The 222,638-nt window shown below is 62.9% G+C and carries 220 protein-coding genes and 4 tRNA genes (2 of these 224 cut by a window edge); 108 read left to right on the plus strand and 116 right to left on the minus strand.

Translation table 11 applies throughout. The annotated features are described in order from the left end of the window. The 5 genes from FIU91_RS17385 to lpxK form a co-directional block, all read left to right on the plus strand. Positions 1–1,257, plus strand: the 3' portion of a protein-coding gene (locus FIU91_RS17385) for a TldD/PmbA family protein (protein ID WP_152463431.1). 90 nt of this gene lie to the left of the window's left edge; 1,257 of the gene's 1,347 nt are visible here — the last part of the coding sequence; its start codon lies beyond the left edge, outside the window; it ends in the stop codon at positions 1,255–1,257. Further along, positions 1,244–2,032, plus strand: coding sequence for a 3'(2'),5'-bisphosphate nucleotidase CysQ (locus FIU91_RS17390; RefSeq protein ID WP_152463432.1), 789 nt, complete (start codon positions 1,244–1,246; stop codon positions 2,030–2,032). The genes FIU91_RS17385 and FIU91_RS17390 overlap by 14 nt, the downstream gene beginning before the upstream one ends. An 86-nt stretch (positions 2,033–2,118) precedes the next feature. After that, a complete protein-coding gene (locus tag FIU91_RS17395) occupies positions 2,119–2,358 on the plus strand; it encodes a DUF4170 domain-containing protein (protein ID WP_093008984.1) in 240 nt (79 codons plus the stop codon). Positions 2,359–2,375: 17 nt separating this feature from the next. Continuing rightward, positions 2,376–3,584, plus strand: a complete 1,209-nt coding sequence (locus FIU91_RS17400; protein WP_152463433.1) for a 3-deoxy-D-manno-octulosonic acid transferase — start codon at positions 2,376–2,378, stop codon at positions 3,582–3,584. Beyond that, entirely contained in the window at positions 3,584–4,570 is a 987-nt protein-coding gene (gene lpxK, locus FIU91_RS17405; protein WP_152463782.1) for a tetraacyldisaccharide 4'-kinase, read from the plus strand. Before FIU91_RS17400 ends, lpxK begins: the two co-directional genes overlap by 1 nt. Here the strand turns inward: lpxK and FIU91_RS17410 are convergent, their stop codons facing one another. After that, positions 4,571–5,434 carry an N-formylglutamate amidohydrolase gene (locus FIU91_RS17410; protein WP_093008986.1) on the minus strand — a complete coding sequence of 288 codons (864 nt, stop codon included), beginning with the start codon at positions 5,432–5,434 and terminating at the stop codon, positions 4,571–4,573. A 161-nt stretch (positions 5,435–5,595) separates the two neighbouring features. On the opposite strand from FIU91_RS17410, the gene FIU91_RS17415 reads away from it, so the two are divergent. Next, positions 5,596–5,670: transfer RNA gene (locus FIU91_RS17415), tRNA-Val, on the plus strand. A 92-nt stretch (positions 5,671–5,762) separates the two neighbouring features. Continuing rightward, a complete protein-coding gene (gene ykgO / locus FIU91_RS17420) occupies positions 5,763–5,888 on the plus strand; it encodes a type B 50S ribosomal protein L36 (protein WP_028287243.1) in 126 nt (41 codons plus the stop codon). Positions 5,889–5,946: 58 nt separating this feature from the next. On the opposite strand, the gene FIU91_RS17425 is transcribed toward ykgO, so the two are convergent. The 13 genes from FIU91_RS17425 to fdhF form a co-directional block, all read right to left on the minus strand. Next, positions 5,947–7,617, minus strand: a complete 1,671-nt coding sequence (locus FIU91_RS17425) for a peptidoglycan-binding domain-containing protein (protein ID WP_152463434.1) — start codon at positions 7,615–7,617, stop codon at positions 5,947–5,949. Between the two features lie 11 nt (positions 7,618–7,628). After that, on the minus strand, positions 7,629–8,840 hold the full coding sequence (locus FIU91_RS17430; protein WP_152463435.1) for a phenylacetate--CoA ligase family protein: 1,212 nt from the start codon (positions 8,838–8,840) through the stop codon (positions 7,629–7,631). 194 nt (positions 8,841–9,034) lie between these two features. After that, positions 9,035–9,310, minus strand: a complete 276-nt coding sequence (locus tag FIU91_RS17435; protein ID WP_093008989.1) for an HdeA/HdeB family chaperone — start codon at positions 9,308–9,310, stop codon at positions 9,035–9,037. A gap of 136 nt (positions 9,311–9,446) precedes the next feature. After that, positions 9,447–10,271 (minus strand): ABC transporter ATP-binding protein, encoded by an 825-nt coding sequence (locus FIU91_RS17440; protein ID WP_152463436.1) that lies wholly within the window; start codon positions 10,269–10,271, stop codon positions 9,447–9,449. A 2-nt stretch (positions 10,272–10,273) separates the two neighbouring features. Continuing rightward, entirely contained in the window at positions 10,274–11,038 is a 765-nt protein-coding gene (locus FIU91_RS17445) for a heparin lyase I family protein (protein WP_152463437.1), read from the minus strand. A gap of 82 nt (positions 11,039–11,120) precedes the next feature. After that, positions 11,121–12,419, minus strand: coding sequence for an ABC transporter substrate-binding protein (locus tag FIU91_RS17450; protein ID WP_152463438.1), 1,299 nt, complete (start codon positions 12,417–12,419; stop codon positions 11,121–11,123). A 57-nt stretch (positions 12,420–12,476) separates the two neighbouring features. Continuing rightward, positions 12,477–13,553: a branched-chain amino acid ABC transporter permease gene (locus FIU91_RS17455; protein ID WP_152463439.1), complete on the minus strand. Its 1,077-nt coding sequence runs from the start codon at positions 13,551–13,553 to the stop codon at positions 12,477–12,479. Positions 13,554–13,644: 91 nt separating this feature from the next. Further along, a complete protein-coding gene (locus FIU91_RS17460; protein WP_152463440.1) occupies positions 13,645–13,962 on the minus strand; it encodes a hypothetical protein in 318 nt (105 codons plus the stop codon). 102 nt (positions 13,963–14,064) lie between these two features. Continuing rightward, on the minus strand, positions 14,065–15,018 hold the full coding sequence (locus FIU91_RS17465; RefSeq protein WP_093008995.1) for a branched-chain amino acid ABC transporter permease: 954 nt from the start codon (positions 15,016–15,018) through the stop codon (positions 14,065–14,067). 112 nt (positions 15,019–15,130) lie between these two features. Continuing rightward, complete coding sequence (locus tag FIU91_RS17470) at positions 15,131–15,886, minus strand: ABC transporter ATP-binding protein (protein ID WP_254702119.1); 756 nt, start codon at positions 15,884–15,886, stop codon at positions 15,131–15,133. Between the two features lie 106 nt (positions 15,887–15,992). Next, a complete protein-coding gene (locus tag FIU91_RS17475; protein ID WP_152463783.1) occupies positions 15,993–17,957 on the minus strand; it encodes an AMP-binding protein in 1,965 nt (654 codons plus the stop codon). A gap of 167 nt (positions 17,958–18,124) precedes the next feature. Next, positions 18,125–18,547: a DUF2383 domain-containing protein gene (locus tag FIU91_RS17480; protein ID WP_172975042.1), complete on the minus strand. Its 423-nt coding sequence runs from the start codon at positions 18,545–18,547 to the stop codon at positions 18,125–18,127. 93 nt (positions 18,548–18,640) lie between these two features. After that, a complete protein-coding gene (fdhF, locus tag FIU91_RS17485; RefSeq protein ID WP_152463443.1) occupies positions 18,641–21,427 on the minus strand; it encodes a formate dehydrogenase subunit alpha in 2,787 nt (928 codons plus the stop codon). A 210-nt stretch (positions 21,428–21,637) separates the two neighbouring features. Here fdhF and FIU91_RS17490 point away from each other — a divergent pair, with 210 nt between their 5' ends. Together FIU91_RS17490 and FIU91_RS17495 are read left to right on the plus strand one after the other, a co-directional pair. After that, positions 21,638–22,294: a histidine phosphatase family protein gene (locus FIU91_RS17490; protein ID WP_152463444.1), complete on the plus strand. Its 657-nt coding sequence runs from the start codon at positions 21,638–21,640 to the stop codon at positions 22,292–22,294. Positions 22,295–22,342: 48 nt separating this feature from the next. After that, the gene (locus tag FIU91_RS17495; protein ID WP_093009001.1) at positions 22,343–22,684 is read left to right on the plus strand and encodes a DUF2794 domain-containing protein; all 342 of its coding nucleotides are present in this window, start codon (positions 22,343–22,345) and stop codon (positions 22,682–22,684) included. A 101-nt stretch (positions 22,685–22,785) separates the two neighbouring features. On the opposite strand, the gene speB is transcribed toward FIU91_RS17495, so the two are convergent. From speB to FIU91_RS17515, 4 genes are all read right to left on the minus strand, one after another. Beyond that, positions 22,786–23,739 (minus strand): agmatinase, encoded by a 954-nt coding sequence (gene speB / locus FIU91_RS17500; protein WP_152463445.1) that lies wholly within the window; start codon positions 23,737–23,739, stop codon positions 22,786–22,788. Further along, positions 23,736–24,578, minus strand: a complete 843-nt coding sequence (locus FIU91_RS17505; RefSeq protein ID WP_254701996.1) for a C40 family peptidase — start codon at positions 24,576–24,578, stop codon at positions 23,736–23,738. Before FIU91_RS17505 ends, speB begins: the two co-directional genes overlap by 4 nt. Continuing rightward, positions 24,575–25,960, minus strand: a complete 1,386-nt coding sequence (locus FIU91_RS17510) for a M17 family metallopeptidase (RefSeq protein WP_152463446.1) — start codon at positions 25,958–25,960, stop codon at positions 24,575–24,577. The genes FIU91_RS17505 and FIU91_RS17510 overlap by 4 nt, the downstream gene beginning before the upstream one ends. A 72-nt stretch (positions 25,961–26,032) precedes the next feature. Beyond that, a complete protein-coding gene (locus FIU91_RS17515; protein ID WP_152463447.1) occupies positions 26,033–26,413 on the minus strand; it encodes a hypothetical protein in 381 nt (126 codons plus the stop codon). A gap of 148 nt (positions 26,414–26,561) precedes the next feature. Between FIU91_RS17515 and FIU91_RS17520 the strand changes: the two genes are divergently transcribed. Beyond that, positions 26,562–27,215 carry a carbonic anhydrase gene (locus FIU91_RS17520; RefSeq protein ID WP_093009005.1) on the plus strand — a complete coding sequence of 218 codons (654 nt, stop codon included), beginning with the start codon at positions 26,562–26,564 and terminating at the stop codon, positions 27,213–27,215. Positions 27,216–27,218: 3 nt separating this feature from the next. On the opposite strand, the gene FIU91_RS17525 is transcribed toward FIU91_RS17520, so the two are convergent. Then, positions 27,219–27,539 carry a hypothetical protein gene (locus FIU91_RS17525; protein WP_093009006.1) on the minus strand — a complete coding sequence of 107 codons (321 nt, stop codon included), beginning with the start codon at positions 27,537–27,539 and terminating at the stop codon, positions 27,219–27,221. Positions 27,540–27,677: 138 nt separating this feature from the next. Between FIU91_RS17525 and FIU91_RS17530 the strand changes: the two genes are divergently transcribed. Further along, entirely contained in the window at positions 27,678–28,172 is a 495-nt protein-coding gene (locus FIU91_RS17530) for a hypothetical protein (RefSeq protein WP_152463448.1), read from the plus strand. Here the strand turns inward: FIU91_RS17530 and FIU91_RS17535 are convergent. Both FIU91_RS17535 and FIU91_RS17540 read right to left on the minus strand, forming a co-directional pair. Continuing rightward, positions 28,169–29,191 carry an aspartate-semialdehyde dehydrogenase gene (locus tag FIU91_RS17535; RefSeq protein ID WP_152463449.1) on the minus strand — a complete coding sequence of 341 codons (1,023 nt, stop codon included), beginning with the start codon at positions 29,189–29,191 and terminating at the stop codon, positions 28,169–28,171. The genes FIU91_RS17530 and FIU91_RS17535 overlap by 4 nt on opposite strands. A gap of 90 nt (positions 29,192–29,281) precedes the next feature. Then, the gene (locus tag FIU91_RS17540; protein WP_152463450.1) at positions 29,282–30,124 is read right to left on the minus strand and encodes a TIGR00730 family Rossman fold protein; all 843 of its coding nucleotides are present in this window, start codon (positions 30,122–30,124) and stop codon (positions 29,282–29,284) included. Positions 30,125–30,269: 145 nt separating this feature from the next. On the opposite strand from FIU91_RS17540, the gene dapD reads away from it, so the two are divergent. The 4 genes from dapD to FIU91_RS17560 all read left to right on the plus strand — a co-directional run bounded on the left by dapD (position 30,270) and on the right by FIU91_RS17560 (position 32,900). Next, entirely contained in the window at positions 30,270–31,097 is an 828-nt protein-coding gene (gene dapD, locus FIU91_RS17545; protein ID WP_152463451.1) for a 2,3,4,5-tetrahydropyridine-2,6-dicarboxylate N-succinyltransferase, read from the plus strand. Between the two features lie 67 nt (positions 31,098–31,164). Next, on the plus strand, positions 31,165–32,214 hold the full coding sequence (locus FIU91_RS17550; protein WP_093009010.1) for a sodium:calcium antiporter: 1,050 nt from the start codon (positions 31,165–31,167) through the stop codon (positions 32,212–32,214). Positions 32,215–32,251: 37 nt separating this feature from the next. After that, positions 32,252–32,500 carry a GlsB/YeaQ/YmgE family stress response membrane protein gene (locus tag FIU91_RS17555; protein WP_093009011.1) on the plus strand — a complete coding sequence of 83 codons (249 nt, stop codon included), beginning with the start codon at positions 32,252–32,254 and terminating at the stop codon, positions 32,498–32,500. Between the two features lie 61 nt (positions 32,501–32,561). Continuing rightward, positions 32,562–32,900, plus strand: coding sequence for a hypothetical protein (locus FIU91_RS17560; RefSeq protein WP_093009012.1), 339 nt, complete (start codon positions 32,562–32,564; stop codon positions 32,898–32,900). Here FIU91_RS17560 and FIU91_RS17565 read toward each other — a convergent pair. Together FIU91_RS17565 and FIU91_RS17570 are read right to left on the minus strand one after the other, a co-directional pair. Further along, positions 32,897–33,970, minus strand: a complete 1,074-nt coding sequence (locus FIU91_RS17565; protein WP_152463452.1) for a Hint domain-containing protein — start codon at positions 33,968–33,970, stop codon at positions 32,897–32,899. The genes FIU91_RS17560 and FIU91_RS17565 overlap by 4 nt on opposite strands. Next, positions 33,967–35,532, minus strand: a complete 1,566-nt coding sequence (locus FIU91_RS17570) for a Hint domain-containing protein (protein ID WP_152463453.1) — start codon at positions 35,530–35,532, stop codon at positions 33,967–33,969. Before FIU91_RS17570 ends, FIU91_RS17565 begins: the two co-directional genes overlap by 4 nt. Positions 35,533–35,809: 277 nt before the next feature. On the opposite strand from FIU91_RS17570, the gene dapE reads away from it, so the two are divergent. The 4 genes from dapE to FIU91_RS17590 all read left to right on the plus strand — a co-directional run bounded on the left by dapE (position 35,810) and on the right by FIU91_RS17590 (position 41,102). Then, complete coding sequence (gene dapE / locus FIU91_RS17575; RefSeq protein ID WP_152463454.1) at positions 35,810–36,952, plus strand: succinyl-diaminopimelate desuccinylase; 1,143 nt, start codon at positions 35,810–35,812, stop codon at positions 36,950–36,952. After that, a complete protein-coding gene (locus FIU91_RS17580; protein WP_152463455.1) occupies positions 36,949–37,368 on the plus strand; it encodes a GNAT family N-acetyltransferase in 420 nt (139 codons plus the stop codon). The genes dapE and FIU91_RS17580 overlap by 4 nt, the downstream gene beginning before the upstream one ends. Positions 37,369–37,411: 43 nt before the next feature. After that, on the plus strand, positions 37,412–39,706 hold the full coding sequence (gene rnr / locus FIU91_RS17585; RefSeq protein ID WP_152463456.1) for a ribonuclease R: 2,295 nt from the start codon (positions 37,412–37,414) through the stop codon (positions 39,704–39,706). A gap of 97 nt (positions 39,707–39,803) precedes the next feature. Then, positions 39,804–41,102, plus strand: a complete 1,299-nt coding sequence (locus FIU91_RS17590; RefSeq protein WP_152463457.1) for a lytic murein transglycosylase — start codon at positions 39,804–39,806, stop codon at positions 41,100–41,102. Positions 41,103–41,119: 17 nt separating this feature from the next. Here the strand turns inward: FIU91_RS17590 and FIU91_RS17595 are convergent, their stop codons facing one another. From FIU91_RS17595 to gpmI, 5 genes are read right to left on the minus strand one after another with little or no spacing between them, the layout of a single operon-like run. After that, positions 41,120–41,605, minus strand: coding sequence for a hypothetical protein (locus FIU91_RS17595; RefSeq protein WP_152463458.1), 486 nt, complete (start codon positions 41,603–41,605; stop codon positions 41,120–41,122). After that, on the minus strand, positions 41,605–42,099 hold the full coding sequence (locus FIU91_RS17600; RefSeq protein WP_093009020.1) for an RNA pyrophosphohydrolase: 495 nt from the start codon (positions 42,097–42,099) through the stop codon (positions 41,605–41,607). The genes FIU91_RS17595 and FIU91_RS17600 overlap by 1 nt, the downstream gene beginning before the upstream one ends. 59 nt (positions 42,100–42,158) lie before the next feature. Further along, positions 42,159–43,568: a S41 family peptidase gene (locus tag FIU91_RS17605; protein ID WP_152463459.1), complete on the minus strand. Its 1,410-nt coding sequence runs from the start codon at positions 43,566–43,568 to the stop codon at positions 42,159–42,161. Between the two features lie 7 nt (positions 43,569–43,575). Then, a complete protein-coding gene (locus FIU91_RS17610; protein ID WP_152463460.1) occupies positions 43,576–44,694 on the minus strand; it encodes a murein hydrolase activator EnvC in 1,119 nt (372 codons plus the stop codon). Beyond that, on the minus strand, positions 44,691–46,202 hold the full coding sequence (gene gpmI, locus FIU91_RS17615; protein ID WP_152463461.1) for a 2,3-bisphosphoglycerate-independent phosphoglycerate mutase: 1,512 nt from the start codon (positions 46,200–46,202) through the stop codon (positions 44,691–44,693). The genes FIU91_RS17610 and gpmI overlap by 4 nt, the downstream gene beginning before the upstream one ends. 195 nt (positions 46,203–46,397) lie before the next feature. On the opposite strand from gpmI, the gene FIU91_RS17620 reads away from it, so the two are divergent. Then, positions 46,398–47,174 (plus strand): putative nucleotide-diphospho-sugar transferase, encoded by a 777-nt coding sequence (locus FIU91_RS17620; RefSeq protein WP_152463462.1) that lies wholly within the window; start codon positions 46,398–46,400, stop codon positions 47,172–47,174. Positions 47,175–47,196: 22 nt separating this feature from the next. After that, positions 47,197–48,258 (plus strand): hypothetical protein, encoded by a 1,062-nt coding sequence (locus FIU91_RS17625; RefSeq protein WP_152463463.1) that lies wholly within the window; start codon positions 47,197–47,199, stop codon positions 48,256–48,258. Between the two features lie 83 nt (positions 48,259–48,341). Here the strand turns inward: FIU91_RS17625 and carB are convergent, their stop codons facing one another. Next, on the minus strand, positions 48,342–51,686 hold the full coding sequence (carB, locus tag FIU91_RS17630) for a carbamoyl-phosphate synthase large subunit (RefSeq protein WP_152463464.1): 3,345 nt from the start codon (positions 51,684–51,686) through the stop codon (positions 48,342–48,344). A gap of 281 nt (positions 51,687–51,967) precedes the next feature. On the opposite strand from carB, the gene bchJ reads away from it, so the two are divergent. Beyond that, positions 51,968–52,573 (plus strand): bacteriochlorophyll 4-vinyl reductase, encoded by a 606-nt coding sequence (bchJ, locus tag FIU91_RS17635; RefSeq protein WP_093009025.1) that lies wholly within the window; start codon positions 51,968–51,970, stop codon positions 52,571–52,573. A gap of 1 nt (position 52,574) precedes the next feature. On the opposite strand, the gene FIU91_RS17640 is transcribed toward bchJ, so the two are convergent. Then, positions 52,575–53,804: a cyclopropane-fatty-acyl-phospholipid synthase family protein gene (locus FIU91_RS17640; protein ID WP_152463465.1), complete on the minus strand. Its 1,230-nt coding sequence runs from the start codon at positions 53,802–53,804 to the stop codon at positions 52,575–52,577. A 172-nt stretch (positions 53,805–53,976) separates the two neighbouring features. Between FIU91_RS17640 and aspS the strand changes: the two genes are divergently transcribed. Beyond that, on the plus strand, positions 53,977–55,977 hold the full coding sequence (aspS, locus tag FIU91_RS17645; protein ID WP_152463466.1) for an aspartate--tRNA ligase: 2,001 nt from the start codon (positions 53,977–53,979) through the stop codon (positions 55,975–55,977). 153 nt (positions 55,978–56,130) lie between these two features. Here the strand turns inward: aspS and FIU91_RS17650 are convergent. Next, positions 56,131–56,216: transfer RNA gene (locus tag FIU91_RS17650), tRNA-Leu, on the minus strand. A 147-nt stretch (positions 56,217–56,363) separates the two neighbouring features. On the opposite strand from FIU91_RS17650, the gene FIU91_RS17655 reads away from it, so the two are divergent. Then, positions 56,364–57,353: a complex I NDUFA9 subunit family protein gene (locus tag FIU91_RS17655; protein ID WP_152463467.1), complete on the plus strand. Its 990-nt coding sequence runs from the start codon at positions 56,364–56,366 to the stop codon at positions 57,351–57,353. 7 nt (positions 57,354–57,360) lie between these two features. On the opposite strand, the gene FIU91_RS17660 is transcribed toward FIU91_RS17655, so the two are convergent. The 3 genes from FIU91_RS17660 to FIU91_RS17670 all read right to left on the minus strand — a co-directional run bounded on the left by FIU91_RS17660 (position 57,361) and on the right by FIU91_RS17670 (position 58,690). Beyond that, entirely contained in the window at positions 57,361–57,642 is a 282-nt protein-coding gene (locus FIU91_RS17660; RefSeq protein WP_152463468.1) for a DUF6455 family protein, read from the minus strand. Next, on the minus strand, positions 57,639–57,899 hold the full coding sequence (locus tag FIU91_RS17665) for a DUF6455 family protein (protein ID WP_245760149.1): 261 nt from the start codon (positions 57,897–57,899) through the stop codon (positions 57,639–57,641). Before FIU91_RS17665 ends, FIU91_RS17660 begins: the two co-directional genes overlap by 4 nt. Positions 57,900–57,964: 65 nt before the next feature. Beyond that, positions 57,965–58,690 (minus strand): M48 family metallopeptidase, encoded by a 726-nt coding sequence (locus FIU91_RS17670; RefSeq protein ID WP_152463469.1) that lies wholly within the window; start codon positions 58,688–58,690, stop codon positions 57,965–57,967. Between the two features lie 106 nt (positions 58,691–58,796). Here FIU91_RS17670 and FIU91_RS17675 point away from each other — a divergent pair, with 106 nt between their 5' ends. The 4 genes from FIU91_RS17675 to FIU91_RS17690 all read left to right on the plus strand — a co-directional run bounded on the left by FIU91_RS17675 (position 58,797) and on the right by FIU91_RS17690 (position 60,822). Further along, positions 58,797–59,183, plus strand: coding sequence for a thiol-disulfide oxidoreductase DCC family protein (locus tag FIU91_RS17675; RefSeq protein WP_093009031.1), 387 nt, complete (start codon positions 58,797–58,799; stop codon positions 59,181–59,183). Between the two features lie 47 nt (positions 59,184–59,230). Continuing rightward, positions 59,231–59,470, plus strand: coding sequence for a hypothetical protein (locus FIU91_RS17680; protein ID WP_093009032.1), 240 nt, complete (start codon positions 59,231–59,233; stop codon positions 59,468–59,470). An 81-nt stretch (positions 59,471–59,551) separates the two neighbouring features. Further along, positions 59,552–60,130, plus strand: coding sequence for a nitroreductase (locus FIU91_RS17685; RefSeq protein ID WP_152463470.1), 579 nt, complete (start codon positions 59,552–59,554; stop codon positions 60,128–60,130). Next, a complete protein-coding gene (locus FIU91_RS17690; protein WP_254701997.1) occupies positions 60,115–60,822 on the plus strand; it encodes an EI24 domain-containing protein in 708 nt (235 codons plus the stop codon). Before FIU91_RS17685 ends, FIU91_RS17690 begins: the two co-directional genes overlap by 16 nt. On the opposite strand, the gene FIU91_RS17695 is transcribed toward FIU91_RS17690, so the two are convergent. Together FIU91_RS17695 and mce are read right to left on the minus strand one after the other, a co-directional pair. Then, a complete protein-coding gene (locus tag FIU91_RS17695; RefSeq protein ID WP_093009035.1) occupies positions 60,819–61,106 on the minus strand; it encodes a DUF1467 family protein in 288 nt (95 codons plus the stop codon). The genes FIU91_RS17690 and FIU91_RS17695 overlap by 4 nt on opposite strands. Positions 61,107–61,134: 28 nt before the next feature. Beyond that, positions 61,135–61,539 (minus strand): methylmalonyl-CoA epimerase, encoded by a 405-nt coding sequence (gene mce, locus FIU91_RS17700; RefSeq protein WP_152463471.1) that lies wholly within the window; start codon positions 61,537–61,539, stop codon positions 61,135–61,137. A gap of 135 nt (positions 61,540–61,674) precedes the next feature. On the opposite strand from mce, the gene FIU91_RS17705 reads away from it, so the two are divergent. Continuing rightward, positions 61,675–62,391: a response regulator gene (locus FIU91_RS17705; RefSeq protein WP_152463472.1), complete on the plus strand. Its 717-nt coding sequence runs from the start codon at positions 61,675–61,677 to the stop codon at positions 62,389–62,391. A gap of 35 nt (positions 62,392–62,426) precedes the next feature. Here FIU91_RS17705 and FIU91_RS17710 read toward each other — a convergent pair. From FIU91_RS17710 to leuC, 7 genes are all read right to left on the minus strand, one after another. Then, positions 62,427–62,503 (minus strand) — tRNA-Pro (locus FIU91_RS17710). 45 nt (positions 62,504–62,548) lie between these two features. Then, the gene (locus tag FIU91_RS17715) at positions 62,549–63,514 is read right to left on the minus strand and encodes a DMT family transporter (RefSeq protein ID WP_093009038.1); all 966 of its coding nucleotides are present in this window, start codon (positions 63,512–63,514) and stop codon (positions 62,549–62,551) included. 84 nt (positions 63,515–63,598) lie between these two features. Beyond that, on the minus strand, positions 63,599–64,702 hold the full coding sequence (gene leuB, locus FIU91_RS17720; protein ID WP_152463473.1) for a 3-isopropylmalate dehydrogenase: 1,104 nt from the start codon (positions 64,700–64,702) through the stop codon (positions 63,599–63,601). A 60-nt stretch (positions 64,703–64,762) separates the two neighbouring features. Next, positions 64,763–65,635 (minus strand): endonuclease/exonuclease/phosphatase family protein, encoded by an 873-nt coding sequence (locus tag FIU91_RS17725; protein ID WP_172974884.1) that lies wholly within the window; start codon positions 65,633–65,635, stop codon positions 64,763–64,765. 95 nt (positions 65,636–65,730) lie between these two features. Next, a complete protein-coding gene (locus FIU91_RS17730) occupies positions 65,731–66,564 on the minus strand; it encodes a hypothetical protein (RefSeq protein WP_152463474.1) in 834 nt (277 codons plus the stop codon). Between the two features lie 306 nt (positions 66,565–66,870). Next, on the minus strand, positions 66,871–67,476 hold the full coding sequence (leuD, locus tag FIU91_RS17735) for a 3-isopropylmalate dehydratase small subunit (protein ID WP_152463475.1): 606 nt from the start codon (positions 67,474–67,476) through the stop codon (positions 66,871–66,873). 84 nt (positions 67,477–67,560) lie between these two features. Beyond that, positions 67,561–68,961 (minus strand): 3-isopropylmalate dehydratase large subunit, encoded by a 1,401-nt coding sequence (leuC, locus tag FIU91_RS17740; RefSeq protein WP_152463476.1) that lies wholly within the window; start codon positions 68,959–68,961, stop codon positions 67,561–67,563. A gap of 321 nt (positions 68,962–69,282) precedes the next feature. On the opposite strand from leuC, the gene FIU91_RS19735 reads away from it, so the two are divergent. From FIU91_RS19735 to FIU91_RS17760, 5 genes are all read left to right on the plus strand, one after another. After that, on the plus strand, positions 69,283–69,417 hold the full coding sequence (locus FIU91_RS19735) for a hypothetical protein (protein WP_256371895.1): 135 nt from the start codon (positions 69,283–69,285) through the stop codon (positions 69,415–69,417). Between the two features lie 79 nt (positions 69,418–69,496). Continuing rightward, positions 69,497–70,843, plus strand: coding sequence for a mechanosensitive ion channel family protein (locus FIU91_RS17745; RefSeq protein ID WP_152463477.1), 1,347 nt, complete (start codon positions 69,497–69,499; stop codon positions 70,841–70,843). Between the two features lie 39 nt (positions 70,844–70,882). Continuing rightward, the gene (locus FIU91_RS17750; protein ID WP_152463478.1) at positions 70,883–71,434 is read left to right on the plus strand and encodes a cupin; all 552 of its coding nucleotides are present in this window, start codon (positions 70,883–70,885) and stop codon (positions 71,432–71,434) included. Between the two features lie 69 nt (positions 71,435–71,503). Continuing rightward, complete coding sequence (locus tag FIU91_RS17755; RefSeq protein ID WP_152463479.1) at positions 71,504–72,682, plus strand: acetyl-CoA C-acyltransferase family protein; 1,179 nt, start codon at positions 71,504–71,506, stop codon at positions 72,680–72,682. A gap of 91 nt (positions 72,683–72,773) precedes the next feature. Further along, a complete protein-coding gene (locus FIU91_RS17760) occupies positions 72,774–75,368 on the plus strand; it encodes a PAS-domain containing protein (protein ID WP_152463480.1) in 2,595 nt (864 codons plus the stop codon). Here FIU91_RS17760 and yaaA read toward each other — a convergent pair. The 3 genes from yaaA to FIU91_RS17775 all read right to left on the minus strand — a co-directional run bounded on the left by yaaA (position 75,293) and on the right by FIU91_RS17775 (position 78,606). After that, entirely contained in the window at positions 75,293–76,078 is a 786-nt protein-coding gene (yaaA, locus tag FIU91_RS17765) for a peroxide stress protein YaaA (RefSeq protein WP_152463481.1), read from the minus strand. The genes FIU91_RS17760 and yaaA overlap by 76 nt on opposite strands. A 64-nt stretch (positions 76,079–76,142) precedes the next feature. Continuing rightward, a complete protein-coding gene (gene recQ, locus FIU91_RS17770) occupies positions 76,143–78,197 on the minus strand; it encodes a DNA helicase RecQ (RefSeq protein ID WP_152463482.1) in 2,055 nt (684 codons plus the stop codon). 115 nt (positions 78,198–78,312) lie between these two features. After that, the gene (locus tag FIU91_RS17775; RefSeq protein WP_093009048.1) at positions 78,313–78,606 is read right to left on the minus strand and encodes a YggT family protein; all 294 of its coding nucleotides are present in this window, start codon (positions 78,604–78,606) and stop codon (positions 78,313–78,315) included. A 129-nt stretch (positions 78,607–78,735) separates the two neighbouring features. Between FIU91_RS17775 and FIU91_RS17780 the strand changes: the two genes are divergently transcribed. From FIU91_RS17780 to arfB, 6 genes are all read left to right on the plus strand, one after another. Continuing rightward, positions 78,736–79,272: an acyl-CoA thioesterase gene (locus FIU91_RS17780; protein ID WP_152463483.1), complete on the plus strand. Its 537-nt coding sequence runs from the start codon at positions 78,736–78,738 to the stop codon at positions 79,270–79,272. 75 nt (positions 79,273–79,347) lie between these two features. Next, on the plus strand, positions 79,348–80,712 hold the full coding sequence (locus FIU91_RS17785; protein WP_152463484.1) for an MFS transporter: 1,365 nt from the start codon (positions 79,348–79,350) through the stop codon (positions 80,710–80,712). Beyond that, entirely contained in the window at positions 80,709–81,641 is a 933-nt protein-coding gene (gene mepA, locus FIU91_RS17790) for a penicillin-insensitive murein endopeptidase (RefSeq protein WP_152463485.1), read from the plus strand. The genes FIU91_RS17785 and mepA overlap by 4 nt, the downstream gene beginning before the upstream one ends. Then, positions 81,614–82,492: an esterase-like activity of phytase family protein gene (locus tag FIU91_RS17795; protein WP_152463486.1), complete on the plus strand. Its 879-nt coding sequence runs from the start codon at positions 81,614–81,616 to the stop codon at positions 82,490–82,492. Before mepA ends, FIU91_RS17795 begins: the two co-directional genes overlap by 28 nt. 94 nt (positions 82,493–82,586) lie before the next feature. After that, a complete protein-coding gene (locus FIU91_RS17800) occupies positions 82,587–83,216 on the plus strand; it encodes a queuosine precursor transporter (protein ID WP_093009053.1) in 630 nt (209 codons plus the stop codon). 261 nt (positions 83,217–83,477) lie between these two features. After that, entirely contained in the window at positions 83,478–83,897 is a 420-nt protein-coding gene (gene arfB / locus FIU91_RS17805; protein WP_152463487.1) for an alternative ribosome rescue aminoacyl-tRNA hydrolase ArfB, read from the plus strand. 3 nt (positions 83,898–83,900) lie between these two features. Here the strand turns inward: arfB and FIU91_RS17810 are convergent, their stop codons facing one another. The 6 genes from FIU91_RS17810 to argH form a co-directional block, all read right to left on the minus strand. After that, on the minus strand, positions 83,901–86,549 hold the full coding sequence (locus tag FIU91_RS17810) for a TIGR02302 family protein (protein ID WP_152463488.1): 2,649 nt from the start codon (positions 86,547–86,549) through the stop codon (positions 83,901–83,903). Between the two features lie 42 nt (positions 86,550–86,591). Beyond that, positions 86,592–87,857, minus strand: a complete 1,266-nt coding sequence (lysA, locus tag FIU91_RS17815) for a diaminopimelate decarboxylase (RefSeq protein WP_152463489.1) — start codon at positions 87,855–87,857, stop codon at positions 86,592–86,594. A gap of 124 nt (positions 87,858–87,981) precedes the next feature. Next, complete coding sequence (locus tag FIU91_RS17820) at positions 87,982–88,299, minus strand: DUF2834 domain-containing protein (protein WP_152463490.1); 318 nt, start codon at positions 88,297–88,299, stop codon at positions 87,982–87,984. Beyond that, complete coding sequence (locus tag FIU91_RS17825; protein ID WP_152463491.1) at positions 88,299–88,505, minus strand: hypothetical protein; 207 nt, start codon at positions 88,503–88,505, stop codon at positions 88,299–88,301. The genes FIU91_RS17820 and FIU91_RS17825 overlap by 1 nt, the downstream gene beginning before the upstream one ends. Next, complete coding sequence (locus FIU91_RS17830; protein WP_152463492.1) at positions 88,502–88,642, minus strand: argininosuccinate lyase; 141 nt, start codon at positions 88,640–88,642, stop codon at positions 88,502–88,504. The genes FIU91_RS17825 and FIU91_RS17830 overlap by 4 nt, the downstream gene beginning before the upstream one ends. Beyond that, a complete protein-coding gene (argH, locus tag FIU91_RS17835) occupies positions 88,639–90,030 on the minus strand; it encodes an argininosuccinate lyase (protein WP_152463493.1) in 1,392 nt (463 codons plus the stop codon). The genes FIU91_RS17830 and argH overlap by 4 nt, the downstream gene beginning before the upstream one ends. Positions 90,031–90,055: 25 nt before the next feature. Here argH and FIU91_RS17840 point away from each other — a divergent pair, with 25 nt between their 5' ends. The 4 genes from FIU91_RS17840 (at position 90,056) to FIU91_RS17855 (ending at position 92,470) form a co-directional block, all read left to right on the plus strand. Continuing rightward, the gene (locus tag FIU91_RS17840) at positions 90,056–90,610 is read left to right on the plus strand and encodes a TlpA disulfide reductase family protein (RefSeq protein WP_152463494.1); all 555 of its coding nucleotides are present in this window, start codon (positions 90,056–90,058) and stop codon (positions 90,608–90,610) included. A gap of 109 nt (positions 90,611–90,719) precedes the next feature. Further along, positions 90,720–91,088, plus strand: a complete 369-nt coding sequence (locus FIU91_RS17845; RefSeq protein ID WP_093009060.1) for a hypothetical protein — start codon at positions 90,720–90,722, stop codon at positions 91,086–91,088. Between the two features lie 63 nt (positions 91,089–91,151). Further along, positions 91,152–91,544, plus strand: a complete 393-nt coding sequence (locus tag FIU91_RS17850; RefSeq protein ID WP_152463495.1) for a hypothetical protein — start codon at positions 91,152–91,154, stop codon at positions 91,542–91,544. Continuing rightward, a complete protein-coding gene (locus tag FIU91_RS17855; RefSeq protein ID WP_093009062.1) occupies positions 91,541–92,470 on the plus strand; it encodes a sterol desaturase family protein in 930 nt (309 codons plus the stop codon). The genes FIU91_RS17850 and FIU91_RS17855 overlap by 4 nt, the downstream gene beginning before the upstream one ends. A gap of 57 nt (positions 92,471–92,527) precedes the next feature. Here FIU91_RS17855 and FIU91_RS17860 read toward each other — a convergent pair whose 3' ends face one another. The 5 genes from FIU91_RS17860 to pncA form a co-directional block, all read right to left on the minus strand. After that, positions 92,528–93,421 carry an extensin family protein gene (locus FIU91_RS17860; RefSeq protein WP_093009063.1) on the minus strand — a complete coding sequence of 298 codons (894 nt, stop codon included), beginning with the start codon at positions 93,419–93,421 and terminating at the stop codon, positions 92,528–92,530. After that, complete coding sequence (locus FIU91_RS17865) at positions 93,418–94,350, minus strand: prephenate/arogenate dehydrogenase family protein (RefSeq protein ID WP_152463496.1); 933 nt, start codon at positions 94,348–94,350, stop codon at positions 93,418–93,420. The genes FIU91_RS17860 and FIU91_RS17865 overlap by 4 nt, the downstream gene beginning before the upstream one ends. Then, the gene (gene hisC, locus FIU91_RS17870) at positions 94,347–95,432 is read right to left on the minus strand and encodes a histidinol-phosphate transaminase (protein ID WP_093009065.1); all 1,086 of its coding nucleotides are present in this window, start codon (positions 95,430–95,432) and stop codon (positions 94,347–94,349) included. Before hisC ends, FIU91_RS17865 begins: the two co-directional genes overlap by 4 nt. A gap of 79 nt (positions 95,433–95,511) precedes the next feature. After that, positions 95,512–96,804, minus strand: a complete 1,293-nt coding sequence (pncB, locus tag FIU91_RS17875; protein ID WP_152463497.1) for a nicotinate phosphoribosyltransferase — start codon at positions 96,802–96,804, stop codon at positions 95,512–95,514. Positions 96,805–96,864: 60 nt separating this feature from the next. Next, positions 96,865–97,461, minus strand: a complete 597-nt coding sequence (gene pncA, locus FIU91_RS17880) for a bifunctional nicotinamidase/pyrazinamidase (RefSeq protein WP_152463498.1) — start codon at positions 97,459–97,461, stop codon at positions 96,865–96,867. Between the two features lie 104 nt (positions 97,462–97,565). Here pncA and FIU91_RS17885 point away from each other — a divergent pair, with 104 nt between their 5' ends. Beyond that, the gene (locus tag FIU91_RS17885; RefSeq protein ID WP_152463499.1) at positions 97,566–98,477 is read left to right on the plus strand and encodes a rhodanese-related sulfurtransferase; all 912 of its coding nucleotides are present in this window, start codon (positions 97,566–97,568) and stop codon (positions 98,475–98,477) included. Here the strand turns inward: FIU91_RS17885 and FIU91_RS17890 are convergent. Together FIU91_RS17890 and FIU91_RS17895 are read right to left on the minus strand one after the other, a co-directional pair. Further along, positions 98,474–99,013 carry an ActR/PrrA/RegA family redox response regulator transcription factor gene (locus FIU91_RS17890; RefSeq protein WP_152463500.1) on the minus strand — a complete coding sequence of 180 codons (540 nt, stop codon included), beginning with the start codon at positions 99,011–99,013 and terminating at the stop codon, positions 98,474–98,476. The genes FIU91_RS17885 and FIU91_RS17890 overlap by 4 nt on opposite strands. Before the next feature lie 84 nt (positions 99,014–99,097). Next, complete coding sequence (locus FIU91_RS17895) at positions 99,098–99,718, minus strand: SCO family protein (protein ID WP_152463501.1); 621 nt, start codon at positions 99,716–99,718, stop codon at positions 99,098–99,100. A gap of 80 nt (positions 99,719–99,798) precedes the next feature. Here FIU91_RS17895 and regB point away from each other — a divergent pair, with 80 nt between their 5' ends. The 8 genes from regB (at position 99,799) to trxA (ending at position 111,292) form a co-directional block, all read left to right on the plus strand. Further along, entirely contained in the window at positions 99,799–101,181 is a 1,383-nt protein-coding gene (gene regB, locus FIU91_RS17900; protein ID WP_093009071.1) for a sensor histidine kinase RegB, read from the plus strand. 169 nt (positions 101,182–101,350) lie between these two features. After that, positions 101,351–102,454 (plus strand): PAS-domain containing protein, encoded by a 1,104-nt coding sequence (locus FIU91_RS17905; protein WP_172975044.1) that lies wholly within the window; start codon positions 101,351–101,353, stop codon positions 102,452–102,454. 58 nt (positions 102,455–102,512) lie between these two features. Then, complete coding sequence (tsaE, locus tag FIU91_RS17910) at positions 102,513–102,986, plus strand: tRNA (adenosine(37)-N6)-threonylcarbamoyltransferase complex ATPase subunit type 1 TsaE (RefSeq protein WP_152463503.1); 474 nt, start codon at positions 102,513–102,515, stop codon at positions 102,984–102,986. Positions 102,987–102,988: 2 nt separating this feature from the next. Then, positions 102,989–103,960 (plus strand): phosphotransferase, encoded by a 972-nt coding sequence (locus FIU91_RS17915; RefSeq protein ID WP_172975064.1) that lies wholly within the window; start codon positions 102,989–102,991, stop codon positions 103,958–103,960. Beyond that, positions 103,942–104,610, plus strand: a complete 669-nt coding sequence (locus tag FIU91_RS17920; RefSeq protein ID WP_152463505.1) for a nucleotidyltransferase family protein — start codon at positions 103,942–103,944, stop codon at positions 104,608–104,610. Before FIU91_RS17915 ends, FIU91_RS17920 begins: the two co-directional genes overlap by 19 nt. Beyond that, positions 104,607–107,567, plus strand: a complete 2,961-nt coding sequence (gene addB / locus FIU91_RS17925) for a double-strand break repair protein AddB (RefSeq protein ID WP_152463506.1) — start codon at positions 104,607–104,609, stop codon at positions 107,565–107,567. Before FIU91_RS17920 ends, addB begins: the two co-directional genes overlap by 4 nt. Continuing rightward, the gene (gene addA, locus FIU91_RS17930) at positions 107,567–110,929 is read left to right on the plus strand and encodes a double-strand break repair helicase AddA (RefSeq protein WP_254701999.1); all 3,363 of its coding nucleotides are present in this window, start codon (positions 107,567–107,569) and stop codon (positions 110,927–110,929) included. Before addB ends, addA begins: the two co-directional genes overlap by 1 nt. Positions 110,930–110,971: 42 nt before the next feature. After that, positions 110,972–111,292, plus strand: a complete 321-nt coding sequence (gene trxA, locus FIU91_RS17935) for a thioredoxin (protein ID WP_093009077.1) — start codon at positions 110,972–110,974, stop codon at positions 111,290–111,292. Positions 111,293–111,352: 60 nt separating this feature from the next. On the opposite strand, the gene FIU91_RS17940 is transcribed toward trxA, so the two are convergent. Next, entirely contained in the window at positions 111,353–112,207 is an 855-nt protein-coding gene (locus FIU91_RS17940; RefSeq protein ID WP_254702000.1) for a phosphotransferase, read from the minus strand. A 215-nt stretch (positions 112,208–112,422) separates the two neighbouring features. Here FIU91_RS17940 and hslV point away from each other — a divergent pair, with 215 nt between their 5' ends. Further along, entirely contained in the window at positions 112,423–112,980 is a 558-nt protein-coding gene (gene hslV / locus FIU91_RS17945) for an ATP-dependent protease subunit HslV (protein ID WP_152463508.1), read from the plus strand. Positions 112,981–113,001: 21 nt separating this feature from the next. Further along, positions 113,002–114,315: an ATP-dependent protease ATPase subunit HslU gene (hslU, locus tag FIU91_RS17950; protein ID WP_093009079.1), complete on the plus strand. Its 1,314-nt coding sequence runs from the start codon at positions 113,002–113,004 to the stop codon at positions 114,313–114,315. 88 nt (positions 114,316–114,403) lie between these two features. Here hslU and FIU91_RS17955 read toward each other — a convergent pair whose 3' ends face one another. Then, complete coding sequence (locus FIU91_RS17955) at positions 114,404–115,798, minus strand: ABC transporter substrate-binding protein (RefSeq protein WP_152463509.1); 1,395 nt, start codon at positions 115,796–115,798, stop codon at positions 114,404–114,406. A 43-nt stretch (positions 115,799–115,841) separates the two neighbouring features. Beyond that, positions 115,842–116,810, minus strand: coding sequence for a prolyl aminopeptidase (gene pip / locus FIU91_RS17960; protein WP_093009081.1), 969 nt, complete (start codon positions 116,808–116,810; stop codon positions 115,842–115,844). A gap of 49 nt (positions 116,811–116,859) precedes the next feature. Here pip and ubiG point away from each other — a divergent pair, with 49 nt between their 5' ends. Next, on the plus strand, positions 116,860–117,618 hold the full coding sequence (ubiG, locus tag FIU91_RS17965) for a bifunctional 2-polyprenyl-6-hydroxyphenol methylase/3-demethylubiquinol 3-O-methyltransferase UbiG (protein WP_152463510.1): 759 nt from the start codon (positions 116,860–116,862) through the stop codon (positions 117,616–117,618). Here the strand turns inward: ubiG and FIU91_RS17970 are convergent. The 4 genes from FIU91_RS17970 to FIU91_RS17985 are packed head-to-tail and all read right to left on the minus strand — an operon-like array spanning position 117,615 to position 119,885. Beyond that, the gene (locus FIU91_RS17970) at positions 117,615–118,046 is read right to left on the minus strand and encodes a MarR family winged helix-turn-helix transcriptional regulator (RefSeq protein ID WP_093009083.1); all 432 of its coding nucleotides are present in this window, start codon (positions 118,044–118,046) and stop codon (positions 117,615–117,617) included. The two genes, ubiG and FIU91_RS17970, sit on opposite strands and share 4 nt — an antisense overlap. Beyond that, positions 118,043–118,873: a carbon-nitrogen hydrolase family protein gene (locus tag FIU91_RS17975; RefSeq protein ID WP_152463511.1), complete on the minus strand. Its 831-nt coding sequence runs from the start codon at positions 118,871–118,873 to the stop codon at positions 118,043–118,045. Before FIU91_RS17975 ends, FIU91_RS17970 begins: the two co-directional genes overlap by 4 nt. Beyond that, on the minus strand, positions 118,870–119,127 hold the full coding sequence (grxC, locus tag FIU91_RS17980; RefSeq protein ID WP_093009085.1) for a glutaredoxin 3: 258 nt from the start codon (positions 119,125–119,127) through the stop codon (positions 118,870–118,872). Before grxC ends, FIU91_RS17975 begins: the two co-directional genes overlap by 4 nt. 29 nt (positions 119,128–119,156) lie before the next feature. After that, positions 119,157–119,885, minus strand: coding sequence for a ComF family protein (locus tag FIU91_RS17985; RefSeq protein ID WP_152463512.1), 729 nt, complete (start codon positions 119,883–119,885; stop codon positions 119,157–119,159). A 14-nt stretch (positions 119,886–119,899) separates the two neighbouring features. Between FIU91_RS17985 and FIU91_RS17990 the strand changes: the two genes are divergently transcribed. Both FIU91_RS17990 and hemH read left to right on the plus strand, forming a co-directional pair. Next, entirely contained in the window at positions 119,900–120,721 is an 822-nt protein-coding gene (locus tag FIU91_RS17990) for a methyltransferase domain-containing protein (protein WP_152463513.1), read from the plus strand. Positions 120,722–120,786: 65 nt separating this feature from the next. Further along, positions 120,787–121,872 (plus strand): ferrochelatase, encoded by a 1,086-nt coding sequence (gene hemH / locus FIU91_RS17995; RefSeq protein ID WP_152463514.1) that lies wholly within the window; start codon positions 120,787–120,789, stop codon positions 121,870–121,872. 75 nt (positions 121,873–121,947) lie between these two features. Here the strand turns inward: hemH and FIU91_RS18000 are convergent, their stop codons facing one another. Next, the gene (locus tag FIU91_RS18000) at positions 121,948–122,142 is read right to left on the minus strand and encodes a ferrochelatase (protein WP_093009280.1); all 195 of its coding nucleotides are present in this window, start codon (positions 122,140–122,142) and stop codon (positions 121,948–121,950) included. 142 nt (positions 122,143–122,284) lie between these two features. Further along, positions 122,285–122,890, minus strand: a complete 606-nt coding sequence (locus FIU91_RS18005; protein ID WP_152463515.1) for a L,D-transpeptidase — start codon at positions 122,888–122,890, stop codon at positions 122,285–122,287. Between the two features lie 168 nt (positions 122,891–123,058). Between FIU91_RS18005 and FIU91_RS18010 the strand changes: the two genes are divergently transcribed. Then, the gene (locus FIU91_RS18010; RefSeq protein ID WP_093009089.1) at positions 123,059–123,643 is read left to right on the plus strand and encodes a CAP domain-containing protein; all 585 of its coding nucleotides are present in this window, start codon (positions 123,059–123,061) and stop codon (positions 123,641–123,643) included. Positions 123,644–123,714: 71 nt separating this feature from the next. Here the strand turns inward: FIU91_RS18010 and FIU91_RS18015 are convergent, their stop codons facing one another. The 8 genes from FIU91_RS18015 to FIU91_RS18050 form a co-directional block, all read right to left on the minus strand. Beyond that, entirely contained in the window at positions 123,715–124,194 is a 480-nt protein-coding gene (locus FIU91_RS18015; RefSeq protein ID WP_152463790.1) for a murein L,D-transpeptidase family protein, read from the minus strand. Positions 124,195–124,276: 82 nt separating this feature from the next. Beyond that, a complete protein-coding gene (locus FIU91_RS18020) occupies positions 124,277–125,071 on the minus strand; it encodes an ion transporter (protein ID WP_093009091.1) in 795 nt (264 codons plus the stop codon). Beyond that, entirely contained in the window at positions 125,068–126,294 is a 1,227-nt protein-coding gene (locus FIU91_RS18025; RefSeq protein ID WP_152463516.1) for a class I SAM-dependent RNA methyltransferase, read from the minus strand. The genes FIU91_RS18020 and FIU91_RS18025 overlap by 4 nt, the downstream gene beginning before the upstream one ends. 39 nt (positions 126,295–126,333) lie before the next feature. Continuing rightward, entirely contained in the window at positions 126,334–128,196 is a 1,863-nt protein-coding gene (locus tag FIU91_RS18030; protein ID WP_152463517.1) for an ABC transporter ATP-binding protein, read from the minus strand. Continuing rightward, on the minus strand, positions 128,193–130,052 hold the full coding sequence (locus FIU91_RS18035) for an ABC transporter ATP-binding protein (RefSeq protein ID WP_152463518.1): 1,860 nt from the start codon (positions 130,050–130,052) through the stop codon (positions 128,193–128,195). The genes FIU91_RS18030 and FIU91_RS18035 overlap by 4 nt, the downstream gene beginning before the upstream one ends. Before the next feature lie 167 nt (positions 130,053–130,219). Then, the gene (locus FIU91_RS18040; protein WP_152463519.1) at positions 130,220–131,389 is read right to left on the minus strand and encodes a CCA tRNA nucleotidyltransferase; all 1,170 of its coding nucleotides are present in this window, start codon (positions 131,387–131,389) and stop codon (positions 130,220–130,222) included. Then, complete coding sequence (locus FIU91_RS18045) at positions 131,386–131,970, minus strand: CoA pyrophosphatase (RefSeq protein ID WP_254702001.1); 585 nt, start codon at positions 131,968–131,970, stop codon at positions 131,386–131,388. Before FIU91_RS18045 ends, FIU91_RS18040 begins: the two co-directional genes overlap by 4 nt. Before the next feature lie 4 nt (positions 131,971–131,974). Further along, positions 131,975–132,961, minus strand: coding sequence for an Hsp33 family molecular chaperone HslO (locus tag FIU91_RS18050; RefSeq protein WP_152463521.1), 987 nt, complete (start codon positions 132,959–132,961; stop codon positions 131,975–131,977). A 100-nt stretch (positions 132,962–133,061) separates the two neighbouring features. Between FIU91_RS18050 and FIU91_RS18055 the strand changes: the two genes are divergently transcribed. Continuing rightward, positions 133,062–133,499, plus strand: coding sequence for an NUDIX hydrolase (locus FIU91_RS18055; RefSeq protein WP_152463522.1), 438 nt, complete (start codon positions 133,062–133,064; stop codon positions 133,497–133,499). Between the two features lie 8 nt (positions 133,500–133,507). Here the strand turns inward: FIU91_RS18055 and FIU91_RS18060 are convergent, their stop codons facing one another. Then, on the minus strand, positions 133,508–134,779 hold the full coding sequence (locus FIU91_RS18060) for a PP2C family protein-serine/threonine phosphatase (RefSeq protein ID WP_254702002.1): 1,272 nt from the start codon (positions 134,777–134,779) through the stop codon (positions 133,508–133,510). Positions 134,780–134,913: 134 nt separating this feature from the next. Here FIU91_RS18060 and FIU91_RS18065 point away from each other — a divergent pair, with 134 nt between their 5' ends. After that, positions 134,914–135,231 (plus strand): Hpt domain-containing protein, encoded by a 318-nt coding sequence (locus tag FIU91_RS18065; RefSeq protein ID WP_152463523.1) that lies wholly within the window; start codon positions 134,914–134,916, stop codon positions 135,229–135,231. Here FIU91_RS18065 and FIU91_RS18070 read toward each other — a convergent pair. From FIU91_RS18070 to FIU91_RS18080, 3 genes are read right to left on the minus strand one after another with little or no spacing between them, the layout of a single operon-like run. Continuing rightward, a complete protein-coding gene (locus FIU91_RS18070) occupies positions 135,206–136,015 on the minus strand; it encodes an SDR family oxidoreductase (protein WP_152463524.1) in 810 nt (269 codons plus the stop codon). The genes FIU91_RS18065 and FIU91_RS18070 overlap by 26 nt on opposite strands. Beyond that, on the minus strand, positions 136,015–137,241 hold the full coding sequence (gene ilvA, locus FIU91_RS18075; RefSeq protein WP_152463525.1) for a threonine ammonia-lyase IlvA: 1,227 nt from the start codon (positions 137,239–137,241) through the stop codon (positions 136,015–136,017). Before ilvA ends, FIU91_RS18070 begins: the two co-directional genes overlap by 1 nt. A gap of 39 nt (positions 137,242–137,280) precedes the next feature. Continuing rightward, a complete protein-coding gene (locus FIU91_RS18080) occupies positions 137,281–138,015 on the minus strand; it encodes a hypothetical protein (RefSeq protein WP_152463526.1) in 735 nt (244 codons plus the stop codon). A gap of 132 nt (positions 138,016–138,147) precedes the next feature. Here FIU91_RS18080 and FIU91_RS18085 point away from each other — a divergent pair, with 132 nt between their 5' ends. Both FIU91_RS18085 and FIU91_RS18090 read left to right on the plus strand, forming a co-directional pair. Further along, positions 138,148–139,374 (plus strand): argininosuccinate synthase, encoded by a 1,227-nt coding sequence (locus FIU91_RS18085; protein WP_152463527.1) that lies wholly within the window; start codon positions 138,148–138,150, stop codon positions 139,372–139,374. Positions 139,375–139,378: 4 nt separating this feature from the next. Further along, positions 139,379–139,792 carry a DUF1810 domain-containing protein gene (locus tag FIU91_RS18090; protein ID WP_152463528.1) on the plus strand — a complete coding sequence of 138 codons (414 nt, stop codon included), beginning with the start codon at positions 139,379–139,381 and terminating at the stop codon, positions 139,790–139,792. 231 nt (positions 139,793–140,023) lie between these two features. On the opposite strand, the gene FIU91_RS18095 is transcribed toward FIU91_RS18090, so the two are convergent. From FIU91_RS18095 to fliL, 3 genes are read right to left on the minus strand one after another with little or no spacing between them, the layout of a single operon-like run. Then, complete coding sequence (locus FIU91_RS18095) at positions 140,024–140,647, minus strand: MotE family protein (RefSeq protein WP_152463529.1); 624 nt, start codon at positions 140,645–140,647, stop codon at positions 140,024–140,026. Continuing rightward, positions 140,644–141,012, minus strand: coding sequence for a hypothetical protein (locus tag FIU91_RS18100; protein WP_152463530.1), 369 nt, complete (start codon positions 141,010–141,012; stop codon positions 140,644–140,646). The genes FIU91_RS18095 and FIU91_RS18100 overlap by 4 nt, the downstream gene beginning before the upstream one ends. A 9-nt stretch (positions 141,013–141,021) precedes the next feature. Next, positions 141,022–141,552 (minus strand): flagellar basal body-associated protein FliL, encoded by a 531-nt coding sequence (gene fliL, locus FIU91_RS18105; RefSeq protein ID WP_152463531.1) that lies wholly within the window; start codon positions 141,550–141,552, stop codon positions 141,022–141,024. A gap of 175 nt (positions 141,553–141,727) precedes the next feature. Between fliL and fliF the strand changes: the two genes are divergently transcribed. The 5 genes from fliF to glpD all read left to right on the plus strand — a co-directional run bounded on the left by fliF (position 141,728) and on the right by glpD (position 146,740). Beyond that, the gene (gene fliF / locus FIU91_RS18110; protein ID WP_371418218.1) at positions 141,728–143,287 is read left to right on the plus strand and encodes a flagellar basal-body MS-ring/collar protein FliF; all 1,560 of its coding nucleotides are present in this window, start codon (positions 141,728–141,730) and stop codon (positions 143,285–143,287) included. Next, positions 143,284–143,895, plus strand: coding sequence for an ABC transporter ATP-binding protein (locus FIU91_RS18115; RefSeq protein ID WP_152463533.1), 612 nt, complete (start codon positions 143,284–143,286; stop codon positions 143,893–143,895). Before fliF ends, FIU91_RS18115 begins: the two co-directional genes overlap by 4 nt. After that, positions 143,888–144,199, plus strand: a complete 312-nt coding sequence (locus FIU91_RS18120; RefSeq protein WP_254702003.1) for a FliM/FliN family flagellar motor C-terminal domain-containing protein — start codon at positions 143,888–143,890, stop codon at positions 144,197–144,199. The genes FIU91_RS18115 and FIU91_RS18120 overlap by 8 nt, the downstream gene beginning before the upstream one ends. Before the next feature lie 89 nt (positions 144,200–144,288). Then, positions 144,289–144,987, plus strand: a complete 699-nt coding sequence (gene fliP / locus FIU91_RS18125; RefSeq protein WP_152463792.1) for a flagellar type III secretion system pore protein FliP — start codon at positions 144,289–144,291, stop codon at positions 144,985–144,987. A gap of 148 nt (positions 144,988–145,135) precedes the next feature. Further along, positions 145,136–146,740, plus strand: a complete 1,605-nt coding sequence (gene glpD, locus FIU91_RS18130; protein ID WP_152463534.1) for a glycerol-3-phosphate dehydrogenase — start codon at positions 145,136–145,138, stop codon at positions 146,738–146,740. Between the two features lie 33 nt (positions 146,741–146,773). Here the strand turns inward: glpD and FIU91_RS18135 are convergent, their stop codons facing one another. The 3 genes from FIU91_RS18135 to FIU91_RS18145 all read right to left on the minus strand — a co-directional run bounded on the left by FIU91_RS18135 (position 146,774) and on the right by FIU91_RS18145 (position 150,289). Next, positions 146,774–148,144: an aspartate aminotransferase family protein gene (locus tag FIU91_RS18135; protein ID WP_152463535.1), complete on the minus strand. Its 1,371-nt coding sequence runs from the start codon at positions 148,142–148,144 to the stop codon at positions 146,774–146,776. 40 nt (positions 148,145–148,184) lie between these two features. Continuing rightward, a complete protein-coding gene (locus FIU91_RS18140) occupies positions 148,185–149,672 on the minus strand; it encodes an NAD-dependent succinate-semialdehyde dehydrogenase (protein ID WP_152463536.1) in 1,488 nt (495 codons plus the stop codon). 140 nt (positions 149,673–149,812) lie between these two features. Next, on the minus strand, positions 149,813–150,289 hold the full coding sequence (locus FIU91_RS18145; protein WP_093009283.1) for an Lrp/AsnC family transcriptional regulator: 477 nt from the start codon (positions 150,287–150,289) through the stop codon (positions 149,813–149,815). A 132-nt stretch (positions 150,290–150,421) separates the two neighbouring features. Here FIU91_RS18145 and FIU91_RS18150 point away from each other — a divergent pair, with 132 nt between their 5' ends. Further along, positions 150,422–151,642 (plus strand): MFS transporter, encoded by a 1,221-nt coding sequence (locus FIU91_RS18150; protein ID WP_152463537.1) that lies wholly within the window; start codon positions 150,422–150,424, stop codon positions 151,640–151,642. Here FIU91_RS18150 and FIU91_RS18155 read toward each other — a convergent pair. After that, the gene (locus FIU91_RS18155; RefSeq protein ID WP_152463538.1) at positions 151,637–152,230 is read right to left on the minus strand and encodes an HD family hydrolase; all 594 of its coding nucleotides are present in this window, start codon (positions 152,228–152,230) and stop codon (positions 151,637–151,639) included. The genes FIU91_RS18150 and FIU91_RS18155 overlap by 6 nt on opposite strands. 136 nt (positions 152,231–152,366) lie before the next feature. Here FIU91_RS18155 and ahcY point away from each other — a divergent pair, with 136 nt between their 5' ends. The 3 genes from ahcY (at position 152,367) to FIU91_RS18170 (ending at position 155,164) form a co-directional block, all read left to right on the plus strand. Next, positions 152,367–153,755: an adenosylhomocysteinase gene (ahcY, locus tag FIU91_RS18160; RefSeq protein ID WP_093009116.1), complete on the plus strand. Its 1,389-nt coding sequence runs from the start codon at positions 152,367–152,369 to the stop codon at positions 153,753–153,755. A gap of 143 nt (positions 153,756–153,898) precedes the next feature. Further along, positions 153,899–154,684: a PRC-barrel domain-containing protein gene (locus tag FIU91_RS18165; protein WP_152463539.1), complete on the plus strand. Its 786-nt coding sequence runs from the start codon at positions 153,899–153,901 to the stop codon at positions 154,682–154,684. Positions 154,685–154,822: 138 nt separating this feature from the next. Next, positions 154,823–155,164, plus strand: coding sequence for a DUF2853 family protein (locus FIU91_RS18170; RefSeq protein WP_152463540.1), 342 nt, complete (start codon positions 154,823–154,825; stop codon positions 155,162–155,164). A gap of 210 nt (positions 155,165–155,374) precedes the next feature. On the opposite strand, the gene FIU91_RS18175 is transcribed toward FIU91_RS18170, so the two are convergent. Genes FIU91_RS18175 through tsaD form a run of 3 tightly spaced genes read right to left on the minus strand, consistent with a single transcriptional unit; the run spans position 155,375 to position 157,164 of the window. Beyond that, on the minus strand, positions 155,375–155,794 hold the full coding sequence (locus FIU91_RS18175) for an EVE domain-containing protein (protein WP_152463541.1): 420 nt from the start codon (positions 155,792–155,794) through the stop codon (positions 155,375–155,377). Further along, positions 155,794–156,063, minus strand: coding sequence for a YciI family protein (locus FIU91_RS18180; protein ID WP_152463542.1), 270 nt, complete (start codon positions 156,061–156,063; stop codon positions 155,794–155,796). Before FIU91_RS18180 ends, FIU91_RS18175 begins: the two co-directional genes overlap by 1 nt. Positions 156,064–156,081: 18 nt before the next feature. Then, positions 156,082–157,164 (minus strand): tRNA (adenosine(37)-N6)-threonylcarbamoyltransferase complex transferase subunit TsaD, encoded by a 1,083-nt coding sequence (tsaD, locus tag FIU91_RS18185; protein ID WP_152463543.1) that lies wholly within the window; start codon positions 157,162–157,164, stop codon positions 156,082–156,084. 73 nt (positions 157,165–157,237) lie between these two features. On the opposite strand from tsaD, the gene FIU91_RS18190 reads away from it, so the two are divergent. The 4 genes from FIU91_RS18190 (at position 157,238) to FIU91_RS18205 (ending at position 161,167) form a co-directional block, all read left to right on the plus strand. Then, positions 157,238–157,972, plus strand: a complete 735-nt coding sequence (locus tag FIU91_RS18190) for a uroporphyrinogen-III synthase (RefSeq protein ID WP_172975045.1) — start codon at positions 157,238–157,240, stop codon at positions 157,970–157,972. Between the two features lie 56 nt (positions 157,973–158,028). After that, positions 158,029–159,483, plus strand: a complete 1,455-nt coding sequence (locus FIU91_RS18195; protein WP_152463545.1) for a COG4223 family protein — start codon at positions 158,029–158,031, stop codon at positions 159,481–159,483. Positions 159,484–159,493: 10 nt separating this feature from the next. Then, a complete protein-coding gene (locus FIU91_RS18200) occupies positions 159,494–161,041 on the plus strand; it encodes a heme biosynthesis protein HemY (protein WP_152463546.1) in 1,548 nt (515 codons plus the stop codon). Between the two features lie 50 nt (positions 161,042–161,091). Then, positions 161,092–161,167 (plus strand) — tRNA-Thr (locus tag FIU91_RS18205). 12 nt (positions 161,168–161,179) lie between these two features. On the opposite strand, the gene FIU91_RS18210 is transcribed toward FIU91_RS18205, so the two are convergent. Continuing rightward, the gene (locus FIU91_RS18210; protein WP_152463547.1) at positions 161,180–162,184 is read right to left on the minus strand and encodes an NAD-dependent epimerase/dehydratase family protein; all 1,005 of its coding nucleotides are present in this window, start codon (positions 162,182–162,184) and stop codon (positions 161,180–161,182) included. Between the two features lie 175 nt (positions 162,185–162,359). On the opposite strand from FIU91_RS18210, the gene msrA reads away from it, so the two are divergent. Then, positions 162,360–162,995, plus strand: coding sequence for a peptide-methionine (S)-S-oxide reductase MsrA (msrA, locus tag FIU91_RS18215; protein WP_152463548.1), 636 nt, complete (start codon positions 162,360–162,362; stop codon positions 162,993–162,995). On the opposite strand, the gene FIU91_RS18220 is transcribed toward msrA, so the two are convergent. Then, positions 162,992–163,873 (minus strand): ribokinase, encoded by an 882-nt coding sequence (locus tag FIU91_RS18220; RefSeq protein ID WP_152463549.1) that lies wholly within the window; start codon positions 163,871–163,873, stop codon positions 162,992–162,994. The two genes, msrA and FIU91_RS18220, sit on opposite strands and share 4 nt — an antisense overlap. Before the next feature lie 27 nt (positions 163,874–163,900). Continuing rightward, positions 163,901–166,156, minus strand: coding sequence for an NADP-dependent malic enzyme (locus FIU91_RS18225; RefSeq protein ID WP_152463550.1), 2,256 nt, complete (start codon positions 166,154–166,156; stop codon positions 163,901–163,903). A gap of 149 nt (positions 166,157–166,305) precedes the next feature. On the opposite strand from FIU91_RS18225, the gene mutS reads away from it, so the two are divergent. After that, complete coding sequence (gene mutS / locus FIU91_RS18230; protein ID WP_152463551.1) at positions 166,306–168,957, plus strand: DNA mismatch repair protein MutS; 2,652 nt, start codon at positions 166,306–166,308, stop codon at positions 168,955–168,957. On the opposite strand, the gene FIU91_RS18235 is transcribed toward mutS, so the two are convergent. Together FIU91_RS18235 and hrcA are read right to left on the minus strand one after the other, a co-directional pair. Further along, positions 168,958–169,527 (minus strand): nucleotide exchange factor GrpE, encoded by a 570-nt coding sequence (locus tag FIU91_RS18235; RefSeq protein ID WP_093009129.1) that lies wholly within the window; start codon positions 169,525–169,527, stop codon positions 168,958–168,960. Positions 169,528–169,535: 8 nt separating this feature from the next. Then, a complete protein-coding gene (hrcA, locus tag FIU91_RS18240; protein ID WP_152463552.1) occupies positions 169,536–170,600 on the minus strand; it encodes a heat-inducible transcriptional repressor HrcA in 1,065 nt (354 codons plus the stop codon). A 110-nt stretch (positions 170,601–170,710) separates the two neighbouring features. Here hrcA and rph point away from each other — a divergent pair, with 110 nt between their 5' ends. Genes rph through hemW form a run of 3 tightly spaced genes read left to right on the plus strand, consistent with a single transcriptional unit; the run spans position 170,711 to position 173,200 of the window. Then, the gene (gene rph, locus FIU91_RS18245) at positions 170,711–171,424 is read left to right on the plus strand and encodes a ribonuclease PH (protein ID WP_093009131.1); all 714 of its coding nucleotides are present in this window, start codon (positions 170,711–170,713) and stop codon (positions 171,422–171,424) included. After that, positions 171,421–172,032: an RdgB/HAM1 family non-canonical purine NTP pyrophosphatase gene (gene rdgB / locus FIU91_RS18250; RefSeq protein WP_093009132.1), complete on the plus strand. Its 612-nt coding sequence runs from the start codon at positions 171,421–171,423 to the stop codon at positions 172,030–172,032. The genes rph and rdgB overlap by 4 nt, the downstream gene beginning before the upstream one ends. Next, on the plus strand, positions 171,995–173,200 hold the full coding sequence (hemW, locus tag FIU91_RS18255) for a radical SAM family heme chaperone HemW (RefSeq protein ID WP_152463553.1): 1,206 nt from the start codon (positions 171,995–171,997) through the stop codon (positions 173,198–173,200). Before rdgB ends, hemW begins: the two co-directional genes overlap by 38 nt. Here hemW and FIU91_RS18260 read toward each other — a convergent pair. The 6 genes from FIU91_RS18260 to rho are packed head-to-tail and all read right to left on the minus strand — an operon-like array spanning position 173,184 to position 179,969. After that, positions 173,184–174,092, minus strand: coding sequence for a ParB/RepB/Spo0J family partition protein (locus tag FIU91_RS18260; RefSeq protein WP_152463554.1), 909 nt, complete (start codon positions 174,090–174,092; stop codon positions 173,184–173,186). The two genes, hemW and FIU91_RS18260, sit on opposite strands and share 17 nt — an antisense overlap. A gap of 11 nt (positions 174,093–174,103) precedes the next feature. Beyond that, a complete protein-coding gene (locus tag FIU91_RS18265) occupies positions 174,104–174,913 on the minus strand; it encodes a ParA family protein (RefSeq protein WP_152463555.1) in 810 nt (269 codons plus the stop codon). Continuing rightward, positions 174,906–175,517: a 16S rRNA (guanine(527)-N(7))-methyltransferase RsmG gene (gene rsmG / locus FIU91_RS18270; protein ID WP_152463556.1), complete on the minus strand. Its 612-nt coding sequence runs from the start codon at positions 175,515–175,517 to the stop codon at positions 174,906–174,908. Before rsmG ends, FIU91_RS18265 begins: the two co-directional genes overlap by 8 nt. Beyond that, positions 175,514–177,382, minus strand: coding sequence for a tRNA uridine-5-carboxymethylaminomethyl(34) synthesis enzyme MnmG (gene mnmG / locus FIU91_RS18275; protein ID WP_152463557.1), 1,869 nt, complete (start codon positions 177,380–177,382; stop codon positions 175,514–175,516). The genes rsmG and mnmG overlap by 4 nt, the downstream gene beginning before the upstream one ends. An 11-nt stretch (positions 177,383–177,393) precedes the next feature. Then, complete coding sequence (gene mnmE / locus FIU91_RS18280; RefSeq protein ID WP_152463793.1) at positions 177,394–178,677, minus strand: tRNA uridine-5-carboxymethylaminomethyl(34) synthesis GTPase MnmE; 1,284 nt, start codon at positions 178,675–178,677, stop codon at positions 177,394–177,396. A gap of 20 nt (positions 178,678–178,697) precedes the next feature. Further along, positions 178,698–179,969: a transcription termination factor Rho gene (rho, locus tag FIU91_RS18285; RefSeq protein WP_152463558.1), complete on the minus strand. Its 1,272-nt coding sequence runs from the start codon at positions 179,967–179,969 to the stop codon at positions 178,698–178,700. Between the two features lie 535 nt (positions 179,970–180,504). Between rho and FIU91_RS18290 the strand changes: the two genes are divergently transcribed. The 4 genes from FIU91_RS18290 to dnaQ are packed head-to-tail and all read left to right on the plus strand — an operon-like array spanning position 180,505 to position 183,207. After that, a complete protein-coding gene (locus FIU91_RS18290; protein ID WP_152463559.1) occupies positions 180,505–181,104 on the plus strand; it encodes a nucleoside triphosphate pyrophosphatase in 600 nt (199 codons plus the stop codon). Then, positions 181,101–181,934, plus strand: coding sequence for a shikimate dehydrogenase (locus FIU91_RS18295; RefSeq protein WP_152463560.1), 834 nt, complete (start codon positions 181,101–181,103; stop codon positions 181,932–181,934). Before FIU91_RS18290 ends, FIU91_RS18295 begins: the two co-directional genes overlap by 4 nt. Further along, the gene (gene coaE, locus FIU91_RS18300; RefSeq protein ID WP_152463561.1) at positions 181,931–182,515 is read left to right on the plus strand and encodes a dephospho-CoA kinase; all 585 of its coding nucleotides are present in this window, start codon (positions 181,931–181,933) and stop codon (positions 182,513–182,515) included. Before FIU91_RS18295 ends, coaE begins: the two co-directional genes overlap by 4 nt. Before the next feature lie 2 nt (positions 182,516–182,517). After that, the gene (dnaQ, locus tag FIU91_RS18305) at positions 182,518–183,207 is read left to right on the plus strand and encodes a DNA polymerase III subunit epsilon (protein WP_152463562.1); all 690 of its coding nucleotides are present in this window, start codon (positions 182,518–182,520) and stop codon (positions 183,205–183,207) included. Positions 183,208–183,210: 3 nt separating this feature from the next. Here dnaQ and secB read toward each other — a convergent pair whose 3' ends face one another. Both secB and FIU91_RS18315 read right to left on the minus strand, forming a co-directional pair. Next, positions 183,211–183,729 (minus strand): protein-export chaperone SecB, encoded by a 519-nt coding sequence (gene secB, locus FIU91_RS18310; protein ID WP_093009140.1) that lies wholly within the window; start codon positions 183,727–183,729, stop codon positions 183,211–183,213. A gap of 66 nt (positions 183,730–183,795) precedes the next feature. After that, positions 183,796–184,305 carry an FxsA family protein gene (locus FIU91_RS18315; protein ID WP_152463794.1) on the minus strand — a complete coding sequence of 170 codons (510 nt, stop codon included), beginning with the start codon at positions 184,303–184,305 and terminating at the stop codon, positions 183,796–183,798. A gap of 108 nt (positions 184,306–184,413) precedes the next feature. Here FIU91_RS18315 and FIU91_RS18320 point away from each other — a divergent pair, with 108 nt between their 5' ends. The 3 genes from FIU91_RS18320 (at position 184,414) to FIU91_RS19825 (ending at position 186,709) form a co-directional block, all read left to right on the plus strand. Further along, the gene (locus FIU91_RS18320) at positions 184,414–185,073 is read left to right on the plus strand and encodes a Tim44/TimA family putative adaptor protein (protein ID WP_093009142.1); all 660 of its coding nucleotides are present in this window, start codon (positions 184,414–184,416) and stop codon (positions 185,071–185,073) included. Next, positions 185,070–186,119 carry a murein transglycosylase A gene (locus tag FIU91_RS18325; protein ID WP_152463563.1) on the plus strand — a complete coding sequence of 350 codons (1,050 nt, stop codon included), beginning with the start codon at positions 185,070–185,072 and terminating at the stop codon, positions 186,117–186,119. Before FIU91_RS18320 ends, FIU91_RS18325 begins: the two co-directional genes overlap by 4 nt. A 248-nt stretch (positions 186,120–186,367) precedes the next feature. Beyond that, complete coding sequence (locus FIU91_RS19825) at positions 186,368–186,709, plus strand: Smr/MutS family protein (protein ID WP_371418219.1); 342 nt, start codon at positions 186,368–186,370, stop codon at positions 186,707–186,709. Here FIU91_RS19825 and FIU91_RS18335 read toward each other — a convergent pair. From FIU91_RS18335 to crtA, 5 genes are read right to left on the minus strand one after another with little or no spacing between them, the layout of a single operon-like run. After that, positions 186,692–187,927, minus strand: a complete 1,236-nt coding sequence (locus tag FIU91_RS18335) for an MFS transporter (RefSeq protein ID WP_152463565.1) — start codon at positions 187,925–187,927, stop codon at positions 186,692–186,694. The genes FIU91_RS19825 and FIU91_RS18335 overlap by 18 nt on opposite strands. A 32-nt stretch (positions 187,928–187,959) precedes the next feature. Beyond that, complete coding sequence (bchO, locus tag FIU91_RS18340) at positions 187,960–188,820, minus strand: alpha/beta fold hydrolase BchO (protein ID WP_152463566.1); 861 nt, start codon at positions 188,818–188,820, stop codon at positions 187,960–187,962. Then, positions 188,804–190,477 carry a magnesium chelatase subunit D gene (locus FIU91_RS18345; RefSeq protein WP_152463567.1) on the minus strand — a complete coding sequence of 558 codons (1,674 nt, stop codon included), beginning with the start codon at positions 190,475–190,477 and terminating at the stop codon, positions 188,804–188,806. Before FIU91_RS18345 ends, bchO begins: the two co-directional genes overlap by 17 nt. Continuing rightward, positions 190,474–191,478 (minus strand): magnesium chelatase ATPase subunit I, encoded by a 1,005-nt coding sequence (bchI, locus tag FIU91_RS18350; protein ID WP_152463568.1) that lies wholly within the window; start codon positions 191,476–191,478, stop codon positions 190,474–190,476. Before bchI ends, FIU91_RS18345 begins: the two co-directional genes overlap by 4 nt. Beyond that, a complete protein-coding gene (gene crtA, locus FIU91_RS18355) occupies positions 191,475–192,209 on the minus strand; it encodes a spheroidene monooxygenase (RefSeq protein ID WP_254702004.1) in 735 nt (244 codons plus the stop codon). The genes bchI and crtA overlap by 4 nt, the downstream gene beginning before the upstream one ends. A 111-nt stretch (positions 192,210–192,320) precedes the next feature. Between crtA and FIU91_RS18360 the strand changes: the two genes are divergently transcribed. Genes FIU91_RS18360 through FIU91_RS18370 form a run of 3 tightly spaced genes read left to right on the plus strand, consistent with a single transcriptional unit; the run spans position 192,321 to position 195,390 of the window. Further along, positions 192,321–193,868 (plus strand): phytoene desaturase, encoded by a 1,548-nt coding sequence (locus FIU91_RS18360; protein ID WP_152463569.1) that lies wholly within the window; start codon positions 192,321–192,323, stop codon positions 193,866–193,868. Then, entirely contained in the window at positions 193,865–194,902 is a 1,038-nt protein-coding gene (gene crtB / locus FIU91_RS18365; RefSeq protein WP_152463570.1) for a 15-cis-phytoene synthase, read from the plus strand. Before FIU91_RS18360 ends, crtB begins: the two co-directional genes overlap by 4 nt. Before the next feature lie 5 nt (positions 194,903–194,907). After that, positions 194,908–195,390 carry a TspO/MBR family protein gene (locus tag FIU91_RS18370; RefSeq protein ID WP_093009151.1) on the plus strand — a complete coding sequence of 161 codons (483 nt, stop codon included), beginning with the start codon at positions 194,908–194,910 and terminating at the stop codon, positions 195,388–195,390. Here the strand turns inward: FIU91_RS18370 and crtC are convergent. Both crtC and crtD read right to left on the minus strand, forming a co-directional pair. After that, on the minus strand, positions 195,382–196,269 hold the full coding sequence (gene crtC, locus FIU91_RS18375; RefSeq protein WP_152463796.1) for a carotenoid 1,2-hydratase: 888 nt from the start codon (positions 196,267–196,269) through the stop codon (positions 195,382–195,384). The genes FIU91_RS18370 and crtC overlap by 9 nt on opposite strands. Beyond that, the gene (gene crtD, locus FIU91_RS18380; protein WP_371418220.1) at positions 196,224–197,723 is read right to left on the minus strand and encodes a 1-hydroxycarotenoid 3,4-desaturase CrtD; all 1,500 of its coding nucleotides are present in this window, start codon (positions 197,721–197,723) and stop codon (positions 196,224–196,226) included. Before crtD ends, crtC begins: the two co-directional genes overlap by 46 nt. Positions 197,724–197,907: 184 nt before the next feature. Between crtD and FIU91_RS18385 the strand changes: the two genes are divergently transcribed. From FIU91_RS18385 to dxs, 13 genes are all read left to right on the plus strand, one after another. After that, positions 197,908–198,777, plus strand: coding sequence for a polyprenyl synthetase family protein (locus FIU91_RS18385; protein ID WP_093009153.1), 870 nt, complete (start codon positions 197,908–197,910; stop codon positions 198,775–198,777). A gap of 4 nt (positions 198,778–198,781) precedes the next feature. Next, the gene (locus tag FIU91_RS18390) at positions 198,782–199,894 is read left to right on the plus strand and encodes a methyltransferase (RefSeq protein ID WP_152463572.1); all 1,113 of its coding nucleotides are present in this window, start codon (positions 198,782–198,784) and stop codon (positions 199,892–199,894) included. Between the two features lie 138 nt (positions 199,895–200,032). Next, entirely contained in the window at positions 200,033–200,974 is a 942-nt protein-coding gene (bchC, locus tag FIU91_RS18395) for a chlorophyll synthesis pathway protein BchC (protein WP_152463573.1), read from the plus strand. Then, positions 200,971–201,972: a chlorophyllide a reductase iron protein subunit X gene (locus FIU91_RS18400; protein ID WP_093009156.1), complete on the plus strand. Its 1,002-nt coding sequence runs from the start codon at positions 200,971–200,973 to the stop codon at positions 201,970–201,972. Before bchC ends, FIU91_RS18400 begins: the two co-directional genes overlap by 4 nt. Before the next feature lie 101 nt (positions 201,973–202,073). Continuing rightward, positions 202,074–203,540: a chlorophyllide a reductase subunit Y gene (bchY, locus tag FIU91_RS18405; RefSeq protein WP_152463797.1), complete on the plus strand. Its 1,467-nt coding sequence runs from the start codon at positions 202,074–202,076 to the stop codon at positions 203,538–203,540. 34 nt (positions 203,541–203,574) lie between these two features. Further along, a complete protein-coding gene (bchZ, locus tag FIU91_RS18410) occupies positions 203,575–205,038 on the plus strand; it encodes a chlorophyllide a reductase subunit Z (RefSeq protein ID WP_152463574.1) in 1,464 nt (487 codons plus the stop codon). Then, positions 205,035–205,250 carry a cytochrome PufQ gene (gene pufQ / locus FIU91_RS18415; RefSeq protein ID WP_093009159.1) on the plus strand — a complete coding sequence of 72 codons (216 nt, stop codon included), beginning with the start codon at positions 205,035–205,037 and terminating at the stop codon, positions 205,248–205,250. Before bchZ ends, pufQ begins: the two co-directional genes overlap by 4 nt. Before the next feature lie 122 nt (positions 205,251–205,372). Then, the gene (gene pufB, locus FIU91_RS18420; protein WP_072778079.1) at positions 205,373–205,522 is read left to right on the plus strand and encodes a light-harvesting antenna LH1, beta subunit; all 150 of its coding nucleotides are present in this window, start codon (positions 205,373–205,375) and stop codon (positions 205,520–205,522) included. 13 nt (positions 205,523–205,535) lie between these two features. Further along, positions 205,536–205,697, plus strand: a complete 162-nt coding sequence (gene pufA / locus FIU91_RS18425) for a light-harvesting antenna LH1, alpha subunit (protein WP_093009160.1) — start codon at positions 205,536–205,538, stop codon at positions 205,695–205,697. A gap of 167 nt (positions 205,698–205,864) precedes the next feature. Then, positions 205,865–206,695, plus strand: a complete 831-nt coding sequence (gene pufL / locus FIU91_RS18430; protein ID WP_093009161.1) for a photosynthetic reaction center subunit L — start codon at positions 205,865–205,867, stop codon at positions 206,693–206,695. Positions 206,696–206,714: 19 nt separating this feature from the next. Further along, complete coding sequence (pufM, locus tag FIU91_RS18435; protein ID WP_172975065.1) at positions 206,715–207,704, plus strand: photosynthetic reaction center subunit M; 990 nt, start codon at positions 206,715–206,717, stop codon at positions 207,702–207,704. Position 207,705: 1 nt separating this feature from the next. Then, complete coding sequence (gene pufC, locus FIU91_RS18440; RefSeq protein WP_152463575.1) at positions 207,706–208,821, plus strand: photosynthetic reaction center cytochrome PufC; 1,116 nt, start codon at positions 207,706–207,708, stop codon at positions 208,819–208,821. Positions 208,822–209,013: 192 nt separating this feature from the next. Then, positions 209,014–210,933, plus strand: coding sequence for a 1-deoxy-D-xylulose-5-phosphate synthase (gene dxs, locus FIU91_RS18445; protein ID WP_152463576.1), 1,920 nt, complete (start codon positions 209,014–209,016; stop codon positions 210,931–210,933). Positions 210,934–210,937: 4 nt separating this feature from the next. Here the strand turns inward: dxs and idi are convergent, their stop codons facing one another. From idi to FIU91_RS18475, 6 genes are all read right to left on the minus strand, one after another. Further along, a complete protein-coding gene (gene idi, locus FIU91_RS18450; protein ID WP_152463577.1) occupies positions 210,938–211,459 on the minus strand; it encodes an isopentenyl-diphosphate Delta-isomerase in 522 nt (173 codons plus the stop codon). Continuing rightward, complete coding sequence (locus FIU91_RS18455; protein WP_152463578.1) at positions 211,456–212,637, minus strand: geranylgeranyl diphosphate reductase; 1,182 nt, start codon at positions 212,635–212,637, stop codon at positions 211,456–211,458. The genes idi and FIU91_RS18455 overlap by 4 nt, the downstream gene beginning before the upstream one ends. Positions 212,638–212,640: 3 nt before the next feature. Beyond that, positions 212,641–213,921, minus strand: a complete 1,281-nt coding sequence (locus FIU91_RS18460; protein ID WP_152463579.1) for a BCD family MFS transporter — start codon at positions 213,919–213,921, stop codon at positions 212,641–212,643. After that, positions 213,918–214,826 (minus strand): chlorophyll synthase ChlG, encoded by a 909-nt coding sequence (gene chlG / locus FIU91_RS18465; RefSeq protein WP_152463580.1) that lies wholly within the window; start codon positions 214,824–214,826, stop codon positions 213,918–213,920. Before chlG ends, FIU91_RS18460 begins: the two co-directional genes overlap by 4 nt. An 81-nt stretch (positions 214,827–214,907) precedes the next feature. Next, positions 214,908–216,332 carry a transcriptional regulator PpsR gene (ppsR, locus tag FIU91_RS18470; RefSeq protein WP_254702005.1) on the minus strand — a complete coding sequence of 475 codons (1,425 nt, stop codon included), beginning with the start codon at positions 216,330–216,332 and terminating at the stop codon, positions 214,908–214,910. Further along, entirely contained in the window at positions 216,305–217,108 is an 804-nt protein-coding gene (locus FIU91_RS18475; protein ID WP_152463582.1) for a B12-binding domain-containing protein, read from the minus strand. Before FIU91_RS18475 ends, ppsR begins: the two co-directional genes overlap by 28 nt. A gap of 275 nt (positions 217,109–217,383) precedes the next feature. On the opposite strand from FIU91_RS18475, the gene bchF reads away from it, so the two are divergent. The 4 genes in view from bchF to FIU91_RS18495 are tightly spaced (each overlapping or abutting the next) and all read left to right on the plus strand, a layout consistent with a single transcriptional unit that may run on beyond the window. Continuing rightward, positions 217,384–217,878, plus strand: coding sequence for a 2-vinyl bacteriochlorophyllide hydratase (gene bchF / locus FIU91_RS18480; protein WP_152463798.1), 495 nt, complete (start codon positions 217,384–217,386; stop codon positions 217,876–217,878). Next, positions 217,875–219,164 (plus strand): ferredoxin:protochlorophyllide reductase (ATP-dependent) subunit N, encoded by a 1,290-nt coding sequence (locus tag FIU91_RS18485; RefSeq protein WP_152463583.1) that lies wholly within the window; start codon positions 217,875–217,877, stop codon positions 219,162–219,164. Before bchF ends, FIU91_RS18485 begins: the two co-directional genes overlap by 4 nt. Beyond that, complete coding sequence (gene bchB, locus FIU91_RS18490) at positions 219,161–220,678, plus strand: ferredoxin:protochlorophyllide reductase (ATP-dependent) subunit B (protein ID WP_152463584.1); 1,518 nt, start codon at positions 219,161–219,163, stop codon at positions 220,676–220,678. The genes FIU91_RS18485 and bchB overlap by 4 nt, the downstream gene beginning before the upstream one ends. After that, positions 220,668–222,638: the 5' portion of a magnesium chelatase subunit H gene (locus FIU91_RS18495; protein ID WP_152463585.1), read on the plus strand. Its footprint extends 1,590 nt past the window's final position; 1,971 of the gene's 3,561 nt are visible here — the first part of the coding sequence; it begins with the start codon at positions 220,668–220,670; the stop codon falls past the right edge of the window. The genes bchB and FIU91_RS18495 overlap by 11 nt, the downstream gene beginning before the upstream one ends.

A 222,638-nucleotide genomic window follows, 5' to 3' on the forward strand; every position in this document is an offset into this window, starting at 1 on the left:
GGCACATCGGTCGGCGTCGACGTGCGTGGCGGTGCCCTTGAACAGGCCGAACGCTCCGAAGCGGTCGAGATCGGGCTGAGGGTGCTTCTCGGCAAACGCTCTGCCACCGTGTCGGCATCGGACGTGCGGGCCGAGACGATGGCGGAGATGGCAGAACGCGCGGTCGCGATGGCCCGTGAAGCGCCGGAAGACCCCTATATCGGCCTCGCGGATGCCGATCAGCTTGCCCGCGATTGGGACATCGCCGCGCTTGAGCTGGCCGATCCGGCGGACGAGCCGACGCCTGCCGCGCTCGAAGAAGATGCCCGCCGGGCCGAAGCGGCGGCACTGGCGGTGGAGGGCGTCACCCGCATGGATGCCGCCTCGGCAGGCTTTAGCCGGACCCGCGTTCAGCTTGCCGCCTCGAACGGCTTTTCCGGCGGCTATACCCGCACTCAGCGCTCCACCTCCTGCGTGGCCATCGCGGGAGATGGCACGGGGATGGAGCGCGATTACGACGGTGACGGCCGTATCTTCCAGAACGACCTGCGAAGCCCAGAGGATATCGGGCGCAGCGCGGGCGAACGCACCGTAGAGCGGCTCAATCCGCGCCGGCCGAAGACCGGGGCCTACCCGGTTCTCTTCGACGAGCGCATTGCCGCGTCGCTGATCGGACATCTTCTCCAAGCGGCATCCGGAACGGCGGTCTCGCGGGGTGCCTCCTGGCTTCTGGACGGGCTCGGGCGCGAGGTGCTTCCCTCCGGCCTGTCGCTGACCGAGGATCCGCACCGACCCCGCACGATGGGCTCGCGCCCGTTCGACGCCGAAGGCCTGCCGACCCGGCCCCGCGCCATCGTCGAAGACGGGGTTCTGAAAAGCTACACGCTGGATCTGGCCTGCGCGCGCAAGCTCGGTCTGGCGCCAACCGCCAATGCCGCGCGCTCCGTCGCATCCGGCCCCTCGCCGTCGGTCTGGAACGTGGCGCTTTCCCAAGGCACGCAGAGCCGCGAAGACCTGATCCGAGAGATGGGCACCGGGCTTATCGTAACGTCCATGATCGGCTCCACGATCAACCCCAATACGGGCGATTACTCGCGCGGGGCGTCGGGCCTTTGGGTGGAGAACGGAGAGATCGCCTATCCGGTCTCTGGCGTGACGGTCGCGGGCAGCCTGCCCGAGTTCCTGCGCCGCATGACGCCTGCGAATGATGCGCGCCCATGGCTCAGCCGCGTCGTGCCGTCGCTTCTCGTCGAAGGGCTGACCCTTGCCGGAGAGTGATCTCGATCTCCTTCTGCGCGCGGCCCGGGCGGCTGCCGAGGTGGCGACGACCTTTATCGGCGGCGACCTCGATGTGCGCGAAAAGGAGGGCGACCAAGGCCCGGTGACCGCGGCCGACATCGCGGTGAACGAGGTTCTGGAAGACACGTTGCGTACCGCGCGGCCCGCCTATGGCTGGCTGAGCGAGGAGAGCCCGCACGATCCGCTGCGCCTGACCTCGCCCTCGACCTTCATCATCGACCCGATCGACGGCACGCGCAGCTTCATCGACGGCTCGGATACCTGGGCGCATTCCCTGGCGATCGCGGAAGCCGGAGAGATCACCGCCGCGGTGGTCTATCTACCCATGCGCGACAAGCTCTACGCTGCCGAAAAGGGTGGCGGCGCGGAGCTCAACGGCTCCGCCATCCGCACCACGAGCCGCGCGGAGATCGCGGGCGCGCAGTTCCTTGCGACGAAGCCGAACATCGACCCCAAGCACTGGCCGGAAGGGGTGCCGCCCTTTCACCGCTCGCACCGTCCATCGCTGGCGTACCGGATGTGCCTTGTAGCGGATGGCTCTTTCGACGGGATGCTGACCTTTCGCGACGCCTGGGAATGGGACATCGCCGCCGGCACGCTCATCGTAGCGGAGGCCGGCGGGCGGGCGACCGACCGCGCCGGGCAGGAGATGCGCTTCAACCTGCCCTCGGCCCTTCAGAACGGCGTCGTCGCAGGCGGGCCTGCGATGTGGGACAGCACGATGGCCGCGCTTGGTCACGGCCCCTCTGTCTGACGCCGGAACCTTGCGTTCCAGCCCTGCCGTGGCCTAATCGGTTCTCAGTGCGACCTGAATAACGGCCCGCAAAGGAGCCCTCGACCATGCAACGCCTTCACCTCGTCTTCGGCGGCGAACTCGTCGATCCGCAAAAAACCCAGTTCCGCGACGTGGACGACATCCACATCGTCGGGATATTCCCGGATTACGCGAGCGCCTATGACGCGTGGAAGAGCGAGGCGCAGCGCACGGTGGACAACGCGCATATGCGCTATTTCATCGCCCATCTGCACCGCCTCCGCGACGAGGAGAAGGAAGTCTCGCCGACCGAGGAACTCGGCTGAGCCCGACCGCGCGCGCGATGTCGAGGCGTCCCTTTTCCCTGTCCGCCTATCTGGCGCTGACCCGTCCTGCCGAAGCGCCTGGCCCGGTATTGGAGCGGCCCGCCCGGCCGGACGGCCCGCTGTTGTGGCTGCATGCGGCAAGTGCCGCCGATCAGCCTCCCTTGGCTGCTCTCGCCGCCCGGATAACGCAGCAATCGCCCGAATTGTCATTGCTGAAAACCGGGTATTGGCCCGATGGTGACGCGGTGGATCTGCCCGAGGAAACCCTTGCCCAGGCACAGGATTTCCTGGCGCATTGGCGGCCGAACCTTCTGGTCTGGGCCGGGCAGGATCTCAGGCCCGCCCTGATGGAGGCGATGCGGCTTGCAGGACGTGCCTCGCTCCTCGTGAACGCGCGCGAAGCGCCCTTCTCGACGCCTGCCCCGCGTTGGCTACCGGATGCGGCTCCCGCCGCCCTGTCGCGCTTCAGCCAGATCCTCTGCGTCTCGCGCGAGGCGGAGCGCCGGTTGCGCCGCCTGCTTCCGGCCGAGACACGGATCGAGCGGACAGGGCATCTGACATCCGTGCCGCCGCCGCTCGATTGCCCGCCGGATCTGCACGAGGAGGTTGCCGCCGCGATCGGGGGGCGCCCTGTCTGGCTCGCCGCCCGCGCCCGCGCCGGCGAGATGCGCGACATCTTCGACGCCCATGCCGGGGCGAGCCGCCTCGCTCATCGCCTGCTTCTCATTCTCGTGCCCGAGGACCGCGACGATGCGGAGGCCGCCACCCGTTTTGCAGAGGCCAGCGAGATGCGGATTGCCCGGTGGGACGACGGCGACATGCCCGACGACCTCACCCAGATCGTCCTCTGCGAAAGCCCGGCCGAGCTTGGGCTCTGGTACCGTCTCGCTCCTCTGAGCTTTCTCGGCGGATCGCTCGCCGCCGGGCATGGCGGAACGGATCCGCTGGAGGCGGCGGCCTTGGGATCGGCGGTGCTCTACGGCCCGAACGTGGGACATCACCTCGCCACCTATTCGCGGCTTGTCGATGCCGGAGCCGCGCGCATCGTCCGGGATGCACATTCCCTGTCGGCAGCCGTCTCGCAGGTGATCGCCCCCGATCGCGCGGCGACTATGGCCCATGCCGGCTGGGACGTGGTAACGGCAGGCGCGAAAACCGAGGATCGGATTGTCGGGCAGATCTCCTCGATGCTCGATGCCGGACGCACGCGTACGGAGGCAAAATGATGCGGCCGCCAGCGTTCTGGTCGAATCCGCCGAATGCGCCTGGCCGTGCCGCGCGCGCGCTTGCCCCGCTCGGCCGGGTGACCGCATGGTCCACGGCGCGCCGCGTCTCTCGTCCCGGCAAAAAGATGGATGTGCCGGTGATCTGCGTCGGCAATCTCAGCGCTGGCGGTACGGGCAAGACACCTACCGTTATGGATCTGGTCCCGCGTCTCACAACGCATGGCATCACCGCGCATGTCGTCTCGCGCGGCTATGGCGGCACCTTGGCAGGTCCGGTTCGCGTTGACCCGTCGCGCCATGATGCGTCGGAGGTCGGGGACGAGCCACTTCTTCTCTCCGCCTTCGGCCCGGTCTGGGTCTCCAAGGATCGCGCGGCGGGCGCGGAAGCCGCCATCGCGGAGGGCGCGCAAGCGATCCTGCTGGATGACGGATTTCAGAACCCGGCTCTGGAGAAAGACCTGTCCATCATCGTGGCGGACGCCGTGCAGGGATTTGGCAACGGTCTTTGCCTTCCTGCAGGTCCGTTGCGCGAGCCGGTCGGGCCGGGTCTTTCCCGCGCCGATCTTCTGCTCACGATCGGGGACGACACCAGCCAAGAGAGTTTCGACAGCAACTGGCCGCTGCCCGCGGAACTGCCGCGTCTTCGGGGCGCGCTCGAACCTCTTCAGACGGGCATGTCGTGGGAAGGTCTACGCGCCCTCGCCTTCGCCGGTATCGGCTATCCCGAGAAGTTCTTCCGCACCCTGCGCGATCTCGGCGCGGAGGTGATCCGGGCCGAAGCGCTCGACGATCATCAGCCCTTGACCGCCGCCCTGATGACCCGCATCGAAACAGAAGCGCGGGCGCGCAACGCACAGCTCGTGACGACGGAGAAGGACGCGGTGCGTCTGCCAGCCGATTTCCGCATGAAGGTGCTGACCCTGCCGGTGCGACTGACGTTCAAGGATGACGCGCCGCTCGAGGCCGCACTCTCCCGACTGTTCTGATCACTCAGCGGCGAGAGACGAGGGCTCGCCGGGCCGGATCGCGGCGATATCCGCGATAATCCCGCGCAGCACCTTGCGGAAGGCGTGGAAATTGGCGCTGGGGCGGATCGTGCGCTCATCCATGTAGATGGCGCGATCGATCTCGATCTGCACGGCATTCTGGGACCGCGACGGGCGTCCGTAATGCTGCGTGCTGTAGGCACCCGCGAAGGGTGTGTTGCGCGTGACAGCGAGGCCCGCAGAGGTGAAGGCGGCTTCGATCCTGTCGACGATCTCGCCGTCTGCCGACGCGCCGAACCGATCACCGATGACGATCTCGGGGCGAATCCCGCCCGAACGAGCCGCGCCTTCGGCTGCCTCGTGCGGCATCGAATGACAATCGATGAGGATCGATGTGCCGAACGCGGCGCGTGCCTCGTCGAGAAGAGTTTGCAGCCGGTCGTGATAGGGCCGCCAATACCCTGCGATCCGGCGTTCCGCCTCGGCCATGGGAAGCTTGCCGCGATAGATGGCCCGCCCGTTGGCGACGACGCGCGGCACGACCCCGAGCCCCGAGGCCACGCGGGGGTTGTGGCCGATGCGGCGCACCCCCTCTATCAAGGCCGGGTCGAGCTCGTCGGAGGCGCGATTGAGATCGACGAAGGCGCGTGGCGCACCCGCCTTGAGAAAGCTCGCACCGTAATCCGTCACGCATTCGAAGAGCCGGTCCACGTAGGCATCCTCGGACGAGCGGATCGCGTGTTCGTCGAGAACCGTGTGCCGCAGGAAGGACCACGGATAATCGCGCGACGAATGCGGCGACGCGAACACGACGCAGCTTGTCAGCGCCTGCGGACGGTAAAGGTGATAGGCCGATTTCGGCATTTTGGCTCCCCAACGATGCGCGTAAGATAGCCCGAATTATTCTCGGGCCAAAAGCCCTTGATCTCCGTTCCGACTCCTTTTAAAGACCCGTCCACCGGCGCGGTGAGATCCGCGCCCCATTTCGTTAATGGGGTGCAATCGGATGGAACTCGGGCCGGTACGGGCGGTTAGCTCAGCGGTAGAGCACTACGTTGACATCGTAGGGGTCACTGGTTCGATCCCAGTACCGCCCACCATGAATTCACTGCCCCCGGGGTGCCGCGCGCGCTGCCAGGGGTGACACGCAACCCCAAGGCGCGCCTGGCGCCGCGACACGAGGAGACCAGCCATGAAGGTTCGGAATTCGCTCCGCTCGCTCAAGTCCCGCCATCGCGATTGCCGCGTTGTGCGCCGGAAGGGCCGAGTTTACGTCATCAACAAGACCCAGCGTCGGTTCAAAGCCCGCCAGGGCTGAGCCGCCTAGGTTTCGATGCAAAGGGCCGCACCTTCGGGTGCGGCCTTTTTCGTTCGTCTCATCTCAGGATCGAGTCAGCCAGAAGCCGCACGACCGTCGGCTGATCGAGATAGCCCGTGACACCCAGCCCACGAGAATCCTGGTAGCGCCGGATCGCCCGGCGAGTGTCGCCATCGAAAGATCCATCGATCCGCCCCGGACCGAGATCGAGCGAGGCGAGCTTGGCCTCGGCAAGCCGCCGCGCCATCGGGGAGAGGTTGAGCGCGGCTTCTTCCGCCTGTGCCTGTGCCTCGGCCTGCCGCTCTTCGCTTGGCTGTTCGAGCTGCGACAGACGCCGTTCGGCCTGCTCGGCGAAGGCTCCTTCGGGATAGTCCGACAGGTATTGGCGATAAGCGCCCGTCGTGTCCGTCTCCTCGGCGGTGGCCCAGGCCTGCCGGTCCTGACGCGCCGCTGCCTCGGCGCGCGCGGCTTCGATCTCTCCAATCTCGTCTTCCGCGAGATCCGCATAATCGCCATCGGGATAGCGCTCCAGATAGGCGCGCAGGTCCGCTTCTTCGCCCGAAGCGCCCGTCTGTTGCCAATAGGCGCGATCATTGCGCGCCCGTTCGGCCTCGCGGGCGGCGGCTTCACGCTCCAGCTCTTCGGCCCGCTCGGCCGCCTGATCGTCCAGCCGATCGATCTGCGCGCCGGTCAGATAGCTTGTTACTTCGAAGCCGCGAGCCTCCTGCCAAGCCTCGATGGCGCTGCGCGTGCCGGGACCGAAGATGCCGTCGATACCGCGCGTGTTGTAGTCGAGCAGCGACAGATCGCGCTGGATCTCTGAACGCTCCTCGCGCGTCAGCTCGAGGGTCTCTTCGGTCAGACGCGCTTCGCGGCCCGGCTCCGCCTCTATGGCAGCCAGACGATCACGCGCGGCTCCCGCGTTCGGGCCCGAGGGAAAAGCTTTGAGATAAAGCTCATACGCGTCCGCGTCGTCACGCGCCGAGACGTCCTCCCAAAGACGCAGCTCCGCCTCTGCGTCTGACACCTGCGGGAGGTCTTGAGGCTCTTCCGGGCGGTCGGGCTCGGGCTCCGGCGGTCTCGCGGCCGGAAGAAAGGCGAAACTCGACGGCGCGAAGCCTTCCACGCCGAGATTTTCCTCGCGGGCGGTGGCGACGATCGTGCGGGCAGGCGTTGCGAGATCCTGCCGCGCGAGGCGGGCGATCATGTCCGGCGCACCTCGGATCAGCGTCACGCCTTGCGGCAGCTCGAACCGGCCCGCGCCATCCTTGAGAAACCGTGCATCGAGCGCGTTCGGCGCGCCCTCGGCCAGCATCAGCACGGCTTGACCGGGATAGTCCCCAAGAATCGCAAGGAGCGGCGACAGCGGCATGGCATCGGCGAAGATCGCGTCCGCGTCGGCCTCTCCATCGGCGGGCAGAAGATAGGTTTCGCGGCCTGTATTCACGAAGCGCCCCGAAAGCACGATGGCCACGCGGTCCGTTTCGGGATCGAGCGTCTCGATGAAACGGCCGAGCCCTTCGCGCATCTCTGCCCCATCTGCGCCGCGCAACGCCAGCACATCGACCCCCGCCTCGCGAAGCGGCGTCACCGCCGCGGCAACACCATCACTGCCGCGCAGACGGTCGAGCACCGAGGGCGCCGCGTTCTCGACGAGCAGCGCTGCGCTGTCGGCGAGCGCGCTCGTGGTCCAGAGACAAGTGGCGAGAGTGAGGGTCAGGCGGCGCATGGCGGCTCCTTTCAGTCGTAACTTCGCGTATCCTCGATCACGAGACCGTCGCGGGGCAGAGAGCCGGGCGCGACGATCTCGACCCGGCCCTTGAGCTTCAGCACATCCGCCACGCTGGCCTCGAATGGTGCGGCATCGCTGGCCGTGCTCTCGATCCGCACGATCATCGTGTCGGTCTCATCCTCGCGCGCGGCGACAACGCGGGCACGCTCTATCTCGGGATGACGGGCGACGAGGTCCGCGACCTGTTCGGGACGGACGAACATGCCCTTGATCTTGGTGGTCTGATCGGCACGGCCCATCCAGCCCTTGATCCGCATATTGGTGCGCCCGCACGGACTTTGACCCGGCATCACGGCGGACATGTCGCCGGTGGCGAAGCGAATGAGCGGGTAATCTGCATTGAGCGTGGTGACAACGACCTCGCCGACCTCGCCTTCGGCCACCGGATCGCCGGTGCCGGGAGTCACGATCTCGACGATGACGTTCTCATCGACGATCATCCCTTCCTTGGCAGGGCTTTCATAGGCGATGAGCCCGAGATCGGCCGTCGCGTAACATTGCAGGCAGTCGATGCCGCGGCTCTCGTAAAAATCTCTGAGCGACGGAAAGAGCGCCCCGCCGGAAACGGCAGCCTTGGCGATGGAGAGCGTCAGACCCATCTCGTCGGCTTTCTCCAAAATGATCTTCAGGTAATCAGGCGTCCCGGCATAGGCGGTAGTGCCGATGTCAGCAGCCGCGCGCGCCTGCAGCTCGGTCTGGCCGGTGCCGGCAGGCAGGACCGTCGCTCCGACCGCTCGCGCGGCGGATTCGAACATCATGCCGGCGGGCGTCAGGTGATACCCGAAGCAGTTCTGCACGACATCGCCGCCGTGAAAGCCAGCGGCGCGCAGGAAGCGGCCAAGGCGGAACCAGTCGTCATCAATCCGGCCGGGTTCATAGATCGGACCGGGGCTCTGAAAAACGTGGCTGAATGTCGAAAGAGGACCCGCCAGCCCACCGAAGGGCGGTGCATCGGTCTGCGCCGCGACAAGATCCGATTTCCGCAAGACCGGCAGCCGAGCGAGATCGGCAGGCGAGGTGATCTCGCTCGCCTCGAATTCCCGCAGTGCTGCAAAGCCTTCGAGGGCCTGCGCGCGTGCGATCTGGTGCGGCAACGCGTCGGCAAGGTCACTTGCGCGCTCTTCGGGGCTTCGGGCTTCGAGTTGATCGGGATCTGTCATGTCTTGCTCCTCCTGTCGGACATGGGCCGCACAGGCCCGTCATGCCATTACCGGGCCGACGCTATCAGATAACACGGGCCACGACAGGCCGGAGGAGATGGTCGGCCTGACATGGCCGATAAAAGACTGACAAAGAAAAATCCGGCCGCGCGGAACGCGGGCCGGATTGATACGTGCCGTTCTGTTGCGAACGATCAGTCGGTAGAGCCAACCGTTGCAGCAGTCAATACGGATGCAGCTTCGGTGTTGGCTTCGCATGCAGCCTCGATCTCAATCATCATCGCATCCGGAGCTGCGGTGGATTCCAGCTCGGCGACAACAGCTTCTGCGACAGCCATCTGACCGGCTTCATCCATGCCGGCAAAGTCATCACAGGTGATTTCGGCGGGTGCCATCATGTCCTGCGCGAAAGCGGCGGAGCCGGTGACAGCAATACCGAACGCGGCGAGAAGAGTGGTGGAACGTTTCATAATAAATCTCCTTCGTCTTACGTCACTAGTGCAACGCTAGCCCACCAACTTTTGGAGATTTGTTACGTTCCCCCTCTTTCAAAAAAAATATGCCGCCTTTTTACGTATTTGTGAGTGGAACTTGCCTCGCAACGATCTATGCCAGCCAGCGCTTCCGACGGCGGTAGGAGCGCACATCGCGGAAGGACCGCCGCCCCTCATCCGACATACCCAGATAGAATTCCTTCACGTCCGGGTTCTCCCGAAGCCCATCGGCGGAGCCTTCCATCACGACGCGCCCTGATTCCAGGATGTAGCCGGTATGGGCATAGCGCAGCGCGACGTTCGTGTTCTGCTCCGCAAGCAGAAAGGACACGCCCTCGCCTTCGTTCACCGCTTTCACGATCTCGAAGATCTGCTCCACCAGCTGCGGCGCCAGGCCCATCGAGGGCTCGTCGAGAAGGATCGTCTCGGGTCGGGACATCAGCGCCCGGCCGATCGCGCACATCTGTTGCTCGCCGCCCGAGGTATAGCCCGCCTGGCTTTTGCGGCGCTCCTTGAGGCGCGGGAAATAGGAATAGACCATCTCGAGATCCGCCTCGATCGCAGCCTTCCCGTCCTTGCGGGTATAGGCGCCGGTGCGAAGGTTCTCTTCGACTGTCAGGTGCTCGAAGCAGTGCCGGCCTTCCATGACCTGGATCACCCCGCGCTTTACCAGCGCGGAAGGATCGAGATGCTGCACGCGCTCGCCCTTGTAGAGGATCGAGCCCTTGGTCACTTCCCCGCGCTCGGAGTGCAGAAGGTTCGAGATCGCCTTGAGCGTCGTCGTCTTGCCCGCACCGTTGCCGCCCAGAAGCGCTGTGATGCCGCCCTTTTTCACCGTAAGCGACACGCCTTTGAGGACGAGGATGACATGGTTGTAGATGACCTCGACGTTGTTGACCTCGAGAAGGGCCTCGTCGGTTTTCGCGGCGTCGAGCATGGCTATTGTACCTCGGCTTGCGTGCGTCCCTGGCGGACATTTCGGTAGAAGACGGTGGCATCGGGACACGGTCCTCCACAGCGGGAAACGAAAGACCGGTAGAGACCGTATTTGAAATACAAAGGATCGTCGGCGTTCGTGGTCGCGCCGGTATAGGACCAGACCGGCCTGCCGTTCATCCAGACATTGATGAACCCATCCTCATTTCGCGACCATCTCGCCTGCAGCGTAATGCGCGTCCAACGATTGGTCAGATCGCTTTGGCGCGCGATACGGACCTGTCGATACGGGCCGATCGGGTTCATCGGGTCGTCGTCGAGACGGTAGGGGTTCGAAAGGTTCACGAAGAACCCGCCGGAAAACAACTGAAACAGGATTTCCGGACCGCTGCTTCCGCGCTGATGTACCTGACCGAACGTATAGGCCGGACCTGCGCCAGAGAGACGCGGAAATGCTTCGGGCGGCAGGTAGAAGGACCAGGCATACCAATGCTCATCGCCCGGCCGGATAGATTGCCGCTTGTCGAAGAACTCGACCCTTTCGCGGTCGTCGCGGCAATCGTTGTTGTTCTTCACGCAATCCCCCGCCTTCAAGGAAAACCGCTCGCCGCTGGTGCCGTCGCTGAAATTGACCCTCGCATAGCTGTGGGGCTTCTTCGGCGACTGGATTTCCATCTGCCCGCCGGTCGACAGGCTGCGCTGCGCGGCGGCGTCCTGAGCGAAGCCGGTCAGGGCAAGAACGAGAGCTGCAAAGACGAGAAAACGCATGAAGTGAAAACCCGATGGCAGGTCCGAAAGGCGTGGAAAACCGGCGGCGGCATATCCGCGCCGCCGCCGGCGTTCGTCAGGCTCAGTTCGTGGCCGAGCATTCCTCGTTCGTCGGCCAAGGCGCGTTGGAGGACGCGTATTCCTGGGCCTTCTCCGCAATCAGGTCCTGGTAGTCATCCTGGTTGGCGGTCATGAGGTCGGACGCCTTGATGAACTTCTCACCGTCCCACTCCAGCATCCAGCCGCCTGAATGGCCGGTATGATTGGCGCAGGAGGTGGAGAACGGCGGCACCATCCCGTCAAGACCGAGCTCGGTGATCCGCTCTTCGGTCATGTTGATGTTCTCGAGGCCCCAACGCAGCTGCGGCGCGCTGATCTCGGCCGTGCCATACTCTTCCTGGGCGGTGCGGATCGCCTCGCCTAGGATCGCAGAGATGACGACGCCGCGGGAGTAGAACACGCCGGACGCCTCTTCGGGATTGGTTTCGGACAGGCCCGCATCGATCACGAGTTCCTGGATGTCCAGCATCACGGGCGCATCGGCGTTCGGGAAGGACCAGGAAATCGACTTGTAGCCCGCGCCGTCCTCACCGACGAGACGCAGGTCCGCATCGTGACCGGCCCACCAGACGCCGATGAAGTTCTCCATCGGGTACTTCGTCTTCACCGCTTCGGTGATGGCGCCGGCGTTCATCGCACCCCATCCCCACATCACGACGTAATCGGGACGCTCGCGGCGGATTTGCAACCACTGCGCCGACTGGTTCTGCATCTCCTTCAGGCCGACCGGGATCGGCAGCAACTCGAAGCCCTTCTCGCCCGCGAGTTTCTCGAGGATCGGAAGCGGCTCCTTGCCGAACGGGTGATCGAGATGCAGGAACGCGACCTTCTTGCCGTCGAGATCACCTTCGCTCTCCATGTGCTGGACGATCATGGAGGCCGCGTCCCAGTAACCGGCGGGCATGTTGAAGGCCCACTGGAATACCGTGCCGTCCGCCATCGGCGAGAAGCCGTAGCCCGGCGCGAGGATCGGGATCTCGTCCACGTTGGTCTTGGGCAGAACCTGAAGCGTGATGCCGGTCGACCAGGGCTGGGTGACGAGCGCATCGCTCTTCACCTTCTCGTAGCATTCGACACCCTTCTCGGTCGAATAGCCGGTCTCGCATTCGGCCGCATTGACCGGAACGCCGCCAATGCCACCATCGCGCTCGTTGAGCATGGTGAAATAGTCGGCCTGCCCGTTCATCAGCGGAATGCCGGTCGCGGCGAAGGGGCCGGTCCGGTAGGCAAGGTTTGGTACGTAGAGTTCCTGTGCGACGGCAGCGGTACCGAGGCCGAGGCCCAGCACGGCGGCCGCGGCCGTTTTGCTAAAGTGTTTCATGTCTTTCCTCCCTTGGGTGATGTCCCTGTTCGTCAGGTTATTGCCTTTGGGCCGGTCTCAATGCGGGAACGGCCAGATGATGAGCTTCTCACGAATGAGACGCCAAAGTTGCGCGAGGCCATGCGGCTCCACGATCAGAAAGAAGATGATGAGCCCGCCGACGATCATGACGTTGAGATGCTCCACCGTCGCCGAAGAGATCGATAGTCCAACGGCCGCGGGCACGAGGTTCAAAACCACCGGCAGCCCGACGATCAGGATGGCGCCCAGGTAGTTCCCGAGGATCGAACCGAGCCCGCCGATGATCGCGATGAACAGAACCTGGAAGCTGAGCGGGATGTCGAAGACATTCGGCTCAGCCGCGCCCTTCCACATGAAGACGTAGAGCGCGCCCGCGACGCCGACGACATAAGACGAGACCGCGAAGGCGATCAGCTTCGATTTCATCAGGTTGATGCCGATGAGCTCCGCCGCGATGTCCATGTCGCGCGTCGCTTTCCACGTCCGCCCCAGGTTCCCGCGCGTGAGGTTGATGCAGAGCAGCGTCATCAGCGTGACGATCCCGAGAACGAGATAGTATTGCGTCATGCTCCCGGCCTGCGGACCCGAGACATAGACGCCGAACATCTCGAGGTTCGGCACCTGGATCGCGCCTGACGCGTTGTAATTGTATAGCCAAGCCCATTTCTCGAAGAGCCAGACCAGGAAGAACTGTGCGGCCAGCGTCGCGATGGCGAGGTAGAATCCCTTGATCCGAAGCGAGGGGATACCGAACACCACCCCGACGCCGGCAGAAAACACCCCCGACAGAAGGATCGCGACAACCGGGTTCATCCACGGAAAGATCGTGATGAGCTTGTAACAGGCGTAGGCTCCGACACCCATGAACGCGCCCGTACCGAGAGATAGCTGACCAGCATACCCCGTCAGGATATTGAGACCCATCGCCGCCAGCGCGTAGATCAGGATCGGGATCAGCAACGTCTGGTAGGCGAACTCGGACGCGGTCAGCGGGAAGATCACGTAGGCAAAGAGCAGGATCACACCCAGAAGCACCGCATCCTGGCGGACCGGGAACAGCGCTTGGTCGGCGGTATAGCTTGTCTTGAACTGGCCAGCGGTGCGGTAGAGCATATCGGATCCTCAGACGGCCTGCCGCATCCGGGCCGAAAGCCCGGAGCGCAAGGATGGTGAGTGAAGTATAAGAAAGAACTGGCTGGCGGGCTCAGTCGACCCGGTCCGCCCTGCGATCCTCTCGCGATGCACGCGGCGGCACCGCGACGAGATAGGCCCAGACCGAGACGGCCGTGCCGGCCGCTGCGAGCATGAGGACAAAAACGATCCCGATGACCTTTCCGAACCCATCGTGCAGCCGCCAGTCGTCAGCGCCCCAGTCGATGAGAAGCGCGATCGCATAGGCCAGGAAGGCTGCAGCCCAGAGACCGGCAACGCCGCACAGGATCCAGTACCAGGTACCCGCCTTGAGATAGGACAGGACTTCGGCGCGATCAGAATTCCGGCCTGGCTTTTTGTCGTTGTCCATCCCGCACCCTCAGGCCCAAAGCCGCACTGCGCCTCTGTATCAGCGCGCGGAGCGGCCGCCGGGTCAACGGCCTGCTGAGCGGAATATGTGGCCCGATGCACGCTAAACACGCTCGATGATCCTTTCCCCGAAGAGCCCCTGGGGCCGGAAGAGAAGCACGATCAGCGCGAGCACGAAGGCGAACCAGGTCTCGGTGTTGCCGCCGAGGAAGGGCTGGCCCCAGTAGATCTCGAAAAGCTTTTCCAGCATCCCGATCATCAGACCGCCCACGATCGCGCCGGTGATGCTCTCCAGCCCGCCCAGCATCAGAACGGGCAGCGCCTTGTAGGCGATCACCTCGAGCGCGAAGGACACGCCCGCCCGCGCGCCCCAGGCAATGCCGGTCACGAGCGCGATAATGCCTGCGATGAACCATACCAGAACCCAGATCGTCTGAAGCGAAATCCCGACCGACAGCGCCGCCTGGTGGTCGTCGCCAAGCGCGCGGATCGCCCGACCCATCTGCGTGTAGTTGAGAAATGCCAGAAGCGCCGCGACCAGCAGCGTCGCCACGACGACGACGGTGATGTCGAGATGCTGCAGGATCAAAAGCCCGCCGAACGGCTCCAGCACCGTATCGCCCGTCGGGATACCCAACTCGTCGGAGATCATCACCTTGTTCTCGCCGCCGAAGATGATCTCCCCGAAGCCGATCAGGAAGAGGGTGATCCCGATCGTCGCCATGAAGAGGATGATGTCGGGCTGGCCGACAAGCGGGCGCAGCACGACCCGTTCGATCGTGACCGCCAGCACGAACATCACCGCCAGCGTGAGGCCGACGCTGATCCACGCCGGGATCCCCATCGCGTGAAGTCCCACCAAGGTCAGCGCGGCGAAGACCACCATGATGCCCTGCGCGAAGTTGAAGATCCGGCTCGAGCGAAAGATCAGCACGAAGCCAAGCGCGATCAGCGCATAGAGGATGCCCGAGACGAGCCCCTCCCAGAGCACCTGCAACAGGAAGTCCGGCGCGGCGGCCATGTCCACGAAGGGGGCGATCAGGTAGTCGTAAAGCATTTAGCGTCCTTCATCCTGCCCTTGGATCCCGCGGGATCCTGTTCTTTGGGTTGGCGAAAATACCGCGGGGTCCGGGGCAGAGCCCCGGCGCCGCGGCACGCGGCGCTCCGGCTCAATGCGCCACCCCGAGATAGGCGTCGATCACCGCCTGGTTGCCGCGCACCTCGTCCGGCGTGCCATCGCCGATCTTCTTGCCGTAATCCATCACCACGACGCGGTCCGACAGGTCCATCACGACGCCCATGTCGTGCTCGATCAGCGCGATCGTGGTGCCGAATTCATCGTTCACGTCGAGGATGAAGCGGGACATGTCCTCCTTCTCCTCGACATTCATGCCCGCCATCGGCTCGTCGAGCAGCAGCAGCGACGGCTCGGCGGCAAGCGCGCGGGCCAGCTCCACCCGCTTCTTGAGGCCATAGGGCAGTCGGCCCACCGGCGTCTTGCGGATGTTCTGGATCTCGAGGAAGTCGATCACCCGCTCCGCGTGTTCGCGGTTGTCCATTTCCTCGTCGCGCGCGCGGCCCCACCAGAGCGCCTGGGAAAAGAGCCCGGCATTCATGTGAGTGAGACGCCCCGTCATCACGTTGTCGAGCACCGTCATCCCCTCGAAGAGCGCGATGTTCTGGAAGGTGCGCGCAACGCCCATCCGGGCAACCTCGTAGGGCTTCATCTGCGGGCGGATCTCGCCCTTGTAGAAGACCTCGCCCTCGGTCGGCGTATAGAAGCCCGAGATGATGTTGAGCATTGAGGATTTGCCAGCGCCGTTCGGCCCGATGATCGCGCGGATCTCGCCCTCGCGGATGTCGAAGGAGATGTCGTTGATCGCCACCACGCCGCCGAAGCGCAGGGTGATGTTCTTCATCTCCATCAGGACGCCGCCGATCTGCCGTCCGTCGGCGGTGATATAACCTTCGGTGTCCTTCACAGCTCCGCTCCCCTGCCGAAGAATGCCCGCACGGGCGTGATGAGATGCCTCATTCCGCCGCCTCCCGGACCTGCGATGCCACCGGCACGACCTTCGGCGAGCGCGCGAAGAGCGTCGCCTTGATCTTACCCTTGCGCCCGTCCTCGTAGGTCACTTCGGTCTCGGTATAGACGCTGTCCTCACCGCTATAGAGGCCCTCGACGAGATCCTCGAACTTCTCGGCAATGATCTTGCGGCGCACTTTCCGCGTGCGGGTCAGCTCGCCGTCATCGGCGTCGAGCTCCTTGTGCAAGACGAAGAAGCGATGAATCTGGCAGCCCGACAGCATGTCGTCCTCAGCGACGCTGGCGTTCGTCTCCTCGACGTGATCCTGGATCATGTCGAGAACCTGCTTGTTCTGGGCGAGCTCCTGGTAGGAGGCATAGGCGATGTTGTTGCGCTCCGCCCAGTTGCCCACGGCCGTCAGGTCGATGTTGATGAAGGCGACGCAGCGGTCGCGGCCTGCGCCGAACACGACAGCTTCGAGGATGTTGGGGTAGAACTTGAGCTTGTTCTCCACGTATTTCGGCGCGAAGAGCGAGCCGTCCGCCATCTTGCCCACATCCTTGGCGCGGTCGATGATCCGCAGATGCCCGGTGTCTTCCTCGATGAAGCCCGCATCGCCCGTCGCAACCCAGCCCTCGGGATCCTTGGTGTCCTTCGTCGACTCGGCGTTCTTGTAATACTCCACGAACGTGCCCGGCGAGCGGTAGAAGACCTCGCCGTTCTCCGCGATGCGCAGCTCGACACCCGGAGACGGCACGCCCACCGTGTCCGATCGCACCTCGCCATCGGGCTGTTGCGTGATGAAGACCGAGGCTTCGGTCTGGCCGTAGAGCTGTTTCAGGTTGATCCCGAGCGCGCGGTAGAAATCGAAGATCTCAGGTCCGATCGCCTCGCCGGCGGTGTATCCCACCCGCACCCGGCTGAAGCCCAGCGCGTTCTTGAGCGGCCCGTAGATCATGAACTCGCCGAGACGATATTTGAGCCGGTCGCCCGCGCTGACGCTTTCTCCATCGAGGATCTTCGGACCGACGCGCCGCGCGTGGTTCATGAAGTAGTGGAAGATCCGCTGCTTCAGCCTCCCCGAATCCTCCATGCGGATCATGATCTGCGTCAGCTGCGTCTCGAAGACCCGTGGCGGTGCGAAATAATAGGTCGGCGCAATTTCCCGCAGATCGGTCATCATCGTGTCCGGGCTCTCGGGGCAGTTCACGCAGAACCCGGCCCAATAGGCCTGACCGATAGAGAAGATGAAATCGCCGACCCAGGCCATCGGCAGGTAGGCCAGCACCTCCTCATGTTCGCTGAGAGCGTCGAACTGGCAGGAGGCCTTCGCGGTCTCGATGATGTTGCGGTTCGACAGGACCACGCCCTTGGGCTTGCCGGTCGTGCCCGAGGTATAGAGCATGACGCAGGTATCATCGTAGCCGAGCGACGTGCGCCGCGCCTCGAGCTCAGCGCCCAGCCTGTCCTTCGCCTCGCGGCCCGCTTTCTGCACGTTTTCGAAGGACGTGAGCGCCGAATGATCGTATTTTCGAAGGCCCCGCGCATCGAGGTAGATCATGCGCTCGAAGTCCGGCAGCCGGTCCTGGATCTCGATGACCTTGTCGACCTGCTCCTGGTCGCTCGCGATGACCAGCTTCGCGCCGCAATGATCGAGCACGTAGGCCATCTCTTCGGCAACCGCGTCCTGGTACAGCGGCACCGGGATGGCCCCGACGCTTTGTGCGGCAACCATCGACCAGTAGAGATAGGGTCGGTTTCGCCCGATGATCGCGATGAAGTCACCCTTGGCAACGCCCATCTCGATCAGCCCGAGCGCGAGGGCCTCGATCTCGGCCTCGGCCTCCGACCAACTCCAGCTTTGCCAGATGCCGAACTCTTTCTCGCGATAGGCGGGACGCGATGCGAACGTGGTCGCATTGCGCCGCAACAGAGCCGGAATCGAACGCAGCCCGGCTGCGCCCTCCATCGTCTCGGTCAAACCAAATCCTCCCTTGGACCCGTGGCCGGGCCTCTGTGCCAAGACGGTCGCTGAGCGCCCGTCCCTCCTCTGGCTTGGGATCATTAGGTCCGGCGCGGCCCCTTCGGTCAAGGGTCACGTGGTCTCAGGATGAAAAAAATTGAACGGGTATTAAATTAATGCTGGCCGGGAGCGTCGTTAAGCAGATCGCGCAGCTCGGCCTGCATCGCGCGGACCTCGGCCAGATCGCGGCCTTCGGGCAGCGAATCACCAGCCTTTCCAAGTGCCTCGATGATATGCTCCTCGCCATCGGCGACCTGCTTCATCACGTTCGCATCGATCTCGTCGAAGGCTGAGCGGAGCGAGACCACCGCGCGATTGACCATCGAGAAGACGCCGCCATCCCGATCCGGCTCCCCGCCATGCGCGGTGATGATCGCGGCGAGTTGATCGGCGTGCTTGTTGTGCGCTTCGCGAAACCGCACCGCCACATGTCGGAACTCGGGCTCGGCGCGCGAGACCATCGTCTCGTAGCCAGCCTCGGCATCGACGGTGAGGGTCAGGGCGTCCTGAAGTGTGTCTATCGCATTGTCGGCCATGATCGGCATCTCCTTGGGATGCCGTGACAACCGTTGGGCACGAAGCGCGGTTCCCAGCGCTGAGGCGGGCCGGCGAAGGCCCGCCGCTTCGGTTTATTCCGCAGCGACCTGATCTTCCGTATCCGCCTCGATCCGGACCGCGGAATACTTGAATTCCGGGATCTTCCCGAACGGGTCGAGCTGCGGGTTTGTCAGCGCGTTCGCCGCAGATTCCACGAAGGCGAAGGGCATGAACGCCGTGCCCGGCGCGACGTTGCGATCCTCGCGCGCCATGATCGAGATACTGCCCCGCCGCGTCGTGAGCCGCACGTAGCCACCCGCCGCTACCCCGAGCTTGCGGAGCGTCGAGGGATGCAGCGAACACGTCGCCTCGGGCTCCACCGTATCGAGCGTGAGCGAGCGCCGCGTCATGGAGCCGGTGTGCCAATGCTCGAGTTGCCGCCCGGTGATGAGAATCATCGGATAATCGGTATCAGGGCTTTCCGCAGGTGGGGTGACGCGCGCGGGCGTGAACTGCGCCCGGCCCGCACGGCGCGGGAAGCCGTCGCCGAAGACGACCGACTGGCCCGGATCGTCGGGGCCGAGGCAGGGATAGGTGACCGCACCTTCCGTCTCGAGCCGCTTCCAGGTGATGTGGTGCAGCGACCGCATCGACATCTTCATCTCGTCGAAAATCTCGCGCGGATCGTCGTAATCCCAGTCAAGTCCGACGCGGCGCGCAAGCTGCACGAGGATCTCCCAATCCTGCCGCGCCTCGCCGGGCGGCTGCACCGCTTGCCGCACGACCTGGACCGTACGGTTGGTATTGGTGACGGTGCCCGTCTTCTCATAGAGCGCCGAGGCAGGCAGGATCACGTCGGCAAACATCGCCGTTTCGGTCAGGAAGATGTCCTGGACGACGAGGTGATCGAGATTGGCGAGCGCGCGGCGCGCATGTTCGACATCCGGGTCCGACATGGCGGGGTTCTCACCGAGCACATACATGCCACGGATCTCGCCGCGATAGACGCGGTCCATGATCTCCACGACGGTCAGGCCCGGCGTTTCGTCGATCGGCGTGCCGCGCCAGATATGGCGGAAAAGCTCGCGCACGTCTTTGTCCGTAACGCTCTGGTAATCGGGCATGACCTGCGGAATCAGGCCTGAATCCGACGCGCCCTGCACGTTGTTCTGGCCGCGCAGCGGATGCAGGCCCGTGCCGGGGCGGCCGACATGGCCGCACAGCAAAGCAAGCGAGATCAGGCAGCGCGAATTGTCGGTGCCGTGGATGTGCTGCGAGACCCCCATGCCCCAGAAGATCATGCCGGTCCGGGCGCGGGCGAACTCGCGCGCCACCGCGCGGATCGTCTCGGCGTCGATGCCGCAAATGTCGGCCATCTTCTCGGGCGGGAAGGCGCGGATATGGTCGCGGAACTCGAAGAAGCCCTCGGTAAAGCCTTCGATGTATTGCCGGTCGTAGAGCTTTTCTTCGACGATCACATGCGCCATCGCGTTGAGAAGCGCGACATCGGTGCCGGGGCGGAATTGCAGGTTGAACGCCGCGTGCCGCTTCAGACCGTTCTGCAGGCGCGGGTCGATGACGATCAGCTTGCCGCCGCGCTTGGCGAATTGCTTGAAATAAGTCGCGGCGACTGGGTGGTTCTCGGTCGGGTTGGCGCCGATGACGATGGCCACCTCGGCATTCTCGATCTCGTTGAAGCTTGCCGTGACCGCGCCCGAGCCGACATTTTCCATCAGCGCCGCGACAGAGGAGGCGTGACAGAGCCGCGTGCAGTGATCGACATTGTTGTGCTTGAAGCCCTGGCGGATGAACTTCTGAAAGAGATAGGCCTCTTCGTTCGTGCATTTCGCGGACCCGAAGCCCGCCACGGCGCGCCCGCCGAAATAGGAGCGGATATCGGCAAGACCCTGTCCCGCCTTGTCGAGCGCCTCCTCCCAGGTGGCCTCCCGGAAATGCGTCCAGGGGTTGCCCGGATCGACGTTGAGCCCCGTGTCCGGCGCATCCTCACGGCGGATCAGCGGCTTCGTCAGCCGGTGCGGGTGCTGGATGTAGTCGAAACCGAACCGGCCCTTCACGCAAAGCCGCCCTTCGTTCGCAGGCCCGTTGATGCCCTCGACATCGCGCACCTTGCCGTCCTTGATCTTGAGCGAGACCTGGCAGCCCACGCCGCAGAACGGGCAGACCGAGGTGACCTCCTCGTCGAAATCGGCGCTGTCGCCTTCCTGCGCGTCGTTGAGCACGGTCGCGGGCATCAAAGCGCCAGTCGGGCAGGCCTGAACGCACTCGCCGCAAGCAACGCAGGTCGAGGCGCCCATCGGATCGTCTTGGTCGAACACCGGAAAGGCATCATGGCCCCGGTCGGCCATCCCCAACACGTCGTTCACCTGCACGTCGCGGCAGGCGCGGACGCAGAGATTGCATTGGATGCAGGCATCGAGGTTCACCCGCATGGCGACATGGCTGTCGTCCAGAAGCGGGATGCGGTCGGCTTCCATCGTCGGGAAGCGGCTCTCGCTGACACCGGCGGCGTCAGCCATCTTCCAGAAATGCGAGGAGCGGTCATGCGCCACGTCACGCTCGGGCTGGTCAGCCATCAGCATTTCGACAACGAGCTTGCGGGCGGAGCTGGCACGCGCCGTGTCGGTCCGGACGTCCATGCCCTCCCTTGCCTCTCGGATGCAGGAGGCGACAAGATTGCGCTCACCCTCCACCTCGACCATGCAGGCGCGGCAATTGCCGTCGGGGCGATAGCCGGGCTCGGGCCTGTGGCAAAGATGCGGGATAACGAGGCCCCGGCCATGCGCGGCCTCCCAGATCGTGGTGCCCTGGGGCACTTCGACGCTCTCGCCGTCCAGCGTGAAACGGATCGTATCGGACATGGCGGACCTCTCGCACTCTCTTGCGCCCGGTCATAGCCGGGATCACCGCTTTCCGCCGCGACCAATTCCGACGCCTTGGCCGGATTTTGCGCCGCGCGGGTTTCCGAAAGGCGACGGCACAAGCCCTTCGGTGAAAAAGCGCACGGCGCCGGTTCCCCCCGCGGGACGCCTGCGGTAAGCGGACCTGCACATGTTCGAGGGGCCCTGGTCATGACCCATATCCTGCTGGTTCGGCACGGCCAGGCGAATTCCGCAGCCCGTGACGAGGCGAGCTACGACCGGCTCAGCCCGCTTGGGCGCGAGCAAGCGCGGTGGCTCGGCGCGCATTTGCGCGAAGGTGGCGAACGGTTCGCCCAGGCGGTCTCGGGCACGCTGAACCGGCAGGTCGAGACGCTCGAGGAAATGGGTGTAGCCGAAGCGGCGCCCGTCCAGGATCCACGGCTCAACGAGCTGGAATACTTCACGATGGCGCAAGCCTTCGAAGTCGAGCACGGCGTGCCGATGCCGATCGACCGTCCCGCATTCCTCGAGCACCTGCCCGCGATGTTCGCAGCATGGGAACGGGGCGAGATCGAAGGCGCACCAGAGACCTTCGCCGCGTTCGAGGCGCGGATCGCCGATATGCTGGCCGAGCTCAGCCAGGGCAAAAGCCCGGTCGTGGCTGTGACATCCGGCGGGGTGATCGGCATGGCGCTCCGCGTGGCGCTCAGGCTCGATATCCGCGCCTTCGCGCACCTCTGCCTGTCGATCGAGAACACCTCCATTCACCGGCTCCAGGTACTGCCATCCGGGCTGGCCCTGGCGCAGTTCAACGCCTGCCCGCATCTTGAGCCGCGCGAGCGCCGCACGTCACGCACACATCTCTGACTCCGCAAAAGTCTTGATTTCCGGCCGCCGCGTCCGCAGATTCATCTCATGAACTCGCTGACGCCCTTTCCAGGCCGCCCCGAGATCACCGAAGAGGTGATGTTCCATCGTATCGAGCTGAACCAGATCCTGTCGCTCTACGGACGGATGGTCGCCGCCGGGGAGTGGCGTGATTACGGGATTTCCAGCCTGCGCGATGTCGCAATCTTCTCGATCTTCCGGCGGAGCGCGGAGCAACCGCTTTACCGTATCGAGAAACGCCCGAAACTGCGTAATCGCCAAGGCATGTATGCGGTGGTCGGGATGGACGGGCAAATCCTGAAGCGGGGTCACGACCTTAAAGCGGTGCTGCGCGTTCTGGAACGCAAGCTGATCCGCGCGGTTGAATGAGCTGTGACGGAACGCTTTATACCAAGATAACGATCTTATCTAAGATCGTTATCTATATACGGTTTAAGATCGGTTTATTCGAACACCCGATCCCGAAAAATCTACGCGAGCATCGCACAAAGTAACTCGAACATGATCGAGACGCCGAGAAACGCCGTCCCGCCGGACGCATCGAACGGCGGGGAGACCTCGACCATGTCCGCTCCGACGATGTTCAGCCCAGCCAACTCTCGGCAGACCTGGAGCGCCTGAAACGAATTCGGGCCTCCGACCTCTGGCGTGCCCGTGCCCGGCGCGAAGGTCGGATCGACGAAATCGATGTCGTAGCTGACATAGGTTTCGCCCGTGCCTGCGATCGCGCGGGCTTCGGCCATAACGTCCGCAACGCCGCGATCATGAAACTCCTCGATCGGGATCACGCGGATGCCGACGCTCTTGGCGAAATCGCGATCCTCGGTGTCATAGGCCGTTCCGCGGATCCCGATCATGACGACACGGCGCGGATCGAGCAGCCCCTCCTCCACCGCGCGGCGAAAGGGGGTTCCATGCGTGTACATCGTTCCGCCGAAATAGGAGCGATAGAGATCGGTATGGCTGTCGAAATGCACCATGCCGAGCGGTGCATCCTTCGCGAGCGCACGCAAGATCGGCAGCGAGGTGAGGTGGTCGCCGCCGGCCGTCATCGGGCGGATGCCTGCAGCTCGCAGATCGCTGTAGAACGCCGCGATCCGCTCGAGAGAGTCCTGGATATCGGCAGGATTCGGCCCGACATCGCCAAGATCGGCGCAGCGCGCGGCTTCGAAAGGACGCAGCCCGGTTACCGGGTGCTGGGCCCGGATCATCGTCGACGCGTCGCGCAGCTGTCGCGGCCCATGCCGGGGGCCGGGCCGGTTTGTTGTGCCGCTGTCCCAGGGCACGCCGACAAGCCCGATCTGCACCTCGGAAAATCGTGGATGGCCCGGCGGTACGTGCGGCAGCCGCATGAAAGTCGGGACGCCCGCAAAACGTGGCAGCTCGAAACCGGATACCGGTTGGAAAAAAGTGTCTTCGCTCATGGGGCCTCCGGTGTGTTCGGTCGGACATGCGAGGTGACCGGACCATCGCCTTGCGCCGTAATCCGGCGAATGGCGGTATCCAGATCTTCGTAGGCAACTGCCATGTGATATGCGTTGGCGTGCAGGAGCAGGTCCGGGCCTGCAATCCAGCCAACATGCCCCTTCCAGAACAAGAGATCACCACGTCTGCGGCCGTCCGGCGCGGCGAGGCTGGCGAACACCGCCTCCTGCAGATCGCTGTCGCCGGGACAGTCGGCACCGCACGCGCGCAGCGCGATCTGCACAAGACCCGAGCAGTCGATCCCGAAGCTGGAATTCCCGCCCCAGAGATAGGGTGTTCCGACCAACGCCTCCGCGACCGCGACGGGATCGGGCGCGCGGTCTGCCAGAGGTGCGAGATGCTGGCTCGGTACGAACCCGATCGAGGTCTCGGTGAAGTTGCCCGACGTGCCTGCGGCGCACAGCATCGCGCCCATGCTGAGCGCAAGCCGTTCCGGCGACTTCATGTCGGGGCGCGGATAGACATGCGTGGCTCGCGCCGAGACACGATGCGTGGGCTCGGCCCCGTCCGACAGCGCATCGCTCCGCACATAGCCGGTATAGCCGTCCGCGCGGGATTGCAGAAAGGTCCATCCGCCCCGCTCTTCCAGGATCAAGGCTTCGGCCCCCAGAAGGAGTTGCCGGTCGCGCGGCCCGTCCGGCGCGGCGCAAAGGTCGGCCACCGGCACAGAGATACGCCGCGTCACACCTTCGACGAACCGCTCCGCCTCGACCTGGCCGGCCAGCGACGAGAGTGCGACACGCCCGTTCGCAGGGGTGAGGCGGCGATCTCGGCTCACAGGTCCAGAAGCTCCGGCAGGGCGCCCAGAATGGCGCGCGGCCCCTGCCCCAACCCGCCCTTCGACCGGCCCGGCGCCGCCGAAGGCTGCCATCCGAAGATGTCGAAATGCGCGTAGCGCGGCGTGTCGGTCACGAAGCGTCGCAGGAACAGCGCCGCCGTGATCGCCCCGGCGAAGCCGCCAGAGGGGGCGTTGTCGAGATCGGCAATGCCGGGCTCGATCATTGTCTCGTAGGGCTCATGGAACGGCATCTGCCATACGGGGTCCGCGGCCGGGCCAGCTGCCCGTCCCAGCGCGTCGGCGATGCCCGGTTCGGTCGCGAAGAACGGCGCAAGATCCGGGCCTGCCGCGACCCGTGCCGCACCGGTCAGTGTCGCCATCGAAATCATCAGGTCGGGTCGCTCCTCGTCGGCCAGCGCAAGCGCATCGGCCAGTACGAGCCGGCCCTCGGCATCGGTATTGTTGATCTCCACGGTCAGCCCCTTGCGCGATGTCAGGATGTCCTGCGGCCGGAAGCTTTCGGACGAGACGGAATTCTCGACGGCCGGGATCAGAACCCGCAACCGCACCTTGAGGCCAAGCGCCATGATCGCCTGCGCGAGGCCGAGCACGTTCGCCGCCCCGCCCATGTCCTTCTTCATCAAACCCATCGAGCTTCCGGGCTTGAGGTTGAGCCCGCCGGTATCGAAACAGACGCCCTTGCCGACGAGCGTGAGCGTCGGTCCCGTCTCGCCCCAGCGCAGATCGAGAAGGCGGGGCGCTTGAGCGGCGGCACGGCCGACGGCGTGGATCATTGGAAAGTTCTTCTCCAGCAGAGCCTCGCCGGTCGTGGCATCCAAGCTCGCACCGAATTTTTCCGCCAGCCTGCGCGTCGCCGCCTCCAGCGCCTCGGGCCCCATATCGGCCGCGGGCGTGTTGATGAGATCGCGGGTCAGCGCTTCGGCCTCGGCAAGTGTCTCGACCCGCGCGGCATCCACACCATCCGGCGCGCAAAGAGCGCCCACCTTTGGAGACTGATCGCGATAGCGAGAAAAGCCGTAGCCCGCGAGGAGCCAGCCCAGCGCCTCGATCTCGGCTCGATCCTCAGGCAGTCCTGAAGCCACGCGCAAGGTCAGGCCCGCAAAACGCGGCGCAACACTTGCCAGCACGAATCGCTGCCTGCGGCGTGTTCCCGGCGTTCCGAAGCCCGCAAGCGCGGCCATGGGCCGACCATCCGCAGCCGGCACGAGAAGGCTGTCCCCGATAGCGCCGTCGAAGCCGCTGGCGTCGATCCAGGCGCGGACATGGTCGGGATATGCTTCTGCCCAGGCGTAGGCGCCGCCTTGTTCGATGATGTGCAGATCCAGCGCCTCGGCGCTGTCGGGTGCAAAACGGAGCGGCATCAGATCCTCTATCTGTCAGAATATCGCCCGAGCCTACCTGTTGCCACATCGGCAGCAAGGCCGTTCTGACGATCAGGCGTCTGCAGCCTCGCCCGTCCAGAGCGCGTAGAGAGACGTCTCCCCGAGACGCATGAGGCGGGCGATGGTCGCGGCAGTCGCGGCAACATCGCCGCGCGACAGGCAGATGCGACAATCCCAGGCGCATCGCGCCAATACGGTCATCCCGAGGGCGATCGCGAGTCGTTTCACTTTGACCAAGGCCGCCACGCAGGCGTGTGCATCGTTTGATCGCCAGCCCGCCTCGGCAAGGGCGAGTTCCCGAGCCAGCGCCTCCATCGCTCGACACAAGGCTTCTTCGACATGGGCCGGCTCGCACGCCGAACAGAACCGCGAGAGCACGTCGAAATCGAGGCGCACCTCTTCCTCATCCGCGAAAACCAGAACGGACATCATTCCGCCACCTCCCTGGACACCACCATTCACCCGACGGGCAGTTTGCCCAGGCTCCCTTCCTGAAAGGTTCACGCTGCCCAGCTTTTCCCCTCGAATTTCAGGAAAATGGCGACTATCGACGGAGAAGCGATCAAGGACGGAGCCCATCATGAACCACGCGCGCCCGCTTCCCGGCTACCTGGTGACCCGGTATCACGGCTGGAAAGCCACGACCTATGCCGAGAACAGCGCATGGTATCGCCGCCTTGCGAGCGAAGGCCAGCGCCCGCGGGCAATGGTCATTTCCTGCTGCGACAGCCGGGTGCATGTCACTTCGATCTTCGGCGCTGACCAGGGCGAGTTCTTCATCCACCGCAACATCGCGAACCTCGTTCCCCCCTATGAGCCGGACGGCAACCAGCACGGCACCTCGGCAGCGGTCGAATACGCGGTGACCGCGCTCAAGGTCTCGCACCTGATCGTGCTGGGCCATTCGAGCTGCGGCGGAGTGAAGGGATGCTACGACATGTGCTCGGGCAAAGCCCCGGCGCTCGAGGAAAAATCGAGCTTCGTCGGACGCTGGATGGACCTGCTGCGCCCCGGTTTCGACAGGGTCAGCGAGCGCGGCCTCAGCGAGGAGGCAGCGACAAGCGCCCTTGAGAAAGAGGCGGTTCTCGTCAGCCTCGAGAACCTGATGACCTTCCCCTTTGTTCGCGAGGCGGTCGAAAGCGAAGAGCTGTCGCTGCACGGCCTCTGGACCGATATCGGCGAGGGTGGGCTCCAGTATTTCGATCCCGGCACACGGGAATTCGGGCCCGTCTGAGCGTCAGGCGAGCCAGCCCTTCCGGCCGCCTTGCGCCAGTTTGAGCTGCGGCCGCCCGAGGCGGGCCGCCAGTTCGCTCAACGGATGGCCGAGATCGCGCCCGGTGCAGAGCGGCCCGGCGAAATCGCGCGAGATGACGACGAGCCGTCCATCTCGAAACTCGAGCGCGTAGCCGCGTGCATCCAGCGTCGAACAAAGCTCGGGCCAGCTCTGTGCCCGCGCGAAGATCGGTCCGAGAAATCCGCGGACGAGCGCCGCCGTCTCGCAATCGAGCCTGCCCGGTATCGAGGTATCCGTATCGGGTGTCTGAAAAGAAGCCTGCATGGGTTTGTCCCGCATTTTCCTGCCTGTAACAGGAGCATGACAGACAATGCGCGGCACAATAGGGCCGAACCGGACCATTTTCGCGGCCTGTGTCCGTTTGGTTACGATGTGTTAACTCTGCGCGTATCAGATAGCGGCATGAGACCGGTGCAGATCAGGATGAGCGGGGCGATGCAGGAGGCGGCGGAACGCGCGGCCCATGCGTCCGATATCACGATGGGCGAATACGTGCGGCGCCTCGTCGACGCCGATCTGAGACGTCGTTTCGCCCCCGCGCAAACGCCCAACCGGGCGGAAGAGCAGCTCCCCCGCCCTTTGCGGGTCCGCCTCGCACATGACTTCGCCTGCGCCGCCTCGTGGCCCGACCTCAATGCCCGCCTTGCCGCCAAGGGGTATGCCTTGCGCGAAGCAGGCGGCGGGCTCGCGCTGCACGCTCATCCCGAGGGCACGCGCCTTTGCAAAGCGTCCGAGCTTGGGCACAGCTACGGCGCGCTCATGCGCCGTTACGGTGCGCCGTTTCCAGGCCATGCCCACCGGCATCTCGTCGACCGCTGGCTGAAAACGACATCGCCGCCACCGGGCTGTCCCGATGACGGCGACGACGATGATTTCGACTTGATCGAAGAGCTTTAGACCTTCTTCAACACCCGGTTGCCCAGCGTCTCGGCGATCTGCACAGCGTTGAGCGCCGCGCCCTTTCGCAGGTTGTCGGAGACGCACCAGAAGTTCAGACCGTTCTCAATGGTCGAATCCTGACGGATCCGGCTGATGAAGGTGGCGAAGTCACCGACGCATTCGACCGGCGTGACGTAGCCGCCGTCTTCGCGCTTGTCGACGACCATGATCCCCGGAGCTTCGCGCAGGATGTCGCGGGCCTCGTCCTCGTCGAGAAACTCCTCGGTCTCGATGTTGATCGCTTCGGCGTGGCCCACGAAGACCGGAACACGCACGCAGGTCGCGGTGACCTTGATCGAGCTGTCCACGATCTTCTTGGTCTCGGCGACCATCTTCCATTCTTCCTTCGTCGAGCCGTCCTCGAGGAAGACGTCGATATGCGGGATTACGTTGAAGGCGATCTGCTTGGGGTAAACCTTCGGCGCGACCTCGTCGGTCGGGTTGTAGACCGCCTTGGTCTGGTCCCAGAGCTCGTCCATGCCGTCTTTGCCGGAGCCCGACACCGACTGGTAGGTCGAGACGACCACGCGTTTGATCTTCGCGCGGTCATGCAGCGGCTTCAGCGCCACGACCATCTGCGCGGTCGAACAGTTCGGGTTAGCGATGATGTTCTTCTTGGAATAGCCCTCGACTGCTTCGGGGTTCACTTCCGGAACGACGAGTGGCACGTCCGGGTCGTAGCGATAGAGCGACGAGTTGTCGATCACGATGCAGCCCGCCTTTGCGGCGACCGGCGCGTATTTCTTCGTCGCGTCCGAACCGATAGCGAAAAGCGCGATATCCCATCCGGTGAAATCGAACGCGTCGAGATCCTGAGTCTTCAGCGTCTTGTCACCGAAAGACACCTCGGTGCCGAGCGAGCGGCGCGACGCGAGCGCGGCGATCTCGTCGACCGGGAAGGCACGCTCCTCGAGGATGTTCAGCATTTCGCGGCCCACGTTGCCCGTGGCGCCCACGACGACGACCTTGTAGCCCATGTCAAACTCCTTGCTTTGGCTCCGGCGGCGTCTGCCCCGGCGCTGGCTTGACGCGCTACCTAATGCAGCCCGATGCAGACGGAAAGGGGCTTAGCGGTCCGGAATGCGATCTCGCGCGGGCTCCACGGGCCATTTCGCGATCTCCTCGAGGGCCTCGTCGGCGGTCTCCACGAAGCGGAAAAGCTCCAGATCCTTGGCCCCGATCGTGCCTGCATCGGCCAGCACTTCCCAGTTCACGATGCTGCGCCAGAACGCTTCGCCGAAAAGCAGGACCGGCACGCGGTTCATGCGTCCCGTCTGAATCAGCGTCAGCGCCTCGAAAAGCTCGTCGAGCGTTCCGAAGCCGCCCGGAAAGACGCAGATCGCCCGCGCCCGCATCAGGAAATGCATCTTGCGGATCGCGAAGTAGTGGAAGTTGAAGGCGAGCTCGGGCGTGACGTATTCGTTCGGCGCCTGCTCGTGCGGCAGAACGATGTTGAGGCCGATGGAGCGCCCGCCGGCCTCTTCCGCGCCCCGGTTGCCCGCTTCCATCACGCCAGGGCCCCCACCCGTGACGATCACGTCGGAGCCGCCGTATTCCTTCAGCGAATACTCCGTCAGAACTCGCGCGAATTTCCGCGCCTCATCGTAATACTGCGACAGGTCCGCCAGCGTCTTCGTGCGCGCCTTGTCTTTTTTCTCGGGCTCCGGGATGCGCGCCCCGCCGAAAAGAACGACCGTGGTCTCGATCCCGGCCTCGTCCAGCATCAGCTCGGGCTTGAGCAGCTCCAGCTGCAGACGCACCGGGCGCAGCTCCGAACGCAGCAGGAACTCGTCGTCATTGAAGGCAAGCCGATAGGACGGCGAGCGCGTTTGCGGCGTGTCGGGCACCTCGCTCGCGGTCTTGCGGTCGCGTCCGGCATCGCGAAACGGGGTCTTGCGCTGGTCCTTCATGGAGCCTCTCTCGATCATCACGCCCGTGACCTAGCCCGCTTTCGCCGAAGCTGCCAGCGGATGCGAAACAGGGGTGCTTTTCCGCTGCGGAAAGGCAGGCTAAGAGGGCTGCCGACAGACCGGATCAATCGAAGGGACCAGCGCCATGGATATCGCGAAGCTCGAAACCGCTATCGAGTCCGCGTGGGAGGACCGCGCCAATATCACCCCCGCCACCGGCGGCGAGACCCGCGAGGCCATCGAGGATACGCTGAACGCGCTCGATTCGGGCGAGCTGCGTGTCGCAGAGCGGCAGGACAACGGCGATTGGCACGTGAACCAATGGGCCAAGAAAGCGGTCCTTCTGGGCTTCCGTATCAAGGATATGGAAATTCATCCCGGTGGCCCGCAAGGCGGCGGCTGGTGGGACAAAGTCGACAGCAAGTTCAAAGGCTGGGGTGACAACCAGTGGCGCGCCGCGGGCTTTCGCGCGGTACCGAACGCGGTCGTTCGCAAATCGGCCTATATCGCGCCCGGCGTCGTCCTGATGCCGTCCTTCGTCAACCTTGGCGCTTATGTCGATGAAGGCACGATGGTCGATACCTGGGCTACGGTCGGCTCCTGCGCGCAGATCGGCAAGAACGTGCATCTCTCGGGCGGCGTCGGCATTGGCGGCGTTCTGGAGCCGATGCAGGCCGGCCCCACGATCATCGAAGACAATTGCTTCATCGGCGCACGCTCCGAGGTGGTGGAAGGCTGCATCATCCGCGAGGGCGCGGTCCTCGGCATGGGCGTCTATATCGGCAAGTCCACCAAGATCGTCGATCGCGAGACCGGCGAGGTCTTCATGGGCGAGGTGCCGCCCTATTCGGTCGTCGTCTCGGGCTCCATGCCCACGAAGAACAACCTCAACCTCTATTGCGCCGTGATCGTGAAGCGCGTGGACGAGCAGACGCGCTCGAAAGTCGGGATCAACGAGCTTTTGCGCGACTGATCTTCACGCGCCAGTGAAACCAAAACAGGGCTCTGTCGTTAGGGATTGAACGACAGGGCCCTTTTTCATGATTTCCGATCTTCCGAGTACGCTTTTATTCGCCGTTTTCGCCGTAGCGGCGACGGCTGTCGTGCTCGCCTCGATCCGCGCAACACGGCTTGCGGACATCATCGCCGACCGCACGCAGATCGGCGAGGCGATGGCCGGCGGCCTCATTCTTGGCGCGGCGACATCGCTTGCGGGCGTCGTGGTTTCGGTCAACGCGGCCTGGTCGGGCGACGGATCCTACGCCTTCTCGAACGCCGTGGGCGGGATCGCGGCGCAAACGCTATTCCTCGCGATTGCCGATCTTCTGCACAAGCGCGCCAATCTCGAACATGCCGCGGCCGAGCCCGCGAACCTCTTCCAGGCGGTGATGCTGATCATCCTTCTGAGCATGCCGCTGCTTGCGATCTCCGGACCGGAGATGGCCTATTTCGGCGTCCACCCGATCTCGATCGCCCTGTTCCTCGCCTACCTCTTCGGTGTGCGGCTGTCCTCGATCGTCAGGGAAGACCCGATGTGGCGGCCCGTTCGAACGTCGGATACGCGCAAGGACGAACCCGAGGACAGCGAAGAGCCGCAGAAATCCGTCAAGAAGCCCGCGATGAGCTTCATCGGCCTCGTCGCGATCATGGGGGCCGGCGGCTGGGTCATCAGCCAGACGGGTTCTGTCTTCATCGAGCGTTTCTCTCTGTCGTCGAGCCTCGTAGGCGCACTCATCACCGCCGTGGTGACATCGCTGCCCGAATTCGTCACGACGCTCGTCGCCGTACGCCGGGGCGCACTTCAGCTCGCGGTGGGCGGCATCATCGGCGGGAACACGTTCGACACGCTTTTCCTCGTGGCGGCCGACGTCGCCTACCGAGACGGATCGCTCTATCACGCGACTCAGGCCAACGACATCTACTGGCTCGGCACCGGGCTTCTGATGACGGCGGTTCTTCTGGGCGGGCTCATCCTGCGCCAGCGCGAGGGCCCGGGCCGCATCGGGATCGAGAGCGTTCTGTTGATGGGCATCTATCTCACCGCGCTTGTGACAGAGATTTTCGGACGCGGAACCCCGAGCGCAAGCTGACATTTCCCCTTCAGGCAGCAAAACAGGAGACTGACTTATGACAGGACTAGGCTGGTTCGCAGCGATCATCGTCGGCGCCATCGCCGGCTGGATCGCCGAGAAGATCATGAAGGCCAATCATGGCCTTCTCACCAATATCATCCTCGGCATCATCGGGGCCGTGGTGGGCAACTGGATCCTGATGACGCTCCTGGGCAGCACGCTCGGCGGCTGGATCGGGCAGCTGGTTGTCGGCGCAGCCGGGGCGTGCCTGCTCATCGCGGTCTGGCGCGCGGTCAAGCGATAAGGCCGCCGCGATCCCTGCGGCGGCTTGACAAAGATCCCGCGCCGCCACAGGGATCGCCCCCATGACAAAGCCTGGCGCCAAGAAACAGAAGGTCTACACCTTGGTGGTGGAGGTCGGTCGCAAGACCGGCGACGGGCTACCCGAGGGTGCCACTGGGGCAGCGCTCATGTGCTATGCCTCGGGGATCGACGAGGCCGAAGCGGTCCGCGAAACAGTGGCGATTCTCAAACAGGCCGACATGGCGCCGCTGGACGTCACGGGCTACGGCACCGAAGAAGAGCGGCGCGAGGCCGGTCACGACATCGAAGAGGACGAGGCCGAACTGATGGCCCGCGCTCTCGAGGAAAACTCCGTCATCGTCTCACAGGTTACGCCGTTCTTCGACAAGCCGACACACTAGGCTGCGCGCGTCTGCGCCAATGTCGCCGCTTCGAAAGGTCCTAGCGTCTGGTACCCCGCGCGCACATGCTCGGGCAGCTGCGCCGGATCGTGATCGCACAAAAGGCTTGCGGAAAGCGCTGTGCGGTCACGCCGAAGCCGTCCCAGATAAAGGCTCTCGAGCCCCGCCCCCGAGACGATCAGCGCGTCGTGCCGCGGCACCACGAATTGCAGATAAGTCACGAAATCCCGCGTCTCGCTAACCGTCCCGGTGAAGCCATGCGCCAACGCATCGGCAGGGATCAGGACGGTCTCGCGTCCGAAGATGTATTCGACATCCGGCCCACCGATGACGAGGCGCTGCCCGGGCGCTACGCGAATATCACGCGTAAGACCGAGATACGGCGCACGGAGCGTCACGGGCCGGAATGAGCCAATCGCGGGGACGTGTCTGCGCACAACCGCCAATATGCGCTGCGGCCCGTGGTTCACCGTGCGGACCACGTCACCGCTCCGAAGTGCCCCGGCCCGGACCGGGCCGCGCGGCGTCTCGACCGGCATCGACTCGGTGATCGACGGCATCGGGCCCACGGGCTCGATTTGATCCGAGACCGCACAAAAGATCACATCTGGGTCGCAATCGCAGAGTTCCGGGCGATGGATGATCGTGTAGAGGTCTTCGGCCATCAGCGGAGGCGGTGCGGGCGTGTCGATCATACGCACGCTGCCGGTTTCGGGCCGCTCCACAGCGAGCCGGCCCCATCGCTCCGGCGCATCCCAGGAGTAAGTGAGGCGCAAGGTCTCGGTCCGGGCGCTGTTCTCGGGCGGGATCACCGCGTGAAAAAGCTGCTCCCCTTGTGCCAGGATCACCACGACGCCGCCGCCCGGCACCGCTTGGAAGGCGATCCGCCCCGTCCAGGGATGACGGCGCTCATAGCCCAGCAGCGTTTGCGGCCGCTCGTCGGCACCGATCCGCGTCTCGATGACGATGGAGCCGCGGGTCTGCAATTGCGTGGTCGTTCCGTCGGCCCCGCCGAACGTGTCCGGGCAGGTCCAGGCCGTCTCCGGTCCGCGCACGGCGATCCAGCTCATGCAGCGACCCCCGTCAAGGCGCGCGCCTCGCTGCCTGTCAGAATTCGTCGCGCCGCCGGCCCGTAGCCCTCTCCCGTTTCCGGATCGAGCTCGGGGAAGAGCGTACAGATCTCGGCAAGGACCTCGCGTTCGAAAAGCGAGGCGATCATCGGTCCGGGCAGGAAGCTTTCGGACGGCAACCCGTTCGAGAAGACGATTTCGTGCGCATCGAAGAGAAGATGGACATAGGTCACCTCGCCACCTTCAATCCGACGCACATACTGGCCGTCCAAGAGATACTTCGCGGCAATGAGTACTTCATTCTCGCCGAACATCAGCGCCGCACGGCCATCGCGCACGAGGATGCGGTGCATTGGCGAGACCTGAAGCCGCATATGCGGGCCGAACGTGTTCGCGGCGATCTCGATCGGGGCCATATCGCCCTCGGCGGCGATGGTCCGCGTTCCGATCCATCGCAGGGGCTGGAGACCGTGATCCTTGGTCCGTATCAAATCGCCCGGCTTGAGGCTCTCGACGAGGCGCGGGCCGTGCGAGGTGTCGATGACGCTGCCAGCGACAAAGCAGGGTACGGAGGCGAGCGTCACGAAGCCCGTGCTCGTCCCGCCGGTCGCATCCTGCACCGTATAGGTGAAGTTGACCGTCTCTTCGTCCGCATCGGCCGTGGCGGTCAGAGTACCGTCGGCGTTGAGCGTGATCACCTGCCCTGTCGTAAGCGTGACGCTGTCCCCGACGGAGACGGCGATCCCGTTGATATGGGTGATCGTGATCGCGCCGGTGCCGATATCGTTGGAGGTCACATCGAAGGTCGCGTTCTCGTTCGGCGCGACCTGGGCGCTGTCGGCCATCGCGACGATCGCGGTGGTGCCAGACCCGGCCGCGATCATGACACTCGAGTCGTAGTTGGAATCGTTCACGTCGGCGATGCCGATGCGGATGGAGTTCACCTCGCCGGCATTGACCGGGATCGTGACCGACATCGTGACGGTGAACCCGTCCATCTCCGTGTTGTAATCGTCTCCGGTATTGTCGACGTAGAGGTTGGCATTCGATTGCGCATTGAGGTTGTTCGGATCGACATCTCCATCCCCGATGGACAGAGGCACAAGCTCGCCATTGATCCAGATGCCGACGAAATCCTGGTAGATACCTGTCTGATATTCGGGAAATTCCTCGGACAGGAAGACGAACTGGAAGGTGAGGACATCTCCTTGCGGGATGATGTCCACGTCGAGATAGGAAGCGTCGTAGGTATAGGCGCCCGCCGCGGCGTTGAAGTCCGGGTTGCCGTTCTGGCCCCAGGTATTCGTGGAGGTCGAAGAGGATCGGTTCGGATCGCCATTGCTTTGGGTGATGTCGTCCGCATCGCCGGTCGACAGGATCACACCGGTATTGCCTGGCGCAACGCCCGGCATGACGCTGTCGCCGTTGGTGTAGATGCCTGAACTGTCGCGGTCGCCCGAATAGCTTGCCGAGACGACCTGAACGTCGTCGGCAAAGATCGTCTCCGCCATTTGAAACGCCGAGGCGCGCTCGTCGATCGGTAGCTCGCGTCCGGTTGCCATGTCTGCCTCACACCGGCCCGATGGCGAAACCGCACTCGACACGTCGTCTCAGGCAGCCCGATATATCGGACGCCGCCTTGGCGTGTTCTGATGATGAGCGCTGCCCTGCCTCGGACATTTGTTTTTATGCAAGAACGCTAACGCGAAAATGCGCCTCTGTCTCAGGGCCTTGCCGGACGCGCGCGAAACACGCCGCGGAAATGAGGCATTCAAGACACATTTGCATCGACTGCGGCGCTGGACTAGCCAGCATGAAGCGATTTTCCGGAGCCTTTCCATGCCCACAGATCCCGTGCGCCTGACTGCCGAACTCATCCGCTGCCCCTCGGTCACGCCCGAGGATGGCGGCGCAATGGCAATTCTGACGGCGGAGTTGGAGGCAGCGGGCTTCACCTGCTGGCGCGCGGATCGGGGCGGCGTGTCCAACCTCTTCGCCCGTTGGGGCGATAAGGCGCACGCGAAGAGCTTCGGCTTCAACGGACATACGGACGTCGTGCCCGTGGGCAACCGAGGCGACTGGACGGCCGATCCCTTCGGCGCGGAGGAGCGGGACGGCCAGCTCTGGGGGCGGGGCGCGACCGATATGAAATCGGCCGTCGCGGCCTTCGTTGCCGCCGCGATCGACCATGTCCGCGAGACACCGCCGGACGGTGCTATCATCCTGGCGATCACCGGCGACGAGGAAGGGCCATCCATCGACGGCACGCGCGCCCTGCTCGACTGGATGTCCGAGAATGGCGAGGCAATGTCCGTCTGTCTCGTCGGAGAGCCGACCTGCCCCGACGAGATGGGCGAGATGATGAAGATCGGCCGCCGCGGCTCACTCTCGGCCTGGGTTACGGTCACCGGCGTTCAGGGGCACGCCGCTTATCCGCATCGCGCCAAGAACCCCTGCCACGCGCTGGCGCGGCTGATGGATCGGCTGGCAAGCCATCAGCTCGACCAGGGCACGGACCATTTCGACGCCTCGGCACTGCAGGTCGTGAGCCTCGATGTGGGCAATCCCGCGACCAACGTGATCCCCGCCGAGGCGCGCGGGCTTCTCAATATCCGCTTCAACGATTGCCATGACGGCGCGTCCCTGTCGAAGTGGTTGCGGCAAGAAGCGGCGGAGGTCGATGCGGCGTTCGGCACCGAAACGACGCTTGAGATCAAGGTCTCGGGCGAGGCCTTCCTCACGCCGCCCGGCCCGCTGTCGGATCTGGTCGCACGCGCCGTCGAGGCGGAATGCGGACGCAAACCCGAACTGTCGACGACCGGCGGCACCTCCGATGCGCGCTTCATCAAGGATCACTGCCCGGTCGTGGAATTCGGGCTCGTCGGCAAGACCATGCACCAGGTCGACGAACGCGTTCCGCTCGACCAGATCACGCAGCTGAAAGCGATCTACCGCCGTATCCTGACGGAGTATTTCGCATGAGCGTTACCATTCGCCAGACCGAGGATTTCGCACCGATCCGCGCGCTTCGGATGGCTGTTTTCGTGGAGGAGCAGGGCTTCACGGTAGAGTCCGAGTTCGACGATCTCGACGCCACATCGCTACATCTCCTGGCGACCGAGGCAGGTGAACCCATCGGCTGCGCCCGCCTTTTCACCGTGGAAGGCGAAGGGCGGATCGGGCGCATCTGCGTGGCCCGCGAGGCGCGCGGCAAGGGCATTGGCGCAGCGCTCGTCGAGGCTGGAGTCGCGCATTTTCGCGCTGACGGTCTGAACCGCGCGGCGCTCTCGGCGCAGGTTCAGGCGCAGACGTTCTACAGCGGCCTCGGCTTTGCCCCGGAGGGACCAATTTATGACGATGAAGGCGTGCCGCACCAGATGATGGCACGCGCGATCTGATCCGCGCGTGACGGCCCCTCGGGGCCGTGCTACGTCGCACATCATGGCACAGATACCCACAAAGGCGCAGATCCTCGACTGGATCTCCGAGAACCCCACCCAGACCGCCAAGCGCGATATCGCGAAGGCGTTCGGGATCAAGGGGGCGCAGCGCATCGACCTCAAGAAGCTTCTGAAAGAGCTCGAGGACGAAGGGCATCTCGAAAAGCGCAAGAAGACTTACCGCGACCCTGATCGTCTGCCGCCGGTCAGCGTTCTCGAAGTGCTGGAGCCGGACGCGGATGGCGATCTCTACGCCAAGCCGATGGAATGGCATGGCGAGGGTCGCGAGCCGCGCGTCCTGATGGTCACGCGCCAGAGCGATGCCGCGCTCGGTGCCGGTGACCGCATCCTTGCCCGGCTGCAACAGGTTCGCGAAGAGGGCCACGATTACGAGGCGCGGCTGATCCGCAAGATCGGTGCGACGCCCAAGAAGATCGTCGGCATCTACAAGAAGGCTTCCGAAGGCGGGCGGATCGCCCCCATCGACAAGGGCTCCGACAGCGAATGGCGCGTGGCCGCGGATGCGACGGGCGGCGCGCAGGACGGCGAGCTTGTTGAGGCCGAACAGATCGGCCCGCGCGGCCGCATGGGTGCGCCCCGTGCGCGCATCACGCTCCGGATCGGCGATCCCTCGGAGCCGCGCGCGGTCTCGCTCATCGCGATCCATCAACACGGCATCCCGGACGACTTCCCGCCCGAGGTGCTGGCAGAGGCCGACCGGATGAAGCCGGCGGGCCTCAAGGGCCGGACCGATCTGCGCGATCTGCCGCTCGTTACGATTGACCCAGCCGACGCACGGGATCACGACGACGCGGTCTATGCCGCGCCTGACGATGATCCGAAGAACGAAGGCGGGCATATCCTCTGGGTCGCCATCGCCGATGTCGCCCATTACGTGACCACGGGCTCGGCGCTCGACCGCGAGGCGCGGCAGCGCGGCAATTCGAGCTACTTCCCCGACCGCGTCGTGCCGATGCTGCCCGACCGGCTTTCGGGCGATCTGTGTTCGCTGCACGAGGGTGTGCCGCGCACCTGCCTTGCGGTGCGAATGGTGCTCGATGCCGAAGGCACCAAGAAGAGCCACAAATTCGTGCGGGGGCTCATGCGCTCGCCGGCCTCGCTGACCTATCAACAGGCGCAGGCCGCATTCGACGGTGAGCCTGACGAGGCGACCGAGCCCCTGCTCGATGATGTCATCAAACCGCTCTATGAGGCCTACTTCGCCCTGCGTTCGGCGCGTGGCCGTCGGCAACCGCTCGAGCTCGACCTGCCTGAGCGGCGGATTTCGCTGTCCGAAGACGGCACGGTAGAGAGTGTGAACTTCGTCGACCGGCTGGATGCACACCGCATGATCGAGGAGTTCATGGTGCTGGCCAACGTCGCTGCCGCCGAAACCCTGATCGCCAAGAAGACACCGCTTCTGTTCCGCGTCCACGAAGAGCCGCCGCAGGACAAACTCGACTCCTTGCGCGACACCGCAGAGGCGGCGGGCCTGACGCTGGCCAAAGGCCAGGTGCTCAAGACCGCGCATCTCAACCAGCTTCTCCTTCAGGCCGCTGGCAGCGACGAGGCCGAGCTCATCAACCTCTCGACCCTTCGTGCAATGACACAGGCTTATTACAGCCCCAAGAATTTCGGCCATTTCGGTCTCGCGCTGCAGAACTACGCGCATTTCACCTCGCCGATCCGGCGCTACTCGGACCTCATCGTGCACCGCGCGCTGATCTCGGCGCATGGCTGGGGCGATGACGGGCTGACCGAGGGCGATCTCGAAGCGCTGGAGCAGACCGCGACACACATCTCTGAGACCGAGCGCCGCTCTATGGTGGCCGAGCGCGATACGACAGACCGCTATCTCGCGGCGTATCTGTCGGACCGCGTCGGCGCGGAATTCACCGGGCGCATCTCGGGCATCGCCAAGTTCGGCGTGTTCGTGAAGCTCGACGAGACCGGCGCGGACGGGCTCGTGCCCATTCGCAATCTCGGACGGGAATACTTCCACTTCGACCGCGATGAAGGCACGCTCATGGGGGCCGATACCGGCACCGTGATCGGCCTTGGTCAGCGCGTGCGCGTCAAGCTGATCGAAGCAGCACCGGTCACGGGCGGGATTGCCTTCGACCTTCTGGAACTCGAGGATCGCGAGATGCCGCAAGGCGGTGGTCGCGGCTCGAGCCGGCGCCGTCCGGGTACCGCACCCTCGCGTGGCAAAGGCAAGCCGCCCAAGCGCAAGCTCGCCCGCGCCAGGAAGAAAGACGCCAAGGTCCGCAAGACGCGGGAGCGGCGCGCGAAATGAGCCATCGGCGGGGCCTTGCTAAGACTGCGACGGGCAGCTTTGCGGGACGGTGTCCTCCGGTTAGATTGGCCAAGCCACATATCGACAGGGTTTCTCGATGAGATGCGCCAAGATCAGCTTCGCCCTCACCGTTCTCGCCAGCGCCGCCATCGCCGCGCCGGAGGTCTCGATGCGTCCGATGCCGCGCCCGATCGAAAGCCCTTCGGCGGCGACGCAACCCTCCGCAACCGAGCCTGAAATGCGCCCCGCCGACCCTGCGGGCGAGCTCTCGCAAGCCGGTTTCGAGGCATGGATCGCGTCGTTCCGGGACACCGCGATTGCCGAGGGCATCTCGGCGGACACGTTCGACACGGCGTTCGACGGGGCTGCTTTCGATCCTGTCATCGTCGAACGCGACCGTAGCCAGAACGAGTTCACAAAGACGATCTGGGATTACCTCGACACCGCCGTCTCCGACACGCGGGTGGCCAACGGTCGCGCGGCGCTCCAAGAACGGGCTGAAGTGCTGGAGGCGATCGAAGCGGAATATGGGGTCCGCAAGGAAATCGTTACGGCGATCTGGGGGCTGGAATCGGCCTATGGCGGCTACAAGGGCACCACCCCGACGCTCGCAGCGCTTGCGACGCTGGCCTATGAGGGCCGCCGTGCGGAGTTCTTCGAGAACGAGGTGCTCGCCGCGCTCAATATTCTCCAAGCGGGCGATACCGATGTCGGCTCGCTGCGCGGCTCCTGGGCGGGCGCGATGGGGCATACACAGTTCATGCCGTCTTCCTATCTGCGGCTGGCCGTGGACTGGACGGGCGATGGAAAGCGCGACATCTGGGGCAGCGATCCCTCCGACGCGCTCGCATCGACAGCCGCTTATCTGAGGGAGAACGGCTGGCAGACCGGCGTGCCCTGGGGCGTGGAAGTGTTGCTGCCCTCGGATTTCGACTGGATGAGCGCCCGGCGGGACAACGTGATGAGCCTCGAGGCATGGCGCGAGGCGGGCGTGACGCCTGTCGGTCAACCGGAGATCCCGGACGGCACCGGCCTCTCGCTTCTCTTGCCTGCGGGCGCGGACGGCGCGGCCTTTCTGATATCAGACAATTTCGAGGTGCTCGAGAGCTACAACACCGCGGACGCCTACGTGATCGCCGTGGGGCACCTGGCCGACCGGCTCGCCGGGGCCGGGCCGCTGACGAATTCCTGGCCACGGGCGGACCGCGCGCTCACCTTTGACGAGCGGATCGAGCTGCAAGAGCGCCTGCGCGACGCCGGGTTCGACCCCGAAAAGATCGACGGCCGGATCGGGCCGCTCACCATCTCGGCGGTGCGCGACTACCAATCGGCGCAAGGCTTGCGGCCGGACGGCTATGTCTCGTTGAACGTGCTGACCCACCTGCGGGACGGCTGACGCAGGCGAGCTTTCTCTTACCGCAACCCCTGCGGCTCGCAGCGACCACCGGTGAAGCAGGAGGTCACCGTCTCGATCTGTTCGGCGGTCGGGCGCGGATAGATGAATCCGGGACAGGGGCTCGCCAGAGCGATGTATCCCTCGCCTTCCTGCTCGAGAAACATGAGGTAGTCTTCTCCGCTTTCCGCCCCCGCACACCAGGGACCAAGGCAGAGCGCGCGCAGCGTGATAGTGTGCTCGAAAGGTTGGGCGAAGCCGTCCGGTCCGAGCGAGCGACCCGAGATACGTGCCGGAATATCGGTCTGCGGCGGTTGCTGCTGCGAGAGATCCTCGCGCGGCAGGCGGCTTTCGTCAAAGGTCATTCGGCCCAGAACGATGAGCCAGGCGTCCTCGTCTGACTCGGCCTGGCGGAACTCACGCGCCACATCGGCAGGCATGCAGGAGAGCGCCAGCGCCGGGCCTCCACTCAAGGCGAGCATCAGGCCGGCAATGACGCGCATCATCAGAGCTTCTCCCGGAATTCGGCGATGACCTGTTCGTAGACGGGTCTCTTGAACGGCACGATCTGGTCGATCACCTCATCGGCGGGAAGCCAGCGCCATTCGGTGAATTCCTGATGCGCGTCGGCATCGAGCCGGATCTGGTCGTCGGATCCGTGAAAGCGCAGCAGGAACCATTTCTGCTCCTGGCCCTTGTACCGGCCTTTCCAGATGCGCGGAACGATGTCGTGCGGCAGATCGTACGCGATCCAGCCTTCGGTCTCCGCCTCGACCGTTACGAGGTCCGGCGTGACGCCCGTCTCTTCGGTCAGTTCCCTGAGCGCGGCGGTGCGCGGCTCCTCGCCCTTGTCGATTCCGCCTTGCGGCATTTGCCAGGCCGGCGGCTCGTGCGGTTGGCGGTCCGCGCGCTGGCCGACGAAAGCATGACCGGCGGCGTTCACCAGCATCACGCCTACATTGCGACGATAGGGCAGCGCGGCGATCTCTTCAGGGCTCATGGGCGCCTCGGTGCTGAAAAGGCGCGGGAGGGGTGTTCCCGCGCCTTCTGTTTCTTCACTTATTCGCTTTGCGAGCTGTCCTCGCCATCGCCGCTTTCGGGCGCGACGATCGCGCCTTGGCTCAGCGCACGAACCTCGGGGCCCAGAGCGGACAGGCCCTTGAGGATGTCGATCGCGTAAGCGAGCTGGTAATCCTCTTCGCGGAGTGCCGCGGCCTCCTCGGCCTTCTCGCGGTCTTCCTCGATCTGGCGAGCCTCGTCCTCGCTGAGGCTGTCATTTCCGAGCGCGCCGCGCAGGTCCGACTCGGAGCGCGTCGGCAGGCCGGATGCCTCTTCATCGGCCTCCTCGTCGACCGGATTGCGGTTGGGCTGCGCCACGATGATGTCGGGCGAGACGCCAAGCGCCTGGATCGAGCGGCCGGACGGGGTGTAATAGCGCGCCGTGGTCAGACGCATCGCGCCCTCGCCCCGAAGCGGCATAACCGTCTGCACGGACCCTTTGCCGAAGCTCTTGGTGCCGACGACGATGGCGCGGCGGTGATCCTGAAGCGCCCCTGCCACGATCTCGGACGCAGACGCCGAGCCGCCGTTGATCAGGACAACGATCGGCTTGCCTTCGGCCAGATCGCCCTCTTCGGCATTGTAGCGATCGCCATCCGCCGGGTCACGCCCACGAGTCGAGACGATCTCACCTGCATCGAGGAAGGCGTCGGATACCTCGATGGCCTGGTTCAAGAGGCCACCCGGATTGTTCCGCAGGTCGATGACGAATCCGTTGACGTTCTCCATACCGCCAAGCGCCTCGACCTCTTCGCGAAGGCCCGATTCCAGGTTCGGGAAGGTCTGATCGTTGAAGGTCGTGATCCGCAGGACCACGGTCTGGCCTTGCGTGCGGGTCCGCACCGCGGTGAGCGTGATCGTATCGCGCACGATCTCGACGTCGAAGGGTTCTGCCTCGCCCTCGCGCACGACCGTGATGACGATCTCGGAGCCGACCGGCCCGCGCATCATGTCGACCGCCTCGTCGAGCGTCAGGCCCAGCACGGACTCGCCGTCGACATGGGTGATGAAGTCGCCCGCCTCGATCCCGGCCTCGTCGGCAGGAGTGCTGTCGATCGGAGAGACAACTTTCACGAAGCCGTCTTCCTGCGTCACCTCGATGCCGAGTCCGCCGAATTCACCGCGCGTCTGCACGCGCATGTCGGCTGCGTCGTCGGGCGAGAGATAGCTCGAATGCGGGTCGAGCGAGGTCAGCATGCCGTCGATGGCCGCCTCGATCAGTTCTTCCTCGTTCACCTGCTCGACATATTGCGCCCGGATGCGTTCGAAGATGTCGCCGAACAGGTCGAGCTGTTCGTAGACGCTGGCGTTTCGCTGCTCTTCCTGGGCCAGAAGCGGGCCGACGAATTGTGTCGTCGCGACGATTCCGGCGATCGTGCCGCCGGCCGCGGCCATGACGAATTTCTTCATTCCAAAGTCATCCCTTGTCGGTTGCGAACCAGTCCAGCGGATCCACCGGACGGTCTCCCTCTCTCACCTCTATATAGAGCGTTTCGGGCCGGGCGTTTCCACCCCCCGAATTGGGCTGTAACACAGAGGTGTCTTCGGCCCCGCCCGCCATGAGACCCACTGGCGCCCCGGCGGGCAGAACCTGCCCCGTCTCACCGTAGACCGTGTCGAGCCCCGCAAAGACGAACAACAGATCGGCGCGCGGCTCAAGGATGATGACAAGACCGTAATCCAGCAGCGGACCGCGATAGCGCACCGTCGCCGCGGCGGGTGTCGTGACCAGCGCGCCCGGTGCGGTCGCGAGCACGATACCCGGACGCGCGACGCCAGCGGCATCCTCCTCCCCAGCACGCCGCAGGATCTGACCCGAAGCCGGCAAAGCCAAGTCGCCCTCTGCCAGCGTCGCACCGGTTTCGGGAGCGGTATCGCCCTCGGTAATCTCGGCAAGACCGCTCGCAAAACCGTCGAGCGTCTCCGTCGCGCCGATCAGGATCGCGGTCTTGACCGGATCCTCGGTGAAGCGCTGCGGCAGGTCGGTGCGGTCGGCCACTGCCTGGCTGAGCGCCGCGCGCGCCTCCTGCACCCCCTGCAGGCCGTCGCGCAATGTCTCCGCCGCGTTCTCCTGCAGGATACGCAGATCCTCCACTTCCTCGAGATCCGCGCGAAGTGCGAGGGCGCGAGCTGCAAGGCCGGGCGTAACCAAGGCGACGAGCATTCCCGCGCGGGCCGCGCCGACTGGGCCATCCGGATGAAGAAGCTGCTGGGTCACGTCGCTGCGGCCCAAGGACTGAAGCGCCGAGAGCAGCTCTGCGACCTCCGCCTCGCGCGCTTCGAGATCGCGGCGCAGGCCCGCCTCGCGGATCGCGGCATCGCGCAGCCCGTCCCGCATGGCAACCAGTCCATCCTCATAGGCGCGGATCGTGTCAGTGAGCGCCGCGACGCGGTCCGAGGCGCGATCCGCGACCGCGAGATCTTCGGCCGCCCGCTCCAGCGCCTCGGCCGCGGCTCTCGCGCGTTCGCCTGCATCCTGTGCCTCGGCAGTGCCGCTCACGGCCAGACAAAGAACTATGGCCGCCGCTCGGATCATCGCCGGATCAGGCTCTTGCCGGTCATCTCCTCGGGTGCATCGAGCCCCATCAGCTCCAGCAGCGTCGGTGCCAGATCGGCCAAGCGGCCATCAGCGAGCGCGGACCCCTCGGGCCCACCCGCAAGGATCACAGGCACCGGATTGAGGGTATGCGCCGTGTGCGCCCCGCCGGTCTCGGGATCGACCATGACATCGCAATTGCCATGGTCGGCGGTGACGATCATCGCACCGCCCGCCGCGTCCATCGCCTCGAGCGCCCGGCCGAGTCCCTCGTCGACCACCTCGCAGGCGCGGATCGCGGCATCGAGATCACCTGTGTGACCCACCATGTCCGGATTGGCGTAGTTCACGACGATCAGATCATAGCCCGCCTCGATCGCCTCGACGAATTTTTCGGTCACCGCGGGCGCGCTCATCTCCGGCTGCAGGTCATAGGTCGCGACATCCGGGGATTTGGGCATATGCCGATCCTCACCCTCCTCCGGCACTTCCTTGCCGCCGTTGAGGAAGAAGGTGACATGCGGGTATTTCTCCGTCTCGGCGAGCCGGAACTGGCGCAGCCCGTGTTTCGCGACCCATGCGCCGAGCGTGTTGACGATCTCGCGCTTGGGATAGGCGATCGCCATGTAGCCGTTATGAGCATCGCTGTACTCGACCATGCCGAGAAGCGCCGACATCTCAGGACGCGTCCGCTCGAAACCGTCGAACTCGGGCGCGCCCAGCGCCGCGAGGATCTCTCGCGCGCGGTCGGCCCGGAAGTTGAGACAGAAGAACCCGTCGCCTTCCGCGATGCCATCATAGCCTTCGATCACGGTCGCTGGGATGAACTCGTCCGTCTTGCCGCTCTCATAGGCTTGCGCGACCGCCTCAGCGGGCGTGCTTGCGCTTTTGCCGTTTCCTTCGGCGATGGCGTCGAAGGCCGTCTTCACGCGGTCCCAGCGGTTGTCGCGGTCCATCGCGAAATAGCGCCCGATCACCGTGCCGATGGCAGCGCCGTCCGGCAGACCGTCCACCAGCTCCGACATGAATCCATCCGCGCTTTTCGGCGCAACGTCGCGCCCGTCGGTGATCGCGTGAACGACGACGCTCAGCCCCTGTTCGGTCATCATCTTGGCCGCCGCGAGGAGATGTCGGATGTGCCCGTGCACACCCCCGTCCGAGACGACGCCAAAGAGATGCGCGCGCCCGCCCGCGGTCTTTACCCGCGCGGCGAAGTCGAGAATGGCGGCATTGTCGAAGAACGAGCCATCCTCGATCGCGAGATCGATCTGCCCCAGATCCATCACGACAACGCGCCCGGCACCGATGTTGGTATGTCCGACCTCGGAATTACCCATCTGCCCGGTCGGCAATCCGACGTCAGGCCCATGCGTCGTCAGCGTCGCGTTCGGACACTCCCGCATCAAACGGTCCATGTTCGGTGTCTTTGCAAGCGCGGGCGCGTTGGCCTCCCGGCTCCCGGAGAGCCCCCAGCCGTCGAGAATGGTGAGGATGACGGGTTTGGGCATGGCGGTCCTTAAACGGTTGGCGTTTCCACATTTAGCTAACAGACAGGACGTACTATTAAAACAGTTTGACCTGACTCTACACCTAAAAAATCTTGAAAATTCCGGAACTTAAGGAAATTTCTCTTTGAGCATTGACAGCACGAAGCTCACCTCGGAAAACTTGCCGAAACTTGATCGCAGCTACGGATGTAGTCAATGATAATAATCACTTGCGGAGATTCTAACTTTCTTTTTGCTCTGGAAGAAATTGAAAAAAATATTAGATTATTTTCTGGAGCCTATCCAGTCATTTATGATGTAGGACTCACCGAACGTGATCGTCAAAAGTTAAAATCAAACATCGTTAAATTGGATTTTGAGAGCTCATTCCGCAGCAAAACCAATGAAGGCTATATAAGAACACATCACAAACCAGCCGCAATTCGGAACGCACTTAAGAAATTCAATCAACCTGTGCTATATCTTGACGCAGATATGCTTATTACGAAAAGGATTTCATATCAAAGCCTGCCTTTAGCCGACGTTGTTATTACTCCACGACATCCAAAAGAAATGGAAAGAGAAAGCCATATCAAGAACGGGCTTCTAAATGCGGGATTCCTTCTATTTAATAATAACGACAAATCTCTTGGGCTTCTTAATAAGTGGGCAGAGGAGTGTGGCGATACAAGAAAATCGGACCAAAAGGCTCTGTCAGATCTTACGCTCGGCTCAAACGAAGGGAAAGCAGGCCAGTATTACAAGGTCGAAGGCGCAGAAGTGGCTTGTATCGACCCTGTCTTGTGGAATGATGTGACCGGACGAACAGGGTACATATTGCACTTCAAAGGAATAGGACGAAATAGCGATAAAACCCGAAAGATTGCGAAGTGGAGAAGTACGGCGCACCGGCTACGAAAGTATGGGGCTTTGGGACAACTACAACTTCGAGCAAGACGGCTTTTATATAGTAGCGGCATAATAGAATATTAGATTATAAAAATTGGAATTTAAAATGGATAGCAATCTGGGAATAAATAATACGGCACTTGTTACCCCCTATTTCATCCCACGACAGTCTAAGAAAAAACGCAATCTTGGCGATGGATTTATCAAGGCCGCTATCGAGAGAAGAATAGGGGAATTTAAAAGTGATCTTACGTTCTCTACGCGAGAAGAACCATCTAAGTCAGAAGTTCGTCGATTAATATCGGCTGGAACAATCATCATTGGCGGTGCAAACATGTTATCGGATGATTTTTCGCCTTGGCCAAATTTTGACGTGGACCTACTGTCCGATGACCGCTTGCGCTTCTTTCCTTTTGGAATAGGGATAAATGGAATCCCCAAAAGGAATCGTGGCTTCACGCGAAAAGCCTCTGAAATCATCAAAGGCATCCATAGAAATATTGAGTACTCCTCTTGGCGCTGCCCGAACACCGTTTCCATTTTAGAAGCTTCCTTTCCAGAGTTGAAAGGTAGGTTCGTGATGACGGGCTGCCCAGTTATCTACGACTCTCCGATTTTTCAAAAGCAAAAATTCCACGAGGGAATCAAAAAAGTTGCCGTAACTATAACTGAAAGAGATGATTTCTTTGAACGTGAGTATCTTACACTCATCGATGTTAAGAGAAACTTTCCAAATGCAGATAAATTTCTTGTTTTACACCAAGATTTCCGCCCTAAAAGTTTCGTACAAAGCGCGTTAATGAAGTCAAAAGACAAAGTTTACTTGCGCAGGATAGAGGTACTACATCAGCTAGCCAGAGATATGGGATACAGTATTATAGCGCCCAAGACGGAACTTGAGTGTAGGCAATTTTATGAGGGGATTGATATCCACGTAGGAAGCAGATTGCACGCGCACTTAAACTTTCTCAGTAGAAACAAGCGCAGCTTCCTAACGTACGTAGATGATCGGTGTCTCGGCTTCTCGGAGTTCTATAGATTTCCTTTGATCACCCCTGGAAGTTTAGAAGAACATCTAGATTTTGACTTCGAAATAGTACGCGGGAAAGTATTTGAGTCTTGGAGAAATATGAGAAAATTCCTCAAGCAGTTGCCTGGAGTTGCTTGACGATCCAAGCCGCGGTAAAGAGCGGTTGAAGCGTGTAGCAAGTTGAGTTTTGCCAGGTTAATATTTTTAGCCTGTCTATTCACTCACCCCTGCAAGCTCTTCACCACCAGCTCGCCTTCGCCTCGGGCGCGGATCGCTTGCGCGGCCGCATGCGCCCCCGCGAGGGTCGTGAAGTACGGGATCTTGTCGTAGAGCGCGACGGAGCGGATCTCGCGGCTGTCTTCCAGCGCGGCGACGCCTTCGGTCGTGTTCATGACGAGCTGGATCTCTCCATCCTTGAGCATGTCGACCACGTTCGGGCGGCCCTCATAGACCTTCTTGACGATCTCGGCAGGCACGCCTTCGGCCTTGAGATAGGCCGCCGTGCCGGCTGTTGCGACGATGGAGAAGCCCTGCTCCATCAGCGTCTTCGCGGTCTCGATGAGCTGCGCGCCCTTGTCCTCGTCCTTGATCGACAGGAAGACGCGACCGCCCTCGGGGAGCATGTTACCAGCTCCGAGCTGTGCCTTGAGGAAAGCGCGCGGGAAGGAACGGTCCCAGCCCATCACCTCGCCGGTCGAGCGCATCTCGGGGCCGAGCACGGTATCGACGCCAGGGAAGCGGGCGAAAGGCAGCACGGCCTCCTTGACCGAGAACCACGGCATCATCGGATCGGCCAGCGTCATCGGATCGGCCATAGGCACGTCGGTGTCGTAGTCGATCTGATCGCCGTGCGGCTCACGCAGCGGGAAGGCCGAGAGCTTTTCCCCCGCCATGATCCGCGCGGCGATGGAGGCAATCGCGCTGTCGGTGGCCTTCGCGACGAAGGGCACGGTCCGCGAGGCGCGCGGATTGACCTCGATGAGGAAGATCGTCTCGTCCTTGACCGCGAATTGCACGTTCATCAGTCCGACGACACCGAGTTCCAGCGCGAGCGCCACGGTCTGGCGCTTGACCTCTTCGATGATCTCCGAAGGCAGCGAATAGGGCGGCAGCGAGCACGCGCTATCGCCGGAATGGACGCCCGCCTCTTCGATATGCTGCATGATGCCGGCGACATGCACATCGGTCCCGTCGCAGAGCGCATCGACATCAAGTTCCACCGCGCCCGAGAGATAGCCATCGAGCAGCACGGGCGACTTGCCCGAGACCACGACCGCCTCGGCGATGTAGCGCTTGAGGTGGTCCATATCGCGCACGATCTCCATCGCGCGGCCGCCCAGCACGTAGGAGGGACGGATCACCAGCGGGAAGCCGATCCCTTCGGCGATATCGAGCGCCTGTGCATCCGAGGAGGCGATGCCGTTCTTCGGCTGCTTCAGCCCGAGCTTGTTGACGAGCGCCTGGAACCGCTCGCGATCTTCAGCGAGGTCGATGGCGTCGGGCGTGGTGCCAAGGATCGGGATACCCGCCGCTTCGAGATCGTTGGCAAGCTTCAACGGGGTCTGGCCGCCGAACTGCACGATCACGCCGTGCAGCGTGCCATTCTCCTGCTCGACGCGCAGGATCTCCATCACGTGCTCGAAGGTCAGAGGCTCGAAATAGAGACGATCCGAGGTGTCGTAATCGGTCGACACAGTCTCGGGGTTGCAGTTGATCATGATCGTCTCGTAGCCGGCATCGGTCAGCGCAAAGCAAGCGTGGCAGCAGCAATAGTCGAACTCGATCCCCTGCCCGATCCGGTTCGGCCCGCCACCGAGGATAACGACCTTCTTGGCGCCCGAGGGCCGCGCCTCGCATTCGACTTCGCCCATGAGCGGGGCTTCGTAGGTCGAGTACATGTAGGGCGTCTGCGCTTCGAATTCGGCCGCGCAAGTGTCGATCCGCTTGAAAACCGCGGTGATGCCAAGGCGAGTGCGGTGAGCACGGACCTCCATCTCGTCCTTACCGGACAACGCGGCGAGGCGCATGTCGGTGAAGCCCATCATCTTGAGCGCGCGGAACGCCTCTTCGTCCTGCGGCAGACCGTTCGCGCGCACGTCCTCCTCGGCCTCGACGATCTCGCGGATCCGGGCCAGGAACCAGGGATCGAAGCTTGTGACGCCGTGGATGTCGTCATCTGACAGACCGTGGCGCATGGCTTGCGCGATGGTCCGCATGCGATCGGGCGTCGGCTTGGAGATCGCCTTGATCACTGCCGCGCGCACGTTCGCCGGATCGTCCGCACCCTCGATCTCGACCTCGTCGAAGCCCGAAAGACCCGTCTCCATCGAGGCCAGTGCCTTCTGCAGGCTCTCATGGATGGTGCGGCCGATGGCCATCGCCTCGCCCACCGACTTCATGGCGGTGGTCAGCAGCGGCTCGGAGCCGGGGAATTTCTCGAAGGCGAAACGTGGGATCTTGGTGACGACGTAGTCGATGGTCGGCTCGAAGCTTGCCGGCGTGACCTTCGTGATGTCGTTGTCGAGCTCGTCAAGCGTGTAGCCCACGGCAAGCTTCGCGGCGATCTTGGCGATCGGAAAACCCGTGGCCTTCGACGCCAGCGCAGAGGAGCGCGAGACACGCGGGTTCATCTCGATCACGACCATGCGGCCGTCTGCGGGATTGATCGCCCATTGCACGTTGGAGCCGCCGGTCTCGACGCCGATCTCGCGCAGAACGGCGATCGAGCCGTTACGCATGATCTGGTATTCCTTGTCCGTCAGCGTGAGCGCCGGTGCGACGGTGATCGAGTCGCCCGTATGCACGCCCATCGGATCGACGTTCTCGATGGCGCAGACGATGATGGCGTTGTCGTCGCGGTCGCGGACGACCTCCATCTCGAATTCCTTCCAACCCAGAAGCGACTCGTCGATCAGGATCTGGTTCACCGGCGAGGCATCCATGCCGGAGCGGCAGTAATATTCGAAGTCCTCGCGGTTATAAGCGACACCGCCACCAGTGCCGCCCAGCGTATAGGCGGGCCGGATGATCGCGGGCAGGCCGATATGCTCAAGCTCGCCGAGCGCGATCCGCACACCTTCCTTGAGATCCGCATTCCCGTCAGGCTTCTTGGGCGCGGTGACGATCGTGGCCTTGGGATTCTCGAGCCCGATCCGATCCATCGCCTCGCGAAAGAGCGCGCGGTCCTCGGCCATCTCGATGGCATCTCGGTTGGCGCCGATCATCTCGACGCCATGCTCGGCCAGAACGCCCATCTCCTCGAGCTTGAGCGCGGTGTTGAGCCCCGTCTGCCCGCCCATCGTCGGCAGCAGCGCATCGGGTTTTTCCTTGGCGATGATCTTGGCGACGATCTCTGGCGTGATCGGCTCGATATAAGTGGCATCGGCCAGGCCCGGATCGGTCATGATCGTCGCAGGGTTGGAGTTGACGAGGATGACCCGGTATCCCTCTTCGCGCAGCGCCTTGCACGCCTGGGCGCCCGAATAGTCGAACTCGCAGGCCTGACCGATGATGATGGGGCCGGCTCCGATGATCATGATCGACTGGATATCGGTGCGTTTGGGCATGTGAGACCTCATCATTCGGCAAGCGAGTCGCCCCGGCGGTAGCGGGCCGGAGCGCAAATTGTCGTGCCTTATAGACATGAGAGACGGCGGTTCAAGAACCGTTTGACCTATAGTCGCATAACGATGTGCCCACGGGCGTCGCCCGGCGGCCGACTTCAAGCTGTCAGATTTTTCTGACAGTTTTTTCCAGCAAGCGTACTATACATTTGACACATCGCAGGACACGCTCTGAGCGCCGCATTCAAAGCCAGGTTTTCCTCCATTCGCCGGGAGCGCCCGAAATGGCCAATAGCCATGAGATCATCTCGCAGCCGCCCACCGGGTCGGGTCTCATGGACGCCAACATGGTTGCGTCGCTGCATGCCGTGATCGAGCAAGCCAAAGGTTCTGCCAGCCGCGACCGCGTTTTCGCCGACGCTGGGATCGAGGATCTGCCGGTTGACGACGGGACATTGTCAGAGGCGCGGGTTGCCCGGCTGCATTCATTGGTACGTGAAAACTGGCCCGGCGAGGCAAGCGAGATTCTAGACATGGCCGGGCGCGTTGCAGCCGAGGTCTTCGTCAGCCAGAACATCACGCCGAAAGCGATTCTCCTTCTGCAGAACATGCCTTGGTCGGTATCCGCCTGGCTCGTCGGGAAAGCGGCGCGGCTCAATTCTGCGGGTTTCCGAGGCTCGGGAACCTTCGCGATCCAGACCACCTCCCGGCTCGCGATCTATCACAACCCCCTGGCGATCGGCGTGACGGCGGACCAGCCGATCTGCCATTTTCACGCCGCCATGTTCGAGCACATGTTCCAGCGCATGTCGCACCGCGATTTCGTGTGTCGGGAGACCGCCTGCATGGCCGCGGGACACGACCATTGCAGCTTCGAGCTAACGCTTTGAGTTATTCGGCAGCCTGCGCCAGCGCGCGATCTTTGGTGTAAAGATAATCGCGCGTCACCGGCACGGCGTATTGCTTTTTCGACAATTGCAGGTGGACGACGCCCTGGCGCTGCTCTTCGAAGGCGGTCTCGCAGGCAACGAGGTAGAAGCGCCACATCCGAACGAACCTCTCGTCGTACATCTCGCGCACCTGCGGCAAGGCCGCCTCGAAGCGCTCGCGCCAATGAGCGAGCGTCGGCCCGTAATGACCGCGCAGCATCTCGATATCCGCCATCCAGAGACCCGCACGCTCCACCTCCGGCACGAGATCGGACATCGCCGGCACGTAGCCGCCGGGGAAGATGTACTTGTCGATCCACGGCGAGGTCGGAGACGGACGGCTCGACAACGCAATTGAGTGGATCAGCGCGATGCCGTCGGGATCCAGAAGCTCGGCCACCTTTCCAAAATACGTCGGAAATTGCGGCCGGCCCACATGTTCGAGCATGCCGACGCTCACGATCCGGTCGAAGGTTTCGGTGACGTTCCGGTAATCTTCGAGCCGGAACTCCACGCGATCGGCCAGCCCCGCCGCTTCGGCCCGCGCCTTTGCGGTTGCAAGCTGGTTGCGCGACAAGGTCACCCCGGTCACCTGCGCGCCGTAATCGCGTGCGAGCGTCAACGCCATTCCGCCCCAGCCGCATCCGATGTCTAGAACGCGCATGCCGGGTTCGATCCTGAGCTTCTCGGCAATATGCGACTTCTTGGCCGCCTGTGCCTCGTCCAGCGTCATGTTGGGCCTGCTGAAATACGCGCAGGAATATTGCATGTCCTCGTCGAGAAAGAGCCGGTAAAGGTCATCCGAGATATCGTAATGATGGGCGACGTTCGAGCGCGCCGTGATCGGCGTGTTGCGCTGAAGGAACGTGCTGAGGGCCATGCGCGCGGTGTTGACCGCCTCGATCCACGCCGGCATCCGCCCGCCGGTTTCGCGGGCGCGCTGCAGGAGCGCCAGAAGCGGGCGGAGATTGTCGTCGGACACCTCGATCCGCCCGTCCATATACGCCTCGCCCAGCGCGAGAACCGGGTTGAGACAGAGGGCACGCATTGCGGAGTGCTCACGGATCGTTGCCGCCACGCGCGGCTCCTCTCCCGACCCGTAGCGCGACACGCGCCGGTCGGGCCATGTCACGCTCAGATCGCCCACCGTCACGAGTTTTCGTAAAACGCTGTCAAGAATACGGTCCCACATTGTGCCTCTCCTTTCAAAAAGGCTGTAAACCTGGCCCGCCGCTCGATATGTCGGCTATTTTAGCGCGCCTTTCCGGCTGCGCCAAATCGTAGCAGCCTGCGGCTTGACTTCCCGGCCGGGGAACGATGTATCGGCGCACAACTTTTCCGCATTTTTCGAGGGGCGATCCCAGATGCACGCTTACCGCAGCCATTCCTGCGCCGATCTTCGCAAAGAGCATGTAGGCGAAACGGTCCGCCTCGCAGGTTGGGTCCACCGCATCCGCGATCATGGCGGTGTGCTTTTCGTCGATCTGCGCGATCATTTCGGCATCACGCAGGTGCTCTGCGATCCCGACAGCCCGGTTTTTGCCGAAGTCGACAAGCTTCGCTCCGAATGGTGCGTGAAGATCGACGGCGTGGTGAAGGCGCGCGACGAGAGCCTTGTGAACCCCAAGCTGCCGACCGGCGAGATCGAGGTCTATATTCGTGACGTCGAGGTTCTGGGCGCGTCCGAAGAATTGCCGCTCATCGTCTTCGGCGACCAGGAATATCCCGAGGAGACGCGCCTGCGGTATCGCTACCTCGACCTGCGCCGCGAGGTCATGCAGAAGAACATGACCCTGCGCTCGGACGTCGTGCGCTCCATCCGGCAACGGATGTGGGATCAGAACTTCAGGGAATACCAGACACCGATCATCACCGCGTCCTCGCCCGAAGGCGCGCGCGACTTCCTTGTGCCCTCGCGCCTGCATCCGGGCAAGTTCTACGCGCTGCCGCAGGCGCCGCAGCAGTTCAAACAGCTCATCATGGTGTCGGGCTTCGACAAGTACTTCCAGATCGCGCCCTGCTTCCGCGACGAGGATCCGCGCGCCGACCGCTCGCCTACAGATTTCTACCAGCTCGACATGGAGATGAGCTTCGTCGAGCAGCAGGACGTCTTCGACACGATCGCGCCTGTCGTCGCGGGCGTTTTCGAGGAATTCGGCGGCGGCCGCAACGTCGACGCGCCGCAGGACTGGCCGCAGATCTCCTATGCCGACGCGGCGCTCTGGTACGGGACGGACAAGCCGGACCTCAGGAACCCGATCAAGATGGAGCGCGTCTCGGAGCACTTCAAAGGCTCGGGTTTTGCCATCTTCGCCAAGCTCCTCGAACAGGACGGCACCGAGATCCGCGCCATCCCCGCGCCGGGCGGCGGCAGCCGCAAGTTCTGCGACCGGATGAACGCCTTCGCGCAGAAAGAGGGTCTGCCGGGGATGGGGTATATCTTCTGGCGCAAAGTGGTTAATCCGTATGGCGATCCGCGTCTGCTAAAGTATCTGACGGATTGGTTATCCAATGGAAATATCCCCGAGGATGAATGGTCCACAGTTGAAAAGCTCTATAATCCAAGTACGGAAAGTGAGTATGCTGCTGTTATTAAAGAAGTAGTTCAGACCATTAAGACTGGAGATCGGCTCGATTGCCAAAAGTCGATACCGTGGGTAAAGAAAAAACTGACTGAAGATCTCACGGAAGCCGCCGGCCCGCTCGCCAAGAACATCGGCCCCGAACGCACCGAAGCGATCCGCGAGCACCTCGACCTCGGTGTCGGCGATGCGGCGTTCTTTCTCGGCGGCAAGCCCAAGGATTTCGAACGGGTCGCGGGCAAGGCGCGCACCGTGATCGGCGATGAGCTTGGCCTCACCGATCAGAACCGCTTCGCCTTCGCCTGGATCGTTGATTTCCCGATGTACGAGGCCGACGAGGAGACGGGCGAGATCGACTTCAGCCACAACCCCTTCTCGATGCCGCAGGGCGGGATGGATGCGCTTCAGGGCGATCCCTTGAGCGTGAAAGGCTACCAGTACGATCTGGCCTGCAACGGCTACGAGCTGGTCTCCGGCGCGATCCGGAACCACAAGCCCGAGATCATGTTCCGCGCCTTCGAGCTTGCCGGTTACGGCGAAGACGAGGTTCGCAAGCGCTTTGGCGGCATGGTCAACGCCTTCCGCTTCGGCGCTCCCCCGCATGGCGGCTGCGCGGCGGGAATCGACCGGATCGTGATGCTGCTCGCGGATGAAGACAATATCCGCGAGGTCATCATGTTCCCGATGAACCAGCGCGCCGAGGATCTGATGATGGGCGCGCCCTCCGAGCCGTCCGCCGATCAGCTCATGGAACTGCGCCTCCGGGTGATGCCCGAGGAGTGACAACGCCCGCCCGCGCGACCGATCTTCGGAACGGTCGCGCGGCGACGCCCTGAACTATGTGCGCCTTTGACGCGAAAAATCGCTTCTGGCGCCGATATCTATTCTGTCCTGAAAACTTGTACGCACCTCTCACGGTTCAAACGACCGGAGAAATGGTGCCCAGGAGAGGACTCGAACCTCCACGTCCATACGGACACCAGCACCTGAAGCTGGCGCGTCTACCATTCCGCCACCTGGGCAGGTTGCGTGGAGGGGCGTTTAGACCCCGTCGCGATGCGTGTCAACGGCGATTCCGCGACGTTTCGCACTGCGGCGCGGCGTCCCTTGCCGTAGGGCGCGGGCAGGGTTAGGAACGGGCAAACCGACGCTCCGAGGGGAGAGACCCGATGCCCAAATCCAAGCTCGTCACCATCTTCGGCGGCTCCGGCTTTCTGGGCCGATACATCGCACGGCGCATGGCCAAGGATGGCTGGCGCGTCCGGGTGGCGTGCCGCCATCCCAACGATGCGATCTTCGTGCGAACCTATGGGGTTGTCGGTCAGGTCGAGCCCGTCTTCTGCAACATCCGCGATGACGAGTCGGTCAGGCACGTGACGATGGGCGCGAATGCGGTGGTCAATTGCATCGGCGTTCTGGCCGAGGCGGGACGGAATACCTTCGACGCGGTTCAGGCCGAGGGCGCGGCGCGGGTCGCACGCATGGCGAGCCAGGAAAATGTCGGGACGCTCGTGCAGATCTCGGCAATCGGCGCGGATTCTCGCTCCAAGAGCGAATACGCCCGGACGAAGGCTGCCGGCGAAGAGGCGGTTCTCGAGGCGTTCCCGGGTGCCATCATCCTCCGGCCCTCGATCATCTACGGGCACGAGGACCAGTTCTTCAACCGCTTCGCCCAGATGACGCGGCTCGGGCCGATACTGCCCGTCGTGGGCGCGAGTACAAAATTCCAACCGGTCTATGTAGACGATGTGGCCCATGCGGCCTGCAAGGGCGTCAAGGGCGAGGCGGCGCCGGGTATCTACGAGCTTGGCGGCCCCGATGTGAACACGTTCCGCGAGCTGATGAGCTACATGCTCGAGGTGATCGCGCGGCGCAGGCTCATCCTCAATATCCCGTTCCCCATCGCATACCTGATGGGGTTCGGCTTCGACATGGCGAACAAGGCGTCCTTCGGGCTCCTACCGGCTCAGATCACCCGCGACCAGGTACAGAACCTCAAGGTGGACAACGTTGTTGCTGATGGTGCGAAGGGATTTTCGGACCTCGGGATCGAGCCCATTTCGATGGAAGCGGTCCTTCCCGACTACCTTTGGCGCTTCCGCCCGTCTGGTCAGTATTTCGCGATCAAGAAATCCGCGGAATCGCTGAAGCCGCGCTGAGAACGGATCAGGCGTTTCCGTCTTTCAGCTTGGCAAGCCGGACCGCATTCAGGCAGCCCGGCATGGCGGCATCGGCGTCCGCGTGACGCGACAGCCACCTGTCGCACTGCCCAGGTGCGGGGCAGTGACGGCACCGCTCCACGATATCCGCCCAATCACCATGCGAGAGATCGCCGGCCTGACGCGCCGCGGCGGGGTCTGCGCCCAAGGACTTGGCCATGCGCCGAACGCGCATCAGGTGCGCCCGGCGGTCCCCGATCGGACGCGGAAAGCCGTCTTTGAGCGTCACCGGGCCTTGTCCGACAGCGTCGCGAAGCGTTCGGCGTTCCGGCAATAGGGTGGAGCGGCATCCGCTGCGACCGTGTCCAGAAGGAAAGCTTCGCACGAGCCGAGCTGCGTGCACCCCAGACAGGACAATATCGCGTCGTCACGTTCGGCGGACGGAAACAGCCCCCGCTGGCCGAGCTCTTCCAGATCGAGGCCGAGCGTGTCGGCCATACGGCTGACAAGCGTCTCGTGTTTGTCGCGAATCTTGCGGCTGACCATGATAGCTCCCTCTGCAGATTGAGGGTCATTCTGTCAGCCAGCCGCGCGCACAACCTTGATCCGTATCAAATCGCGCCGATGCGGGCGGCGGTACGGCGCACGATGTCGATCCGGGCAGCGTTCGGCGGGTGTGAGCCGAGGAAGCGGTTGCCGGGATCGGGAATACGCAAGAAGAACTCTGCACCGCGGACTGGATTGTAGCCTGCGCGCGCGGTGATGATCGTGCCGAGCTGGTCTGCCTCGAGCTCGAAATCCTTGGAATAGCGCCGTGCGCCCACCTGCGCGCCGATCTGTTCGGCCTCACGGATATAGTCCTCGCTGGCGCCCGAAGCGGCAGCAAGGCCCGAGAAGATGACCGCGCCGACACTGGCGTTTTGCTGTTGCCGGTTGAGATGGCCGAGGATGTGGTGCGAGGCCTCGTGCCCCATCACGAAAGCCAGTTCGTCGGCATTGTTCACCGAGGCGATCAGCGCGAGATTGAAAGCGAGGATCGGCCGGCCCGCGCGGTCTATCGTCTGGTAGGCGTTCGGCTGCTGGCCGGGCCGATCATCGACGACAATGATGAAGTTGCAGTTCGAGCCGGGCGAGATGCGGCGGCATTCCGCTTCGGCCACGGGCTCCACCGTATCCACGACCTCGATGAAATTGTTCGCCGCCGCCTGCGCGCGGTTCTGAGTATCAGGCGTGCCAACTGGCTCGAATACGCCCGAAGGCGGCGTCGCTGGGCCCGATTGAGGCAACGGGGCGCAAGCCGACAGAAGAACGAGGAGAAGAGGAAGGAGGCGCAGCATGTCTCTCACATAATTCTGGTAAGGAAGGCATAACTCCGCCGATGCCGCGCGGAAACCCACGATTCTGCGACTTGGCGATGGCTTGCCGACACCTAGCTTGCCGGAAATGACCGAGCAACTGACCGTTATCTACAACGATACATGCCCAATCTGCGCCCGTGAGGTGCGTGGCTACAAGCGGATGACGGAGCGACATGACCTCCCCATACGCTTCCGCGGCCTCTCGGAAGGTGAGCTAGATGCCTACGGCTTGAGCAAGCGCGCCGCCGCACGCCGGTTCCACGTGGAGGAGAACGGTCGCGTTTACGACGGTGTCGATGCGTTCGCCCGCGTCTGGGACAGGATTCCGAGACTGCGCTGGCTGGCCCGCCTCGTGCGCCTGCCCGGCCTCCACAAGCTTTCCGAGTTGCTCTACGATTACGTGGCCGCGCCAGCACTTTTTGCGCTTCATCGGCGACGCGTCAGCAAGGGCAACGCGTACCGTCGCGGCTAGCGCCGAAAACGGTTTTCGCCGCTGCGATCCCGGTCTAGGCTCGGGTCATGTTCAGCATAGAGCACGAATTCGACGCTACGGTCGTCACGCTGGTCGATGAGGGCGCGGCCCCATTGCAGGAGGACGTCGTCGTCACGTCCTTCGAGGAATGCATCACGATCGAGCAGTTCGATCCGCGCACCGAGACAATGATGAAGATCACCTTGTCGATCAGCCAGATGCAGGATCTCGCCGCGGCGCTCGACCTGCCGGAAGGCGTTTACCGTCGCGACGCGAAACAGCGCTGAGCCTTTGCAGGGATCGCGGTTGAAACCCGGCGCGGCACGACAGACATACGGGTAAAGCAAGATGCTACCCGAGGGATGCCCATGCCTGATGCGAACGATGCCGCGCTCGATTTCCTGCTGACGCGCCGGTCGCGTCCGGCCAAGACCCTCACATCCCCTGCGCCGGATCGCGATGCACTGCTGACGATCCTGACCGCCGCCTCGCGCAGCCCCGATCATGGAAAGCTCGAGCCCTGGCGCTTCGTCGTGTTGGAGCGCGCGGCGCTGGAGCGGCTTGCAAAGCTTGCCACGTCCAGAGGCGAGGCAGCCGGTCTCGAGGCTGACCAGATCGCGAAAGGCCACGACCAGTTCGCCAATTCCCCGCTCTGCGTCGCGGTGATCGAAAGCCCGAAAGCCTCGCCGAAGATCCCCGCGCTCGAGCAAACCTACGCGGTCGGCGGCGTTTGCCTTGCCCTGCTGAATGCGTCCCTCGCGGCTGGTTGGGGCGCGAACTGGCTGACCGGGTGGCCCGCCCATGACCGCGACTTCATGCGCGAGGGCCTCGGCCTTTCGGATGACGAACGCGTCGCCGGCTTCATCCATCTCGGCACCGAAACCGCCGCGCCGCCGGATCGCCCGCGCCCCGATCTCGAGGCAATCGTGACGTGGGCCGAAACGTGATCTTCTCGGCGTTCGCCCGCGCGCTTGGCCAGCTTGGCGATCCCCGCTTCCGGCGCGTCCTGTTTCTGGGCGTCGGTCTCGCGGTTGGGCTTCTGGCGCTCTTCTACGCGCTCTTCGCGACGCTCGTCGGATGGGCGACGCCCGAGACCGTGACGATCCCGTGGGTCGGAGAAATCACCTGGGTGGATGACCTTCTGAGCTGGGGCTCGCTCATCCTGATGATCGGGCTGTCGGTCTTCCTGATGGTCCCGGTCGCCTCGGCGATGACGGGGATCTTCCTCGAGGATGTCGCCGAGGCGGTCGAGGCTCGGCATTATCCCGACCTGCCTGCCGCCGGGCGGATCCCGTTCTTCGAGGCGGCAAAAGACACGCTGACCTTTCTCGGCGTTCTGATCCTTGCCAATATCGCGGCCCTTATCCTCTACCTTATGCTTCCACCCTTCGCGCCGCTGATCTTCTGGGCGATGAACGGCTTTCTGTTGGGCCGGGAATACTTCACGGTCGCCGCGATGCGGCGCGTCGGACGCGTGCGTGCGGCAGAGTTGCGTCGCCGCCACCTTCCGACGATCTGGCTGGCAGGTACGCTGATGGCGCTTCCGCTGACCGTGCCTCTAGTGAACCTACTCGTGCCGATTCTGGGCGCTGCGACCTTCACCCACCTCTATCACGGGCTGACCGCTAGGCGGGCCTAGTCGGTCTCGACGACTTCAGGGCCCATGCGGCCGAAGAAATCCATGTCGCGGATGCCGATCCATCCTGAAACGATGATGACGAAGAGGATCGCCCAGATTACCGCCGAAATGCCCGTGGTGATCCAGGCCTTCGCTTTCAGGTGATGATTCTCGGGGCTGCCGGCATGTGTGCCGTGCACGACCTTCCCGAGATCACCCTGCGTCTCTAGGCGGATCGGAATCACGATCAGGAAGGTCAGAAACCAGATGACCGCGTAGAGCACGAGAGCCGAGGTGATGGTCATGTCTGTCTCCTAGCCGAGCGGCGTGTTCTCAAACTTGCTCCAGTTCGACGAGGCAGCCATTGAAATCCTTTGGATGCAGGAACAGCACCGGCTTTCCATGCGCGCCAATCTTCGGCTCGCCCGAACCGAGCACCCGCGCCCCTTGGGATTTCAGATGGTCGCGCGCTGCAAGAATGTCATCAACCTCGTAGCAGACGTGATGAATGCCGCCCGAAGGGTTTTTGTCGAGAAATCCCTTGATCGGGCTCTCCTCACCCAAGGGATAGAGCAGTTCGATCTTGGTATTCGGCAGCTCGATGAAGACGACGGTCACACCGTGATCGGGCTCGTCCTGTGGTGCGCCGACCTTCGCGCCCAGCGCATCGCGGTATTGCGCGGACGCCGCCTCGAGATCGGGGACGGCGATGGCGACGTGGTTCAGGCGGCCGATCATGTGCGGAGCTCCTCAATGCTGCATCGCACGCGGTTATGGACCGGTCGCACGCGCCTTCGCAAGGCGGTGCGACCGTTAACCGCCCATTAGGCACCAATGCCCAGAGTAAATCGTGCGACAACCCCGGAGGGCAGAATGACCGAATCCGAATTTCTCACACAGCCTCTCAAGCCAAGTGCGGCCCGCCCGCTCCTCGGTCTGACGATACTGCTGGTCGAAGACAGCCTTTATGCGTGCGACGCCATCCGGCTTTTGTGCCTTCGCAGCGGCGCGCGCTTGCGCCGGGCCGATTGCCTGATGTCGGCGCGGCGTCATCTGGAAGTCTACAGACCCTCCGCAATCCTTATCGATATGGGCCTGCCCGATGGCTCGGGCGCGGACCTGATCCGCGAACTCGCCGCGGCGACGCCCAAGGTACCTGCCATTCTCGCGATCAGCGGCGATCCCTTCGCTGAGCATGTGGCCATCGCCGCTGGGGCAGACGGATTTTTCGCCAAACCCCTGACGAGCCTTGGCGCGTTCCAATCCGCGATCCTCGCGCATCTGCCGCCCGAGCAGCGCCCTGAAGGACCGCGCCTTGTAAGGGAAGAGCCGGTTCGCCCTGACCCAATCAGCCTTCGTGATGACATTATGAATGCTGCCGCCATTCTCGAGAATTCCGACGCGCCAGAGCGGCTGGATTACGCGGCGCGCTTCCTTTGCGGTGTCGCGATGTCCGCCGGGGATCGCGCGCTCGCGGACGCTGCCGGTGATCTCTTCGAGGCGCGTGTGTCGGGGCTGCCTTACGGGCCCTGCCTTGCCCGCGTGTCGGGCCTTTTGCAGGAGCGCATGTCAGAACCGCTCGCGGTCTAGTGCGAACTGAAAGGGCAGTGGCAGATTTGTGAAATTGGTCGGAGTGGCAGGATTCGAACCTACGACCCCTGCCTCCCGAAGACAGTGCTCTACCAGGCTGAGCTACACTCCGACCGTGCCGCGCCGGATACTCAATGCGCGCGCCTTTGGCAAGGGGTCAGCCGCGCGTTTTGGAGCGCTTTCGCGCCAGCCGGATCAGCGCGTCGATCCGCGGCCATGTGCCGGTCTCGAAGCGGGTCCGGGTGCTGCTGACGGGCCGGTTCTCGGATGCGTTGGCGCGGCCTTCGCGGACGACGATATAGAGGCCCGACGCGATGATGATGGAAGCTCCGACAAGTGTCGGCCCATCCAGCCCCTCGTCGAAGAACAACGCGCCGAACAGCGTGGCCCAGATGATCTGGGAATATTGCATAGGTGCGACGATCACGGCCTCGCCGGCACGATACGCCTCGATCATCAGCGCTGCGGCGACGAATCCCAGAACCGCGAGACCGGCGTTCAGCGCAAGATCTCCGACCGGCATCGGAACATGCACGAAGGGCAGGAGCGCGAACATCACCGCGAAATTGCCGAGCATCGGATAGAGGATCAGCACCGCCGTGCGTTCATCCTGGCCGATCTTGCGCGAGATGATGGAGGCCAGCGCGCTGCCGAACGCCGCCACCAGCGCCGCCATATGCGCGAGCGTCAGGTCTGTCGAGCCCGGTCGCAGCACCACGAGCACGCCGCAAAGCCCCACGATTACGGCGGCCCAGCGCCGGAGACGCACGCGCTCCCCGAGGATCGGGATCGCGAGGATGGTGATGAAGAGCGGCGCCGCGAAGATGATCGTGTAGACCTGGGCGAGCGGCAGGTTCGCGAACGCGTAGAAGGCCGCGCTGCCGGTCACGACGGCAGCGAGCGTACGCAGCGCGACCCACCAAGGATGCTCGGGCCTGAGATGCCCCGGAGTTGCGTCACGGATGAGCATGAGCGCGACAAGCGGAAAGCCGAACAGAACCGAGTAGAACAGGATCTGGATCGGGTTATACGCCCCGCCCAACACCTTCACGATGAGATCGTGGGTGGCGAAGACGGCAAATCCTGTCAGCGCAAAGACTGCGCCCCTGGCATTCGGTCCCATCGTGCTCTCCGGGCCGGTTCAGATCGCATCGTCTTCAAGTTGGGACCGAGGACGCCGCCAGATGCAAGCGTCCTCGGCACCGGGTCAGAGCGAGGCGTCGAGTTTGGCGAGGATCGCGTCACCCATCTCCGAGGTCGAAACCGGAACCGTGCCGTCCTCTCCAAGAAGATCGGCAGTGCGGACACCGTCTGCGAGAACGGCCTCGACCGCTTTCTCGACGCGCGCGGCCTCGTCGCCCTGATCGAAGCTGTAGCGCAGCGCCATCGCGAAAGAGAGAATGCAGGCGATCGGGTTGGCCTTGCCTTGCCCCGCGATGTCCGGCGCCGATCCGTGCACCGGCTCGTAGAGGGCTTTCGGACGGCCGTTGGACATCGGCGCGCCGAGGCTGGCGGATGGCAGCATGCCAAGCGAGCCGGTGAGCATCGCGGCAAGGTCCGAGAGCAGATCACCGAAGAGGTTGTCAGTGACGATCACGTCGAACTGCTTGGGCCAGCGGGTCAGCTGCATCGCTCCGGCATCGGCATACATGTGGCTGAGCTCGACCTCGGGGTAATCCTGCCCGACACGGGTCACAACCTCGCGCCAGAGGATCCCCGATTCCATGACGTTCGCCTTTTCCATCGAGCAGAGCTTCTTGTCGCGCTTCATCGCCAGCTCGAAGGCCGAACGGGCGACGCGGTCGATCTCGCTCTCGGTGTAGCGCTGGGTATTGATGCCGACGCGCTCGTTGCCTTCCTCGAAGATGCCGCGCGGCTCTCCGAAATAGACGCCCGAGGTCAGCTCGCGCACGATCATGATATCGAGGCCAGCGACCACCTCCTGCTTGAGCGACGAGAAATGCGAGAGCGCATCGAAGCATTGCGCGGGCCGGAGATTTGCGAAGAGGTCCATCTCCTTACGCAGGCGCAAGAGGCCACGCTCCGGCTTCACCGAGAAGTCGAGCTCATCGTATTTGGGGCCGCCCACTGCACCAAGAAGCACCGCGTCCACGTCCTGGGCGCGGGCCATCGTATCGTCGTGGAGCGGCGTGCCATGCGCGTCGTAAGCCGCACCGCCCACGAGATCCTCGCTCACGTCGAAGGTCAGGTCGCGCTTTGCGCCAAACCAGTCGACGATCTTGCGGACCTCGGCCATGACCTCGGGTCCGATCCCGTCACCGGGAAGAATGAGAAGCGAGGGCGTGCTCATGGCCAGAATCCTTTGCGGCGTGTTGGGTCCGGCACCGGGTAAGCAAAGCCCGCCGTGGCGTCAAGAATCAGGCGGTGCGATCATGGCCGGATCGATCAGCATCCAGACCGCGCGATGCGGTCCCGCAGCGGGCAGATGCGGGACCAACCCGCTCTCCAGCACGGACAATGTGGCTTCAGGCAGAATGTAGCTGATCCGCATAGGGCCCGGCCCCGCCTGCCAAAGCGCGGTCGCCCCGAACGGGCCCCTGTCCTGAAGGCGCGAGCCATCCATAAGCGCGGATAGGGCCTCGCGGCGGCCTTCACCGCGAACGGGATCGATATTCGCGTTTCCCACGAGCATGACAGGCGCTGCGGGCGCAGGCACGTGCAACGCACCCTGCAGCATGTGCGCCCAAAGCATCGTCTCGTCATGGTTGCGCCGACCGTTCCGATCCTCCGGGCCATCGAACACCGGAGGGGTCGCGTGATAGGCCAAGAGGCTCAGCGTCGACCCGGAGACCTTTATCGGCACGATCCAGTGTCCGCTGCTCGACAAACGCTGCACTTCGAAGCCCGGATCATCCTGCGCGATGAGGCTGCCGGGCACGTCTCGCCACAGAAGCGCGCTCAAATCCGTGACATCGCCGATCTCGTACCGTGACAATAAGGCCATTCCACCTTCGCCGGCGAACCAACCATAGCCTTGAGCATCGCGCGGCTCCCCGGTCCGGCCGTTACCATCAAGGTCAAGGTCCGTTCGCATCCCGGTATTGGGCCGCAAGGCGAAAAGATGCGGATAAGGGGTGCGGAGCGCGTCGTTCAACGCGCCGAGCGCGGCAAGCTCGTGGTCGTGGTCGATATCGGTCAGAAGCAGGATATCGGCATCGAGCGTATCGATCCCGGCAATGATCGCTTCGAGATCCTCCCCCTCTCCGGCCACGAGATCGCGCAAAAGCAATCCCGGCCCTTTGCGAGTCAGCGGCGCATGCCAGGTCGCGATCTTGATAGGGTCAGCCGCAGCGGGCGTCGAGACGAGCGCCAGCGCGCTCAGGCAGATTGAAAGATATCCGATTGCGCGTAGGTGCGCCGGCGCTTTTCCTCGATCAGGTCGACAACGCGCCAGAGTGCGATGCCACGCATGATAAGCGAGGTCGGCAAGAACGCCCATGCGGTCATCACCCAGATCAGTGTATGCGGATCGTCGAGCGGCAGCCCGAACCCGAACGACCCCATAACCTCGAGAGCTGCCGGGATCAGGAATGGCAGAAGGAATCCTAAGGCGACGTTAAAATTCGCATCGCGTTTCAGCCGGTAGATCACGTCTCCGCCGGCCGTCGGGTCGAAGAGAGGCAGGTTGATCCAGACATTGAAGGCCTGCTTGCGGATCGGCCAGCGCATGATCCGAATGAGCGGTACGAAAATGCCAAGTGTCACGAGCCCGGTGATATAGGCCAGACCGGCCAGTGCCCGCAGGAGCGCGGTCTCACCCGTATCGGCCGTTTCGGGCGCAAGAAGCACGGCCAGACGAACGGGCGAGAAGGGGAAGTCCAGCGCGCGGCCGAGATCCGTTCCAAGCGTCGTCACGATGCCGCCCAGCTCGGTCGGCGCGACCGTGTCTCGGACCACCAGGGTCAGGAAAAGCAACATGGTCAGAAGCGCCGCATAGCGAATGCGGTTGAACGGAGGCGCGTCTCGGAATTCGATAAAGGTTGGCGAGCTGCCGAAATACTCGACGAATGTGAGTGCGGCGGCGATGATTGCCCCGAACAGGAACAAGGACGCAGCCGCATCGGAGCTGCCCGGCATCAGGAGCGCCGGCATGGCCACGATCCAGGCCATAAGCAGAGCGCGCAGCCCCGCGCTGAAGACGCGTGCGATCAAGAACCTGCCCTCGGAGCCGACGGGACCCGGTGCGATGCCGTGTCCTTCTGTTCGGCGTGTTGTCGCCTTTGCCGGCGATATGCCTCGATTTTGCCCAAATCCTGCCGCCTTTCCGACATGCATACAATACAGCGAGTCGACTCTGCCCATGAACGTGGCCAAATTCAGGACAGCGTGGTGCGAAAATGCACCTCCCGATTGATTCTTTCGAGTTGGACTTGTTGTGACCCCCAATATGTTGGGTGCCAACGAAAAACGGCCGCAAGCGTCACGCCGCGGCCGTTGGTCGTGCTCGCCCGCTGTCGCTCAGACCCAGGGGCGTTCCTGCGCCATCCGCGACTCGAATGTGTCGATCGCCGGGGCCTGCTCGAGCGTCAGAGCGATGTCGTCGAGCCCTTCCATCAAACAGTGCTTGCGGAACGGATCGATCTCGAAGCGGACCACTTCACCGTCCGAGGTCGTCACCTCCTGCGCCTCGAGATCGACGGTCATGCGCGCATTCTCGCCCTTCTCGGCGTCCTTCATAAGAAGATCGACCGTTTCCTGTGGGAGGCGGATCGGCAGGATGCCGTTCTTGAAGCAGTTATTGTAGAAGATCTCCGCGAAGCTCGGCGCGATCACACAGCGAATGCCGAAATCCTTGATCGCCCAGGGCGCATGCTCGCGCGAGGAACCGCAGCCGAAATTATCGCCGGCAACGAGGATCTCCGCCTGGCGGTACTGGGGTTTGTTGAGCACGAAATCGGGGATCTCGTTGCCGTTGTCGTCGTAGCGCATCTCGTCAAAGAGATTCACTCCAAGACCCGAACGCTTGATCGTCTTCAGGAACTGCTTGGGGATGATCATGTCGGTATCGACGTTGACCAGCGGCAGCGGTGCCGCAATCCCGGTGAGCTTTTCGAACTTGTCCATATCGTCTCTCCTTAGCGCGGCGTCTCTCGCCCCTGCTGCATTCGCGTCTCGAGGACGGTTGCAGGAGCGGGGACGCCGGGCAGGTCACGTCAATTCGCGCACATCCGTCAAACGGCCCGTCACCGCGGCGGCGGCGGCCATGGCCGGGCTCATGAGGTGGGTGCGGCCCCCGCGACCCTGGCGCCCTTCGAAGTTCCGGTTGGATGTCGCCGCACAGCGCTCGCCGGGGCTCAGCTGATCCGGGTTCATCGCAAGGCACATCGAGCAGCCTGCGAGCCGCCACTCGAACCCGGCATCCTGGAAGATCTGGGCGAGCCCCTCTTCTTCGGCCTGGGCACGCACCAGGCCGGAGCCCGGTACGACCATCGCGCGTTTCACCTTGATTTTTCGACCCTTCACAATCTCGGCCGCGGCGCGCAAATCCTCGATCCGGCCGTTCGTGCAGGAGCCGATGAAGACCGTGTCGATCTCGATCTCGGAGAGCGGCGTACCGGGCTTGAGGCCCATATAGTCCAGGCTTCGCTGGGCTGCGCCGACCTTGCCGCCCTCGAACGTATCGGCTGCTGGAACCGCGGCGGTAATCGGGAGCGTATCCTCCGGCGAGGTGCCCCAGGTCACGGTCGGGGCGATATCCTCGCCGCGCAGCGTGATCACCTTGTCCCAATGCGCGTCGTCATCGGAGTAGAGCGTCTTCCACCACGCCATCGCGGCCTCCCACTGCGCGCCTTTCGGAGCGTGCGGGCGGCCCTGCACATAATCGAAGGTCGTCTGGTCGGGTGCGATGAGCCCGGCCCGCGCGCCGCCTTCGATGGCCATGTTGCAGATGGTCATCCGGCCTTCCATCGACAGCGCCTCGATCGCCTCGCCGCAATACTCGATAACGTAACCGGTGCCGCCAGCAGTGCCGGTCTTGCCAATGATCGACAGAACGATGTCTTTTGCCGTGACGCCGGGAGAAAGCTTGCCGGTGACCTCCACCTTCATGTTCTTCGACTTCGACTGGATCAGCGTCTGGGTCGCCAGCACGTGCTCGACCTCCGACGTGCCAATGCCGTGCGCCAGCGCCCCGAACGCGCCATGCGTTGCGGTGTGGCTGTCGCCGCAGACGATGGTCATGCCGGGCAAGGTCCAGCCCTGCTCGGGTCCGATGATGTGCACGATGCCCTGCCGCACGTCGGAGACAGGATAATAGTGGACACCGAAATCGCGCGCGTTCTTGTCGAGCGCCTCGACCTGGATGCGGCTTTCTTCGTTCTCGATCTGTTTGTCGCGCCGACCGGTGGTCGGAACGTTGTGATCGGGCACCGCGATGGTCTTTTCAGGCGCGCGCACCTTGCGGCCCGCCATCCGCAGACCTTCGAAAGCCTGAGGGCTCGTCACTTCGTGGACGAGGTGGCGATCGATATAGAGATGCGTGGTGCCGTCCTCGGCCTCATGGACGACATGCGCGTCCCAAATCTTGTCGTAGAGCGTTTTTCCGGACATGGGGGTCCCCCCGATATGGAAATGAAGAAAAATACGTCGGCTTTGGCCCGGTTCCGTGAAAGCGGCCTCCGGGTCGGAACATCAGACGGACGCGGTCATAGACGCGCGCGCACCGTGTGGGTGGCCGCGCCGAAAAACCGCTCTTTCAAGCGGGCCCGGTCGTCGATGTCGAAAATGCGTTCCATGCATTCGCCCATAGCGCCTCGCCGCGAGTCTCGCAAGTCTGCGCCCAGCTGCGCGATTGCGTCGCAGTGCCCGAACTGAGGGCTGGAAGTCCTGAGCCGAGACCCTATTTTCCGCCAGTGGTTTTAAGGTGATCCGATGTGCAGCTGGCTTAACGTTGTCCACGTGACCCTGATCGCCGCCCTGCTCGGGGTGGCCCTTTTTGCATGGACGAGCCATCTCGGGGCCGGGCCGGAGACGCTCGACCTGACCGAAGATACGCAGTTCGAATAAGCCCATCCCTTCCGCCACTTGCACTGGGTCCGGTCACACCGTTCAATAAGGGCATGAAGCGCCAAGCGATCCCTTACGAATGACCCCGGATACCGCATTTGCCGAATTGACCGGCATCCTCTCCAGCCTCCTGACACAGGCGGAGCTGTTCCTTCTGAGCCTCCTGCGCCCTTGGAACGCCTACCAGATCGGTATCGCGTTGGGCCTTTTCCTCGCCGCACATCTCGGCGCGCGGCTGATCGCACCTCGGATTTACGAATGGATGCGCGGCCTCGAAAGCGTCGCGAAATGGCGGATGCGCGTTCTCGTGCTGCTTCATCGCCGCGTGAGAATGATTCTCTTCGCATTGCTAGCCTGGTTGGCCGTCCTGGTGATGCGCGAGATCACGTGGCCGTCGCGTTCCTATCTTCTGGCCATCGTGGCGGAGCTTGCGACCGCCTGGCTCTTCATCGCGGTCATCACCCGACTGATCGGCAATCCCGTTCTGCGTACGCTTGTCAGGTACGGCGCCTGGACCTGGGTGACGCTGTCGATCCTGAATCTCACAGAACCGGCACGGCAGGCACTCGACTCGATCGGCATCAGTTTCGGCGAGAGCCGCCTCACGCTGTGGCTTGCGATGCAAGCGGTGGTTCTGCTGCTTGTCCTCATCACGCTTGCGCGCTTTGCCACAACTGTCTCGGCGGCGCGGATACGGTCGAACGACGACATCTCGCCGTCGATGCAGGTTCTTGCGGTGAAGTTCCTGCAGGTGCTTCTCTACGGCGCGGCCTTCTTCATAGCACTCAAGCTCGTGGGCGTGGACCTGACCGGCCTCGCGGTCCTGTCGGGCGCGATCGGCGTTGGCCTCGGCTTCGGCCTTCAGAAGGTCGTCTCGAACCTCGTCTCGGGGGTGATCCTGCTGCTCGACCGCTCGATCAAGCCCGGTGACGTGATCTCCCTCGGTGAGACCTTCGGCTGGATCAACTCGCTTGGCGCGCGCTACGTCTCGATCACGACGCGGGACGGCAAGGAATACCTCATCCCGAACGAGGATCTCATCACCGGACAGGTGGTGAACTGGTCCCATTCCAATGATTTCGTGCGGCTCGACATCTATTTCGGCACGGCCTACGGGGACGATCCGCACAAGGTCCGAAAAATCGCCATCGAGGCGGCCGCAGGCACCGCGCGGGTGCTCGCCGATAGGCCGCCCGTTTGCCATATCGTGGGCTTCGGCGATTCCTCGGTCGACTACATCCTGCGCTTCTGGATCAAGGATCCGACGGGCGGGCTGACCAATATCCGCGGCAATGTCTATCTCGCGCTATGGGATGCGTTCCAGGAGCACGGCATCTCCATCCCCTTCCCGCAACGCGAGGTGCGCGTCCTGGAAGGCTCCGAGCTTGGTACGCGGAAGATCGCCGACGAGCGCGGGAACCTCTGACGCCGCCCGCGCGCTATCCGCACAGGATGGAGGCGACCCATGACAACCGACCCTGCCCTCGTACACCAGGATGCCGCGACCGCCGCGCGCACGCTGAACTTCACCGATGACGGTGTGACGCCGAACAATCCGGACCTCCCAGTCCTATTCTTTCCCGATGCGATCGCGGACGGCGCGAGCTCGGATCAGATTGAGGCTCTCTACCGCTCGAATGGCTGGCACGGAACCTGGACCGCGACGGTCTTCGATTACGAGCATTATCATCCCGATGCACACGAGGTTCTGACGGTCGCGTCGGGCTCGGCCAGCCTGCGGATCGGCGGCCGGTCGGGCAAGGTGATGGCGGTGAATGCCGGGGATGTCCTGATCCTGCCCGGCGGCATCGGCCACATGCGCCTCGACCAGACCGACGATTTCGCGATCTGCGGCGGCTACCCGCCGGACCAGCCGCATGGCACGATCATCCGCGCGCCGGACGAGCGGAACGAAGATCACATCGCGCAGATCGCGGCGCTGTCGCGACCCGAGAGCGACCCGGTTTTCGGCGAGGACGGACCTCTTGTCGTGCTCTGGGGCCGCGCTCGCGAATGACGCGCCGTTCCGCCTGACAAACCGTGGTTCGGTCTGCATAGTCGCGCGTAAACCCGGAAGGAGATCCTCATGCGCGACGATATCGTCATACTGTCCGGTGCTCGCACCGCGATCGGCACCTTCGGCGGCAGCCTCGCCGGCACACCCCCTATCGACATCGCGACCGCCGCCTCCAAGGCCGCCATCGAACGCGCCGGGCTTGAAGGCGGCGATATCGGCACGGTCGTCTTCGGCCATGTCATCAACACCGAGCCGAGGGACATGTATCTCAGCCGCGTGGCCGCCATGCAGGCCGGCGTGCCCGACTCGGTTCCGGCGATGAACGTGAACCGGCTTTGCGGTTCGGGCGCACAAGCCATCGTCTCGGGCGTCCAGGCGCTGGCGATGGGTGATTGCGACATCGCGCTGTTGGGCGGCGCGGAATGCATGTCGCGCTCTCCGTATATCGTTCCTGACCAGCGCTGGGGCGCGAAGATGGGCGATATCCGCACGCTGGACATGATGCTCGGCGCTCTGAACTGCCCGTTCGGAACCGGTCATATGGGCGTGACCGCCGAGAACGTCTCGGGCGAGCATGATATCAGCCGCGAGGCGCAGGACGCCTTCGCGATGGAGAGCCAGGAACGCACCGCCCGTGCCATCGCCGAAGGCCGGTTCGCCGAACAGATCACTCCGGTGGAGGTGCGCGTGAAGCGCGACATGGTCGCCTTCGAAACCGACGAGCACCCCAAGCAGACGAGCCTTGAAAAGCTCGCCGGCCTCAAGCCCGTATTCAAAAAGGACGGGACCGTCACAGCCGGCAATGCCTCTGGCATCAATGACGGTGCCGCGGCGCTGGTGCTATCGACGGCCGAGGCTGCCGAGAAGAAGGGCGCAACACCGCGCGCCCGTGTTCTGGGCTATGCTCATGCCGGCGTGCGCCCGGAAGTGATGGGCATCGGCCCCGTGCCCGCCGTGCGCTCACTCTTCGAGAAGACCGGGCTCGGACCCGACGACTTCGACGTGATCGAGTCCAACGAGGCTTTCGCGGCACAGGCTCTTGCGGTGAACAAGGAACTCGGTCTCGATCCTGCCAAGGTGAATCCCAATGGCGGCGCAATCGCGCTCGGCCATCCGGTCGGCGCAACCGGCGCGATCATCACGGTGAAAGCTCTCTATGAGCTTGAACGCATCGGCGGCAAACGCGCGCTTATCACGATGTGCATCGGCGGCGGCCAGGGCATCGCATTGGCCATCGAGCGTCTCTGAAATCTGGCGCTCGCGTGTGATGCGCGGGCGTTAAGCAAACTTTCAACGCTTTGCCCCAAGACGGAAACTATGGTTTTCCCCGGGGGCGTGCATGACGCTGAGCAAGGTTCTGGCGGAGGAGCGGCGCGCGCGCCTCGCGGCCGAGAAGTTGCTTGCCCAGAAGCACGCGGAGCTGACTTCCGCCAATCGCCGGCTCGGGCTGCACACGCGCGAGCTGGCGCAGGAGGTAAGCGAAACACGCGCTCGCGTCGCCAGCATGCAGACAGAGAATGCGCGCGTCATCTCCGAGCTCGGCAATGCCGTCCAGAAGATCGAGGTGGTCGAAAGCCAGCTCTGGCAGGCGCTCGAGGCGATCCGTGACGGATTTGCACTCTTTGATGCCGACGGGCGGCTTGAACTGGCGAACCGGGCCTACCTGTCGATGTATGACGGCATCGAAGAAGTCGGGACCGGCACCCATTTCAGCGAATTGCTCCGCCTCGCCGCCGAAGAGGGGCTTGTCGATATCGGCGCGGAAAATCCGGCCGACTGGATAGACCGGATCGCGGCCGGCTGGACGAATACACGCTCGAAACCTCCGATCCTGCGTCTTTGGGACGGTCGCTTCGTCAAGGTCGAGAACCGCCCCACCGCGGATGGCGGTACGGTCAGTCTTGCGGTCGACATGACCGAACTCATGCGGATGTGGTCGGCGGTGCAGGAGCTGCCGGACGGGTTCGTGCTTTTCGATGCTGATGACCGGCTGGTCATGTGCAACGAGAAATACCGCCAGCTGTACTCCAAATCCGCGCCTGCGATCGTGCCGGGTGCGACGTTCGAGGATATCCTGCGCTACGGGCTCAAGCACGGTCAGTACCTTGACGCCGTGGGCCGCGAGGAAGAGTGGCTCGCAGAGCGTCTCGCCTCACATCGGCGGCCCGAGATCGTACTTGAGCAACCGCTCGACGACGGGCGCTGGCTGCGTATCTTCGAGCGACGCACCAGCGATGGCGCGCGCGTCGGTCTCAGGGTCGATATCAGTCATCTCAAGCAGACCCAGGCCGATCTCGAGAAGGCGATGGAACGGGCGGAGGCGGCGAACCGCGCCAAGTCTGCGTTCCTCGCCAATATGAGTCACGAGATCCGTACACCGATGAACGGCGTGGTGAGCATGTCGGAGCTTTTGGTCTCGACCACGCTCGATGACGAGCAACGCCTCTATGCAGAGACGATACGCAATTCCGGCGAGGCGCTTCTCGAGATCATCAACGACGTGCTCGACTTCTCCAAGATCGAGGCCGACCGGATTGAGATCGCCGTTGAACCATTCGATCTTGAACGTCTGATCCATGACCTTGTGACGCTGGTTCAAACCTCGGCGCGCAAAAAGGGCCTCGCGCTTCTGGTCGACTATGACATCTTCCTCCCGAGCCGTTTTCGGGGCGACGCGGCGCGCGTGAGGCAGGTGCTCACGAACCTGATCGGCAACGCGATCAAGTTCACCCATGAAGGCCATGTCCTCGTTCGCATCGTGGGTCTCGGAGAGGAGCGAGGACGGACGACGCTGCACATCACCGTGGAGGATACCGGGATCGGCATCCCGAAGTCGCAGCAGGCGCATGTCTTCGGCGTGTTCAACCAGGTCGAGGACGGCCGTGATCGAAGTTTCGAGGGCACTGGACTCGGCCTTGCCATCACGAAGCGCCTGATCGAGCTGATGGGGGGCGAGATATGGCTCGAGTCCGAGCCCGGTCGTGGGTCATGTTTCGGCATCCGGCTGGTCCTGCCAAACGCCACCGACGACGAGGGCAGCAGCTTGCCGGATCTCCGTCACATCCGGCGCGCGCTGGTTCTCGACGCTCATGCGGGCAGCCGCGCGATCCTGTCGCGGCAGCTTGGCCAGGCGGGCATCGCCGCGCTGACCTCCGCGATCGAGGCAGAATTCGACTCGATGCGGCAGGCCCCCTGGGACGTCGCCATCATTGCAGACGACATACCCGGCGCGACCGCGGCGGAACTTGCCCGGCGCTGGCGCACCGCAGGGGAGACACGCCCACTGATTCTCTCCGCCGCCCTACCGGACCGGGAGCGCAAGGCCATCGGCGACGGGTGCTTCGATGCCGTGGTCCAGCGCCCGACGCCGCGCGCCGCACTATTCGCCGCGCTCGCGCGGATCGAAATGGCTTCCGTCTCCGAGCCGCCATGCGTCTCTTACGTTGCAGGACACGACATCGAAACGCGCATCGACGTCCTCCTGGCCGAGGACAACGCGACGAACCAGCTTGTCTTTTCGAAGATGGTGGCCGATCTGCCCATCCGGCTGCGGGTTGCGTCCAATGGTCAGGACGCTCTCGACGAGATCGCAGCAAGACGGCCCGATCTCGTTTTCATGGACATCTCCATGCCCGGAATGGATGGCAAGGAAGCGACCCGGCGGCTGCGGCAAAGCGAGGCGGACACGGGCGCGCCACGACTGCCAGTCATCGCCGTCACCGCACATGCCATGGATGGCGACCGCGAGGCGATTCTTGCCGAAGGGCTCGACGATTACATCGTCAAGCCTGTCCGCAAGGCAGCGATCCGGAACGCGATCGAGCGGGCGCTCCCCGGCGTCCTGCGGGATGGGGCCGATCAGGCTGCCTTGGACGCCGCTTCGGCATCCCGCACGAAGACCGGCTTTTCAGGCTCGGAGAGGTCTTCGCGGTAGGCATAGCCGCCGGTATCGAAGTCCTTCAATGCTGCCGGATCAGTCAGCCTGTTTTGCACGATGAAGCGCGCCATCGCCCCGCGTGCTTTCTTCGCATAGAAACTCACGATCTTGGGGGTGCCGTTCTTGTCTTCCATGAATTGCGGCGTCACCACGTCGAGGCCGAGCGCCTTTTCCGGGACAGCGCCAAAATATTCCTGACTGGCGCAATTCACGAGAGTTTGCGTGCCGATCTCTTCGGCTTGCGTATGCAGCGCCTTGGCGATCCGGTCGCCCCAATATTCGTAAAGCGAGCCACCGCGCCGCGTCTTGAGCTTCGAGCCCATCTCCAGCCGATACGCCTGGATCGCGTCCTTGGGACGCAATGCGCCGTAAAGGCCCGACAATATCCGCAAGTGATCCTGCGCCCAGTCAAGCTCCTCGGGATCGAGCGATGACGCTTCGAGGCCCTGATACGTGTCGCCTGCAAACGCGAGCGCGGCAGGGCGCAGCTGATCGCCAGCGGGTGCATCCGAGAAGTCGCGATATCGGTCGCGATTGAGCTTTGCCAGATCGTCGGAGAGATCCATCAGCCCCTTGAGATCCTTGAGGGTCAGGTTTCGCATCGTCTTGGCGAGGCGCTGGGCGTCCTCCTCGAAATAAGGCTCGGTCGTCTCGATGTCGCGCGCGCTCCAATCGAGGCGCTTGGCCGGAGAGATCACGATCAGCATGGGGCGGGCTCCTTCCTGTCTCGGGTTACGTCCGATTTAGGGCAAGCGGCGCAGCGCGCAATCGTCACTCTGTCGCGCTCAGCACCGACAGGAAGGCCGGGCCAAACCGCTCCATCCGGCGCTCGTCGAGAAAGCGGGACAACGCACTTTCGCCCGAAGGCCGCGCCTCGGCGATCTTCGCAAGCTGCGAGGCCGAACAGGACAGCGGCTTTTCCGTGCCGTCCGCACCCCGTGTCAAATCCGCCTGCGTGGCGAGAAGCCTGTCGTAGAGACTGCCTGCGCCCCGTCCCGCGAGCCTGCGCCGCGCGGGATGCAGCCCTGCCGCTTCCCCGGCGATCACCTCGAGAAAGGCATCGCCGTAGCGGTCCAGCTTCTTGGCCCCGATCCCGGAGATACCTGCCATCTCGTCGAGGCTTTGCGGGCGGCGCTCGGCCATCTCGATCAAGGTACGGTCGTTGAAAATGATATAGGCCGGGACGGATGCGGCCTCCGCCAAGGCGCGGCGCTTGGCCTTGAGCGCCGAGAGCAGCGGCGCGTCCTCGTCGCTGACAAGCGCTTTCGGCGTCGCGCGGGTCGCACGCCGCGCCATGACATCGCGGCGCAGCCTTACGCTTTCCTCGCCTTTCAGGATCGGCAGCGCGCGATCGGTCATGACGAGCGCGCCATGCCGTTCCGGATCGGGTCGCATGAGGTCGAAGCCCATCATCTGCCGGAACACCGCCTGCCATTGGGACTGGCTGAGATCCTGACCAACACCAAAGGTCGGCAGACCGTCATGTCCCCGCGCCTTCACCTTCTCCGTGGCCTGCCCGCGCAGGATATCGATGAGATGGCCCGCGCCGAAATTCTCGCCAGTCCGCAGCGCCGCCGAGAGCGCCTTCCGCACCGCCTCGGTGCCGTCGAACGTCTCGGGCGGGGCGTCGCACAGGTCGCAATGCCCGCAATCGGCTGCCGGGCTTTCGCCAAAATAGCCCAGAAGCACGCGCCGCCGGCAGCCCTGCGCCTCGGCGAGGCCCAGAAGCGCATTGAGCCGGCCGTGATCCGCGATGCGGCGTTCGGGCGGCGCAAGACCCTCGTCGATCTGGCTGCGACGCAGACGGATATCGTCGGGGCCGTAAAGCGTGAGCGTCTCGGCCGGTCCGCCATCGCGCCCCGAGCGGCCGATTTCCTGGTAATAGGCCTCGATGGACTTCGGCAGATCCGCATGGGCCACCCAGCGTATATCCGGCTTGTCGACGCCCATGCCGAAGGCCACGGTCGCCACGACGATCAGCCCATCCTCGACGGCAAAACGCGCCTCGACGTCCCGGCGGCGTTCAGGATCCATCCCGCCGTGATAGGCGAGCGCGACATGACCGTCCTGGCTCAGCGCCTGTGCCAGCGTCTCGGTCTTGGCGCGCGTGCCGCAATAAACGATCCCGGGTTGCCCGCGCCGCGCATCGGCAAAGCCGAGGATCTGTTTGCGGGGATTGTCCTTGGGCGAAAATGCGAGGTGGATGTTCGGTCGGTCGAAGCCGCGCAGGAACACATCCGGCGTGCCGCCGCCGAACAGCCGCGCGACGATCTCCTCGCGGGTCTCTTCATCCGCCGTGGCGGTGAAGGCAGCGACCGGCACGTCGAGATCGCGCCGCAAGGCACCGATCCGCAGGTAATCGGGCCGGAAATCGTGGCCCCATTGGCTGACGCAATGCGCCTCGTCGACCGCGATCAGGCTAACGCCTGCCTCCGCGAGAAGGCGGGCCGTTCCGCCCGAGGCAAGGCGTTCCGGCGCGAGATAGAGCAGTTTCAGATCACCGGAATGCAGGGCATCGAACACCGCGTCGGTCTCGTCCTGCGTATTGCCGGATGTCAGCGCGCCCGCCGCGACCCCGGCCTCGCGCAACGCGCGCACCTGGTCGCGCATCAGCGCGATGAGCGGCGAGATGACGACGGTCAGGCCGGGCCGAACGAGCGCCGGCAGCTGAAAGCAGAGCGATTTGCCCCCGCCGGTCGGCATGATGGCAAGCACGTCTCGACCTTGCGTGACCGCATCCACGATCTCGCCCTGGCCGGGGCGAAAGCTCTCGAATCCGAAAACGTCACGCAACAGCGCCTCGGCGCTGGCCAGATCGCGGGGCATGGGTGAGACCTGCCTGATTGTCTATATCTGCTCTTTGAGCAAAGGTCTCATACCAGGACTCGGTGAACAAGCCCCTAGCAGACATCCGCAGTGTCTTGGGCGTCCGAGGCCGGGATCAATACCCGTAGAACAGACCCGCATTGTTGGCGAGGATGATGCGAAGGGCGTAAATGCCGATCAGCACGACCAGCGGCGCGAGGTCGAGCCCGCCCATGTTCGGCAGGATCTGACGGATCGGGCGATAGAGCGGCTCGAGCAGGCGGTTCAGACCGTCCCAGATCTGCGCGACGATCGGCTGACGCAGGTTCAGCACCTGGAAATTGATCAGCCAGCTCATGATAACGTGCGCGATGATGAAGAACCAGACAACGTCCAGGAGCAGCATCAGGATCTGGAAAAGCGATTGCATGTCGGTCGGGCCCTTCTGTCTGTCGATCCGCCCTGAGGTAAGCGCAAGCCTGCCGGAGAGCAAGTGTCGCCGCGTTGCCCTTGACCTTCCGGGGTTCCGGCGCGACAGGCAGCCGAAAGGAGCCCGCCCATGTATCCCTTCGTCCGCCTCTTCAAAGAGGGCCTGATCTTCCGCAACGCGTCCGCGCTCGAGATCGGTCAGGATCACGTGTCTTATCACATCTGCTGGCCCTGGGATCTCGACATGTGGTGGGAGCTCAACAACGGCCGCACCCTGACCATTTACGATCTTGGCCGCATCCCGCTCGCCATTCGAGGCGGGCTTATCGGCGCGATGAAGAAGAACGGCTGGGGGCTGACCGTCGCGGGCTCCTCGGTGCGCTATCGCCGCCGCGTCCGGGCCTTCGCAAAGATCGAGATGCGCTCGCGTATCGTGACCTGGGACAAGCGCTTCATCTATATCGAGCAATCCATGTGGCGCGGTGATGGCGAGTGCACGAGCCACGCGCTTTTTCGCACGGCAGTCACCGACAAGAGCGGCATCGTGCCGCCAGACCAGGTCGCGGCCGCCGTCGGCCATACCGATCCGGCACCCGAGATGCCGGGCTGGATCGCCGCCTGGATCGATGCGGAAGCAGAGCGCCCCTGGCCACCCGAGAAACACTGAGCCCGGCCAGTTGAGGCTTGCCTCGCGCCGGTCACTCTGCGTTCATCCGCGCGGGGCATGGGAGTTCGGCGCAGCATGACGACGATACGCAAACGCATCTGGGCATGGATGATGTTCGACTGGGCGCAGCAGCCCTATGCGACGCTCGGCCTGACCTTCATCTTCGGTCCCTATTTCGCCTCTGTCGCTGCCGAGTATTTCATGGCGGGCGGATCGACGGAGCGCGCGGCCTCCGCCACCGCGCAGAGCCTTTGGTCGAGCGCGCAGACCATCGCAGGTCTCGCGATTGCCTTCTCTGCGCCGATCCTCGGGGCTTACGCGGATGCTTCGGGCCGCAAGATGCCCTGGTTCGTGACCTTCATCTCGACTGCAGTTCTATGCGCGGCAGGTTTGTGGTTCCTGCAGCCGGACGGGACAGGGCTCTATCTCGCGCTCATCCTCTTCTGGCTGGGTTTCGTCGCTTCGGAGTCCGCGTTCAACCTCAACAACGCGATCCTGCCTTCGCTCAACCAAGGTGACGCGGTGGGCCGGCTTTCGGGCGGTGCGATCGCCTTTGGATATTGGGGCGGTGTGCTATCGCTGTTCGTGATGCTCCTGTTCTTCGCCGAAAACGAGGGCGGCACGACGCTGATCGGTCTGTCGCCACCATTCGGCCTCGATGCAAAGGCGCGCGAGGGCACTCGCTTCGTCGGGCCGTTCATCGCGCTCTGGTTCGCGATCTTCGCCATCCCCTTCTTCATCTGGACGCAGGATCTGCCAGCCGAACGCGCGGTTCGGCCTAGCCTCGGGACCGTGTTCGGTCAGCTCAAGGCGACGCTGGCGGGCGTTGTGAAACGACCGAGTTACCGCTCGTTTCTTCTCTCCTCGATGTTCTACCGGGATGCGATGACTGCGCTGTATTCCTATGGCGGGGTCTACGCCAATCTCGTCCTGGGTTGGGAGATCATCCAGATCGGCGTCTTCGGCATCATCGCCGCCATTGCCGCGGCGATCCTGTCCTGGGTCGGAGGTCTGGCCGATGAACGCTTCGGTCCGAAGCCCGTGATCCGCGCGAATATCTGGTGCCTTATCATCGTTGGATGCGTCATCGTCGGGATGTCGCGCGAAGGTCTCTTAGGTATTCCCTTCCCGGAGGGGTCGCGCCTGCCCGACATCATCTTCTACATCTGCGGCGCCATCATCGGCGGTGCGGGCGGCTCGCTCTATGCCGCGTCCCGCACGATGATGGTGCGCCATTGCCGGCCCGATCATGCGGCCGAGGCCTTCGGGCTCTTCGCATTGGCCGGCCGCGCGACCGCGTTCCTTGCTCCCGCCCTGATCACCCTTTTCACGATCCTGACGCAAAGCAACCAGCTGGGCTTTATTCCGGTCATTCTCCTTTTTCTGCTGGGTCTCTTTCTGCTACGCTTCGTTAACCCCGACGGAGATCGAGCAGCATGATCAGGCCCATTCTTACACTCACGCTCGCAGCCGCGCTTCTGACCGGATGCGGCGGCGGGTCGTCCAACGACAACGGCACCAACGCGCCAGAGGCGTCGGCACCCGCGACCATACCCGCCGTGATGTCCACGCGCAGCGCCAAGCAGCTCTTCGGGGCCGAACAGGCAAGCTCGCCCCAATCGGCCGCGCCCTACGGCTCCTATTCCAAGGGCTGCGCCGCAGGGAACGTGGCGTTGCCCGAGACCGGTCCGACCTGGCAGGCGATGCGCCTTTCGCGCAACCGCAACTGGGGCCAGCCGATCATGATCGACTACATCCAGGATCTGTCGCGCAAGGCCGCGCAGCAGCCGGGATGGAACGGGCTTTACGTGGGCGATATCAGCCAGCCGCGCGGCGGACCGATGCTGACAGGCCATGCGAGCCATCAGATCGGGCTCGACGCGGATTTCTGGCTCCGGCCCGCGGACCGGCTCAACCTGTCGACCACCGAGCGCGAGAACATCTCCTCGATCTCACTGCGCCGCGCGAACGGCGCCTACACGAACGACAACTGGACGCGCGCGCATCATGAGATTCTGAAGGCCGCTGCATCGGATCCGCGTGTGGCACGCATCTTCATTTTCCCCGGCGCGAAGGTCCGGATGTGCAATGAGGAGACAGGCGATCGGTCCTGGCTGAGCAAGATCCGCCCGTGGTACGGGCATCATTACCACTTCCACGTGCGTCTCGCCTGCCCGCGCGGCGCCACAGGATGCGTTGACCAGGCTCCACCGCCGCCGGGTGACGGCTGCGCCGATGCGGAGGCCTGGGTCAACAACATCCTGAACCCGCCGCCGCCGGATCCGAACGCGCCCGCCCCGAAGCCGAAACGCGAAATCACAATGGCGGATCTTCCGGCTCAATGCGTCTCCGTTCTCTCGGCGCGCTAAGCGCGCTCGCCCTCCTCACGCTTCCGGCCTGCGCGGCGGAGCCGATCTCGGATGTGTTCCTGTCGCGCTTCACCTGGCAAAGCACCGGAGAGACCTTCGGCGGCTTCTCCGGCCTCGAGCTGTCCGATGACGGCCGAAGCTTCGTTGCGATCAGCGACCGCGGCTCCATCGTCGCGGGCCGGATCGAGCGCACGGACGGCAAGATTTCCGGTATCACCTCCGGCGAGATCGAGCGCCTCACGACGCCCTCGGGCGGCGAGCTTGGTCAGTCCGAACAAGATGCCGAAGGACTCGCCATCAGCCCGACAGGAACCCGTGTCATCAGCTTCGAAGGCACGCCGCGGATCTGGGCTTATGGCGACAAGGGCGCAACCGAGCTGCCGCTGCCTCCGGCTTTCGGCAGTCTTCAGACAAATTCGGGGCTCGAAGCACTCGCGATCGACGAGACGGGCGCACTTTATACCATGCCGGAGCGCTCGGGCGGGCTCACCCAACCCTTCCCGGTCTGGCGGCTCAAGGACGGGCGCTGGTCGCAGCCCTTCGAGATCTCTCGGAGCGGCGGCTTCCTTCCGGTCGGTGCCGATTTCGGGCAGGATGGGGCGCTGTACATTCTCGAGCGCAGCTTCAGCGGTTTCGCGTTCCAGAGCCGCGTGCGCCGGTTTGAAATCGACGGCAATGGCATTGCCGCCGAACGCACGATCTTCACGTCGGATTACGGCAGCTTCGACAACCTCGAAGGCATCGCCGCCTGGCGTGACGAGGCCGGAACGATACGCCTCACGATGATCTCGGACGACAACTTCAACATTCTCCAGCGCACCGAATTCGTGGAGATCCGCGTCGAGGAATGACTTGCGCGGCCCGCGCGGCTGGTCTACTGCGCGCGACTGTTCCGGAATGGTCCGGAGCCAAGTCCCCGCGACCTTGTCAAAACGGGAGAATTCCATGACCCGCGCGCATATTCCCGGCATTCTTGCCATGGCGGCTGTTGTCGTCGCCTCCAACATCCTGGTGCAGTTCCTGCTCGGCCAATGGCTGACTTGGGGCGCTTTCACCTATCCCATCGCCTTCCTCGTCACCGACCTGATGAACCGCCTCTATGGGCCCGGACCCGCGCGCAAGGTCGTGCTGGCAGGCTTCGCCGTCGGCGTTCTGTGCTCCTTCATCGGCACGCAGATCCAGGGGGAATTCGGACCGCTAGTGACGCTCCGCATCGCCATCGCATCGGGCCTCGCCTTTCTGACCGCGCAACTGCTCGACGTGTCGATATTCGACCGGCTGCGCGAGGGCCGCTGGTGGCGTGCTCCGCTTGCCTCGACGCTGGTCGGCTCCTCGGTCGATACGGCGATCTTCTTCACGGTCGCATTCTCTGGTGCGCTGACCTTCCTCGAGCCCTCCAACGACGTAAGCTGGGCCGGTGAGGCGCTGCCACTTCTGGGCGTCGGTCCGGTCGTGCCGCTCTGGGTATCGCTCGCTGTTGCCGACTGGATGGTGAAGCTGAGCCTGGCGCTCGTTGCGCTCGTTCCGTTCCGGATGATCGTTTCCCGCGCAGTTGGGGCACAGCCCGCCACCTGACCACAAGATTTTGTTTTGCACCCGAGAAAAGCTGTGTCAGGCTGACCTCATTGAGCAACTCAGAGAAAGGAGGTGATCCAGTGTCGAGAGAAGCATTGGAGAGAGGTGTCGGGACAATTCGGAGGACCCGCCCCTAGGGCAGCCCCTACAGGCGGATGATCGTCCGAATTGGTGGAAGAGCCTAACCGGCCCCACCTCCACATTCTCGGGGGTCGCCCTTTGGGGCGGCCCTTTTATATTGTCCGCGGTTAGGAGGACGGCATGCTCAGGATCGGAAATCGCGCGACCATCGAGGATTGGGAGATTACCGAGCAGTTCATCCGTGCCTCGGGGCCCGGCGGGCAAAACGTCAACAAGGTCTCGAGCGCTGTCGAACTTCGCTTCGAGGCGGAGCGGTCGCCGAACCTGCCCGGTCCGGTCAAGGCCCGCCTGAAACGGCTCGCGGGCCGGCGCTGGACGAAAGAGGGCGCACTCATCCTTCAGGTCGACGAGACGCGCAGCCAGGCGCGCAACCGCGAAATCGCTCGCGACCGACTCGCGGAGCTGATCGGAAAGGCATTCGAGAAACCGAAGAAGCGCATTCCGACGCGACCGACGCTCGGCGCAAAGAAACGTCGCCTCAAGGCGAAGAAGGTTCACGGAGAGAAGAAAGCCCTGCGCGGCAAGGTCGATCCCGAGTAAGCGTCAGAACCGCTCCAGCAGCCGCTCGAGATATTCCAGCTCTTCCTCTGGCCGCTCGCCCTCACCCGAACGCCGGCGGATCTCGTCGAGAAGCTCCCGCGCCCGGCGATAGACATCCTCGCCCTGAAGCATCTGCTCGTCCGAGCCGATCTGCCCGTTCGATCCGGCGGAGCGCCCGAGCGGATCGCGATGCTGCCCCGGATCAGTGCCGTCGGCCATGCCCTGCTGGCCCTGCTCACCGGGCTGTTGACCCTGCTGTTCGGCCATCGCTTCGCCGAGGTTCCGCATACCCTCGCGCAGAGCTTCCATGGCTTCGGATTGGCGATCGATGGCACCGGCAAGATCGTCCTCGCGCAACGCATCCTCTGCGCCTTCCATCGCGCCTTCCGCACGATCGAGGGCTTCACCCGCGCGGCGACCCGCCTCTGACCCGTCGCCCGGCATGTTCTGCCGCTGGCGATTGAGTTCGCCCCGAAGCGATCGTTGCCGGTCAGCGAGACTTTCCTCGAGGCTCTGGCCGCCGCCCTGCCCTTGCTGGCCTTGTTGCTCACCCTGACCTTGGCCTTGCCCCTGACCCTGTTGCTGGCCTTCGCCGCGGCCCTGGTTCTGCTGACCGGGCTGTTGGCCCTGACCTTGCTGCTGGCCGTCCTGACCCTGCTGGCCCTGCTGGCCCTGCTGTCCTTGCCGGTTCTGGCCCGGATTGAACTGTTCCTGCAGATCTTCGAAGGCCTGATCCGACAGCTCCTGCTGTTCGCGCAGTGTCTCGCCGAGACCTTCCATCGCCTGCTGACCGGGGCTCTGCTGGCCTTGGCCCTGGCCTTCGGTGACGCGCATGTTCTCCATGAGACGCTGCAGCTCTTCCATCGCCTGCATGGCCTCGGCCATGCGGCCTTCCTCCATCAGCTCCTCGATGCGGTCCATCATCTCCTGCAGATCGTTCTGCGTCATCTGCATCCCGTTCTGCATGTCCTGCGACGGGCTCTCACCATTTTCTTCGGCGGTGCGGCGCTGCTCCTGTGCGAGCTGGCGCATGTAATCGTCGGTCGCGCGGCGCAGCTCCTGCATGAGTTCCGCGATCTCATCCTCGGACGCGCCGTTGCGCATGGCTTCTGTCAGACGCTCCTGCGCGCGCTGAAGCCGCTCGCGGGCATCGTCGAGATCGCCTTCTTCGAGGACGATGGCGAGATCCCACATCGCCGCGGCGGTCTCTGCCACTTCCTCATCGCTCATTCCGTCCTTGGCGCTGGCCTCGAGCCGGCGCAGGATCGTGCGGAAGCGCAGATAGTGGGAGCTTTGCCGGAAAAGCCCGTCAGGCTCATGGCTGATCGCGCGCATGATCAGCGCGATGTCATCCGCGTTCTCCCGGTTCCAGAGGAGTGCTTGACGCTCTTCGATAAGGGCCGCGGCCATTGGCTCGAAGAAGCGGCGTCCTGGCAGTGTCTGCACATTCGCTTCGGATGCCCCGACCTGACCTGCCGCATCGGTCACTTCGAAGCTGATATTGACCGGAAGATTGGCCCAGGGATGCTGCGAGAAATTATCGATCAACGTCTCTTCGAAATCGGACCGGTCGCCCGCAACCGGCAGGGGAAGCGGCACCTCGATGGCGTCGCGCTGCTCGGGTTCGATCTCGCGCCCGTAGCGGCGGTCGACGTCATCGAGTGCCAGCGTCACGGTCGCGGTTCCGCCCGTCACCTCGTAATCGTCCGATGCCTCGTAGGAGAGCGACGCCTCCCCGTCATACTTCACGTCGAAGCGACCCACCTGGTCCACTTCCGGCGCGGCATCCTCGGTCACTGCGATGTCCCAGGCCCGGCCGTTCGGCCCATCGATCGCAATTCGACCGTCCGTTTCGACCGAGAAATCGCGCGCCGTCTCATCAACGCCGTCTTCCTGAGCCAGCGGATTGCCCGAAACGGTCTCGGAAACGGAGAGCGCGCCCACCTCGCCGTACAGCCGCAGCGTTACGGCGGAGCCCTCCGGGACCGATAGTTCGGGATCAGTGATATCGTTGAGATAGATCGTCGGCAGCCGCGTATAGGCAGGCGGTTCGACCCAGCCCTCCCAACTCGGCCCGGTGGCAAGATCCGACGCCCCGCCCGGTCCGATCCCGGCGACCGACGAGACCCGCATCACCGATCCGAAGAGGAGCGCCACCGCCAGCGCCAGAAGCGCCGCATAGCGCAATGCATAAGGGTCGGCGTCCGAGACGCGCAAGTCGGGCTCAACCGCTTTCGCCTCGGCGAGCCGCGCGCGCATGCGGGCCTGGTGGGCATTCCAGACGGCGGCACTTGCACCGTCGCCCGCGCCAATGGCCTGCCGGTCGAGCGAGGTCGTGATCGGATGGCCCGGCATGGTCGAGTCGAGCCGAATGAGCGCATCCTCGCGGGAGGGCCAGGTGAACCGGCTGAGCCCGCGCCAGAGAGTCCAGCCCGCAAGACCGAGCGCAAGCACCGCCACGATCAGCACGACCGTCGCAGACACGAAATCCTGAAGGCCCAGCATCAGCATCGCGACGGCGGCAAAGACCACGGACCAAAGCGGCCAGAACGCCCTTACCGCGCGCTCCGCGACCAGCCCGGCGCGCGTCAGTGCCAGAGGACGCTTCACGCGACCAATGATGTCGTTCGGATCGGTGGTTTGATCGGCCATTGCGGCTCCCGCGATGTCGAAGGGCCGTAGGTCAGTTTTGTCCTATAGCCACTCTGGAATGCTATCGCGCGAAATCATTTCGTCAAAGCTTGGCCGGGCCCGAATGACGGCATGGTGATCGTCCTTCACCAGAACTTCCGGGACAAGTGGTCGCGAATTGTACTCGCTGGCCATGACCGCGCCGTAAGCTCCCGCGGACCGGAACGCGACGAGATCGCCCTCCCGCAGTTGTGGCATCTCCCGCGCTCTGGCGAAGGTGTCACCCGATTCGCAGACCGGCCCCACCACGTCATAGCTTGCCCGTTCCTGACCAGGTTCAGGCTCGATGACCGGCACGATGTCGTGCCAGGCGTCATACATGGCCGGGCGGATGAGATCGTTCATCGCCGCATCGAGAATGAGAAAGCGCCGCCCCTCCCCTTCCTTTACATAGATCACCCGGCTGAGAAGAATGCCCGCATTGCCCGCGATGAGCCGTCCGGGCTCGATCTCGATCTCGCAACCGAGATGCCCGACCGTCCGCTTGATGAGCGCGCCGTATTCCGTCGGCAGCGGCGGCGCGGTGTTCGAGCGCTCATAGGGAATGCCAAGCCCGCCCCCGAGATCCAGCCGTTCGATCTTGTGCCCGTCCGCGCGCAGCGTCTCGGTCAGTTCGGCAACCTTGAGATACGCCGCCTCGAACGGCGCCAGATCGGTCAGCTGCGATCCGATATGCACGTCGATGCCGATAACCTCGATGCCAGGCAGCGCGGCGGCCTCGGCATAGACGCCCCGCGCCCGTGCGATCGGCACGCCGAACTTGTTCTCGGATTTGCCCGTCGCGATCTTTGCATGGGTCTTCGCATCGACATCCGGGTTCACCCGGATCGTGACCGGGGCGGTCACGCCCATCTCCGAGGCTACCCGCGAGATGGCTTGAAGTTCGGGCTCGCTTTCGACGTTGAACTGACGAAGCCCGCCCGCGAGCGCCTGCGCGATCTCGGCCTCGGTCTTGCCCACGCCGGCAAAGACGATCTTGTCGCCCGGCACGCCCGCAGCCTTGGCCCGCGCGTATTCTCCGCCGGAGACGACGTCCATCCCCGCACCGAGCGCCGCCAAAGTCTTCAGGATCGCCTGGTTCGACGCCGCCTTCATCGCGTAGCAGACAAGGTGCGGCATACCCTCGAGCGCCTCGTCGAAGAGCCGGAAATGCCGTTCGAGCGTTGCAGTCGAGTAGACATAGGCCGGGGTGCCCACTGAAGCGGCGATCTCGCTCAGCTGCACGTCCTCGGCGTGCAGAATGCCGTCACGGTAAAGAAAATGATCCAAAGCGCGCACCTTCCGCTGATAGTCGAGCCGCCCATACAGCACTGACGCGCGAGGCGCGAGAGCCGGCTTTCATTCTTTGGGTTGGCAAAAATACCCGCGGGAGCGCGAGGGCAGCGCCCTCGCTTCAGCCGACGGGCTTGGCGCGAAGGTAGAGGTAAAGCGGAAGGCCACAGCTCACACCGATGCAGAAGGTCGCCGGGATCGCCAGAAGGCCTGTCCAGTTGCGCCGCATCGCGACCTCCGCCAGCACCCACAGGGTCAGCGTGACGGCCGCGATCGTGAGATCCCAGGTCAAGCCGGTGGTGGAGGCGTTGACATACCACGCGTCGATCAACGCGCCGAAGGACCAGTCATTCTGACTGAGATAGGTCACGAACCAGTACATCGGGTGCACCGCGCCCCATACCGCCAGCGCTAGCCACAATGGACGCAGCCCGCGCATCAAAAACCGATCCCGTAGGTGAGATTACCGCGCGTTCGGCTGATGGAACCGCCGACATCGACGCCGTTCGTGCCGACCTCGACAAAAACGTTCCGGTTCGTGACAGTTTCCTGCGGCGGCGGGCCAAGCTCGCGCTCGAACGGGTTCTCCGGCTCGGACGCGCAGGCGGCAAGCGCCAGGAACGGCAGGGCCCAGAGCACTCTCATCGCGACACCACGCCGAATTCCGCGCTGCCGGTGACGGTGATGCCCGGCTCGCGCTGGTTCGGATCCGGGCGCTCGGGCTCACCGTCCGCACCGCAGGCGGCGAGGCCGAAAATGGCAAAGATCAGAAAGGCTCTCATCCAAGTCTCTCCTTCCAACGGGCGATCTGCGCGCGAACCTGTGCAGGCGCCGTGCCGCCGTAGCTCGTGCGGCTTGCCACGGAATTATGCACGCCCAGGACGTCGAAGACACCCTCGGTGATGCTTTCGTGAACGCCTTGCATGTCGGAAAGGCTCAAGTCCGGCAGATCACAGCCCTTCTTCTCGGCGAGCGCGACCAGCGTTCCGGTCACGTGATGCGCGTCGCGGAAGGGCAGGCCCGCCTCGCGCACGAGCCAGTCGGCAAGGTCCGTCGCGGTCGAGAAACCACTCGAAGCGGCCGCCTCCAATGACGCGCGGTTGGCACTCATGTCGCCCACCATGCCGGTCATCGCGGCGAGCGACAAAAGCCAGTTGTCCGCGGCATCGAAGACCTGTTCCTTATCCTCCTGCATGTCCTTGGAATACGCCAAGGGCAGTCCCTTCATCACTGTCATCAGCGCCACATTGGCCCCGAAGATCCGTCCGATCTTGGCGCGGATGAGTTCGGCCGCGTCGGGATTCTTCTTCTGCGGCATGATCGACGAGCCGGTCGAGAACCGGTCCGACAGGGTCACGAACCGGAATTGTGCGGACGACCAGATCACCAGCTCTTCGGCGAAGCGCGACAGGTGCATCGCGCTGATCGAGGCGACCGACAGAAACTCGAGCGCAAAATCGCGGTCCGACACGGCGTCGAGCGAATTGGCCATCGGGCGGTCGAAGCCCAAGGCCTCGGCGGTCATCTCCCGGTCGATCGGAAAACCCGTGCCCGCGAGCGCCGCCGCGCCGAGGGGCGATTCGTTCATCCGGGCGCGTGCGTCCCGCAAACGCGACAGGTCGCGGCCGAACATCTCGACATAGGCCATCATGTGATGGCCCCATGTCACCGGCTGCGCGGTTTGCAGATGGGTGAAGCCCGGCATGACCCAATCCGCGCCGGCCTCCGCTTGGACGAGGAGCGCGCGCAGGAGCGCGAGGAGTTGCTCTTCCCCGGCATCGAGCTGATCGCGCACCCAGAGCCTGAAATCCGTCGCCACCTGGTCGTTCCGAGACCGCCCGGTATGCAGACGCCCTGCCGCATCGCCGATCAGCGCCTTCAGTCGCGCCTCCACGTTCATGTGGATGTCCTCGAGCGCGGCGGAGAATTCGAACTCCCCCGCCTCGATCTCTGACAACACGGTGAGCAAGCCTTCCCTCATCGCCTCTGCATCGCTAGCTTTCACGATGCCTGTGGCAGCCAGCATGGCGGCATGGGCCCTCGATCCGGCGATGTCCTGCGCCGCGAGCCGCTTGTCGAACCCGATCGAGGCATTGATCGCCTCCATGATCGCGTCCGGGCCCGCGGCGAAGCGCCCGCCCCACATCTGGTTCGAGGTCGTGTCGGACATGAAGAATACTCCTGGCGGAGGGAATATGAAGAAAGCTCTTGGCGTGCTCGTCTATACTGCGGCTCTGACGCTTGCAATTCCGGCAGGAGCGGATGTCTCCGACCTGTCCGAGATGCGGGACGGCGACATGAAGAAGCTCAACATTCACTCCGACCCGAAGCCCGCGGGCACCTCAGCGTTCGAAACCTTCGAAGGTGAGGCGCTCAGCCTTGCGGATTACGAAGGCAAGTGGACGCTCGTGAATTTCTGGGCCACCTGGTGTGCGCCCTGCCGCGAGGAAATGCCCGCGCTGTCCGAACTGCAAACCGAGCTTGGCGGAGACGACTTCGAGGTCGTCACCATCGCCACCGGCCGCAATCCGCCGCCGGCGATGGAGACTTTCTTCGAAGAGATCGGCGTCCACAACTTGCCGCTGAACCGTGACCCGCGATCGACCCTGGCGCGGGAAATGGCGGTTCTCGGCTTGCCGATCACCGTTATCCTCAACCCCGAGGGCCAGGAAGTGGCGCGCCTGACCGGCGATGCCGACTGGGCCTCCGACGATGCCAAGACCCTGATCGAGGCAATGATCGCCGACTGAAAACCAGCTCATAGCGCCCTATATTGACGTTGCGTCATCCAGGCGTCATTCTCCGTGGCTATAACAAAAAGACTTCAGCCAATACCAAGAGCAGTCACTGGAGACAGGCATGACATTCAAGATCCGTTCCGCGGCCATTGCGGCCGTTCTAACGTTCGGCATGGCACAAACCGCCCTTGCTGATCCCAACTGGCTTCCGATCACCTCGGAAAGCGAATTCATGCGCGCGGTCGCGGGCAAGGAGCTCGAGGACCGGCGCGGCAACAAGCTGCGCGTCCGTACGGACGGCACCTATGTCGCGATCACCAAGGGCCGCGAAGCCTCCGGCGAATGGCGCTGGTCCGGAGACACGCTCTGCCGCGAAGCGCCGGGCGATGTCGGCTCGGGCTGCCAGAAATGGGAAGTCGCCGGCGACTGGGTCCGTATCCTGCCCCAATCCGGCGGGGCCGAGCGCGCGCATCGCTACCGGTTCAAGTGACGCAACGACCGCTTTGACAGCCCGCGATCTCCTCCCGCATCTTGGCATGCAGGGGGAGATCGCATGCCGCTTTTGGTGCTCATCGCACTCGTCGTCGGCGGGATCGCGGGCGTCGCGATCCTGACGCATCTCTTCGGCTTCTCGAAATTGCACCGCTTCGACGATGCCGAGGCGGCCCGCATGGCCTTCCTGCGCGAATGGCCCGATGTCGCGACCGGAACCATCACACTGTCAGCTGACCGCCATTCCGCCTTGATAGAGACGGATAAGGGCCCTGCCCTCGTCTGGGCCATGGGCGCGGACAGCTCGGTGCGCTTTCTGGCAGATGCCGACGCGCAAGAGACGAAAACCGGTCTCAGCATCCGTCTCGCCGATCTCACTGCCCCGAATATTCGCATTCGCCTTGCGCCAGATGAGCGCCGGGCCTGGCTGACCTCCATGAAAGTCCCGCGATGACATCCGATCTTTCCTATCCCGACGTCGTGCAGATGGCGGTGCCCCTCTTCATCGCGCTTATTCTTATAGAGCTTCTCTGGATCGCGATGATGCGGCGTGGCGGGCGATACGAGACCCGCGATGCGGTGACCTCGCTCGTCATGGGCGCTGGCAATGTCGCCTCCGGAATAGCGCTAGGCTTCATCGCTTGGGGCTTCTTCATGGCGCTCTGGGCGATCACGCCGCTGGACCTCGGCACGTCTATCTGGGTCGTCGCGCTCTGCTTCGTGCTCGACGATCTGCGATATTACTGGGTGCATCGCTTCGGGCATCGCATCCGCTGGGTCTGGGCGAGCCATGTCAATCACCACTCCTCGCAGCACTACAATCTGACCACGGCGCTCAGGCAGACCTGGACGGGCACCTTCACCTTCATGATGATCGTGCGCGCGCCGCTGATCCTTCTGGGTTTTCACCCGGCGATGGTGCTGTTTTGTGGCGGTCTGAACCTGATCTACCAGTTCTGGATTCATACCGAGGCGATCGGCCGGATGCCTCGCTGGTTCGAGGCGGTGATGAACACGCCCTCGCATCACCGCGTCCATCATGGCCGCAACCCACGCTATCTCGACGCCAATTACGCGGGCGTCTTCATCATCTGGGACAAGATGTTCGGCACCTTCGTGCCCGAGCGCGAGGACGAGAAGGTCGATTACGGGCTGGTGCACAATCTTGGAACGTTCAATCCGATCCGGGTCGCGTTCCATGAATGGATCGCGATCTTTCGCGATGTGACGCAGCCGGGTCTGACCTTGCGCGAACGTCTCGCCTACGCGGTTGCGCCGCCGGGATGGAGCCATGACGGCTCTCGCGACACCTCCGAGGCGATCAAGGAGAAGCACCTCGCGCGGCACCCGCAGGATCGGGGCACGCCGGGCTTTTCCTGAGCGCGGATGCCTCCCGTGGATTGCTCCGAATAAACTTCGGGAGGCCCCAATCTCAGCTCAGGGTCCGCAATAGGATCCGCTGCGATGGCGCGCCGTGTCGAAGTGGAAATGATCCTGGTGATACCGGTCCGAATCGGGACCGAGCGTCGTGCCGAATATACCGCAGGCACCCTTGTACATGCGCTTCAGGATCGGTCCCTGGTTCGCGGTGCGATACCCGCCCAGAACGGACAGTTGCGATCCGTCGCGAAGGGTGATCGCGGAGATGTCGATGGCCCGGCCCTTGCCATGCTCCGAGATCGGCGCGCCCGGCTGATGGTTCCGGGTGCGGCAATTATAATGCGCCGCCACGCGAAGTTCGGAGATACCGCCACCGACAGAGCCAACCGCGGGCTTAGCTGCCCGGTTCACCCAAGACTTCAGCGCCCGCGCCGTCGAGCAATGCAGCACCGCCCGTTGGCTTAGCGCCACGCCGGACACCGCGCGCACTTCCACGGCATCCTCGACCCCGCAGCCATTGATCCGTCCCGGCACATAGCCCACGTATTCGCCCTGAATGTCGGGATCGCCGCAAAGGGCGCCCCGATCGCGTTCGCGCTGCCGGGCCATGGCTTTCTGCACAAGAGATTGCGAGCGTCGCTCAGGTCGCAGCGTCTGCCTCACGGCCAGCGGTGTCGCCGCCGCGAAAGCGCGGATATCGGTGTCCTCGTAGCCTGGAAAATGATCGAGGGGCTCGTTGCGCGGAATAGGCTCGAACCGTGAAAAGCGCTGCAGAAGGCGTGAGGCCAAGAGCTCCTCGAAACTTTCGGGCCGCGGGATCGGGGTCACGGCCTGCAAGACCGTCTCCGACGATACGCCGCGCGCGATCGGTCTGAGGGAGCTGTCCGGTGCAGCGGCGTGGGCGGTTGCGCTGAACGTCAGCGCGGCAACAAGGCAAAAGCGTCGTATCATCTGTCCATTTTCACGCGCCCGAAATCCGGAGCGTCCGTGTCCTGTCCTGCTTCGATGATGCCGCGCCGGATGGCGCGGGTGCGAGTGAAATATGCGTGAAGGTGCTCCCCGTCACCTTTTCGGATCGCCCGCTGGAGCGCGAAAAGCTCCTCGGTGAAGCGTCCGAGGATCTCGAGCGTCGCTTCCTTGTTGGTCAGGAACACATCCCGCCACATCGTGGGATCGGAGGCCGCGATGCGCGTGAAATCCCGAAAGCCCGCGGCGGAATACTTGATGACCTCACTGTCGGTGACGCGCCGAAGATCGTCCGCGACGCCGACCATCGTGTAGGCGATGAGGTGCGGTGTATGGCTAGTGACGGCCAGGACAAGGTCGTGATGTTCGGCATCCATCTCGTCGGTCAGCGCGCCCAGCGCCTGCCAGAATCCGGTGAGCCGTGCGACCGCATCCGGATCGCTGCCTGCGACCGGGACGATCAGGCACCAGCGATTGTCGAAGAGCGTGGAGAAGCCTGATTCCGGCCCGGAATGCTCGGTTCCGGCCAAAGGATGCCCGGGAACGAAATGCACGCCCTCGGGGATGTGCGGCCCAACGGCGGCGATCACCTCTTTCTTGACCGACCCGACATCGGTGACTGTCGCGCCCGGGGCGAGATGCGGTGCGATGGCCTCCGCGACTGTGCCCATCGCGCCGACTGGAACCGCCAGCACGACAAGATCCGCGCCCGCGACGGCGTCTTCGGCACTGTTGCAGACCGTATCGCAAAGCCCGATCCGGCGCGCGGTCTCCCGCGTCTCCTCGGAGCGCGCGTAGCCCGTGACGTGACCCGCGACACGACCGCGTTTCATCGCCCAGTACATCGAGGAGGCAATGAGCCCCAGGCCGATCAGCGCGACGCGATTGTAGATCGGCGCACCGGCCCCGCTCATCTCTCCCCCGCTTTGAACAACCCGATGCAATGCGCCACGCGGCGGCAGGCGGGCTCGTCGCCCACGGAGATCCTCAGGGCAGACGGGAGGCCGTAGCCGGTCACGCGCCGCACGATCAGACCCTGTCTCTGCAGATAGGCGTCGCAGGCTTCTGCCTCCTCGGGGGAGGAGAGCCGCGCGAGTACGAAATTCGCGGTGGAGGTGTCGGACGGCACGCCATGCTCCATGAGCGCCTCGGCGAGCCAGGTGCGAAGGCGCAGGTTCTCGTTACGGGATTTCTCGACGTAATCGGTGTCGCGGACGGCGGCCTCCGCGGCCGCGAGCGCCACGTTCGAGAGGTTGAAGGGGCCGCGCACGCGGTTCATCACGTCGATAACAGCCTTCGGCGCATAGCCCCAACCGATCCGCATCCCGCCCAGCCCGTAGATCTTCGAGAAGGTGCGCGTCATCACGACGTTCTCGCGGGTTTCCACAAGCTTCGCGCCGCCATCGTAGCCTTCCACGTATTCCGCATACGCACCGTCCAGCACCAGCAGGGTCTGTGGCGGAAGCCCCTCGGCCAGCCGCTCGATCTCGGCGAGACCGACCATAGTTCCCGTGGGATTGTTCGGATTGGCGAGGAAGACGAGCTTGGTCTTCTTCGTGCAGGCCGCGAGGATCGCGTCGACATCTGTGACGCGCTCTTTCTCAGGCACCTCGACCGGCGTCGCGCCGGAAACGCGCGCGCTGATCTTGTACATGGCGAAGCCGTGCTCTGTATGGATCACCTCGTCACCCTTGGCCGTGTAGGCCTGGCACAGGAAGTGGATGATCTCGTCCGACCCGTTTCCGCAGATGATCCGCGCCGGGTCGAGCCCGTGCACCTCACCGATGGCGGTACGCAATGCGAGGTGATCGCCCGAAGGATAGCGGTGCATTTCGTGCAACGCCCGCCGAACCGACTCTTTCGCGCCTTCCGGCGGACCAAATGGGTTCTCGTTCGAACTGAGCTTAATCACGTTCGATACGCCATCGACCTTGGACTTGCCGCCCTCGTAGAGAGCGATATCCATGATCCCGGGCTTCGGTACGATCTTGTTCATCGACTGGGCACTCCTCGGCCCCGGCTATAGCGGTCCGATATGGACGTGAAAAGCACGAAGGACGCGCCCGCGCCCCAAGTCACACGAAAACCTCGAAGCGCTCCTGCGCGCCGACATCGAAGACGCGCTTATATCGGGCGATCTGGTCTTCGGGGCCCATCGCCTTGTTGGGGTTGTCGGACAGCTTCACCGTGGGGCGCCCATCCGCCGCAACAGCCTTGCAGACGAGGCTGAACGGCGCCAGCCGATCGTCCTGCGTCAGCCCGCGGAAGTCGTTGGTCAGAAGCGTGCCCCAGCCGAAGGAAACGCGCACCCGGCCGGCGAATTGGGCATAGAGTTCTTCGATCTTTTGAACGTCGAGCCCGTCCGAGAAGATGATGAGCTTGTCCTTCGGATCCTCCCCGCGCGACTTCCACCACGCGATCGCCGTCTCGGCGCCCGCCGCCGGATCGCCGGAATCGATACGGATACCGGTCCACCCGGCGAGCCAATCAGGCGCATGTTTCAGGAACCCTTCGGTCCCGTAGGTATCGGGCAGGATGATCCGCAGGTTGCCATCATGCTCCTCGTGCCAATCGGCGAGAACGTCGTAAGGGGCCTGTGCCAGCGCCGCGTCGTCATCGGCGAGCGCGGCATAGACCATCGGCAATTCATGCGCGTTCGTGCCGATCGCCTCAAGATCGCGGTTTTTCGCAATCAGGCAGTTGGACGTGCCGGTGAAATTGTCGCCGAGCCCTTCATACATCGCCTGCACGCACCAATCCTGCCAGAGGAAGGAATGCCGCCGGCGTGTGCCGAAATCTGCGATCCGGAGACCGTCGATTGCACGAAGCCGCTCGATCTTCTCCCAAAGCTGGGTCATCGCGCGAGCATAGAGCACCTGTAGCTCGAAGCGCCCCAGATCGTTGAGGACGGCGCGGCCGCGCAGCTCCATCAGAACCGCGAGCGCCGGGATTTCCCAAAGCATCACCTCGGGCCATGAGCCTTCGAACGTCAGCTCGTACTGATCGCCGACCCGCTCGAGGTGGTAGGGCGGAAGGCGCAGCTTCTCGAACCAGTCCATGAAATCGGGCCGGAACATCTGCCGCTTGCCGTAGAAGGTGTTGCCTCGCATCCACGTCGATTCCCCACGCCGAAGGGACAGGGAGCGGATATGGTCGAGCTGCTCGCGCAATTCGCCCTCGTCGATCAGCCGGGCCAGAGGCACGTGATCGGAGCGGTTGATCAGGCTGAACGTGACCTGAGTGTCGGAATTGTTGCGAAAGACCGACTGGCACATCAAGAGCTTGTAGAAGTCCGTGTCGATCAGAGAGCGGACAATCGGATCGATCTTCCACTTGTGGTTCCAGACGCGTGTGGCGATGTCGACCAAATTCCGGTCCTCCTTGCGGCACCGTTCCGGTTTAGCGGGCTGCGGCGGAGAGGCGCAACCTCACCCCGAGATCCGCACCCCTGCATGGGCCATATCGTCAAGCGCGGCGGTGAGGGAGCCGTCGAGATCGATGGCGCGACAGAGATCGGTTCGGACCGTGACGCCGAAGCCCAGCCGCGCGGCGTCGCGGGCGGACCAGGCAACGCAGAAATCGGTGGCAAGGCCGACGAGCGTCAGGTCGGTGATCCCTCGGGTTCTGAGATAGCCTTCGAGGCCTGTCGCAGTTTCCTGATCATTCTCGAAAAAGGCTGAATAGCTGTCGATACCGGGTCGAAATCCCTTGCGGATGACGGTTTCGGCCCGGTCCGTATCGAGCTCTGGATGGAAGGCCGCGCCCTGCGATCCGATCACGCAATGATCGGGCCAGAGAACCTGCGTGCCATACTCCATCTCGATCGTCTCAAACGGGGTCTTGCCGTCGTGGCTCGACGCAAAGGAGGAATGCCCGGCGGGGTGCCAGTCTTGCGTGAGAATAACAGCGTCGAAACTCGACATGGCGGCATTGATCGGCGCGACGATCTCGTCGCCCTCGTCCACGGCAAGCGCGCCGCCGGGGCAGAAATCGTTCTGAACGTCGATGACGAGAAGGGCGTGCATGAGGATCTCCGATGGCCGTGCCGAATGACACTAACTGCATGCGGCGTCGTGGCAAGGCCCGCGCCTCTTGCGCGCAAGGGGCCGCCTGCCCTATTTCGCGAGCCATGTTCACGGTTGCAGCGCTCTATCATTTCACGCCGTTCGAAGACCCGTCCGCCTTGCGTGCGGCTCTTTTGGCCTGTGCGGAGGCTGGGCGTGTGACCGGCACGCTTCTTCTGGCGCGCGAAGGGATCAACGGAACGGTCGCGGGCCCCGAAGACGGAGTTGCGTCTCTCATCGCGCATATCCGCGCCCTTCCGGGCTGCGAGGATCTGGAGGTCAAATACTCCACCGCAACAGAGCGCCCATTCGCCCGCCTCAAGGTGCGGCTGAAGAAAGAGATCGTCACGATGGGCCAGCCAGATGTCGATCCGCGCGCCCGGGTCGGGCATTACGTGGAGCCGGCTGAATGGAATGAGCTGATCCGCTCGCCCGACGTCGCGGTGATCGACACACGCAACGATTACGAGGTCGCCATCGGCACCTTCGAAGGTGCCATCGATCCCGGAACCGAAAGCTTCCGTGACTTTCCCGCCTGGTGGGAAGAGAACAAGCACCGCTTTCACAACAAGCGCATCGCGATGTTCTGCACAGGAGGCATCCGCTGCGAGAAATCCACGAATTGGCTGCTGAGCCAGGGCATGGACGAGGTCTATCACCTCAAAGGCGGCATTCTGAAATATCTTGAGGAGATGCCCGAGGCGGACAGCACCTGGCAGGGCGATTGCTTTGTCTTCGACGGGCGCGTCTCTGTCGGCCACGGCCTCAAGGAAGGGCCGCACGCGCTGTGCCACGCTTGCCGAAGGCCGATCCTGCCGGAGGATCGCGCACGTCCCGAGTATGAAGAAGGAGTCTCGTGCCATCTTTGTGCAGATGAAACGAGCGAAGAGGACAAATCGCGTTTCAGGGAACGTCAGAGACAGATCTCACTCGCCAAAGCACGCGGCGAGCGGCATCTGGCAGGTCTCGACGATTAGCGCGGCGAGCGCTTGGCCAGGATCCGTTGCAGCGTCCGGCGGTGCATGTTGAGCCGGCGCGCCGTCTCCGACACGTTCCGGTCGCAGAGCTCGTAGACGCGCTGGATATGCTCCCACCGCACACGGTCGGCGGACATCGGGTTCTCCGGCGGCGGCGGCAATTCCTCGCCTTCAGCGAGCAGCGCGTTGATGATGTCTGTCGCATCGGCAGGTTTCGACAGATAATCCGTCGCGCCGATCTTGACCGCAGCGACCGCGGTCGCGATCGCGCCGTAGCCCGTCAGGACGACGATACGGGCATCGGGCCGCTTCTCGCGCAGGACCTCGACCACATCGAGACCGTTGCCATCCTCGAGCCTGAGATCGACCACCGCATAGGCCGGCGGACGTGCCGTCGCGATTGCGGACCCGGCCGCCACCGACTCTGCCATCTCCACATCGAAGCCACGCTTCTCCATGGCCTTGGCAAGCCGCCGCAGAAACGCCTCGTCGTCATCGACCAGAAGAAGCGATTTGTCGTCGCCGAGTTCGCGCATGCCGGTTCCCTGTCCGCCTCCGAAGGTGTCGGTGTATCAAAGATTTAGTGACGCAGGGCCATCCGGTCAAATGCGACGAAACGCTCAGCTTTGGGCGGCCTCGGCAAAACAGCCTACGCCCGCGGCGATCTCCTCGGCCGGAAGCTCACGGCGGTAATAGTCGACGAAGCCTTCGCCAGGCATCAGAAGGTAGGTGAAGGTGGTGTGATCAACGAGGTAATACTCGTCCTCGGGATCCTGAGGCACGCGGTAGAACACGCGGAAGACATCGGCCGCGGCTTTCACCTGTTCGGTGCTTCCCGTGAGCCCGACCATCTCGGGGTGGATGGCCTCGGCGAATTCGCCCACGACGTCGGGTGTGTCCCGTTCAGGATCGACACTGACAAAGGCCGTTTGCGCCTCGATCCCCTCCTCTTCGAGGATATCGATCACGGCGGCGTTCCGTACCGTATCGAAAGGGCACACGTCGGGGCAGAACGTATAGCCGAAGTAGAGGAGCGTCGGTTCGGTCACGAGACTGTCCTGCGTCACGGTCTCGCCGTCCGCACCCACCAGCTCGAACGGGCCGCCTATATCGCCCGCCACCGCGCCTGAGCGGCATTCCGCGAATGTCTGCGGATCGCCTCGCAAGAGCGACCAGAACGCCGTCACCGCGATCACCGCCGCCAGTGCCACACCGGCTGCCACCACATAGATCCAACGCATCACTCTTGCTCCCAGATTGCCAGGGTCTGGTAAGGGTCGTATCACTTGCCCCCGCACCCGCAAGAGACAGGTTGGCGCAGATGACAGACGCGGAAATCGGAATTTTCGGCGAGCGTCGCCGCGCCAACTGGATCCGGCTCAGGACGATGATCGTACTGCGCTGGTTCGCCATTGTGGGCCAGCTTACTGCGATCGCGGTCGCCGAATACGTCTACAATCTCGATATGGAGACCGGCCTGTGCATCATGGCGGTCGGCATCTCGATCATCGGCAATCTCGTCGCGACCTTTATCTTCCCTCAAAGCAAGCGTCTGTCGGAGACCGAGAACCTCTTGATGGTCATCTTCGACGTGCTTCAGCTGGCCTTCCTGCTCTTCCTGACCGGCGGGCTGCATAACCCGTTTTCGCTTCTGCTGCTCGCGCCGGTGACCGTCTCTGCAGCGGTGCTTCCGCTGGGACGCACGGTGCTGCTCAACGCGGTCGCCCTGGCGCTCGTCACCGGGCTTGTCTTCTACCACCTGCCGCTCAAGACCGAGTCCGGCCAGGTCCTGCGAATTCCCGACTTGTTCGTCTTCGGACAATGGACGGCGATGACCATCGCGCTCGTGTTCATCTCGCTCTATGCACGCCGGATCACGCAGGAAATGAGCGCGATGGGCGATGCGCTGGCCGCAACCCAGATGGCCTTGGCCCGAGCGCAGAAACTCAACGACCTGGGCGGAGTGATCGCCGCGGCAGCCCACGAGCTCGGCACGCCGCTCGCCACGATCAAGCTCACGTCGGGCGAGCTCATCGAGGAGTTGGCCGACCGCCCCGAGCTGCAATCCGATGCGACCCTGATCCGCGAACAGGCCGACCGTTGCCGCGACATCCTGCGCTCGATGGGACGTGCGGGCAAAGACGATCCGCAAGTGCGCCATGCCCCTCTGATGGAGGTCATTCGCGAGGCGGCGGAACCGCACGAGGATCGCGGCAAGACCATTCTGATCGACGGCGACTGCGAGGGGGAGCCTCTCATCCTGCGTCGCCCAGAGATCATTCACGGCATTCGAAACCTCATCCAGAACGCCGTCGATTTCGCGCGCACCACGGTTGAGGTCGAGGCCACGTGGACCGAAAGCCAGATCTCCGTTCGGATCGTCGATGACGGTCGCGGTTTCCCGCCACATCTTCTCGGCCGGATCGGCGATCCCTTCATGCGCTCGCGCCGAACCGAAAGCCAGCGTCAGGCACGCCCTGCCTACGAGGGTATGGGCCTTGGCCTTTTCATTGCGAAGACGCTGCTCGAGCGAACCGGCGCCGAGCTGAGCTTCGCCAATGGGCACGACCCGTTCGCAGCCCCGCGCTCCGAGGACGAACATCAGGGGGCCATCGTCGAAGTGATTTGGCCGCGCGAGGCGATTGCGGTCGATACGCGCACCGCACGGGCTCCGCTCGGGCGAAATACTCTCGTCGAGAACTAAGCGCGGTTAATGCCGCCTTAACCCTCGCTGTCCAAGCTGGTCCAAGGGACAGATGAGGCGCGACATGGACTACGAAACGATATCCGCCATCCTTGTCGGGGCAGGGTTGGGTCTTTTGATATTGAGGATGGGTCCTTGGCCCGGCCGTGCGCCTCATGACGCTGCACCCATGGCACTCGACCTGGAAGCCCAGCGTCTCAGACAGGCGTCAGAGGTTTCGCCGCTGCCCATGTGGCATACCGGACCCGACGGAAAGCTGATCTGGGCGAACCGCGTCTACCGTCAGATCGCGGACGTTTCGGACACGGACTTGGCCTTTGCAACCCGCCGCCCCTCCAAAGACGGCAAAACCCGCGTGACACTTCCCAGGACCGTCGGGGATATCGGGGTCGACTTCGAGATATCCACCATGCCCGTCACCGGTGGCACGGCTCATATCGCCACGGAAATCAGCGCCATCCTCAAGGCCGAGGCGGCGCGGCGGACCTTCGTTCAGACCCTGTCCAAGACCTTTGCCGATCTACCGATAGCTCTTGCCGTCTTCGACAAGGACCGGCGGCTCGCCCTGTTCAATCCGGCCCTGCTGGATTTGACCGGCCTCGCGCCCACCTTCCTGTCTGCGCGCCCGGATACGATGAGTTTCTTCGATCAGCTCCGAGAAAATCGCATCATGCCGGAGCCAAAATCCTACGCCGAATGGCGACAGCGTCTGGCCGATCTCATCAAAGCGGCGAGAGATGATCGCTATACTGAAACGTGGAGCCTGCCGAACGACCGCACGTACCGAATAAGCGGTAGGCCGCATCCCGATGGAGCTATCGCGTTCCTGATCGAGGATATCAGCTCTGAAATCTCGCTATCGCGCCGATACAGAGCCGAACTGGATTGCATGTCAGCAGTGCTCGATGCGTCGGACAAGGCTCTGGCGGTCTTCTCCGGCCAGGGCGAGCTTCTTCTGACAAATGCCGGGTACCGCCGTCACTGGCAAGCCTCGGGCAGACTGAGCAGAACCGGCGCGTCGCTTGCGGACGAAATCGCTGGATGGCGCAAGCTCGCCGGCGACTCGGAGGCGTGGCAGATGATCCGAAATAGCGTGGCACGAACGTCGGCAGCCGGTGAGGCGCGAATTGATGCGGGCGGGAAGCAGTCTCTCGACATCTCCGTGTCTTGGACACCGCTGCCTCACGGCGCGACGCTCGTCAGCTTCTCGGGCGACGCGCAGGCCGTTGCAGCGCCCCGAAAGGCACGGCTGGCGCATATCGCCGGAGCTTGAAACGCGCGAGCCATCGATCCGCTCTTGCGGGTCATGCCCGGCGCGATAGTCTCGCGCCATGTGTCCCGAGCGCCGCCACCTCATCCTCCAATCCCCCGACGAGACCGCGTCGCTGGCCCAGCGGATCGCCCCTGTTCTGCGGCCCGGTGACACGATCCTGCTTTCCGGCGGGATCGGCGCGGGCAAGACCCATTTCGCGCGCTCTTTGATTCAGAAACGCCTCGCGGTTCCAGAGGATGTGCCATCGCCGACATTCACCCTGGTGCAGACCTACGAAACCGGCACTGGCGAGATCTGGCATGCCGACCTTTATCGGCTCGACGGACCGCAAAGCATCGATGAACTCGGCTTGGCCGAGGCTTTCGATACAGCGATTTGCCTTGTCGAATGGCCAGATCGGCTTGGCGATCTTGCGCCGGAACAGGCTCTGTTTGTGGCGTTCGAGTCAGGGCCGGTAGATGAAGCGCGCAGTCTAGAGTTCACCTGGACCGATCCGCGCTGGACCTCGCGCATCGAAGGCGTCCTGTCGTGACTGTGGAGACCTTTCTCGAAAAGGCGGGATGGGCCCGTGCCGCCCGTGCGCCGCTTGCGGGCGATGCCTCGACGCGCCGATATACCAGGCTGCAACGCGGCAGCGAACGCGCCATCCTCATGGAAGACCCGGACGGCGCGCCGGAGCATTTCGCGAGGCTCGCCCATTACCTTTTGGGCCTTGGCCTCAGCGCGCCCGAACCCTTTGCCGAGGCACCGGGCCTCCTCCTGCTTGAAGATCTGGGTGACGGCGTCTTCGCTAAACTGGCCCGCGAGAGGCCAGAACAGGAAGACACGCTCTACCTCGCCGCGGTCGAAGCGCTCGTCACGCTGCACGCCGCGGACCCGCCGGATGTGCCGCCTGCCGATCCTCGCTATTTCACTGACCAAGCGAGCGATGCGCTGGAGTGGTATCTCCGAGGACTCGGAGCTGAGACCTCGAAAACCGACCCTGTCATTGCCGAACTTGGCGAAGCACTCGCCAAGCATGCGCCTCAAACGGACGTCACCATCCTCCGCGACTTCCATGCCGAGAACCTTATCTGGCTCCCGGACAGGCAGGGGCCCGCGCGGGCCGGTCTTCTCGATTTCCAGGATGCCCTGCAGGGCCACCGGGCCTATGATATGGTCTCGCTGATCGAAGACGCCCGTCGCGATGTCTCAGAGACGACCCGACAGGCAGTTGTTCGGTTCTACCTCGACGCAACAGGTGAGACGGCGGCAGAGTTCGAGACCGCGATGGCGGTGCAAGGCGCAGCGCGCAACCTGCGTATCCTCGGTATTTTCGCCAGGCTCGCAGCGAACCGGGGCAAGCCGGGCTACATCGACCTTGTTCCGCGTGTATGGGGTCATCTCAGCCGCGATCTGACGCATCCTGCCTTGGCGGATCTCGCCGCCGCGATCGAGATCGTTTTGCCACGACCAACCGAAGCTCATCTGCAAAGCCTCAGGAGCCAATGCCAGACGCCGTCATGATCTTCGCGGCCGGGTTCGGCACGCGCATGGGCGACTTGACCAAAGACCGCCCGAAACCGCTGATCGAGGTTGGCGGGCAGACGCTCCTCGACCGCACGCTCGAGCTCTGTGCAGAGATTCCGCGCCGGGTGATCAACACCCATTACCTCGCCGCGATGATCCGCGATCACGTGACAGACCAGGACGTCACGGTGATCGAGGAATCGCCGGAGATCCTCGATACCGGCGGAGGGCTCAGGAACGCGCTGCCCGTTCTGGGTCCGAACCCAGTCTACACGATGAATTCCGACGCGGTCTTCGCCGGGCCGAACCCTTTGGCGCTCCTCGGAGACGCATGGGAGTCTGACCGCATGGACGCGCTTCTGCTTTGTGTGCCGCTCGAACTGGCTATCGGGCGCAAGGGTGATGGGGACTTCACACTTGCCGAAGACGGGCGCCTGCAGCGCGGCGGGAATAGGGTCTATACCGGTGTGCAGATCCTCAAGACAGATCAGCTTGCCGGTTTTCCCGACCACGTCTTCTCGCTCAATCGTCTCTGGACGGAAATGGCATCCAGGGGCCGCCTGTTTGGTCTCGACTATCCCGGCCGCTGGGCGGATGTCGGCCATCCCGGCGGGATCGCGCTTGCCGAAGAGATGCTGGACACATGATTTTCGAGAACGAAGCCAAACCGCGCCTGTTCGGCATGCCGCCCGGCGCGGATTTTGCCGCCGAGCTCGTGAGCGGCCTGCGCCGACGCGTCGCGCATATGTCACCCGAGACGATGGCCCGCACCGAGCTTTACGCCAATAGCGGGCGCATGGCTCGCCGGATCGAGGCGTGTTTCGCCGAAGGCCCGCCTGGCTTCCTCCCTCGTATTCGTCTTCTGACCGACACCGCCGAACCGGGCCTCCGCGCGCTGCTACCAGAGCCTGTCTCGCCCCTCAGACGGCGCCTGGAGCTGACCAGCCTCGTGTCCCGGCTTCTCGATCAGGACCCCGATCTTGCGCCTCGGTCGGCCCTGTTCGACTTGTCGGACTCACTCGCCGGTCTCATGGAGGAAATGCAGATCGAGGGTGTTCCGCCCGAAGCAATCGCGACGCTCGATGTCGAGGATCAGTCCGGGCACTGGGAGCGCGCGCTCGGTTTTCTGCGGATCGTGCAGGACTATTTCGATGCGACCCACCCTGAGCCCGATGCCGCCGCGCTCCAGCGCCGGGCGGTGGCGGCACGGATCGCGCGATGGCAAACCGTGCCGCCGGAACACCCGGTTGTCGTGGCGGGCTCGACGGGGTCGCGCGGAACCACGCACGAGATGATGGTCGAAGTCGCGCGTTTGCCGCAGGGCGCCGTGATCCTGCCGGGCTTCGATTTCGACATGCCGCGCCATGTCTGGGACCAGTTGATCGACGATCTTCCACGCGCCGATAAAAGCCAGCCGGGCGAGGATCATCCGCAATTCCGCTTTGCCCGTTTGCTGCGCGACCTCGGCGCAAGCCCAGCTGACGTAAAACCCTGGGGCGGCCCGCCTCCCGCGCCGGGCCGGAACAGGCTCGTCTCGCTCGCGCTGCGCCCGGCCCCGGTCACGGATCAATGGCTGACCGAGGGGCCCGATCTGCCACCTCTGGGCGCGGCGACTGAGCAGGTGACTTTGCTGGAGGCCGCGCATCCCCGCGAAGAAGCCGTCGCCATCGCTATGCGCCTGCGCGAAGCAGCGGAGCAGGGGCAAAAAGCGGCTCTGATCACGCCGGATCGCGTCCTGACGCGGCAAGTGACGGCAGCGCTCGACAGGTGGGGCATCGTGCCGGACGATTCCGCAGGTCAGCCGGCACAACTGTCGCCTCCGGGTCGGCTCCTGCGTCAGGTGGCGGCCCTGTTCCACGAGGATCTGACCGCCGAGACGCTTCTGGCCCTGCTGAAGCACCCGCTCTGCCATGCCGGCGACACGCCCAAGGAGGACCGCAGCGCGCATACACGCGCAGTGCCGGCGCTCGAAGCGCATATCCGTCGGAAAGGGCTGCCTTACCCGGATGCGGAATCTCTGCGCGCATGGGGCGAGCGATGCGGTCACGCTGCCTGGGCCGATTGGCTTGCCCGCACCGTGTGCGACCGAAAAATCACCGGACACCAGCCGCTCGGCGAGTGGATCGCCGCGCATCAGGCCCTTGCCGAAGCCGTGTCCGCAGGCAGCCAAGGCGCTGGATCGCGCGCCTTGTGGGACAAGGAAGCCGGGCGCACCTTGCGTTCGGTCATGGAGGCGCTGACCCGCGAAGCCGATGCCGGGGCCGACCTTTCGGCCCGCAACTACGCCGACCTTTTCCGAGCGGTCCTGTCCCGCGATGAGGTGCGAAACCCGGACAGCGTCCATACAGGCATTCGGATCTGGGGCGCGATCGAAGCACGGGTCATGGGCGCTGACCTGATGATCCTCGGCGGTCTGAACGAAGGCTCCTGGCCGGAAATGCCCAAGCCAGACCCGTGGCTTAACCGGCGTATGCGAGCAGATGTGGGTCTAACACTGCCTGAAAGACGTATCGGGCTCGCAGCGCATGATTTCCAGCAGGCGATTGGCGCACGTGAAGTCTGGCTCACTCGTGCCACGAAATCCGATGACGCGGACACCGTGCCGTCGCGCTGGCTGAACCGGATCACCAACCTCATGGCAGGCTTGCCAGAACGCGGAGGCGATGTCGCGCTTGAGGCGATGAGAGCGCGGGGGCGCGACTGGCTGAGAAAGGTCCATGCCCTCGAAACGCCGATCGCGGCACCCACGGCAAAGCGCCCGTCGCCTCGGCCGCCATCCGACGCGCGGCCGCGATCCCTGCGCCTGACGCAAGTGAAAACCCTGATCCGCGACCCTTACGCGATCTATGCCCGGAATGTTCTGCGCCTCATGCCGCTCAATCCGCTGATGCAGGCGCCGGATGCACTTTTGCGTGGAATCGTGACGCATGACGCGCTTGAAGCGTTCGGAAAAGCTATGCGGGACGAGGGTCTTCAGCCGACGGCGGAGACGTTTCTTCAGCATGTCACCCGCGCGCTGGCCGAGAAGGTGCCCTTCCCCCTCGCGCGGCAGCTTTGGCACGCGCGAATGCGGCGGGTGGCGGGAAGCTTCGCGCAGGACGAGGTGGCGCGGCAGGCCCGCGCGGGCCTCGCGCATATCGAGGCTGAAGGGGAAGCGCGGCTGGAACTGCTGGACTTCACGCTGACTACCCGTGCCGACCGGATCGATATCGACGACCGAGGTGGCGCGTATCTTTACGACTACAAGACGGGCAATCCGCCTCAGCCCAAGGAGCAGAAATTCTTCGACAAGCAGCTTCTTCTGACCGCCGCCATGATCGAGCGTCAGGCATTCGACGGGCTTCGCCCGCGCTTTATCGCGGATGCGCGGTATATCGGTCTCGGCTCGAATGCCGGCGAGGTGCCGGCGCCTCTGGACGAGGAGCCGCCGGCGAAGGTCTGGTCGGATCTCGAAGCGCTGATCGCGCGATACCTCGACGCCGGACAGGGCTTCACCGCGCGGCGTGCGATGCTGCTCGACAGCGGATCGAGCGATTACGACGATCTGTCCCGGCTCGGCGAATGGTCGGTCTCCGACAAGGCAAACCCCGAGGAGGTGTCCTGATGCGGGACGATGCCAGCGAAGCGCAGGTGATTGCCGCACGTCCCGGAAGCTCGACCTGGCTTTCGGCCAATGCCGGTTCCGGCAAGACACGCGTTCTGACCGACCGCGTGGCGCGGCTTCTTCTCGAGAATGTCGCGCCCGAGAACATCCTCTGCCTGACCTATACAAAAGCCGCCGCGAGCGAGATGCAGAACCGTCTCTTCAAGCGGCTCGGTGCCTGGGCAATGCTGCCGGATGCGGACCTGCGGTCGGAGCTCGGCACGCTTGGCGTCGACGGTCCTTTCGAGCCGGTTTTTCTGCAGAAGGCGCGCACGCTCTTTGCCCGCGCCATCGAAACCCCGGGCGGTTTGCGGATCCAGACCATCCACTCTTTCTGCGCTGCGCTTCTGCGGCGGTTCCCGCTCGAGGCACAGGTTAGCCCGGATTTCCGCGAGATGGAGGACCGGTCGGCCGAACTTCTGCGCGCCGAGATCCTCGAGCGCATGTCCGCCGGACCGGAGGCCGCGCGCGTCTCCGATCTCGCACTGCATTTCACCGGGCAGGACGACAGCCTTGATGGGCTTCTGAAGGAGGTTTTGGGCCGAAAGAGTGTCTTTTCGAAGAAGAGCAGCTTCGATGCAATCCTGAAGCTTTATGGTCTTCCCGCAGGTTATGAAGAAAGCGTGCTTTTGGAAGAAGTGTTTCTTGGAGATGAACTCGGGCTCTGTCAGCGCTTAGAGCCGCTCCTCGCCGCGGGTGGTTCTAAGGATCAGGAGGCGGCAACGGCACTTGGAGGTGTATCCGGCAAAAACAGAGATAGTTTTTCGGCCCTCTCGGAAGCTTTCCTCACTAAAGCAGGTACGGTCAAAAAACAGGTGCCGCGCAAGGCGATGAAGGATGACCCCGCTCTTGCACAGGACATTCAAGCGCTCACTGATCTCTGCAATCGGCTAGAGATCGCGCAAGATCGCCAAAAAGCCCTCGCCGCCGCCGAGCGCGATCTCGCCCTGCATCGCTTCGCTGAAGTCTTTCTGCCCGCCTACGAGGCCGAGAAACAGGCTCGCGGCTGGCTCGATTTCGACGATCTGATCGAGAAGGCGCATGAGCTTTTGTCCAACTCGGTCGTGGCCGATTGGGTACTGTACCGACTGGACGGCGGCATCGACCATATCCTTGTCGACGAGGCCCAGGACACCAACCCGCTGCAATGGCGCGTCATCGAGAAGCTGGCCCGCGAATTTACAGCCGGGCACGGCGCGCGCGCGGATCTGTTGCGGACGATCTTCGTGGTCGGGGACACCAAGCAGTCGATCTATTCATTCCAGGGCGCCGATCCCGATGAATTCGAGCGGATGCGTGCGGCCTTCGACGCGCGGCTGAACAATGCGGGCACACCTCTCGAAATTCGGTCGCTCGCCTATTCCTTCCGTTCGGCGGGTCCGATCCTGCAGGCGGTCGATGCGACATTTGACGATGCGGACGGGTCCGGCTTTGCCCCCGGCGGACGGCATCTGCCGTTTCATGCCGAAATGCCCGGACAGGTCGATCTCTGGCCCGTTGTCCCCAAGCCCGAGAAAGACGAAGACGACGTTTGGTATGAGCCGGTCGACCGACCCGCACCCACCGATGCGACCGTTGTGCTTGCCAAGCGGATCGCGCGGTTCATTCGCGAAGCGATCGAGCGCAAGCAGCCCCTGCAACTCGGCCAGTCCGCACCCCGCGCCATGCATGCGGGCGATGTTCTTATCCTCGTGCGGCGACGGGGCACGCTTTTCGCCGAGATCATCCGCGCCTGTAAGGCCGAGGGACTGCCGGTTGCGGGCGCGGACCGGCTCAAGGTCATGGCGGAGCGGGCTGTGAAGGATATCGGCGCGCTCTTGTCGTTCCTCGCCACGCAAGAAGACAACCTGTCCCTCGCGGTCGCCCTGCGCTCTCCATTATTTGGGTTGAGCGAACAGGATCTGTTCTCGCTCGCCCACAAGCGGAAGGGCGAAAGCCTTTGGGAAGAACTGCGAAAGCGCGAGCCCGATTACCCCCAGACGCTTGCGATCCTGAACGACCTGCGTCGTCAGGCCGATTTCCTGCGCCCCTACGACATGATCGAACGGATCCTGACGCGCCATAACGGTCGTGCGAAGCTGATCGGCCGGCTTGGCATAGAGGCTGAGGACGGGATCGACGCGCTGCTGGCACAGGCCCTCGCCTACGAGAGCGGCGCGGTGCCCTCGCTCACCGGGTTTCTCGGCTGGATGCAAACAGACGATCTGGAGATCAAACGCAGCCCCGAAGCCGCGGGGCGCGCGATCCGTGTCATGACGGTCCACGGAGCCAAGGGCCTGGAGGCGCCGGTCGTGATCCTGCCCGATTGCGCCAAGGCGAAGGCCGAACACAAGGGCGCCTTGCTGGACCTTGGTCCCGACAGCGTCGTCTGGAAGGCCAAAAGCGAGGAGATGCCCGAGGCTCAAAGCGAGGCGCTGGAGATCGCCAAGGAGCGCGACAAGGCGGAGCGGGACCGGCTCCTCTACGTCGCGATGACGCGGGCTGAGGCATGGCTCGTCGTTGCAGCCGCAAGCGATATCGGCAAGACGCCGGACGAGTCGTGGTACGGGCAGGTGCAAAGGGGTCTGGAGCGGGCCGGAGCCCTCCCCTTCGCGTCGCATGATGGCGAAGGGTTGCGCCTCGGAGCGCTGCCTGACGTTCCGGCTGAAGAGGCTTCAGTCTCAGAAGAACAGGCTCTAACTTTGCCCGATCACTTCCACCGCGATGCCGCCGTGCCGCTCGTCCAGCGCGCGCTTCTTTCCCCTTCGGATCTCGGAGGGGCCAAGGCGCTTCCCGGCGACGGGGATGAGACGGAGATCGCGAAAGCACGCGGCACGCGGATTCACGCACTGCTCGAGGTTTTGCCCGACCTGCCCGAGACCGACCGGCCGTTGGCGGCGAACCGAACGCTGGCCGGGATGCGGGTGCCGGAAAACGAGCGAGCCGAGCTCGCAGGTGAGGCACTGTCCGTCCTCACGGCACCGGAACTGTCCGACATCTTTTCGCACGGCGCGCTGGCCGAAGTACCGCTGACGGCCGATCTACCACGTCTGGGCCCGATGCACGGCATCATCGACCGGCTGATCATTACGCCGGAACGCGTTCTTGCGGTCGATTTCAAGACGAACAGGCAGGTGCCTGCCACGGCAGACGCAGTTCCCGAAGGCCTTCTGAGACAGATGGGCGCTTATCGCGCCATGCTGAGCGCGATCTATCCCGAACGGAACGTTGAGACCGCGATCCTCTGGACTGCAACCGCGCAGATCATGAACTTGCCCGCCGCGCTCACGGACGCGGCACTCGCACGCGCGGCCCCGCTTGATTCTGCCGAGGCTGCTCCATAGGTTTGCTCCAAGACATCCCGTAATTTCGATGGAGTAGATGCCATGGCCACAGTTGCCGTTACAGACGACACTTTCGACCAGGAAGTGAAGAATTCCGACGTGCCCGTAGTCGTCGATTTCTGGGCCGAATGGTGCGGTCCCTGCAAACAGATCGGTCCGGCTCTCGAGGAGCTGAGCGCCGAATATGACGGCAAGATCAAGGTCGCTAAGGTCGATGTGGATTCGAACCCGAATACCGCAGCGGCGATGGGCGTGCGCGGCATTCCGGCGCTCTTCATCTTCAAGGACGGCCAAGTTGTGTCCAACCGCGCGGGCGCTGCTCCGAAAGCCGCCCTCAAAGGCTGGATCGACGAGTCGATCTGATCGATTGAAATGCCGAGCGAATGATCGCCCCGCGCCCGGAACGGCGCGGGGCTTTTCGTATCAAAGCTCGAAAACGCGGCTGACGAGCGACATCAGCCGATCGAACCGCCGGGATTGCGCGGCGCTGCGAAGACGCTGCTCGGCTGGAAGGCCCCACCACTCTGCCAACACCCGATGCCTCAGAAGCATCCGCACCGAGGGATCTGTCTCTTGCACCAGCGTGTACCCGCGGAAGAACGACGATAGGAGTGGGAGCGGCAACACTTCCCCTGGCACGATGGCCGAATGATCGGCTCGCAGCGTGGCGACATCGACGAGCAGGCGCGCGATGTCATGACCGACGGGAGACGCGCCGGCTTCGTGAAAATCAAGCCCCCAGACGCGATCTCCGAGAAGGAGATTACGCATGTGCAGATCGCCGTGAAGCTTGGCGGCCACCGTTTCCTGACCTTCGAAACGCGGGCGCATGTCCTTGAACCGGGATGCCGCCTTCCGAAACCTCTGCGTCTCTGCGATGGGACGCTGTCCAGCGGCTTCTTCGGCCAGAATAGTATCGAGGTATCGATAGGTGAACTTCGGCTGGAAGATCCTCACCGTCCCAAGCCGCGCGCGATGAAACCGATCGAGCCAGAGCCCTGCGCGCTCAAGATGCGTGCCCTGATCGCCGGGATTTGCGCGTTCGAGGCAATCTGACAGCGTTCGACCTTCGGCAAAGCTCATGAGGCAGGATTGTGTCTCGGTATCGACCGCAAGCAAGGTCGGCACAGCGGCCATCGGATCGTCCGGGAAATGTGCGTTCACGTCGAGATGGGCCGCCATCGCCGCCATGAAGCCTTCGGGATCCCGCGGGCGTATCTGCTGCTTCAGCACGATATCATGACCGCCCCGCGAGACCCGGAAAAGATCGCGCGACACGCGCGCATCCTCCCGGGCGGAAAGTCGATGCACGGACCATCCCTCCGTCTCTAACCCGGCCTCTTCGGCCAGTCGCGACCAGACCGACCCAAAGATCTTCAGAGCGTCCTGCCGCACCGTTCCCCCTGCACTTGCTTCCGTGCGGCTCCATACGCGCCGCTTGCGCCGGTTCTGTCCAGCCCCCATATGGCGGCAGACCGACAAAGGAGTGAGACATGGCCGACGAGACATTTCCCGGTTGGCACGGCACGACGATCATCGGGGTCCGCAAGGGCGGCGAAGTCGTCGTCGCGGGCGACGGGCAAGTCAGCCTAGGACAGACCGTCATCAAAGGTTCGGCGCGCAAAGTGCGGCGGCTGTCGCCCGGCGGATACGACGTGGTCGCGGGATTTGCCGGCTCGACCGCGGATGCCTTCACGCTTCTCGAGCGGCTCGAAGCCAAGCTCGAAGCGACACCCGGGCAGTTGCAGCGGGCGAGTGTCGCACTCGCCAAGGACTGGCGGACTGACAAGTACCTGCAAAAACTCGAAGCGATGCTGATCGTCACCGACGGCAAGGATCTTTACGTCATCACCGGCGCGGGCGACGTGCTGGAGCCGGAACACGATATCGCGGCGATCGGCTCGGGCGGGAATTTCGCGCTCGCCGCGGCACGCGGGCTCATGGAAACCGAACGCTCCGCCGAAGAGATCGCCCGCCGCGCGATGGAGATCGCAAGCGACATCTGCGTCTATACGAACGGCAACCTGACCGTTGAGAAAATCGGCGGCTGAGCCGCCCCCGGAAAGGACATCATGACCGACCTGACCCCCCGCGAAATCGTCTCGGAGCTCGATCGCTTCATCATCGGGCAGAAGGACGCCAAACGTGCCGTGGCCGTGGCCTTGCGAAACCGCTGGCGCCGCAAGCAGCTGCCCGAAGATCTGCGTGAAGAGGTCTATCCCAAGAACATCCTGATGATCGGGCCGACCGGCGTCGGCAAGACCGAGATCTCGCGCCGCCTCGCCAAGCTGGCCCGCGCGCCCTTCGTGAAGGTGGAGGCGACGAAGTTCACCGAGGTCGGATATGTCGGCCGCGACGTGGAACAGATCGTGCGCGATCTCGTCGATGCCTCGATCGCGATGACGCGCGACTACATGCGCGAAGACGTTAAAGCCGCAGCGCATGAGGCCGCCGAAGACCGCGTGATCGCCGCAATCGCCGGCGAGGATGCGCGGGAGGGCACCCGTGAACGGTTCCGCGAGAAACTGCGCGCCGGCGAGCTCGACGACACGATGATCGAGCTTGACGTCGCGGACACGTCCTCGCCCTTCCCGATGATGGAGATCCCCGGCCAGCCCGGTATGGGCATGGGCGGCGGCGGCATGAACCTTGGTGATATCTTCGGCAAGGCGTTTGGCGGGCGCACGACGCGCAAGCGGCTGTCGGTGGCGGAAAGCTACACGATCCTGATCGGGGAGGAGGCGGACAAGCTTCTCGATGACGAACAGGTCAAGCGCGAAGCGATCCGCGCCGTAGAGCAGAACGGCATCGTCTTTCTCGACGAGATCGACAAGGTCTGCGCCAAGTCCGATGCCAAGGGTGGCGATGTCAGCCGCGAGGGCGTGCAGCGGGATCTGCTGCCACTGATCGAGGGCACGACCGTCTCGACCAAGCACGGACCGGTGAAAACGGACCACATTCTGTTCATCGCATCGGGCGCGTTTCACATCGCGAAACCCTCGGACCTTCTGCCTGAACTGCAAGGCCGCTTGCCGATCCGCGTGAACCTGCGGCCGCTCACCGAAGAGGATTTCGTGCGGATCCTGACCGAGACGGACAATGCGCTCACCCGGCAATATACCGGTCTCATGGCGACCGAAGAAGTGACTGTCACCTTCACCGAAGAGGGGATTGCGGCGCTTGCCCGGATCGCCGCCGAGGTGAACCAGTCGATCGAGAATATCGGCGCGCGGCGTCTCTACACGATCATGGAGCGGGTCTTCGAAGAGCTGTCCTTCACGGCGCCCGACAAATCGGGCGAGGCTGTAATCGTGGATGCCGACTTTGTCGAGGCGCATCTGGGCGACCTGAGCCGTTCGACCGACCTCAGCCGTTACGTTTTGTGACAGCCGCCGGGGGGCAGGCTGCCCCCCGGACCCCCCGCCGGTATTTTCACCAATCCAAAGAGAAAAAGGCTGCGCCGCTTGAGCGCTCTCAGGCGCTCCACCAGCGTTCTGCCATGCGGGCATTATCCATCGCCCAGACGTTCCCGATCTGGTGCGGGGTCGCGACGCGCGGACCGTGGGCCTGTATCCAGTTCGCGAAGAACGGAATGGTGGTGCTATCTTTGTCTCTCAACGAATGCTGGATCTCGGCATAGAGGTCGCGGCGGCGTGCGGGATCGAGGGCTGACCGCGCAGCGGCGGTCAGGCGCAGCAGATGCGTTTTCGTCTGCGTCTCCGGCAAGGTGCCCAGAAGGCTCGTGAGCATCCAATCTTCCGTCACGCGGCCCGAGGAATATCGGGACTTCAGATGCGGCTGCCCGAGATCGAGCGCGGACGGATCGAGTCCGGCCTTTCGCAGATGATAGGTGGCACGATCTGGATCGTGCAGGACCGGAGGCAAGCCAACTCGATACTGGTTGGCGGGGCCGATCGGGCTGTCCGACGCTGGCTGGCCGTGGCCCCCTGCGAGATCCCTCAGTAGGCTGGAGCGATCGAGGCCGAATTTCAGCGCGCTGCGAAGATGCGCGGCGGAGCGCACCTCCATGTCCGGGTGCGGCGCGACCAAGAGGTGACGGTTTCCCATTACCTCCTGAACGAGAAGCGCCGGATCGAGAGCGCGCCCGGCATCCGGACCAATCTCATCTATCGCGTCCACGCCACCGCTCTGCAGCGCCTGCACACGCGCCTGCGCGTCATGCATCGCGACAAAGACGATTTCCTCGAACCATCCCGCGCGCCCGTCCTTGTAGTGATCGGACACCCGCCGCCCCACGAACCGGATCCCCGGTTTGAAATGCGCGACACGATAGAGCCCCGTTCCGATCCCCTCGGTCATGGCGCGGTGCATGCGGTCCGCCGGATAGATCACCAGCCGGGGATCGGAGAGGAGATAGGGGAAATCCGCGTTGCCTTCTGCGAGCTCGAAACGGACCTGGTGCGGCCCGGTCGCTGTCATCGCGATCACAGACGCGAGGAGTGGCTCGGCGGGCGAGCCCGATCCACCATTGTGCAGCGCGAAGGAGGCCAGAACATCCGCCGCGGTGAATCCGCCGCCATCGTGGAAGGCAACGCCGCGGCGAAGATTGAAGACCCAGGTCGTCGCGTCGGGGGACGCTTCCCAATCGGTCGCAAGCTCGCCGGTGAGACTGCCATCCGCCGCGATCTCGGTCAGGCAATCGAAGACCGCGCCGTGACCCGCCGCCATCATGAAATGACCCTTGTGAGAGCGGCTGTTCCACGTGTCGGTCGCGCTTGCACCCGAGAGGCCAGCCACGAAGCGCCCGCCGGCCTGGGCCGAGCTCGCGCCGAGGGGCAGGCCCGCCGCGGCGAGCACACCTGCAGCGGCACCGGAGGTCAGAAGTCTGCGTCGATTGTAGCGTCTCATCGCTTCCCCGCGCGGTCAGGCAGGCAGCATGCGCCGGAAGACCCTAGCGGGTCAATTCATCCATCGCCTTAACGAGTTCGGCGCTGACACCCGGTTCGGACAGGGCGTGGCCAGCATTGCGGATCATCCGCAGATCCGCGCCCCGCCAGGCGCGCGACAATTCGAAGGCGCGGGCGGGCGGACAAATCATGTCGTAGCGTCCCTGCACGATGATGCCGGGAATGTGCTGGATCCGGTCCACGTTCTTCAGGATCCAGCCATCCTCGGACAGGAAGCCGCGATTGGTGAAATAATGGTTCTCGAGCCGCGCAAAGGCACGTGCGTAATCGCCGGGCGCTTCTCCGCCATTGCCGTTGGAATGGATCGAGGCGAGCGCATTCTCCCAGGATGACCAGGCGCGGGCATATTGCGTCTCGATCCTGAGATCACCGCAGAAGAGACGCCGATGATATGCCGCGATCATGTCGCTGCGTTCATCCTCGGGGATAAGCTCGGCGAAACGGGCCCAGGTTTCCGGCCAGAACTGCGCGGCACCGCCCCCATAGAACCAGTCGAGCTCCGCCTCGGTCATCATGAAAACGCCGCGCAGGACAAGATGGCTCACCGCCTGTGGATGGCTGATCGCGTAGATCAGCGCCAGGGTCGCGCCCCAGGAGCCGCCGAAGACGACGAAGCGATCGATGCCGAGCTCGGCGCGGATCGTCTCGATATCGGAGACGAGATCCCAAGTCGTGTTGTCCTTGACGCTGGCATGGGGCCGCGAGCGCCCGCAGCCGCGCTGATCGAAGAGAATGATCCGGTAGACCGAGGGGTCGAAGTACCGCCGCATCGCGGGCGAGCAGCCGCCGCCCGGACCGCCATGCAACACGATGACAGGAACGCCGTCCGGACGTCCACATTGCTCCATGTAGATCGAATGACCCCCGGAGACCTGCAGCATCCGTTGATCGAACGGATCGGTCGGCGGGTAGAGGAACTGAACGGCGCGCTTTTGACCCAGGTCTTTGTCCATGTCCTTCCTATATGAGAGACAGTGCCGGAATGACCATGAGAATCTGCCGATGACCGAGCCAGCCACAACCAGAAATGTAGATGCCGGGGAAGTGGCCAAGTTCGAGGCGATGGCCGCCGAATGGTGGGATCCGAACGGCAAGTTCCGCCCCTTGCACGAGATGAACCCGTGCCGGCTCGATTATCTGTGCGCGCAGATCGCCGCCGAGTTTGGGCGCGATCTGTCTCGGAGCCGGTCATTCGAGGGCCTGCGGCTCCTCGATATAGGCTGCGGCGGCGGACTGCTGGCAGAGCCTTTCGCGCGCCTCGGAGCAGAGGTGACGGGAATCGACGCGGCGGGCGGCAACATTCCGGTGGCCGAGGCGCACGCTGCCGCGCAGGGCCTCAGGATCGACTACCGGCACACCAGCGCGGAAGCCCTTGTCGAGAACAATGAGATCTTCGACGCCGTGATCGCCTTCGAGGTCATCGAACATGTCGCGGACCCCGCCGGGTTCGTCGCCACCGCGGCAAAGCTGGCGCGGCCCGGCGGTCTCGTGATGATGTCGACGCTGAATCGCACGACGAAGGCTTTCGGAGCGGCGATCATCGGCGCGGAATGGGTCATGCGGTGGCTTCCGCGCGGAACGCACGATTGGGCGCGCTTCGTCACGCCCGAAGAGCTTGAGCGTATGATGACGGGCGCCGGGCTCGACGTCGTGGATCGAAAGGGCATGGTCTTCGATCCGATCCGCTGGTCCTGGTCGCTATCGCCGACCGACCTTGCGGTGAATTACGCGATGACCGCGCTGGTACCCGAGAGGCGCTAGGTCTCGAGCCGAATCCTGAGCTCGCGCAAGACGGGCAGCGCCGCGCGAATACGATCGGAGCCCATATCGCCGACGATCTCGCCGACGAGAGGCATTATGGCCTCAAGGGCCTTGTCGCGGGCCGCGACGCCCGACGGGCTGATCGATACGAGCTTTCGCCGCGCATCGTCCCAGTCGGGGCGGATATGCACATACCCGTGTGCTTCGAGACGGCCGAGCGTATTGGTCATCGCGCCGCGTGTGACGTGAAACATGCGCGAGAGCTGGACCGGCGTTTTCTCGACCCCGCGCGCAAGGTGATTGAGCACGAGGAAGTGCGACAGCTCCATGCGGTCGGGCAGAACCTTGGCGATCCGCGCGCGCAGCAGCTGATCGGCGGTCAAAAGCTCCGAGAATAGCGCGAGCGAGAGGCCGTCATCGTCGCTCATGGGCCGACGAACGCCCGATCATGGGTCAGCGACGGGACCTTCTTGCGCGCATCCTCTGCCGTGCCAGGGTCGATTTCGACCATGTGGACGCCTGGCGTATCGTCGGCATCGATCAGAACTTCACCCCACGGGCTGACGACCATGGAATGTCCGTAGGTCTTTCTTGTCTTGCCGCGCCACGCACTGTGAGTGCCGACTTGGGCGGGAGCGAGAACGTAAGACCCCGTCTCGATCGCACGCGCGCGCAGAAGCGGCTCCCAGTGGAGAGGCCCCGTCGCGGTGGAGAAAGCGGAGGGAACGGTCAGGAGGCGCGCCCCGGCTTGCGCGAGACGACGGTAGAGATATGCGAAGCGCAGATCGTAGCAGATCGTCAGGCCGATCTTGCCGAACGGCGTCTCAGCCAGTACGGCGCGATCTCCGGGCGCGTAGCCTGCGCTTTCGCGATACGTCTCTTCGTCGCTGACCTGCACATCGAACATGTGCATCTTGTCGTATCGCGCGACGATCGCCCCGTCGGGATCGATCAGGAAGGAACGGTTGACGAAACGCTCTTCGGGCGGCTCGGATTTTAGCGCGAGCGAGCCGATCAAGAGCCAGATTCCGTGATGTGCCGCGGTCTCGCACAGGGCTGGCAGCGTGATATCGTCGGCTTCTCTGCGCAGGACTTCATTCTGGCGCGTGCGGCTTGCCGAAACGCAATTCGTGACTTCGGGTGTCAGAACGAAATCCGCGCCGCTGCTTGCGGCGCGGGATACAAGCTCCTGCACGGTTTCGAGGTTCTCCGCCGGATCATCCGACGAGGTGAGCTGGAGCAGCGCAGCTTTCACTTCGCCAGAAGCGGATCGAGCTTCCCCGCCCTGTCGAGCGCATACAGCTCATCGCACCCACCGACATGAGTGTCGCCTACGAAGATCTGCGGCACGGTGCGGCCGCCATTGGCGCGCTGGATCATCTCCGGCTTGCGGTCCGGGTGCGCCATAACGTCAATCTCGGAAAAGGTGACGTTCTTCTGTGCAAGAAGACGCTTTGCAGCGTGGCAGAACCCGCACAGGGGCGATGTGTAGATCTCGACATTGGCCATAGGTGCCTCCTTCGGCGTTTGTCGAAGATTTAGGCATTTTTTGCAACGCGTGCCAGCGCGAGCACGCAGACCCGCTGTGCGCCCACGGCATGTAGTGCCTCTGTGGCGGCGGCGAAGGTTGCCCCGGAGGTCATGACGTCGTCGACCAGAAGCACGTCCCGGCCGGCGATTCGCGATGCGCGATTGCGCGCTCCGACGATCGCGCCCTCGAGCGCTGCGAACCGCTCTTCCCGCGTCCGGCCATCAAGGCTCGGCGTGGCGCGTATCCGGCGCAGCGCATCAGGAACGACGGCCATCCCTCCCTGACGCCCCAACTCCTGTGCCAACAGAGCCGATTGATTGAACCGCCTGCGAATGAGCCGCCAGGTGTGCAAAGGAACCGGCACAACGCAGGTGTCCGGCGAGATCAGAGGCGCAGCGCTACGCAGCATCCAGCGCGCAGCAGGCGCGATGATGTCGTGGCGATCCCCGTGCTTGAGCTTCAACACCATGTCGCGAGCAACGCCGGTATAGAGCAGAGCGGCCCGGCCCATGGTCCAAGGCCGGGCGATCCGCAGACAATCGTCGCAGATCGCTTCCTCGGCGTCTCGTCCGGGCAAAGGCACGCCGCACATCTTGCATACCAAGCCGGTGATGAACGGCGTGTCGCGCCAGCACGGGCCGCAGAGCCCCCCATCCTCGCCGGTGAAGCCGCCGCAACTCAAGCAGCGCGGTGGAAAGACGAGATCGAGCACGGTTTGCACGGCGGCGACAGGCATCATATCTCCTTCTCATGGCCGAGACACCGACGCTCACAGATCGCACCGCACTCAACCTGCACCGCGCCCGCGCTGCGCCCGAGCCTGCGCTTTTCCTGCATGAGGCGGCGGCGGACGACGTGCAGGATCGCCTGATGGCGGTTAACAGGAGCTTTACGTCGACTGCCATCGTCACGCCCTATCCCGAAGTCTGGGCGGCGCGCTGGCCGGACGCGCGAATTGTCGCAGATGGAGACGTTCTCGACCTCGAGGAAGACGCCCATGACCTCGTGATCCACGGGCTTGCGCTGCATTGGGCGGATGATCCTGTTGGCCAGATCATCCAGTGCCGCCGCGCGCTGAAGCCCGACGGTCTGTTCCTTGGCGTCGCGTTCGGCGGCCGAACCCTCGCCGAGTTGCGTCAGGCGCTAGGACAGGCGGAGATCGAGGAAACCGGAGGATTGTCGCCGCGCGTCGCTCCGATGGCCGATATCCGTGACCTCGGTGCGCTTCTGCAACGCGCAGGCCTGGCGATGCCCGTGGCGGACGCGGTGCCGCTGCAAGTCAGCTACGGATCGCCTCTGCACCTGATGCAAGATCTGCGGAAGATGGGCGAGACCAACGCGCTTCACGACCGCCTCCGCCGCTTTACACGTCGGCAAGTCCTCATGCGCGCTGCGGAGATCTATGCCGAGGCGCATGGTGGCACCGATGGCCGCATCCTCTCCACGTTCGAGTTGGTGACGCTGACAGGCTGGGCGCCGGATGCGAGTCAGCCGAAACCGCTGCGTCCGGGTTCCGCGACAGCGCGGCTTGCCGACGCACTCGGCACCGATGAGACCAAGCTCAGAGATTGACGCGCGCGGCTCAGAGGTTAGTTACGACGAAATTCAACGGGAATAGAGACAGGGGCCCTCACTCCATGCTGGATGCCACGAAGTCCGCGGTACGACCCCCCCACGCACCGACCGATCACCCCAAAATCCCTGCCGAAAAGGTGGGTATCCTGCTCGCCAATCTCGGCACGCCGGACAATTACGATTACTGGTCGATGCGCCGCTACCTGAACGAGTTTCTCTCGGATCGCCGGGTGATCGACTACTCGCCATGGCTTTGGCAGCCGCTTCTGCAACTCGTCATCCTGACGAAACGCCCGTTCTCGAGCGGTGAGGCCTACAAGTCGATCTGGAACGAGGACAAGGGCGAGAGCCCGCTGATGACGATCACCAAGGATCAGACCGCCAAGGTCGCGGCCGAGATGCAGGCAGCGCATGGCGACCGGGTCATGGTCGATTTCTGCATGCGCTATGGCAACCCCTCGACGAAGTCCAAGGTTCGCGAGATGGTCGACGCCGGCTGCCGGAAGATCCTGTTCTTCCCGCTCTACCCGCACTACGCGGGTGCGACGTCTGCAACCGCGAACGACCAGTTCTTCCGCGCATTGATGAACGAGAAATGGCAGCCGACCGTGCGTACGGTGGACCCCTATTTCGAGCATCCGCTCTATATCGAGGCGCTCGCGCAATCGATCGAACGGGCCTATGCCAAGATGGAAACGCGGCCCGACATCCTTGTCTGCTCCTATCACGGAGTGCCCAAGCGCTATCTGCTGGAAGGCGATCCCTATCATTGCCAGTGCCAGAAGACGACGCGCCTTCTGAAAGAGCGGCTTGGCTGGGATGACACCGAGATCACCGCGACCTTCCAGTCGCGGTTCGGCCCGGAGGAATGGCTGAAGCCCTATACCGTGGAGGAAGTTGCGCGCCTCGCGGAAGAGGACGGCAAGAAAAACATCGCTGTCTGCGCCCCCGCCTTTTCAGCGGATTGCATCGAGACGCTCGAAGAGATCAACGAAGAGATCAAGGAGAGCTTCGAAGAGGCTGGCGGCGAACATTTCACCTATATTCCCTGCCTCAACGACGACGACGCGCATATCAAGGCGCTGTGCTCAGTGATCGAAGAGAATCTGGCTGGATGGATGACTGAGACGCATACCGTCTCAGCCTGACCGGCGCGGACAGGCACGACACAAAAAAGGCGGTGCCTCGGCACCGCCTTTTTCGCTGGTTCGGATGAACCGAAATCAGTCTGCGGAAACTGCAGCTGCGACGAGCGCGAGCAGGATCAGCGGAACGATGATCGCTGCCGAGGACGACTGCTGTTCGGTTTCTTCGACGACAACGACGGGTTCCATCATGACGTCGTCTTTTGCGTAGGAGCCAGCCATTGCGGACGTACCGGCAGCGGCGATAGCGGCGGCGAGAGCGAGTTTTTTCATCATTATCCTCCAGATAATTGCCTGAACGGAAAGAACCCGCACAGGCGCCCAAGACTTAACCTCGTAACCTGTTCTAAGCAGCTTCCTTTTGCATTTGCAAATGCAAGTTAGCCACCAGAACAGGCCTCTCGCCGATATGTCGTCAAATAAGCAACACCTGCGTGCCTACATTCGCCAGCTGGTAAAGTTCCTCGATATGCTCGTTGTACAGACCGATGCAGCCATTCGACGATCGGCGCCCGATCTTGCGCGTATCGTGCGTTCCGTGGATCCGGTAATACGTCCAGCTGAGGTGCAGCGCGCGGGTTCCCAGCGGGTTGTCGGGGCCCGGCGGCACGTAGTCCGGCCATTCGGGATTACGCTCTTTCATCGACGGCGTCGGACGCCAATCGGGCTCGGGATCTTTCAGCGTGACGCTGGTGCGGCCGCGGCGCGTCAGATCCTCGGTCAGCGGCACCGAAGTCGGGTAGAGCTTGTAGATCGACCGATCCTCGGACCAGTAATGCAGTGCGCGGCTCTGGATATCCACGAGGATCGCGCCGTTGTTCAGGTTCGAGAAATAGGGCTGCCAGTCGAGGGTGCGGAAGCTCGACGTGTTGCGGCGCACGGCACTCGAAAGGTCACGCTCGACTTCAGTTGTTCCGGACCCCGTGACGCTTTGTGCAAAGGCGGGGGCTGCGAATGCGGTCGCTGCGGTGCCGGCCAGGAAGGCGCGGCGGTTGGTTTTGGGCATGTTCTTTTTCGTCATCGTCTCATCTCCGTCACGAGCGACATCCAATTAGCGAATATGGCGTGGATGCCTCAGTCGCAAATCAAACCCGCGTGGGTCGGCACAGTCACGCCGATGTGGGTTTGAACAGCAACGCACGAAAAGATAAGGCAGTTCAGATAAAATGAATAGAACAGGACAGACGCCATGTTCCGGGTTTCGCTAATTTTCGCCGCTCTGGCCGTCGTTCTGGCGGGTTGTGCGACCACACCACCACCGTCCGAGCCGCAATTGGGGCCCGATGGCCTGCCTTTGCCGTCGGTTTACCGAATCGGTTTCGGCGATGAGAGCCGTATTGAAATCCGCATGCTGGACTCCGTGAATGCGCTGCGGGCGGAAGCGGGACATCCCGCGCTGCAATACAACTCTCAGCTGACCGCGGCCGCCGCGACCCATGCGCGCGACATGTCGGTCCAGAACCGGCCGTGGCATTTCGGGTCCGATGGGTCCTCGCCGGTCGATCGCGTCCGCCGCGTCGGCTACACCGGCGAGTTGAAGGGCGAGGTCATCTCGGAAACCTACGAAACCGAGCTGCAAACCCTTGCCGCCTGGATGGAAGACCCCGCGACGCGCGGCGTGATCATGGCGCCCGACGCACGCGAAATGGGGTTCGCATGGTTCCAGGAGAACAACGGGAAGATCTGGTGGACCCTGAATACTGGCGCACCGTCATCGGGCGGTCAGCAGCCGGTCCTGAGCTCGAAGGGCATGGCCTACACCGCGCTGGACTGAGCCGCTGCGCTGCAGCTCGCAACGACGAAGGGCCCCGCGGGGCCCTTTTTCACGTGCGGTACGTCAGTCGTTCACGGCTGGATCAAGATCGGCGTGCCGTCATCGACCATCGCGTAGATATGCTCCATCTCGCGGTTCGTGACCGCGATGCAGCCCCAGGTCCAATCGGAACGCGGGTCTGCTTTCGAGCCCTTGGGCGGGCCGCCATGAATGAAGATGTCTCCGCCCGGACTTTTGCCCATCGCGAGCGCCTCCGCGATATCGCGCTCGTTGGGGTAGTCTATCCCGATCGACAGGTGGAACTTCGAGTTCGGATTGCGCCTGTCGATGAAGTAGAGGCCTTCCGGCGTCTTGCCGTCGCCTTCGAACTGCTTGTGGCCCTCGGGCGCGAAACCGAGCCCGATATCGTAGCTTTTCAGGACCTCGCTGTGATGCAGCAGGTACATGCGCCGATCGCTCTTGTCGACGATGACCTGCGTGACCTCCGGTCCGTTATAGTTTCTGAACTTGCTGCCACATGCCGAAAGCCCGAGGGCCAAAAGGCACAGCATGGTTATCCTGATGATGTTCACTGTCCTGCTCTCGCTTTTTCGCGAAAGATACCCTGTTTCGAGCTTTCGGCCTAGATGGCTTTCACATGCGGTCACGCGGAGGTGAGTCCTTGGCCTCCAGCCTCTTTTCGATCGCTTCGAGCCGGGCAAGGACCTGATCGCGATAGCTGTCCGTGGCGGCGTTCGCCTCTTCGGCATGGGCGTCCTGCATCGAATTCACGATGAGGCCGACCACAAGGTTCACCACGGCGAAGGTCGTCACGAGGATGAAGGGCACGAAGAAGACCCATGCATAGGGATAAACTTCCATCACCGGGCGCACGATCCCCATCGACCAGCTCTCGAGCGTCATGATCTGGAAGAGGGAATAGGCAGAGTGCCCAAGTGAACCAAACCATTCGGGAAACGCATCGCCGAACAGCTTCGTCGCCATGACCGCGCCGATATAGAAAATGAGCGCCATCAGGAGGAACACCGAGGCCATGCCCGGCAGTGCGGTCAGGAACCCCTCCACCACCCGGCGCAGACGCGGCATGACCGACACGACCCGCAGAACCCGCAATATCCGAAGCGCACGCAACACCGAGACCGTCTGGGAGCCCGGAACCAGTGCCGCGCCGACGATGACGAAATCGAAGATGTTCCAGCCATCGCGGAAGAAGGCTTTGCGCTGAACGAATATCTTGGCGGACAGCTCGGCCACGAAGATCGCAAGGCATGCCTGATCGAGCGCGAAGATCAGCGTGCCCGCGACGGCCATCGCGCGATCCGACGTCTCGAGCCCCAGAAGGATCGCGTTGAAGATGATGACAGCGGTGATCGTGTTCCGCGTGATGTCCCGGTCGAGAATGTCAGCGAGGCGGGCGCGCAGGGTCATTTGTTCTTGTCCAGTCTGAAGGCGGCGACGAGCTCGATATGGGTGGACCAGCGGAATTGATCCACCACCTGCACCCAGTCGAGATGATACCCCGCCTCGATCAATGTGGCAGCATCCCGCGCGAAGGTCACCGGGTTGCAGGAGACATGGGCGATGACGGGCACACGGGCCTCCGCGATCTCGCGGATTTGCGCTTCGGCCCCGGCGCGCGGCGGGTCTATCACGGCGAAATCGTAGGCGGCGAGGTCTTGTGCCAGAAGCGGGTTGCGGAAAAGATCGCGTGTTTCCGTGGTGAGGGACCGCAATCCCTGAGCATGCCGCCAGGCGCGATCGGCCGCCGCGCTCATTGCAGGATCGCCTTCGACGGCATGCATCGCGCTGTCCTTTGCAAGTGGCAGAGCGAAGGTGCCGCATCCAGCGAACAGGTCGACGCCTTTCTTGGCTCCTGCGGCGATTTCCAGAACGGCATCCGTCAGCGCTGCCTGCCCCTCGGGCGTCGCCTGAAGGAACGCGCCCGGCGGCGGTGTGACGCGCGCCTTGCCGAAGATAACGATCGGTGGACGACGCTCCAGCGTTTCGTCCGCACCCCAGCTCAGCCGCGCGAGGTCATGCGCGCGGGCGATATCGGCAAGCTCTGCACGCGATACGGCGTCGATGGGCTTGCCATCCCTCACCGTCACGTCGAGACCGCTTTCGGTGCGCGTGACAAGCACGGAGAGCTCGCCCTTGCGGCTACCGCCGAAGATTGCGAGCTCTTCGACCAGCGGGAGCGCGGCGGCGAGATCGGGATGCACGACCAGGCATTCCGGCACTGGCACGATCACGTCCGACCGTTTCACGTGAAATCCGGCGAGCGCGGCCTTTTTCGTGCGCCGCGCAGAGAACGTCGCGCGCCGCCGGCTTTGCGGGGGCGACGTCAGGATAGGACGGAACGGCGCATCAATCCCTTGTGCGGTGAGAGCCTGCCGCACAACGTCCACTTTCCACTCCGCGACGAAATTTTCCCCGGCATGTTGCAGCTGGCACCCGCCGCAGCGCTTGGCGTGCGGACAGGGCGGTGCGACGCGCAAAGGCGATGGCGTGACGATCTTCGGAGTAGCGACGATGCCGTCTTGGATCTCACCGGCGATCTCTTCTCCGGGAAGCGCACCGGGCACGAAGACGGGGCCCGGCGCGATGCCGTCACCGAGATGGCCGAGGCGTTCGATCACGAGAGTTTCCATGCCCGGCCTCATGCCGGGAAATCGCGCCGAGGTCGAGACCTACTCGGCGGCCTCGCGCGCTTCGAACCCGCCCGATTGACGGTCCCAGTAGCGCGCATAGAGCCCGCCCTTGGCCAAGAGACTGGAATGGGTGCCTTCCTCGGCGATGCGCCCTTCATCAAGCACGACGATGCGGTCCATGTCCGAAATAGTCGACAAGCGGTGCGCGATGGCGAGCACGGTCTTGCCTTCCATCACCCGGTGCAATGCGTCCTGGATCGAGGCTTCGACCTCGGAATCCAGAGCCGATGTCGCCTCGTCCAGCACCAGAATGGGTGCGTCCTTCAGGATCGCGCGGGCCAGCGCGATGCGCTGCCGTTGACCGCCCGAAAGCTTCACCCCGCGCTCGCCGAGATGTGCCTCGTAGCCGCGGCGGCCTTTGTGGTCTTCCATGTCCTCGATGAACTCGTGCGCCTCGGCTTTCTTGGCCGCTTCGACAACCTCGTCGAAGGTTGCATCGGGCCGGCCGTAGCGAATGTTGTCGAGCGCCGAGCGATTGAACATCGCGGTCTCTTGCGTGACCATCCCGATCTTGCGGCGGAGACTTTCCTGCGTGACTTTCCCGATGTCCTGACCATCGATCAGAATACGTCCGTCCTCGGCGTCATAGAGACGCAAGAGCAGCGCCACGAGCGTCGACTTGCCCGCACCGGAGGCCCCGACGATACCCAGCTTCTCACCCGGCGCGACATCGAGCGAGATCCCGTCGATGCCGCCTCCCTCGCGGCCGTAGCGGAACGTCAGGTTGTCGAGCGTCACGCGCCCGTCCTCCACGGCGAGCTCGCCCGCATCCGGCGCATCGGTCAGCGTGTGCCGGGGCGAGAGCGTGCGCATCCCGTCCTCGACCTCGCCGAGATTGGAGTAGAGCGCCATCAGCGTGAAGCTGACCCAGCCGGTCATCTGCGCCAGTCGCAGCGAGACGGCACCGGTCGCGGTGATGTCGCCTGCCGAGACAAGCCCACGGCTCCAGTAGAGCAGCGCACCGCCTACTAGGAGCACCGGCAGCAGCCCCGCCAACGTCATCAACCAGAAGCGGAACGTGACTGAAACCCGCCCGAATTCAAGCGCGCGGTTACGGTATTCGCTCATCGCGCCCAGCGCCGCGCGGTCCTCGTGATCGGCATGTGCAAAAAGCTTCACGGTCTTGATGTTGGTGACGGTGTCGACGACCTGCCCAGTTACCATCGCCCGAGCGGCCGCCCGCGCTTTGGACCGGGTGCGGATGCGCGGCATGAACGACCGGATGAATAGACCGTAGACCACCATCCAGATCAGCAGCCCTGCCGCGATGCGCCAGTCGACCGTGCCGAGCAGGAAGATCGCGCCGACGACCGAGGCCACCGCGAAGAGAACGGTGTGGATCATCTCGATCACCACGTCCGTCAACGCGCGCGAGGTCTGCATTTCCTTCTGGCTGATGCGGCCCGCGAAATCGTTGTCGAAAAAAGTGACCGCCTGCCCGATCGTGTGGCGATGCAACCGCGACAGAACGAGATTCAAAACGTTCGGCTGCACCACGATCGACTGGAAGAACGTCGATATACCCATGATCGCAGGACGTGCCAGCACGAAGAACAAAAGCGCGCCGATAAGAACGCCCGACTGGTCGGTAAAAACCGATCCCGCCTCCGCTTCGAGCGCGGCGTCGACCACCTGGCCGAGGATGAGCGCGGCCATGACTTCCACGACACCCGCGCAGATCGAGAACAGGGCGGCGATGCCGAGGATCGGCCACGCCCCGTCGAGATTCCAGCGAAAGAACGCCAGAAGCGTCTGCGGAGGCGGGCTCGATGCACGGCGAAAAGGATCGATCCACTGGCTCGGGCGCTGCCACCAGCTTTGCGCGTCAGTCGTTTCGGTCACTCGGCGGCCTCGTTGTCGTCGCTTGCATCGTCAAAACTGAGGAACCCGCCGGACTGACGGGACCAGAAGCCTGCATATAGGCCTCCGCGTTCCAAAAGCCCGGCATGGTTTCCCTGTTCCACGATGCGGCCCGCATCCATCACGAGAATGCGATCCATATGCGCGATTGTCGACAGACGGTGCGCGATGGCGATGACAGTTTTACCTTCCATCATGCCGTAGAGCGTATCCTGGATCGCGGCCTCCACCTCGCTATCGAGGGCGGAGGTCGCCTCGTCCAGAATGAGGATCGGCGCGTCCTTCAGGATGACCCGCGCCAGTGCGATACGCTGACGTTGTCCGCCCGAGAGCTTCACGCCGCGCTCGCCGACATGCGCCTCGTATCCGCGCCGACCGTTTGAGTCCTCGAGGTCGAGAATGAAGTCGTGCGCCTGCGCTTGGCGCGCCGCAGCGATCATATCGGCCTCGCTCGCATCGGGGCGACCGTAAAGGATGTTGTCGCGGACAGACCGATGCAGCAGGGCCGAATCCTGCTGAACCATCCCGATCCGGGCGCGCAGACTTTCTTGCGTCACCTGCGAGATATCCTGCCCATCGACGAGAATGCGTCCGCCTTCGATGTCGTAGAACCGCATCAGGAGCTTGACGAGCGTCGACTTGCCCGCACCGGACCGACCGACAAGGCCGACTTTTTCGCCCGGCGCAATCTTCAGATCGATGGCATCGAGCCCGCCCTGGCCGCGACCGTAATGATGCGTCACGCCTTCAAGGTCGATTGCGCCTTCGCGAAGCTTGAGCGGGCCGGCATCGGCGCGATCCGTCAGAGTGACCGGTTGGGCGATGGTTTCCATCCCTTCCTGCACGATGCCGAGCTGCTGGAAGAAATTGGTGAGCGCCCACATGATCCAGCCGGTCATCGCGTTGATCCGGAGCGTCAGCGCGGTGGCGGCCGCCACTGTCCCAACGGTCGCAAGCCCGAGACCCCAGGACCAGAGCGCGAGCCCCGTGACCGCGACGATCAAGAGCCCGTTCAAGACCGCCAGCGCCACATCCATGATGGTATAGAGCCGCATTTCCTTCTGGAACGTGGAGCGGGCATGTTCGATCGCCTCGCGCCCGTATTCGAGTTCGCGGCCATGATGGGCAAACATCTTGATCGAGTGGATATTGGTATAGCTATCGACGATCCGACCCGTGAGCTGCGAGCGCGCATTGGAGGAGTTCCGCGACGCGACACGGATCTTGCGCACGACCCAGGTCATCAGGGCCGCGTAGAGCCCGAGCCACAGCGCGAGCGGCACCATGAGCCAGGGATCCGCAACCCCGAGAAGCACGAGAGAGCCCAGCACATAGGCCAGCGCATAGGTGAGTGCGTCGAAGATCTGGAACATCGCCTCGTTCGCGGCCGACGGCGTCTGCATGATCCGGTTGGCGATCCGCCCCGCGAAGTCGTTCTCGAACCAGCCCACGGATTGCCGCATGACATGGCGATGCGCGCGCCAGCGCACGACGGTGGCAAGCTGCGGCATCATCGCGTTGTTCAGGATCAGAACATCAAGCGCCTGGAACAGGGGGCGCAGGATCAGGATGAAGACCGCAAGCGCGATCAGCGCGACGCCATGCTCCTCCCAGACGGCGGCCGGACCCTTGGCAAGAATGTCCACGACCCAGCCCATCGCCCAGATAAGCACCAGCTCCACTCCCGCTACGACGACGGACAGGATCGCGGCGATGACGAAGATGCCGCGGAACGGCGCGGTATAGGTCCACAAAAACGGCCAGAGCTTCCGAGGCGGCTGATCGGCTTCGGTATAGGATTGATAGGGGTCGACGAGATTTTCGAAGAAATGGAACATGGGCGGAGATGCCTTGTGGAAACAGTGTCATGGATAATGGGCCGGCCCATAGACCGGTCCCGCGCGCGCGGAAGGGGCCTGTCAGTTTCAGCTGATAGGGGTCTTCTCGCGATCCATAGGCAATCTCCGTGTTTCGAAAGAGGGCTTACCCTGCGCCGGCGGGAAAGTCACGCGCGCTTTGCACGGTCGAGCAGATCCTCGCGGGTCAGGTTGAAATCTGACGCTATCCATTCAGCCTCGAGCGCGCTCAGTGCCTCTCCCAGGGCTGCGCCTGAAAGGCCAGGCATGAGGTCTGCCGCGTTGATGGGAAAAACCATCTGTGCACCGCGATCGATAGCGTTCAGCGCTTCGGGACCAAGCGGCATCCCAAGCGACGCATGGCGGACAAGCAGCGCGTCTTTGGCAGTATCAGAGCCGTATTTATATCCCAGTGCCGCGTTGTTGCCTCCATCGGCGATAGCGGCGACAAGCGTCTCGATCCGCCGCACTTCCTTTTTCGAAAGCCTCAACCCCGGATCGTGCGACACGCCCATCGCAACGAGCCGGCGCAGTGGATCGGGGCGGATACCTGCCGCTTCTTCCAGCTCTACGAGCGGACCAAGCGCGCGCGGATCCGCGCCGAGCAAGACACGCGTCAGCACACCCACCTGAGCCATCGCGGCAACCGCGCGCGCGGGATCTTGTGCGGTGAGAAGTTTCTTCGTCTCGGCCCCGACCCTTTCCCGCGAAAGGATTTCCAATCCGTCTAGGCATTCAGCAATCGCCGCCAGCTCATCGGGATCGAAACCCGCCTCAGGATCGCCATACCAGGCCGAAAACCGGAAATACCGCAGGATCCGCAGGTAATCTTCGCGAATGCGATCCTCAGCTTGCCCGATAAACCGCACGCGCCTTGCAGATAGATCCTCAAGTTGTTCCGAGCCGAGCGGAGCGGTCACACGGCCTGACTTGTCAGCGTAAAGCGCGTTGATCGTGAAGTCGCGCCGGCGAGCATCCTCTGTGAGATCCTGCGAGAAACGGACCGTCGCGCGTCGGCCATCCGTCTCCATATCAGCGCGAAACGTCGTAACTTCGTAGCCTTCGCCGTCCGAGACGACTGTGATCGTCCCATGCTCCTTGCCGGTGGGCACCGCTTTCAGACCGGCGGACTCCACCGCGGCAATCGTCTCGTCGGGAAGCGCATCGGTCGCGATATCGAGATCCTCGACCGGCGCGCCGAGAAGCGCATTCCTGACGCATCCGCCAACCGCGAATGCGCGATGACCAGCGGTTTCCAGAGCGTGAAACACTGCCTGAGCTCGGGGCTCGGACAGCCACGTCCCCTTCACCACGATCATGGCGCCATCCGTTCGGCCAGGCCGCGCAGGATGCGCGCGGTCGCACCCCAGATGTAATAGGGACCGAAAGGCACGGTGTAATAGTGCCGCCTTTGCCCGCGCCATCGCCGTGCCTGAACAGAATAGCGGGCCGGATCTGTAATATGGTCGAGCGGCACCGTGAAGATTTCCGCAACCTCGCCCGGCTCGGCGCGCGGGTCGAACGGCGTCACGATACGGCCCACGAAAGGCGACATGACAAAGCCCGTCACTGTCTCGTGCGGCGGCAGCTCGCCCAGTATCTCGACCGAGCTTGGCTCGAGCCCGATCTCCTCATGTGCCTCACGCAAGGCAGCCGCCTTGGGCCCCGAATCCTCGGGATCGACCTTGCCGCCCGGAAAGGCGATCTGGCCGGGATGGTGCTTGAGTGCGGAGGAGCGTTTCGTCAAAACGAGACGCCAGCCATCCTCAACTTCGATCAGCGGAACCAGCACCCCGGCAGGTCGCAGCTTGCGGGTCTCAGGTTGCGCGACCCCGGTATTCAGATCGAAATCGGAAGAGGGCCGCGCCTCCACCGCGAGCGCGCGGCGAAGGCGGGTCATGTCGTTACTTTCCGGCATCCTCTGCCTCGAAGCCGACGGTCTTTGGGTCCAGCTCGTAATGCGCGCCGCAGAACTGGCAATCGGCGGTCACGATGCCCTCTTCGGTGGTCATCTTCTCGATGTCCTTGGCCGAGTAGATCGACAGCGATTGCCGCACGCGATCCTCCGAACATGTGCAGCCGAAGCGCACCGGGAGACTGTCGAAGACGCGCGGCGATTCTTCATGGAAAAGCCGGACCAGCAGTTCGGTCGGCGGCAGGCTCGGGCCGATCAGTTCCATGTCCTCGACCGTGTCGAGGTGGAAGTTGGCCCGGCGCCAATCCTCACCCTCGTCTTCGGAAAGGATATCGTCGGCTTGCAGAAGACCGCCCTCGCCAGTGCCGCCACCCTGCACGTGCGGGCTCTGCTTGGGCATGTGCTGAAGCATCACACCGCCCGCGCGCCAATGCTCCTGACCGCCCTTTTCGGTCGACCGCCCGAAAGAGAGCTGGAAGCGGGTTGGCAATTGCTCGGACTGCGCGAAATAGCCCTCAGCCGCATCTGAAAGCGACGAGGTCACAAGCGGCGTGATCCCCTGGTAGGGCTGCATACCCTTCCCCTGGTCCATGAGGATAGCGAAATACCCTTCGCCCACCTGGTCCATCGGACGCCCATCGGTGATGCGGTCGCGGTCAAAGCTGGCATAGGCTCTGATGCGGGCGGGCTCGCCCTCTTTCTCAGGTGCGTAGAAGTCAGTCGCGATCATTCGAACCGGACCCTTGGACTGGACCTGCAGCGACAGTTTCCAACGCAGCTTGATGGTCTGACCGATCAGGGCGGTCAAAAGCGCCATCTCCGCAACCAGCGCCTCGACGGCCGGGGGATAATCGTGCTGCTTCAGGATACCGTCCAGCACGCCGTCGAGCCGCGCGACGCGGCCGCGGATGTCCGAACGATCAAGCTGAAAGGGCAGAACGTTGTCGTCCCAGGCGATCTTGGGTCCGAGGGTCATGGGGTTTCCTTGCTGGCCGGGTGGTGGCAATGAGGGCTCTATATAAGAGCGGTGACCTCACGTCCAAGGGGGTGCCGAACGGCCGTGGAGGCAAAGGACGATGACGCGACGCTTCGGAGACCCGCCAGAGACCTGTCGCAGCTACCGGATACGGCGTGGCGCTTACGCGATCCTGCCGCAAGGCAGGTCCGTCCTGCTGACGCACCAGGAAGAGCCGCAGCCGGAGTTTCAACTTCCGGGCGGGGGCATCGATCCGGGCGAATCGCCGCTTCAGGCGCTGCACCGGGAGGTCTTCGAGGAGACCGGCTGGAAGATCGCATCCCCCGTCAGGCTCGGTGCGTTTCGCCGTTTCACCTTCATGCCCGAATATGAGCTTTGGGCGGAGAAGCTTTGTATCGTCTACATCGCGCGCCCCGTCTATGCCTTGTCGCACCCGACGGAGCCCGGCCACGACGCCGTCTGGATGGATATGGCCGTTGCCGCCGAGGCGCTCGGCAATCCCGGTGATCGGCATTTCCTCGAGCGTGCACTTATCTAAGCCTGACATCACCCAACGTATTCGAAAAGCGCCGCCGAGACATCGTCTGGCATGCCGTCACCCGATACTGCTTCCTCCGTTAGCCGCCAGAAGAGATCGTCGAGGAATTCAGAGCCTTTTTGCCCTGGCAGGCCAATTTCCACGAGATGGCGCAGACCCGCTTCGCCAAGAAGGCAACCCGAGGCAAGTTCGGCCTCGATGAACCCGTCGGAATAGATCAGAAGGCTGTCCCCCGGCTCCATGCGGATGGTCAGGCGATCATGGTGAACCGAGGCGAGAAGCCCGATCGGCAAGCCGCCATTCCCCAGAAAGCACAGCTCTCCCGATGCGCGGATCAGGAGCGGCCGTGGGTGGCCGGCCTGCACCAGACACACCTCTCCGCGATCAAGGTCGGCACGGGCGTAAAGCATGGTGAGATATTCCTCGACTCCGGGATCGGCCGAAAGACGGTCGTTCAGTCGGCGCGTCACGTCTTCGGGTGGACGCAAGGCGAAGAACCGACCAAATCGATGCTCGAGTGCGAGGTTCTGTTCAGGATGCCGGTCGCTCAGGTAGCCGGCGACGCGCGCTGCCACCATAGATGCCGCGATGCCGTGGCCGGAGACATCGATACCGTAGAATCCGATCCTGTTACGCCCGGCCTCGAAGGCGCCGACAAGATCGCCTCCGACATGGCCGCAGGAATGCAGCAGAAAGCTGACGCGCCCGCGTCCGAAATCCTGCACGCGCTGGGGCACCAACGACTCCTGGATCCGCCGCGCATGCTGAAGATCCCGATCTATTGTGGCATAGGCGCTCTGCAATTCGGCAAGCGTCGCGCCGATCACCTTGTTCTTCGCGGCAAGTTCCCGTTGCATGCGGATGATACGACCGGCAGCCGTGATACGCGCCCGCAATTCCTGCGCGTTGACGGGTTTTGTTAGAAAGTCGTCCGCCCCCGCATCCAACCCCTGCGCGACCTCCGCCCCGTCGCTTTTGGCGCTGAGAAGAATAAAATACGAGAACGCCTCGCCCCTTATCGAATGAAAGGCGCGGCAGAGACCGAGCCCGTCCATCCCCGGCATCATCCAGTCCGACAGAACGAGGTCCGGTAGACGCAGCGCGCAGACGGCAAGTGCATCTTGCCCCGTTGCCGCCTCTGTCACGTCGAAACCCCAGGAGCGCAAAAGCCGCGACAGCAGCGCCCGGTGCGCCGCGCTGTCATCGACCACCAGAATATAGCGAACCGGAAGCTGAGCCTGATCGGTCTCTGGAGCAGACAGGGCGGTTGGGAGGGTCACGGCATCGCTTCGGTCACATCGGAATGAGCGGAAGCGTGGATGCCCTCGCTTAAGAAGACCTGAAATCGACAAATCAATCTATTCAAAAGCGTGGATTCATTCTTTGTACACACCCCGCGTCGAAGCTTCGAGACATGATCGACACGAAGCGAATTTCGGAACTGCGGGCGGAGCTCGGCTCGGAATGCTTCGCAGAGGTTGCGGCGCTATTCATGGCCGATCTGGAAAGCGCGCTCGGGACGATTGATCCAGCGCGCGCTGACGCCGTGGCGCAGTTTCATTTGGTGAAGGGACTGGCCCTCAACTTGGGATTCCGCGATTTCGCTCAACTCTGTTCACGCATCGAGGCAAAGGATGCATCCGCGGAGGACATAAACGCGCTAAATCGGCTCTACTCCACCTCCAAAGACGCGCTCGTGCCTTATCTCAGATCCGGCGATGAAGGTGCTTGATATCGCTTTCGCCATCTTCCGTGATCCGTGCCCGCAAGGCGCGCATGCCCTTGATCCAAGACTCCATATCCTCCGCCCGTTTGCGAAAGAAGAGACCGGCCTCCTCGTGAGGCAAGATCAGGAACCGACCCTCTCTCAGCCCTGCAATCAGCGAATGTGCGACCGCCTCAACGGGCAGGATGCGATCGTGGGCCCCACTCTCGCCTTCCGCATATCCAAGAAGGGGCGTGGCGACATAAAGCGGGCAAACGACGGAGACCTGAATCCCTTGGCCGCCGTGATCGATGGCGAGCGATTGCGCGAGGCTGACTGCCGCGTGCTTGCTCGCCGAATAGGCCGCATCGCCGATCTGGGACAGCAAGCCAGCGGCTGATGCAACATTGACGATCGCCCCCTCCTCACGCGCAATCATGTCAGGCAAGAGCCGCCGTACCGCGCGCAGATGCGCCATGACGTGCAGATCGAAACTTTTCTGCCAATGCGCGTCGCTGGCCGAGGCCGCCCCATCCGGCTCTCCCGTTGCCATGCCGGCATTGGACACAAGGATATCGATGCGGCCCCGCCAGCCGATCGCAGCATCCAGCGCTTTTCCAAAAGCCTCAGGGTCGGTGACGTCGGCCGCAATCGCGTGGCCGCCTGTCTCTTCGGCGACGCGCCGCGCGGCGGTCTCATCACGGTCGAGAACGATGACCAGCGCACCTTCAGCCGTCAGCGCCTTGGCCATGGCGCGTCCGATCCCCTGTCCGGCCCCGGTGATCAGCGCGATGCGACCCGATATCCGCATCAGATCAGGAATTGCGCGAGGATCTCGTCCTCGGTGATGTCCTGGTACACGAAGCCGCGCGCATCGAGATCCGCGAAAAGGCGGTCGAAATTTCGCGCATCCGTCGTTTCGATCCCTATGAGGACAGAGCCGAAATTTCGCGCGGATTTCTTCAGATATTCGAACCGCGCGATATCATCGTCAGGCCCAAGCGCCGTCAGGAAATCCTTGAGCGCGCCAGGACGCTGCGGCAGTCGGAGAATGAAGTACTTCTTGATGCCCGAGAACCTTTGCGCGCGCTCCTTCACCTCGGGCAAACGCTCGAAGTCGAAATTGCCGCCAGTCGTCATGCAGACAACCGTCTTGCCCCGGATCGAACCGCCGAGATCCTTGAGCGCATCGATGGCAAGCGCCCCTGCAGGTTCAAGGACGATGCCTTCCACATTCAGCATCTCGAGGATAGTGGTGCAGAGCCGGTCCTCCGGAATGGTCAGCGTATTCGCAAGACCCACACCCTTCAGGCGCTCGAAGGTCCGCTCACCGATCTTGGCGACGGCAGCCCCGTCCGCGAAGGTGTTTACAGATGGCAGTCGGACGGGCTCTCCGGCGCGCAAGGCGGCGTGCAGACACGCGCCGCCGGCTGGCTCGACGAAGGTCCAGGCGGGGCCGTTGCCGAAATACGTCAGCATGCCCGCCGAGAGGCCACCCCCGCCGACCGGAACGACGATATGATCCGGGGCCTGACCCAGCTCTTCCTCGATTTCCACCGCGACGGTGGCTTGTCCTTCGATGACGTCCTCATCGTCGAAGGGCGACAGGAAATGCCCGCCCGCCTCGGCGCAGAACTCCTGCGCGGCCTGAAGGCAATCGTCGAAGTAGTCTCCAATCATGCGAATCTCGATGGCATCGCCACCGAACATCCGCGTCTTCTGGATCTTTTGTTGCGGGGTCGTGACCGGCATGAAGATCACGCCGGTCTTGCCGAAATGCCGGCACATGAAGGCGACACCCTGAGCGTGGTTCCCTGCAGAGGCCGCAACGAAAAGGTCCTGTTCCGGTCGTTTACGCATGGCATTGAAGGCCCCGCGCAACTTATAGGATCGCACCGGGCTCAGATCTTCGCGTTTGAGCCATATATCCGCACCGTACAGGTCGGACAGATGCGCGTTGCGTGACAGTGGCGTCTCGGCGAAGACGGCCCGCATCTCCGCCGCGGCGGCCCGGGCGATCGTCTTAAAATCGGTCATATCCGATCTGTGGCCGATGCCCAAGGCGCTGGCAAGCGTTCAGTCGATAGGACGGCCTTCGATGTAATGGCCGTAGATCGTCGTCAGCACGGAGACTGACACCATGGTCACGAACCAGTTGATGACCACGAAAACGAGCGTGCCGAGAAGGGAGGACACAGCCATCACGATCGCCGCCGGAATCTGCACGAGAAGCGCGGCGACAACTCCAATGGCGGCAACGCCCAGCGCGGTTCCGGTTGCGCCGTTGGTCGCGGACCAGGCTTCGCCGAAAGACAGCGACTTTCCCGTCGCGACGGCGGGCAAGACCGATGCCAGCCGGAACCCGAGAACAATGGCGCCAAAGAGGCCCGCAAGGCCCACGATCGCGGCAAGCGGCGGCGCGATGGCGGCCGCGATCGTGACCGGAACGCCGATCGCAAGGCCGACCCCGATGCCGATCACCAGCGAATAGCCGAAGTATTTCAGCATCGAACCGCCGTGAAAATTGGGTAACCAGCCAGAGGGGTATTCCTCGAGGAGAACAAAGCGATGCCAAGAGACCGCGATCCAAAGGGTGACAACGACCTGAAGGATCGCGACAAGGAAGAGCGTCCCGGCTTGCCCGGGCTCGATCATTTGGAGAGCTTCGTCGGGACTGGCAGATTGGTCCTCCAGAAACACCAGCTGCACGAGAGCGTAGATCGCGTAAAGCGCAACCGAAATGCGAAGCGCATCCCGCCGGTTGCGCCAGACGAGCCGCACCGAATGCGAAAATACCTCCCAGGCTTTCATGCCCCTAATCCTTCTGCCGCAAAATTTTGCATGAGCTAACACGGACATGCGGCACGGCATAGGCCGGAACCTTGCCCGCGCAGTCGAAACCGGCTAAGCGCCGCGCCAGCATCGCATCAGGAGGTCTTGCCCATGTCCGCGCCCAAGAAAGTCGTTCTGGCCTATTCCGGGGGTCTCGACACGTCGATCATCCTGAAATGGCTGCAGACCGAATATGGCTGCGAGGTCGTGACGTTCACGGCGGATCTCGGGCAGGGCGAAGAGCTGGATCCGGCGCGCGAGAAGGCCGAGATGCTCGGCATCAAGCCCAAGAACATCTACATCGAGGACGTTCGCGAAGAGTTCGTTCGTGATTTCGTCTTTCCGATGTTCCGCGCCAACGCGCTCTACGAAGGGCTTTACCTCTTGGGCACGTCCATCGCGCGGCCGCTCATCTCCAAGCGGCTGGTCGAGATCGCTGCCGAGACCGGCGCGGATGCAGTGGCGCATGGCGCAACCGGGAAGGGCAATGACCAGGTGCGGTTCGAGCTTGCGGCCTACGCGCTCAATCCGGACATCAAGGTTATCGCGCCTTGGCGGCTTTGGGATCTGACGTCCCGCACGAAGCTTCTGGACTTCGCCGAGAAGAACCAGATCCCGATCGCGAAGGACAAGCGTGGCGAGGCCCCGTTCTCGGTCGATGCGAACCTTCTGCACACCTCCTCCGAGGGGAAGGTTCTCGAGGATCCCGCCGATGATGCGCCCGATTATGTCTACCAGCGCACGGTGAACCCCGAAGATGCGCCGGATCAGCCCGAGTTCATCGAGATCACGTTCGAAAAGGGCGATCCGGTTGCGATCAACGGCGAGGCGATGTCGCCTGCGACGTTGCTGACCGCGCTCAACGAATACGGTCGGGTGCACGGTATCGGCCGTCTCGACCTGGTCGAGGGGCGGTTCGTCGGGATGAAGTCGCGCGGCATCTACGAGACGCCCGGCGGAACGATCATGCTGGAGTCACATCGCGGGATCGAGCAGATCACGCTCGACCGCGGTGCGGCGCACCTCAAAGATGAACTCATGCCGCGTTATGCCGAGTTGATCTACAACGGTTTCTGGTTTTCGCCGGAGCGGGAGATGTTGCAGGCGGCGATTGATCGCAGCCAGGCGCATGTCACCGGCACCGTTCGCCTTAAGCTGTACAAGGGTCTCGCGCGCACGGTCGGACGCTGGTCCGAGCATTCACTCTATTCAGAGGCACATGTCACTTTCGAAGACGACGCAGGAGCCTACGATCAAAAGGATGCCGCCGGTTTCATTCAGCTCAACGCTCTGCGTCTGAAGCTTTTGGCCGCTCGGGATCGCCGCCTGAAGGGCTGACTTGGTGGCGACGCTCGCCGAATTCCACGCGCGGCAGGAAGAGGATTGGCCGCGCGCGCGTGCAGAACTGGCCTCGGGACGCAAGACGTCGCACTGGATCTGGTGGATCGTACCGCAGCTTGCCTGTCTTGGCCGCTCGGATCGTGCGCGGCATTACGGTCTGCGCGATCTCGCCGAGGCTCAATCCTACTTGGATGATCCGGTCCTGCGCGGAAGGCTCGAAGAGGTGGCGCGGCTCGTGCTGGTTCAGGACGCGCCGCCAAGTGATATCTTTGGCGATGTCGATGCGATGAAGCTTCGATCCTCAATGACATTATTCGAACGAGCGCAAGGGGCGCCAAAGATTGTCAGCGACGTGCTGGATCGATGCTTCGCAGGTTCTCGCTGCGAGACAACATTGAAAGCTCTCGAAGACTGAAGGGTTGGGGGCCGCCCCATCCCGTATCAGGGGTTCCGCAAGACGGGACGGCCCGGCACGTTCGCCACGCGATTTGCACGAGAGCGCGACGAACGTGAAGTCGTTCACTGCTCGATGGACGGGTCTGGCAAGTCCAGACGTGCCATACAATCTCAGTCACGAGCTTGAGCTTCTTGCAGTTTCGAGAATCTTCCAGATTCATGAGATTTTTTCTCAAAGCATTAATATTATTCAATTTTCCAACTCAATTTCCTCAGCATCACTTGCCCGCGGTACATCCGAATGACGCGCAGCCAGAAGCGCCGAGATCGCGTAAGCCCGTTTCGGAGTGAGGCCGGCCAAAACCGATGCGGCGATATCCGGTTTCATCCGGGCAAGGAAACCTGCCGCGAATTCAGGTGACATCTCTTCGAATAGGATGGCTGCATCTTTCGGCTTCATCCGGGAATACACCTCGGTCAGCTGTGCAACATCAGCCTCGGCTGCGCCGCGCGCAAGGTCGAGCGTCGCGCGCAGACGTTCCTCCGCAGCAACAAGCTCGACAAGCTTTTCGGCGATTTCGTCGTCGGCGATCGTCAGGGCTTTTTCACGGACCAGGATCGCCTCCTCACGGGATTTCAGCCGCGCCTCGCGTGCCTGAAGCGCTTCGAGCAGCGTTGCTGGATTTTCCGGTGCCGGCTCTACGGACTCGGCAGATGCGTCCGAACTGGCACTATCAACGTCCGGCAGAGCCAGCACGACATCTGCACCGAGGCCGAGCCGAAACACGGCCGACAGAACGAAGAACGCACCGATGAGGGTCAGCGTCCCGATCCGAGGAAAACCTGACCGACCGCGCAGCACGAGGGCGCTCATCCCGCGTTCTCCTGCCGGGCGCGATGGGAGAATACCGGCGCGGCGATACCGGGCCCTTCGGGAGCGGATGTCGTATGTGGCTCTGGAAGATCATGCATCGATGCGACCAACAGCTCCAGCCTGCGGGCGACATCCTCCGCCCGGCTCGTCAGGGCTGTCAGGGACTCGGTCGATGCACCGGCGGAGTTCTGTGCCGCGCCCAGCGTTTTCCGAAGGTCCTCGACCTGTGCGGACAATATGGCGACAGCACCGCCCATTCCGCCTTCGAGATCGTTGAACGCCCGCAATCGACGCGAAAGAACAACGCAATAAAGCGCAGCGCCCAAGGCACCCGCAGCGAGAAAGATATCCGCCAGAAACTGCATCCCGCGCCCTCAGTTCAGCACAAATTCCAGAACCAGAAGATCGCGCATACGATCTTCACCCAAGACAAGCTGCAGCCGCCGCGTCAGCTGCCCGCGGATCAGAAACAGCCCGCCCGGCTCTTCTATATCTGCTGGCTCCAGCGCGCGGAGATAGCCGTTCATCACATCGAGGATCCGCGGCTGCAGCTGGGCCACCTCGGCCTCTGACGCTGTGTTTGTCTCAATCGCGGCGGTAAAGCGAAGATGCCGCGCCGTCGCATCCGGGCCAAGAGAGACAACGAGCTGCGGCAACTCGACGAAACGCACATCCGACGTGCCATCCTCTTCGTACATCGGCGGCACCGCGCTTTCCGCATGTGTCTCATCTGATTGATGGCCAGCCTCCACGGCCTCGGGGCCAAGCATGCCCGAACTGACCGCGAAATAGCCCGCGCCCCCGCCTAAGAGCGCCAAAACCAGGCCGATGAGGAGCGGCTTTCGGCTTTTGCCGGACGTGGTTTCGGGACCCGACGCTTCTTCCGGTGCGCTTGCTTCACTCATCGTTGATCCTTTTCGACTCGCCGGACCAGATAATCGCGAAGGAGCTAACCGGCTGTTAATGCGAACGAGCCAAAACTGTCTTCCGAGCAAAGAAGTTGTTCGGCAGGTGGAGGCCGCATTGGCGCAGATATTGGCATTGTGGAACGGGCTATCGGCTCAAAGGCGAATCGTGGTCGTGGCATCAGCGGCCGCGATGTTCGTGGCTGTTCTGATCCTTGGACGCATAGCCTCGCGGCCAGATATGGCGTTGCTTTACGCGGGCTTGGAACCTCAGGCCGCCGGTGACGTTATCGCGGCGATCGAGGCGCAAGGTATGCCCTACGAAGTGCGCGGTGGCGCAATCCTCGTACCCCGTGCCGAGCGCGACGCCCTGCGCCTGACGCTGGCCGGCGAGGGGCTGCCCGCCAACGGTGCACAGGGCTACGAGCTTCTCGATTCGCTCACGGGGTTCGGAACGACGTCGCAGATGTTCGATGCTGCCTACTGGCGCGCGAAGGAGGGGGAACTTGCTCGGACGATTGCGGCGAACCCACTTGTTGCGGCGACGCGTGTCCATATTGCGAATGCCTCAGCGAACCCGTTCCAACGCCGCGTAAATGCGTCGGCCTCGGTGTCCGTCACCGGGACGTCAGGCCCCCTTCCCCCGGAGCAGGCGCGCGCCATCCGATACCTCGTCGCCTCCGCGGTGCCGGGACTCTCTCCGGAAGATGTTGCGGTGATCGACAGCCAGGTTGGGCTTTTGAATGGCGAAGCGGGCGACATGGTGGCGTCTGCCGAGGACCGCGCGGATGCGTTGCGAGAGCGGGTTCAGCGGATCGTCGATGCTCGGGTGGGGCCGGGAAATGCTGTCGTCGCGATCAGTGTCGATACGATCACCGAAAGCGAATCGATCCGCGAACGCCGCATCGACCCGGATGGCCGCGCACTCATCTCCTCGGACACCGAGGAGCGTGAAGGCCAGTCCAAGGATGGGCCCGGCAATGGCGTCACGGTCGCGTCCAACCTTCCCGACGGCGACGGCACAGGGGGCGAGGGGTCCAGCAGCCAGGAAAGCTCGACCCGGGAACGGGTCAATTACGAGGTCTCGGAAACCTTGCGGGAAGTGACCCGGACGCCGGGCGCGATCCGGCGTCTGACCGTGGCGGTGCTGGTTAACGGCACGATCGAGACGGGTGCGGAGGGCGATGTCTTCACACCTATGCCGGATAGCGAGCAGGACGCGCTTCGCGCGCTGGTAGCATCGGCGGTCGGCTACGACGAAGCGAGAGGCGACGAGATTACCATCCGCTCCCTACCCTTCGACGCGCCCGAAGGGCTTGGCACCGAGGCGACAGCGCCGGGATGGATATCTCCGATACCTCTCGATCTGACACGGATTCTTCAAATGGCGGTCGTGGCGCTTGTTGCGCTGGTGCTGGGCCTTTTCGTGGTTCGTCCGATCCTCAAAGGCGCACAGGTCGCAGCCGCTCTGCCCGCACCAGACAGCAGCCTGCCCACACCGGCCTCACTTTTGGCAGAGGCCGAACCACTGGTTCCGGTGGATGGCGAAATCGATATGGGCGACGGTTTCCAGCCCATGAGCGGCTCCGGCCTCGGAGCGAAGGGCTTTGCCGGTCTCGAGGATCTCAGCCGGGAAGACCCGGTCGACCGGCTTCGCGGCATGATCGAAGACCGCAAGGAAGAAGCGGTCGAAATCCTGCGAAGCTGGCTCGATGAGCCGGAGGAACATGCATGATGCCTGATTTAAGCGCCTTGTTCCCGGATTTTGCTAGCCCGGCCCCTGGTCTGGCAGACACCACGACACCGCGATTACCGCCCGACGAGTTGGAGAAACGCGATCTTGCCAATTTCGACCAGGGGTATCGGTCGGGATGGGATGACGCGGTTCGCACGATGGAAGAAGAGAACACACGTATCAAAAGCGATTTCGCACAGAATTTGCAGGATCTGTCGTTCACCTATCACGAAGCCTACAGCCATATCCTGGCCGCGATGACGCCCCTCCTCGACGAGATTGTGGGCGCGATCCTTCCTGCTGCTTTGCAAGGAACGCTCGGCGCGCACGTCGCCGCACGGATGGGCGAAGTCGCAGCGGAAATCGGCAATCTCAACGTTCGCGTTGCTGTCAGTCCGACCGAGTTAAGCCTTGTGGAGCCGCTCGCGGACAATATCACCGATTTTCCGGTCGAGGTTGTCGCCGACGGATCGCTTGCTGCCGGACAAGCCGACATTCGCTTTTCTGAAACCGTCGAAGAACGGCTCGATCTCAGCGAAATCGCAGAAGAGATTCGGACAGCCATCGCCGGTTTCTGCTCTGACACACGGAGGGCTGTGAATGGCTGAAGCTCAAAACCCTGGTGGCGAGGATCCTCAAACCCCAGCATCGTCGCGTATGACATCCTTCACGCAGGTTCCGATCGAAGTGACTGTCGCTGTCGGCAGGGCAAGCCCGTCCATCCAGGAATTATTGGGGCTCGACGTCGGCTCCATACTGACGCTCGACAAGGCTCTCGACGACCCGGTGGAGCTCTTCATCGGTGATCGGTCGATCGGCTTCGGTCTGCTCGAAGTCAGCGAAGAGAGCGGCGATCCGCGCCTGTCGGTCCGTCTGACAGAGATCGCTGATCTGGGAACGTCTGCGCCATGACAAAGGCAAGTCAGAAAGCAGCCGGGAAAAGGAGTGCTGCCGGTCACGGAGTGACCGCATGTCTTCCCGGACTTTCCGTGGTCTTTGGGATGCTCTTCCTTGTGCCGAGCCCCGCTGCCGCGCAAGGGATCGCGATAGATCTTGGCGAGGGAGGCTCGCTTACGGCCACAAGCCTCCAGCTGATCGCCTTGATCACGCTACTCAGCCTCGCGCCGGGAATCGCGATCATGATCACCTGCTTTCCGTTTCTCGTGACTGTCTTCGCGATCCTGCGGCAGGCAATCGGCTTGCAACAATCGCCGCCGAACATGCTTCTGGTCAGCCTGGCGCTCTTTCTGACCTATTTCGTCATGGAGCCGGTCTTCACACAGGCGTACAGCGCTGGGATTGCTCCGTTTCTTGACGAAGAACTGGAGATCGGGCCCGCACTCGACGCCGCACTCGGGCCATTCCGCACCTTTATGTCCGCCCGCGTCGACCCGGAAACGTTTCGCGCCATGGCTGACCTGCGCCCCGATACGTCCGGCACGGAGCTGGCCGAGACGGCACCGCTATCCGTGCTGATCCCGAGCTTCATGCTGTCCGAGATCGCGCGCGCCTTCCAGATCGGCTTCCTGATCTTCATGCCGTTCCTGATCATCGATCTCGTCGTAGCCGCGATCCTGATGTCGATGGGCATGATGATGGTGCCGCCGGCAATCGTGTCGCTTCCGTTCAAACTCGCCTTCTTTGTTGTGGCCGATGGCTGGGCCCTTCTATCGGGCAGCCTTGTTCGATCCTATTTCTAGGGCCGGGCACAGCGGCGGATGATCGATTTTTGGTCGCGTCCCGGCAAGCACATGCCCACCGAGCGGAACGCTCCCGGTTTGCCCCTAGGATTCCGGCCCTAGGTTTCCTACCACCTAGAGAGCAACAAGGTCAGACCGGGGGATACCCATGGACGATCGAAGCGACGCGGCGGCGGATTACGACCTGTTTGTCATCGGCGGAGGGATCAACGGCTGCGGCATAGCGCGGGATGCGGCCGGGCGTGGCCTCTCGGTCGCACTGGCCGAGATGAACGATCTGGCCTCGGCAACTTCGTCGGCCTCGACCAAGCTTTTTCATGGAGGCTTGCGCTACCTCGAATACTTCGAGGTTCGTCTTGTGCGGGAGAGCCTGATCGAGCGTGAGACCCTGCTCAAGGCCATGCCGCATATCTCCTGGCCCATGCGCTTCGTCTTGCCGTTCCACCGCAACATGCGCTTCGACAATTCGACCCCGACGTCGCGGCTGCTAAACACCGTGATGCCGTGGATGAAGGGGCGGCGTCCAGGCTGGCTCATCCGGCTCGGCCTTCTGATGTACGACAATCTTGGCGGACGAGAGATCCTTCCCGGCACGAAAACGATCGACCTCGACCGCTCGGTCGAGGGCAAGCCGCTCAAGGATCGTTTCAGCCACGCTTATGAATATTCAGATGCCTGGGTCCAGGATTCGCGCCTTGTCGTCCTGAACGCGCGCGATGCGCAGGCGCGAGGGGCCGATATTCTGACGCGGACCAAGGTCACGGAAGCCGAACGAATCGGCGATCACTGGCAGATCAAGGTCATGAACCGGCGCTCCGGCTCGGAGCGGACGATCCGTGCGAAGATGCTCGTCAATGCCGGCGGCCCTTGGGTCGGCGATGTGATCCGCACGAAGGTGCGCTCGAACTCGACCGATGGTGTCCGGCTCGTGCGCGGGAGCCATATCGTGACGCACAAGCTCTACGATCATGAGAAATGCTACTTCTTCCAAGGCCGTGACGGCCGGATCATCTTCGCGATTCCCTATGAGCAGGACTTCACGCTGATCGGCACGACGGACAGCGAACAGGACGATCCCGACAAGAAGCCGGAATGCACCGAGGAAGAGATGGATTATCTCTGCAACTTCGCCTCGGAATATTTCGAGAAGCCGGTGACGCGCGACGATATCGTCTGGACCTATTCGGGCGTGCGCCCGCTTTACGACGACGGCGCGAAGAGCGCGACGGCTGCCACGCGGGATTACACGCTCAAGATCGATGAGGCCGGCGGCGCGCCGCTGCTCAACATATTCGGTGGCAAGATCACCACCTATCGGCGGCTCGCCGAACATGCGCTCGAGAAAATCGTGCCGTACTTTCCGCAGGCGACAGGCGCCTGGACGGCGGGTGCAACGCTGCCCGGCGGGGATTTCAAAGTAGTGGAGACACGCGGCCGGATCGACCAGCTCGAGACGGATTACCCCTTTCTCGGGCCAAAATGGGCGGAGCGGATGATCCGCCATTACGGCAACGAGGCCTGGGCGATCCTGGGTGACGCAAACTCCGAGGAAGATCTCGGCGCATCGTTCGGCGCAACGCTGACCGAAGCCGAAGTTCTCTGGCTCATCGAAAAGGAATATGCCGAGACTGCCGAAGACGTCATCTGGCGACGCACGAAGCTCGGTTTGAAACTCGACGAGCCGCAAGTCGATCAGATCGAGAGTTTCATGCGCGATGCCCAGATCGCGCTAAAGGAAAGGGCGGCGGAATAAATCCGCCGCCTCTTTGGCTTTAGACTTCAGGTTTTAGCCGAGCACCTTCGCGACAGCCTTAGCCGTCTTCCCGGCGATCTCGTCCGCCTCCGCTTCGGTCAGGCAGAAGGGTGGCGCGTAGCCGATGATATCGCCCTGCGGCATCGCGCGGGCGATGATGCCCTCTTCCAGAAGCGCCGCCGCGATGGACGGGCCAACCTTGCGGCTCGCATCGAAGAATGTCCGGCTGTCCTTGTCCTCGACGAATTCCACCGCGCAGAGCATCCCCTCGCCGCGCACTTCGCCGACATTGGCGTGCTCGCCGACCGCGTCGCGCATCACCTTGTTAAAATATGCACCGTTACGGCCCGCATTCGTCACAAGATCCAGCTCGTCGATCAGCTTGAGGTTGGCGACACCGGCCGCGGCCCCGATCGGGTGGGCCGAATAAGTCCAGCCATGCCCGATGGGCCCGTTCTCGTCGGTCCCCTGCTCAAGCACTTTCCACATCTTGTCAGAAACGATGGAGCCCGACAGCGGCGCATAGGCAGAGGTGAGACCCTTCGCGATGGTGATGAGGTCGGGCTTCAGATCATAATGCATCGAGCCGAACATGCTGCCGAGCCGCCCGAAGCCGGTCACGACCTCATCCGCGATCAGGAGGATATCGTGCTTCGCCAGAACCTCCTGGATCGCTTCCCAGTAGCCTGCCGGCGGCGGCACGATGCCCCCGGTGCCAAGCACGGGCTCACCGATGAACGCCGCGATCGTGTCCGCGCCCTCGCGCTCGATCAGCGCCTCGAGTTCTGAGACGCAATGCGCGGTGAACTGCTCTTCGCTCATCGCAAGGTCGGGGCGGCGGTAATAGTAAGGCGCCTCGGTATGGATCACCTGCGCGAGCGGCAAATCGAACTTCTTGTGGAAAAGCTCGAGTCCCGTCAGCGAGCCTGTCATCAGGCCAGAGCCGTGATAACCGCGCCAGCGCGAGATGATCTTCTTCTTCTCGGGGCGGCCGAGGATGTTGTTGTAGTACCAGACGAGCTTGATGTTGGTCTCGTTCGCATCCGATCCCGACAGGCCGAAATAGACCTTAGACATGTGGTCGGGCGCGCGGTCGAGGATCATCTTCGACAGCGTGATCGACGCCTCGGTGCCGTGACCGACATAGGCATGGTAATAGGCCAGTTCCTTCGCCTGCTCGGCAATGGCGTCGGCGATGTCCTGACGGCCATAGCCCACGTTCACGCAGTACAGCCCCGCAAAGGCATCGAGAAGGCGATGACCTTCGCGATCCTCGATATGGCAGCCCTGACCGCCGGTAATGACGCGGTGGGGGGCGTTGCCGCGGGCGAACTCGGCCAGATGGGTGGAGGGATGGAAGAAATTCTCCCGGTCCCACTGCTCGAGCATGTCGTTCTTCAGCATCGGATACTCATCCTTTCTTGCACTTGGCTCCGCTTGGGTCTCACGCCCAATCGCGACAGACGTATTTGATCTCGGTGAAAGCTTCCAAGCCCTGTCTTGCCCCTTCGCGGCCGAGACCGGACTGTTTCATGCCGCCGAAGGGAATGGGCGCGCCCGTGACCTTCGTGCGGTTCACCGCGACCATGCCGAACTGGAGTTTTCTGCTGACCCGGTAAATCCGGCGCGGATCCTGGCTGTGAACGTACGCGACCAGCCCGTATTCGGTGTCATTGGCGCGCGCGACGACTTCTTCCTCGGTATCAAACGGCACGAGCGCCGCGACGGGGCCGAAAGTCTCTTCGCTGAGAATATCGGCATCAGCGGGCACGTCGGACAGAACTGTAGGCTCGTAGAAGAGAGGTCCCAGATCATCGAGCCGCTTGCCGCCACATTTCAGCACCGCACCCTTTGCGAGCGCGTCAGAGACATGTGCCTCCTGCTTCTCGACGGCCTTTTCGTTCATCAAGGGGCCGATATCGGCATCGTCGAGACCCTTGGCGACGCGCAGCGCCTGCGTTGCTTCAGTGAATTTCTCGACGAAGGCATCATAGATCGGCCGCTCCACGAAGATGCGGTTGGCGCCGAGGCAATCCTGACCAGAGGTCGCGAATTTCGCCTTGATCGTCTCTGTAACGGCCTGATCGAGATTTGCGCCCTTGAAGACGATGACGGGCGCATGGCCGCCAAGCTCCATGATGAGCGACTTCACCGTGCCGGAGCACTGCTTGTAGAGAAGGCGACCGATCTCGGTCGAGCCGGTGAAAGACAGAACACGGACGCGCGGATCTTGCGTCCAGGGCTCGACGATGGTCGGCGCTTCGCCGGTGACGACGTTGAAGACACCCGCCGGGAAGCCCGCGCGTTCGGCAAGCTCTGCAAGCGCCAGCGCGGAGAACGGCGTCTCCTTCGAGGGATGCGCAACAACCGTGCAGCCCGCGGCGAGAGCAGCCGCCGCCTTGCGCGTCAGCATGGCGGAGGGGAAGTTCCACGGCGTGATGAGCGCAGCGACCCCCATCGGCTCGCGCCAGAGCTCGACCTCTGCGTCGGGCAGATGGGAGGTCACACCCTCGATGTTCGGGCGGCGGGTTTCCTCGGCGTAGAATTCCACGAAGTCTGCCGCATAGGCGATCTCGCCCAGCGCCTCGGAATAGGGCTTGCCCTGCTCGAGCGTCATCAGAAGCGCCAGATCTTCCTGGTGCTCCATCATCAGCTCGTACCAGCGACGCAGCAGGCGCGCACGTTCCTGCGGCAGTGTGTCGGCCCAGATGTCGAAGGCTGCGTGGGCCGCATCGACCGCGTCTTTTGCCTCCTCGCCCGATAGCGACGCAACCTCGCCCAGCCACTCGCCATCGGCTGGATTGGTGACGGCGATGGCCTCGCCTGAATCGGCGCTGCGCCATTTGCCGTCCACGTAGGAAAAATTGCGAACAAGCCGCGCATCCTTGAGCGCGGTGAGCGGCGATTTCGGAATGGTGCGGTGCACGGTCATCGGGACCTCCTGAGCGGAAACTCTGTGATACCCGAGACATATCCTCCCAATTCCAGAGGAGGGGACCAAAGTTGACGCAGCTTGCAGGAGGTTCTGCTGGCAGAGCGCCGAACGGCAGAGGATTCCTCTGCCAGCGCCTGTCAGCCGTCTCCGAGAAGACCGAACGGCAGACCGTATGTGGCCTTGATCGGCTTCGTCACGATGTACGTGTAATAGCGCGCCAGCCCGACCCGATCGGCGAGCATGCGGTCGATGAGCCGCTGATAGCTGTCGATATCTCGGGTCACGACCTGGATAAGATAGTCGAACCCGCCGCCGAGTGCCCAGGCCCAGGTGATCTCTTCATAGGACTGCAGCGCTTCCTCGAAGATGCGGAAATCGTCCACCCGGTGACCGGCAAGCTCGCAGGCGACGAAGACGGTCACGTGCGGACCGAAGGCCTTGTACGCGATCCGGGTGCCATAGCCTTCGATGACACCGGCCTTCTCGAGCTTCTTGAGACGTTCCCATGCAGGCGTGGGCGAAAGACCGACACGCTCTGCAAGTTCGGTCTTGGTAATCCGGCCTTCCGCCGAAAGAACGCGCAGGATTTCTATGTCGCGGGCATCAAGGCGGATCATGGATCGTATTGTTTCAAGCAGCCTGAAGGGTAGCGGTGTGTCACAGGAAGATGACCCGGCAGGCAGGGAAAGAAAAGCGGTACAATTATACGCTGTTGCGATGAAAGACGCTGGGATATTCCTCGCTCCATGAGCGGACATGCGGATCTCGACTCCCGGCGCAGCTGGACACGCCTCCTTGTGACGCTTGTCGCGGCGGTCACGGGCAATGTCGGCATGTGGGCGGTGATTTCGGCCCTTCCGGGTATCGCCGCGGATTTCGAGGCGAGCCGCGCGATGGCCTCCCTGCCCTATGCTGCGACCATGCTCGGCTTCGGCGCGGGGAACTTCCTGATCGGCCGCTTGGTGGACCGGCACGGCATGGCGCGCGTGCTGGCCGTTGTCGGCGTGGGGCTGGGCCTCGCTTATTTCGCGGCAGCCCAAAGCCCGAGCGTCATGGTGCTGAGCCTCTGGCAACTCGTCATCGGCTTTGGCACCGGCGCCTGTTTCGCGCCGCTCATCGCCGATATCTCGCAATGGTTCCTGAAGCGACGCGGGCTTGCCGTCGCGATTGCGGCATCGGGAAACTACCTGGCAGGTGCTGTCTGGCCCGTCGCGCTCGACTGGGTCGGCGGCGGCGCGGGGTGGCGGTGGGATTATTCCGCACTGGCGCTCGTCTCGGTCGTCATTCTCGTTCCCATTAGTTTCGCACTACGCACCCGCGTAGATGCGGGCGCGATCGCAGTCTCCGAGGCGCAGGCTGCGGCGCGCGCCGGACAGACCGGCCTTTCGCCTCGTCAGCTGCAATGGGCGCTGGGCATTGCCGGGATCGGCTGCTGTGTGGCGATGGCAATGCCGCAGGTCCACATCGTGGCGCTCTGCGTCGACATGGGGTTCGGGGCTGCGGTGGGACGCGAAATGCTGTCGCTCATGCTTCTGGGCGGCGTTGCCTCGCGCGTGCTTTCTGGCGTGATAGCCGACCGCATCGGAGGGGTGCGGACGCTCCTCCTCGGATCGGTCCTGCAATGTATCGCGCTTGTTCTCTACCTGCCTGCAGGCGGACTGGTCTCGCTTTACGCTGTCAGCCTCGTCTTCGGACTGTCGCAAGGCGGTATCGTGCCGAGCTATGCGGTGATCGTCCGGGAATACCTGCCCGCGCGCGAGGCAGGCAGCCGCACTGGCTTTGTGATCCTGATGACGCTGATCGGTATGGCCTTCGGCGGTTGGCTGTCCGGTTGGATCTACGACCAGACCGGATCCTACGCGCTCGCATTCTGGAACGGGATCGCCTGGAACGCGATGAACATCGCGATCATCGGCACGCTGTTCCTCCGCACGCGCGCTCGGGGGCGCGCAGTTCCCGCGCTATAGCTGGCCCAGCAATTCTGCGTGGCGGCGCGTGAATTCTTCACGCACCTCCACCGGGGGACGCGGCGCGATCGTCAGGCCCTCGCGGATTTCGGCTGACGGATGACCGAAGAAACGATCGGCCTCGTCTTCCGAAAAGCCCGCGATCTCGGTCGCCTCCATCCAGGCCGAGACGGTGTCCGCCTTCTTGATCTGTCGCTTCAGCGTCTTCGCCGTCAAAGCGGGCAGACCGAAGCGAATGTGGATCGCCGCTGAAAGCCTGTCATCGAGCTTGCCGTATTCAGGTCCGACCGCGGCTTTCACGGGCGAGATCATGTCCCCGATCACGTATTCGGGCGCATCGTGCAAAAGCGCGGTCAGTCGATCCGCCGCGCTCGCCCTTGGGCAAAGCCGGGAGAACAAGGTCTCAACAAGAAGCGAATGCTCGGCAACCGAATAGGGCCAATCACCACGCGTTTGCCCGTTCCAGCGCGCAACGAAGGCAAGACCGTGGGCAATGTCCTCGATCTCGATATCGACTGGCGTCGGATCGAGGAGGTCGAGCCTGCGCCCCGAAAGCATCCGTTGCCACGCGCGCGGCTGCTTGGCCATGTCCGTGCATCCGTTTCGTTCAAATCCGTCGCGCTTTCCGATGGCATATGGTCCCGGTCCACGCAATGCGCGTTGCCGGTTAGCCACCGTGATGCTAACCGAAGCGCAAATATCGGATTGCCGAACGGAGGGCCCCATGGCCAAGGATTACATCGTCAAGGACATCTCGCTTGCCGCTTACGGGCGAAAGGAGCTGGATATCGCGGAGACGGAGATGCCGGGCCTGATGGCCTGCCGCGAGGAGTTTGGCGCCGAGCAGCCGCTCAAAGGCGCGCGGATCGTGGGCTCGCTGCACATGACGATCCAGACCGCCGTCCTGATCGAGACGCTGACCGCGCTCGGCGCGGATGTGCGCTGGGCGTCCTGCAACATCTTCTCCACCCAGGATCACGCCGCGGCGGCCATTGCCGAAGGCGGCACGCCCGTCTTCGCGATCAAGGGCCAGACGCTGGAAGAGCATTGGGACTATCTCGATAAGTCCTTCCAGTTCGAGGACGGACCGAACATGATCCTCGACGATGGCGGCGATGCGACGCTCTATGTTCTTCTCGGCGCACGCGCCGAGGCGGGCGAGGAGATCATCCCCGTCCCCGCGTCCGAGGAAGAAGAGGTCGTCAAGGCGCAGATCAAGAAGCGCATGGAAGAAAGCCCCGGCTGGTTCACCAAGGTGAAGGCGCAGATCAAGGGCGTCTCCGAAGAGACGACGACCGGTGTGAACCGCCTTTATCAGCTGATGCGGGAGGATGGTCTGCCCTTCCCCGCGATCAACGTCAATGACAGCGTGACCAAGTCGAAATTCGACAACAAGTACGGCTGCAAGGAAAGCCTCGTCGACGGCATCCGCCGTGCCACCGACACGATGATGGCCGGCAAGGTCGCGGTCGTCTGCGGCTATGGCGACGTGGGCAAGGGCTCGGCCGCCTCCCTGCGCGGCGCGGGCGCGCGCGTGAAGGTGACGGAGGTCGATCCGATCTGCGCGCTTCAGGCGGCGATGGACGGGTTCGAGGTCGTGCTGCTCGAGGATGTCGTGGACAGTGCCGACATCTTCATCACCACGACCGGCAACAAGGACGTGATCCGCATCGAGCATATGCGCGAGATGAAGGACATGGCGATCGTCGGAAATATCGGCCACTTCGACAACGAGATCCAGGTTGCCAGCCTGAAGAACCACAAATGGACCAACATCAAGGACCAGGTGGACATGATCGAGATGCCCTCGGGCAGCCGCATCATCCTTCTGTCCGAAGGACGCCTTCTGAACCTCGGCAATGCCACGGGCCATCCGTCCTTCGTGATGTCCGCCTCCTTCACCAACCAGGTGCTGGCGCAGATTGAGCTTTGGAAGAACGGCGATCAGTACGAGAACAAGGTCTACATCCTGCCCAAGCATCTCGACGAAAAGGTCGCGCGCCTGCATCTCGATCGGATCGGCGTGAAGCTGACCAAGCTGGACAACGACCAGGCCGCCTATATCGGCGTGACCCCGGAAGGCCCCTTCAAGCCCGAGCATTATCGGTACTGACGTAAGGGTTAAGCGGGAACCTGCCTCCTCATAGGCGGCGCGCCGCGCAATCTTGCAAGTCACACGCTGCCCCGCCCGAAACCCGGGACGGGGCAGCGTGGTTCTTTGGACATAGCAACCGTGACCAAGGAGGCACGAAAGCAATGACCCTGAAGCATCTCATGATGAGCGCGGCAACCGCCGCATTGTTCGCCGGTGGCGCAGCCTACGCACAGGACGACACCTCGCAAACCGAGGACGGCGCGCAGACCGAACAGATGGACGATTCCGGCTCGATGGAGAGCGGCTCGTCCGAAAGCGGCATGTCGGAAAGCGGTGATGCAGCGACTTCTGGCGATACCGGAATGTCTGACGGCACTGCCGACAGCGAGATGACGGCTGAAGAGGACATGCAGCCGCAGACGCTGGAAGAGATGACCGTCGGCGAAGTGATCGGTCTGCCGGTACAAAGCACCGAGGGCGATGGTATTGGTGAAATCGACTACCTCATCGAAGGTACGGATGGCATCGAGGCCGTGATCGGCATCGGCGGCTTCCTCGGCCTTGGCGAATACACGGTCGCCCTGCCGCTCGACACTTTCGAATTCAACGCCGAAGAGCAGGTGCTCACGCTCGCCGCAACGGCAGATGAACTGAAAGAGCGCCCTGAATTCGATGAAAGCGGTGTCGAGGGCCTGCCCGATGACATGCTGCTGTCCGAGGTCATGGAAAGCGACATGACCGGCGAAGAGAGCAACATGGGCGCTGACACCGGCGCGTCGCAAGCTGGCGATGCTGCGGACACTGGCAGCACCGGTTCGGACAGCATGAGCGGGGGCTCTGCTGACGGAACGGAAATGGAAGACGGCGCTTCGTCCGAGACCGAAACCGGTGGCACGGACACCGAGATGGACTCGGAAACCGAAGGTGAAGACACTCAGAACAACTAAGTTCTTGGACCAGTCTTCCAGATTGCGCCCCGTGGTTCGCCACGGGGCGTTTTTTCTTGAGAATTGTTTACGGGCCCGCATACCCTTTTCGCGGGACGCTCCAAGACGTCCCGAACGGGAACAAGTTGGGACAGAAAAATGGGTAAACGCGACGAGTTGATCGCCAAATACGCCGATGACCTCAGGAACAAGTGCGGCATGCAGCCTGACATGGATCTTCTCAGGAAGGTCACGATCGGCTGCGGACCGGCGATCTACAACGACGATGCCTCGACGGTGGCTGGGTCGGATCCTGAAGAGCTAGAGACCATCAAGCGAAACTTCTTGATGAAGAAACTTGGTTTGCCGGATAACGGTGACCTGATGCCCGCGATAAATTCGGTAATCGAGACCTATGGCCGCTCGGAGCGGAACAAGTACCGCGCGGTCGTTTACTACATGCTGACCAAGCATTTTGGAAAAGAGGCCAAGTACGCCTGATCGTCCGAAACCTCACGGTCGCCCGCGATCATTTCTGGTCGCGGGTCACACTAGGTCCATAGCTTTTGAAGTATTTGGCTTTTGTCGCAAAGGCCCGGTTCTGCTATCTCTTCGGCTCGAAATGACCAGAACGGTCCGTCCGATCTTCCGTAAGCGTGTGGGAGCGCCGAGGGTGAGGCCGGATCCGATGGTCTGCGTCGGATCCGGCGATTACTCGGAATAGCCAGCCATATCGCAAATACGCTCGAATTCCTCTGCACGGACCGGCTGAACCGACAGGCGGGAATTCTTCAACAGCACCATATCCGACAGAGCCTCTTCGGCCTTGATCGTGTCCAAGGTTATCGCTCTCGGCAGAGGTGCGACCGCCTTGATGTCCACGCATTCCCATCGCGCATCGTCGGTCGTGGAATCCTGGTGAGCCTCGGCGATGACCTCGACGATTCCGACAACCGCTTTTTCTTTCTGCGAATGATAGAAGAAGCCCCGATCACCTACCGCCATCTCGCGCATGAAATTGCGCGCCTGATAATTTCGAACGCCGTCCCACTCCTCGCCGCGATCACCTTTCGCGACCTGATCGTCCCAGGACCATGTCGAGGGTTCGGATTTGAAGAGCCAATAGCGCATCACCCGATCACCTTCTTCCACTCTATGAGTTCGACCGAGCCGAAGAGCCCCGCCTTGGCATAGGGATCCTGCTTCGCCCAGCGCTCGGCAGCCTGAAGATCGTCCACGTCCAGAATAACAAGCGACCCGGCCATCTCACCGTCGACGATAAGCGGGCCCGCTTGAGCGACAACGCCCGTATCCTCGATATAGGCCAGATGCGCCTCACGGTTCGCTTTGCGGATCTCGAGCGCGCCGGGCTTGTCGCGGGCGATCAGGGCGATGAGCATGTCTGTCTCCTTGTTGTGTTACGCTTTCGCGCCTTTCCTGCCCCCGCCAACGAGCGGCGCCGCCGTATTGTCGAGCGGCCAGCGCGGACGCGCGGCAAGGCCCATGTCATCGCATGCGCCCTGAGCGAAAAGTTCGCCTCCGGCGTAAGCGATCATGGCAGCATTGTCGGTACAGAGCGACAGGGGCGGCGCGGTAAAACGGATATCCTTGGACGCACAAAGTGTCTCCAGCTCTGTACGGATCGCGGTGTTTGCAGCCACGCCGCCGGCAATCGCGAATGCGGGCAGTTCCGGTTCCTCCTCAGCGTAGAGCGCGAGCGCTCGCCGAGTCTTTTCGGTCAGAACGTCGCGGATCGCGGCCTGGAATCCCGCGCATAGATCGGCGCGATCAGTCTCGGTCAGCCCGCCCTGCCGGTCTACGAGCTTGTCGCGCTCTCGCAAGAGCGCCGTCTTCAACCCCGAAAAGCTGAGATCGCAGCCAGGTCGGTCCAAAAGGGGCCTCGGAAAGGAAAAGCGCGACGGATCGCCGGATCGTGCCGCTGCCTCGACCGACGGGCCACCCGGCTGTGGCAAGCCGAGAAGACGCGCCGTCTTGTCAAAGGCTTCGCCCGGCGCATCGTCGATCGTGCCGCCGAGACGGCGGAACTCTCCGGGGCCCCGCGCGATAAGGTATTGGCAATGTCCCCCGGAGATCAGCAGCATCAGGTAAGGATACGGCAGACCGTCGGTGAGCCGAGCTGTCAGGGCATGACCGGCAAGATGGTTCACGCCGATCAGCGGTTTTTGCGCCCCGGCGGCAATGCCTTTCGCGCACATCACGCCCGAAAGCACTCCGCCGATTAGACCGGGGCCGGCGGTGACCGCGACGGCATCGATATCCGCCAGTTTCACCTGCGCCTCCTTCAAGGCTGCCTGAACGGCCAGATCGAGCTTCTCCACATGGGCGCGCGCCGCGATCTCCGGAACGACGCCGCCGAACGCCGCGTGCAGCTCTGCCTGGCCCATCACCACGTTCGACAAGACCTCGCGCCCGCGCACGAGTGCGGCGGCGGTATCGTCGCAACTGCTTTCGAGCCCGAGGATGAGCGGCGGACGGGCCATGACGTCTCCATTGCGAAACTGCGCTTGGCGGGGTAGCACCAAACAAGGCCGAGCGACAATATCGGCGATGCACATGCCCGATCCTATCCTGCTACTGACCCGCCCTGACCGCGCTTCGCGCGGGCTTCTCAAGGCGTTGTCCGACGCGGGGATTCGTGCCGGGACCAACATTATCAGCCCCTTGATCGAGATCGTCTATGCCGGACGTCTGCCCAAGATGCAGGCATATCGCGGCCTGATCTTCACCTCTGCACACGGGGTCGAAGCCTATCGCCGCGCTGGCGGTCCGCACCGGTCTGTCTGTTTCGCGGTCGGCACAGCGACAGCGCAGGCTGCGCGTCAAGCGGGGTTCCACCCTGTCACGGGCGATGGCGACGCAGAGCGGCTGATCGCTGAAATCCTGGCTCTAGCACCCGAAGGTCCGCTTCTGCATCTGCGGGGTCGGCACGGACGCGGGGACGTTGCAAACCGCCTGACTTCGGACGGAATAGAGACGCATGAAGCCGTTCTTTACGACCAGATCGCGAAGGAAATGAGCACAGAGGCGCGAAAGGCCCTGTCGGGGAGTCAGCCCGTGGTCGCCCCGCTCTTTTCACCGCGCACGGCTGAATTGTTCGCTGCGTCTGGTCCCATGACCTGTCCGCTTTACCTCGCTGCAATGAGCGATGCCGTCGCCGATCCGTTGCGGAAGCTCGACACGAAGGCTCTGATGGTTTCCGGCGAACCGAGCGTGCCAGCAATGCGTCGCGCGGTCGCCGAACTTTTGTCTCGGGCGCAAGAGCTTGAGAGCCGAGGGGGAGGTAAGTAAGGTCGGCTTGACATGTACGCGCACAGTGCAGTGAAAGATTCGAAAGGTAGGGACAGTTGGCGAAATCCAGAAAGCCCAAGGGCCAGCCGGAAAAAGACGACGAAGCGACCGGCTCCGCGTCCGACCAGCCCCAGACCGTCAGTCCAGCCGATGACAGCCTTCAGGCAACGGACCAAACCGATACGATCGCGGCGACAGACGACGGCGATACGGTTAGGGCGACAGAACCGGACAAGCTCAACGATACGGTCGAGGATAGCGTCATCGGCACGCCGAACGACAGCGAGCCGAACCCAACCGCCGACGACGAAATCGCCGAAGCGCCTGCCCTGACAGTCAGCGATCCCGAACCTACGCTCGATGGATCAGATACCGAGGATGACAGCCAGGCAGCCGATCGCACCGACAGCGATGACGATAGGTCCGCAATCGCCGATGGCGCGCCCGACCTTACGGAACCGCCGGTGGCGGGCGCCGCGGCACCCGTCGTGCATGAAAAGGTGATCGAACGGAAAGCCGGCTTCGTTCCGACATTCCTCGGAGGTATCCTGGCAGCGATCGCAGGTTTTCTTCTGTCTCAGTATCTCGGTGGCGATCTGTTCGGCAGCAACGACGAGTTCGCAAATGAAACGCGGTCCGCGCTTGAAGAACAAAGCTCCAATCTTCAGAGCCAGCAGGCCGGGCTAGACGCGCTTGGCGGGCGGATCGACGGGATAGAAACCGGACTCGCCGATATCGACCTTAGTTCGATCGAAACGGCGATTGCCGATCTGACCACGCGGACCGCCGATCTGGGAACAACGGTCTCGGACCTCGCCGATCGCGTCAGCGCCGTCGAGGCTTCGCCCGTCCAGTCGGCTGCACCCGAAGCCGTCTCGGCCTTCGAGGCCGAGCTGGCCCGCATGCGGCAGGAGGTCGATGAACAACTCCAGGAAATCCAGGCGCAGCGCACCGAAGTCCAGGAACTCGCGCAACAAGCCGTCGAGGCCGAGCGCGCGGCAGCAGCCCAGGCGAGTCGCGCCGACGTCAACGCGGCGCTGTCGAATCTGACCGCAGAGGTCGACGCGGGCCGGCCCTTCGCCGACGCGCTCGTGCCCCTGCAAGATTCAGAGCTGGTCGAGGTGCCAGAGGCATTGTCGAGCCAGGCGGAGGACGGGGTTGCAAGCCTCGGCGCACTGCAAGACAGCTTCCCGGATGCAGCGCGGGATGCACTTGCCGCCGCTCGCGCCAGCGGAAGCGGCGAATCCTCCGGCAATCGCTTGTCCGGTTTCCTGGCCGAACAACTTGGTGCCCGTTCGGTCACGCCGCGTGATGGATCGAGCGCCGATGCGATCCTGTCACGCGCCGAGGCTGAATTGCAGGGTGGCGCGCTCGACGCCGCACTAAGCGAGCTTTCCTCTCTTCCCGAACCCGCGGCCGACGCCATGTCGGGCTGGGTGACGCGCGCCAATGCGCGGATCGAGGCACTTGCGGCGACGGAAGACCTCGCCGCGCAACTGAATTCGCAATAAGGGTCGCTTCATGCTCTGGTCACTCATCAAGATCGTCTTCTTCGTCGCCATCGTCGCGGCGCTGACCCTTGGCGCAAGCTACCTGATGGAAGCCGAAGGCGGCGTCCGTGTCACGGTTGCCGGCATGGAATTCACCTTTGGTGCGCTGCAATCGGTGATTGCCGCTGTTCTGCTGTTCGTCGCTGTTTGGGTCGTGCTGAAAATCGCCTCTTTTCTCGTGGCACTTCTGCGCTTCATCAACGGCGACGAGACGGCGATCTCGCGCTATTTCGATCGCAACCGCGAGCGCAAAGGCTACCAGGCGCTGGGCGACGGTCTGACCGCGCTAGCCTCCGGTGAAGGCCGAGTTGCGATGGCCAAGGCCCAGAAGGCCGAGCGCTATCTGCACAAGCCGGAGCTGACCGATCTTCTGCAGGCTCAGGCCGCAGAACAGATGGGCGACCGCAAGAAAGCAGAGGAAGTCTATAAGCGCCTTCTCCAGAATGAAAAGACACGCTTCGTCGGCGTACGCGGGATCATGAAGCAGCGTCTCGCGCAGGGCGATACGGAAACCGCGCTCAAACTTGCAGAACGCGCCTTCGCGATCAAACCAAAGCACGAGGAGGTCCAGGACACGCTGCTGCGTTTGCAGGCGCAGGAAAACGATTGGTCAGGGGCCCGCAAGACGCTGGCGGCCAAACTCAAGCACGGGAATATTCCGCGCGACCTCCACAAACGGCGCGACGCGGTTCTGGCACTCTCCGAGGCCAAGGACATCCTCGACGACGGCAAGGACATCGAAGCGCGCGAGGCGGCGATCAACGCGAACAAGTCCTCACCCGACCTCGTGCCGGCGGCTGCGATGGCCGCGCGCGGCTTCATCGCGGACGGTCGCAAAAAGAACGCGACCCGCCTTCTCAAGAAGACCTGGCTCGCGCAGCCTCACCCCGATCTTGCCGCAGCATTCGCGGAGATCGAGCCAGCCGAAAGCCCGACAGAGCGTCTGCGCCGATTCCGGACGCTGACGTCGCTCAACTCTGATCACCGTGAAACGAAGCTGCTGCTCGCGGAACTGCACCTTGCCGCCGAGGACTTCCCCGGTGCGCGCCGGTCGCTCGGCGATCTGTGGGAAACCTCGCCCGATGCGCGCGTTCTGACGATCATGGCCGCGATCGAGCGTGGTGAAGGATCGGACGATGCAATTGTGCGCGGCTGGCTTGCCAAGGCGCTGACCGCGCCGCGTGGTCCGCAATGGGTCTGCGAGAGCTGTAACAACATCCAGACCGAGTGGTCGGCGATCTGCAACAATTGCGGCGCCTTCGATACGCTGAGCTGGAAAACCCCGCCGCGCACAGATGTTACCCTGCCCGCCGGTGCCGAGATGCTGCCACTTCTGGTCGGTCCCTCTGCGCTGCCCGAAGCGGATATCGCGGTTGTCGATCCCGCGGACGATGTGGAAACGGAGACAGCGCCCGCGACGCCCGAAACAGAAGAGTCATCGGGTGTATCTGACACCGCGGAAGACGCGGAACAGGCTCCCGAAGAAAATACCGAGGAGCCGCGCGAAAAGGCATCCTGACCCCTTCCCATCCTCGGGAGGCGGTGCTAATGCCCGCGCACGGAAATTGGGCCGGTGTAGCTCAGCTGGTAGAGCACGTCATTCGTAATGATGGGGTCGTAGGTTCGAGTCCTATCACCGGCACCAGTTTCGGATCGCTTACTTCCTAGAATAATCGCGATACCACTCCACGAAGCGGGCAATCCCGTCACGGAAATCGGTCTGGGGTCGGTAGCCGGTAAGGTTCTGCAAAAGCGTCGCATCCGCCCATGTGGCGGGAACATCGCCAGTTTGCATCTCCATCATGTTCATCTCGGCCTGTGTTCCGAGGGAGTCCTCGATACCGGCGATGAAGTCCATGAGCTTCACCTTGTCGGAATTCCCGATATTCACAACCCGGAACGGCGCGGCGGGGCTGAGCGTATCGCCTTCCACGCGGCTGTCCTCTCCGCCCGGAATCGCATCCATCAGAAGACGGATGCCCCGCACCAGGTCGTCGATATATGTGAAGTCGCGATACATCTCGCCGTGATTGTAGACGTCGATCGGTCGCCCATCGAGAATTGCGTCCACGAACTTGTAAAGCGCAAGATCCGGCCGCCCCCAAGGCCCATAGACAGTGAAGAACCGGAACATGGTCGTCGGAATGCGGTGAATATGCGCCCAGGCATGGCCCATGCTCTCGTTCGCCTTCTTCGTCGCGGCATAGATCGTAAGCTGGGTATCGGCCTTGTCGGTTTCGGCGAAGGGCATTTCTTCGTTCGCGCCATAAACCGACGAGGTTGAGGCCATGAGGAGGTGCTGCACCTTGTGTCGCCGCGCCGCCTCCATCACTGAGAACGTCCCCATGACATTGGAGCTGAGATAGGCTTTCGGATTTTCGAGCGAGTAACGCACGCCGGCCTGAGCGGCGAGATGGACGATGACCTCCGGCTCGAAATCGTCAGCTGTCCTGTCGAACGCCTCCTGATCCTCGAGCATTCCCTCGGTCGCGGAAAAACCGGGCATCTGGTGCAGATGCGCGTGGCGCCGCTCCTTCAGACGCACGTCGTAATAATCCGTCATCCCGTCGAAGCCGCGTACCGTGTGACCCTCTTTCAGCAACAGGCGGCAAAGGTGGAACCCGATGAAGCCGGCGCTGCCGGTAACCAGAATACGCGTCATGAGAGCCTCTCAAATTCGTCTGTATCCTCCCTAAGCGGCGCAATCCGGCTTGGGAAGCCCGACATGGCCCATCGGATGACCGATGCCGAGGCATCATATCTCGGTGACTGCGCCATTCAGGATTTTGAAGGGACGGATCATCGTTCCATGTTGGAGTAAAGAACAGGAGGATGACATGACCCATAAAGCGAAACCGCTCTCTCTCGTGCTTGCAGCCTGCCTTGCGGCGCCTGCCGTGCAGGCCGCCGAAATCACGGTGGCAGGAGGATGTTTCTGGTGCGTTGAAGCCGATTTCGAGAAGGTCCAGGGCGTGTCCGAAGTGGTTTCGGGATATACCGGCGGTAACGTAGAGAACCCGACCTATAAGCAGGTCGTTGCCGGCGGAACCGGCCATTACGAAGCGGCAGAAATCATGTATGACGCCGATCAGGTCAGCCGCCCGCAGCTCTACGATCTTTTCTTCCGCTCCATCGACCCGTTCGATGATGGCGGACAGTTTTGTGATCGCGGCGAATCCTATCGCCCGGCGATCTTTGTGGATGACGCAGAGGAACGCGCCGATGCCGAAGCCGCCAAGCGCCGCGCCGAAGAGGAGCTCGGCCGTGAGGTGGTCGTGCCGATCCTCGATGCGAGCACGTTCTACAAGGCGGAAGACTATCACCAGGACTACTACAAGAGCTCCGAAAGAACGCTAACACGGTTCGGATATATCGACCGTTCCGACGCTTATGAGCGCTATCGTGACGGCTGCCGCAGAGATGAACGCGTGCGCGAAGTCTGGGGTGCGGATGCGCCCTTCGTCGGTGGTTAGTGGCCCGGCCCGAAGCGGTCCTCGATGTCTTTCAGATCGGGGATCGCATCGGCAGTCCCCACGCGCGTGACCATGATCGCAGCCGCCTTGGCGGCTAGGTCGAGCGCCTGCCGCATCGGCTGACCTCGGTCGAGACCAGCAAGCAGAAATCCGGTGAACGTGTCACCAGCACCGGTCGTATCGACGGCGTTCGACGGGATTGCCGCGACGTCCGTCGCGCTTCCGCTATCCGTCTCGTACCAGGTCGCGCCTTTCGCGCCCCTCGTGACAACCACATCACGGATCGGCAACGCTCGAGGCTCGAGCCCCGTCGCCTCGGCGAGCTGCGCCGCCTCGACGTCGTTGAGGATCAGGAGATCAAGAAGCGGCAACGCGGCTTTCACCGCCTCCGGATCGAATGGCGCGGCGGCGTAAGCCACCCGCAAGCCCCGCTGCGAAGCCAGCGTCGCGCCGGTGATCTGGGCATTGGTTTCGTTCTGGAACAGGAAGATGTCCGACGAACGCGCAGCAGAGAGCTGCTCGGCCAACGCAAGTTCCGAAATCGCGCGGTTCGCGCCGGGATAGAGAATGATCTGGTTCTCACCGGCATCGTCTACGGCAATGATCGCGTGACCCGAAGGCTCGCTGCGCCTCTCGATAAGCCGCGTGTCGACTCCGTATTCGAGAAGCCGCTCGATCATCCAGTCGCCATCGGGACCGACCGCCCCGAGGTGGCGCACCTGGGCCCCTGCCCGTGCAATTGCGACCGACATGTTGGCGCCTTTGCCACCAAGACCGCGCGACATTTCCAGGGAGGCAAGCGTCTCTCCGGGTGCGGGCAGATGAGGCACGCGATAGACGAGATCGGCATTGATGGAGCCGAGATTCCAGATCGCCATACCGGCCTCCTCCGATTATCCGATGGCCTAGCCGACCTTGCAGGCCGCAAGCACAGCCATGTTCAGAATGTCGTTCGCCGTCGAGGCGGACGAACAGATCTGGATCGACTTGTCGACACCTGCCAAGATCGGGCCGATGACCGTCGCGCCAGCCATTTCCTGCATGAGTTTGGTGGAGATCGACGCGGAATGGCGTGCCGGGACAACGAGGATATTTGCAGGGCCCGTCAGGCGTTGAAACGGATAATTGGTCTGGGTCTTGGGGTTCAGCGCCACATCCACCGTCATTTCACCTTCATACTCGAAATCCACGTTGCGCCGGTCAAGAACACGCGGTGCAACGTGCATCTTCTCGGCGCGCTCGGACACCGGGTAGCCGAAAGTCGAGAACGAGACGAAGGCGACGCGGGGTTCGAGCCCGAGATGCCGGGCGATTCCAGCCGCGCGCTCAGCGATATCGGCAAGATCCTCCTCGCTCGGCCATTCATGAACGAGCGTGTCGCCGATCAGAACGATCCGGCCCTTGTGGATGAGCGCGGTGATCCCAGCCGCGCCGTCCTTCGCCTGTGCGTTGAAGACGGTGTTGATCCGCTCCATCACATGCGCCGATTTGCGCGTGGCCCCGGTGACGAGGCCGTCGCCATGACCATGCGCCAGCATCAGCGCGGCGAAGACGTGCCGGTCGCGCGCAGCAAGCCGGTGAACGTCCTGGCGGTCCATGCCGCTGCGCTGGTTCCGCTGGTATAGGAAATCCTTGTAGGTCTCGAGATGCGACGTGTTGGCTGCATTGACGACCTCGATCTCCCGCACTGCATCGCCCAGGCCCGCAGCTTCGAGCTTGGCTTTCACATCGGCCTCACGCCCGACCACGAGCGCTGTGCCGAAGCCCGAACGCTGATAGGTGACCGCCGCGCGCAGTACGCGGGGGTCGTCACCTTCTGCAAAGATCATGCGCGCCTGTGCCGCTCGCGCGCGTGCCGAGATGCCCCGGAGGATCGACGCGGTGGGATCAAGCCGCGTCTTCAGCGAGATCTCGTAAGCGTCCATGTCGACGATCGGCCGCCGCGCTGCGCCGGTATCCATCCCCGCTTTCGCCACGGCGGGCGGAATACGATAGATCAGACGCGGATCGAACGGCGTCGGGATGATGTAGTCCCGACCGAACGTGAGGTTCTTTCCATAGGCCATCGCGACCTCATCTGGCACGTCCTCCCGGGCGAGCGCGGCAAGCGCTTCCGCACAGGCGATCTTCATCTCGTCGTTGATCGCCCGCGCATTGATGTCGAGTGCGCCGCGGAAGAGATAGGGAAAGCCGAGAACGTTGTTGACCTGGTTGGGATAGTCGCTGCGGCCTGTCGCAACGATGGCGTCGACGCGGACCTCATGCGCCTCTTCCGGCGTAATCTCCGGATCGGGATTGGCCATCGCGAAGATGACCGGGTTGTCGCCCATGCTCGCGACCATCTCGGGCGTCACGGCCCCCTTCACCGACACGCCGAGGAAGACATCCGCGCCCTTCATCGCGTCTTCGAGACTGCGCAGCTCCGTCGCGATCGCATGAGCCGATTTCCACTGGTTCATGCCCTCGGTTCGGCCCTGGTAGATCACGCCTTTAGTGTCGCAGACGATGCAGTTCTCGTGGCGCGCACCCATGCTCTTGAGAAGCTCGATACAGGCGATCCCGGCGGCCCCTGCCCCGTTCAGCACGATCTTCACATCTTCGATCTTCTTGCCGGAGATGTGCAGCGCATTGATGAGACCCGCGGCGCAGATCACGGCGGTGCCGTGCTGGTCGTCATGGAAGACGGGGATGTCCATCTCTTCCTTGAGGCGCTGCTCGATGATGAAGCATTCGGGCGCCTTGATATCCTCGAGATTGATCCCGCCAAATGTCGGACCCATCAGCTTGACGGCGTTGCAGAACGCGTCCGGATCTTCGGTATCGAGTTCGATGTCGATGGAGTTAACGTCCGCGAAACGCTTGAAGAGCACTGACTTGCCTTCCATCACCGGCTTCGAGCCGAGTGCACCGAGATTGCCAAGACCGAGAACCGCGGTGCCGTTCGAGATCACGGCGACAAGGTTGCCCTTGTTCGTGTAATCGTAGGCAAGCTCAGGGTTCTGGGCGATTTCCTCACAAGGAACGGCCACGCCGGGCGAGTAGGCGAGCGACAGATCGCGCTGCGTCGTCATCGGCACGGTGGCCTGCACTTCCCATTTTCCGGGTGTCGGCTCTAGGTGGAAGGCAAGCGCCTCTTCGCGGGTGTATTTCTGCCGTGCCATGATCCTGCCTCCTTGCCGTCCGGACGGGCTTATCGGACGCGACGTGGCCCCTCAACCGAGATAGCGCTATCGGCCCCGAATGACGGCTTTCGTCTTTTCCTAAAAGCAGGGCATGGATAGGTTCGCGAAGCAATGAATACGGGGGCTTCATGACCGCGGCGACGCCGATGATGGCGCAATATCTCGAGATCAAGGGGCGGTATCCGAACGCGCTTCTCTTCTATCGCATGGGCGATTTCTACGAGCTCTTTTTCGACGATGCCGCGGCGGCCGCCGAAGCGCTGGATATCGCGCTGACGAAGCGGGGCAAGCATTCGGGAGAGGATATCCCGATGTGCGGCGTGCCGGTTCATGCCGCGGAAAGTTACCTGCTGACATTGATCCGAAAGGGGTTTCGCGTTGCGGTCTGCGAGCAGCTTGAAAGCCCGGCGGAGGCGAAGAAACGCGGAGCCAAGTCAGTCGTGAAGCGGGATGTGGTGCGCCTCGTCACCCCCGGCACCCTGACAGAGGAAAGCCTCCTCGAAGCTCGCCGCCACAATTTTCTGGCAGCTTTGAGCCAGGTTAGAGACGAGTTCGCATTGGCCTGGACGGATATCTCCACCGGCGTTCTGCACGTGATGCCTTTGGCCGAAGCGCGGATCGGGGCAGAACTCGCGCGCCTGTCGCCAGCCGAAGTCCTGGTCTCGGAAGGCAGCGAGGACAGGCTGCGGCCGGTTTTCGAAGATATGGGGATCGAGCCGACGCTGCTTTCCCGCGGCTCCTTCGACTCGAGCTCCGCAGAGGCGCGATTGTTGCGCCTGTTCGGGGTCGCGTCGCTCGAGCCCTTTGGCAATTTCGACCGCTCGGAGGTCTCGGCGCTGGGTGCGATCGTGGATTATCTCGATATCACCCAGAAGGGAAAATTACCGCTGCTTCGGCCGCCGCGCCAAGATAGCACCTCAAGGCTTCTACAGATCGATGCGGCGACGCGGAGGAATCTGGAGCTGACACGGGGCGCCGATGGAACGCGGGCCGGATCACTGCTGTCGGTGATCGACCGGACTGTAACGGCAGGTGGTGCGCGGCTTTTGGAGCGCCGGCTCTCGGCCCCATCACGCGACCTTGCCCAGATCATCGCGCGACACGATGCCATCGACTGGGCGCTGTCAAACCGAGATGTGTCTCTGTTTCTGCGCGATGCACTTCGAAAGGTGCCTGATATCGACCGCGCTCTGTCGCGCCTGGCACTCGACCGGGGCGGTCCGCGAGACCTTGCAGCTGTTCGTGCGGCGCTGGGACAGGCTCAGGATATCGCCGCCGGGCTTCCATCGGACGACTTGCCTGACCTCGTGCGGGATGCGGTTGCGGCACTGGCCGTAGAAACATCGCTTCTGCAATCCCTCGAGGAGGCGTTGGTTGCCGAGCCCCCACTCCTTGCGCGAGACGGAGGTTTCGTCGCGGACGGCTTCGATCCCGAGCTCGACGAGGCGCGGACGCTGAGAGACGAGGGTCGGAGCGTCATCGCCGGGCTTCAGGCGCGCTATGCGAATGAGACGGGGATCGGATCGCTCAAGATCAAGCACAACAACGTTCTTGGCTACTTCATCGAGACGACGGCGGCGCACGCATCAAAAATGATGGCCCCGCCGCATTCCGAGACCTTCATCCACAGGCAGACAACGGCGAACCAGGTGCGGTTCACGACTGTCGAGTTGTCAGAGCTGGAAACTCGCATCCTGAACGCCGGCGGCCGGGCACTCGAGCTGGAAAAACGGCTCTATGATAGCCTGAAATCGCAAGTTCTGGATGAAGCTGGGTTGTTGGGGGAAGTGAGTGCTGCCCTTGCGGAATGCGATCTTGCGACGTCGCTCGCCGATCTTGCCTCGGGCGAAGATTGGACACGGCCGCGCGTTGATGAGAGCCGCGCGTTTCACGTGGAACAAGGGCGTCATCCGGTGGTTGAGCGCGCACTGAGGTCACAGGGCGCGAGCGGCTTCGTGCCAAACGATTGCAAGCTGTCCCCAGAGAAAGACGGCCCGGCGCTGGAGCTGCTTACTGGTCCCAACATGGCAGGTAAGTCGACCTATCTGAGGCAGAACGCGCTGATTGCCATTCTGGCGCAGATGGGAAGCTTCGTGCCGGCAAATACCGCGCATCTGGGACTTGTGAGCCAGATCTTCAGCCGGGTCGGCGCGTCTGACGATCTGGCGCGGGGACGGTCCACCTTCATGGTGGAGATGGTCGAGACGGCGGCCATCCTGAACCAGGCCGACAGCCACGCGCTGGTCATTCTGGACGAGATCGGGCGTGGCACAGCGACATATGACGGGCTGTCGATTGCCTGGGCAACGCTCGAACATCTCGCAGAGGTCAACCGGGTCCGCGGGCTTTTCGCGACCCACTACCATGAATTGACGGTTCTGGGTGGGAAGCTGGACGGTGTCAGCAATGCGACCGTTGCCGTAAAGGAATGGGATGGTGAGGTCGTCTTCTTGCACGAGGTCCGTCCCGGTGCCGCGGATCGATCTTATGGCGTGCAGGTCGCTCAGCTTGCCGGATTGCCTAAATCCGTTGTGGCGCGCGCGAAGTCGGTCCTCGAGGCACTCGAAAAGGGTGAGCGGGAGAAGACGACGCCCAAAGCCCTTATCGACGATCTGCCGCTCTTTTCCGTGGTCGCCGCGGAAGCGGAACCCAGGAAAACAAAAGCCGCGCCATCCGAGGTTGAGGCGCGGCTTTCGGGACTGAACCCCGATGAGATGTCACCGAAGGAAGCGCTCGAGGCGCTCTATGAACTTCGCGCGCTTCTCGGAAACAATGACTGATCAGCCCGGATTGGAGCTGACACCGACTTGGGCGGGCCGAAGCAGTCGGTCGTAGAGCATGAATCCTTCGGCGGAGACCTGGATAATATCGCCAGCCTTCGTTTCCGGCAGCGGCGCTTCGAACATCGCCTCGTGGATCTTCGGATCGAACCGATCCCCCACGGCGGGAGTGATGACTTCGATCCCGTGTTTCTTGAAGACGGACAGCAATTCTTTGAGCGTCAGCTCTACGCCTTCGAGAAGCGCCGCGGAAATCTGCTTCTGCTCTTCGTTTGCAGCGGCCAAGGCGCGCTGTAGATTGTCATAGACCGGCAACAGATCGCGGGCGAGGCGCGTGGAGCCATACTGCTCCGCTTCGCGCCGGTCACGATCCGACCGCTTCCGGGCGTTTTCGGCATCGGCGAGTGCGCGCATGAATTTGTCGCGGTACTCGTCCCGCTCTGCCTCCAGCTCGGCGATGCGGTCCGCCTCGGTCGGTTCGGCGGTTTCAAATGCCTCTTCCTCTGCCTCGGCCTCTGCTTCGAGCGCGTCGAGGTCGTCGAGGAAATCGTCGTCTTTGGGGTCTGCCATCGTTGTCCTCATTTCCGGTCGGACAGCAGCTTGCCGACCAGCTGTGCGGTGTAGTCGACGATCGGAACGATCCGACCGTAGTTGAGACGCGTGGGACCAATGACGCCCACCGCGCCGATTATCTTGCGATCCGAGTTCATATATGGAGACACGACCAGAGAGGAACCCGAAAGCGAGAAAAGTTTGTTCTCCGAACCGATGAAAATACGTACGCCTTCGCCATCTTCGGTCAATTCGAGGAACTCGGCGATATCGCGCTTTCGTTCGAGATCGTCAAAGAGCGAACGAATGCGTTCGAGATCCTCGTCCGGCACGTCCTCGCCCAGGAGATTCGCGCGTCCACGCACGATAAGCCGTTCGGAACGGTCGCTTTCCTCGGCCCAGACGGCGAGGCCTGATTCGACCATCTCATGCGCGAGCGAATCGATTTCCTGACGGCGGGCCGAGATGTCCTTGGCCACGTCGCGGCGCATATCGGACAGGGTTCGCCCCTCCACGATGGCGTTGAGGAAATTCGCGGCCTCGCGCATCGCCGATGGCGTCATGCCTGGCGGCGGCGTGAAGACGCGGTTTTCCACCTGACCATCATCGAAGACCAGCACGACGAGGGCACGTGTCGGCGCGAGAGATACGAACTCGATATGCCGGATCGGAGCCTCGTGCTTCGGAGTCAGAACCAGAGAGGCCCCTCGCGTGACGCCGGAAAGGGCCGAGCCCACACGATCGAGAAGATTGCCGACATCGTCAGTATTCGTACCGAGCGTCGCGTCGATCCGGCTTCGGTCATTTGTATCGAGGTCACGGACCTCCAACAAACCATCGACGAACATGCGAAGGCCCATCTGGGTCGGGACCCGACCGGCACTGACATGCGGTGAGTCGAGCAGGCCTAAATATTCAAGATCGTTCATCACGTTCCGAATCGTCGCGGCAGAGACCTTTTCGGAGAGGGTCCGCGTGAGGGTCCGCGATCCTACGGGTTCACCGCTTTCAAGATAGCCCTCGACGACCTGCCGGAAGACCTCCCGCGAGCGATCGTTGAGCTGGCTGAACAAGGTTGTGTCGTCCTGCATATTCAGTGAGATCCGATCCCGACAAAAAACGACGTGATGACGGAGGTACATGGGGTTGCTGGCCCAGGCTTTGTCTCTGTATGCCCTAGCGCGAATGAAGGAGACCTCTCATGCGTCCATCTGGCAGAAACCTAAATGAAATGCGCGCGGTTTCAATCGAGACCGATGTCACGAAACACGCTGAAGGATCCTGCATGATCCGGATCGGCGACACGCACGTGCTGTGCACGGCAAGCATCGAGGATCGTGTGCCGCCTTTCATCAAGGGTTCGGGCCTTGGTTGGGTTACGGCCGAGTACGGGATGTTGCCACGGTCCACCTCGAGCCGCATGCGCCGGGAAGCGACAAGCGGAAAGCAGGGTGGTCGCACTGTCGAGATCCAGCGCCTGATCGGTCGCTCGCTGCGCGCCGGTGTGGATCGTGTTGCGATGGGCGAACGGCAGATCACCGTGGATTGCGACGTGATCCAAGCGGATGGCGGAACGCGTTGTGCATCCATCACGGGGGGCTGGGTCGCGCTGAAGCTTGCCGTGGCGAAATTGATGAAAGCAGGTGACATCGTGTCGGATCCGCTCGTCTCGCCCGTGGCCGCGGTCAGCTGCGGTATCTACGCAGGTCAGCCGGTCCTGGATCTCGATTATCCCGAAGACAGCGAAGCCGGGGTCGACGGAAACTTCATCATGCGCGGCGACGGTCAACTGATCGAGGTGCAGATGTCGGCAGAGGGTGCGGTTTTCTCGCGTGACCAGATGAGCGCGCTGCTCGATTTGGCCGAACATGGGGTTCGCGACCTGGTGGACGCGCAGCTCAAGGCCACCGGATGAGCCGGGCGTTCGAAGGAGATCGACTTCTCGTAGCAACTCATAACGCCGGCAAGCTTGAAGAGATTGCCGCGCTGCTGAACCCGCGTGGCGTGACCGTGGTCGGTGCTGCGGAGCTTGACCTCCCGGAGCCGGAGGAAACCGGCACCACCTTTGTCGAGAACGCCCGGATCAAAGCCCATGCCGCCGCACAGGCCACTGGTTTGCCGGCGCTTTCCGATGATTCTGGCATCGAGATCGACGCGCTGGATGGTGCGCCCGGTGTCTATACTGCCGATTGGGCTGAAACTGAGAATGGACGCGACTTCGTGAAGGCGATGACGCGAGCCCATGAGCTTCTTGTCAAGGGTGCTGCCCCTCAACCTTGGACAGCGCGTTTCTGCTGCACGCTGGTTCTGGCGTGGCCGGACGGTCATGACGAAGTCTTTCCCGGAGTGATGGAGGGCCAGGTGGTCTGGCCAATGCGGGGAGACCAAGGTCATGGATACGATCCGATTTTTCAGCCGACAGGTTTCGATGTGACGTTCGGCGAGATGGATCGCTGGAAAAAGAACGAGATCAGCCATCGCGCGGATGCGATGCGCAAGTTCCTGGACGGGTGTTTTGGCTGAGAACTGGGAGACAGGCGGTTTCGGGCTCTACGTCCACTGGCCGTTCTGTGAGGCCAAGTGCCCGTATTGCGATTTCAATTCCCACGTTACCCGCAGCGTCGATATAGAACGGTGGCGTGCCGCGTTTATAGCTGAGTTGCACCGGTGCTTCGAAGCGGTCGGGCCCCGCAGGCTGAACTCGATCTTCTTTGGAGGCGGCACGCCGAGCCTGATGGATCCCGGCCTTGTCGCAGATATTATCGACACGGCGACGGGCTTCTGGCCGCCGATGCCGGACATAGAGATCACTCTGGAGGCAAACCCGCGATCGGTCGAAGCCGCGCGCTTTTCGGATTTTCGATCTGCAGGCGTCAATCGCGTGTCGATGGGGATTCAAGCTCTCAACGATCGAGATCTCGCGCGGCTGGGGCGGCTGCATTCCCTCGACGAGTCCTTGAGGGCGTTGGGCACTGCACGAGACGTGTTCGAACGTGTGAGCTTTGATCTCATCTATGCGCGGCAGGATCAGAGCCTTGATGACTGGCGGAATGAGTTGCGACGCGCCATGGATCTTACCGGAGATCATGTATCGCTCTATCAACTGACCATCGAACGCGGCACGGCGTTCTGGGAGCGGCAGAGGCGCGGCGCACTGCAGGGCTTGCCCGATGACGACAGAGCGGCGGACATGTTCGACGCGACCGATGAGATTTGCACTGCGCATGGGTTGAAACGCTACGAAGTCTCGAACCATGCAGTTCCAGGCGGAGAATCGCGTCATAACCTCGTCTATTGGCGCTATGGAGACTACATCGGGGTCGGTCCCGGAGCGCATGGCCGACTGACGCTCAATGGCGCGCGGTATGCGACTGAGGCATGGCGCAATCCCGGAGCTTGGCTGGACGCCGTAGAGCGTGGAGACGGAACCCGAGTTTTGGACCACCTATCGGGCTGGGATCAAGCTCTCGAATACCTTATGTTGGGTCTGAGGATCCAAGAAGGTATAGATATGGACCGTTTGCACAAATTCGATCCGCAGATCGCTACTCCCGAATTGTGCACGCCACTGAAAGACGCCGGGCTCCTTTGGCAACGCGGTCAAAGGATCGGAGTGACCGATAGCGGTCAGCTCCTTCTGAATTCCGTCCTTGCGGAGCTTGTCCCGGACCAGGTCACCGAGACTGGCTGAGAATTGCGCAGAGCGCGTCAAGCTGCTCGAGAGTGTCGTAAGAAATCGTAAGCCGACCCGCTTCCGCCCCGGGCTTATGGTCGATCGCGACCTTCATCCCGAGCGCCGCCCCGAGATCACCTTCGAGCGCGCGCGTATCAGCATCCTTCTCGAAGCCCATATCATCGGATCGCGTTTTGCGACGCGTCGTTCGCGTCTCGTCTTCCTTCGCAAGCGCTTCAGCTGCGCGCACCGAAAGGCCTTTGGATATGATGGTGCGTGCGAGTCCCGACGGATCATTCGCGGTAATCAAGGCGCGCGCGTGCCCGGCTGACAACTTACCCTCGGACACGAAGGACTGAACATCCTCGGGCAGATTCAAAAGCCGCATCAGGTTTGCAATGTGGCTTCGGCTTTTCCCAAGTGCCTCGGCCAATTGTTCCTGAGTATGGCCGAACTTGAACATCAGCTGACGATAGCCAGCCGCCTCTTCGATCGCATTGAGATCTGCGCGCTGGATGTTCTCGATGATCGCGATTTCGAGAACTTCAGTGTCGTTCAGCTCGCGAATTAGAACCGGCATCTCGTGAAGCTTGGCAATCTGAGCCGCCCGCCACCGCCGCTCGCCAGCAACGATTTCATACCGACCTGGCGCGTCATTTTTCTCACGGACGATGATCGGTTGAATAATACCCTTCGAACGAATCGAATTGGCAAGCTCTTGCAGCTGCTCATCCGTGAAGGAGCGCCGCGGCTGCTCGGGATTGGGCTCGATTTGCTCTATCGGGATCAGGCGGTCCGGCTGGCGAGGAAAAGGGGATTCCTGCGGGCCCGCCACGGACTGGGGTTCGACATCCGCCATCAGAGCGGACAGACCGCGACCGAGGCCCCGTTTTTCGCGTTTCTCTGCCATGCGAGCTCTCCTCAGGCCGCGTTTCTTTTCTTGGTGGACATCAGCTCGCGCGCTAAGGCGCGGTAAGCGGCTGCGCCTTTAGACTGGCTGTCATAAGTCAGGACCGGCATCGCATAGGAGGGGGCTTCACTGACCCGGACGTTGCGAGGAATAACTGTACGAAATACGAGCTCGCCGAGATTGCTTCGCGCATCATCCTCGACTTGCTGCGATAGATTATTCCGCGCGTCATACATCGTCAGCACGATTCCTTCGATGCGCAGGTTCGGATTTGCACTTTGGCGGACTTCACGAATTGTCATCATCAGCTGCGACAAACCTTCCAGCGCAAAGAATTCGCTCTGGAGCGGAACGAGCACTGAATGAGAGGCAACCATGGCGTTGACTGTCAAAAGATTCAGGGATGGCGGACAGTCGATCAGAATGAGGTCGAAGCCGAATTGATCGATATCTTTCTGTCGCAGGGCATCATGCAGCAGAAAGCTCCTTTTCTCATTAGAGATAAGCTCGATGTCTGCGGAACTGAGGTCCACCGTTGCGGGGATGAGCGAAAGGTTTTCGATCTCGGTGGTCTGCACCACCTCTTCCAGCGGGATATCATCGAGCAGGAGCTCGTAGCTCGTATATTCACGATCCGTCGGTTCGATACCCAGGCCGGTCGACGCGTTGCCTTGGGGGTCGAGGTCCACGACCAGAATCCGCTCGCCCTGCTCCGCCAGCGCGGCGCCGAGATTGATAGTTGTCGTCGTTTTTCCGACCCCGCCCTTCTGGTTGGCGATAGCTATGATCTTGGGGCTTTTCGGGCGCGTGAGATCAGACACGACGAGCATCTCCGATGATGACGATGGCGGATGAGGGGTCTGTCTTGCTTGTAACGGCCTCGTAGGTGAAAGACCACGTCTGGGACGCTTCTTCGATCTCTTTTTGCCAGTTGGCACCTTTGAGAAACACCATCTTGCCCGCGTTTGAAAGGTGGGGAGCGGCATAGTCGAGAAGAGATGAAATGCTTGCCAATGCGCGTGCGCTCACGATGTCAGCGTTTTGAGGTTCAAGCGCTTCGATGCGAGAAGCTTTCACCTCCGCGTTAAGCGCGTGCTCACGGATTGCGGTTCTCAGAAAAGCTGCTTTTCGATGATCACTTTCTACAAGGACGAATCGCAATTTCGCGACGTGCGTCTTCGCTGCGATCGCCAAGACAATAGCGGGATAGCCGCCGCCACTTCCGATATCGAGCCAACGGCCCTCGCTTGGAAGGCATGAGACAAGCTGAAGGGAATCGAGGATATGACGCTCCCAGATATGAGCTTCGGAGTTCCTGGAAATGAGATTGATGCGCTGCGTCCATTTTCGCGAAAGCACCTCGAAGCGCTCTAGCTCTTGCAATGTTTCACGTGAAACATCGCCGACACCCGCAAACGCGCTCATGCCGTTTTTACGCGTTGAGTCTGTCTCAGCTTGGCAAGAATTAAGCCGAGAGCCGCCGGCGTTACCCCCTCGATTCGGCTTGCTTGACCCAAGCTGGCCGGACGCGCCGCCGAGAGCTTGGCCTTTAATTCGTTCGACAATCCGTCGAGGCTTTCAAAGTTGAAATCTACCGGGATGAGTGCGTCTTCATCCTTCTTCATCGCCGCAACATCACGTTCCTGCCTTTTTATATAATTCGCATAAAGCGCCTCACGTTCAACCTGGGCGCGACACTCGGAATCAATGTCAGATAGCTCAGGCGCGACGTTGACTAGCGTGTCGAAGGTGACTTCTGGAAAGGCAAGGAGCTCGAAAGCGTCTCTTTTATGTCCATCTTTTCCTGCAGCCACGCCGTTGTCCCTCAACTCAGACGGCCGCAGAGAGTGGGTCTTCAGGCGCGATGTGGCACTCGCGAGGCGTCTCGACTTGTCCTCGAAAACCTCACGCCGCTCTCTACCGACCAAACCCCATTCTAAGCCTTTCGGCGTCAGGCGCTGGTCTGCATTGTCGGCCCGAAGGAAAAGCCTGAACTCCGCACGCGACGTAAACATGCGGTAAGGCTCCATCACACCACGGGACGTCAAATCATCAATCATCACACCGATATAGCTATCGGTGCGCGAGAAGGTGACATGCGGTTCCGCACGCGATATCCGTGCAGCATTCAGACCGGCAACCAGACCTTGTGCCGCGGCCTCTTCGTACCCGGTTGTTCCGTTAATCTGCCCAGCGAGAAAGAGACCGGGAACATCCTTCACAGCCAAAGAAAGGGTCAAGGCGCGTGGATCGACGTAATCGTATTCAATTGCATAGCCTGGCTGCAGAATTTCAGCACTCTCAAGACCCACGATGCTATGAATGTAATCAGCCTGGATATCTGCGGGCAACGAGGTCGAAATCCCGTTGGGATAGACCGTGGTGTCATTCAGACCTTCCGGCTCGAGGAAGATCTGGTGCGAGTCCTTCTCGGAAAATCGAACAACTTTGTCCTCGATCGACGGGCAGTATCGCGGGCCGACACCGTCAATATGTCCGCCATACATCGCCGATTTGTTCAGGTTAGCGCGGATGATCTCGTGCGTTTTTCTGTTGGTATGCGTGATGCCACAAGCGATCTGCTTCGCCTTCGGTTTTTGCGAAAGGAACGAAAACATTACCGGCTCATCATCGCCCGGCTGTTGTTCGAGCCTTTCCCAATCGATCGTCGCTCCGTTCAACCGAGGCGGAGTACCCGTCTTGAGACGACCGAGAGGAAGTTCGAAGCCGTCCATTCGTTCAGCAAGTCTAGTGCTGGCCTGATCGCCCATCCTGCCAGCACTGTAGGATACATCGCCAATATGCACAGTACCGCGAAGGAAGGTGCCGGTCGTCAATACAACTGAACCCGACCGCAGCATACGCCCATCGGCCAATTCCACACCACACACGGTTCCATTCTCTACGACAAGGTCGACGACCTCCGCGAAGATAAGATCGAGATCCGGCTGCTTCGCGAGTTCGGATTTCATGTATGTACGGTAGAGCGCCCGGTCCGCTTGGGCGCGCGGACCCTGAACGGCCGGCCCCTTGCGGCGGTTCAGCAGACGAAATTGGATTCCGGCGTTGTCAGCCACGCGAGCCATCACACCATCAAGCGCGTCGATCTCACGAACCAGATGTCCCTTACCGAGACCACCGATCGCAGGATTGCAAGACATCACCCCGATGTCGTTTTCCCGCATCGTAATCAAAAGAGTGTGCGCGCCAGTCCGTGCGGACGCATGCGCTGCCTCCGCACCTGCATGACCCGCGCCGATGACGATCACATCCGCATCTCGATGTTTCACGTGAAACACTCCTACTTTCCGAGACAGAAGTTCGCGAAGACTTCATCAAGTACAGCCTCCACATCAACTTGACCAATGAGAATTTCAAGCTCTCGGATAGCTGAGCGCAATTCTTCCGCTGCAAGGTCGTACTGGTCAGTACCAATATTCAGAAACCTTGCAGAGTTCTCGAGCAACACCGTCGCGCGCTCAAGCGCCATCCGATGCCGTTCCCGGGTCACCAAGCCCCCATCTGTGCTTTTTTCCTTCAGCCTGCCCTGGATTGCCGTGACAACGCGGTCCACCCCATGCCCGTTTAGCGCCGATATCGCCGTAGGATCTTTCGAGAGGTCGCCTTTGGTGGCGAAGACGAGATCATCATCGCGACGCGGTACATCGGGGAAGGTGCCGGTATCGGACAAAAAGATCCGAAGGTCCGCTCTATCGCCACGTTCCAAAGCACGTGCAACGCCGAGCGCTTCGACCTCGTCCTCGGTTTCCCTGACACCGGCAGTGTCGATCAATGTCACCGGCAGACCGCCAAGATCCATCCTCACCTCGATCACGTCGCGCGTCGTCCCGGCTATATGCGAAGTGATCGCCGCATCCCGACCCGCAAGGGCGTTCAGCAACGTCGATTTACCCACATTTGGCGCGCCAATGATGGCGACGTCAAAACCGAGCCGCAGCCGCTCTGCCGCGCCGCTCTTTTCCAACTCCTCGCCAATTTCCTTCGAGACGCGCCCGATGAGGTCGGACACCTCGTCGGACACGTCTTCCGGCACCTCTTCATCAGCGAAGTCGATGACAGCCTCAAGAAGCGATGCCGCCCGGATTAAATTCACTCGCCATTGACCCACCTTTTCGCCGAAGGCGCCTTCAAACACGCGCAACGCCTGGCGCCGCTGTGCCTCGGTCTCGCTTTCGATAAGATCCGACAGGGCTTCGACCTGCACAAGATCGAGACGTCCGTTCTCCAAGGCGCGACGGGTAAATTCGCCCGGCTCGGCGAGACGAAGCTCCGGCAGTTTGCCGAGCTCGGCGAGAACAGCGCGGACAATCGCGATGGATCCGTGAAGATGAAGCTCGGCGACACGCTCGCCCGTGAAGCTTTTGCCGTCCTCGAACAGAAGGACTAGCGCCTCATCGAGAACGCCTCCTTCGGAATCCACAATCTTTCGAAGCGCAGCTTTCCTGGGCGCCGGTAAATCAACCCCCAACGCCGTTACCGCAGACCATGCCGAAGTCCCGGATATACGTACAACCGCCAGTCCAGATTTCCCCTCGCCCGTTGCGAGGGCGAAGATCGTATCCATCATGACTGCCCGCCTCGTGATTAGGTATTCATCGAATCGAAGAACTCGGAATTCGTCTTGGTCTGCTTCAACTTTGACAGAAGGAATTCGATCGCGTCCGTCGTCCCCATCGGGTTGAGGATCCGGCGAAGCACGAAGGTTTTCTGAAGATCGCCCTTGTCGACCAGGAGCTCTTCCTTCCGAGTACCGGACTTCAGAATATCGATGGCCGGGAAGACGCGTTTATCTGCGATCTTCCTGTCGAGAACGATCTCGGAGTTGCCCGTCCCCTTGAATTCTTCAAAGATCACTTCGTCCATCCGGCTGCCCGTATCGATCAGCGCGGTCGAGATAATGGTCAGGGATCCGCCTTCCTCGATATTTCGCGCCGCGCCGAAAAAACGCTTCGGACGTTGCAGGGCATTGGCATCGACGCCACCGGTCAGGACTTTCCCCGATGACGGAACGACCGTGTTGAAGGCCCGGCCCAGACGCGTAATCGAATCGAGAAGTATGACGACGTCGCGCTTGTGTTCGACAAGCCGCTTGGCTTTCTCGATGACCATTTCGCTGACCGCTACGTGACGCGTCGCCGGTTCGTCAAAGGTGGAGGAAATAACCTCGCCCTTCACAGAGCGCTGCATATCCGTGACCTCTTCCGGCCGCTCATCGATCAGAAGGACGATCAGGTAGCACTCGGGATGATTCTTCTCGATAGAACTCGCGATATTCTGCATCAGAACGGTTTTACCCGTCCTTGGAGGCGCAACGATCAGGGAGCGCTGCCCTTTCCCGATCGGGGCCACGAGATCGATGATCCGGGCAGAACGATCCTTGATGCTCGGATCCTCGATCTCCATCTGCAACCGCTCATCCGGATAAAGCGGCGTGAGGTTGTCGAAGGCAATCTTGTGACGCGCGCGCTTGGGCAGTTCGAAATTGATCTGCGTGACATCCATCAGCGCGAAATAGCGCTCGTTATCCTCAGGCGCCTTGATCTGGCCCTCGATCGTATCTCCTGTCCTGAGCGAGAATTTACGGATCATATCCGGCGATACATAGATGTCGTCCGGGCCCGGAAGATAATTCGCCTCAGGCGACCGAAGGAAGCCGAATCCGTCTTGGAGCACTTCAAGCACGCCATCGCCGTAGATATCCCAGCCTTCATCAGCCCGCTCTCGCAGGATCTGGAACATCATCTCGCCCTTGCGCATCGTCGACGCGTTCTCGATCTCAAGCTCTTCGGCGAGCGCAAGGAGATCCTTCGGCGATTGCGCCTTGAGATCGGACAGGTTGAGTTTTTCAAGGTTCATGCAGACAGCGATGCGTGGCGGTAAGCGCCACAGCATTCCTTAAGATAGATCATGGGAAGTCCTGACCGGGACCGGTCAGAGACCCTGCTAGTCCCGGACACGGTCCATGTCAATCTGCCGAGAGATTGGCTGGGCTCACGATCAGCACAAATATAATAAGGTATTAAGAAAAGATGAAGTTTGATGAAGGTAACGAATCTGTCTGGGGATACTTGGCTTACCCACCCAATATCCACGTGATCAAGCTGATGGTACAAAACATTGGAGAAGTAGAGAAAGTTGGAAAGAAGAAGAACATTTTTAATGATAACATAGGCTTAAAGGAGATCTACGTATGGAATATTGTGGATAAAGCCGTGCATTAAACGTTTCTTTCACAAGCATGACCTGAGACCGACTTATCCTGCCCCCAACGGGCATGACAGGCCTGAAGGATCACAAGAACCTTTGAATTCATCCCCGGCTTGAACAAGAAGTACTTTTTGAACAGAAGGATCCGCACGAAGATACATGTCTCTTTCAGACGGTTATCCACATGCATCGTGACCTCGTTCTGGCCTCTGCCTCCGAAATTCGATCCCGGCTGCTGCACCAGGCGCGTGTGACTCATCGAATCGTGCCTGCGCGGCTTGATGAAGATGCGATCCGGGAAAGCCTCGCAGCGGAAATGGCCCCGGCGCGCGATGTCGCCGACACGCTGGCCGAGATGAAAGCCCGGAAAGTTTCGGATAAGGAGCCGGACGCGCTTGTTCTGGGGTGCGATCAGGTTCTCACCCACGCGAACACGATATTCGGCAAGCCACAGACCCGCGATGAGGCGCGCTCGCAACTCATGGAACTTCGCGGGAAAACCCACATGCTCCTCTCCGCCGCGGTTCTCTATGATGCGGGTGAGCCTGTCTGGCGTCATATCGGTCAAGTACGCATGACGATGCGAAACTTTTCAGATGCGTATCTCGACGAATATCTTGAGCGAAACTGGGACAGCGCCCGCCATTCGGTCGGCTGCTACAAGCTCGAGGAAGAAGGCGCACGGCTCTTCGCCCAGGTGCAAGGCGATTACTTTTCGGTTTTGGGTCTGCCTCTTCTCGAACTCCTGAACTACCTTACGCTCAGAGGAGACCTGCCCGGATGACCGCACAGCGCATTCCCCTGGCTGGCGTTATAGGCTCGCCGATCGCGCATTCGCGCTCTCCGCGGCTGCACGGCCATTGGCTTCGCAAGTACGGTATTCAGGGCCATTACATTCCGATGGATGTGCCGTCAGCCAAGCTGGCTGACACGTTGAATCTCCTGCCCCAGCTTGGGTTCGTGGGTTTGAATGTGACTATCCCCTACAAGGAAAAGGTTCTGGATCTTGCCGATCTCGTCACAGATCGCGCCGCCCTGATAGGAGCCGCAAACACCCTTATTTTTCGCAAAGATGGCCGGATCCATGCCGATAACACAGATGGATATGGCTTTCTTGAGAACCTGCGGCAGAATGCGGATGGATGGGTGCCGCAAGCCGGCCCGGCCGTCGTCTTTGGCGCCGGTGGCGCGGCGCGAGCCGTTCTCGCCTCGCTCCTCGATGCGGGCGTGCCAGAGATCGTCCTGACCAACCGGACCCGCCACCGCGCAGAAGTGCTTGCTCAAGATCTGGGCACCCGCGTCCGGGTTGTTGACTGGGTCCGGGCTGGCAACGTGCTCGACGATGCGGCGACCGTGGTGAACACGACCTCGCTTGGTATGGTCGGTCACCCAGAACTGCGCGTGCCTCTCGATGGTCTGAACACAAAATCGCTCGTGACCGATCTCGTTTACGCTCCGCTCGAAACCCGGCTTCTGCGCGTCGCCTCCGAAATGGGATGCCAGACAGTCGACGGTCTGGGCATGCTTCTGCATCAGGCCGTTCCCGGCTTCGAGCGTTGGTTCGGGCATCGCCCCGAAGTCGATGAAGCGACGCGCGCGGCTGTCCTGCGATGACCTTCAAACTCGGACTGACAGGCTCCATTGGTATGGGCAAGACGACGACGGCTGGCCTTTTCGCTGAGGCGGGATGCGCAATTTGGGACGCGGATGCAGCCGTCCATCGACTTTATGCCAAAAACGGCGCAGCGGTGCAGGCGATGTCATCCGCTTTCCCGAAAGCGATAGAGGATGGGGAGGTCTCCCGAACGGCCTTGCGCTCGATCATCGCCAAGGATCCGTCAGCTCTCGGCCGGATTGAGAACATCGTGCATCCCCTGGTGCGCCAGGATCGGGAAGACTTCACGCGCAGAACAGATGCGCGTATCGCCGTTTTCGACATCCCGCTCCTTTTCGAGACTGGCAGCCAAGCCGAGATGGAAGCGACGGCTTGCGTGTATGTTTCACGTGAAACCCAAAGACGGCGTGTCCTTGAGCGCGGCACGATGACCGACGCGGATTTTGAGGCGATACTCGCCAAACAGATGCCGATCCAGGACAAACTCGATCGTGCCGACTTCACGATCCGAACCCACGATCTTGAGACCGCGCGACAGGACGTGCAAACTATCCTCACCGAGATAGAAAAACGGCTCTGACCATGCGCGAAATCGTCCTGGATACCGAGACCACCGGCTTTGACCCGCAATCTGGTGACCGTATCGTGGAGATCGGCGCGGTGGAGCTTTGGAACCACGTCGCGACCGGACGAACCTATCATCAATACATCAATCCCGAACGTGGCATGCCGCAGGAAGCGTTCGAGGTTCACGGCCTTGGCGACGACTTCCTTCGTGATAAACCGGTCTTCGCCGAGATCGCGGATGATTTCATCGCCTTCGTGGGCGATGCGAAGCTCGTCATTCACAACGCCGCGTTCGATATGAAATTTCTCAATGCAGAGCTTGGCTGGGTCAATCGGCCGAAACTGCCGTGGGACCAGGCGATCGACACGCTCGACATCGCGCGGCGGAAATTTCCTGGCAGCCCGGCTTCCCTCGACGCGCTTTGCCGGCGCTTTGGAATCGACAATGCCTCCCGTACCTTGCACGGCGCGCTGCTCGACAGCGAAATTCTGGCGGAAGTCTATCTTGAACTGATCGGCGGCAAGCAGCCTGATTTCGGCCTCACCGCCGGACAGGGATCGGGCCCCTCTGTCGCCGCCGAAGCTGATTGGCGGCCCTATCGCCGGCCGGATCCCTTGCCGCCCCGGATTACGGACAAAGAAAAGGCGGCACATGCCGCCTTCCTTGAAACACTGGGCGAAAATGCCCTCTGGAACCGCAGCTGACGATTACGCCTGACCTTCGGCTGGCTGCGATGCCTGTGCCTGCTGACGCCGCTGGATTTCCGCGCGGTAGAGCGCGATAAAATCGATCGTTTCGAGATTCAGCGGCGGAAAGCCCCCGTCCCGCGTCACGTCCGCGACGATCCGGCGCGCGAAAGGGAAAAGCATGCGCGGGCATTCGATCAAAAGAAACGGGTGCAGCTGGTCGTCGGGAACATTTTCGACTTGGAATACGCCAGCATAGTCGAGCTCCAGCAGGAACAGCGTATCCCCGGTCGCCTTCGACTTGTTCGTGATGTTGAGCTTCATCAGAACTTCGTACTGGTTCTCGGTCTGTCGCTTGCGCGCATCAAGGTTGACCTGAACCTGGATATCCGGCTGCGTTTCTCCGGTCGCGCCCTTCTGGGCCAGCACGTTCTCGAACGACATATCGCGAATGTACTGGGCGAGCACGTTCATCTTCGGCTGGGCCGGCGGCTGCGCGGCGCCGTTGCCTGTTCCTTCGTTGGTTGACGCATCGCTCATCGGCAATGTCCTTTCGCATGACGATCATTGTATCGCGTCACGACCTACCAAGCCGCGAGGTCTAGCTCAATGCTTGGTCCATCCGGACGAACCGGGATGGGTCGGACGCTTCGACGGATCGACCTCGGAATATTCCCCTTCGATCACGTCGTCCCCATGCTGCGGCCGCCGGGCGCGCGGATCCCGCGGGTCCGGGCCGGACCGCCCTCCACCCATTTCAAAGCGCTGAACCTTCACGTGTTTCCTCGCATATTCAATCGCAGCCTTGCGGAAGGGCGGCGTCAGCAATGCGAAACCGAACGCGTCAGTGAAGAAACCCGGCGTCAAGAGGAGCGCCCCGGCAAGAAGAATCATGGCGCCATGCGCCAAAGGCTCGGTCGGATCGCGCAAATCGTTGAACGAGCCGCGTAGGTCCGCGAGCGCGGACGCCCCTTGAGAGCGCACAAGATACGTGCCCAGCATCGCGGTCAGCACGACGATAAGCAGCGTTGGCCACAAACCGATCAGCCCTCCGACCTGAATGAACAGCGCGATTTCGATCAGCGGAACCGCAATGAAGGCAATCAGGAGCCACATCACAAAAACCTTTCCCCGGGGACCGTCCCGGATTGGTGGACTTGAAGACGTCCACTGCCTACATAGGAACGGAACTTGAACGGTTCTACATCTTACCCGTGAGGTCACATGAATTCGCCTATTCTTCAGCTCCTCGTCCTTGCAGGCATCGCGCTGTTCCTGATCCTGCGGTTGAAGAACGTGCTCGGCACCCGCGAGGGGTTTGAACGGCCGGCATCGGAGCGCAAGTCCGCACCCCAAAACGACCGCCGCGACTTCGAGGTGATCGAGGGCGGGCCCGATCCCGATATCGTCGATCACGTGCCGGAAGGGTCTGAAAGCGCCAAGGCTCTGACAGAGATGAAACGGCTCGAGCCGAGCTTCTCTGTCGGTGAGTTCCTGGGCGGTGCGCGTGGCGCCTACGAGATGATCCTCATGGGCTACGAGACCGGCAAGATCGATGATCTCAAGCCGTTCCTGTCCGACGAGGTTTTCGAAAGCTTCGCTCAAGGCGTCGGCGCGCGGGAAGAGCAGGGACTGACCGTCGAGGCCGAGTTCGTCGGCGTCCGGGAAACCGCGCTCGAGGAAGCGACCTTCGATCCCGATACCCGAGAGGCTGAACTGACCGTGCGCTATATCGGCGAGCTGACCTTCGCGGTCTACGATCAGGAGGGCACCTTGGTCGAAGGCAGCCCATCCAAGATCAAAAGGCAGCGCGACGTCTGGACGTTTGCACGCGTGATGGGCAGCGACGACCCCAACTGGCAGCTCGTCGCCACGGGCGAATGATCCGGACGCTGGCCGCGATCGCGCTCGTCATGGCCGGCCCGTTTCCCGGTAAAGGCTCTGCCGAGGAGGCGGGGCCGACCTACGACATCATGGAATTCTCCGATCTTGACGGGTGGGAGAATGATGAGCATGCGAGCGCACTCGCAACGTTCCGCGAGACCTGCCGGGATCTCGACGATCCCGATTGGCGTGCGCTTTGCCGCGCAGCCGGCGACAATCCCGATCCACGTGCCTTCTTCGAGCTCTTCTTCCGACCTGTTCGGATCACACATGGCTCGGATGAGGCGCTGTTCACCGGCTATTTCGAACCCGAACTCGATGGCTCTACGCGGCCGTCTCCCCGGTTTCGGTGGCCCCTTTATCGTATGCCGCGCGAAGCCGAGGAAACCCGGCCCTGGCTCACGCGACGCGATATCCTGACCGGTGATGCCATGACCGGTCGCGGATTGGAGATCGCGTGGGTCGACGATCCGGTGGAGTTGTTCTTCCTGCAGGTACAGGGGTCAGGCCGCATCCGTCTGCAAGATGGACGCACGATCCGGGTCGGCTATGGCGGTGCGAATGGTCACGAATACCGGTCCATCGGTCTCGAACTGATCCGCCGCGGAACCTTTTCCGAGCACGAGGTCTCCGCCGACCGCATCAAGAAGTGGGTCCGCGAGAACCCTCTCCAAGGCGAAGAACTGCTTCTGCACAACCCATCCTACGTCTTTTTTCGGGAAGTCAGCGAAGTCCCCGCGGACAAAGGGCCGCTCGGCGCGATGAACCGCTCCATCACGCCCATGCGCAGCATCGCGGTGGACCCGGCCTATACCCCGCTTGGCGCGCCGGTCTGGATCGAGAAGGACGGGCGTGATGTCATGCGCCGCCTGATGGTCGCCCAAGATACCGGATCGGCGATCAAGGGCGCGCAGCGCGCGGACATCTTCGCGGGGACCGGCGCCGAGGCGGGCCAGTGGGCCGGTAGTCTCAAGGATCCTGGCCGGATGTTCGTGCTCTTGCCGATCCAGCGCGCTTATGCGCTTTTGCCGGATCCGACTTTATGAGCCGACGGAAGGTCCGGCCTGAAGAGCTCGAGCTTTGGGGAAAGGTGGCGCGGTCCGCCAATCGGCTCGACACGCAAGGTAAATTCGCTCGCAAGGATGACACCCCTAAGCCGAGGCGCGCGCCTCCGGCGCAGAGCAGCCCTTCTCCCCTGCCCGATTTTCAAATCGGCCAGAAAAGAAGCGGGGCGCCCCAGACCTGGAGTCCGCCCGACACAACGACGTCGCGCCTCGACCGCGACCCGGTACAGATGGATTCCAAGGCCTTCACGCGGATGAAGCGCGGCAAGCTCAAACCCGATGCCCGGCTCGACTTGCATGGCATGACCCTCGACCGGGCGCATCCCGCGCTGACGCGCTTCATTTTCGCGTCCCAGGCGCGCGGGCATCGCCTCGTTCTCGTGATAACCGGTAAGGGCCAACGGGAAGATCCTTACGATCCGGCGCCGCGCCGTCGCGGCGTGCTAAAAACGCAGGTGCCGCAATGGCTACGGATGCCGCCTCTGGCGACGGCCGTGCTCCAGATCAGCGAGGCCCATATCCGCCACGGCGGCGGCGGCGCATATTACGTCTACCTACGCCGTCTCCGCTGAGCTCGGAGTTTCCGTCCGGAACCGTGCAAGTCCGAGGATCATGATTCCCGTCGCGCCGAGGAAATAGATCGCCATTGTAAGATATTGCGTCTCGATGCCGACGCCCAAATCGATCAGATAGCCTGTGACGCCCGGTCCGATCGCGGTGCCGAAAACCATCACGGCGGCACCCATCGCCTTGATCGCCCCGATATGCCGCGTTCCGTAGAATTCCGCCCAGAATGCGGCCGGAAGTGTCGATTGGGCTCCTTGCGTCATGCCGAGAAGGACAAGCCCGAGGCCAACGTGAAGCGGGTCGGCGGCCAATGCGAAGACGAAGAAGGCTGCAACGGAGGGCAAGAGCGCCGTCGGATACACCTTCGCGACGCCGAAGCGGTCGATCGCCCAACCAGAGGCGAGCATCGCGCCCACGGTCACCGCGGTAAAAAGGGGCAGCCACGAAACAATCGCAATGAGTGGCCAGTCTTTGACCTCCGCATAGTGTACCTGTTGGAAAAAGAATGCAGTGCCCCATGCGGGCGGGCCCAGCAGCGCGGGAACCATCAACCAGAACAGCGGATGACGGAGCGCTTCGAGCCGCGTCCAATGCCGCGCACCCATCCCGAATGCCCCGGCGCTTTCTGCCGCGAAGGATTGCGGCGTGCGTTCCGTCCGCAGCAACGTCAGCAGCAGCGGCAGTCCCAAAAGTGCGATGGCTGCCGCGATCATCCACAGCGCTCTCCAATCGAACACCGCCATGAGCGCGACGAACACGATCGGCAGCAGCGCATTTCCAACCGTGACGCCGAGACCGGCTATGCTGAGTGCCCGCCCCCGCGTGGCTATGAACCAACGAGACATCGCCGCCATCGCGATATGCGACGTCATACCCTGCCCAGCGAATCTCAGCGCGAAAATCGCGAATGGCAGCAGCGCAGCAGCGGTGTTTACCGCCATGAAGAGGCACGAGGCCGCCAGCGCAACGAGGATAGCCGCGCCGAGCGCCCGGCTTCTGAACCTGTCCGTCAGACCCCCGGCCCAGACCATCGCCACCGCGGAAGCTGTCGTACCGGCGGCATAGATCGCGCCCCAGCTCGAGTGGCTCAGATCGAACGCCTCACGGATATCGCCTGCGAAGATCGAAATGAAGAATGTCTGGCCGAAACTCGACAGGAAGGTGAGCATCGCGCCTGCCGCGAGCCAGGGCGCGTTCCCGCGCAGGAATGAAAGCAGAGACATGAATGATCACATGCGGGAAGGATGCGCCGGCTTCAAGCGGGATCGCTCAGAAACGCTTCGATCCGCCGAGCTACGTCCTCCGGGGCTTCCTCGTTTGCGAGATGCCCGAGACCGTCGAGGCTTTCGACCTGTGCGTCCCGCATCCTGGCCGCCGCTTGCACCGCGCTGATGGGCGGAACCGTGCGATCATTTGCGCCGGTCAGAAGCAGAGCTCGCGTTTCCAGTTTCGGCAGATCCACCAGAAGCCCGTCCAAGGACCATTGGGCCATCATCAGAAGCGCACCTTCGACATGGCTTCGCTCGCGGAGAAGGCGCGCATACAGCGCAACGCCCTTCGCGTCGATTTTAGAGCCTGTTCCAGCCAGAAGTTGCCGTGCGCGCTCAGGTGCGACCAGGGTTCTGCGAATGATATCGACAGCGAATGGCATGGTCGCAATCGTGCGCGCCGCTATTGGAAAAAGCAGCCCTGCTACACCATCGAACGGTTGCAGCGCGGGATTGATCGCGACGACGGGTGGCCTGCCCGGCAGCTTTGTCGAAAAACGCAGCGCGACCGCGCCGCCTGCGGAATGGCCGACGATCCCCCGGATGTCCCATCCCTCCTTCGCAGCGAGCTGCGCGATATCTTCCGCCATGCATTCGAGTGATGATCTTTGCCGCGCGCCAAGCCTCGTGAACCCGTGTCCCGGCAAATCGATCGCGATGCCGCGATGCGTCTTGAGCGCAGGAAGAACGTCGCGCCAAGTGTGGGTCGATCCGCCTGCGCCATGCAGGAACAACAAAGTTGGCCCCTCGCCCACGTCTTGAACATGCCAGGCATGTGGGCGTGACCGGACGAAACGCGATGCGTGACGAAGCGGCCAATCTGCAGGCAGTTCAGGATCGGAGCGCATCTGTCACGGATTTCGAGATACTTGCGGAATCCGCCCGCGGGAGCGGCATGTAGGTCGCACCCATCTGCCGCGCGAGGTCCGACAAGTCCGATTTCGCACGCGTATTTGTGTCGAGAACGAGTGCAGGCAGCGCCATAGCCGCGATCCTCCGAGCCATCAGTGCGGCATCGGTCATCGCGGCCTTCCGGCCCTCGCCCTCGAGACCGATATTTGCTCGCCCGTCCGTCATCACCGCGATTGAAGGCGAGAGTCCCTGCCCTCGCGCACGTTCGGCCACGTCGGCCGCGACCTTGAGGCCTGATGCCAGGGGCGTTCCGCCCCCGCCCGGCAAACCGCCGAGCGCCCGTTTCGCCTGGACCAGAGATCGGGTCGGGGGCAGGAGAAGCTGGGCATCCCTCCCGCGAAACGAGACGAGCGCGACGTGATCGCGGCTCGCATATGCGTTTGCCAAAAGGGTCTCGACCGCGCCCTTTGCTTCAGCCAACCGGGTCATCGCGGAAGATCCCGAGGCATCGACAACGAAGATGATGAGCCGGTCCGAACGTTCCTCGTATCGCTTTACCCGGAAATCGGACCGGCTCAGGATCAGGCCGGATCGTTCCGGCTCTGCTGCCCGGCGCATCTTCTGCCACGGCGCGGCTGCTCGAAGCGTTGCCACGAGATCGAGCCGGCTGTCGGACGAGGGCATTCCCGCAATCGATGGAAGCGGCCGACCACGCCGGTTGCCCTTGCGGCGATATCCTGCGCCGCCTGCGCCCTTGCCAGACCTTTGTGCGCCCTGCCCGCTCAGTGCGGAAAGCGCCCCCTCTGGAAGAACAGCACGCACAGCATCGATCAACAAGTCGTCGGGGATTCCAGTCTCGCGGCTGTCGCTTTCGCCCTGCTCTTCGGGCGGGGCCGGATCCTCCTCGGGGGTGTCCGTTTCGAAGTCGTCCTCCGGCATCATCGTGGCGCGATGTGCGTAGACGAGCTGAACTGCGGCGATCAGATCATCCTCCATTACGGAGTTCCGCCGATACAGAGCCGCATGCGCCCGTGCGGCGGCCAAGGCAAAAAGTGGCGCACGCAGCGATGCGATGCCGTAGCGCGCGGCGGTCACGACGAGGTCTGTCAGCGTCTCGTCCGGCAGCGTAATCTTCTCGAGGCGTTCGCGCGCCGCAGAGATATCGGCGGCTCCAAGGGCAAGCTCGCCCAGATCCACGGTTCTGACGCCATCGAGGTCGATCTCGAACGCAAGTCGATCGCAGAGCGCCATTGGCGCAGCCTCGCCGTCGATCCCTTCGTCAAGAAGAAGCGTCGCGTCGGACGGACGCGCATCCATCACCTGCGCCAAACGAGTCGCCCGTCCGCGCGAGAGCCTTTCGGACATGGTCACAAGGCGCGTGCCGGTTTGTGCAATCAGACCCTTCCTCACCACCAATCGCCCTTGCGAGAGGCTTTCGGCGATATCGGTCCCGCCGAACAACGCCTCGTCGGTCATGGCCGGTGTGATACGCAAAAACGGTCGCAGCATGTCGGGCGCTGCATCCAGAAACGCATCTCGCACAGGCGAGGCGCGCGCACGCAACCGCAACCCGCCGAGTCCCGCCGGGTCGACCGCAAGGAGGGACAGCGCCAGATGTCCGGCGATCCATGCCTCGGTGCGGTCCTGCTTCATGCCAGGACGTCGTGCAATAACCGTTCAACCCGTGCCGTGGAGCCTGCTTCGTCCAGAGGATCGCGTCGCAGGCGATGCGACAAGGCCATCGGCGCGACGTCCCGAAGATGCTTCCGCGTCACCTCGCCATCGTCTTCGAAGGCTGCAAGTGCTCGGGCGGTACGCAGAAGGGTCAGCTCCCCTCTGAGACCGTCAGAGCCCAGCGCCAGACACAATTCGGCACAATCGCGCAAGGCAGACGTTCCGGTTTCGACATCGCCCAGAGCTTTCCGAGCGCGGAGAATATCGTCGCGGATTGCAGCATCGTCCCCAGCCCATTTCGAGACGAACGCTGCGGGATTGCTCTCAAACGCGGCGCGCCGCCTGATGACCTCGATCCGCTCTTCGATATCGGAGGGCGAGCGCACTTCGACCGAGAGACCGAACCGATCCAGAAGCTGTGGCCTGAGCTCTCCCTCCTCAGGATTGCCGGAGCCGACGAGGACGAAACGCGCGTCGTGGCGCACGGACAAGCCTTCACGCTCGATGACGTTTTCGCCCGACTGTGCCACGTCCAACAGAAGATCGACGATGTGGTCCTCCAAAAGATTAACCTCGTCGATATAGAGATACCCGCGGTTGGCACGAGCAAGGAGGCCGGGCTCGAAGGCCTTTTCGCCGTGGGTGATCGCCCGCTCGATGTCGAGCGCGCCGACGACCCGATCCTCTGTCGCCCCAAGTGGCAGATCGATGACCGGGGTCGGCTTATCCACCATCTCGGATCCTGCCATGCGGTCCCACTCCGCCACATCCTCCGGCGATTCTGCGTTCGTCGCACTTCCTTCGACTGCTTGAATTGGCGGAAGAAGCGCTGCCAGCGCACGTACGGCAGTCGATTTTCCCGTGCCGCGATCTCCGAAGACGAGGACACCGCCGATGCCCGGATCGACCGCCGTCAGGATCATCGCCTGTTTCATGCGATGCTGACCGACAATGGCCGAGAATGGGAATGCGTATCTCATGTGGTGGCCTCCAAGGGGGCTGGATCAGGTGCGAGCCGGGCGTCGATACCGGGCCAACGACCCATCTCTCCGACGATACGAAACCTCGCATAAAGCTCTTCGCGAAACCACGCACCGGTCCGCACGGCCCTGATTGCGTCGGAATGCGGTCCACCGTTTCGCGCGAATTGTGCCATACTCTCCGCGTCCGGCCAGACCGAAAACGTGATCTGATGCAAAAGCGGCACTTCGCCAATCCCGATCTTGAACAGGACGTTGGGATCTGAACCGATCACTTCGCTGATATCCGGAACGCGCTGCCAGAACCGCGCCGCAACCGATGGTTTGATCGTGGCGCGGGTGAGCGCAGCGATGGGCCCATCACCGCTATCTTCTGCGATGCGGAACGGAGCCTCGCCGGACCAGGCACCACGGGCGGAAATCGGTCGAAGGAACAGAGTCCAATCTTCGCTGGCGCGCGAACGGAAGAGCCGCCAGGCCCGCGCCGTCTTCGTCGCCTCTCGCGCTGCCGAATCGCTCTCGAAAACGCCTAGCACGGCGTAAACGGCTGTATTTGGAAACGGAGTGAAGCCCTCGCCCGTGCCTGATCCGCAGAGCTTCCAGAATTTCAGACCTGGAACACGTGCCATCGACGGACGTGCCGCACCCATCATCGCGAAAGCCCAGGACCGGGCCGCGACGCCGTCGAAACGGAACAGGGAGAGGCTGACGCACTGCATCGTGGATTCCATAACTGTAAACTCAGCCTGACACAGTTTGCATGGATAGGAAAGATCTTCGGCAGCTCGCCACCTCTGACGGTTTGTATTGTCAGCTAAAGTTTACACCTATAGTCTGCATTCATGACACGGATCGATCCGACACTCGCTACCGCGGCGCGGCTTACGAATGCCCCGCACGCGGTCGTCATCGGCGCCGGCCTTGGTGGGCTGGCCTCGGCGATGCGGCTTGGTGCGATGGGCTACAGGGTGAGCGTGTTCGACAAGCTCGATGTGCCGGGCGGACGCGGCTCCGCGATCTGGAAAGACGGGCATCGCTTCGATCTCGGACCGACCATAGTGACCGTCCCGCAGGTCTTTCGCGCGCTTTGGGCTGCATGTGGCCGCAAGTTCGACGATGATATCGACCTGCGTTCGCTCGATCCCTTTTACGAAATCCGCTGGCCTGATGGATCGCACTTTTCGGCATCCGGGGATACCGACCGCATGGTCGAGGAAATCCGTCGCCTGTCGCCCTCCGATGTCGATGGATACTACAAGTTCCTGTCCGACAGCGCGGCGCGATATTGGTTCGGGTTCGAAGACCTCGGACGCCGGTCGCTGCATCGCTTTCGCGACCTTGTCGCCGTTCTCCCGACCTTTGCCCGGATGCGCGCCGACCGATCCGTTTACGCCCATGCCGCGCGCCGGGTGAAGGATGAGCGGTTGCGCATGGCGCTTTCATTCCACCCGCTCTTTATCGGCGGCGATCCGTTCAACGTCACCTCGATGTATATTCTCGTCAGCCACCTCGAAAAGGAATTCGGCGTGCATTACGCGATGGGCGGCGTGGCCGAAATCGCGCGGGTCATGGCCGAGATCATCCATTCGCAAGGCGGCATCGTGCGTATGGGCCAGGAAGTGGACGAGATCCTCTTCAACGGTGATCGGGCCTCAGGAGTGCGGCTTGCAGGTGGCGAGATCGTCTCTGCCGATCTCGTCGTCTCGAATGCGGATGCCGGCTGGACCTATTCCCACCTTTTGCGAAATCGCCCCCGCAAGCGCTGGACCGATGCCAAGCTTGATCGCTCGCGCTGGTCGATGGGTCTGTTCGTCTGGTATTTCGGCACCGAGGGTACGCGAGGGAAGTGGCGCGATGTCGGCCACCACACGATCCTTAACGGGCCACGATACAAGGGTCTCGTTCAAGATATCTTCCTGAACGGTAAGCTCTCCGATGACATGTCGCTTTACGTGCATCGGCCGAGTGAGACCGATCCCAGTGCCGCACCAGAAGGCGACGACACGTTTTACGTCCTTTCTCCGGTGCCGCATCTTGGTCACGACAACGGTGTCGATTGGACTGTCGAGCGGGACCGCTATCGCAAAAAAATGCTGGACGTTCTCGAGGCACAGCTTCTTCCCGGATTGTCCGAACATCTCGGGCCTGAAGAAATCCTGACGCCAGTCGACTTCAAGGACCGCTATAATGCGCCTTTCGGCACGGGCTTCTCGATCGAGCCGCGCATCCTGCAAAGCGCCTGGTTCCGCCCGCACAATATCAGCGAGGAGGCCGAGAACCTGTTCCTCGTCGGGGCGGGGACGCATCCGGGCGCGGGGCTGCCCGGCGTGATGTCCTCCGCAGAGGTGCTGGAGCAGCTGGTGCCGATGCCGCACGAGGTGCCGAGGTGATAGCAGAGCGTGACATGGCCGCCTGCCGCGAAACCATACGGCATGGTTCGCTTTCGTTCCATGCCGCGTCCCGGCTTCTGCCGTCCCGCGTGCGTGACCCGGCGCTCGCACTTTATGCCTTCTGCAGACTTGCGGACGACGCGGTCGACCTGAATGAACACAAGGCCGATGCGGTCTTGCGGCTGCGCGATCGGCTGGATCGCGTCTATGCCGGCCGCCCGGAAAATGCCGCGCCCGACCGGGCTTTCGCCGCGGTGGTCGAGGATTTCGACATGCCGCGCGCGGTTCCCGAGTCGCTGCTCGAAGGTCTGGGCTGGGATGCGACGGGCCGGCGCTACGCGACCCTGTCCGATCTAAGGGCCTATTCCGCCCGTGTCGCCGCGACCGTTGGCGTGATGATGTGCGTGCTCATGCGCGTCCGCGACCCACACGCGCTGGCGCGTGCTGCGGATTTGGGCGTTGCGATGCAGCTCACGAATATCTCGCGGGATGTGGGTGAAGATGCGCGGGCCGGGCGGCTGTACCTGCCGACGGACTGGCTCACCGCGCAAGGCATCGACCCGGATCATTTCCTTGCCAATCCCGATGCCAATGCGGGCACCCGCCGCATAGTGAAGCGGCTTTTGGCCGAGGCCACGCGTCTTTATCACCGGGCTGAAGCAGGTATTGGTGTTCTCCCGCTCGATTGCCGCGCCGGCATCTTCGCGGCACGTCATATCTACGACGGTATCGGGGGCCGGCTCGCGAGCACGGGCTTCGACAGTATCTCGACACGCGCACGCACGACACGCGCGCAGAAGTCCGCGTGGCTGTGCTTGTCCGCGGGCCGCACACTTTTGTCGTCGGTCTCTCCCCGTTCGCCGGTCCTGTTCGCACGCCCTCTCGACGAGACACGCTTTCTGGTGGAGGCCGCAGCGCGGCGCAGTCACGTATGGTCCCGGTCGGATCAGCTCTTCGCGACTCTCTCGGATCTCGCTGAAAACGATAGGGCGCGTCAGGCAGCCTTGATTGCGGGGACCGCGCGTCCTAACTGACGCGAATGTTCTGGATCCTGTTCCTCATCTTTCTCGGTGCCTGCTTTGCGGCTGGTACGACCGGCGCAATTTTCCCGCCAGGCCCGTGGTATCGGGATCTCGACAAGCCGACCTGGACGCCGCCCGACTGGGCTTTTCCGGTTGTTTGGACGACGCTTTACATTTTCCTGTCGATTGCCGGTGCGCGGCTTGCCCTGTCCGACGGAAACGGAATGGCGATGGCGCTTTGGGCGCTACAGATCGCGCTGAACGGCCTCTGGACACCTGTCTTCTTCGGCCTGAAGCGGATTCGGGGCGGGATGCTTGTCCTGTCGCTGCTCTGGCTGTCGGTCGCCGCGTCGGTCTACGTCTTCTGGGGCGTCGATTGGATCGCGGGACTGCTCTTTATCCCGTACCTGCTATGGGTCAGCGTCGCGGGTGCCCTGAACCTGTCGGTCTGGCGCCGCAATCCCGATGTCGCCGCGAACCCGCCGGTGCAATCACGCTGATTGATCGCTGTCGAAACGCCAACCCGGGCGACGCGGCACCCGCAAAGCGATCATCGGCTTGAGCCACGGCTTGGAAAAGCGTCTGAGATCGAGAGCCTCATGCACGCCTATCACGTCCTCCGCATCGAGCCGCGTTTTCATGACCGAGCGGGAATAAAACGGCGCGTCCAGCATGTTCATGATCTGTTTCGGATGCGAGGCGTCATCGCCGCGCGTCTCGCGCTTCACTTGCCATAGTGACTTGCCGATCTTCCGGCGTGGAGGCGGTTCGATGTCCGACACATCGCCAGAGGCGTCAAATCTCGCGGCCTGCGCCAATGTGGTCCCGTCCCGACGCACAGCATCGTAAAAACACGTTGTCCCATCCCGCGTGGGATACCTACCCCATGTCCAGTAGGAGAAATCTTCCTCTAGCGACCGAACTCCGAAATTGGCATCGAAATATCCATGCCCTGCCCACTGCCAACCCGGGGCTTCCATATCGACCTCGATCTGCGTGATCGGTGCGAAGGGTCGCCAAACATGGGCACCGTCTTCGGTCAATGGCAATTCCTGATCGGTGATCGCACTGGGTGTGAGCCGGACCGTGCCACGCACTCGGGCGAATTGCGGTGGCGCCGTGATTTCGTCGATCTCCACGACGAGATGCTTTCCGTTCCAGCCCATCTTGGACGGACCGATGCGGAGCATATCCTTGGTCTGACGCAGCGCGCTGCGTCCGCGATCTGTCATTGTGAACCGTCCGCCGGGTCCGTAGGTCGCAACATTCATGCAGACATGATTTTCGGGATCGCGCCGACCGGACCATCGGTACCAGGGTGAAAAGACCGATCCTATGAAGGCGATGACCGAGATGGCACGTTGCCCGTCCGCGCTGATCCCGTCGACGTACCACCACGCATAGCCATTGGGTGGGACCGCGATGTTGAAGTTTGGTCCTGCATGATCGCCTCGGCCGCGTGCGTGCCGGAAAGTGCTGCCATTGGAACGCCCGGCCCCGGATGGACCCCGCCCCCGCAGAGATAGAGACCCGGTATCCGGCTGCGGGCTGTCGGCCGGGAGAGCGCCGATGTGAACCCGTGTGGGCTCTGCCCGTAGAGCGAACCGAGGCTCGCGGGAAACAAGGTCTCGAACTCCGCTTGGGTCGTGAGCGCGCTGGCCGGCGGCGCTCGATCGAAACTCACGTCGAAAGCCCGAAGCGTTTCGAATGTCCGTGTCAGACATTGGGCAAAATCCTCTGTATCAGGAGGCTGGGATGAAACCGGAGGCGCGTTGATGATGATTTCGAAGCGCTCGCGTGCCGGCGGTGGAAGAGCCCCGCCACGATCCTCGGCACAAACGTAGAGAGTTGGATCGAAGGTTGCGCGCCCGGAGGCGATATCGGCGAATTCCGGACCAGGATCGCTGCGAAAGAACACGTTGTGATGGCAGATTGGCGGACCCTCGACTTTAGCCGAGAATGCCCAGACACGCGCCGAAAGGGAGCGTGGCTTTTCGGCCAGCCGCCCGACCGAGGAGCGGACGGAATTGCCCAGCGCACCAACAGCGAGCGCGCGGGGATCTCCGTTAAAGATGACGCGGGATGCCTTAATACGCGAGTCGTCATGCAATCGCACACCGGAGGCAGCGTGCCCGTCAGTCTCTATTTCAGCGACAGTCGCGTCATATCGGATCTCTCCACCGCACGCCTCGATCTGACGGGACATCGCCGCTGCCAGGGCCGACAATCCACCGTCGACCGCCCAGACGCCTTGCTCTTCCGCATGCCAGATAAGAGCGTAAAGCGCCGGAGTCTTGCTTGGATCGCCGCCGACATAGGTTGCGTAACGCCCGAAGAGTTGCCGCAGGCGCGGGTCGGTGAAACTGTTCCGCAGAAGGCCCTCAAGGCTCCGGCCCAATCCCATGTCGCGCATGAGGCGCGGCTGAGCCAGAACGGTCGAGACCAGGCGCGGCAAGCTTGGCCTGGGCGTCAGCATCATTGGACCGAGAAACGCATCGAACAGACGGCGTGCACGGTCAGAGAATGCGCGGAATTCACTCGCGCCCAGATCGCCGGACATCTCCCGGATCGCTTGCGCGCTTTTGTCTGGATCGGCGAATAGGTCGAGGACAGTACCATCGCGCCAGAAATGCCGCCCGAGAACCTCTTGCCGCGTCAGCCTCACATGATCCGACAGACGTGTTCCTGCTCTGGCGAAGAGCTCCTCGAACACCCAGGCAAGCGTCAGAACGGTTGGCCCGGCATCGACTCCGTCAACCTGACGCATCTTGCCGCCGGGCTGCGCTTCCTTTTCGAGAACGAGAACGGGCTCATCCGCCGCTGCGAGGGACAACGCGGCGGACAGTCCACCTACACCGGCACCGATCACGACAATCGGATCAGAGCGGCGTGAGGCACATCTGTCGGATGAAGGCATCACGGGTGGAATTGTTGACTCGATCCATGAATGTGTCCAGTGTGGTTTACAGTAAGGTGTAAATCGTGATCGTCAGATCGCCGGAAGGAGCGCCCGCAACATGGACATCCACCAACGGATCGACACCGCGATCATGGCGACATTGGCGCGGGGGCAGGGCGGGCTTGCCGCACCCCGGCAGCTCTCCGAGGCCTTGGTCTATGCCTGCACGCCGGGCGGCGCCCGGATCCGGCCGACGATCCTTGTCTCTGTGGCGCTCGCTTGCGGGGACGATCAGCCAGCCGCCACGGATGCTGCTGCAACCGCCCTCGAACTCATTCACTGTGCCAGCCTCGTTCATGACGATCTGCCGTGTTTTGACGATGCGGATCTCAGGCGCGGCAAGCCCACGGTCCACAAGGCTTATTCCGAACCGCTCGCGGTCCTTACCGGCGATTCGCTCATCGTGATGGCGTTCGAAACGCTCGCCCGCGTCGCACCCAAAGCGCCGGACCGGGTAGCGCCGCTTGTGACCGCGCTCGCCCGCCGGACGGGGATGCCACACGGCATTTGCGCCGGACAGGGGTGGGAGAGCGAACCCGAGATCGACCTCGACGCTTACCACCTCTCCAAAACGGGCGCGCTCTTCATCGCTGCGACGCAGATGGGCGCGCTTGCAGCTGGGCAGGAGGCCGAGCCGTGGTACGAGCTTGGCGCCCGGATCGGGGCGGCCTTCCAGGTTGCCGACGATCTTCGGGACGCGCTTGGTAGCGAGGCGAGCCTCGGCAAGCCCGCACATCAGGATGAGCTGCACAACCGTCCGAACGCGGTTCGCGAATTGGGCGTCGACGGTGCGGTGCGCCGTCTTGGCGATATTCTGTCCGGCGCGATTGCCTCCATCCCGTCTTGTCCCGGCGAGGCATCCCTCGCGCATATGGTGCGGATGCAGGCCGAACGCCTGACACCCGGCCTGAACCCGGTGCGGGTCTGACACAATGACTGCCACGGCCGAAGACCCCGTGCGCCGCAAAGGCGGGCCGGATCTTCGTACCCGCTTGGCGAGGTTGGCGGCGAAGCCCGGCTTTCAGCGATGGGCGGCGCGAATACCGGGCGTTCGAGGCCATGTGCGTCAGGAAGGCGCGGCGCTCTTCGATCTCGTTCAGGGTTTCGTTGCGAGCCAGGTGCTTCGGGCGGTCGTCGAGCTTGAGATCCTTCACCACGCGATGGAGGGCCCCTTGGTTGCGTCCGAACTGTCCCGTCGGATCAATGTGCCCCTCGCGCGGACGGAGATCCTTTTGCAGGCCGCAGCGGCGCTGGGCCTTCTCGCCCGGAAGCGCGACATCTTTCGCATCACGACACGCGGCGCTGCCCTTACCGGCGTTCCGGGACTGGAGGGGATGATCCGTCATCACGACGCGTTCTATCGCGACATGTCCGATCCGGTCGCGCTGCTGCGGGGGGAGGTCGATACGGAGCTGGCAAGGTTCTGGCCCTACGTTTTCGGAGGTGCGGGCGGCGATGCGGCCAGCGCGCGCTATTACTCCACGCTGATGTCCGACAGCCAGTCGCTTGTCGCCGAAGATACCCTGGCGACCGCCTCTCTCAAGGGGCAAAAGCGGCTTCTGGACATTGGTGGAGGCCACGGAGCTTTTGCGCGGGCCGTTCGCGAGCGTCGTAGCAAACTCGAGATAGGTGTGTTCGACCTTCCCGAAGTCATTGCCGATGCGCCGCAATCGGACGGCATCGAGTTCATCGCGGGCTCCTTTCGCGCCGACCCGCTGCCCGAGGGGTTCGATACGATGTCTCTCGTGCGCGTGCTCTATGACCATGAAGATGCGACGGTGCGCGATCTGCTCTCCAAGGCATTCGATGCGCTGCCGCCTGGCGGGCAGCTGCTCGTCTCCGAACCGATGTCGGGCGGGCAGAGACCGGAGCGGCACGGCGATGTCTATTTCGCATTCTACACGATGGCCATGCAGACCGGGCGCGCCCGCAGTGCGGAGCGAATCATCACGCTTCTGACAGAAGCCGGTTTTGCGGGAATCACCGCTCACAGGCCCATACGTCCCTATGTGACAGCGGTCGTCACAGCGTGGAAACCGGCCTGAAGTGCCAAAACTGTCTATTACAGTTGACACTTTCTGCTGTATCTTTAGTCTGACATTAAAGGTGTCAGAGTCGTCTGACAGATAGACGCCGGGGCGTCTGCCGCGATGCCCCGTTTATTAGGAACAGGGAGGCGCGACATGCAGACAAAAGCTGTACTGCTCGACAGTCCCAGAACACTCGGCCTGTCCGACGTGTCGCTGGTTCCTCCCGGTCCGGGTGATCTGGTGGTCGACATCCGCCATTCCGGCATTTCCACCGGCACCGAGAAGCTTTTCTATACCGGCGAGATGCCTCCGTTCCCTGGGATGGGCTACCCGCTCGTCCCTGGCTACGAGGCGATGGGTGAGGTGGTCGAAGCCGGCGGAAATACCGGATACCGGGTCGGCGAAACCGTCTTCGTACCGGGCGCATCCTGCTTTGAAGATGCGCACGGCCTATTCGGTGGCGCCGCGACGCGCCTTGTCACCCCAAGCGATCGCGTGACCCGGCTTGATGCCGGTATGGGCGAGACCGGCGCGCTTCTTGCGCTGGCGGCAACGGCACGCCATGCACTTGCCGGATATCGCTGCGATCTGCCGGAACTCATCGTCGGCCACGGCGTTCTCGGCCGGCTCTTGGCGCGCCTGACCGTGGCAGCAGGCGGCAAAACCCCGACCGTGTGGGAAATCGATCCTGCTCGGATGGGCGGTGCCGAAGGCTACGAGGTCGTGCGCCCGGAAGACGATCCGCGCCGCAACTACGCAAGCATCTACGACGCTTCGGGCAATGGCGCGATCCTGAACGATCTCGTGGGCCGCATCGTCAAGGGCGGAGAGATCGTGCTCGCGGGCTTCTACGCACAGCCGCTCTCTTTCGCCTTTCCGCCGGCCTTCATGAAGGAAGCCCGGTTCCGCGTCGCCGCCGAATGGACGCGCGACGACCTGTTCGCCACACGCAGCCTGATCGAAACCGGGGCTCTCTCGCTCGACGGGCTGGTGACGCACCGCTCAAGCCGGTCGGACGTTGCCGCGGCCTACGAGACCGCGTTCGACGATCCGACCTGCCTGAAAATGATCATTGATTGGAAGGAAGCCGCATGAAGGACGACGTCCCTAACCTTAAGGACTTCGACCAGCGACTGCGCGACGAGGCGCACGAGGATCTCGCCGACATCGTGACCGAGGAGCCCAAGAGCAAGACGCAGATCATCGCGATCTACGGCAAGGGCGGCATCGGCAAGTCCTTCACGCTCGCCAATCTCAGCCACATGATGGCCGAGCAGGGAAAGCGGGTGCTTCTGATCGGCTGCGATCCCAAGTCCGATACAACGTCGCTCCTGTTCGGGGGCAAGGCGTGCCCGACGATCATCGAGACCTCGACCAAGAAGAAGCTCGCCGGTGAGGAAGTCGCCATCGGCGATGTCTGCTTCAAGTCGGGCGGCGTTTTCGCGATGGAGCTCGGCGGACCGGAGGTCGGTCGCGGCTGCGGAGGACGTGGCATCATCCACGGCTTCGAGCTGCTCGAAAAGCTGGGCTTTCATGATTGGGACTTTGACTACGTCCTTCTCGATTTCCTCGGCGACGTGGTATGCGGGGGCTTCGGTCTGCCGATCGCCCGCGACATGGCGCAGAAGGTGATCCTCGTCGGCTCGAACGACCTGCAATCCCTTTATGTTGCGAACAACGTCTGCTCCGCGGTCGAATACTTCCGCAAGCTCGGCGGCAATGTCGGTGTCGCGGGACTCGTCATCAATAAGGACGACGGGTCGGGCGAGGCGCAAGCCTTCGCGGAGGCCGCAGGCATTCCTGTTCTCGCGGCAATCCCGCAGGACGACGATCTGCGAAAGAAATCCGCGAACTATCAGATCGTCGGATCCTCCAAATCCCAGTGGGGCAGTCTCTTTGCCGGCCTCGCAGAGCAGGTCTCGGATGCACCGCCCGTGCGGCCGACGCCGCTCGACCAGGACGGCCTTCTGAACCTCTTCGACGGATCGGATGTCGGTGCGGGTGTCGTGCTCGAGCCCGCGACCGATGACGACATGCGCGGCCAGTATGCCGCGCCGAAGAAGAGCCTCGAAGTGATCTACGACGAAGCCTGAACCAAAGCCGGACGTCCGGCGCCATTGATACCGAAGAGACAGGGGTCGCCTTGACCGACGAGACCGAACATAACGCCAACGGAACCGCCCCTGCAGAGGGGATGGGCTGCCATTCGGGGGCCGAGCTGGAGCGCGCGGCCCGCGAGGCCGGCGCCTCCGAGGTGCTGGACCGGTACGCAGAGGATTATCCGCAAGGGCCGCACGATAAACCGCAAAGCATGTGTCCGGCTTTCGGCTCTCTGCGCGTCGGGCTCCGGATGAAGCGGGTTGCGACCGTTCTGTCAGGATCGGCCTGCTGCGTTTACGGTCTGACCTTCGTCTCGCATTTCTACGGCGCTCGGCGTTCGGTCGGTTACGTGCCGTTCTCCTCGGAGACGCTGGTCACCGGCAAGCTCTTCGAAGATATCCGCGACTCCGTTCACGAGATGGCCGATCCGGACAAGTTCGACGCGATCGTCGTGACGAACCTGTGCGTTCCAACTGCCTCGGGTGTCCCGCTCCGTCTTCTGCCGAAAGAGATAAACGGTGTGCGGATCGTAGGGATTGACGTGCCGGGCTTCGGAATTCCGACGCATGCCGAAGCAAAGGACGTCCTTGCCGGTGCGATGCTGGCATATGCCCGCGAGGAAGTGGCCGCTGGACCGGTCCCGGCCCCCGAGGCACGCGTGACGGATCGCCCGACGCTGACCCTTCTGGGTGAGATGTTCCCGGCAGACCCGATGTCCATCGGTGCGCTGCTTGCGCCCATGGGCATCGCCGCCGGGCCGGTCGTGCCCTGCCGGGAGTGGCGGGAGCTGTATTCTGCGCTCGACTGCACCGCCGTCGCCGCAATCCACCCGTTCTACACCGCTGCAATCCGCGAATTCGAGACAGCGGGACGTCCCGTTCTCGGCTCAGCACCCGTGGGCCGCGACGGAACCGAAGCGTGGCTCGAGGCTGTGGGCGCGACGTTCGAGATTCCGCAGGACAAGATCGACGCCGCGAAAGATGCCGCGCTTCCGGCTATCGAAGCCGCGCTCAAGGCAAACCCGGTGAACGGCAAGATCACCCTGTCGGGCTATGAAGGCTCCGAGCTTCTGGTGGCGCGCCTTCTGATCGAGAGCGGCGCGGATGTGCCGTATGTCGGCACTGCCTGTCCCAAGACGCGGTTCTCAAAAGCCGATGCCGAATGGCTCGAAGCGCATGGATGCCAGGTCAAGTACCGCGCGTCGCTCGAAGACGATCTTGCCGCGATGGACAAACACAAGCCGGACCTCGCCATCGGCACGACGCCCGTCGTCCAGAAGGCGAAGGAGCTGGGCGTGCCGGGTCTTTATTACACGAACCTGATCTCCGCGCGCCCGCTCATGGGCGTGGCCGGTGCCGGATCCCTGGCCGAAGTGGTCAATGCCGCCATTGCCGGCAAAGGCAGAATGGACCGCATGAAAGAGTTCTTCGAAGGCGTCGGCAACGGCGACACAGCCGGTGTCTGGGAAGGCGCGCCGAACCTGCGTCCCGACTTCCGGGCGCAGCAGCAGAAGAAACTCGACAAGGCCGCCAGGCGCGCCGAAGCGGAACGCATGATATGAGGCTCTGTTTCGGCATAACTCCGGGGGGCTTGGCATGTTGATCCAAGACCATGACCGCGCAGGCGGCTACTGGGGTGCCGTCTATGCCTTCTGCGCCGTGAAGGGTTTGCAGGTGGTGATCGACGGCCCGGTGGGTTGCGAGAACCTGCCGGTGACGTCCGTCTTGCACTACACCGACGCGCTGCCGCCGCACGAATTGCCCATCGTGGTGACCGGGCTTGGCGAGGAAGAGATGGGCCGCGGGACCGAGGAAGCGATGGAGCGCGCCTGGAAGGTGCTCGATCCGGCGCTGCCGGCCGTCGTCGTCACCGGGTCCATCGCCGAGATGATCGGTGGCGGCGTGACACCGCAAGGCACCAATATTCAGCGGTTCCTGCCGCGCACGATCGACGAAGATCAGTGGCAGGCAGCCGACCGCGCGATGACGTGGCTCTTCACCGAATTTGGCATGACCAAGGGCCGGGTGCCGCCCGAAAAGAAACGCGAGGACGGCGCAAAGCCTCGCGTGAACATCCTCGGGCCGATGTACGGCACGTTCAACATGCCCTCCGACCTCGCGGAAATCCGGCGTCTCATCGAAGGGATCGGCGCCGACGTGAACATGGTGATGCCTTTGGGCGCGCACTTGGCCGAGATGCGGAACCTCGTGAACGCCGACGCCAATGTGGTGATGTATCGCGAGTTTGGTCGCGGCCTCGCCGAGGTACTCGACAAGCCTTACCTGCAAGCGCCGATCGGGATGGAATCTACGACCCTGTTCCTGCGTAAACTCGGCGAGATGCTGGGCCTCGACCCCGAGCCATTCATCGAGCGCGAAAAGCATTCGACGCTGAAGCCGGTCTGGGATCTTTGGCGTTCGGTCACGCAGGATTTCTTTGCGACGGCGAATTTCGCGATCGTCGCGAACGAGACCTATACACGCGGTATCCGCAATTACCTCGAAGGCGACCTGGGTTTGCCCTGCGCGCTCGCGGTGGAGCGGAAGGCCGGGTCAAAGACCGACAACGACCACGTGCGGGAAACACTGCATGGCGCGCGACCCATCGTCGTGCTCGGTTCGATCAATGAGAAGATGTACCTCGCCGAAATGAGCTCTGGGCACGGACCGAAGCCGGCCTTCATCCCGGCAAGCTTCCCCGGTGCCGCAATCCGCAGACATACCGGCACACCCTTCATGGGATATGCAGGGGCCGCGTATCTTCTGCAGGAGATTTGCAACGGGCTCTTCGACGCGCTCTTCCACATTCTGCCGCTGGGCGCGGCGATGGATGCGGGCGAGGCGACACCGACGCCGCTCAGACGCGACTTTCCCTGGGATCCCGACGCGCAGGCCGAGCTTGACCGCATCGTCGCGTCGCACCCGGTGCTCACCCGAATTTCCGCAGCCAAGACGTTGCGCGACGCCGCAGAGGCAGAAGCGCTCCGCAAGGGGTCCGACCGTGTCGTTCTCGAGACGGTTCAGGCCCTCGATCCATCCACAGGAGGTATCAATCCATGACCGACTTCACCTCGAACCCGCCTCGGGCGCGCTCGAAGCGCGGAACGGAATTCCTTCTCTATTTCAGCTTGATCTTCGTTCTCGCGATCCCTTTCGCGACGGCGTTCTGGCTGCTCGACGTGTTCCAGAAGCAGACGCTCAACCTGCACGGGCCGCTGGCCCGGGCCTGGGCCGAAGCGGACCGGATCACGCCGCTCATCTTTTCGGCCTGAGAGGGCCGTACCGAGACTGGCCGCCTCGCTCGTCGGGGCGGACAGGCCCAGCGGAGTCTACTCCGAGGGGACCCGGCCGTGAGGGTGTCACGGCGTCAGCGTGACGTTCCGGAGGAAAGTTAATGGCTGATAATACCGACCTGTCGTTCACAGGTCTCACCGACGAGCAGGCGCAGGAACTGCATTCCGTCTACATGAGCGGCCTCTGGCTGTTCTCGGCGGTTGCCGTGGTCGCACATTTGGCGACCTTCATCTGGCGTCCGTGGTTCTGAGGAGGGCTGAAGCATGGCAAAATTCTATAAGATTTGGCTCATCTTCGACCCCCGCCGCGTCTTCGTGGCCCAGGGTGTCTTCCTCTTCCTGCTCGCAGCGATGATCCACTTGGTCGTTCTCTCGAACGGCATCAACTGGTTCGAAACTGCAGCTGCCGCGGGCGCTTCCGAGTGAGCCTGCGTGGTGCGCGGGCCCCGCGTGCCGCCAGAAGGTGACAAAGACAAAGCTGTGGGCGGGCACCGGCCTCTGACGCCCGTCCGCCCACGGCAAACAAGACACGGTATCGACGGCACACGCCCCCGACGGGTCGGACGATGCCGCCACTAGCGGAGACCAAGACGATGGCAATGCTCAGCTTCGAAAAGAAGTATCGCGTCCGCGGAGGGACGCTGATCGGCGGCGATCTGTTCGACTTCTGGGTGGGCCCTTTCTACGTGGGCTTCTTCGGCGTCACGACCGCCTTTTTCTCGCTTCTAGGGACAATCTTGATCCTGTGGGGCGCCGCACATCAGGGCACGTTCAACCCCTGGCTAATCAACATCGAGCCGCCCGACCTCAGCTACGGTCTGGGCGCCGCGCCGCTCATGGAAGGCGGGCTTTGGCAGATCATCACCATCTGTGCGACCGGCGCTTTCATCTCCTGGGCGCTGCGCGAGGTAGAGATCTGTCGAAAGCTTGGCATCGGCTACCATGTTCCGATCGCCTTCGGCTTCGCGATCTTCGCCTATGTAACGCTCGAGATTTTCCGTCCGGTTCTGCTTGGCGCCTGGGGTCATGCGTTTCCCTACGGGATCTTCAGCCACCTCGACTGGGTCTCGAACACGGGCTACGCCTACCTGCACTTCCACTACAACCCGGCGCACATGCTCGCGGTGACGCTGTTCTTCACCACCACGCTCGCCTTGGCGTTGCATGGCGGCCTGATCCTCTCGGCGGCGAACCCCGAGAAGGGCGAGGACATGAAGACGCCCGATCACGAAGACACGTTTTTCCGGGATTTCATCGGCTACTCGGTCGGTACGCTCGGCATTCACCGTCTCGGCTGGCTGCTGGCGATCAACGCGGGGTTCTGGTCGGCGATCTGCATCATCATCTCCGGGCCCGTTTGGACCAAAGGCTGGCCGGAATGGTGGAACTGGTGGCTCGAACTGCCGATCTGGGGCCAGCTCTGAGGGAGGATGAAACATGCCAATGATTGAGTATCAGAACATCTTCACCCAGGTGCAGGTCCAAGGGACCCCCGAGATGGGGATGAACGACAACGGCCGGATGATGGAGGAGCGGACCAAGAACCCGTTCTTCTCCACCCTCGCAGGCTTTCTCGGAAACGCGCAGATCGGTCCGATCTACCTCGGCTGGACAGGGCTCGTGTCCCTCTTCACCGGCATTCTGGCCCTGAACATCATCGGGCTCAACATGCTGGCCCAGGTGGACTGGTCGATCCCGGAATTCATCCGGCAGGGCTTCTGGCTTGCACTCGAGCCGCCAAGCCCGGAATACGGTCTGACCATTCCGCCGCTCTACGACGGTGGCTGGTACATCATCGCGAGCTTCTTCCTTCTCATCTCGGTGATGAGCTGGTGGGCGCGCTCCTGGCTTCTGGCCAAGGAACAGAAGATGGGCAAGCATGTCTTCTGGGCCTTCGGATCGGCGATCTGGCTGTTCCTCGTTCTCGGCCTTTTCCGGCCGATCCTGATGGGGTCGTGGTCCGAGGCGGTGCCTTACGGCATCTTCCCGCACCTCGATTGGACGACAGCGTTCTCGATCCGGTACGGCAACCTCTACTACAACCCGTTCCACTGTCTCTCGATCGTGTTCCTCTACGGTTCGGTGCTTCTCTTCGCCATGCATGGCGGCACGATCCTCGCGGTCACGCGCTACGGCGGTGATCGGGAACTCGAGCAGATCGTCGATCGGGGTACGGCCACCGAACGCGCTGCGCTCTTCTGGCGCTGGACGATGGGCTTCAACGCAACGATGGAGGGCATCCATCGCTGGGCCTGGTGGTTCGCGGTACTGACTCCGATAACCGGCGGCATCGGCATCCTCTTGACCGGCACCGTCGTCGACAACTGGTTCATCTGGGCACAGGAGCATCATTTCGCGCCGGCCTATGACGGCAGCTACGGCTACGAAGCTTACGGCCAGACCTATCAGTCCTTCATCGGCGGAGGTGAGTGAGATGCTACCCTGGTTCAAGAACTGGAATAAGGACAACCCGACCGACATCTACGGTCCGGCGATCCTGGTGGGAGTGCTTGGAGTAGCGGTGATCGCGGCGGCCTTCGTGGTCGTCGTCGGTCAGCCCTTCGCAACCAAGTCGTTGCAGACGGGTCCGCGAGGCACCGGGATGGTCCAGACGGAGTTCGTGTCCGAGATCGAGAACGAGGATCCGACCCTGGCGGCCTACTACACCGAAGAGCCCTATGTTCCCGAGGACGGGGACCGGCTCGCCTCTGAGGTCTATGAGAACGTCCAGGTCCTCGGCAACGTGACCGAGGACAACTTCAACCGCATCATGCTGGCGATGACGCAATGGGTTTCGCCCGAGCAGGGCTGCGCCTACTGCCATGTCGGCGCGGCGGACGGCAACTACGCCAATGACGAGCTTTACACGATGAAGGTCGCGCGGCGCATGATCCAGATGACCCAGAACCTCAACGAAGGCTGGGCTGGCCACGTGAACGCCAACCAGGAGGTCGGTGTGAACTGCTACACCTGCCACCGCGGGGAGAACGTGCCGTCGGATATCTGGTTCAGGATCACTCCCGTCAACGAGGCCGCCGAAGGCTGGGCCGCGGTGCAGAACCGCGTCACCATGCAATCGCAATATACCTCGCTGCCGTCTGATGCTCTCGAGACGTATCTTCTCGAGGACGAGCCGATCGGCGTGCACGACTTCGCAAGCCACGTGGACAGCGATCCGACGGATCCGAACACCGCAACGTGGCAGGATGCGGAGCGGACCTACTCGCTGATGAACTACGTCTCCAACTCGCTCGGCGTGAACTGCACGTTCTGCCACAACACGCGCGCCTTCTACGACGGCACGCAGGTGACGCCGCAATGGGCAACGGAGTCGCTCGGCATCGCGATGGTGAAGGAGATGAACCAGGACTACCTTGTCCCGCTCGAGGGCGAGTATCCCGAAAATCGCCTCGGTCCAGTCTACGGCGACGCGCCGAAGGCAGCGTGCAAGACCTGCCACAAGGGCTACCAGCAGCCGCTTCAGGGTCTGAACGTGATTGCGGATTGGCCCGAACTGGCAACGACTTCGGGTGAATATAGCTACGAATGAGATGCGCGGGTCCGGCCGGGGTGATCCTGGCCGGGCCCCGCCGCCAGGTCCGCTCGTCTGACTTTCCCTGGACGAGCGGATAACGAGGGCCCAGCCCTCGGTTCCCTTCCTGTTGGCTACAGGAGCTGGCGCCGCGCCGGACAGAACCCACGTTTTGCAAGGCGCGGCGCTTTTTCTTCGGGAGGAGCTGCCATGACACGACCCGACACCCCCATCCTCGACCATATCGCCGGACCTGCGGATCTGCGCCAGATGGACGGGCGCACGCTTTCGAAACTGTCGCAGGAAGTGCGCGCCGAGGTGGTCTCCGCCGTCTCCGAGACAGGCGGACATCTTGGATCGTCGCTCGGCGTGGTCGAATTGACGGTGGCCATTCATGCCGTGTTCAACACGCCCTCCGACAAGCTCATCTTCGATGTCGGCCATCAATGCTACCCGCACAAGGTGCTCACAGGGCGGCGCGACCGCATTCGTACCTTGCGCCAGAAGGACGGCCTGTCGGGGTTCACCAAGCGCTCGGAAAGCGAATACGATCCGTTCGGCGCGGCCCACAGCTCCACGTCGATCTCCGCCGCGCTTGGCTTCACCATCGGTCGCGACATGGGCAAGCCCACGGGCGATGCGATCGCGGTGATCGGTGACGGCGCGATTTCCGCCGGCATGGCTTACGAGGCGCTGAACAACGCCGGGGCAGAGGGGCGCCGGCTTTTCGTGATCCTGAATGACAACGAGATGTCCATCGCGCCGCCAGTCGGTGCGATGTCGGCCTACCTATCCTCGCTCTACGCTCAGGAACCGTTCCAGAAGATGCGCGCGCTGGCAGAGGGCTTCGAGAGCGCCTTGCCGGGGCCGATGCGCGACGGCGCGCGCCGCGCCCGCCAGATCGTGACGGGGCAGGGGGGCGAGACGGGCTCGCTCTTCGAGGCACTGGGTTTCGACTATATCGGTCCCATCGACGGGCATGATATGGGCCAGCTTCTCAGCGTCCTGCGCTCCGCGAAGGCGCGGGCGACGGGGCCGGTTCTGATCCATTGCTGCACGGTCAAGGGCAAGGGCTATGCCCCGGCCGAGAAAGCCGCCGATTGCGGGCATGGCGTGTCGAAATTCGACCCTGTTACAGGTGAACAGGCAAAATCCAAGCCCACTGCCCCAGCTTACACCAAGGTCTTCGGCCAGGCATTGGCAGATGCGGCGGCGCGCGATCCCGATGTCGTGGCCATCACGGCTGCGATGCCCTCCGGCACCGGCGTCAATATCATGGCGGAGCGCTACCCGAACCGCGTCTTCGATGTCGGCATTGCAGAGCAGCACGGCGTCACCTTCGCCGCGGGCATGGCCGCTTCCGGTCTCAAGCCGTTCGCGGCGATCTATTCCACCTTCCTGCAACGAGGCTACGACCAGATCGTGCACGACGTGGCGCTGCAGAACCTGCCTGTCCGCTTCGCGATTGACCGGGCCGGTCTCGTGGGCGCGGACGGTGCGACCCATGCCGGAGCCTTCGATATCGGCTACCTCAGCGCGTTGCCGAATATGACCGTCATGGCGGCGAGCGACGAAGCCGAGCTTGTCCACATGGTCGAAACGGCGCGCGTCCATGATAGTGGCCCTATCGCTTTCCGCTATCCGCGCGGCAACGGTGTTGGCGTGGCACTGCCAGAGATGCCTCAACCATTCGAGATCGGGAAAGGCCGTGTGGTCGAGGAAGGCTCTGACGTTGCCTTTCTTTCATTCGGCGCACATCTCGGCGTCGTGCGCGAAGCGACGGCGCTTCTGGCGTCGCAGGGTGTCTCGGCGACCATCGCGGATGCCCGCTTCGCCAAGCCCCTCGACCTCGATCTCATCCACCAGCTCGCCCGCCATCACGGCGCGCTTCTGACCGTGGAGCAGGGCGCTCGAGGCGGGTTTGGCGCGCAAGTGCTGCATGCGCTGGCCGCGTCGGGCGCGTTCGACAAGGGCCTCGCGATCCGCACGCTGACGCTGCCCGACCGGTTCATCGACCAGGCGAGCCCGGCCGAGATGTACGAAGAGGCCGGCCTGACCGCCGCCGATCTGGCGAGAAGCGCGATGCAGGCGCTCGGTCGCGAGACAAAGGTGGTGCCGCTCAGGGCTTGAGCCTTCAGGCGGTCTCGAAGATCCGCTCGGCGTGTTCGCTTAGGTAGATCCGGAGCCAGGGCGTGAACTCGCCCGGCGCCTCGTTGATCCAGGTGCGAAGCGCAGATAGCGGCACCCAGGCTGTATCCATGACTTCCGCAGGATCAGGGTCGATTTTCATATCCCGTGAGGCCTCGGCGGTGAAAAGATCGACCACCTCGTGCTCGATGAGCCCATCGCCGACATCGGCGCGATATTCGATCCGGTCGCGGTAGCTCAGCATGAGGCCGGAGATACCCAGCTCTTCGTCGAGACGCCGCGCCGCTGTCTCGGCAGGATCTTCATCCCAATGCGGATGCGTGCAGCATGTATTCGCCCACAGCCCCGGCGTGTGATATTTTCCCATTGCCCGACGCTGCAAAAGCACCTCGTCGCCCCGCATCACGAAAACCGAGATCGCCTTGTGCTTGAGGCCGCGCTCGTGAACCTCGAGCTTTTCGACCGGCACCAGCTCTCCATTCTGCCATGCGGGGATCATAAGCGTCATACATGCGTCTCCGGGACCAATCCGGTCAGATGGCGCAGATTCTTGAAGCCGATCTTCAGATGCGCCATCGGCCGCGCCTTCACGAGCTTCTTGTTCATGTAGGCTTCGAAGGTCAATCGCTGCACGTCGATATCGTGACAAAGCGAGACAAAGCGCTCCCGGCGCGAATCGGATCGATAATACGCATTCTGCATGGAGGCCAGCACGCGGAAAACGGTCTTGTGTTCCCGCATGAAGAGCTTCCGCGCGAGTTTCAGCGCGCTCGGTTTGCCGCTCAGCAGGAAGGCCGAGGCCGCGCTCGCGGCGACCCGCCCGCCTGTCATGGCGTAGTAGATCCCCTCGCCCGACGACGGCGCGACCACGCCAGCGGCATCGCCCGCCAAAATGAGATCCTTACCGTTGTCCCACCGCTCGAGTGGCTTCAGCGGGATCGGCGCGCCTTCGCGGCGGAGGGTTTCGCATTGGGCCAGATGCGAAGACAGGCGCAGATCCGCCGTTGCCTGCTTGAGATTCACGCTCGCATCTTCGGAGCCCATGCCCACCGAGACGGTATCGCCATGCGGAAACACCCAACCGTAGAAATCGGGGGAGATGCGCCCGTCATAGATCACGTCGCAGCGCTCCGGATCGTAATGATCCGACGTCATCGGGGCAGAGATGATCTCGTGATAGGCGAAGACGAGCGGTATCCGGTCCGCGCCGGGAACCTCGCCGCGCGCGACACGACTCTTCGCGCCATCCGCCCCGATGACCAGCCGGGTGACGATCTGGCTCTCTTCGCCGCTTGCCTTGTCGCGATAGACGACCCGCGGCCAACCGCGGCTGCGGTCGATCCTGAGAAATGTCCCGGTGAACCGCTCGGCCCCGGCCGCGACCGCGCGGTCTCGCAGCCAGGGGTCGAAATCCTTGCGGTCCACCATGCCAACGAACCCGTTCTCCACCGGAATATCGACATGGCGGCCGGTCGGAGAGATCATTCGCGCGGTGGTGATCTTCGTCAGAAGCTGCTCTTCGCCGATATCGAAATCCTGCATGAGGCGCGGCGGTATCGCGCCGCCGCAGGGCTTGATGCGCCCCTCCCGGTCGAGGAGGGCGACCTTGTGCCCGCTCAGCGCAAGATCATGGGCGGCGGTTGCTCCTGATGGGCCTCCTCCGACGACGACAACATCATAGACCATGGTTCATTCTCCCGGTTGCAGGGACGCCAGAGGCGGATCGGATGCCATGACCCGTCGCGCCATCCAGGCAGCGGCGAGGAACAGGGCAGCTTCGAACAGGAAAACAGAGCCGAATGCACTGGCATCGGCGGTGAACTGACGGGCAATATCGGCCAGGGCCGCACCGAGAAGACCGCCAAATCCTGCGGCAATGGCTTGCGCCGCGCCCCAAAGGCCCATGCGTGTGCCTTCTCGCGCTTCACGTCCCTCTCCGGCCAGCTTCATCATGGAGCCGATGGCGGCGACCGCGAACATGCCGTTGAAAAATCCAAGGGCGATGACCGCAGGCAAAAGCGGCGCAGTCGGCCCGGCCTGACCCAGAAGAGCAATGGACGTCAGCGCCGCGGCAGATCCGCCGCATCCCGCGATCACCCATGCGCGCAAGCTTCCGCGGCGAAAACCCGTAGCGATCACGCCGACTGCGACCATGCCGAGAAAAACGCCGCCATTCTGCGCGCCCGAAAGCAGTGTCGACTGTCCCGGCGTGAAGTTGAAGACCAGACCAGCGTAAGGTTCAAGAATGAGCTCCTGCATGAAATAAGCGGTCATGGACAGGAACACGAACAGCGTGAAGGCGCGGGCCTTCGGCTCTGCCCATATCTCGGCCAGACCTTCGCGGAAGGGCATCGGATCAGGCTCCGTCCGTGCGACGACATTTGCCTCGACGCGCCATGTCGCGAGCAACGTCAGGAGGACCGCAACCCCGCCGACGATGGCGACGATGGTCAGAAGGCGCGAGGCGGAGTAGGGGTCCAGCAAGCTGCCCACGACGCCTGCTGTCATCGCGATGCCGAAGATCATCATTAGCCAGGTGATCGTTGCTGCGGCGGCCCGGCGCGTCGGCGCCGTCGCGGTCGCGAGAAGTGCCAGAAGCGATGTGCCGGATGCGCCGACACCGAGGCCGATCAACGCATAAGACAGGATTGCGACCGAAAGACCGAGCGCGAATGAGGTCTCCAGCAGCACAACGCTCGCCGCAGCGCCCCATCCGCCAAGCGCCAGAGCGATCATGCCGCTGACGATCCAAAAGGTTCGATGACCGCCGGTATCCGACAGGAATCCCCAGGATGGACGGGTAATCTGGATGCCGTAATGCAGGGCGACAAGCAGGCCGGGCAGCACGGCCGGCAGCGCCAGTTCAACCACCATGAGGCGATTCAGGGTCGATGTCGTCAGGACCACGATGGCGCCGAGACACATCTGAACGAGTCCAAGCCGGACGATGGAAAGCCAGGAAAGGGTCATGGGGTTGCTCCCGTCCCGGCCAATGCGAAGGCCGAGATCATCATGCCGGAGACGTAAAGGACGATGCCTGTGCCGTTGTACCACGGAGCCTTGCCTTTTGGATCGCGCAGCAAGACACGCATCGCAGCCAGCTGCGCCAGGATGACAACTCCCACCGCTCCCGCGTGCCAGGCGGCGCCGAGCGCAAGCAGCACAGCGATCACGCCGAGTTGTGGCACGATCATTGCCCAACAGGCGACGCGTGCTGCCCGTTCGGGTCCAAGGATGACGGGCAGGGAATTGACGCCGGTCTGGCGGTCGCCTTCGAGCGCCTTGAAATCATTCAGCGTCATGATCCCGTGCGCGCCGATACCGTACAGGAGTGCAACGAGGATCACCGGCCCGCTTGGCAAGCCCTGCGCGAGTATCGCCGCGCCGGTGAACCAGGGAAGCGTTTCATATGACAAGCCGACGAGACCTGGACCCCACCAGCCCGACCGCTTCAGTCGCAACGGCTCGGCGGAGTAGGCCCATGCGGCGGCGACACCGGCGCACGTGGCGAGAAAGCCCCAAAGGCCAAGTAGCGCGCCGACTCCGAGCGACAGGGCGGACATGGCAAGCGCGACCCATAAACCCCAGCGGCCGGGCACTCGGCCTGACGGGATCGGCCTGTCCGGCTCGTTGATCGCGTCGACATGTCTGTCGCACCAATCGTTGGCGGCCTGGCTCATGCCGCAGACGATGGGACCAGCCAAAACGATGCCGAGAAGGACGAGAAAGGGTTCGGACCAGAGCGCCGCTCCGGAGGACACCGCACCGCAGAGATAGGCCCACATCGGCGGAAACCATGTAACCGGCTTGATGAGCCTCAGAAGGGCCGCCGGTTCGGGATAGCGTCGAGGCTGTAAACTTAGGCTGACACTCATACGTCAGTTAGACACGACAGAACGAGTCGGCGCAAGAGGTCAGGTGCGGAGGTGTCGGTTCAGACGGGGCATAGCCCGGTCCTAGTCCTTGTCGGACCCGTCCCGGCTCAGAAGGTCGTACTTCCGCAGCTTCACGTAAAGCGATTGCCGCGACAGACCGAGCATCTCGGCGGCGGCCACGCGATTATTGCGCGTCAGATTGACTGCCGTTTCGATGCACATTTTCTCGACGACGTCGGTCGTTTCGGCGACGATCTCTTTCAGAGTGGCGGAGCCGACGAGTTCCATCACGTTGCGGCTCGATTCCTCTGAGGCGTGCATCTGCGTGCGGCGCATCGACTCGATGCGGCTGGTGTCGCGAATGACGAAACCGATCTGAGCGTCCGGATCCTTGGAGATCAGGGTTGCCGACATCTCCACCGATGTCTCGGCGCCATACTCGTTGATCGCTTTTGTGGAGTAGAATCGCATCTTGCCCGCCCGACGGGCGTTCTCGATCAGCACGTTCAGATCGACCTGCCCGCGGCTGAGAAACTCGCCAAGCTTCCGGCCCTTCACGTCTGTGAAATGAGCAGCGTCGACCATCTCAAGGAAGGCGTCATTCGCGCTCTGGATCGTGCCGGTTGCCGAGGTGATGACCATCGCATCCGCGGCGTTGGCAAAAAGTCCGCCGAGATCGCCCCTGACCGCTTGAGCCCCGTCACCGGCAGTCGACGACCCGCCGTGTCGGCCAAGCCTCAGGATCAGAACGCGTTCACCCGAAGCCCTGAAAACCTGCGGCTCGAAGCTGATGTCGGACTGGTCTCGCCGCGTCTCTGCGACGAGCTCGTCCGCATTCTCGGAAATTGCCGCATTCACGAGCATTTCCACGAATTCCTCGCGGCCGCGATTGGTGAACTCGTTGGCGAAGACCGCGCCAACCAAGTCTTCTCGCGACGAGCCGAGGAGAGTGGCTGCCGGGTCGTTCAGATCCTTAATGCGTCCGTCACTGACGGAAACGAAGACCACCGGGTCCGCGACCGTCCGCAAGAGAAGACGATACCGGGCGTCGAATTCGCGCCGCGCTTCGTATCCCTGCTCGAGCGACATCTGCGCCTGAACAAGCTGCGCCTGCGTCTCCGCCACGAGGCTGAGATCGCGACCTAGCAGCAGGGTCTCTCCTTCCTGCAGGCCCGGATACACATCGTAGCGGACAGGAAATTCCCAGGTCTTTCCATCTTCATGGTTAAGCTCGACCGGCCGCCGGATCTGTCCGGTCTTGCGGAATGTCTCAAGAGCCGCGTCAAGTTTCGGGCGGCTTTCGACCGTGAGTACGTCGCTGATCGGTGAGCCGATCCAGTGCTGGAGGGAACTGCCAAGGGATGCCCCCGCAACGCTCGTCACGATGCCATTGCCGTCAATGCCGACTGCAAGGTCGCACGCCGCCGACAAGAGACCATCTATGTAGGACCGATTCGCAACCCCATCGGGTCGCGCTTTCATATCCTTGGCCCTGTCTCCCGGCATTTTTTCGATCCGTACCCAGCGTTTATCCTAATCAAGCAATACCTCAACGCTTCGACAGCGTCATTCGTTGCCAGGTCGGCACCGGCGAGTTCGTTCGGGTTCGGGACGAGATCGAGCACCAACCCACCCAAGATAGTCGGCGGCGCCACGGGAATCGAGTGCTTAAGTGAAGAAATCATTTTGCCAATGCCACTTAGCGTCTGCGGCCGCGAACAGGAAAACAACACGCCATCGTAAGGATCGGTGCGCAGTGCGTCACCAAGCATGTCAGTGCTCGGTGCGAACAGCATCTGAACGGATGCAGCGCGGCGGCGCAGCTGCGCCCCGACCACGTGCGGCCCGAGGGTGTGCGTGTCGCCTTCCGGGATCACCAGCAGCAGCGACGGATTGCAAATATCGCTGTCTTCGCTGTGAAGGGGCGGGGCGAGGACCGATAGAAGACCCTGAAGCCGCGCCGATCCGATCGTGACATCCGCGAAGCTAAGATCGTCCTCGCACCAGGCGGCACCGAGGCTGCGCGCGGCCGTCGGGATGCACCGATCAACGATATCGTCACGGTTCAAGCCCGTGAGCAATGCTTCCGCAACCGTGTCCTCCGAAGAAAACATGCCTTTCTGAAGGACGCGACGTTCGAGCATCTCAGCCACTTCAAGAATACGACGCTCGCCACGAAAGCGGTTTGAATCGCGCAGCATCGAAACCACGCTTCCCGCCAGGGCCGAGACGTCGGGTCGATCCTCTGGGGAAGCGGTCGGGCTTGTCAGGAAGTCGGACATAGTCACTCGGACAATCGCTTGGCGCTGGAGAATACCAGCTGCTCAAGTGTGAGGGCGCGGTCGGCCTGTTGTCAAATGAAACTGACATACAGGCGTAGATCGCGGCGCCAGATCAGCCGAAATCCGAGGATCTGACTGGATCACGAGTTTGAATGTCGCTTGAAGCTGACAATTCGCGTGGGGCCGTCAGGGTTCCGAACTTCGACTGTAAGTTTGAATTGACACTTTTTGGCTCTGACAGATACGCTGGCGGTATGAGCCATCTGGAATCGCCCATGACCGTCTCGGCATCGTCGGAGTTCCCCCAGAGCGCCGCCGCGCTCTACACGCCTGCCCAGCGCGCACGGCGTGACGCCACGCGCTGGACGCTGGTGCAAGGTATACTCGCGCCGGTGCAGTTCCTGGTCTTTCTTATCTCGCTGGGCCTCGTGTTGCGCTACCTCGCCACGGGCACGGGCTACGAAGCGGCCACCTATTCAATCCTTGCGAAAACGTTGATCCTCTACGTCATCATGGTGACCGGCGCGATTTGGGAGAAGGTCGTGTTCGGCCAGTACCTCTTCGCACCTGCCTTCTTCTGGGAGGACGTGGTCTCTTTCGCGGTCATCGCGCTTCACACCTACTACCTCTGGGCGCTTTTCACCGGGTCGCTGGCACCAGAGGCGCAGATGACTGTCGCGCTCCTGGCCTATGCGATCTACGTGCTGAACGCGGTCCAGTTCCTCGCCAAGCTGCGCCGTGCGCGCAAGGATGAGGAGGCGCGGACATGACCGATCGCTTCGCGCCCCCTCCCGCCACCGGCTGCCGCAACACGCCCGTTCTGAAAGAGCGTGGCCAGCACGAAGTATTTTGCGGTCTGACCGGGATCGTCTGGCTGCACCGCAAGATGCAGGACGCCTTCTTCCTGGTCGTGGGCAGCCGCACCTGCGCGCATCTTCTTCAGTCGGCCGCCGGCGTCATGATCTTCGCCGAGCCGCGCTTTGCGACCGCGATCCTGGAGGAAACCGACCTGGCCGGTCTTGCGGACGCGCAGGAGGAGCTCGACCGGGTCGTGCACGAGCTGCTCGCGCGGCGTCCCGATATCCGCCAGCTCTTTCTTGTCGGCTCCTGCCCCTCCGAGGTCATCAAGCTCGATCTCGCCAAGGCGGCAGAGCGACTGTCAGCCGCCCATGCTCCGCGGGTTCGGGTGCTCAACTATTCGGGCTCCGGCATCGAGACGACCTTCACGCAAGGCGAGGATGCGTGCCTTGCGGCGATGGTGCCGGTCCTGCCGAAAACCGAGGCGCGCGAGCTTCTTCTGGTCGGTGCGCTGCCTGACGTGGTCGAGGAACAGGCTCTGTCGCTGCTCGACGCCATCGGTGTCGGCCCGGTGCGGGTTCTGCCAGCGCAGACCAAGGACAGCGAATATGGCATCGGCCCGAACACGGTCTTCGCGCTGACGCAGCCGTTCCTTGGCGATACCCACGCCGAACTGACCCGCCGCGGTGCCCGGCATATTCCCGCGCCCATGCCGTTCGGGGAAGAGGGCACTACTCGTTTTCTCGAGGCTATCGCCGCCGAATTCGGGATCGGCCCCGAGGTCGTGGCTCGCGTGACCGAAGGCCCGCGCGCCCGTGCGCGAGAGGCCGTCCGCAAGGTGGCCGAGCCGCTTTGGGGCAAGCGTGTCTTCTTCTTCCCCGACAGCCAGCTTGAAATTCCGCTGGCTCGATTCTTGGCGCGAGAATGCGGAATGGAGCCGGTCGAAGTCGGCACGCCCTTCCTGCACCGCGAGATCATGGGGCCGGAACTGGATCTTCTGCCGGAGGGGCCGCGCCTCTCCGAAGGTCAGGACGTCGACAAGCAACTCGCGCGGGTCCGCGAGGACCGTCCGGACCTCACGGTTTGCGGACTTGGCCTCGCAAATCCGCTCGAAGCTGAAGGCCTGGCGACGAAATGGGCCATCGAACTCGTGTTCACGCCCGTGCATTTCTATGAACAGGCCGCTGACCTCGCGTCGCTTTTCGCCCGCCCGCTGCGCCGGAGTCGCGCGCTGGCCTTTGAGGAGGCGGACACGTGAAACTGACCGTCTGGACATATGAAGGCCCGCCACATGTCGGTGCGATGCGCGTTGCGACGGCGATGAAGGGTCTGCACTACGTGCTGCACGCCCCTCAGGGCGATACGTATGCGGATCTTCTTTTCACGATGATCGAGCGGCGCAATCACCGCCCGCCGGTGACCTACACGACGTTCCAGGCGCGCGACCTCGGCTCTGATACCGCGCAACTCTTCAAGACAGCCTGCCTCGAAGCCTATGACCGCTTCCAGCCGCAGGCGCTGATAGTTGGGTCTTCCTGCACAGCCGAACTCATCCAGGATGATCCCGGGGGAATGTCGGAAACGCTGGGCCTGCCGATCCCAGTCGTGCCGCTCGAGTTGCCTTCGTATCAGCGCAAAGAGAATTTCGGCGCGGACGAGACCTTCTTCCAACTCGTGCGCGCGCTCGCCCGTCCGATGGACCGCACGGCGCGCCCGACCGCGAACCTGATCGGGCCGACGGCGCTGGGCTTCCGGCATCGCGACGATATCACTGAGGTCACGGCCCTGCTGGAAGAGATGGGCATAAGCGTCAATGTCTGTGCACCTTATGGCGCGACGCCTGGAGATCTGACGGATCTCGGCGCGGCGCATTTCAATGTCCTGATGTATCCCGAAACGGGCGAGAGCGCGTGCCGCTGGATGGAGCGCGAGCTCGGCCAGCCTTTCACGAAGACCGTGCCGATTGGCGTCGGCGCGACCCGCGATTTCGTTGAGGAAGTCGCGAAACTTGCCGGTGTAGAGCCGAAAATCGACAGTGAGCGGTTGCGTCTGCCCTGGTACTCGGCCTCTGTCGACTCGACCTACCTGACCGGCAAGCGGGTCTTCATCTTCGGTGACGGCACCCATGTCGCCGCCGCTGCCCGGATCGCGCGCGACGAGATGGGGTTCGAAGTAGCCGGGCTTGGCTGCTACAACCGCGAGATGGCGCGTCCAATCCGGGCGCTGGCCCGCGATTACGGCGTCGAGCCGCTCATCACCGACGATTACCTCGAGGTGGAGGCCGCGATCGAGACCGTCGCCCCCGAGCTGATCCTTGGCACGCAGATGGAGCGGCATATCGGAAAGCGCCTCGGTATTCCTTGCGCGGTCATCTCGGCCCCTGTTCACGTTCAGGATTTCCCCGCTCGTTATTCCCCGCAGATGGGGATCGAGGGTGCAAACGTGATCTTCGACACATGGGTGCATCCGCTGGTGATGGGCCTCGAAGAGCATCTTCTGACGATGTTCCGCGAAGATTTCGAGTTTCATGACGAGGCCGGCCCCTCGCATCACGGCGGCAAGGCCAAGCCTCGGATCGAAGCCGAAGAGCCGCAGATGCCGGGAAGCGTCGAGGTGGTCTGGCTGCCCGCCGCCGAGAAAGAGCTCAAGAAGATCCCGTTCTTCGTGCGCGGCAAGGCCAAGCGCAACACCGAGACCTTCGCCGCCGAGCGCGGCACACGCGAAATCAGCGTTGAGACGCTTTATGAGGCCAAGGCCCATTATGCGCGATGACGTGACCCATACCCGCGGTTACCGCATCGTCATCGTGACGCTGGACGCCCATGCGGCGGGTCCGGTCGAACGCGCGAAGCTGCGACTTGCAGGCGACTTTCCGGGTCTTGATGTCAGTGTGCATGCTGCGGCGGAATGGGCCGAGAACCCCGAGGCATTGGAGCTTACCAAGCGCGCGCTCGCGAATGCCGACATGGTCGTGGTGAACCTTCTTTTCCTCGAGGAACACATCAAGCCGATCCTGCCCGATTTGCAGGCCGCGCGTGCCCGCGTCGATGGTTTCGTCGGCGTGATCGCTGATGCGGAGATCGTCAAGCTTACCAAGCTTGGACGGCTCGACATGTCGGCGCCGCAAAGCTCCATGATGCGGCTGATGAAGCGGCTGCGCGGCTCGTCCAAGCCGTCCTCGGAGGATGGCGAGAAAAAGATGAAGATGCTGCGGCGTCTTCCCCGCATTCTCAAGCTCATTCCCGGCAAGGCGCAGGATCTGCGGTCCTGGTTCCTGATCATGCAATATTGGCTGGGCGGGTCTGACGACAACTTCGAAGCGATGATCCGGTATCTTTTGTCCCGCTATGCCGGGCCGGAAGAGATGCGGGGCGGCGTTGCGCCCGAGCCGCTCGAATATCCTGAAACGGGTCTGTATCACCCTGATCTGCCGGAACGGATCACCGAGGACGAGAGCGATCTGCGGGGCCCCGCCAATCCCGTGGCGACTGTCGGGCTCTTGCTCATGCGCTCCTACGTCCTCGCCGGGGACACCGGGCATTACGACGCGGTGATCCGCACGTTCGAAGAAAAGGGAATCCGTGTTCTACCCGCCTTTGCCGGTGGCCTTGACGGTCGCCCGGCGATCGACACGTATTTCAAGGACGAGACCGGCGCGCGGATCGACGCGCTTGTATCGCTCACTGGGTTCAGCTTGGTCGGCGGACCGGCCTACAATGACAGTGACGCGGCAGTTTCTCTCCTGAAGTCGCTGGACGTGCCTTATGTCGCGGCGCATCCGCTGGAGTTCCATACGCTCGGCCAATGGGCGGAGGCGAGCCAGGGTCTCGGTCCGATCGAAACAACGATGCTGATCGCGCTGCCAGAGCTTGACGGCGCGACCTGCCCGACGGTGTTCGGCGGCCGCCACGGGGATGGCGGCTGTGATGGTTGCGCGCATCGCTGCCGTCCGGGCGCGACGGCCAAGGCAATGGCCCCTTGCCCCGAACGGATAGAGAGCCTCACGGAGAAAGTGTTGCGCCTCGCGCGTCTCAAGCGGAAAGCACGCGCCGACACGAAGATCGGCATCGTCCTGTTCGGTTTTCCGCCCAATGCCGGCGCGGCAGGGACGGCAGCGCATCTCGACGTTTTCCAGAGCCTCTTCAACGTGCTCCACGCCATGAAGGCGCGCGGCTACGATCTGACCCCGCCTCAGACGGTGGCAGAACTCCGCGCCGCCGTCCTTGAAGGCAACGCGACGCAATACGGGCAAGAGGCCAATGTCGCCGCCCATGTCGATGCCGATACGATCGTGCGGCAGACACCGCCGCTGAAGGCGATCGAGGCCGTCTGGGGCCCGGCGCCGGGTCGTATCCAGTCGGATGGGCGCGGAGTCTTCGTCCTCGGCCAGCATTTCGGCAACGTCTTCGTCGGCCTGCAGCCCGCTTTCGGCTGGGAAGGTGACCCGATGCGTCTTCTGTTCGAAGGCGGCTTCGCCCCGACCCATGCCTTTGCGACCTTCTATCTGTGGTTGCGGAACACGTACCAGGCCGACGCGCTCTTGCATTTCGGAATGCACGGCGCGCTCGAGTTCATGCCGGGCAAGCAGGCGGGTCTCGGCGCGCGCGACTGGCCGGACCGGCTGATTGGCGAGATGCCGAACGTCTATCTTTACGCCGCCAACAACCCGTCAGAGGCGACACTCGCAAAACGGCGCTCCGGGGCCGTGACGGTGACACATCTGACACCGCCT

This window comes from Roseivivax sp. THAF30 (assembly GCF_009363575.1).
Classification (GTDB): Bacteria; Pseudomonadota; Alphaproteobacteria; order Rhodobacterales; family Rhodobacteraceae; genus Roseivivax; species Roseivivax halotolerans.

What these genes read in the sequence shown, in the direction of transcription:
- FIU91_RS17475 (WP_152463783.1), bottom strand. Translation starts at nt 17,957, where the DNA reads ATGGAGGGCGCAGCCGGGCTGCGTTCGATTCCGGCTCTGTTGCGGCGC.
- tsaD (WP_152463543.1), bottom strand. Translation starts at nt 157,164, where the DNA reads ATGGCCCGTCCGCCGCTCATCCTCGGGCTCGAAAGCAGTTGCGACGAT.
- hslU (WP_093009079.1), top strand. Translation starts at nt 113,002, where the DNA reads ATGACCGACCTGACCCCCCGCGAAATCGTCTCGGAGCTCGATCGCTTC.
- FIU91_RS18315 (WP_152463794.1), bottom strand. Translation starts at nt 184,305, where the DNA reads ATGTGGCTCCTGATTGCCTTCATTGCGGTTCCGCTGATCGAAATCGCG.
- FIU91_RS17470 (WP_254702119.1), bottom strand. Translation starts at nt 15,886, where the DNA reads ATGGAGATGAAGAACATCACCCTGCGCTTCGGCGGCGTGGTGGCGATC.
- hemH (WP_152463514.1), top strand. Translation starts at nt 120,787, where the DNA reads ATGCTGGATGCCACGAAGTCCGCGGTACGACCCCCCCACGCACCGACC.
- FIU91_RS18155 (WP_152463538.1), bottom strand. Translation starts at nt 152,230, where the DNA reads ATGGCCAAGCAGCCGCGCGCGTGGCAACGGATGCTTTCGGGGCGCAGG.
- FIU91_RS18055 (WP_152463522.1), top strand. Translation starts at nt 133,062, where the DNA reads ATGACGCGACGCTTCGGAGACCCGCCAGAGACCTGTCGCAGCTACCGG.
- FIU91_RS17510 (WP_152463446.1), bottom strand. Translation starts at nt 25,960, where the DNA reads ATGCCGCTCCGTTTTGCACCCGACAGCGCCGAGGCGCTGGATCTGCAC.
- FIU91_RS18210 (WP_152463547.1), bottom strand. Translation starts at nt 162,184, where the DNA reads ATGACGCGTATTCTGGTTACCGGCAGCGCCGGCTTCATCGGGTTCCAC.
- mnmE (WP_152463793.1), bottom strand. Translation starts at nt 178,677, where the DNA reads ATGGATACGATCTTCGCCCTCGCAACGGGCGAGGGGAAATCTGGACTG.
- FIU91_RS18000 (WP_093009280.1), bottom strand. Translation starts at nt 122,142, where the DNA reads ATGAAAAAACTCGCTCTCGCCGCCGCTATCGCCGCTGCCGGTACGTCC.
- FIU91_RS17715 (WP_093009038.1), bottom strand. Translation starts at nt 63,514, where the DNA reads ATGGGACCGAATGCCAGGGGCGCAGTCTTTGCGCTGACAGGATTTGCC.
- regB (WP_093009071.1), top strand. Translation starts at nt 99,799, where the DNA reads ATGACAGACGCGGAAATCGGAATTTTCGGCGAGCGTCGCCGCGCCAAC.
- FIU91_RS17570 (WP_152463453.1), bottom strand. Translation starts at nt 35,532, where the DNA reads ATGGCAACCGGACGCGAGCTACCGATCGACGAGCGCGCCTCGGCGTTT.
- FIU91_RS17855 (WP_093009062.1), top strand. Translation starts at nt 91,541, where the DNA reads ATGACATCCGATCTTTCCTATCCCGACGTCGTGCAGATGGCGGTGCCC.
- fdhF (WP_152463443.1), bottom strand. Translation starts at nt 21,427, where the DNA reads ATGTCCGATACGATCCGTTTCACGCTGGACGGCGAGAGCGTCGAAGTG.
- FIU91_RS17860 (WP_093009063.1), bottom strand. Translation starts at nt 93,421, where the DNA reads ATGATACGACGCTTTTGCCTTGTTGCCGCGCTGACGTTCAGCGCAACC.
- FIU91_RS17920 (WP_152463505.1), top strand. Translation starts at nt 103,942, where the DNA reads ATGCCAGACGCCGTCATGATCTTCGCGGCCGGGTTCGGCACGCGCATG.
- FIU91_RS17445 (WP_152463437.1), bottom strand. Translation starts at nt 11,038, where the DNA reads ATGCGTTTTCTCGTCTTTGCAGCTCTCGTTCTTGCCCTGACCGGCTTC.
- FIU91_RS17885 (WP_152463499.1), top strand. Translation starts at nt 97,566, where the DNA reads ATGTTCACGGTTGCAGCGCTCTATCATTTCACGCCGTTCGAAGACCCG.
- FIU91_RS17800 (WP_093009053.1), top strand. Translation starts at nt 82,587, where the DNA reads ATGACCCGCGCGCATATTCCCGGCATTCTTGCCATGGCGGCTGTTGTC.
- FIU91_RS17685 (WP_152463470.1), top strand. Translation starts at nt 59,552, where the DNA reads ATGCCTGATGCGAACGATGCCGCGCTCGATTTCCTGCTGACGCGCCGG.
- FIU91_RS18390 (WP_152463572.1), top strand. Translation starts at nt 198,782, where the DNA reads ATGACTGCCACGGCCGAAGACCCCGTGCGCCGCAAAGGCGGGCCGGAT.
- hslV (WP_152463508.1), top strand. Translation starts at nt 112,423, where the DNA reads ATGGCCGACGAGACATTTCCCGGTTGGCACGGCACGACGATCATCGGG.
- FIU91_RS17780 (WP_152463483.1), top strand. Translation starts at nt 78,736, where the DNA reads ATGTATCCCTTCGTCCGCCTCTTCAAAGAGGGCCTGATCTTCCGCAAC.
- FIU91_RS17560 (WP_093009012.1), top strand. Translation starts at nt 32,562, where the DNA reads ATGACAAAGCCTGGCGCCAAGAAACAGAAGGTCTACACCTTGGTGGTG.
- pufQ (WP_093009159.1), top strand. Translation starts at nt 205,035, where the DNA reads ATGACCGACTTCACCTCGAACCCGCCTCGGGCGCGCTCGAAGCGCGGA.
- leuB (WP_152463473.1), bottom strand. Translation starts at nt 64,702, where the DNA reads ATGAGCACGCCCTCGCTTCTCATTCTTCCCGGTGACGGGATCGGACCC.
- FIU91_RS17600 (WP_093009020.1), bottom strand. Translation starts at nt 42,099, where the DNA reads ATGAGCCCTGAAGAGATCGCCGCGCTGCCCTATCGTCGCAATGTAGGC.
- FIU91_RS17565 (WP_152463452.1), bottom strand. Translation starts at nt 33,970, where the DNA reads ATGAGCTGGATCGCCGTGCGCGGACCGGAGACGGCCTGGACCTGCCCG.
- FIU91_RS18135 (WP_152463535.1), bottom strand. Translation starts at nt 148,144, where the DNA reads ATGCTGAAGAACGACATGCTCGAGCAGTGGGACCGGGAGAATTTCTTC.
- FIU91_RS18175 (WP_152463541.1), bottom strand. Translation starts at nt 155,794, where the DNA reads ATGCGCTATTGGCTCTTCAAATCCGAACCCTCGACATGGTCCTGGGAC.
- FIU91_RS17840 (WP_152463494.1), top strand. Translation starts at nt 90,056, where the DNA reads ATGAAGAAAGCTCTTGGCGTGCTCGTCTATACTGCGGCTCTGACGCTT.
- FIU91_RS18400 (WP_093009156.1), top strand. Translation starts at nt 200,971, where the DNA reads ATGAAGGACGACGTCCCTAACCTTAAGGACTTCGACCAGCGACTGCGC.
- FIU91_RS17905 (WP_172975044.1), top strand. Translation starts at nt 101,351, where the DNA reads ATGGCACTCGACCTGGAAGCCCAGCGTCTCAGACAGGCGTCAGAGGTT.
- arfB (WP_152463487.1), top strand. Translation starts at nt 83,478, where the DNA reads ATGCTCAGGATCGGAAATCGCGCGACCATCGAGGATTGGGAGATTACC.
- FIU91_RS17810 (WP_152463488.1), bottom strand. Translation starts at nt 86,549, where the DNA reads ATGGCCGATCAAACCACCGATCCGAACGACATCATTGGTCGCGTGAAG.
- FIU91_RS17795 (WP_152463486.1), top strand. Translation starts at nt 81,614, where the DNA reads ATGCGTCTCCGTTCTCTCGGCGCGCTAAGCGCGCTCGCCCTCCTCACG.
- FIU91_RS17865 (WP_152463496.1), bottom strand. Translation starts at nt 94,350, where the DNA reads ATGAGCGGGGCCGGTGCGCCGATCTACAATCGCGTCGCGCTGATCGGC.
- FIU91_RS17480 (WP_172975042.1), bottom strand. Translation starts at nt 18,547, where the DNA reads ATGGCCGACAATGCGATAGACACACTTCAGGACGCCCTGACCCTCACC.
- addB (WP_152463506.1), top strand. Translation starts at nt 104,607, where the DNA reads ATGATTTTCGAGAACGAAGCCAAACCGCGCCTGTTCGGCATGCCGCCC.
- FIU91_RS17640 (WP_152463465.1), bottom strand. Translation starts at nt 53,804, where the DNA reads ATGTGGGACCGTATTCTTGACAGCGTTTTACGAAAACTCGTGACGGTG.
- bchJ (WP_093009025.1), top strand. Translation starts at nt 51,968, where the DNA reads ATGGCCAATAGCCATGAGATCATCTCGCAGCCGCCCACCGGGTCGGGT.
- leuC (WP_152463476.1), bottom strand. Translation starts at nt 68,961, where the DNA reads ATGTCCGGAAAAACGCTCTACGACAAGATTTGGGACGCGCATGTCGTC.
- FIU91_RS18370 (WP_093009151.1), top strand. Translation starts at nt 194,908, where the DNA reads ATGTTCTGGATCCTGTTCCTCATCTTTCTCGGTGCCTGCTTTGCGGCT.
- grxC (WP_093009085.1), bottom strand. Translation starts at nt 119,127, where the DNA reads ATGGCCAATGTCGAGATCTACACATCGCCCCTGTGCGGGTTCTGCCAC.
- FIU91_RS17785 (WP_152463484.1), top strand. Translation starts at nt 79,348, where the DNA reads ATGACGACGATACGCAAACGCATCTGGGCATGGATGATGTTCGACTGG.
- dnaQ (WP_152463562.1), top strand. Translation starts at nt 182,518, where the DNA reads ATGCGCGAAATCGTCCTGGATACCGAGACCACCGGCTTTGACCCGCAA.
- FIU91_RS18015 (WP_152463790.1), bottom strand. Translation starts at nt 124,194, where the DNA reads ATGCTGTGCCTTTTGGCCCTCGGGCTTTCGGCATGTGGCAGCAAGTTC.
- rph (WP_093009131.1), top strand. Translation starts at nt 170,711, where the DNA reads ATGCGTCCATCTGGCAGAAACCTAAATGAAATGCGCGCGGTTTCAATC.
- speB (WP_152463445.1), bottom strand. Translation starts at nt 23,739, where the DNA reads ATGAGCGAAGACACTTTTTTCCAACCGGTATCCGGTTTCGAGCTGCCA.
- FIU91_RS17670 (WP_152463469.1), bottom strand. Translation starts at nt 58,690, where the DNA reads ATGCTGCGCCTCCTTCCTCTTCTCCTCGTTCTTCTGTCGGCTTGCGCC.
- FIU91_RS18045 (WP_254702001.1), bottom strand. Translation starts at nt 131,970, where the DNA reads ATGACCCGCCTTCGCCGCGCGCTCGCGGTGGAGGCGCGGCCCTCTTCC.
- FIU91_RS17450 (WP_152463438.1), bottom strand. Translation starts at nt 12,419, where the DNA reads ATGAAACACTTTAGCAAAACGGCCGCGGCCGCCGTGCTGGGCCTCGGC.
- FIU91_RS18005 (WP_152463515.1), bottom strand. Translation starts at nt 122,890, where the DNA reads ATGACGAAAAAGAACATGCCCAAAACCAACCGCCGCGCCTTCCTGGCC.
- FIU91_RS18260 (WP_152463554.1), bottom strand. Translation starts at nt 174,092, where the DNA reads ATGGCAGAGAAACGCGAAAAACGGGGCCTCGGTCGCGGTCTGTCCGCT.
- FIU91_RS17580 (WP_152463455.1), top strand. Translation starts at nt 36,949, where the DNA reads ATGAGCGTTACCATTCGCCAGACCGAGGATTTCGCACCGATCCGCGCG.
- pufM (WP_172975065.1), top strand. Translation starts at nt 206,715, where the DNA reads ATGATTGAGTATCAGAACATCTTCACCCAGGTGCAGGTCCAAGGGACC.
- FIU91_RS17955 (WP_152463509.1), bottom strand. Translation starts at nt 115,798, where the DNA reads ATGAGACGCTACAATCGACGCAGACTTCTGACCTCCGGTGCCGCTGCA.
- FIU91_RS18200 (WP_152463546.1), top strand. Translation starts at nt 159,494, where the DNA reads ATGCTCTGGTCACTCATCAAGATCGTCTTCTTCGTCGCCATCGTCGCG.
- FIU91_RS18040 (WP_152463519.1), bottom strand. Translation starts at nt 131,389, where the DNA reads ATGATCGTGGTGAAGGGGACGTGGCTGTCCGAGCCCCGAGCTCAGGCA.
- FIU91_RS17675 (WP_093009031.1), top strand. Translation starts at nt 58,797, where the DNA reads ATGACCGAGCAACTGACCGTTATCTACAACGATACATGCCCAATCTGC.
- FIU91_RS17590 (WP_152463457.1), top strand. Translation starts at nt 39,804, where the DNA reads ATGAGATGCGCCAAGATCAGCTTCGCCCTCACCGTTCTCGCCAGCGCC.
- FIU91_RS17625 (WP_152463463.1), top strand. Translation starts at nt 47,197, where the DNA reads ATGGATAGCAATCTGGGAATAAATAATACGGCACTTGTTACCCCCTAT.
- FIU91_RS17620 (WP_152463462.1), top strand. Translation starts at nt 46,398, where the DNA reads ATGATAATAATCACTTGCGGAGATTCTAACTTTCTTTTTGCTCTGGAA.
- leuD (WP_152463475.1), bottom strand. Translation starts at nt 67,476, where the DNA reads ATGGACAAGTTCGAAAAGCTCACCGGGATTGCGGCACCGCTGCCGCTG.
- rdgB (WP_093009132.1), top strand. Translation starts at nt 171,421, where the DNA reads ATGAGCCGGGCGTTCGAAGGAGATCGACTTCTCGTAGCAACTCATAAC.
- FIU91_RS18065 (WP_152463523.1), top strand. Translation starts at nt 134,914, where the DNA reads ATGATCGACACGAAGCGAATTTCGGAACTGCGGGCGGAGCTCGGCTCG.
- FIU91_RS17410 (WP_093008986.1), bottom strand. Translation starts at nt 5,434, where the DNA reads ATGCCGAAATCGGCCTATCACCTTTACCGTCCGCAGGCGCTGACAAGC.
- yaaA (WP_152463481.1), bottom strand. Translation starts at nt 76,078, where the DNA reads ATGCTGATCGTGATCTCTCCGGCCAAGCGCCTCGATTGGAGCGCGCGC.
- FIU91_RS17775 (WP_093009048.1), bottom strand. Translation starts at nt 78,606, where the DNA reads ATGCAATCGCTTTTCCAGATCCTGATGCTGCTCCTGGACGTTGTCTGG.
- fliP (WP_152463792.1), top strand. Translation starts at nt 144,289, where the DNA reads ATGCTCTTCCTTGTGCCGAGCCCCGCTGCCGCGCAAGGGATCGCGATA.
- FIU91_RS18475 (WP_152463582.1), bottom strand. Translation starts at nt 217,108, where the DNA reads ATGTCCGACTTCCTGACAAGCCCGACCGCTTCCCCAGAGGATCGACCC.
- ubiG (WP_152463510.1), top strand. Translation starts at nt 116,860, where the DNA reads ATGACCGAGCCAGCCACAACCAGAAATGTAGATGCCGGGGAAGTGGCC.
- FIU91_RS18325 (WP_152463563.1), top strand. Translation starts at nt 185,070, where the DNA reads ATGATCCGGACGCTGGCCGCGATCGCGCTCGTCATGGCCGGCCCGTTT.
- FIU91_RS18190 (WP_172975045.1), top strand. Translation starts at nt 157,238, where the DNA reads ATGCCCGATCCTATCCTGCTACTGACCCGCCCTGACCGCGCTTCGCGC.
- FIU91_RS18150 (WP_152463537.1), top strand. Translation starts at nt 150,422, where the DNA reads ATGAGCGGACATGCGGATCTCGACTCCCGGCGCAGCTGGACACGCCTC.
- FIU91_RS17555 (WP_093009011.1), top strand. Translation starts at nt 32,252, where the DNA reads ATGACAGGACTAGGCTGGTTCGCAGCGATCATCGTCGGCGCCATCGCC.
- FIU91_RS17665 (WP_245760149.1), bottom strand. Translation starts at nt 57,899, where the DNA reads ATGGTCAGCCGCAAGATTCGCGACAAACACGAGACGCTTGTCAGCCGT.
- FIU91_RS19825 (WP_371418219.1), top strand. Translation starts at nt 186,368, where the DNA reads ATGGATTCCAAGGCCTTCACGCGGATGAAGCGCGGCAAGCTCAAACCC.
- msrA (WP_152463548.1), top strand. Translation starts at nt 162,360, where the DNA reads ATGACCCATAAAGCGAAACCGCTCTCTCTCGTGCTTGCAGCCTGCCTT.
- FIU91_RS17465 (WP_093008995.1), bottom strand. Translation starts at nt 15,018, where the DNA reads ATGCTTTACGACTACCTGATCGCCCCCTTCGTGGACATGGCCGCCGCG.
- FIU91_RS18020 (WP_093009091.1), bottom strand. Translation starts at nt 125,071, where the DNA reads ATGACCCTGCGCGCCCGCCTCGCTGACATTCTCGACCGGGACATCACG.
- FIU91_RS17530 (WP_152463448.1), top strand. Translation starts at nt 27,678, where the DNA reads ATGAGACCGGTGCAGATCAGGATGAGCGGGGCGATGCAGGAGGCGGCG.
- FIU91_RS17755 (WP_152463479.1), top strand. Translation starts at nt 71,504, where the DNA reads ATGCGCGACGATATCGTCATACTGTCCGGTGCTCGCACCGCGATCGGC.
- FIU91_RS18180 (WP_152463542.1), bottom strand. Translation starts at nt 156,063, where the DNA reads ATGCTCATCGCCCTGATCGCCCGCGACAAGCCCGGCGCGCTCGAGATC.
- FIU91_RS17425 (WP_152463434.1), bottom strand. Translation starts at nt 7,617, where the DNA reads ATGCGCCGCCTGACCCTCACTCTCGCCACTTGTCTCTGGACCACGAGC.
- rho (WP_152463558.1), bottom strand. Translation starts at nt 179,969, where the DNA reads ATGAACCTTGAAAAACTCAACCTGTCCGATCTCAAGGCGCAATCGCCG.
- FIU91_RS18360 (WP_152463569.1), top strand. Translation starts at nt 192,321, where the DNA reads ATGACACGGATCGATCCGACACTCGCTACCGCGGCGCGGCTTACGAAT.
- FIU91_RS18100 (WP_152463530.1), bottom strand. Translation starts at nt 141,012, where the DNA reads ATGCAGTTTCTGGCGGATATCTTTCTCGCTGCGGGTGCCTTGGGCGCT.
- FIU91_RS18010 (WP_093009089.1), top strand. Translation starts at nt 123,059, where the DNA reads ATGTTCCGGGTTTCGCTAATTTTCGCCGCTCTGGCCGTCGTTCTGGCG.
- FIU91_RS17595 (WP_152463458.1), bottom strand. Translation starts at nt 41,605, where the DNA reads ATGATGCGCGTCATTGCCGGCCTGATGCTCGCCTTGAGTGGAGGCCCG.
- FIU91_RS18220 (WP_152463549.1), bottom strand. Translation starts at nt 163,873, where the DNA reads ATGGCGATCTGGAATCTCGGCTCCATCAATGCCGATCTCGTCTATCGC.
- hrcA (WP_152463552.1), bottom strand. Translation starts at nt 170,600, where the DNA reads ATGCAGGACGACACAACCTTGTTCAGCCAGCTCAACGATCGCTCGCGG.
- ahcY (WP_093009116.1), top strand. Translation starts at nt 152,367, where the DNA reads ATGGCCAAGGATTACATCGTCAAGGACATCTCGCTTGCCGCTTACGGG.
- FIU91_RS18460 (WP_152463579.1), bottom strand. Translation starts at nt 213,921, where the DNA reads ATGACCCTTTCCTGGCTTTCCATCGTCCGGCTTGGACTCGTTCAGATG.
- pufA (WP_093009160.1), top strand. Translation starts at nt 205,536, where the DNA reads ATGGCAAAATTCTATAAGATTTGGCTCATCTTCGACCCCCGCCGCGTC.
- FIU91_RS17825 (WP_152463491.1), bottom strand. Translation starts at nt 88,505, where the DNA reads ATGAGAGTGCTCTGGGCCCTGCCGTTCCTGGCGCTTGCCGCCTGCGCG.
- secB (WP_093009140.1), bottom strand. Translation starts at nt 183,729, where the DNA reads ATGAGCGATGCGTCAACCAACGAAGGAACAGGCAACGGCGCCGCGCAG.
- FIU91_RS18345 (WP_152463567.1), bottom strand. Translation starts at nt 190,477, where the DNA reads ATGAAGCAGGACCGCACCGAGGCATGGATCGCCGGACATCTGGCGCTG.
- FIU91_RS17400 (WP_152463433.1), top strand. Translation starts at nt 2,376, where the DNA reads ATGTCGAGGCGTCCCTTTTCCCTGTCCGCCTATCTGGCGCTGACCCGT.
- mutS (WP_152463551.1), top strand. Translation starts at nt 166,306, where the DNA reads ATGACCGCGGCGACGCCGATGATGGCGCAATATCTCGAGATCAAGGGG.
- FIU91_RS18085 (WP_152463527.1), top strand. Translation starts at nt 138,148, where the DNA reads ATGTCCGCGCCCAAGAAAGTCGTTCTGGCCTATTCCGGGGGTCTCGAC.
- dxs (WP_152463576.1), top strand. Translation starts at nt 209,014, where the DNA reads ATGACACGACCCGACACCCCCATCCTCGACCATATCGCCGGACCTGCG.
- hemW (WP_152463553.1), top strand. Translation starts at nt 171,995, where the DNA reads ATGCGATGCGCAAGTTCCTGGACGGGTGTTTTGGCTGAGAACTGGGAG.
- FIU91_RS18115 (WP_152463533.1), top strand. Translation starts at nt 143,284, where the DNA reads ATGATGCCTGATTTAAGCGCCTTGTTCCCGGATTTTGCTAGCCCGGCC.
- bchF (WP_152463798.1), top strand. Translation starts at nt 217,384, where the DNA reads ATGACCGTCTCGGCATCGTCGGAGTTCCCCCAGAGCGCCGCCGCGCTC.
- mce (WP_152463471.1), bottom strand. Translation starts at nt 61,539, where the DNA reads ATGATCGGCCGCCTGAACCACGTCGCCATCGCCGTCCCCGATCTCGAG.
- FIU91_RS17430 (WP_152463435.1), bottom strand. Translation starts at nt 8,840, where the DNA reads ATGACAGATCCCGATCAACTCGAAGCCCGAAGCCCCGAAGAGCGCGCA.
- gpmI (WP_152463461.1), bottom strand. Translation starts at nt 46,202, where the DNA reads ATGCCCAAACCCGTCATCCTCACCATTCTCGACGGCTGGGGGCTCTCC.
- FIU91_RS17540 (WP_152463450.1), bottom strand. Translation starts at nt 30,124, where the DNA reads ATGAAGGACCAGCGCAAGACCCCGTTTCGCGATGCCGGACGCGACCGC.
- FIU91_RS18165 (WP_152463539.1), top strand. Translation starts at nt 153,899, where the DNA reads ATGACCCTGAAGCATCTCATGATGAGCGCGGCAACCGCCGCATTGTTC.
- FIU91_RS17525 (WP_093009006.1), bottom strand. Translation starts at nt 27,539, where the DNA reads ATGCAGGCTTCTTTTCAGACACCCGATACGGATACCTCGATACCGGGC.
- FIU91_RS17850 (WP_152463495.1), top strand. Translation starts at nt 91,152, where the DNA reads ATGCCGCTTTTGGTGCTCATCGCACTCGTCGTCGGCGGGATCGCGGGC.
- FIU91_RS17985 (WP_152463512.1), bottom strand. Translation starts at nt 119,885, where the DNA reads ATGCCTGTCGCCGCCGTGCAAACCGTGCTCGATCTCGTCTTTCCACCG.
- pncA (WP_152463498.1), bottom strand. Translation starts at nt 97,461, where the DNA reads ATGCACGCCCTTCTCGTCATCGACGTTCAGAACGATTTCTGCCCCGGC.
- FIU91_RS19735 (WP_256371895.1), top strand. Translation starts at nt 69,283, where the DNA reads ATGTGCAGCTGGCTTAACGTTGTCCACGTGACCCTGATCGCCGCCCTG.
- fliL (WP_152463531.1), bottom strand. Translation starts at nt 141,552, where the DNA reads ATGAGTGAAGCAAGCGCACCGGAAGAAGCGTCGGGTCCCGAAACCACG.
- FIU91_RS17705 (WP_152463472.1), top strand. Translation starts at nt 61,675, where the DNA reads ATGACCGAATCCGAATTTCTCACACAGCCTCTCAAGCCAAGTGCGGCC.
- mepA (WP_152463485.1), top strand. Translation starts at nt 80,709, where the DNA reads ATGATCAGGCCCATTCTTACACTCACGCTCGCAGCCGCGCTTCTGACC.
- FIU91_RS17440 (WP_152463436.1), bottom strand. Translation starts at nt 10,271, where the DNA reads ATGCTCGACGCCGCGAAAACCGACGAGGCCCTTCTCGAGGTCAACAAC.
- FIU91_RS17460 (WP_152463440.1), bottom strand. Translation starts at nt 13,962, where the DNA reads ATGGACAACGACAAAAAGCCAGGCCGGAATTCTGATCGCGCCGAAGTC.
- argH (WP_152463493.1), bottom strand. Translation starts at nt 90,030, where the DNA reads ATGTCCGACACGACCTCGAACCAGATGTGGGGCGGGCGCTTCGCCGCG.
- bchI (WP_152463568.1), bottom strand. Translation starts at nt 191,478, where the DNA reads ATGAGATACGCATTCCCATTCTCGGCCATTGTCGGTCAGCATCGCATG.
- FIU91_RS18070 (WP_152463524.1), bottom strand. Translation starts at nt 136,015, where the DNA reads ATGCGGATATCGGGTCGCATCGCGCTGATCACCGGGGCCGGACAGGGG.
- FIU91_RS17520 (WP_093009005.1), top strand. Translation starts at nt 26,562, where the DNA reads ATGAACCACGCGCGCCCGCTTCCCGGCTACCTGGTGACCCGGTATCAC.
- ppsR (WP_254702005.1), bottom strand. Translation starts at nt 216,332, where the DNA reads ATGCCGGGAGACAGGGCCAAGGATATGAAAGCGCGACCCGATGGGGTT.
- FIU91_RS17845 (WP_093009060.1), top strand. Translation starts at nt 90,720, where the DNA reads ATGACATTCAAGATCCGTTCCGCGGCCATTGCGGCCGTTCTAACGTTC.
- FIU91_RS17820 (WP_152463490.1), bottom strand. Translation starts at nt 88,299, where the DNA reads ATGCGCGGGCTGCGTCCATTGTGGCTAGCGCTGGCGGTATGGGGCGCG.
- aspS (WP_152463466.1), top strand. Translation starts at nt 53,977, where the DNA reads ATGCACGCTTACCGCAGCCATTCCTGCGCCGATCTTCGCAAAGAGCAT.
- idi (WP_152463577.1), bottom strand. Translation starts at nt 211,459, where the DNA reads ATGACGCTTATGATCCCCGCATGGCAGAATGGAGAGCTGGTGCCGGTC.
- FIU91_RS18050 (WP_152463521.1), bottom strand. Translation starts at nt 132,961, where the DNA reads ATGACCCTCGGACCCAAGATCGCCTGGGACGACAACGTTCTGCCCTTT.
- bchY (WP_152463797.1), top strand. Translation starts at nt 202,074, where the DNA reads ATGGGCTGCCATTCGGGGGCCGAGCTGGAGCGCGCGGCCCGCGAGGCC.
- FIU91_RS18235 (WP_093009129.1), bottom strand. Translation starts at nt 169,527, where the DNA reads ATGGCAGACCCCAAAGACGACGATTTCCTCGACGACCTCGACGCGCTC.
- FIU91_RS17535 (WP_152463449.1), bottom strand. Translation starts at nt 29,191, where the DNA reads ATGGGCTACAAGGTCGTCGTCGTGGGCGCCACGGGCAACGTGGGCCGC.
- bchC (WP_152463573.1), top strand. Translation starts at nt 200,033, where the DNA reads ATGCAGACAAAAGCTGTACTGCTCGACAGTCCCAGAACACTCGGCCTG.
- ykgO (WP_028287243.1), top strand. Translation starts at nt 5,763, where the DNA reads ATGAAGGTTCGGAATTCGCTCCGCTCGCTCAAGTCCCGCCATCGCGAT.
- FIU91_RS17395 (WP_093008984.1), top strand. Translation starts at nt 2,119, where the DNA reads ATGCAACGCCTTCACCTCGTCTTCGGCGGCGAACTCGTCGATCCGCAA.
- trxA (WP_093009077.1), top strand. Translation starts at nt 110,972, where the DNA reads ATGGCCACAGTTGCCGTTACAGACGACACTTTCGACCAGGAAGTGAAG.
- FIU91_RS18025 (WP_152463516.1), bottom strand. Translation starts at nt 126,294, where the DNA reads ATGGAAACTCTCGTGATCGAACGCCTCGGCCATCTCGGTGACGGCATC.
- FIU91_RS17610 (WP_152463460.1), bottom strand. Translation starts at nt 44,694, where the DNA reads ATGATCCGAGCGGCGGCCATAGTTCTTTGTCTGGCCGTGAGCGGCACT.
- FIU91_RS18485 (WP_152463583.1), top strand. Translation starts at nt 217,875, where the DNA reads ATGACCGATCGCTTCGCGCCCCCTCCCGCCACCGGCTGCCGCAACACG.
- FIU91_RS17895 (WP_152463501.1), bottom strand. Translation starts at nt 99,718, where the DNA reads ATGCGTTGGATCTATGTGGTGGCAGCCGGTGTGGCACTGGCGGCGGTG.
- FIU91_RS18140 (WP_152463536.1), bottom strand. Translation starts at nt 149,672, where the DNA reads ATGACCGTGCACCGCACCATTCCGAAATCGCCGCTCACCGCGCTCAAG.
- crtA (WP_254702004.1), bottom strand. Translation starts at nt 192,209, where the DNA reads ATGGAATCCACGATGCAGTGCGTCAGCCTCTCCCTGTTCCGTTTCGAC.
- FIU91_RS17550 (WP_093009010.1), top strand. Translation starts at nt 31,165, where the DNA reads ATGATTTCCGATCTTCCGAGTACGCTTTTATTCGCCGTTTTCGCCGTA.
- FIU91_RS18295 (WP_152463560.1), top strand. Translation starts at nt 181,101, where the DNA reads ATGACCGCACAGCGCATTCCCCTGGCTGGCGTTATAGGCTCGCCGATC.
- lpxK (WP_152463782.1), top strand. Translation starts at nt 3,584, where the DNA reads ATGCGGCCGCCAGCGTTCTGGTCGAATCCGCCGAATGCGCCTGGCCGT.
- FIU91_RS17970 (WP_093009083.1), bottom strand. Translation starts at nt 118,046, where the DNA reads ATGAGCGACGATGACGGCCTCTCGCTCGCGCTATTCTCGGAGCTTTTG.
- bchO (WP_152463566.1), bottom strand. Translation starts at nt 188,820, where the DNA reads ATGCGCTCCGATCCTGAACTGCCTGCAGATTGGCCGCTTCGTCACGCA.
- FIU91_RS17990 (WP_152463513.1), top strand. Translation starts at nt 119,900, where the DNA reads ATGGCCGAGACACCGACGCTCACAGATCGCACCGCACTCAACCTGCAC.
- FIU91_RS17655 (WP_152463467.1), top strand. Translation starts at nt 56,364, where the DNA reads ATGCCCAAATCCAAGCTCGTCACCATCTTCGGCGGCTCCGGCTTTCTG.
- pip (WP_093009081.1), bottom strand. Translation starts at nt 116,810, where the DNA reads ATGGACAAAGACCTGGGTCAAAAGCGCGCCGTTCAGTTCCTCTACCCG.
- recQ (WP_152463482.1), bottom strand. Translation starts at nt 78,197, where the DNA reads ATGCCCCGCGATCTGGCCAGCGCCGAGGCGCTGTTGCGTGACGTTTTC.
- FIU91_RS17745 (WP_152463477.1), top strand. Translation starts at nt 69,497, where the DNA reads ATGACCCCGGATACCGCATTTGCCGAATTGACCGGCATCCTCTCCAGC.
- FIU91_RS18120 (WP_254702003.1), top strand. Translation starts at nt 143,888, where the DNA reads ATGGCTGAAGCTCAAAACCCTGGTGGCGAGGATCCTCAAACCCCAGCA.
- tsaE (WP_152463503.1), top strand. Translation starts at nt 102,513, where the DNA reads ATGTGTCCCGAGCGCCGCCACCTCATCCTCCAATCCCCCGACGAGACC.
- FIU91_RS17890 (WP_152463500.1), bottom strand. Translation starts at nt 99,013, where the DNA reads ATGCGCGAACTCGGCGACGACAAATCGCTTCTTCTGGTCGATGACGAC.
- FIU91_RS18455 (WP_152463578.1), bottom strand. Translation starts at nt 212,637, where the DNA reads ATGGTCTATGATGTTGTCGTCGTCGGAGGAGGCCCATCAGGAGCAACC.
- pufL (WP_093009161.1), top strand. Translation starts at nt 205,865, where the DNA reads ATGGCAATGCTCAGCTTCGAAAAGAAGTATCGCGTCCGCGGAGGGACG.
- addA (WP_254701999.1), top strand. Translation starts at nt 107,567, where the DNA reads ATGCGGGACGATGCCAGCGAAGCGCAGGTGATTGCCGCACGTCCCGGA.
- bchZ (WP_152463574.1), top strand. Translation starts at nt 203,575, where the DNA reads ATGTTGATCCAAGACCATGACCGCGCAGGCGGCTACTGGGGTGCCGTC.
- hisC (WP_093009065.1), bottom strand. Translation starts at nt 95,432, where the DNA reads ATGAACAAGATCGTACCGAAGCCCGGGATCATGGATATCGCTCTCTAC.
- FIU91_RS18080 (WP_152463526.1), bottom strand. Translation starts at nt 138,015, where the DNA reads ATGAAAGCCTGGGAGGTATTTTCGCATTCGGTGCGGCTCGTCTGGCGC.
- carB (WP_152463464.1), bottom strand. Translation starts at nt 51,686, where the DNA reads ATGCCCAAACGCACCGATATCCAGTCGATCATGATCATCGGAGCCGGC.
- pufC (WP_152463575.1), top strand. Translation starts at nt 207,706, where the DNA reads ATGCTACCCTGGTTCAAGAACTGGAATAAGGACAACCCGACCGACATC.
- FIU91_RS17495 (WP_093009001.1), top strand. Translation starts at nt 22,343, where the DNA reads ATGAACTCGCTGACGCCCTTTCCAGGCCGCCCCGAGATCACCGAAGAG.
- dapD (WP_152463451.1), top strand. Translation starts at nt 30,270, where the DNA reads ATGGATATCGCGAAGCTCGAAACCGCTATCGAGTCCGCGTGGGAGGAC.
- FIU91_RS17750 (WP_152463478.1), top strand. Translation starts at nt 70,883, where the DNA reads ATGACAACCGACCCTGCCCTCGTACACCAGGATGCCGCGACCGCCGCG.
- FIU91_RS17455 (WP_152463439.1), bottom strand. Translation starts at nt 13,553, where the DNA reads ATGCTCTACCGCACCGCTGGCCAGTTCAAGACAAGCTATACCGCCGAC.
- FIU91_RS18225 (WP_152463550.1), bottom strand. Translation starts at nt 166,156, where the DNA reads ATGGCACGGCAGAAATACACCCGCGAAGAGGCGCTTGCCTTCCACCTA.
- FIU91_RS18290 (WP_152463559.1), top strand. Translation starts at nt 180,505, where the DNA reads ATGCATCGTGACCTCGTTCTGGCCTCTGCCTCCGAAATTCGATCCCGG.
- FIU91_RS18095 (WP_152463529.1), bottom strand. Translation starts at nt 140,647, where the DNA reads ATGAGCGCCCTCGTGCTGCGCGGTCGGTCAGGTTTTCCTCGGATCGGG.
- FIU91_RS18035 (WP_152463518.1), bottom strand. Translation starts at nt 130,052, where the DNA reads ATGTTCCATTTCTTCGAAAATCTCGTCGACCCCTATCAATCCTATACC.
- FIU91_RS17435 (WP_093008989.1), bottom strand. Translation starts at nt 9,310, where the DNA reads ATGAAACGTTCCACCACTCTTCTCGCCGCGTTCGGTATTGCTGTCACC.
- chlG (WP_152463580.1), bottom strand. Translation starts at nt 214,826, where the DNA reads ATGAGTGTCAGCCTAAGTTTACAGCCTCGACGCTATCCCGAACCGGCG.
- coaE (WP_152463561.1), top strand. Translation starts at nt 181,931, where the DNA reads ATGACCTTCAAACTCGGACTGACAGGCTCCATTGGTATGGGCAAGACG.
- FIU91_RS17605 (WP_152463459.1), bottom strand. Translation starts at nt 43,568, where the DNA reads ATGAAGAAATTCGTCATGGCCGCGGCCGGCGGCACGATCGCCGGAATC.
- FIU91_RS17490 (WP_152463444.1), top strand. Translation starts at nt 21,638, where the DNA reads ATGACCCATATCCTGCTGGTTCGGCACGGCCAGGCGAATTCCGCAGCC.
- rsmG (WP_152463556.1), bottom strand. Translation starts at nt 175,517, where the DNA reads ATGAGCGCGTTTGCGGGTGTCGGCGATGTTTCACGTGAAACATTGCAA.
- rnr (WP_152463456.1), top strand. Translation starts at nt 37,412, where the DNA reads ATGGCACAGATACCCACAAAGGCGCAGATCCTCGACTGGATCTCCGAG.
- FIU91_RS18385 (WP_093009153.1), top strand. Translation starts at nt 197,908, where the DNA reads ATGGACATCCACCAACGGATCGACACCGCGATCATGGCGACATTGGCG.
- pufB (WP_072778079.1), top strand. Translation starts at nt 205,373, where the DNA reads ATGGCTGATAATACCGACCTGTCGTTCACAGGTCTCACCGACGAGCAG.
- FIU91_RS17515 (WP_152463447.1), bottom strand. Translation starts at nt 26,413, where the DNA reads ATGATGTCCGTTCTGGTTTTCGCGGATGAGGAAGAGGTGCGCCTCGAT.
- glpD (WP_152463534.1), top strand. Translation starts at nt 145,136, where the DNA reads ATGGACGATCGAAGCGACGCGGCGGCGGATTACGACCTGTTTGTCATC.
- FIU91_RS17830 (WP_152463492.1), bottom strand. Translation starts at nt 88,642, where the DNA reads ATGAGAGCCTTTCTGATCTTTGCCATTTTCGGCCTCGCCGCCTGCGGT.
- dapE (WP_152463454.1), top strand. Translation starts at nt 35,810, where the DNA reads ATGCCCACAGATCCCGTGCGCCTGACTGCCGAACTCATCCGCTGCCCC.
- FIU91_RS17695 (WP_093009035.1), bottom strand. Translation starts at nt 61,106, where the DNA reads ATGACCATCACCTCGGCTCTCGTGCTCTACGCGGTCATCTGGTTTCTG.
- FIU91_RS18335 (WP_152463565.1), bottom strand. Translation starts at nt 187,927, where the DNA reads ATGTCTCTGCTTTCATTCCTGCGCGGGAACGCGCCCTGGCTCGCGGCA.
- FIU91_RS18170 (WP_152463540.1), top strand. Translation starts at nt 154,823, where the DNA reads ATGGGTAAACGCGACGAGTTGATCGCCAAATACGCCGATGACCTCAGG.
- ilvA (WP_152463525.1), bottom strand. Translation starts at nt 137,241, where the DNA reads ATGACCGATTTTAAGACGATCGCCCGGGCCGCCGCGGCGGAGATGCGG.
- FIU91_RS17760 (WP_152463480.1), top strand. Translation starts at nt 72,774, where the DNA reads ATGACGCTGAGCAAGGTTCTGGCGGAGGAGCGGCGCGCGCGCCTCGCG.
- FIU91_RS17680 (WP_093009032.1), top strand. Translation starts at nt 59,231, where the DNA reads ATGTTCAGCATAGAGCACGAATTCGACGCTACGGTCGTCACGCTGGTC.
- FIU91_RS18320 (WP_093009142.1), top strand. Translation starts at nt 184,414, where the DNA reads ATGAATTCGCCTATTCTTCAGCTCCTCGTCCTTGCAGGCATCGCGCTG.